Origin of the sequence: Halostagnicola sp. A56, assembly GCF_000691505.1 — an archaeon.
GTDB lineage: Archaea > Halobacteriota > Halobacteria > Halobacteriales > Natrialbaceae > Halostagnicola.
This window is the reverse complement of sequence record NZ_JMIP02000017.1, coordinates 170,991-398,445: the sequence shown is the minus strand read 5'-3', so window position 1 is coordinate 398,445 and position 227,455 is coordinate 170,991. Positions and strand designations below refer to the sequence as shown.

Here is a 227,455-nt window from a genome sequence, read left to right as displayed (position 1 = left end):
TCGATGGCGCTGCTCGGATTCCGCGGTGGCGGCTGCGAATCCGCTCGTTTGGGACGCCACGAGGACCGCCGCGAGGACAAGCGCGGCTCCGACGACGCCCTCGAGCGTGTACGCTTGGCCGCGATCGGTTCCGCCTCGACTCGACTTGTGGTCGCCACCGAGATACGAACGCGACTGCACGCTCGCATCTTGCCCTCCCATCAGCCCCACACCTCCACGACGAGTCGACAGGCGGTTCGACACGATCGAATATCGGCGACCGACACGAACCGTTCGACCGTCCGGTCCGGACGACCGTGTCCTGCGCTGGTGGCGCGAGTCAGAATCACGGACTCCCGATCGATCGTCTCGAGCGTGATCGTTACCGCCTCGAGGGGGTGCCCGTTGGCAGTCCGGAGGCCGATGCGCGACGGGGTAGCCGATTCGTCGAACTCGTTCCGAAGGCGAGCCCCGTCTACCTCGGCCGGATCGTCGCCGGTTCCGAAGTCGTCGACGATCGCCGTCGCGATCCGATCCGCCTGGGCGCGTTCGATCCGTTCGTCCGGGCCCCCGTCAGTATCGAGCACTCCCGGTATCGTCGCGAACGCGAACGCAACGGCCAGCAGGAACACGCCGACACCGATGGCGAAATCCGGCGTCGTTTGTCCGCGAGCGCACCGTGATGTCGCATTTGAGCCGCTTCGCTCACTCCGCATTTACACCACCACCAGCCAGCTACAAAGCGCGACCGTCGAGAGAGCCAGCACGTATTTGGCCCCACTCAAGAGGTCCGCGTTTCGAAGGTAACCACAGACGAACCCCGATAGGATCGCGTGGATGGTAACCGCGTGAAAGAACACCACTGAGAGCGTATCCGCATCGAGCGTTGTACTGGAGCCAGTGCTCGCCAGTTGACCAGTGGCGCTCGCCGCCGATCCCGTCGTGGAACCGGACTCGAGGGCGCTCATCGTCTCGACGAACTGCGTTTGTAAGAGCACAATGACAGTCAGCATCGTCACGAACGTCATGACGATGATGGCGATTTGCACGCGAGTTCGGGATCTGCGTTCTGCCTCGAGGTCGTCGTGGGATTCACTCGCCGACGCGGCGGTCCGTAACACTGGCGTGATGTGGTTCGTCGCTTTCTGTGCATCGGCGATAAGCCGCGTCGTCCGGGCGAGTCGAGGGATGCGATAACCGTTCGCGAACTCGAACAGCGACTCGTCGAGCCGTCGCCCGTACGCGACTTTCGTGTGGATCGCGTCGAGTTCGGTAGCGAGGGTGCCGCTCGCTGTCCGCGAAACGGTTCGGAACGACTCGAGGAGCGTTTGCCCCGTATCGTTCGCGCTCGAGAGCGTTCGAAGCGTCTCCGAAAGCGTGTCGGTAAGCGCGCGACGGCGGCGTCGATTCCACTCGTGGAAGATTGCAAGCGGCGTCAGGACGATACAGAGGGGAACGTACAGGTATCGTATCGTTACGGCGGTCGGGTCTTCGATTCCGCCGCTCGACGGAAACGCACTCGCACCGATCAGCGCGGACCCCATGACGGCGAGTATCGCGGCGGGAACCGTGACTGCGAGCGTCGCGAGAGGGCGATCTCGAAGGAACCGATGCGGATTCCGAACGGCCGTCCGGACGCGGTGTAGCCACGCCCGTCTCGCGATTCGAGTCCGAATCCGCGGCTGATCGCCGATGGGAGCGACGACGTGCCAGCCGAACCTGTCCCGCTCGCGTGCCGACTCGTCTCGTGCGGTCGAACGTCTTTCGAGAATCCCCGTCCCAGGGTCGTCGCGTTTGACCGTGGATATGAGCACGAGAAACCCGACCCCGATCGCGGGGATCAGTCCGTAGACGGCCAGATACAACACGGCGTCTATCGTGGCCGCGCCTGGCACCAGTTGCATCACGACCACGACGACGACTACCAGCAGCGGAAACAGCGAAACGGTTAGATACAGCTCACCGATCAGCTCGAGTGTGTCGAGCGTTCGCTCCTGTCGCCGTCTGGCGTTTTTCGCGTGTCTATCCGTCTTCGCTGCGAGAAACCCCTCGAAGTCGCCGCCGCTGTTGATAGTCGAGAGGAGATCCAGCAGGAACTGTGCCAGCTCGTCGCTCGGCGTTTCGCGTGCCCGCGTTCGAATCGCGGTTCGGTAATCGACGCCGGCGTATTCGACTTCCCTGCGGACACTCCGAAACGCGAGCGCAACGTCCCCGTAGGCGTCTTCCGCGTCGGCGAGGGCCTCGAAGACTTCGAGGTGATCGAGGCCGCCGACCGACAGCGCGTACATATACGCGATGGCGTCGGGGAGCAACGCGTCGATCTCGCGTTTCCGGGCCGCAGCTCGAGCGTAGGGAATCGCGAGTATCGAACAGACGCCGAATCCACCGCCACCCACGCCACATACCAACGACGTTGCACCGGCTATCGCGATCGTCTCGGACGGCTGGCGCGCTCCTACCACGACGTACCCGAGTATCAGGCCGGCGAGATAGCAACCGAATCCGACGAGACTGCCGAAACGGAGCGCCCGAGCCAGATATCCCTGTCCCGTCCGGTTCATTCTCGCCTGCTCGAGTTTTCGATCGAGCGGCCTCGAGACTGGCACTAACAGTGCGTACAGACGGGACGAACGGGCAAGCGGTGACGCGGGCCCGGGTGCATCGGGGCTCGAGCGCTCGCTCTCGGTAGCCGTCGTCGAACCCGTGCTCATGACTTGTGTGTATCCGTCGTGAATTCCGAATCGGTGTTGTCGTCTCCCCGTTCGAGGCGTCTTTCGCCCTCGGTGGGACGATTGCGGCGCGTATCGATCCGCTCGTCACGTTCGCCCCGGTCCCGTTGCATATCGGGATCGGGTGTCTTCGGGAACCAGGACGGTAACTCGAGCGCCGCTCGAGACGGACCGACGGCGTTCGGTCGCTGGTCAGTCCCCTCCCAGTAGTCGTCGAATAGCGTTTCGTCGGCGCGCTCGAGAACGTTCGCTGCTCGCCTGGCCGTCTCGGCGGACGAATCCGGGCGCGAAACCTGGCTCTCTGTTTGCGAGTGCTCGATTCTGACGCTCTCCATCTCGCGAAGTGCCGGAAGCGCCTCCTCGAGGCGGTCAGTCGCCATCAGCGCCCGGGTCTTCTCGGAATCCGTCATATACGCCTGAACCGTCGCCGCGACGTCCGCGTAGCTGTCGAGGCCGCAATCGATCAGGTACGCGAGCACGACTCGGCGCTCAAATAGTTCGCGCTCGAGCGTCTCCCGACTCCACCCCCGATCGGACCGAATCTCCTCGAGGGTGCTCGACGTACCGGCCTTGCAATAGTCGTCAGTTTTCGCTCGCCACTGGTAGACGTCCTGTACGTTGATCTCGTCGCGTTCGACGTCGTAGTCGTTGATCTCGGTGATACACTTGTTTCGACGAACGGTCTCGCCGTGTACCGTCGTCTGGGTCTGGACCGCGACCAGATCCAGCGAGCTAAAGACCGGCTTCGAGACCTCGATCGGTGCCGACGTAAACCGGGTCAACACCTCGTCGACGGAGTCGGCGTGGAAGGTCGTACAGGTCGTGTGGCCGGTCGACATGACCTGGAACAGGGTTCGACCCTCCTCACCGCGGATCTCGCCCATCACGATGTAGTCGGGGCGCTGGCGCAACGTCGCTTCGAGGAGGTCGAATTCGTCGACGGCTCCCGTCGAGTCGGCAGTCGGCGACGGCCGCGTCGTACTCGCGATCCAGTTTCGCTGCGGAAGCGTGACCTCGCGGGTGTCTTCTATCGAGACGACCTTCGCGCTCGAGGGGATAAAGAGCGAGATCGCGTTCAGGCTCGTCGTCTTTCCGGAGGCCGTCCCACCGGCTAACAGCAGGCTCTTCCCGTTTTCGACGGCCAGCCAGAGAAACGCCATCTCCTCGAGGGTGAACGTGTGCCAGTTGACGAGGTCCACCGGCGTGTACGGCACGTCGGTAAACTGCCGAATCGTGTAGTTCGTTCCCCGATCGGAAACCTCCGTTCCGAGCGTCAACTGCGCGCGCGATCCGTCCGTAAGCGTCGCGTCGACTTGTGGGCGTCGCTTGCTGATCCCGTTTCCCGACCGCTGGGCGAGCGTGACGACGAAATCGTCGAGTTCGGTCCGGCCGTGATGGACGTTCGTGATGAGCTGGTCGTACTTCGAGTGATAGACGAACACCGGCGTGTCGTAGCCGTCGACCGAGATGTCTTCGACGTTGCGGTCGTGTTTGATCCCGTCTATTCGCTGATAGCCCACGAAATCCCGGCGCAACTCGTAGAGGAGTTTTTCGACCTGGTACTCGCTGAGTGTCGCCCGGTCGTCGGTGACGACGGACGCGTTCGGACGCGCCTCGATTCCCGTGAGCGCGCGCCGCTCGTTAGGGTCGTCGCCCCCCTCCCCGCGAAACACCGACGAAATCCGCTCGAAAATTCCGTGATCGCCTCGACTTCGAGAACGCTCGAGCAGTCCGTACCGCTCGAGTAAATCCCTCGCTTCCGATTCGATCACGTCTCGACGATCGGCGACGTCTGCGTCCGCGCTGATCTCTTCGTCGGCGTACGTGATGGTTCGCTTGAGTGTGGTTTCGAGACCGTCACGGACGTCGCGCTCGCGGTCGGTCAGCGATGGCTCGACGAGACAGTATTTTCGTTCGTTTTCGCTCGTCGAGTGGAAGATGCTGACGAACGCGTAGGGTTCGTTCACCCAGTAACGATCGATCTCTCGAAGCGTCGGTTTCCGCTCGACCGGGACGGCTTTCTCGAGGTCGTATCGGTTCGTCACCGTGGGAAGCCCGCCGTCGGTCGAGAAGAACTCGTCGTCGTCGATTGCGTGTCGAACGTCGACCGTTCGTTCGTCGACGATTTCGGCGAGTGACCTACCGACGCTGTTCGCCGTGCGGAGCGTGCGTTCGATCTGGGGCGGCCCTGTCGCCGTTTCAGGGGCGGCGACGATCGTTCCGTCTCGGTCTGTTTTCGTTCCAGACTGGTCGTCCACATCCGACGGCGAGTCCTCTCGGACGTCGAACTTGCCGGTCGAACCGATTGTCATGGACGGGGTTCGCCTCCCCATCACTCAAAAACCCATTCGCTCGAGCGGCCGCGAGAGATTTTTCGCGACCGGCGGTCACTCGGCAGTTCCGCTGAGCGACGGATCCCCCTCTGAATTATCGACGAGAACGAACGTCGTCGAGCCGCAACTGCAGCTGGTAGTGCCTATCGGTTGAATCTCGCCAGTTGGCCATTGACGAGCGGCATACGCAGATCCGCATTCGACACATTCGGCTAATTCCCTGGTGATATCGTCTCTGTTGGCCATTCCCAGCACGGGTAGGCTTGCTTCGGTATATGATCTTTTCTATTCCGGCGATCCAGAGCCGGAGAATCAGGTCACGAATTTCGGACGCCGTTCCGAATCGGAGGCGACCGGACCCGGGCCTATTGGGCGAGGTAGCCGCCTTCAACGGGCAGCGTGACGCCGGTCACTCGAGAGGAGAGATCCGATCCGAGGAACAACACCGCGTTGGCGATTTCCGCTGGATCAGCGAGTCCGGGCATCGGTTCGGTGTTCAGGAACTGCGCTTCCATCTCCGGGTGTTCGTCGATCGTGCGTTCGATCATTTCGGTCTGAACGATGCCGGGGGCGACGGCGTTCGCTCGGATCCCTTCCTCTGCGTACTCGATAGCGGCGTACTTCGTCAGTTGACCCACCGCTGCTTTCGCCGCGCCGTAGCCGCTGTACTGGGGAACGGCGACCTCGCCACCGATCGAAGAGGCGCTGATAATCGATCCGCCGTCGTCCGCACGCATCGCCTCGATGCCGTACTTCATCCCGTTCCAGACGCCTTTGAGGTTCACGTCGATCACTTGCTCGAACGCGTCGGTATCGTAGTCCTCGAGGCGGTCGACCGGCCCTTCGATCGCCGCGTTGTTGAACAGCACGTCGAGACCGCCGTACTCGTCGACGGCCGTTTCGATCATTCGCTCGGCTTCGTCCGCGTCCGAGACGTCCGCTCGGACGAACGTCGCCTCGCCGCCGTTCGCGGTGATGTCGTCGACAGTTTCCGCGCCGCCGTCCTCGTCGACGTCGGCGACCACGACGGCCGCGCCGTTGTTCGCGAAGGTCTTGGCCGTCGTTCGACCGATTCCCGATGCGGCACCCGTTACGATCGCTGTATCGTCTTCGAGTAACTTCATCACGGAAAGAGACGGTCCGTCGACGGATAGCAGTTCTGGCTACCGGTCGGTATACTGTTACGTTTAACAGCAGTGTACCTCATTCTAACATATATTTCAATTATATTTTACTACGTGTGTCGCATACCGCCCATGTAGGAACGAATACCAATTGTAAAGGTTGAGAGTGTCATATCTATATGCTATCCCCCACTGTTCACCGTTGACAGGGAACAGTTATTTTGGCAAGAATGTTTATGTGATCTACAATCTATTGCATCAGATATGGCATATTACGAATCAGATGCAATAACCATCGAGTGGGACCCGTCGATCGAGGCCGTCGTCATGGACTGGCACTCGTTCGCGAGCGGAGACGCGTACCGAAACGGTCTCGAGACGGGTCTGGAACTGGTCGAAGAGAAGGGCGCGACGAACTGGCTCGCGGATCTCCGCGACCTCGGGACCGTAACGCAGGACGATCAGGAATGGACCCAGGAGGAGTGGCATCCTCGAGCGTTCGAGACGACGCTCTCGAACATCGCGGTTCTCCAGCCGGAAAGCGTCGTTGCGAACATGTCGGTCGATGACCTCGTCGAGGAGTTCGGCTCGAACGACAACAAATCGCGGATCTTCAGCGATCGGGACGAAGCCGAATCGTGGCTCAAAGCACAGTAACGACCCCGAACACGGTCGAGGGACCAAAACACGGTCGGGAACCGGTCAAAGCCAATTTTGAGGGGTGACGGCGCTCGAGGAGCGGAGACACACGGTCCTATCGTCGTTCAGTTTCGATCCGGCATCGTCGACGGGCGAGCGACGGCGTTCATGTCCGGTCGGTTCGACGACGGCATCGTCGAGTACATGGTCGATCGTCCCGTCGACGAACCGTTCTCGCCGCTCTGGTCACCGAGGTTCAGACTATCGACGAGTCCACCCTCGTCCTGGTTGGCCGTCTGACCGCCGTCCGCTGGCTCGTCCTCTCGGTCGTCGTCGCGTTCGTCGTCCTCCTCCGATTGTTCGCCGCGAGTGCGTCGATCGTCGCGAATTTCCTCGAGTCGCGTCTGCAGCGAACGTAGTTCCTCGCTGAATTCCGTGGCGCTGGTCCCCGTCAACGACTGGACCGTCGACTCGAGCGCCGACGAATCGCTGTCCTCGGAGTCCCCCGCCGACTCCCTCGCCCGCTCTCCGAGGGTTTCGCGAAGCTCGGTCAGAGCCTCCTCGAGACCGGCGGTCGTCTCCTCGCTTTCTGGTTCGGAGCCCTCGTCTGCGACCGACCCAAGGCGCGCGAGCGCGATCAACGCCCGGAGCTCCCGGAGCTGCGGTTCGGATGCGCGAGCGAACGCCTCCGGAATCGAATCGGGCTCGCTCCCGTCGGGAAGTTCGTCGAGGCCGAGCGCCGAAAGCACGGTTCGCGGGTCGTTCGAGTCGACGAACTCGCGGGCCGCGCCGGCGTGTTCGGCGACCCGCGTCGATCCGGATTCGCCCCGGTCGTCGAACTGTTCCAGCGTGATGTCTTCTTCGGCCTCGAGGGCCGCCTGCACCGAAGACAGCAGTTCCGAGAGCCGGTCGCTCGAGTCGTCCGCCGGGATTCGCTCCGTTTCCTCGCTCATGATGCCTCCTCGTTGGCCGTCGCGGTGAACGTTCCGTCCTCCGATTCCGAGACCGTCTCGACGATCCGTTCGACCATTTCCTCGCGGCTGAGGTTCGCCCGCACGTCGACGTCTTTGGCGATCGACTGGAGGTCCGAGTAGGAGACGATCTCGAGAAACTCTACCAGCGTCTCTTTCCGAAGTCCCTCGAGGTCGCCAGCACTGGGTTCGCTCTCGCCGTCTGCTCCGGCGTCGTCGGATACGTCTTCGTCGGCCGCTTCGTCTTCGTTGGCCGCTTCGTCATCGCCATCCGCTTCGTCATCGCCGCCCGCTTCGTCATCGCCGCCTGCTTCGTCACCGCGACTGTCCCTTTCGCCAGCATCGTCTCCCGTCTCATCACCGTCGGCCCCTGTCTCGCCCTCGAGCGCGTCGACGGCGGCGTCGCGAGCCGCCGTCGTGAGGTCGGACCACAGCCCCGACCAGCTCGTTCCGTTTTCGGATCGATCCGTGATCGCGTCGTGAATTTCGCGCCCGACGGCCCCACCGAGTTCCCGGCCCACCCGCGCGCCGAACTCGCCGCCGACCGTCGCGCCGATCGCGTCGGCGTCGACGCTGTCCTCGATCGACCCGTCGCCGAACAGGTCGGAGACGGCGACCTGCTCGCTGATCTCCTCGGCAACCAGTGTCCGGAGATCCGTTTCGTCGCTCATCCGATCCCACCTCGAGACGGGACGCCTCGACTGTGCGATCCCATTTGATTATTCCTCGTCGGTGTCGTTGGCACCGTCGTTCTGTTCCTCGTCGGATTCGCTCTCGTCCGCATCGCCGTCATCGTTTTCCCCGTCGGTCTCACCGCCGTCGTTCGGTTCTTCCTCGTCGGCTCCGTTTCCGTCGTCGTCCGTCTCGGCTGCGGACTCATCGCTCGCGGTCTCGTCACCGCTATCCTCGTCTTCCTCGTCGTCACTGCCGTCTTCGATATCCTCGCCATCCTCGCCGTCCTCGTCATCTTCGTCGTTTTCGTCGGCTTCAGACTCGTCCGCTGTCTCGGATCGCTCGTCGTCGGCTTCATCGTCAGATTGGTCAGACTTGCGCAACTCCTCGACGACGAGTTGGCCGATCGTTCGGCCGACCGATTCACCGACTTTTCGGCCGACGAACGCGCCGATCTGTCGCCCGAGCACCTCGCCGATCGGTTCGTCTTCGTCGACCGCTCCCTCCCACTGGGTCCCCTCGAGCAGCGATTCGAGGTCGATGTTGTCCACGATCTCTTCGTAGTCGATCCGATCGGTTACCGATTTGTCACTCATGATTGGCTCTCCGCTTGCACTCGCGATTCGGACTGTTCGCTCGAGTCGTCCTGTTCGTCTCGGGGTTCGGTCTGCTCGGCTAGCTGTCGAATTATTTCACTGATGATTGCGGCGACTAACTCCTCGGTCGGCAGGCTGGGAACGAGGCCGAGTGATTTTGCATGCGCTTTGTCTCCAGCCAGATGTCCAAACGTTTGTCGTCGAAATCGACATCGACGACGACGACGTCTCCGAAAAGGAACTGGCTGCGCTCGACGAAGTCGAAGAAGTAACCCTACTCGGAGAAACAGACGACAAGACCGTCTACGAACTCCATGTCGATCTTGATGATACTCCCTTCGAGTCGTTCGACAACAGTCGCTCTGGGGTAGCCAAAATGGAATCGACGACCATCACACCAGAGGGCTGGCGTGAGACGAAGGTTTTCAAAGACCACGAGACGTTCAACGAATTCCGTATGACGTGTGAGGACACCGGAATTTCATTCGAGCTTCTCTCTATCACGCCTGACCCGTCCAGCTCTGAGAACCAGCTACAGGATGGGTTAACCGACCGGCAACGTGAGGCACTGAGGCTCGCCATCTCCCGTGGGTACTACGAGAGTCCGCGCCAAGTCACAGCCGAGGAACTCGCTGAGGAACTAGATATTTCACAACCCTCACTGTCAGCTCTCCTCCGACGCGGCGAGCGTCGACTCCTCACTTCCTCGCTCGGCGAGCCGGCCATATAAACCCCCTTTCCAGATAGCATCACCCTCAACGCCGTCATGCTCCTCCTTCCAGTTGATGTCAGACGATTTCGGCTCCGAACTGGATGGAAAGGTTGCGATTGTCACTGGAGCGTCCTCCGGGATCGGTGAGGCGACGGCAAAGTCACTCGCATCCCGTGGCGCCAGTGTTGTCCTCGCTGCACGACGGGAAGGTGAATTGGAGGCACTCCAAACCCAGATCGAAGCGGACGATGGCGATGCACTCGTCGTACCGACCGATATTACGAACGACGACGACATCGACGCGCTCGTCGACGCGACGACCGAAGAATACGGTCGAATCGACATTCTCGTGAACAACGCGGGATACATGCCTCTCACCCACATCGCTGATGCGGATCGGGAGACGCTTCAGACCACTATCGACGTCAATCTAACTGGCCTAATCACACTCACCCACGCAGTCATTCCGACGATGCTGGAGCAAGAGAGCGGTCACATCGTCAATCTCTCCTCGGTCGTCGGACGGTTCCTCATGGAGAACGGGTCGCACTACAACGCGGCAAAGGCCGGTGTGAAGATGTTCGGCGATTCACTCCGGTTGGACGTTGCGGCAGACGGGATCAGGGTGGCGACAATCGAACCGGGCTCGGTCGCGACAGAACTCCTCGAACACATCCCTGACGACGAAATCAAAGAGGGTATCGAGGAATACGCAGCGGGGCTGCGTCCCCTTCAGCCGGACGACATCGCTCGAACGATCACGTTCGTCGTCTCGCAACCACCCCATGTCGATATCAACGAAGTCCTCGTCCGTCCGACCGATCAAGTCCAGCCCTAACACAATCCCGGAATGGATCTACCCTACTAAATAGTCGGAAGGCGTGTTGGTTACCCCCCATCAACGGCCTTGAGGAGGGTTATGTAGCGACGGATGATTTGGTTTTGTTCAACTAGCACAACCAAGCCCGCTTGGCGGGGAAACTGTCACATTCTAACCCGGAGCTTACCATGTGCTATACAGGTCTATTGAGCAGGTGTTTCGGTGCCTTCTACGGTCAGTAATTGGCCTAGAATTTATGTTCCATTCCGGGGCGGTAGTGTTTATTGCCCCCGAGAGGGGTGCGGGGGTCACCGAATCGCCCGCGAGCAACGAATGAACAGGAATGTACCTGTAGCAAGTTCGGAATCGGTTCCAGTCGCATCGCCCGGTCAGTCTCACCGAGACGCAGTCGAGTACGTCGGCTTCCGCGTCGACGGCCAAGCCGTCGTGCTGAACCTCTCGGAGCATCGGCGACTCCCCCTCGAGCGCAGTCTGGACATCGTCAACCACAGTCCAAGCGGGTTCGAGTGGGGGTACAGTGGTAGCGGGCCCGCCCAACTTGCGTGCGCGCTCCTTCTCGACTACTACGACGATGAGCAGTTCGCCCGTGACCACTACATCGCGTTCCGGAATCAGGTGGTCTCACAACTGGAGTGCGACGGTGCAGCGGCGTGCTGGCATCTCACTGGCGAGAAGATCGACGCCGCGATGGCGACCCTTACCGACGACGTCGTCGCGATCGACGATGTACTTCTCATTGTGGTAGTGGCACCGCGGGCGAGGGAACCGACAAGACCGGCTTAACCAACAAAACTATGGGTTGGCGTTCCGTGTTGGTTAACACGAGAACAGCCAATGTCCTACGAGCCACCGACTCCACCGGCGAGTCTCCCGACGGAGATAGTCACCACGCTTAACGAGTCTACTCCGGAGCACCTCCAGGACGTTGCTACGTACGCCGAGGAGCTAGCCGAACACAAGGAACGCGAAGCTCGTCTTGAAGAGGGTGCAGACCAGGATGAGGTAAAGGAACGACCAGACGACCTACCGGACGACGTCCCCACAAAGGCGACGATCACGATCAAGGAGATCAACGACAACCGCTACTACTACTGGCAGTGGCGGGAAGGCGAAAAAGTTACCTCCAAATACAAAGGCCCGGTCAATCCAGACGAATAAACTCGAACAGGTAGACATCTACCCCATGTTTCCGTCGTTTCTCCGCAACGTCCTCTCGATTCACGCGTTCGAGTTCAAGCAACGAGATTGGGAACAGGCAATCTCGATCACCGAATAATGGAAGTTGATTACATCGAACGGATCGCGGACGGCGGTGCCCCGCTCGAGGAGTCGAACCTGGTCACGCTCGAGACCCGTATAAAACTCGGCGAACGGCTTTCAATTCCCGAGTCGTTTGTCGCGATTCGGCTCGATCGTTCGTCGCGAAAACCCGGTCTCGAGATCGCCTTACAGAATACAAGGAGAAAGCTCGGGGTCGTACGGAAATCTTCGATTTCCGTGATGACGAGAGACTTCGTCTCTCGAACCACTCGATCCCGGTGTGATTTACAGATATCCTAGATCCGCCAGCCGTTCTTTCGTTCCCGCGCGCATCGAGACGCTCTCGGTTTCCGACTCGTCCGTGAGCGACTCGAGGTCCCCGAGGCGGTCGTCGAGTCGCCCGGCCAGCGCCTCGAGTCGCTCGCGATGACGTCTGTCTCTCGATTCGTCTCCCAGTTCCCGACGGAGGTCGCGTTGTTCGTGGGGGTCCATCTCGAGGTCGTGGAACCGCTCGAAGCCGTCGTCGCCGCGGACGTACTTGGCGTCGTGCGTTCTGATCGCCTGCAGCCGCCGGTCGAACGCTCGAACGCGGTCCGGCACGTCCCCGAACCGAGCTTTGAGGCGGTCGATCGAGGGCTGTGGAGCGACGTACTCGGCGAAGACGGCGTCTCGAGGGGCAGTGTCCGAGTCGGGATGCATCGACCGCCCCTGACTCTGCTTGGCGAACGCGCGGTCCTCGATGCCGGTCGCCTCGAAGAGAGTTTCTGGGAGGTCGAGCAACTGCACGAGGTCGCGTCGCGTGCCGCCGCCGGTGAACGCGCCGCCGTGGACCACCAGCGGGACGTGCAACAGGGTGTCGTAGAGGTTGTATTGGTGGCCGAAGAAGTCGTGCTCGCCGACGTGCTCGCCGTGGTCGCCACAGACGACCAGCAGCGTCTCCTCCCACTCGCCGGTCACCTCGAGCGCGCGACGCAGTCGTGCGATCTGTCGGTCGACGTAGGCGAGTTCGGCCCGGTAGAGACCCCGAAGCATGGCGAACTCCCGATCGTCGATCTCGTAGTCCGCACAGTCGTAGGCCCGCGGATCCTGCCGAACCGCCGTTGCCGCCTCGTAACTCGCGTCCTCGGGGAGATGCCGCTCGGCGAGTTCCCGCGGCGGGTCGTAGACGACGTGCGGTTCGATGTAGTTACAGAATAGGAAGAACGGCGAGTCGTCGTCCCGTCCCTCGAGCCAGTTCTCGACCCACGTCGTCGTTCGATCGGCCCCGTCGTCGCCCGCCGGCTGGAACACCTCGCTGTAGAGGATGTTCGTCGCGTTTACCACCGGGTTCCCGTGAAAGAGGTTCTCGCGGGTCGCCTCGAGTTTCTCGCGAACGTCCTCGCCGCGAACGACAGCGCCCATGTCGTGCTCGGACTGGATGTACTGCCAACCGCGCCGGAGGTGATCGAACCCGCGGTCGAAGCCGAACTCCTCGGTGATCCAAGTGTTGTTCGAGACGCCGACGGTTTCGTACCCGGCGTCAGCGAAGACCTCGGGAAGCGTTCGAAGCGATTCGTCCAGAAAGGGGCGGTTCCCGTGCGTTCCGTGCTCGGACGAGTACGTCCCGGTGAACATCGAAGCGTGGGAGGGCAGCGTCCACGGTGCGGTCGCAAACGCGTTTTCGAACGCCGTCCCCGCCGTCGCCAGTCGGGACAGCGCTGGCATCGTTCGATCGCTCACGCTCGTCGCTCGAGCGGTGTCGAGAACGACGAAAACGACGTTTCGAGGGTACTCATGTGGCTCGGGTTCACTTCGTGTTAGCGAGTCCATGGTATGCACCCTCCACCTCCCGCGGGGAAGGTCACCGACCCGGCACGTGCAGGTCGCTCATGCCGGTCTGGCGTTTCTCGACCGCTCTCTCACGGGTCGATCGAACTGCTGATCGATATCGACGGTGGAGTCAACGGAGCTAACACGACGGGTGGCGTGACTCGAATCGAACAGTGATGCGCGCCTTTCGGATCGCCTACGACGGCACCGACTACTTCGGCTTTCAACGCCAGCCCGACGTGCGAACCGTCGAGGATACGATCTTCACCGCGTTGAGGCGACTCGAGGTCTTCGATCCCGACGCCGACAAACCCGACGGCTACGCGGCCGCCGGTCGAACCGACGCCGGCGTCTCGGCGCTCGCACAGACCGTCGCCTTCGACGCGCCTGACTGGCTCACGCCCCGGGCGTTAAACAGCGAACTGCCCGCAGACGTCAGGGCGTGGGCCAGCGCCGACGCGCCATCGTCGTTTCACGCGACCCACCACGCCAGCGAGCGCAGATACGTGTACCACCTCTACGCTCCGTCAGGATCGCCTTCGACTGACGACATGCGATCGTCGAGGTGTGAGACTCGGAATGCGACCCGCGTCGAGGACAACCGATTCCGCGCCGCACTCGAGGCCCTGTCTGGACCCCACGACTTTCACAACCTGACGCCCGACGACCGAAACACGGAGCGCTCGCCGACGCTCGAGGCGACACGCGACGGGCCGTTTCTCGTCGTCACCGTCTCGGCGGGCGGCTTCTCGCGCGAACTGGTCCGCAGGCTCGTTTCGCTCGCCCACAGCGTCGGCTCGGGAGAGACGCCGCTCGCGAAGATCGATCGGGTGCTCGCGGACGAACCGCTGGCGGGCCACGACGGGATCGCTCCGGCGCCGCCGGAACCGCTCGTGCTCACAGCCGTCGAGTACCCCGACCTCGAGTTCACCGTCGACGAAGTGGCGGCGACGACTGCGGGGCGGATCTTCGACCGACGGCGAGTCGAGCGGCGAACGGCCGCGCGGGTCTCGAGACAGCTCCATGATGGACTGTCCGCGGACTCACACGGCGACTCCGAATGGTGAGTGGGTTTATACGATTCGGGCGACGACCACGAGATATGGAACTGTCCCCCGAGGAGTACGGCGCGTACTGGCGCGCCTCGCTTTTCGTCTCCGCGGGGGTGCTCGTCGCGTATCTCGGGTATCACGTTACCGCGCCGCTTCTCGCTCACTCACAGGCGGGCGCGACGCTGTTCGGCGTCTTCTTGCTCGGCGCACTCGTCGTTTCGGGAAGCTATCTGGTCGTTCTCGGTATCGCTCGAACGGTTCGGACCGCAGTCGATGCCGAAATGCGAGGGTAGACGACAGCGGCCGCCGTGTGCGTCTCAGACGCGTCGAGAAGCCGGGCTCGACGGTCTCCTCTCAGACCCGTCGTCACCCGGCTTCGGTAGATTTTCACAGCTTCGGTCCGAAACCAGCGCCATGAGTTCTGTACCGGACCGATCCGAAATCGACCGGGAGTACACCTGGGACCTCGAGAGCATCTACGGGAGCGACGAGGAGTGGGAGGAAGCGTACGCGGCGGTGAGCGATCGAATCGAGGAGTTGGCGAGCTACGAGGGTCAGACGACCGACGACGCCGAGACGTTACTCGCGGTTTTCGAGCTTCGAAACGACATCATGCGCGAGGTGTCGACGGTGGCCGCCTACGCCCGCATGCGACGCGACGAGGACACGACCAACCAGGAGTATCAGGCCCTGACCGCCAAATCCCAGTCGCTGGCTGCTGAGGCACAGTCTGCCGCCTCGTTCATCGAGCCCGAACTCCAGACGCTCACGCGATCGGAGTTCGAGTCGATGACCGACGAGGAGACGGCACTCGAGACCTACGACCACTACGTCGACGACGTATTACGGATGAAACCGCACACGCGTTCGGCGGAAGTCGAGGCGCTCCTCGCGGACCTGAGCGAAGTGACGGGAGCGACCGGCGAGGTCTACAACATGCTCTCGAACGCGGACATGTCGTTTCCGACCCTCGAGGACCCCGACGGCGACGCGGTCGAGATCACCCAGAGCAACTTCACCAACCTGCTCAAACGCCCCGATCGAGAGTTCCGACGGCGGGTGTACGAGGGCTACTTCGACGAGTGGGAAGCGGTGCGAAACACCGTCGCAGCGTCGTACAAAAACAGCGTCAAAGCCGATGTCAAGACCGCACAGGCTCGCAATTACGACACCGCGCGCGAAGCCGCACTCGACGGCCCCAACGTCCCCGTTCAGGTCTACGACACGCTGGTCGACAGCGTCGACGACAACCTCGATAAGCTCCACCGCCACGCCGAACTCAAACGCGAGGCGCTCGATGTCGACGAGCTGCAGATGTGGGACCTCTACATGCCGCTGACGGGCGGGGAAGGACCCGACGTTGGCTACGACGAGGCGACCGAGTACGTCGTCGACGCCGTCGGGCCGCTGGGCGAGGAGTACCAGTCTCGAGTCGCCGAGGGTCTCGAGTCACGGTGGGTCGATGTCTACGAGAACGAGGGCAAGCAATCTGGCGCGTATTCGGGTGGCACCTACGACACCCAGCCGTTCATCCTGATGAATTACCAGGACGACATCGCCTCGATGTACACGCTGGCCCACGAACTCGGCCACTCGATGCACTCTCAGCTCACCAAGGACGAACAGCCCTACGTCTACTCGAGCTACGAGATCTTCGTGGCCGAAGTCGCCAGCACGGTCAACGAGGCGCTGCTGACGAACCACTTGCTCGAGACCGTCGACGATCCGGCGTTCCGAAAGGCCGTCCTCAACGAGTTCTTAGAGCGCGTCCGCTCGACGCTGTACCGCCAGACGCTGTTCGCCGAGTTCGAACACGAAGCCCACCGCCTCGAGGAAAACGGCGAGCCGCTCACCGCGGATCGGTTGGACGACCTCTATCACGGGCTCAAAGAATCGTACTACGAGCCCGCCCACGTCGACGAGCGGATCGCCCGCGAGTGGATGCGAATCCCACATTTCTACCGCGCGTTCTACGTCTACCAGTACTCGACCGGCATCTCCGCGGCGCTTGCCATCGTCGACGGCATTCTCCCGGACGGACCCGGCAGCGAGCCAGACTGTACCGCCGCCGAGAACTACCTCGAGTTCCTTCGTCACGGCTCGCGGGAATACCCGCTCGACCTCCTGCGAATCGCGGGGGTCGATATGAGCTCGAGCGATCCGATCGACCGCGCACTGGCGACCTACGGCGACCGCCTCGACGAGATGGCGGCGCTGCTCGAGTAGACGGGAGCGCTCTCGAATCCGTCTGTGGTTTTGCTCCGGTCGCTTGAACTCGTATCGACTCGTTTCGATTGTCGGCACACTTCCGCCGATGCTTTCTGCGACCGGTAACGCTAACTCCGATAGTACGCTCCGTGAGCGGCTGATCCGACCATTCGACCCTCGACTTCCGGCCTGCCGAAAACCAACCGCGACCCAAAGGCACATTTATCGTGGGAATCCTAACGACGTACATCACGATGTCTCGAAGCCCATCTGTTCCTGAGCGACCACATCGCGAGATCGACCCCGATCTCTCCGATGACGAACGGCTCGAGGCGCTCCGTGGACACTTCGACGATCTCACCGACGTTCGAGATCAGCTGTCCGAGCAGCTCGACGCTGCAGAGGAGCGCCGTGAGCGGTTACGAGAGAAAGTAAACACCGTCGAGCGCGAAAACGAGACGCTCAAAAGCTCCTCGCTGTACATCTCGACCGTCGAAGACGTCCTCGACGACGACGAAGTCGTCGTCAAACAACACGGCAACAACCAGGAGGTTCTCACCGACGTCTCCCCGCGGATCGCGGAGTCGGTCGAGAGCGGCGACCGGGTCGCCGTCAACGACTCGTTTTCGATCCAGACGGTTCTGGACACGGAAACCGACGCTCGCGCACAGGCTATGGAAATCGCCGAAAAACCCGATGTCTCCTACGACGAGATCGGCGGCATCGACGAGCAGGTAACGGAGGTCCGCGAGGCGGTCGAACAGCCCCTCGACAACCCCGAACTGTTCGAAGATGTGGGGATCGAACCGCCGAGCGGCGTGCTCTTGTACGGCCCGCCGGGAACCGGTAAGACGATGCTCGCCAAAGCCGTCGCCACCGAAACCGACGCGACGTTCATCAAGATGGCGGGCTCGGAACTGGTCCGCAAGTTCATCGGCGAGGGCTCTCGACTCGTTCGGGACCTCTTCGAGATGGCCCGCGAGCGCGAACCGGCAATCATCTTCATCGACGAGATCGACGCCATCGCGACGACGCGAACCGAGTCGAAGACCTCCGGTGATGCCGAGGTCCAGCGGACGATGATGCAACTACTCTCGGAGATGGACGGCTTCGAGGCCCGCGGCGACATCAGGATCATCGCCGCGACCAACCGCTTCGACATGCTCGATCGCGCGATCCTCCGACCCGGCCGGTTTGATCGGCTCATCGAAGTCCCCGAACCGAACCAGGAGGGACGCGAGCAGATCCTCGAGATCCACACGCGAGAGATGGCCGTCGACGACGGGATCGATTTCGCCGACCTCGCGGCCGAAACTGAGGGCTACTCCGGCGCCGAGATCGAGAGCCTCGCGACCGAAGCCGGCATGTTCGCCGTTCGGGACGACCGGACCGAAGTGCGCCACGAGGACTTTACGAACGCCATCGAGAAGATCGAAGACGACGACTCGAGCGACGTGATCTCCTCGGCCGGATACTTCTACCAATAGTAGTAGTTGAAAACACGGACATTTTATTCAGCAATACCTCCAAACTTCGGCACGTGTCCGGGAATCTTCATAGAAATAAAAATCACTATGGTTTTCAATGCGGTCTTTGTATGCATCTGATCGCTTTGCCAGCATAATCTACTGGAAGTTGTAGCCAGAATGGTCCAAGCATAGCGGATCGAACCACTTCAGCAAGTACCGGCCGTCGCCGTTATCTAGCGATTTACGAAACCCAAATAGTGCTAATCGTCGAGTGGATGTTTGTATAGGAATACATGGCCGTGGTGAATCGCCAGACGTAGCGTGATTTCACGGGTTCAGAGATTGCTTGATGTTGTGAACCGCACACATCAGGACGAGTTCACGAAATTCACCATACCAAGTTCGCGCACGCACGGCGTCGCCGAGCGTGCGCTTAATCGTCGAGAAGACGGTCTCACACATCGCTCGTTGCCGGTAGCGAGGTCCATCGATCACGCGCACAACGCGCGGATCGATGGGCCGGAACTCCCGATGTTTAATCAACGGTCTCACGCCGTTTTCGCGGAGGTTTTCGCGTAAGTCCATCCAATCGTAGCCTTTGTCGCCAGCCGAGCTGTGTGTCGTGACGTTTTTCGGTCGTACAGTGAACGTCCAGAATGGCTTGAATTTCTGTATCGACGAGCGCTGTTGCTTTGAGCGTCTGGACGCGATAATTCGTCCGACGGCAGTAGTGCTTGCTCGCGTTTTCGCGGTCGAAGAACGTTGCGTCGATGGCGGCGTGTCCGCTCGGCTCGTGAAACTGCGCCGACAGGCGCAGCAGCACGCGCCAGAGTGCTGTCTTAATCTTATCAACCACTTAACTAGTGTGGAATGGTCAGGGAGATCGGCCGGTTCAAGGCCGATCTCCCCGAGAATATGTGGCATCTCGCTCAGCAAATCTACGCTTCTCGATACGATTTCTCTAGGTAAACCCACAGATAATGCAGCGACACAACAGCGTAATCGGCGAAGCCGCCACCCCCTTCAGGGGCGGCGATTTCGCCTCGCCCACCAACAGCATTTTGAGCTAACTGAACCACTTTGCTCGTGAAGCGGGAGATCTTCGACATAGGCATCGGCGATTTCCCGCTTCAACTTCCTAGTTCTAACGGTCGAAGCCGACGCAGTATGGCGATTCACCAGAGCTAACCAATTCCATATCAATCATAATTCGTAGAGACACTTGGAAAGTAGTTACTCGTCAAGACGGACATCAAGAACGGCGTTAGTGCCGTTATCGACAGCATCGACAGCTTCGTTGAGAGCTTCTGAGATGACTTCAATGTTGTCTACGGCACGCGTGTACCCGTCGCTCATCGTTGCAATGCGTGAAAAATCGACACTACGTCCGTAGGACCCTTCTGGGACACCGTCCATGGCGGATACGCCGTCACCATGCTGGCTGCGCGTCGCCTCACGAACTGCCTCCCAACTTTCATTGTTATAAATAACGGTGAGTGTTGGCGCGGTTGCATTCTCTGCGGCGATGATGCTTGATGCAGGATTACTGAAAAGGTATCCTCCGTCACCGATAAGCGAGATGACGCGACTTTCAGGGGAGGCGAGCTTTGCACCTATGCCAGCAGGAACGGCCCAACCGAGACCAGCACCACCGCGCCAGAAATATGACCCTGGCTCAGAAAGTGGGATTTGGTGTAACGTCGCTCGACGGTTTGTTACGACTCCCTCCATTATGATAGTATCCTTATCCACATACTCGCTGATCTCATTGGAGAGAACGATTGGCGTCAGCCGGCCGTCGGTGCGGTCAGAATTAACACGGTCGGAAGCTGCCTCAATGCGCTCGTGGTGCATCTCTCGCCAGATTTTGTCGTCGGATCCCTCTCCAATTTGGGCAGTCACGTCTTGAATCGTCTCACTGGGATCTGCCATTACGGTGTGATCGACTGTAAACGGCCAGTGTGGGTACGCAGCTTTGGTTGGGTCTGTGTCGATCTGAACAATAGTGAGGTCTGGCGGAATATCTGTTTCTGAGGGTACCCATGGGACATCGGTTTCGAGAAGGAGAAGAAGGTCAGCATGTTCGAGTGCTTCTTTCGTATCGAAGCCAACGTGTAATTCATGGCCGCGCGGGAAACAGAGTGCAGATGGGATATGTTCAACGACGCCCGCACCGGCCGTCTCCGCAAACGAAACGAGAGTATCAACACTGTCTGTACCAAGGGAGTCACTGGTGACAATGAGCGGGCGGTTAGATTTTTCGATTTGCTGTGTGAGGTCAGCGACTGTTTCGCAATCCGCACCTGTAGGTCGTGTCTGTCGGACCGGTCCCAGTTCTTGTGTTGGTTTGGGTACTGACGCCTCGAAAGCCTCACGGCTGAACGAGAGATATGTCGGACCGGACGGCGTTGAGGCCGCACGTTCGAGCCCGCGACGGACGACTTCTCGAGGATCAGCAGGTGGTTGGTATTCACTCGTCCATCGGCAGTATTCCGCGACAATGCTTGTCTGGTCGAATATGTCTTGGAAGTAGTGAATGGGGTGATCACGCCCACCGAGGTCGTCAGCGTCGGAAACTGGTGAAAGTCCGGCCATCACAAATATGGGGACGTTCGCACGGTGGGCGTTATGCATCGCTGCGCCGAGGTTTTGCGTCCCAACGTCCACATGGACGAGGACAGCCTGTGGGTTACCGGTTACTGCTGCGTAGCCATGAGCGGCGGAGATTGCAACGTATTCATGAGGACAGGGGATGAGTTCGGGGAACGAATCCTCTTCGCCGCCGTCTCGGAGACGTGCGGCCGCTTCGATGAGCGGCGTATGGTCAGTCCCAAAGTTTGCAAAGATGTAGTCTACGCCGTTGTCGCGAAGGGCGTAGAGTATGGACTCGGCTACTGTGCTGTCGCTACCGTCGCAGAGGTCGTCTGAGCGTTTCATGACAATATTTGAATATTATGGTCTCTGGTATTCGATCTCGTAAGACATGCTCAAATTCATAGGGGGACTATATAATCATTGGGAAACCAATCAGATAATCTGCCATTGGATTGGGGAGAGCAACTGTTACTGACGGCGTAGTAGTTGCTGACGGTACTCAAGACGACTATCCGAACATGTCTGGCCATGAGGCTGAGGTGCTTCCCTGCCTCGTGAGTGCTGCGCGGCAGCAGTCGACTGTGATGCAATTGGCGGTCTCGGAGACGTAGCTCGCTTGCAGTTTGTCAGAACGGTTTGAGTGGCCTCGCTTGAGCTGCCATACCTTCGTCTCCATGTTGGACAAGAAATGTTAGGTGCAACTATCCGGTCGTCTCACCGATTGGTGGCAGGTTACAGTTTCAGATCCATGCAAATCGATTCATGTGCCCGTTCAAACCGCTGCCGTTCATCGGGAGTGAGACTCCACTCGAGAATTTCCTCGGCGCCGTTGCTCGTCAGCTTGACTGGGACGCTCAGACATCCTCCCGAGAGCCCATACTCGCCATCAACCGGGGTCGAGAGACATACCGTCGGTTCCACGCCGGCGTTCACGCTTTGCTCACCGTTTTTGCCATCGCTTCTACCATCAGTATCTTCGGTGAACATTCGTCGAATCAGCCGCATGACGCCGGCACTCGTTACCCAGCGCGATGTCTCCTCCGGTCCCCGTTTTGAGGCAATCTTGAAGGGAATCTCGCGAACGTACTCGCGGACTGTCGAGCGTTCCGTTTCAGAGAGCGTCGTCGGCTCGCCGTCAATGTGGAGCCGAGAGAAGACCGGAATAATCTCGTCACCGTGTTCGCCTATCACGGGACAACCGACGCTCGTCCATGGGACGTCCCGTAACTCGCCGATCTTGTAGGCTGTCCGAGCAGTTTCCGACAGCGAGTAGCCGAGGAAGTACCTTCGGGGCCACTCCAGACGCTGCCAGAGCCGGTAGGTGAGTCGGTCGATCGGGTTTGTTATCATCAGAACTGGGAGTGGATTGAGCTTTCGTAATTCGGCGGCGACTGCGTCAACGACCGACCGGTTTCTGTCAAGTTCAGCCTCGCGAGCATCGGTCCCAGTCGTATTTTCGGGCTTCGGCGCCGCGGCGGTAAACACCGCGAGATCAGGTTCGGGCTCCAGGGTGCCTAACTCGTCGGCGCCGACGGTCCGTATCGAGCCGAAGGATTCGGCCGTCGGGGCAGCGACCGGTCCGCGGATGGAGTGGAAGACAGAGTGGGTGACATCAACAGCGTGGGCCCACGACGGGTCCTCGGCCTTATCGACAAGTGTGATGTCGATTGTCGGCTCTTCTGAGGCCAGCGTATACGCAACCGTTGCACCAATCGTACTCGCACCGCCAATAATCGCAATGTGCATTGTGTTACTCCATCTAACTATGAGTTAGCTGTTTATTTATACTCTTTCATGAATTCGATGCGTAGCCTATCGAAATTGCAGGCTCGGCGTTAGAGCTATCGAGGACCCACTGGCGCAGGGTTCACAGGGTTCAGTCGTGGATGATGATTAGTCTCAATCGCGCGTGTACCTACACACGGAGTTGAACCGACTAGAGAGGGGTACTACAAGGAGACGGAAGGATCCTTAAATTCTCGATCTTGTAAAACTGTCTCACCATCAAGTTCGAGTGTGGCTGACTGGAGGGTGATGTCGAAGTGCAACGGTGTCCGGTTTTCGCCGCCGAGATTACTACTCGTTCCGAACCCGACGTGAACGGTCCCAAACACGCCGTGATCATTGAGGAACCCACCATTTAGCTCGGTACATCTGGGATTCATTCCGACGGCGAGTTCGGCAGCCTGGCGCACCGCTGGATCGTCGTACTCAGCCCAGATCCGCTCGACCTTCCGCGCTTCCTGTCCCCCGTCGATGCAGGTAACATTCCCGTCTTCGATTTCAACCACAATATTATCCTCAAGCATCCCAATGCCGAGGTTCGGGATTGATCCGTCGAAGACGATCCGTCCGTTTGTCCCCTCAGCGACCGGTGTGATGTCTGCTTCGGCGCAGTACGCGACCGTGAAATCGCCTGGTTCTGCGACGGTACAGGTCAGACCATTCCCCTCACGCCCGCCGAGAGCGAAGGTAACGTCTGTCCCATTGGCTGCCGTTAGTCGAGCCGTCTCGGCTGACGAGAGCAGGTGTCCCATTTCCCTCACTTTCGGCGCTAGTTCTTCGAAGTCGGTCCGCAGTCCGTCCGCGCGTAGCTCCTCAAGGGACAGTTTTCCCATCGCGACGACGCGGGCCCCCTCCTCAAGAGACCGATTGGCCGCCGCGCTGTGAGCGATCGCTCTAGTTGGGACGAGAATAATCACGTCCGCCTCACTCATTGCAGCGGCGACCGTCTCCGGCGGTTCATTCCCGTCGTACTCTCGTGGCTCCATGAGCGCGACTGACGCCTCGGCGTTGAGTGTGTGGACAGCTGCAGCGAGTCGTTCCGTCACTGCTCCTGACTGCCAATCTCCGACGATCAAAACGTGTTCTCCCGGTTCCACGTTTGCAATACGGTTTGCGATAATGTTCGCACCTTCAATCTCCTCAACGAGAGTCATACTCGATAATCTGGGTACTCGGTTTTAAAAATAACGGACGCAGATACTGACCATCCATTCGGATTGATGAACTCGCCACCGTACGCATCGGTAAACTATCTTGCTCTTGTCTAGCACGTTGTCGATTGAGAGTTGTCTTTCGTTTCTAGGTTGGTCGGATAGAAAGGTTATGCGAATCGTTGGACAGCGTCGGCTTCAACCGTCAGAATGAGGTAGTTGAAGCGGGCAATCGCCGATGTCTATGTCGAGGGTCTTACGCTTCACGAAGAAAGCGGTCCTGTTAGCTCAAAATGCTGTCGGTGGCCGAGGCGAAGTTACTGCCTCGAAGGGGTGGTGGCTTCGCCGACTACGCCGTTGTGTCGCTGCACTGTTTGCGAGTTTACTTGGAGAAATCGTACGAGAAGAACTCGATTTACTGAGCGAAATGCTACATACTCTCGTGAATATTGGCCTTGAGCCGGCCGATACCCCGGATCATTCGACGTTAGTCAAGTAGTTTGATAGAAGCCAGGCCGCACTCTGGCGAGTGTTGCTGCATCTCTCGGGAGCGACTACACGACCCGAGCGGTTACGCCGCGATAGACGCAACGTTTTTCGACGCGAAAACGCCAGCAAACACCATCAGTGGACGGATTACTGGGTTCATACGCTCAAAGCGACAGCTCTCATCAATACAGGAAGCCAAGCGATTCTGGACGTTCACTGTACGACCGAAAAACATCACGATACACAGCTCGGCTGGCGACAAAGGGTATGATTGGGTGAAATTACGCGGGAACTCCGTGAAGACGGCGTAAGACCACTGATCAAACATCGTGAGCTCCGCCCCATCAATCACGCGCATAACGCGCGGACCGATGGGCTTCGGTACCGTCAACGATCGATGTGTGAAACTGCCTTCTCAACGATCAAGCGCACGCTCGGCGACGCCGAGCGTGCACAATCTTGATTCGGCGAATTCCGTGAACTCGTTCTGATGTGTGCAGTTCACAACATCAAGCCGTCTCTGAAACAGTGAAATTAAGATATGTCTGGTGATTCACCACGGACGATAGAAAGGGAATTTGAGGACAAAGCGATCCACAGTACTGATTATATTCTCACCGTCGATGATCGTGCCTATATCAATAGTCTTTCATGGAAGAGCGTTATGGTAAGTATTAAGTAGTGCGTGTCGAACTAACATACTGCATGTACAGTAGGCGTACATATGTCACGGCTGCAGGTAGCATCGGAACTGGACTGCTCGCTGGCTGCCTCGGCGGCAACGAAAGTGGTGGAGAGTATCCCAACGATCAGTTCCACGCCGTTATTTCATGGGGACAGGGTGGCGGGACTGACATCTATACGCGAAAGATTGTACAAGAAATCGCAGACAACCACGATGTAGGTGTCCAGTTCGAGAATATTGAAGGCGCAGCGGGAATGCAGGGGTTAAGTCAGATCTACAGTGCCGATCCAGACGGATACACCTTCGGACCAATCAACTCGCCTGACGTGGCCCAGTTCCTCATTCAGGAGCCTGGGTTCAGCGTCACGGACTACAGCTACATAGGCGGTTATGCGCGTACCGTTTGGGTGGTGATAACGAGCCCCGGTGCTGGGTTAGACGACTTTGGGACGATTGCTGACGCATACGGGAGTGGCGATATTGAGGCGATCGGCGGACAACCCACTGGCTCCCCAAGCCATATCCTCTCCGAAACGATGAAGGGACGACTCGATATTCAGTGGGAGAACTACATTGCGTACAACGGGAGTGGTCCTGTCATTGAGGCAGTTGCCAGCGGTGAGGTGCCGGTCGGTATCGTCACCGAGACGGCCGCTCAAGACGCACAGAGTCAGGTTAATGTGACCACCGCATTACATAGTGACGGGAGCGGCGTATTCCCCGACCTGCCGACATACACCGATGCCGGGTACGATTCTGCCATTGACTTCATGGGCGGTTTCTCACGATCAATCGTCGCGCCGCCGGGGCTTTCGGATAATAAACAACAGACCTTAACCGATAGCCTCAAAGAGACTCTTCAGAGTGACTCGATGGCGGAGTGGAGCGAGGAGACGGGCAACGCTATCAAATTAACTGCTGACAACTCAATTTAAGTTTACGGGCTGTCAGGTGCAACACTGGTGGAAAGTTATACTGCCTGTACCGGACTCACAGGTAGCATCTGGCGGCGAATATATTTGAAAGAAGGTTTCAGACAGCAGATGTGTAATATTACCGAAGGGCGTAACATCTAATGTGTCTCCTGCAATAGGGGCTAGTGGTGGTTTCGAATGGTAACGTACGGTAGGTGGTCACTGGATGGGTAAAACAGAGCGTGAATCAACAGCGATGCGAGCGACGACATCGCCGTCGCTGGATCTGGTGTTCAACCTGCTTTCGGTCCGCAGGCGACGATACGCGCTGTACTATCTCACAGAACAAACCGATGGCATCACGACGTTCGACAAGCTCGTCGACGACATACTCGCCCGAGAGGCAGATTCCGAGAATCGGGAAGAACACAAGCAACAGATACAGACCTCTTTACAGCACGTTCATCTGCCTCGTCTCGAGGATGCGGGGATTTTAGAGTACGACGCCAGAAGCGATACCGTTCGCTACTGGCAACAGCCGACGCTCGAGGAGTGGCTCGAGCACGCACGGCACAAGGAATTCATCGACTAAACTCGGCTCGACCGACTACGCACGACTCGACGCTCGAGTGGACGACCTACCGTACTGGCGAGGTATGCGTACGGTCCCTGAAAGTTTTAACAGCGCGTTCGTGGTGAACGCAAGTGGGAGTGAGCGCCTGTACGTCCGAGATCACGACATTCGTGACCCGTGGTATCATTTCACTCCTTAAAGCTTAACAGGTTAGCGACCGAGAAACAACGTAGAGGTTACCAACGATGACTGACCACGAACTTCCACCGCTTCCATACGACTACGACGCGTTAGAACCGGCACTCTCCGAACAGGTGCTGACCTGGCACCACGACACCCACCATCAGGGATATGTCAACGGCCTTAACAGCGCCGAGGAAACCCTCGCCGAAAACCGCGAGAACGGCGACTTCGATTCGACGCCCGGCGCACTCAGCAACGTCACGCACAACGGCTGTGGCCACTATCTCCACACGCTGTTCTGGGAGAACATGGCCCCCGACGGCGGCGGCGAACCGTCGGGCGAGCTCGCCGATCGCATCGAAGAAGACTTCGGCTCCTACGAAGCCTGGAAAGGCGAGTTCGAAGCGGCAGCGGGTGCCGCAGGCGGCTGGGCGCTGCTGGTATACGACCCGGTCTCGAAGCAGCTTCGCAACATCGCCGTCGACAAGCACGATCAGGGCGCACTCTGGGGATCGCACCCGATTCTCGCACTCGACGTCTGGGAACACTCTTACTACTACGACTACGGCCCGGACCGCGGAAGCTTCATCGACAGCTTCTTCGACGTCGTCAACTGGGACAAAGCGGCCGAGGAGTACCAGACCTGCCTCGACCACTTCGAGTAAACCGATACGTTCCATTTTTCGCCGCGAGAGCGGTTTCGTGATCAGAGCCCTCGATCGACCACGAGTCGTCGGCGACCGCGTCGTGACCACCGACCGAAACCAGACGGTTTACCCGCGGGTCCGCCCTACCGTCTCCCATGCCCGTTCCGAAATCCGAATTCGACAGCTTGCCCCCGTGTGATTTCTACACGCCGGCCGAACTGCTCGAGACGGACCAGATGTACACCGTCTACGAGATCGCCCGCCTTCTGCAGGGACTCGAGCCGGACGCGGACATCGACCGGGAGACCGAGGACATCCTGCTCGACTGGGCGATTCCGTGGGTGATGACCAACGCCGGCGACCTCGTGGTCGCCGAACCGCGCGACGAGGACGAGCCCGGCTACTACGGGCTGAAAGAGTGATCTCGCCGGATTAACGAAGCCCGATCCACTGGTAGCGATATGACACGATCGATACGACGATCGCACGCCGTGTTGGCGCTCGTTTCGACCAGAAACGAATCGCCGCGCGTGTACGTGGGGAGGAAAGAGCCGTGAACGTTCTCGTCGCCGGCGGGGACCGCGTCGACGCCGGCAAGACCACGTTCTCGATGGGCTTGCTCGAGCGAACCGGTGCGCTCGGGTACAAACCGCGCGCGGCGAACGACTACTGGTTCGACCACGACGACTGTCTCGAGGCGCTCTCTCGAGGGCGACTCTACGGCAAGGACGCGGCGAAGTTGGCAGACGCAGAGCGAGCCGATAGGGATCCGGAGGCGCTCAATCCGGTCCACAGGCTCTGGCAGCCCGCAGCCGACGACTCGGCCGGCATTTTGGGCCGTCGCGACCGCGAATTCGTCGTCGACCGGGTCACTCGCCCCGACGGCGACAAGCCGCTGTACGTTCACAACGGGACCGTGGAGGTCCCGGAACTCGTCGCAGAATCGCTGCCGCTCGAGGACGCGGTGACCGTCGAGTCGCTCGCGGAGTTGAACGATCTGATGGAAGCGGCGTATCTCCCGGCGTTTCGAGCGCTCTCGGAGGAGATCGCGGCAACCGAGTTGGCCGTCGTCGAATCCTACGGTGACGTCGCCCGTCCGCTCGAGTCCATAGCGGCGGACACGGTCTCGGCGGTCGCGGTCGTCGAGCCGGGAGGCGTCCGGATCTACGACGGCGGTCGATTCTGTCGGGCCTGTTCGGTTGCCGGCTCGAGTTCGGGCGCTGGGACGCTCGAAACGCGGGTTCCAGACGTCGTCGACTCGATCGAACCGATCGATCGCGCGTCGTTACCGCCGTTGGCTAGCGAGGATCGCACTGATCCACCCGCGGTCGCCGAGGCGTACGAGTCCGCGTACGCGGCGTTACTCGAGGCGCTCTAACTCTGTGGAGGGTCCTCGGCGTCGTTGAGCGCTTGCTGTGCCGACAGGTCCACGGAGCCGTAGGGGTTCGTCGTCACGCTCTGGCCGTGTCCCGCGTACATGACCTGCAAATCCTTCTCGATCATATCGAGGACATCGTGGATGCTCAGGACGAGCTCCTGGTGGTCTCCCTCGGGGAGGTCGGTCCGACCGTAGCTTCCGTGCTCGAAGATCAGATCGCCAGCGAAGAGAACGCCGGGTTCACGGGCGTACAAACAGAGGTGGTCGTCTTTGTGCCCGGGCGTGTGCATCGCGACGTACTCGTGATCGCCGAGCACGACGGTGTCCTCGTCTGCGATTTCGTTGTCGACGCCCTCGACCGAGGTATCGAATCCCCACGCCTCGACGTCGAAGGCGTCCGTTACTGCCTCGAGGTTCGCGACGTGGTCTTTGTGGGTGTGTGTGAGGACGACGGCGTCTATGTCGTCGACGCGAGCCTCGATCTCGGAGACGACGTCGAAGTTCGCACCCGCGTCGACCAACACGGTTCGATCGCCGGTCACCAGGAATACGTTGCTCGTGAACGCGTGAACGTCTTCGGCGAGGTTCTCGACCATACCGGCCCTACGGGATCGGTCACTTTGTGCGTGTCGACATCGGTGAATCTCCCGTTCGTACACTGACCTGGCAGGGCGGACGAGGGGAGGGGCGTGACGATCGACTCGAGCCGACGTGACCGCTATTTCAGGTTCGATCGGCCGACCGTCAGATACTGTTCAACTAGCGTGAGCGTCCGTAAGTCACTTCACAAGGACTTTTAGCACTGGCACGTAGTAGTAGACGAATGACGCGGTCGCTCCTGGTCGGACTTCTCGTCCTCGTCCTCGTCCTTGGAACCGTCGGTAGCGCCTCGACGTTCGCGAGTGGGCCAGACGCTCCAACGGCGACCAGCGACACCGCCCCGGCGGTCGACGAGCACTCGATCGAACCCGGCATCGAGCCGGCCGGAACGAGTCAGGAGTTCGACGAAGTCGCCTTCGAGATAACGATCCACGAGAACGGAAGCGCAACCTGGACGTTCCAGTACGAACGCGCCCTCGAGAACGAGAGCAACGCAGAGACCAACGAGTCCAAGGCGTTCCGCGAGTGGGCCAACGACTTCGAATCGGAGGAGACCGAACTCTACGAGGACTTTCAGTACCAGGCCGAGAACCTGACCGAGTCGGGCGTCGAACGCTCGGGGCGGGACGCATCGGCGACCGACTTCGAGCGAGAGGCCTCCATCGAACAGGAAGGCATCAACAACATGGGCAACGAAACCGGCGTCGTGGAGATGTCGTTCGTCTGGAACGGGTTCGCGGAAGTCGAACGGGACGGCACGGTCCGCGCCGGCGACGTGTTCGACGAGTGGGTCCTCCTCGAGGATCAGCGCTTTACGGTCTCTGTCGACGGCGCGCTCGCGTTCCAGTCGGTCCACGAAGAGGGCGAGTACAACAGCGACACGCTCGCGGACGCAAACAGTGTCACCTGGTCCGGGAAAATGGAGTTTATTCCCGGGGAGCCCCAGATCGTCCTCGAGAACACGGAACGCTCGAGTGCGACGGGCCCTGTCGGTGCGTTAGACTGGTTGGGATCGAACGGAACCGGTCCGCTCCTAGTACTCGCCCTGATTATCGCCGCACTGCTCGGCGCGGGGATGGTTGTTCGATCGCGGGATGTGACTCGTTCCGGCGAATCCGCGGCCGAAGACGACTCGAGCCTATCGGAGGCCACGACGACGGCCACCGAACCCGATACGAACGGAGTTCAGGAGGCGGCGCTTTTGACCGACGAGGACCGGGTCGTCTCGATGATCGAGGACAACGGCGGCCGAATGAAACAGGTCGACATCGTCGAGGAAACCGGCTGGTCGAAATCGAAAGTCAGCATGCTCCTCTCGGAGATGGAAGACGAGGGGACGATCAGCAAACTCCGCGTCGGCCGCGAGAACATCATCAGCCTCGAGGGTCACGAACCCGAGGCGACGAAGTCCCCGTTCGACGAGTAGGTTCGTGTGCTATCGGTGGCCACCCCGCCGTCGAAACGGAATGCTTAAACGACAGTCGGCGGTACAAACGAATGCGCTCCGATGGTGTAGTCCGGCCAATCATATTGCCCTCTCACGGCAATGACCAGGGTTCGAATCCCTGTCGGAGCACTCATCCTTCCGCTGTTCCCTGGTTTTGAGCTGTGGCAATGAGTGTTCATCATGTTGCCCCAGGGCAAGCAAATAATTCGGACCGACGTATCGTATCGCTATCTGGCGATTAGCGGCTATTGCTCAACATCCCGACTCGGCGGATTCGATTCGGTAAAGAATACAACGTTCCACGCGCCAGCAGTGGAGACCAGAACGAAATCACGCACTCGAGACAGCGCTGGTCGTTTCGTTGGGTATCCCAGCGCTGCATTATGTCCACCTCCGAGGGACAGAAACCTCTTTACGGAGAGTTAATATCTTGGTTTTTAGAGTAAGTTTAACGGAGGAATGGGGTCGGAGGGATTTGAACCCCCGATCTACTGATATCTCCGGTGCGCCTCGGAACTCCAGAGGGTCATCACACGGACACTGATCAGGTGTCCGATCAGTATATCAGTCTGGAGTGTCGTCCCGGGCGCCGTAGCCTCTGGAGTCAGCCGCCATGCCTGGCTTGGCCACGACCCCTCGAGCAATCATAGAGCGATCCTCCCTAAAGCCGTTACGATTCGATCACAGCCAGGGGGCTCGGCCCGTGGTGTCGGTCGAATCGTCGCCGGGGTAGGTGTCGTCCTCGGAGTCGCTCGAGTCGGGCACCTTCGGTTCGGTGGCGTTCGATCGGTCTTCGGCGCTGCCGCCGTCCGGTCGGGGGGCGGTCTCGAGGGTTTCTCGAGCGGCCTCGCCGTCGAACTGGGGATCGATCGAGAGCACGGCGGCGACGAGCAGGGCCGCAAGCGGCGCCTCGCCGAAGGCCATCCCGAGCAGCGAGAGGGGGAGCAGTCCGAGCGCGACGGCGCTGCCGAATCGGAACCGGTCGATGTCCATGTAGGTCCGGAGGTATGGACCGGCGACGGCGACCGAGAGGGCGAACAGGACGCCGACGCCGGCCGCGAGGGTCCCGTTGGCGATCAGTGAGGGGTCGGCCTCGAAGGCCAATTCGGCCCCGCTCGGCTCGAGGCTCGCGACCAGCCCCAGCGCGATGATGATGCCGGGGTTCGGGATGTACTCGCCGACGGTGGCGCTCGCGGTGTGGGCCGCGATGGCCGCGATCACAAGCGCCGCGAAGCGTTCGAAGATGGCGATGTTCACGACGCTCTCGATCGTCGGCGCGAGCGCCGCCTGTACCGCGGCGAGGGCGATCAACGGCAGGCCGACGACCAGGACGATGGCCGCCTGTTCTCTCGGCGAGCCGTTCATCTCCGCGAGGATCACGGCGACGGTCGCGCTGCCGCCGAAAATCAAGAGTCCGACCTGAATCGCGCCGAGCGGGTCGTCGACCGCGCCGGCGAGTATCATCGCCGGGAACACGCCGTCGACGAGCGGCAGGGCCATGACCAGCGCGAGCAGTTTGGCGTCGTCGCTGACGAATCGCTCGAGGCTGAGTGCGACCGGGTGTTGTGACGTACTCATCGATCAGGGTCGATGGCCGTGACCCGGGGCCAGATGGGAGTGTAACGAACGGTCCCGTCCGGACTGGCGCGCATTGGGCCAGTCGTTAGACCGTTTCTGGCCTGCTGTGAGGTTCGAAAACCCGAATGTAAACGGTGCGATAGAAACTGCGCGCATCCGATCACCGGTTCGGGCCGTGGTGGAACTCACAGCGAACATATCGTAGGAAAGTCCTGCATTATTAATAAACGTTGTGTGAGACGTGGTTCCAATACTCCGCGGATCGTCCGTCGACAGTGTGCATTTCTCGACGGTAATGGACGACACTCCGCATTCGGTTTCTGATCGTTACATTCTGTCGGTGCCGAACGAACGTTCGATCGGGGTCGAGACCGGACCTCGAGTCTATCACTTCGACAGTTCCTCCCGTGGTCATCGGTGCCGCTCTACGGGCTGAAAGTGCAACACGCAACGTTTTTTGCCCGCGATTCCGGACAGTTTACATGGCGAACGACGTTCCCGAACACGAGCCGTATTCTTCGAAACTTCGAGTACCGGAAGCCCTGACTTTCGACGACGTGCTCCTTCGCCCGAAAGAGAGCCGCGTCGAACCCGACGACGCGGATCTGACGAGTCGCGTCTCGAAATCCGTCGAGGTCTCCGTTCCGATCATCTCCGCGGCGATGGATACCGTCACCGAGAGCGAGATGGCGGTTGCGATGGCTCGCCACGGCGGGCTCGGCGTCCTCCACCGGAACATGAACGTCGACGAGATGGTCGAGGAGATCCACCGCGTCAAAAGCGCCGACGACCTCATCATCCCGACCGACTCGGTCGTGACCGCCGATCCGGAGATGACCGTCCGGGAAGTCGACGAGATGATGGTCAGGGAAGGCGTCGGCGGAGCGCCCGTCGTCAACACGCGCGGGGAAGTTCTCGGCATCATCTCGAGTACGGACATCCGGCCCCACCTCGAGGTCAACGAAGACGATGCGGTCACCGAGGCGATGACCGACGAGGTCATCACGGCACCGGAGGATATCGACGCTCGTGATGCCTTCGACCTGATGTACGAACACAAGATCGAACGCGTCCCGGTCGTCGACGACGAGAACCTCCTCGTCGGACTCGTGACCATGCAGGGGATCCTCCAGCGCCGCGAGTACGGCGAGGCGGTTCGCGACGACGACGGGCGACTCCGCTGTGGCGTCGCCGTCGGCCCGTTCGAAACCGACCGCGCGGAGGCCGCCGACGAGGCCGGTGCCGACATCCTCTTTATCGACTGTGCCCACGCGCACAACCTGAACGTTATCGAGGGCGCTCGAGAGATCAAAGCGTCCGTCGATGCGGACGTCGTCGTCGGCAACGTCGGGACGCGAGAGGCGGCCGAGGATCTGGTCGACTTCGCCGACGGCATCAAAGTCGGCATCGGTCCGGGATCGATCTGTACGACGAGAGTCGTCTCGGGATCCGGAATGCCCCAGATCACCGCCGTTTCGCAGGTCGCAGATGTCGCGAGTCAACACGATGTGCCGGTGATCGCCGATGGCGGCATCCGGTACTCCGGAGACGCGATCAAGTCGATCGCCGCGGGCGCTGATGCGGTCATGCTCGGTTCGTACTTCGCCGGAACCGAAGAGGCGCCGGGTCGGGTCGTGACGATGAACGGCAAGAAGTACAAGCAGTACCGTGGCATGGGCTCGGTCGGCGCGATGAAGTCCGGCGACGGCGACCGGTACCTGAAAGACGAACCGCAGGACGACGACGAGTACGTCCCCGAAGGCGTCGAGGCCGCGACGCCGTACAAGGGCACCCTCGAGTCCGAACTCCACCAGCTCGCCGGCGGGATGCAGTCCGGAATGGGCTACGTCGGCGGCGTCACGATTCCCGAGTTCAAAGAGCGAAGCGAGTTCGTTCGCGTCTCGGCGGCCGGACAGGCCGAGAGCCACGCCCACGACGTCGTGATCACGGACGAAGCGCCGAACTACTCGCCGGCAGACGAGTGATCACGGCGGGGACTACCGACGCGGATCCGATTACGCGATCGTAAACGAATTGTCGCAGTTTGAGCAGTTGAGCCGGAAGCCGCCTTCGTCTGCGATCTCGAGGGCGTGTTTGGTTTCGGAATCGCAGGCCTGACAGTAGACGACCGATTCGATGTCCTCCCAGTTGTGACTCGAGTCGGGCGCGCCCAGGGCCCAGCCGACGAGGGGGCCGTCGCCCTCGTTGGTCCCCTGCTGAAACTCGCCGGGAGCGAATCGGACGAGTTCACCAGCGTCGACGGTGAGGGGTCCGTTTTCCGTCTCGAACGTCGCCGTCCCCTCGAGTACGTAGAAGACCTCTTCCTGATCGTGGTGAGTGTGATAGCCGCCCGAAAAGGACTCGCCCTGCTCGAGTTCGAAGTAGTTCATCGCGAAATCGGTCGTTCCGAGGGCGTCGGATACCGGCCGTCGAACTGACTGTGCTGCCATCGGATTCGGCTCGTTGTCGACCTCGTCGATTTCTACTTTCTCCATCGATTCGATATCGTTCGGTTCCGTCTTGAAAATACCGCCCTGCTCGAGTCGCTACGGCCTTGATCGAATCATTACCGCCCCGATTGGGAGGCGTGACTCGTCTCGAGTGCGCTCAGTATTCTCGGGGCTCGTGCTGGACAGAGATCCAGCGCGTGGTCGTAAACTCGTCTGCGATCCACTTGTCGTTGTATCGACCCATTCCAGAGGACTTGACGCCGCCGAACGGTGCCTGCGGATCGTCGTTGATCGGTTGGTCGTTGATGTGGATCATGCCGGATTCCACCCGATCTGCGATGTCGCGCGCTCGAGTGATATCCCGACAGTGGATCGACCCCGACAGCCCCATCGCCGTGTCGTTGGCCAGTTCGACCGCTTCCTCGTCGCTCGAAAACGGGATCACAGGCGCGATCGGTCCGAAGTGTTCGTTACAGGCCGCCGCCATATCGTTCGTCACGTTCGAGAGGACGGTCGGTTCGACGTAGGGGAAGTCGTACTCGCCGCCGGCTTCGACGACCGCGCCCGCGTCGACGGTTTTCTCGAGGTAGTCGGTCATCTCCTCGAACTGGGATTCGTTGATGATCGGCCCGACGATCGATTCGTCCTCGAGCGGGTCCCCGACGGGAACGTGTTCGGCGGCTTCGGCCAACCCCGCGACGTAGTCGTCGTAGACGTCCTCGTGGACGAGGTGTCGATTGATCGAGATACAGACCTGTCCCTGATGGGTGAACGACCCGAAGGCCCCGGCTTCGACCGCTCGCTCGAGGTCGGCGTCGTCGGTGACGATGTGGGCGTTGTTCCCGCCCAGTTCCAGCGCCGGGAAGTGGAAATTCTCGACCGCGTTGGTCGCCACGCGCCGACCGATCTCGGTCGACCCGGTAAACGAGATCACGTCCGGCACTTCGTGGCCCGAGAAGTGGTCGCCGATATCCTCGCCGTAGCCGGTGACGACGTTCAGGACGCCGTCCGGGAGCCCGGCTAGCTCGAACACTCGAGCGAGCAGCAATCCGCCGGTGACCGGCGTGTGCTCGTCGGGCTTCAGGACGACGCTGTTGCCGAGCGCCAGCGCCGGCGCGACGGCTCGCATCGAGAGTACCGTCGGGAAGTTCCACGGCGTGATGACTCCCACGACGCCGACCGGTTCCTCAACGACGATGTTCTCCTTTCCGGGAATCGTCGACTCGGAGCGCTCGCCGCGGTTTCGAAGCGCCATGCCAGCAGCGTGGGAGGCGACGCCGACGGCAGCCCCGCCTTCGAACTCGCCCTTCGCGCGGACGCCGCCACCCTCTATCGCGATCAGGTGGACGAGTTCCTCCATGTGTTCTTCGAGTATCTGTGCGGCCGTCGAGACGATTCGGGAGCGTTCCTGTGGTGGCGTCTCTGCCCACTCCGCCTGTGCCGTTTCCGCGATCTGGAACGCCTCGTCGAGGTCGTCGGTCGTTCCCCGCGGAACCTCGCCGATCGGTTCCTGCGTCGCCGGCGCGTTCACTGTGATGGTCGATCGGTCGGCCGGCGGTCGCCACTCGCCGTCGACGTACTGGGCGTTCCACCCCGCGTCCGGCGCGATTTCGACGTCGTCGACCGATCCGTATTGCGCTTCTCCTCGAGTTGTGGGTGCTTCCATGCGAACAGCTTCACTCACATCGTATATTATGTTTTGGAACTAACTAGTGTTGGTCTGCGAGCCGGACTCGTTTCCCGATGGCCGGAATCGCTGCGCGGCGGATTCGAAGAGTAATACATACAACCGTCCGGTACCGAGCCTCGAGTGTGAATCGCCGTACTGTACTCCAATCTGCGGGCATATTCGCGACCGTCGGATTAGCGGGCTGTGTCGGCAGTATTCGGGAACACTTCGAAGGCGAAATACGGAGTCCGATTCAGATCGAGATTTACAACGAATCCGATCAGACCCAGAACGTTCAACTCGAGGCTCGAGAACGGGGTACGGGTCGTGGGACCTACGATCAGAGCTACTCGGTGACGCCCGGCGAACGCATCGGTGCGCCGTCGCTTGAAGGGATCGAGCAGAGTCTGCAAGTCGTCCTCGTGGATCAGGCCGAGGGTGACAATCAGGTGGAGGTCGGAACCGTTACCCCCCAGACGATGCTCGTCTCGATCACGATCTACGAGGACGATCTCGACCTTCAGATTACCACGACCGCGGACGACGGCAACGAATCGACTGACGGCAACGAGTCCATCGAATCTGACGGCAACGAAACCGATAGTAACGCGTCTGCCTAATCGAAAACGATCAGACAGAACGGAAACAGTTGGTCGAACGAGCCGGGAAATCCGGCTATCCCGGCCTGACTCTCACTCGAGCGGTGTGGTTTTCAACTCGATTTCGAAGAAAGGACCGTTCTCGGAGGGCGGACGTCTCAGGGGTAGGGGTGGAACTCGCGTTCGAGATTGGGTTCGAAGCCGAGTTCATCGGGCACGTCGGTCGCGCGGTCGCCGAAGTACGGTTCGTTGGTGAAAAGCGGCTGTGCGCCGGGAACCACGACCCGAACCGCCTCGAATCCAAGCGCTTCGATGTCCCGAGTCGTCACCCGTGCCGCGTAGGGTCGAAGGCCCGCCGCGTTCGTCCGGGAGACGAGTTCCTCGAGGGCGTCCGTCCCGGTCGGCGCCGGGTCCGGGCCCACGCGGTCTGCGGGGATCGTTCGTTCGACGTCGACGAACTCCTTGACGGGGTCGGGAAACGACGCGTAGTGGCCGATCTGCCCGGTCGCGGTATCGGCCTCGTCCCGTCCGATTCCGCGGAGTTCCATCCAGTTCTGGAGCGCCTCTGCAAGCGCCGAGCGAGCGGCGGCGGTTCCGTCGAGCGCCGCCGCAGAGCCGGCGGCGAACCGGGGCCAGCGATCGTCGCCATCGGATTCGGCACCCTCCCGGTAGACGGCGACGGCGACGACGGGGACGTCCACGTCCTGGGTCACCAACAGCGCGGTCGCGGTGAGTCCCTCGCTGTGTGCCCTGCGCTCGAGTCGGTCGTAGGCCTCGTCCTCGACGGCGAGACCGATCGGTTCGTACGTCGAGTACCACGAGAGCATCGTCGCGTCGCGCTCTATCACCTCCGTCAGACCCGATCGAACGGCGTCCGCGGTCGAGGAACCAAGCCCGAGTCCGGTCGTGATCGACGGGACGAGCGGATCGCCGGGCTGGGGGAAGTGGACGGCCGCGGCGGGAAGCTGTGCCGACTCCCCGCTCTCGAGGTCGACGCCGTCGACCCAGCGACACGTCGTCGACGAATCGAACGCCGGCGCGTCTTCGGGCCGGACGAGCGCGAGCGGCGAGACGGGATTCTCGAGGTCGTCGACGGACGCGTGTCGGAACGCCGCGTCGCGATACACGCCGGCGCAGTAGCGCTCGAGGCCCTCGCCGACCGCCTTCATCAGCGCGGCGTTCCAGTCGTCGTCGACGCCGGCTGATTGCTTCGAGGCGCTCGCGTCGCTGAACGGGTCGGTATCGGCGAGCGTCGCGAGGTAGTACGGTGCCGGGAACGACTCGGCCTCGCCGATCGAGTGGACCGGTCCAAGCCGGGAGTCGATCGCCAGTTCGGCTCGCTCGACCGCCTGCTCGAGTTCGAGCGACTCCTCGTCGGTGAGATCAAGCGTCCGGTTCCGTCCGTCGCTTTCGCACTCGCAGGTCGGGACCGGGAGACACCGCCGGCTCGCATAGGGGAGTTCGCGAACGCGGCCCACGATCGATTCCGCGTCCCCGCTGAACGTCCGAACGCACTCGCGGCCCGCGATCGCCCCGGCGAGTCGCGCCGCGCTTCGATCCGCGCTCGGCTGTTCGACCGGCTCGTCGCTCGCTCGAGTCGAGGCGACGCGCTGGCGGAGACAGTTATAGCAGGCCGTCGCCGGCGCGAACCCCGACACGGCCGCGTCGACGTCTGCGATCGGGTGGCCGCCGACGCCGCCGATCTCGACGGCGATCCAGGGGGTTTCTCCCGCTCGAGTCGTATCCAGCGCCTGCTCGAACGTGTCCGAGCCGATGACGTCGCTGACGATCGCGAACCGGGCGTCGGAAAGCGCCGTCGGCTCGGCGTCTCGGGTCGTGATATCGATATCGGACAGCGCGGCGTCGATAGCGGCTCGAACCGGGTCGTCGGCGACGACGTGGACCTCCATACCCGACCGATCGGCTGCCGGGGGCAAAAGAATCCCGTTCGCGGAGTTCCCTCGAGGCGTATCCGGCTGTGGATACTTTCCGACGGGGTGTCGTAGAAGAGTACTCACACCGCTCTGGGGCGTCCGACGAATGGTCAGTATCAGATTCCGGCCCCCACCTCTCTGTTTCAGCCCGTTTGAGTGGCCCAAGTGGTAACCGTTTGGGTCTCGTAGTCACGTCTGGATGAAACCATCAACAGCGGTCCTCGTGTTTGGTGCAATTTTGTTCGTACTTCCAGTTCCCGGCACGTTTATCGCCGGTGGACTGGTACTCCTCGCAGGGGCACTCGCGCGGTGGCTTGGTTCGTAGCACGATGATTGTTCGAACCCGGTGAATCGGGTAGTTCCAATGGCTGACAACGAGCTCGCGCCGTGGTATCGAACGTGAGCGGTGTGCGTACCGACGGTGGTCGGCCTCAGCCGAGAGATCTCACTCCTCGGATTCCTCGCGCGAATCTTCGTCGGTCTCGGAACGCGGCGTGTTCTGCGTCCCCAGGTCGTCGCTCCCGTCGTCGACCTCCTCGGGGTTGCGGTCAATCCGCTCGAGTTCGTCTTCGATCTCCGCCTCTCGTTCCGCTTCGTACTCGTCTCGCCGGTCGGTGTCGTCTTCTGCCATACCGGGCGTCCGGTCTCCTGCGGGTTGATTAGCCTGCCGTCAGTTGCAACGTCGGTACCGGTCGAGCGAGACGTATCGGGATCGGGTACGAATCCGAATCGCCCCCGATGAAAGAAATTGGACACGAAAGACAAATAAAAGGGCGCGTTCTCTAAACACACATATATGGACGTTCCGTACGATCTCACCTCGTACGTCAGGGTGTTAAAAATGGCAAAGACACCGTCGACGAACGAGTTCCTGCAGGTTTCGAAAATCGCCGGCGCTGGAATCATCTTCATCGGTCTCGTCGGGTTCATCATCGGTACGATCATGGTGTTCCTGACCAGTGCAGGTGGCGCCTAATGGCGATCTACGCAGTCAAAACCACAGCGAGTCAAGAACGCACCGTCGCGGACATGATCATTAACCGCGAGGAGCCGGATATTCACGCCGCGCTCGCACCCGACTCGCTGACCTCCTACGTGATGGTCGAGGCCGACGGGAGCGCGGTAATCAACCGCGTGCTCGAGGACATTCCGCACGCCCGAACCATCGTTCCGGGCGAGTCAGATATTTCGGAGGTCGAACACTTCCTCTCGCCGAAACCGGACGTCGAAGGGATCGCGGAAGGCGACATCGTCGAACTCATCGCTGGGCCGTTCAAAGGCGAGAAAGCGCAGGTGCAACGCATCGACGAGGGCAAGGATCAGGTGACCGTCGAACTGTACGAGGCGACGGTTCCGATTCCGGTCACGGTTCGGGGCGACCAGATTCGCGTGTTGGATAGCGACGAGCGGTAGCGAGTCGGTTCACTCGGCGTGGTGCGCCGAGGTCGTTTTATACTAAATTTTGCACGGAGTGAACGCTGAGCGAAGCAAAGTGATCCAATGACGTAGAATTGTAGAGTGCGACGGACGCGAGGACTGTCAGCGACGTATTCGTCCGACCGATAGCGTGAACGGCGATATCGAAGACGATTCGACGATGGTTCGGTTAGAGGCTATCTCGAGAGTTCGGTCGCGATCCGTTCCATGTCAGCGACGGATTCGATCTCCTCGAGGAGGTCCTCCCGTTCGCGGACATCTTCGGAACTCGCGCTGTAGGCTCTGACGTACTCGGCGCGGCTATGTTCGGTGAAGACGTGCCGAATCGAGAGGTAGCCGTCTGGGACGATGGTTCCACAGACTTTGCACTCGCGGCGCTCGTGTTCGGTCGCCTGATGGACGATCGCGGGTTCGACGTCGTCGAAGGTTTCCCCGCAGCCATCGATTCCACAGTCCCAGGGCATTGGTCACTGTGAGACAACGACACCTAAAGATCTTTTCGACCAATCGGATTCACGACACGTCCTTCTGACTGACGAATCAGAATTCATAACTTCAACGTCGCGAAACTGGCTGACGTGACTGCCGGAGCCGAGTTTCGAGTCGATTGCCACGTCAAGGTGCTCAACAGAGACGTCGTTGCGAACGCCAGAGCGGCGGGTCTCGACGCCATCGTCTACGCGCCACACTTTACGCGCCTCCCCGAGGTTCGCCGGCGTGCGGAGGTCTTCTCGAGCGACGATCTGCTCGTAATCCCCGCTCGAGAGGTGTTTACGGGGTCGTGGCGCAATCGCAAGCACGTGCTCGCGCTGGGACTTTCCGATCCCGTTCCTGATTTTATCTCCCTCGAGGCGGCGATGGCCGAATTCGAGCGCCAGGACGCGACGGTGTTGATCCCGCATCCCGAGTTCTTGACGGTGAGTCTCGGCGAAGACGACGTTCGGGCATACGAGGAGATCATCGACGCGATCGAGGTCTACAACCCGAAGCACCTCCCGCGGGACAATCGACGCGCGCGGGACATCGCCGAATCGAACTCGATACCGCCGTTTACGTCGTCGTACGCTCACTTCGCGAGTACGGTCGGTGCTGCCTACACCGCGTTCGACCGCGAGTTCGAGACCGAGGCGGCGGTTCTCGAAGCCCTCGAGAACGGGATCGGACGGCGCGTCGTCCACGCCACCGGCCTCGAGCGGTGGACGACGACGGCGAACGAACTCGCCCACCTCGGGTACGAAAACACCTGGGAGAAGATCGATCGGCTCTTTCTCTCCGGCCAGGAGCCGACACACGCCAATCATATCGCCTACGACGGCCGGTTCGAGGACGACGCCGTCTATTGACCGAATCCGCACCGTCGAAGCCGCTCGCTAAACTAGTCTCGAAAGCACCCTCAGTGCAAGAACTCTCGAAGTTTCTCTATATCCCACGTGTTGATCACGTCGTCCGGTTCGGCCCAGCCTCGTCGGGCGGTGTGAACCCCCCAGCGGACGTACTCGAGAGTCGCCGGCTGGTGTGCGTCGGTGTTGATCGCGATCGTCGCACCCTCCTCAAGGGCGGCCTGGACGGCGCTGCCCCAGAGGTCGAGGCGTCGCAGATTGCTGTTGACCTCGAGTGCGGTACCGTGTTCCGCGGCCGCAGCACCCAATGCCGTCGCGTCGATGGCGAGTCCTTCGCGCTCGTTGAGTAGTCGTCCGCTCGGATGCCCGATCACGTCGACCGCGGGGTTTTCGATCGCCCGCTCGAGTCGCTTCGCGGCGGCCGCCGAATCCTGATCGAGCGCGCTGTGGGGGGAAGCGACGACGACGTCGAGCGCGTCGATCACCTCGTCGCCGAGGCCAATCTCTCCATCGGCGTCGATGTTGGACTCGATCCCCGCGAGCACCTCGATGTCAGCGCCGGCGCCGACCTCCCGAATCTCCTCAACCTGCTCGAGGATTTCCGCGTCCGAGAGGCCCATCCCGCCGACGACGCCGGGTCCCTGGGCGTGGTCGGCGACGGCGTAGTAGTCGTACCCGCGATCGGCGGCGGCCTCGACCATCTCCGCGATCGTGTTGTTGCCGTCGGACCACTCCGTGTGGGTGTGTAGGTCGCCGCGGACATCGCTTCGCGTGATGAGATCCGGAAGGTCGTCGGCGGCAGCGGCGTCGATTTCCCCACGGTCTTCGCGCAACTCCGGCGGAATCCAGGGCAAGCCGAGCGCTTCGTACATCCCGGCTTCCGTCTCGCCCGCGACGCGCTCGCCGACGCGTTGGCCGGCGTCGGGATCGTCGATGTCACTTACGTCGAACGCGCCGTACTCGTTTAGCTTCATGTTCCGTTCGATCGCGTAATTGCGCAGCCGGACGTTGTGGTCCTTGCTCCCCGTGAAATACTGCAGCGCCGAGCCGAACTCCGCGGGAACGACGACGCGCAAATCGACTCGAACGTCACCGACTCGGACGCTCGCCTTCTCCGGCCCGAATTCGATCTCGTCGTCGATCGAGTCCCACTCGAGGAACGCCTCGATCGCCTCGGATCCGGAATCGGCGGCCGCCAGCGCGTCCACATCGCCGATGGTCTCTCGCCACCGGCGGATCGAGCCGGCGACCTCGGCTTGCTCGACCGCGTCGATCGACTCGAGGAACTCGAGCACGTCGTCGGCCAGCGGTCGGGCCTCGCCCAAAAGCTGGCGCTGTCCGATCGTCCGCGCGAACTCGACGTTCTCGAGGATGTTCTGCTCGGTCTTCGGGCCGAACCCTTTGACTTCCTGAATCTCGCCCGCCTCGGCGGCGGTCTCGAGGTCGTCGAGATCCCGAATCTCGAGTTCGCGATAGAGCGAGCCAACCGTCTTGGGGCCGACGCCTTCGACGCGGGTCAGCGCGGCCATGTCGACCGGCAGCTCCTCGCGCAGTTCCTCGAGCTCCTCGATCTCGCCGGTCTCGACGTACTCGACGATCTTCGAGGAGATGGCGTCCCCGACGCCGTCGATGTTCTCGACGGCCGCCTCGTTGCCCGCCTCGAGCTGGTCGGCGATCGGCGACGGGTGAGCCAGGATGTTCTCGGCAGCGCGGCGATACGCTCGGGGTTTGTACTCGACGTCGTCGGCCTCGAGGAGGTCGGCGAACTCCTCGAACCGGGCGGCGAGTTCGGCGTTGGTCGTCATCGTGCGGTCCTCCGTTCGTCGCTCGTGGTCTCGGTGCAGGTCTGCCCGGTCATCTACCGCCCACCTCGAGACGCAGCGGTGTCTTCGCGGCCGAGCGCCTTCTGCAGGAACGACATCCAGCGTTTCGTGTCCGCGGCCTGCTTTGCCTGTTGTTCGCGCTCGAGATCGGTCGAACCCAAATTCTCGAGCGCGTTGAGCGCTCGATCGATACCGACGACGCTTCGGGCGAGTTCCTCGCCGGTCTCGCGGCTGATGTCGGCTTCCTCGATCCGTTCGACGCGCTCGAGTCGCTCGCGTCGCAGGTTCTTCTTGGCTCGCTCGACCCGATCACGTTCGCCCGCGGGGATCGTCTCGCGGCGCTTGATCTCGAAGACGAACGTCTGGAGGTCGATCGCCTCGCCCTGGACGGTGATCGTCTCCGGGATGTCCGCGCCGACGGTCGCCCCCTCGCGGCCGACGCGCTCGAGGAGCTGCTTTCGCTCGTACTCTTGCACACCCGTGCGTTGGGTCCTGAACGGCAAAAATGTACGTCACTGTCGCGGTGGGACGACCGCGAATTGACGACGGCGAGCCGAGCCCGAACCCCAAATCCCTTAGCCGTGCCACTCTTACCCCCGGGCAATGGCCAAGTGCGACGTGTGTGGGCAACAAGAGAACATGCCGTACGAGTGTCGCCACTGCGGTGGAACGCACTGCGGCGAGCACCGCCTGCCGGAAAACCACGACTGTTCGGGCCTGCACGACTGGAACGATCCGAAAGGGGTCTTCAACAGCGGCTTCGACGACAGCGTGAACTCGAGCGCTGAGGCCTCGACCACAGAGAAAATCGCGTCGAAGCTGCCGTTTAACACGGGCTCGAGCGGCGTGCTCGGGTACGTCCGCGGAAATCCGACCTACACGGTTTTGTTGTTGATGTGGCTCACGTTCGTCGCCCAGATCATGACAGAATTCGTGCTGGTAGCCACGTCCACTTCCGCGATCATCTACGATTCGATATTCGTACTCACGCCGCAGAACCCCGAATACGTCTGGACGTGGTTCACGTCTATCTTCGCCCACGGCGGTATCATGCATCTCGTGTTCAACAGTATCGTGATTTTCTTCTTCGGGCCACTGTTGAGTCGGTACATCAGCGATCGGAGTTTCTGGTTGCTGTTCCTCGGCAGCGGAGCCGTCGCCGGGCTTGCACAGGTTTTCGTCCAACTCGCCGAAGGGGGGGTAGGAGGTGTCGTCGGCGCATCCGGAGCAGCGCTCGCTATCCTCGGCGTGATGACGGTGTTGAATCCGAACCTCAAGGTATACTTCATGTTCTTCATTCCGATGCCGCTGTGGGTGCTGACCGGCGGTTTCGCCGTCATCAGCCTCCTGCTGGTCGGCGGTGGAATGGGCGGGGCCGGTGACATCGCCCATGCAGCGCACCTCATCGGGCTGGTGATCGGCCTCGCCTACGGCGAGTACCTCAAGCGAACGAAAAACATCCGCACGCCGAACCAGTTACAGCTCGGTGGCGGCGGTCCCGGTGGTCCAGGTGGTCCCGGCGGGCCGGGCCGCGGACGCGGACCGTTCTGATCGCGTTCGGTCGATTCCGTTCGAAGTCCCGCTCGAACCACGACACTCATTTTCGCCCGACGAGTACGGAGCATGGATGACAGAACTCTCGAGGCCGGACCTCCTCCCCGACGCCTCGCTTTCGACTGAGGAGATGGAGTCGCTCCAGCGGGAGATCGCCCGGAGTGCGGTGTTCGAGGACGAATTCGATATCGGCTCGACACCCGCAAATCAGGCCGACGCTGGGAACGAACCCGGATTCGACCCGTCGAGCCTGTCGAATCCCCTCGCCGCAACCGCGAGCGACGCCGACCCGCCGATCGTCGCCGGCGTCGACCAGTCGTTTCTCCTCGAGGACGAACCCGAGCGGGCCCTGAGCGCCGTCGTCGCGATGCGTGGCGGCGAGGTGATCGAGCGGGTTTACGCCGTCACGCCACTCGAGATCCCATACATTCCCGGCCTGCTGGCGTTCCGCGAAGGCGCGCCGATTCTGGACGCGCTCGAGGAGCTCACGGTCGACCCGGATCTGTTCCTGTTCGACGGCAGCGGCCGCATCCACTTCCGGCAGGCGGGCATCGCGACCCACATCGGAGTCCTCGTCGACGCGCCGGCCATCGGCGTCGCCAAGAGCCTCCTCTGTGGCGAACCCGCGGGCGACCTCGAGGACCTGCCGGCCGGAACGCGAGTTCCGATCGAGGCGAACTCGCGAGTCGACGCCCCCGACGGCACCCTGCTCGGGTACGCAGTCCAGACCAAGCAGTACGAGTCCTCGAGTCGGTACGTGAATCCGCTGTACGTCAGTCCCGGCCACCGCGTCGGCCCCGAGACGGCCGCCGACATCGTGCTGGAACTGAGTTCGGGCTATAAGCTGCCGGAGCCGGTTCGATTGGCGGATAGCTACGCTGACGAGGCGAAAACTCTCGATTCGTGATTCACAGATCGACGATTCCAACGGGTTTCTTCGTTAGTCATCGGCGGTATAGGCACCGCTACGATGCTCGATCCGGTGGACTTCGAGAACCGATTGACTACTGTCTCGAATGCACGCGAGACGGTACTGTCCGATGCGAAGTTTAGAAAACGGGCCGCCGGTCAAGGGCTCGAGAAAATCACTCGGATCGCGCCACTCGGAGTCCACAACTTCGTCAAGCTTTGTAACGATTCGGTCTTGGACGTGTGGATCGAGTCCAGCAAATTGGTCAGCAGCGTGCGGCGCGAGATCCCCGGCTTCGACAAAGACAAACTCGACCTCGAACACAGCGAGGTAACGATCGAGCACGTCAAACGCGACGGCTACCACGTCGATGTCGAAGCAAAACTCGAGAAAACGCCGAAACGAGACGAACTCGACGCGATCATCGAGGAACTCGGTATCGTCGCCGCGGAGGCTATCGAGGATCCGGAAGCGTTCTTGGAATCGATCGAGAGCATCGAGTTCACGCTGCTCAACAAGAACGGAGACACGGTGTTGAGCTTCTACGTCGACGTCGCCTGGGCGGTCGCGTACATCCGAAACAACATGTCCGCCGAAGAGTTTACCCACAAAGCGATGGCGACGACATAGACGTATTTGCCAGTTCTGCGGGTGTCTTCTGAGCGGAGAGTGGATCGATCCCGCGGTTCTCAAACTCGCTTTCGCCCGGATCCGCCCTCGGTTGAAGGTCCGTCACAACACTACAGCGCCCGCCGAATGTAGGCATCCAGCTCGGTGACGGTCGCCGGATCGAACGTCCAGAATCCCTCCCACGTTCGCGGGCCCGTTTCCAGTGCAACGAGTGCCGCGTGCGTCCCCGTCTCGTCGGGAACGGAGACGACGAACCACGAGTCGCAGATCTCCCGAGACTGGCCGCCGTGTACCGTCACATCGAACTGGGGGACTCGATCGGGGACACCGTAAACGTGAGTCGCCACGCTCGTCTCGGAGAGTCGTCGGTAGACCGATCGGGTACCGCGTTCGTCTTCGATCCGCGAAAGTCGTTGGAACGAGGCTCGATGGGTCCCATCGCCGCGTTCGAGCGAGATTCCCTCGATATACCGCGAGATGGTAATGAGGAGGAACTTTTCTTTGCTCGAGTCGGGATACCCGCGGACGCGAAAGCGGGTGTTCTCCAGTGCCACGATCACGTCGGGCAGATCGACCTCGAGTGGGCTGCGAGTCCCGGTGATAAACAGGTCCGAGTTACCGAGCAGGATCGACTCGCTAAGTTCGTGCAGAGGTGACGTTGCGATCACCGTGTCGTCCTCGAGGAGGTAGACCGTATCCGCGGCTTCGTCGACTCGGTCGTGCTCTTCGATCGAAACCGGCTGATCTGCAAACAGCTCTTCGAGCATCGACTGGAGCGGCTGTGACGCCTCCCGATTGATGACTGCGAGGGTCAGGTCGGGCCGGTCGGCGGCTTCGATGACGTCTTTCAAACTCACGAGTGTCGTTCAGAACGAACGGGATTGGCCGAGATAACTGCTCGGTCTCGAGCGTACGGGATGGCCGGCGCTCACATCGATCGAGGGGCGGCGACGCCGAGGACCGACAATGCGTTCGCGACGGTGTGGCGCGAGGCTGCGACGAGCGCGAGTCGTGCCTCCCGGACCTCGGGGTCGACGTCGTCGGAGAGCACTGGACACTCCCGGTAGAACGCGTTGAACGCGTCGGCGAACTCGCGGGTGTACGTCGCGACCTGATGTGGCTGGAGGTCGTCGGCCGCCTCGTCGATCACCGCCGGGAATCGGGCGATCGTCTCGACGAGGTGTTGCTCCGCGTCGGTCTCGAGCGCCGGGGCGTCAACATCCGCAGCCAGCGTCTCGACAACGGCGTCGAGGTCGTCCACGTCGAGGTCATCGGCATCGGCGCTTTCGTTCAGAATACCACAGCAGCGCGCGTGGACGTACTGGACGTAGGGAGCCGACTGGGCTTCGAAGTCGAGTGCCTGTTCCCACTCGAAGGTGATCGCTTTGGTCGGTTGCTTCGAGACGATATCGTAGCGAACCGCGCCGATCCCGACCTGGTGGGCGATGCGCTCGATGTCGGCCTCGTCTAAGTCGTCGTCGCGGATACGGTCGTCGAGACGGGACTCGACTTCATCGCGTGCGCGCGAGATAGCCTCGTCGAGGAGGTCGTCGAGGTCGACGCCGGTCCCGCGTCGGGTCGACATCTTCCCCTCGGGGAGGTTGACGTAGGAGTAAAGAACTTGTCGGAGATCAGACGTATCCGTGCCGAGCAACTCAAGGGTCTCCCGAATCTGGCTCGCCTGCAGTTTGTGATCCTCGCCGAGGACGGTGACGGCCCGATCGTAGTTCTCGAGTTTCCACTCGTGGTGGGCTAAATCGCGCGTCGGATACAGCGAGGTTCCGTCCGAACGGAGGAAGACGAGGTTCTTGTCGATGCCCTGCTCGTCGAGTTCGAGTTGCCAGGCCTCCGCTTCGTAGACCGCGCCGTCGAGTTCCTTGAGCCGCGAGACGACGTCGTCGGTCGAGCCGTCTTTCATGAACCGCGTCTCCTTGACGAACTCGTCGAACTCGGCCGGCAGCCGAGCGAGACACGCTTTCATCCCCGAAAGCACCTGATCGACCACCTCGGTGACGCGCTCGTAGGCTTGCTCCTCGCCCGCCTCGAGGCCCTGCATGATCGACTCGATCTCGGCCTCGGCGGCCTCGACCTCGGCTTCGGGCGCGCTCTCGAGGTAGGCGTTGCCCTTGCGGTAGTATCGCACCAGATCGTACTCGATGCGGTCGCGTTCGGGGTCGGTCTCGAGGTCGTCCTCGTCGAAGGTCTCGTAGGCCCACGTGAAGACGGCTATCTGTCGTCCCGCGTCGTTGACGTAGTAGTGACGGTCGACCTCGTAGCCGGCCGTCTCGAGGAGGTTCGAGACAGCGTCGCCGATAATCGGGTTTCGGGCGCGGCCGACGTGGACCGGTCCGGTCGGGTTCGCGCTCGTGTGCTCGACGACGACGGATTCCTCGCGATCCTCGAGGTGGCCGTAGGTCGGGTCGGTCGCTCGTTCGACGGTCGCTTCAACGTAGGCGTCGCTCGGGAGGAAGTTCAGATACGGACCCTGCGTTTCGACCCGATCGACGTAGTGCAGTTCGTCGACGTCGATTTCGTCGGCCAGTTGCTGGGCAACCTGCGGCGGCGGCGCACCCGCTTCGCTCGCCAGCCGAAAGGCGACGCTCGAGGCGAGGACGCTGTCGACGTCTTCGGGCGGCTCTTCGATGCCGAGATCCCCAGTCGGGAACCCGTGGGCCGAAAGCGCCACCTCGAGGGCGTCTTCGACCGATTCGCGCAAGGCTAGGAACATACCGATCCGTATTCAGGGCTCGAGTAAAGGGGTGTCGGGTTCGACCGAAACGTGAGCCTCGCCGTCCGCCGCCGGTTACAGAATGCCGCCGTCGCCGCTTCCGTTTTCACCGCCATCGCTTTGCCCACCGTCGGAACCGCTCTCGTTCCCGCCGTCGTCCGATCCGTTCTGACTCTCGCCATCTTCCGGTGACGCCTCGGAAACCGACTCCATGAGCGAGATGATGTTGGACTCTTCCTCGTCGCGGCGTTCGTTCGGATAGACGCCGACGGTCACCAGGAGATCCTCCTCGGTTTCGACCGCTTCGCTGATGTGTATCGACACCTCGACGTCGGAGCCGTTGTAACTCGAGTTGGCGGTGAATCTGGACTGGGTCGTCTCCTGGTCAAGAATCGTCACGCTACCGTCTTCCTGATGCGTGACGTTCTCCATTCCCGCGTAACTTCCCTCGACGCGCTCGATGAGCTCTTTCGGCGACATGTCGCTGACGGGGTTGAGTTCCTGACCGAGCACGCTCGCCTGCGGTGTCGCCACGACGAGGAATCCGCCGCCGCCGTCCATAGTGAGCGGTCCAACCGTGACTGATTTTTCGTGTTCGGTGATGTAGTTCGTCACCGAAACTTCCTGGGAAAACACCGCGAGATCGACCGATTGCTCGATTGTGTCTTCCGTGACGCCGGTCTGTTCGTAACCGGTGTCCTGGCGTGCGCTCTCGTCGACGCTCGCTGGCGACGCCTCGTGTTCGGCCATTCCGAACGTTCCGAGACACCCGGCGACGCTCGTCGTTCCGAGGACGGCCGCTCCGGCGAGTAGGCTGCGACGGTTCATAATCCGGTATTACTGTCCTGTTTGTATGAGTTTATCGGACTCGATATATATTGTTCGTGGTTTAACAGTTTCGGGGCCGAGCCCGCCAGTTTCGAGTTGTATCCCGTCTGTCGTTTCGACTACGAATATTTCAGGCCGCTGCCAGTCAACGGAACGACGACCTCGTCATCGGGTTCGATCAGCCCCCGCTCGCGATACCGCTCGAGTCCCGCGGGCGCGACCGCGCTCGTCGGCTCCACGTTGAAACCGCTGGTGTGAAGCGACTCGAGTGTCGTCTCGAGGACCTCGTCGCCGACCGCGATCGCGTCACCGTCGGTCGCGTCGATCGCCTCGACGATTTCGTCTTCGCGTGCGGGTGCAGCGATCCGGATTCCATCGGCGAGCGTCGCGGTCGTCTCAGTTGGGTCCCCGGGCTCGGGAGCGCCGCCCGTCCCGTCGGCGTTCGTCTGGTCGCCACTCGTCCCATCGACGCCCGTCTCGCCCTCGAGTCGGCGAACGACGGGCGCACACCCGGCCGCTTGCACACCGAGGAGGCGGGGCAGTTCGTCGATGAGTCCGGCCTCGACGAGGCGCGAAAAGCCGCGATACGCGCCGAGAAAGAGCGTCCCGTGCCCGATGGGGAGTACGACCGCGTCCGGCACCTCCCAGTCTCGCTGGGCGGCGACCTCGAAGGCAAACGTCATCGTTCCCGCGTAAAACGCCGGGTTCCAGGCGTGGCTCGCGTACCAGCCGTCCCCCGCCGCGACGGCCTCGAGACACGCCTCCGTCACGTCCTGCCGACTGCCCTCGATCTCGACGGCGCGAGCGCCGGCGCGTTCGATTGCGCGACGCTTCGCCGGTTTCACGTCCGCTGGAACGTAGATTTCGGCGTCGATCCCGGCACGCGCAGCGTACGTTGCGATCGCCGCACCGGCATTGCCCGAGGAGTCCTCGAGCACCGTTTCGACGCCGAGTTCGACCGCTCTCGAGAGCGTCGTCGTCGCGCCGCGGTCCTTGAACGATCCCGTGGGGGAGACGTACTCGAGTTTGAACGACGCGTTCCACCGGTCGGCCTCGACCAGCGGCGTCAGTCCCTCCTGTAGGGTCACGCGTTTCTCGACCGGCAGTAAGTCGGCGAAGGTCCAGAGCCCGGCGTTCGCGTTCGCCGTCAAAGAGGAACCGATCGTCGTCTGAGAATCGATCGCGTCCGCCGAGTCGGACCCTACGCGGATCTCGAGCGGGTGGCCACACTCACAGCGCCACGGTTCCTCGGGCCCCGCTTCGTAGATGGTCTCGCAGCCGGGACAGCACAGACCGGCGGCCATCAGTACGAATCGACATCGGTCCCGACCGAGCAGACGTACTCGCCGGTCGCGACTTGCGGGAGTCGACGCGTTCGCCAAAGTACGCCGTCGCTGTCGGCGGTGATCTCAGCTTTGGGCTCGCCGAAGACGGTCGTGACTTCGAACAGCGTCTCGCCGGCCCGAACCTGCTGGCCGAGTTCCTTCTGGACCGAGACGAGGCCGCCGACGGGCGAGCCGTACTGTTCGAAACTGCTCGCGCGAATCTGTCGGTTCAGATCGTGGCTCTCGGGGAGAAAGTCGTAGTATCGAAGGACGTTGAACACGCCCTCGGTTCCCTTCTGGAGGCTCGTTTCGTCCCAGCCGACACAGCCGCCGAGTTCCGGGTCGACGGTCGGAATCCCCTCGTCGGGGGCGGCTCGAGCGAGCTGTCCGTCGGGTCCTTTCTGGTCGAGCACGTAGCCACAGCCGAAGGCCTTCGCGAGCTCGAGACACTCCTCGTGCATTCGGTGGCGCTTGCCACAGCGGACGCGGACCTCGTCGATCATCCGGCTGGTCGATCCCTGGTGGAGGTCGAGAATAACGTCCGCTCGCTTGGCCACGTCGAAAGTCGCGCGAGCGATCCGCTCGCTCGAGGTCCCGCCCTCCGAACCGGGATAGGTGCGGTTCATCTTCGTGTCGTCGATCGGGTTTCGATGTTGAGCGACCTGAAACGCGTGGTAGTTGACGATCCCGACGATGAGAATCGTGCCGGAAATCTCGGCGGGATCGAGCCGCGGCACGACGCGCGTGAGGACCCCGACACCGTTCAACTCGTCGCCGTCGCTTGCCGCCTGCAGGTACAGCGTTTTCCCAGCGTTTGCGCCGTTGACCACGGCGACGGGGAGTCCGAACGGACTGCGTCCCGAGTCTCGCCGACCTCGAGACGACCCGTGTCGATTTCGCCGGGGTCCGCGCTCGCCGTTCCGAGCGTCGTCGTCATGTGCACGACGAAGGGGCCGCTCGCCTTTACTGGTTCGGTATACGGGCCCGTTTCAGGACGGAACTGCCGCGAAATTCGGCGCGTTTCGGCGCGCTGGGGACGGAGTTATTTGTACGTTCTGTTGTCGAATTCGTCCCCATCGGTGCCATCGTCGTTCCCGCCGGAGAGTCGAGGCGTGAAGCCGCCGGTCAAGATGACGGCGACCATCGGGGTCGAAGAGAAGTCGAGTCTGATCACGGGAGAGTGAGATCGCACGAGTCGAAGACGAGAGTGCCAAAACAAACTTTTCGGTTCGAAAACCGAGACCAGCGATACAGAAAGAGTAATAGCGGGATGCGACAACGTCTTTGCAACGACGGAAGCAAGTCTTCGTTCGCGAAAGCGGTCGACGAGTCGCCACCGGATCCCATCTCGAGTTCGACCGTCGGGAGCCGACGGCGAAGGAGACCAACCGGTACGAGCCCGTTATGGTCGTATAGCGCTCTCAGAACGCCGGCTCGAGAGATCGGAGACGGTCGACGATTCGTCGGTGGAAACCCCTCGAGTATCGATACGTCGCTCGACGAACGAGCGATCGCGGTTGGACTGCGTCCCTATAGTAACCCAACCACTGACAGGAGTTGGCAAATGGTAAAGATCTATTGGTAGAATAGGAACGGTTCGTTCCGATCAGACAATCTTAATAGGGGAAAGAAACAATCACCCGATGATGCAAGAATCAGACCGAGAGTGGTGGCCTGATCAGTTGAGTTTGGAGATCCTCGATCAGAACGCCGCGCGGGCGATCCGATGGGCACGGAGTTCGATTACGCCGAGGAATTCGAGAAACTCGACTACGAGGCCGTCAAGGCGGACTTGGCGAAGCTGATGACGGACTCACAGGAGTGGTGGCCGGCCGACTACGGCCACTACGGGCCACTTTTCATCCGAATGGCCTGGCACAGCGCCGGGACGTACCGGACGAACGACGGTCGCGGGGGCGCCTCCGGCGGGCGCCAACGTCTGGCCCCGCTCAACAGCTGGCCGGACAACGCGAACCTCGACAAGGCCCGTCGTCTCCTCTGGCCCGTCAAGCAGAAGTACGGCCAGAAGCTTTCGTGGGCGGACCTGATCGTGCTGGCGGGCAACGTCGCACTCGAGTCGATGGGATTCGAGACGTACGGCTTCGCCGGCGGTCGCGAGGACGATTACGCACCCGACGACGCCGTCGACTGGGGGCCGGAAGACGAGATGGAAGGTGCCTCTCCCGAGCGGTTCGACGAGGACGGCGCCCTTCGGGACCCGCTCGGCAACACCGTGATGGGCCTCATCTACGTGAACCCCGAGGGGCCGAACGGCGAACCCGACCCCGACGCGTCCGCGAAGAACATCCGCCAGACGTTCAGCCACATGGCGATGAGCGACGAGGAGACGGTCGCGCTCATCGCCGGCGGGCACACGTTCGGGAAAGTTCACGGCGCCGCCGAAGCCGACGAACACGTCGGTCCCGAGCCTGAAGCGGCGCCGATCGAGGAGCAAGGGCTGGGCTGGAAGAGCGACTACGGTTCCGGAAAGGGAGCCGACACGATCACCGGCGGTATCGAGGGGCCGTGGAACACCACGCCGACCCAGTGGGACATGGGCTACGTGGACTCGCTGCTCGATTACACGTGGTGGCCCGAGAAGGGGCCCGGCGGCGCCTGGCAGTGGACCACGCAGGACGGCGAACTCGACGAGTCCGCCCCCGGCGTCGAGGAGCCGTCGGAAAAAGAGGACGTGATGATGCTCACGACGGACATCGCGCTGAAGCGCGATCCCGACTTCCGCGAGGTCTTAGAGCAATTTCAGGAGGATCCGGCCGCGTTCCAGCGGACCTTCGCGAAGGCGTGGTACAAGCTGATCCACCGCGACATGGGGCCTTCCGAGCGATTCCTCGGCCCCGAGGTTCCGGACGAGGAACTCATCTGGCAGGATCCGCTTCCGGACGCCGACTACGACCTGATCGGCGACGCCGAGATCGATGACCTCAAAGAGCGCGTCCTCTCCGCGGATCTCAGCCGCACGCAACTCGTCAAGACCGCGTGGGCGGCGGCCTCGACCTACCGCGACAGCGACAAGCGCGGCGGCGCGAACGGTGCGCGCATCCGCCTCGAGCCACAGCGTAGCTGGGAGGTCAACGAGCCCGAGACACTCGAGACGGTCCTCTCGACGCTCGAGGAGATCCAGACCGAGTTCAACGAGTCGCGCTCGGACGACGTGTGCGTCTCGCTGGCCGACCTGATCGTCCTCGGCGGGAACGCGGCCGTCGAGCAGGCGGCGAGCGACGCCGGCTATGACGTCGAAGTGCCGTTCGAGCCCGGCCGCACCGACGCCACGGCGGCCCAGACGGACGTGGAGTCCTTCGAGGCCCTGAAGCCGAAGGCGGACGGCTTCCGCAACTACCTGAGCGACGACGCGCGAAACTCGGCCGAAGAGGAACTGGTCGACAAGGCGGACCTCCTCGACCTGACGCCCGACGAGATGACCGCGTTGGTCGGCGGCATGCGCTCGCTCGGTGCCACCTACTCCGACCACGGCGTCTTCACGGACGAGCCGGGGACGCTGACCAACGACTTCTTCGAGACCGTCCTCGCGATGGACTACGAATGGGAACCGGTCTCCGAGGATCGCGAGGTCTTCGAACTGCGTGACCGCGAGACCGGCGAAGTCGCGTGGACGGGCACGCGAGCCGACCTCATCTTCGGTTCGAACTCCCGCCTGCGTGCCATCGCGGAGGTCTACGGTGCGGAAGACGGCGAGGAAAAACTCGTCTCCGACTTCGTCGACGCGTGGCACGGCGTGATGGCGGCCGACCGCTTCGACCTCGAGTAATCGCGGCTTCCGACGATCACACGCCGCGGCTTCCGACGATCACACGCGCTTTCGTTTTTTCTCGTTCGAGTCCGGACACTGCTCACCTCGTTCGAGCCACGAGGCTGCACTCGCCGGGCGGCCTTTAGGGTCACGAGTCCCTAGAACGGTACATGGTCACCACGCTCTCGGCCGACCGACTCGCAGAGCTACAGGATGGCGACGAGGAGTACGCGCTCCTCGATACGCGACCCGAGGATAGCTTCGAGTCGTGGCACGTCGCTGGCGCGATCAACTTCCCGTTCGACCCGGAGGAGGACCTCGACGGCCGCCTCGAGGAACTCGAGGACGTCGTCGACGGGACCGACCGCGTCCTCACCGTCTGTGCGAAGGGGCTCTCGTCGGGAAACCTCGCGACCCAACTCGAGTCGGCCACCGACGAGTACGACGTGGCCGCTATCGAGGGTGGGATGAAAGGCTGGAGTCGCGTCTACGACCGGGCCGAAATCTCCGCCGGCGACTCCGTCGAACTCGTGCAGGTACAGCGACGAGCCAAGGGGTGTCTATCGTATCTCGTCGGCTGTCCGGAGACGGGCGATGCGGTCGTCGTCGATCCGACCGCGGACACTGACGAGTTCGCGGTCGCCGCCGAGGAAGCGGGGCTCTCGATTGTCGGAGTCATCGATACGCACGTCCACGCCGATCACGTCTCCGGCGGACCCGAACTCGCGGATCGCCTCGAGGTGCCGTACTACCTCGGCGAGCGGGCCGCCGAACGCGATGTTGCGGTCGAGTACACGCCGCTCGAGCGAAACGAAGTCCTCGAGGTCGGCACACTCGGCCTGAAGGCACTCGAGACGCCGGGCCACACGAGCGAGATGCTCTCGATACTGATCGACGATCGAGCGCTGTTGACCGCGGACACGCTCCACGTCGACTCGACGGGCCGGACGGAACTCGAGTTCAACGAGGACGAAGGCGAGCGGGGAGCACGAATGCTCTACGAAAGCCTCCACCGCACCATGCTCGCCGAACCCGAATCGGTCGTGGTCTGTCCCGGCCACGTCACCGTCACCGCCGACGGCGAGTTTTCCCACGGCTCGCCCGGCGAACCGATCGAAACGACGATTCGAGCGGCCCGAACCGGAATCGACGTTCTCGCCCTCGAGGAAGCCGCGTTCGTCGACCGGATGGCCGACGCGGGCGAAAAGCCCGCGAACTACGAGGAGATCATCGACCACAATCGAGGCACCGCGGCGGACCTCGAGTCAGAGGATCGCCTCGAACTCGAGTTGGGGCCGAACAACTGTTCGGCCTGACAATATTCCGTAATACGGTGACTTTGGGACGTAATAGCCGCCGATACGGTGTCTCGGTTTGTTGTACCGGTCCGACCAAACCTATGTGGTGGCGCGCGCTCGCTCGTGGGTCGCGAAGCGATCCGCTCTCGAGCGCGCGCCACTGCACGTGGGTTCTATCGACTGTAGGTTTCCAGCCGGCAGATCGAATCGTCCGCTAGCTCGAAGAAATCCGCGAACTCGAATAGTTCCGTCTCGTCCTCGAGGACGCGCCCTCGAGCGGCGATTCGGCCGCGGTCGTCGTCGACGACTAATTCCACGAGGTCGTGGCGCGTGTCGGGATTTGGCCGCTTCTCGCGCATGAACTCGACGAACGCCTCGCGGCTCTCGAAGGTTCGGTCCGGTCGCTGCTGGACGAACGCCGGGTCCAGCAGTCCCTCGAGCGTCCCGTACTCGTGGTCGTCGAGTGCGTCGTAGTACCGTCTCACGAGGGCGTCTCCGTCCATGGATGCCTCGGGGTTCGGCCCGGCGGGTGAAAAGCACCGGCGTCTCGGGTGCGAGTCGGGAACAAGCGACCCGAACCCATATCGCGGTATCGAGGGAAGGCCCAACCACTCCACCAGAGCATGGGCCGGCGCAGCCGATCTAATCGGAGTCACGCCACACGCGGCGAGTTCAGGCAACCTGCTTATCGAACGCCGGCGTCAATCGGTGCCGATGGTCGATCGAAATCTCGTCCTCATCGCCGTCGCCGCCACCGTCTTCGTCGGACTCCTCCTGGGCTGGGTAACCGGCGTCTTGCCGGCGGGATCGAACGGAAGCACGGAGATCTTCGGAATCGCCATGGGCGCGTTCATCGTCGTCGTCGCGCTCGCGTTCGTCTGGTTCATCGTCACCAGTTTCGGGCGGCCCGACTGACGAGTCACACGGTTTTTCTCCCGGCCCCGCCTATGGCGGGTGTGGAGTGTCACGTCTACTACGAGGGCGACGACGACCCGGACAAGTGCACCGCCCGTCGCCTCGAGAAATTCGACCGGGCGATCCTCCACCGGTCGATGCGACGGGTGCCCTACGGGGTCGTGCTCAACCCCCACGCGGAGCAGGCGCTCTCGCCTGCGGACGCCGAGGACGGACTCGGCACGCTCGTCGCGCTCGATTGCTCGTGGGAGTCCGCCGAGGAAGCCTCCTTTTCGATGAACGGCGTTCACCGCGCACTGCCCTTTCTCGTCGCCGCAAATCCCATCAACTACGGCCGTCCCTTCCAGCTGACGACCGTCGAAGCACTCGCCGGGGCGCTGCGCATCTTCGGGAAAGCCGAGGCGGCCGCTGACCTCCTCGAGCCGTTCCGCTGGGGCGAGACCTTCCTGACGCTCAACGAGGAGCCACTCGATCGGTACGCCGAGTGCGCCGACTCGAGCGAGGTCGTCGCCGTACAGGAGGACTATCTTGCCGACGAGTGAGGCCGATCCCCTGTGTTCCCGTCGAACGAACCCCCTGACCGTGAGTACGGACCGCAGCCATTATATGCGCCACTGGCCAACCCACCTGCATGGCCAGTTTCGACGCTGCGGAAAAACGGATGCTCGAGAAGATGATTTGCATGCGCTGTAACGCTCGTAACTCGAAAGAGGCGAACCGCTGTCGCAAGTGCGGTTACAAGAAGCTCCGTCCGAAAGCCAAGGAAGCGCGCGCGGCATAATCGACGGGTTTCTCACTCGATTTCGATACGACGATTCTCGAGCGACTGGTTTTGCCGAGCGAGCGACTATTCTCTCAGTCGCTCACTCGTCTGGATACTTCGGCTCGCGCTTTTTGGCTCGCTCTAAGGCCGTCTCGACCACGTCCGTGACATCGCCGTGGAAGACGCCGCCGTGGCCCGCGTACATGTGCTCGACCGAATTGGGGAGTCGCGAGAGCAGGTCCTCGAGGCTCTCGATGAGTCGCTCGCGCGATTGGCCGGCCATGTCGGTTCGACCGAAGCTCCCGTAGTCGAACGCGCCGTCGTCGTGGACGACCACGTCGCCGGAAAACAGCGTCGTCTCGGAGACGAACGAGACGTGATCGTCGGCGTGGCCGGGCGTGTAGACGACCTCGAACGATTCGTCGCCAATGCGGACGGAGTCGCCGTCGTCGATCTCGTGCGTTCTGAGCGGGTGGACCGCGTACGCGTACACGTCGGGATCGAAGGCGTCGCAGACGGCCTCGAGTTCCGCGACGTGGTCGCCGTGTTGGTGTGTCAGGACGACGTCGTCGAGCGAGTCGCCCTCGAGGTGGCTTCGAACCGCGTCGACGACGCCGCCCCACGCGCCGGCGTCGACAAGTGTCGTCCGATCGCCACGAACGAGAAGGGCGTTGCAGGTGAACGTTTCGGCGTCCTCGGTGACGTGATGTACCTCCATGGGCGAGTTCTTGAGAGCCGCTGATATAATACTGGCGTCGATCTTCCTGAAAACTGACAGGGGTTTGACCCACGATACTTTTGATGCCCCGGGTCGTATGGAACACCGTATGGGATTCGGAAGCTACGACGAATCCGAACAGCAAGAGGTTGACGCGGATTTTGATGACGAGGACGCGGTAGAGTCCGAACAGAGCCACCACGACGGCACGCTCGAGTTCGAAAACGGCGCCTCGAGCGACGAATTACTCGACCGCCTCGCGGAGATCAAAGACGAAGACGACGACGCCTGATGAAAGCCGGGGCGCGGGCGTTGGGCATCGCGGAATCAGCCGCCGGTGAGCAGAGCGCGCTCGCCGGTGCGGTCGTTCGGGCCGATCGAGTCGCCGAGACGTTCGCGTTTTCGACGTGTACCGTTGGCGGGATGGACGCGACCGACGCGGTCGTATCGGTCGTCGAAAAGATCGACCGACCGGACGTCGAGGTGGTGATGCTCGGCGCCGTCGCCCCCGCGTGGTACAACATCGTCGACCTCTCACGTATCGCACGAACAACCGACCGATCCGTTCTCGCCGTGACGTTCGAAGCGAGCGACGGCCTCGAAGACGCACTCAGTGACGCTTTTTCCGGCGATCAACTTACAGAGCGACTCGAGCGCTACCGATCGTTGCCGGCGCGACGACCGGTGTCGGTCGACGACGAAACGGTGTACGTCCGTGCAGTCGGCGTCTCTCACTCGCGAGCGGCGGAGATCGTTCGCGAGTTCACCCCCGAAGGCGGCCGACCGGAACCGATTCGAGTGGCGCGAGCGGCCGCGCGTGCGGGTCGCGAATACCGGTTCGACGCTGCGTGATTTTGAGTCGCCGACGATGAATGATACTGGCCAGCCGCGAGCGCCGCGGTCGTCCGAACGGTCGCAACCGGCCGGCACGTGCGACCCGAAACACGTAGTATTGGGGCGTCCAAGCGACGACCATGGACGAGGACATGGACGAAGAGCTAGACGGACTCGAGGTGACGGCCTGCAAGCGGTGTCCGGAACTGGTCGACTCGCGAAGCCAGATCGTCAACGGAACCGGCCCCGAAGACGCGGATATTCTGTTCGTCGGCGAGGGACCGGGCGCGAACGAGGACGAACAGGGCGAACCGTTCGTCGGTCGGAGCGGGTCGGTGCTCGACGACACCCTGCTCGTCGTCGGCCTCGAGCGCGAGGACGTTCGGATCACCAACTGCGTTCGCTGTCGACCACCCGAGAACCGCGATCCGACGACGACGGAACTCGAGAACTGTCGGGGCTATCTCGAGGCGGAGATCGAGCGGCTGGATCCGGACGTGCTCGTCACGCTCGGGAAGGTACCCAGCGAACACCTGCTCGACCGGTCGGTCGGAATTACGTCCGAGGCGGGATCCGTCGAGGAGATCCGGGTTAACGGCTCGCCGCGACGGGTCGTCCTCTCGGTGCATCCGGCGGCCACGCTGTACGACCGCAGCCAGGAGGAGACGTTCAGGGACGCCCTCGAGACGGCCGCGGATCTCGCGGGTGCCGACGGCAGTACCAGCAGCCAGCGGCGGCTGGACGGGTTTTGAGCGCGGCAACGATCGAATCGTCCTCAAGCGGGACTTTCGGGTGAGGCTTCCCGAGCGGGACTTTCGGGGTGGGATTCTGGGGTGAAACTTTCGGGTGGGACTTGCTCGAAGGGTAACGCACTTGCCGTCCCGAACCCCAGTCGACACTATGAGCACGATGCCATCGCCGCCCGAGGAGGAACTCGCCTCCGTGGTCGTCGTCGACTACGGGCTCGGGAACCTCCGCAGCGTGACCCGCGGCCTAGAACGCGCGGGCGCAGCCGTCGAGATTACCGACGACCCCGAGGCCTTCGAGGCCGCTGACGGCGTCGTCCTCCCCGGCGTCGGCGCGTTTCGGGAGGGCGTCGAGAACGCGGATTCGATCCGCGAGGACCTCCTCGCGGTCGCCGAGCGCGGCCAACCGCTCTTTGGGATCTGTCTCGGAATGCAGATGCTGCTCACCTCGAGCGAGGAGGGCGAGACCGACGGCGACGCCGCCGTCGAGGGACTGGACCTGATTCCCGGGACGAACGTTCGTTTCGACGGCGGGCAGAAAGTACCTCACATGGGCTGGAACGAACTCGCGGTCGAGCGCGAGCACCCGCTGGTCGAGGGTGTTGACGGGGAGTACGCCTACTTCGTCCACTCCTACTACGCCGTTCCCGACGCGGCGAACGCGACCGTCGCTTCGACCGACTACGAACGGGAGTTTCCCTCGATCGTCGCCAACGACGCGGGTAACGTCTTCGGCACTCAGTTCCACCCCGAGAAGAGCGGCGAGACTGGCCTGCAGATTCTGCGGAACTTCGTCGAGATCTGCGCGGACGTGTAAACCGCCTCGAGGCTTGACCCCGAGGCACTCGCCTTGCTTATGTGTAGAGACGCTTTGCCGCCGGAAACTCTCGAGGGTGTGTTTCTTTGCCACCGGAAAACTCTCGAGGGTGTGTTTCGGTCGTCATTTCGAACGTCCTCAGTGAGTCGAGAGTCGGTGAGCCGAAAGTCGGTGCGTTGGGAGGGGACACACCCCTCGATGCCGCTGTATAGCTGCTTGAAAAGTGGTGATGGCCCCGAATACTCGGATTATTCCCGAAAGTAATCTACTATCGTTGCTATCGCCCTACGCCAGGACCAACCCCCCGTACCAGTAGTTATAAATGCATGGCTTTCGTAATATTTCAGTAAGTGAATTGGTCGTCTAACGGTCGAACGGAATTGACCGTTCGCGTCCGCTCGAGTCGACTCGAGATGCTGTTTTGACCCGGTTTTCGGTTCGTCGCGGCTGTCGGCATCGTTTCGAACGCGACCGACCTCGGTTTCGAGTCGACGGGACGACCGGTTCCATACAGCGGCAACGCGGGGTGTGTGTCTCCGCATACAGCGGCACCGAGGGGTGGAAAACGACCCGCTCGTTCCCTATAGAAACTCTTTTCAATCAATACAGCGGAAATACGGTGTCTGTCCTGCTTGCACCGATTCGGCCGTAGAGCAGGACACTGTCGTCGGTCGCCACCAATACAGCGGCACTCTGGGGTGGCCGTACGCTATACAGCGGCACTCCGGGGTAGCCATGCATTATACAGCGGTACTCCGAGGTTGCCGTGCGCCATACAGCGGCACTCCAGAGTCTCACCGTGGGATTGTGCCATAACTCACGGTCTGTTCCTGACAACCGCCGCCCTGACTCGCCTATACAGCGGAAATTCGGGGTCCCTTCTGGCCAATACAGCGGCACCAAGGGGTTTAGATACGGCAATTAAGACCTCGTATCCCTACAATCACGATTATACAGCGGAACTACGGTCCCGAACGCTTAAGGGGTAACCGACAAATCTCTCGAGTAACCGAATGTCGGGCTCGACGGATTACTTCGGGAGCGAAAACGAGATCTTCCGCAACAAGGAGCTACTGCAGGTATCGCACCTTCCGGACGGCGATCGGATCATTGGTCGCGAGGACGAGCTAACGAACCTCGCGAACGCGATCAAACCGGCGACGCGGGGGAACACGCCCAACAACGTCCTCGTCTACGGGAAGACGGGGACCGGCAAATCGCTCTGTTCGAAGTTCATCACGAATCAGGCGGTCGACCGTGCCAACGGCAACGACATCTCGATCGGCGTCGCGTACGTCGACTGCCTCCAGGAGTCGACGGAGACCCAGGCCGTCCAGTCGGCCGGCCATCAGCTCAACGACCAGGCGGAGACGGGCATCTCGATCCCCCACTCGGGGTTGAGCACCGCCGAGTACTACCGTCGGCTCTGGCAGATCATTGATACCCGTTACGACGTCGCGCTGATCATCTTGGACGAGGTCGACAAGATCGAGGACGACGACATCCTCATGCAACTCTCCCGGGCCGTCGAATCCGGCAAGCTCACCGAGAGCACGGTCGGCGTCATCGGTATCTCGAATAAGGTCCGGTACAAAGACTCGCTGGACGAGCGCATCAAGTCCAGTCTCTGCGAGCGCGAGTACGTCTTTTCACCCTACGACGCGACCCAGATTCGGGAGATCCTCCGGTCGCGCTCGGATGCGTTCCACGAAGGGGTCCTCGAGGACGGGGTCGTCCCCCGCGTCGCCGCGCTCGCTGCCCGCGAACACGGCGACGCGCGCAAGGCGATCGACATCCTGCGCTTCGCGGGCGAAATCGCCGAGGAGAACGATCTCGAGCGGGTCACCGAATCCTGCGTCGATCAGGCCCACGAGCGCGAGGAGACCAGCCGACTGGCCGAACTCATCTCCAAGAGTCCGAGCCACGCGAAGCTGGTGCTCGAGGCGATGGCCTTGCTCACCCAGCAGAAGGAAGGCGACGACGCGCCCGTAAGGACCAACGAGGTGTACGACCTCTATAAGCGGCTGTGCGACCGCGATCAGTCGGATCACCTGAAACTGCGCCGGGTGCGGGACATCCTCTCGGAACTCGAGTTTCTCTCGATTATCGAGCAAGAACGCAAGTGGGCCGGCAAGGGGAAGGGCAACTACATGGAGAATCGGCTGATCGACGATCCCGAGGTTATCATCGCCGCCTGTAACGAGTCCGACTGAGGTCCATCGGCTGGACGCTGCCGGCTCCGAGTCGTCCTCTTAAATCAGTTCCCGCACATCCGAGTACCACATATCGTGGTACTCAACGTGACCGACGCGTCTGGCGATGGCGACCGCCAGCGCGTGCCAGCACAGATCGGTCGGATCGTCGTCGTCGAGGTTGTACTCGCTGTCTTTGCACGTACAGCCCCGCTCCTCGACGATGTACTCGTCGTCGTAGCCGACGACGATGGTGAAATCCTGGTACGCTTTCACCCGACCCTCGCCGACGGCCTCGATGGCCTGGGCCCCGCGGTCGTCGTGCAGTCCGGTGATCTGCTCGACGATGTCCGGCGTGAGCCGCCCGGCTTCCTCAAGTCGGGCCTCCCACGCCTCGACGGGGTTCGAATTGGACACGGCCGAATCTCTATTCCGAACTGTAAAATCCGTTTGGTTGTCGGAGCGATGCTCGTTGGGTCGTCCGTGCATCGGCCGACGACTGGCGACATCACCGCGACGGCTTAGTCGGTTGATATTTCACGTCTCACGCTGTAACGCCAGTATGAAAATACGGCGACCGCACCGTCCGCCCCAGTTTCGGCTCGCGGACTCCGCCCAACAGATCGTCGGGGGATTTCTACTCGCGGGGCCGTTTGTCGTGACCGCAGAAGTCTGGGACCTCGCGGACAGCATGAGCCTCGTTCAGGGACTCGCCACGACGGCCATCGTGTTTGCCATCGGCTACGCGACGCTGTACAAAGCCGACTCGACTCGAGATCCGGAGATAGAACAGGAACTGGCCGGGATCCCGGTTAGATTCATCTCGTTGATGTGCGTGTCGTTCGGTTCGGTTGCGATTCTAGCGCTCCTGTTCGACGCTCCCGACACGTTCCTCGAGTCCGGCCAGACGAGCGCCCAGACGGCGCTGGTCACGTGTAAGGCCGTGAGTATCGGCTCGATCTTTAGCGTCGTCGGTGCGGCGACAGCAGACAGCGTCTTTTCGAAATAACGCCCCCGCGCCGACTTTCGTCCGATGAAACGCGGCGGCTTCTCGAGTCAGACCACGGCGTTTTTCGCCTCGCTTCACGGAGTAGACGTATGCGCGTCACGGAGGGGATCGTAGAACTCGAAGTTCCCGGCGAACAGACGGAGGGGTTCGAGGAGTCGGTCTTTTACAACCCGCGCCAGGAGTTGAACCGCGACCTGACGATCGCCGCCTTGCGGGCGTTTCGAGAGCGAGAGCCGCGGGCCGAGACGTACCTCGACGCGATGACCGCAAGCGGGGTTCGCGGCGTTCGCGCGGCGACGGACGGCTGGGACGTCACCTGCTGTGACGTCGATCCCGAGGCGGTCTCACTCGCCCGGGAGAACATAGAGCGAAACGACTGCGAGGCGACCGCCGAGCGGGCGAACGTGAACGCTCTGATGCACGAGTCGATGTTCGACGTGATCGACCTCGATCCGTTCGGAACGCCGATGCCGTTCGCCGACGCGGCCTTCGCGAACTGTCACAACCTCGTCTGTGTCACCGCGACCGACACGGCACCGCTCTGTGGTGCCCACCTCAACAGCGGGATCCGATCGTACGGCTCGGTGCCGCGAAACACCGACTATCACACCGAAATGGGCGTTCGAACCCTCCTCTCGGCGCTTGCCCGAAGCGCCGCCCGCTTCGACGTCGGCGTCACGCCGATCTTGACCCACGCGACGAGCCACTACGTCCGGACGTACCTCGAACTCGAGCGGAAATCGACCGCGGCAGACCGAGCCCTCGAAGAACTCGGCTACATCTCTCACTGCGAGGACTGTCTCCACCGGGAGACGTCGTCGGGACTGATCGCACAGGCGCTCGAGCGCTGTCCGAACTGCGACGGCGAGCGGATCCTGGTCGCCGGACCGGTCTGGCTCGGGGCGATTCAGGACGAGCGGTTCCTCGAGTCGGTTCGCGGCCACCTCACCGACGAGTTCGAGACCGCGGAGACGGCCCGGGAACTGCTCGCGACGCTGGCGGCCGAACTCGAGGTGCCGACGTACTACGACCAGCACAAACTGTGCAAAAACTGGGGGCTGCCGGCGAATGCGATGGACGATTTTCTCGAGGCCCTCGATGAAGCGGGCTATCGGACCTCCAGAACCCACTATGGTGGAACGACGTTCAAATCCGACGCGACCGTCGAGGAGATTTTCGACGCGACCGCCGCAGACCTTCGCGAGTAGCCCCCTCGGAGGCTCACGTCGACTGAGACGATTTCTCGTCGGTCCCGGAACTTACTCGAGGTCGGCGTACAATCGCACGAGGCCACACTCCGGACAGCAGACGGCGTCGACGCCGGTCGTCGATCCGACGCCGAGTTTCCCCAACAGGCCGCTTCGTTTGCCGGTGTCGATGGTGAGCGAAAAGCCGTCCTGGGACCGAAGCTTCGTCTCTTCCATCGTCACGGCACAATCGGGACATCGAGTGTCGTTCATGGGGACCGTCTCGAGGGCCACCCACAAAACGGTGTGTCTTCCTGATCGTCTACCGAATCGGAGGGTTTCGATATTTGCCGCTCGGCCGCGACTAGGAGACCGTGATCGACCACAGACGGCTCCTCGAGGTGGGACGGCGCGCCGTCTTCCTCGCCCGGACCGAGCAGTTGACGCTACTCGCCGCCGGCGTCGCCTACTACGCGTTCGTTTCGCTCGTCCCGCTTATGTTGCTCGCGCTCGGGGTGGCGGCGACGATCGGCGGCCAACAGCTCACGGGATACGTAACGACGGCCGCCGACGACGTGCTCACGCCACCCGCACAGCGGTTACTCGCGGAGACGATCACCGACGAGACCGGACGACAGAGCGCGACCGTCGTCGGCGCGCTCGGACTGCTCTGGGGCTCGAGCCGAGTCTTTCGCGGGCTCGATCGAGCGTTCTCGGAGGTATACGGCACCGCGTCCTCGAAATCGCTCGTCGATACGTTCTGGGACGTATTGGTCGTCAGCGCCGCCGTCATCGGGGGACTTATTGGCATCACGATCGCCGAGATCGTCCTCGCGTTCGTCCCGATCGTCGGCGCCGCGCTGATCGGGCCCGTACTGGTTCTGGTTGGCCTGTTCGCCGCGTTCTTCCCGATGTTCGTCGTCTTCCCGGGGGTCGATGTCGATCTCCGCGAAGCGATCCCGGGAACCGTCGTCGCATCGGTCGGCTGGTTTCTGCTGAGCCGGGTTTTCGCGGTCTACGCCGATTTCGTCGACGAGTACGCTATCTACGGCGCGCTCGGGGCGGTGTTGCTGGTTCTCGTCTGGCTGTACGTCGGCTCGATCGTCGTCGTCTTCGGCGCGGTCGTCAACGCCGTGCTCGCGGGTCGTGATACGGATCGGCAGCTACAAAGTCCCGGCGTGCGACAGATTTCGACAGAAGCGATGACCGACGACGCTACGGGTGCCGACGGAGATCGATCGGACGACCGCACGAGCGCCCAGACGCGGGACAGAGCCGACGATCCGGAGGCGCTTCGAGAAGAGATCGAACGGCTTCGCGATCGCATCGAGTCCTTCGAAGCCGACGTCGACCGGAGAACGGTCGAGCGCGATTCGCTCGAGAGTGAACTCAAACGATACGTCAGAGGCCGGATCCGGAGCGGCCACTTCGTGGGCTGGGGACCGTACGTCGTCTTGCTCTACGGGACGGCGATGGCGATCGCGGCGTTTTCCTTCCTCGAGGGGATCTGGGCCATCCTCGCGATGTTTACCGTCTGGACATCAACGCTCGGCGTCTACGTCCTGATGGTGCTTTTCGGTGCCGGTGTCTCGGCGCTCGGGGTTCCGGGCCGACTGCGTGATCGCATCGGCGAGTGGCGATCCTGAGCCCACGCCGGCGTTCCGGACGAAGTATCGTACGTTTTCTGAAAAACTAGCTCGATGATTCTCTCGACGGTCGCCATCTCGAGTCGCGGTGACTCGAGGCGATAAAAAGCGAGCGGAAATCCCGAGAGTGCAGAAACGGCAGGTCGGACGGCTTAGAACGTCTCGAGGTATCGGTCGAGTTCCCACTGGGAGACGTCGACCAGGTACTCCTGGAACTCCTGGCTCTTGGCTTCGACAAACTTCTGTGCGATGTGGTCGCCGAGCGCGTCGTAGATGACCTCGTCTTCCTCGAGCGCGTCGACCGCCTCGCCGAGGTTCGTCGGGAGCGTCTCGATGCCGTACTCTTCGCGTTTGTCTTCGTCGAAGTCGTAGATGTTCTCGCGAACCGGGTCCGGACATTCGAGGCCCTTCTCGATGCCCTCGAGGCCGGCGTGGATGAGCGCGGCGAGCGCGAGGTACGGGTTACACGACGGATCGGGGAAGCGGGCTTCGACACGCGAGGCCGCCGGGATGCGCGCGGCCGGCTTGCGGATCAGCGCCGAGCGGTTGCGGTCGGACCACGCGATGTAAACTGGCGCTTCGTAGCCCGGAACCAGACGCTTGTAGCTGTTGACCGTCGGGTTCGAGATGGCCGTGATCGCCGGTGCGTGCTCTAAGATCCCGGCGGTGAAAGCGTGGGCCTCCTCCGAGAGGTCGAACTCGTCGTCGCCGTCGTGGAACGCGTTCTCGCCGTCCTCGGTGAAAAGCGAGAGGTGCGTGTGCATGCCCGAGCCGTTGATCTTTGGAATCGGCTTGGGCATGAAGGTCGCGTGCAGGTCGTGTTCGGCCGCGATCGCGCGAACGACGGTGCGGAACGTGCCGACGTTGTCGGCCGTCGAGAGCGCGTCTTCGTACTCGAAGTTGATCTCGTGTTGACCCTCTGCGACTTCGTGGTGGCTGGCTTCGATCTCGAAGCCCATGTCCTCGAGACCGTAGATGATGTCGCGGCGCACGTCGCTGGCGAGGTCTTTCGGTGCGAGGTCGAAGTAGCCGCCAGCGTCGTTGGTGTCCGTCGTCGCACGACCCTCTTCGTCCTCTTCGAACAGGAAGAACTCCGGTTCCGGCGCGGCGTTGACCGTGTAGCCGAGGTCCGATGCACGCTCTAGGGCCTGTTTGAGAACGTAGCGCGGGTCGCCCTCGAACGGCTCGCCCGTCGACGTGTTGTACACGTCACAGATCATTCGGGCGGACGCGCTCTCTTCGCTGTTTCTCCACGGCAGGACGGCGAAGGTGTCCGGATCCGGAACGAGACGCATGTCAGATTCCTGAATTCGAACGAAGCCTTCGATCGAAGAACCGTCGAAGTAAATGCCGTCGGTGAACGCCTTCTCGGCCTGTCGGGCCGGAACGGAGACGTTCTTGACCGTTCCGAGAATGTCGGTAAACTGGAGTCGAAGGAAGTCGACATCCTTCTCTTCGATCTCCTCTAGTACCTCCTGTTCCGTAGATGTGATGTTTCCGCTTGTCATCTTTCTCGTCGTGCTATCCGAGGATCCCTACTACTAAAACCCTACTGTATCGAGCAAATCTTCTCCTGCTCCGAGGAAACTGGATATTCGTAAAGTTCTAATGTGATGGGCGCGTGGGTCGATGTGATGACGTACGAAAATCTCGATGCAAAGTTGGTGAATGCGTTGCTCGGCGACGGCCGGGCGAGTCTTCGGAGTCTCGCCGAGGAGCTCGACGTCTCCGTAACGACCGTCTCGAATCACCTCTCGGATCTCGAAGAACAGGACGTAATCGACGGCTACACCCCCCGCGTCGACTACGATGCGGTCGGCTACGACGTAACGGCGGTCATCCAGCTCAAAGTCGAAGGGAACGCGCTCCCCGACATCACCGAAACCCTCCGCGACCACAAACAGATGACCAGCGTCTACGAGGTCACCGGCGACTACGATGTGATCGCCATCGGCAAGTTCGTCGACACCGACGGAATGAACGAACAGATCAAAGCCCTGCTGACCGATCCAGACATCAAAGCCTCGAACACGAGCGTCGTCCTCAACTCGGTCTCGGAGAACGAACAGTTCGAACTCGAGGTTCGCGAAGACGAGTAATTTTCTCGGTGTCCCGGCTCGATCGAGCTAATCCCGGCTGCTCCCGACGCATTCTTACGGAAAGTCAAGGAGAAAGCCTGCCTCTAGCGCGGACCACGATATCCCAACGACGGTTAGGAACGTTCGTCCTCGAAAACGCAAGGCGTTTTTGGGTGCGATTTGGGACCGTCTCGTGATCTCATCATCACGAGAGACGCTGTCTCTCGAATGACAACAAGCGATGGCGCGTCTCATCTTTCTCCCTCGAGGCGGAGAGAATATCAGTACGGATACATCGGCAGTTAGTGCTGTTTGCGACCGGCCGTTCTCGAGTACGGAACTACTCGAGAAACGAGGGAAGTACAAGCGTAACGAGTAAACCGATGGCCTCGGCACTCATAGGGCTCGTCACGACCGGTTGCCGAGACCGGTTCGGAGCGGACCCATCGTCATCGGCCGCTCGAGTCTACGGCGGCCGCCGAAAAGTCAGTTCGGATCCGAGGCGAGTCGCACATTTATTCGGACTCGCTCGAGGTCGGCGTGACGAACGCGGAGTTACAGTCGTCGATCAGGTTCTCGAGGCGGGTTCGGTTCTGCGGACAGAACGTCCGTTGAACGCGTTCGGTTGGGGTGGCCCGATCTCGAGTCGCTCGGCGGCCGGGTGTGGTCGGTGTTCGGTTCTGGATTCGCGTCGTCTGCGTTTGCAAGTTTTGTGTGCTCATGTCGGTCGGATGCTGGGTGTGATTCGGTGTGTTGAACGACGGTCGGACGCTGGAAGCCGTCGTGCGCTGAACTGGCTCGAGAATCGTCTGCAGGAGAAGTGTCACCGTGGTACGTGTACGACCGACATCTGTACTCCCTCTTTCTGGCCCGATCAGTATAAAAGTTCATGATATACCTCGCCGGTGAAGCGGTTCGGAATCACTCAGCGGTCGCGGACTCACCCTGCACACCGGATCAACGGCACAGAGACAATCGGATCAACGGTCGCGTAGACGACAGTACAACGGTCGCATAGACAACAATTACAACGCACGCGATGAGAGTCTCAATCGATGAGTGCGAGTGAGACGACCGCTGGGAGGGGTTCGCGAGGCGAATCCCTCGAGCCGGTCGTCAGCTTCGTCGTCCCCGCGCGAAACGAGACCGAGTACATCCGCGGGACCCTCTCGAGTATCGTCGGCCTGGATACCGCCTACGCGTACGAGGTGATCGTCGTCGACGGCGGATCGACCGACGGGACGGCCGCCATCGCACGCGAGTACGACGTGACGGTCGTTTCGGACGGCGGTTCCGGCATCGGCCCCGCCCGAGATCTCGGCGCAGACTACGCCACCGGCGACTGGCTGGCGTTCGTCGACGCCGATACGCGTGTCCGGGCGAACTATCTGACGGCGATGCTCGGGTACGTCGAAACCGAGGGCGTGGCCGGGGCCAGTTCGGCCTGTCGGATCACGGGGCCCTACCGGGCGAAGCTGATGGAGGCGACGATCAACCACATCTTCCCGCGCCTCGAGTTGCCGATCCTCCCCGGCTTCAACTGTTTCGTTCGCCGGGACGCCTACCGCGACGTCGGCGGCTTTCCGAACGTGCCCAACGAGGATACGGCGTTCAGTCGACGGCTGGCCCGCTCGTACGACACGGGCTACTGCGCTCGCGTGCTCGCCGAGAGCTCCGGACGACGAATCGCCGACGCGGGACTGACGGGGACGCTCTGGCACTACGGCCGTCTCGACGTAGCGCGGATTCGCGCCGGCTCTCGAGGGTGACTCTCGACCGGCGTTCGCACGCTCGAATGCGACTCGAATGCGTGATGGGGTCCCGTTCGCGCGTTGGAACTCTGGTCGTGACCAGTCGGGAGAGTGAAATACTCCACCTGCCTTACAGTGGGATATGGAATTCGATCGCCCCTTCGCCCGCCGGGTGGGCGTCGGAGTACTCGTTCTCGCACTCTTCGCGGTCGTCGCCTACGTCGCCGTCCGATTCATCGCGGTCCTCGTCTTCTCGGTCTTTCTGTACTACGCCGTTCGCCCGATCTTCCGCTCGCTCGAACGCTTTGCCCTCCCGCGCCGTCTGCGAGCGGGGCTCGCGCTGGTGCTTTTCGGCGTTCCGCTCGTTCTCCTGGTCGGCTATACGATCGCCATCGTCGCGCTCGAAGCCCAGTCGATCCTCGAGGTCTACGATGTCCACGGGCCAGCCTTCGTCGAGACGCTCGAGCGCGTCGGCGTCGGCGACTTCGAAGAACTCCAGTCGATCCTCTCCGGAGCGATCTCACAATCGTCGCTCAGCGTGATCGGCGTGAGCGTTCTCGGCGCGGCCGGCGTCCTGAGTAGCGCGTTCGTCCAGTTGCTGATCCTCGTCGTCCTGACTTACTACATGCTCGTCGACGGGCCGCGATTCGTCTCGTGGCTCCTCGAGCGCTTCGACGACTCCGGCGTGATGGGCGAGTACGTCCACGCCGTCGATCCGGAGCTGTCGATGACGCTCTTCGGCAACATCGTCAACGTGTTCGTCACCGCGATCGTCGGTGTCGCCACCTTTTATGCGTACAACTTCGTCGCGCCGGCAGCCGTCGCGGTGCCGTTTCCGGAACTGCTCGGGGCGCTTGCCGGCGTCGGGAGTCTCATCCCGGTCGTCGGCATAAAGCTCGTCTACCTGCCGGTCACCGCCGTACTCGCCGCGAACGCGTGGATCTCCGGCGACCCGTCGTTGCTCGTTCCGGTCGGCGTCTTGCTCGCCGTCAGCGCCGTCGTCGTCGATTTCATCCCCGACTTTTTCATCAGAGCGCACATCAGCGGCGACCAGACCCACACCGGGATGTTGCTCGTGTCGTACGTCGTCGGCCCGGTTGTGTTCGGGTTTTACGGGCTCTTCTTGCTCCCGATCGTCCTCATTCTCGTCATCAACGCGACGTACGTCCTCGTCCCCTACGTGCTCTCGGGCGAGGAACCCGGGACGAGACAGGCGCGGCTCCGGGAGTACGCCTCTCGAGGCGGGGAGCCGACCGCGGAGACCCCTTCCGAGAGGCGTTCGAAGCCGCTCGAGCGAAAGTCGGAACCCTGATAGGCTCGCTGTCTAACCAGTATCGTATGGTCGACGTTCTTCTCGCACGAACGGCACACCTCGTCTTCGCCGCGCTGTGGGCCGGTAGCGTCTTTTACGTCGCGTTCGTCGTCGTTCCGCTGGCTCGAGACGGCGCCTTCAATTCCACGGCACCGCTCGAGACCATCTCGGGAAAGCTCGCGACAATTTCGCGAACCAGCTCGCTCGTGCTCTTTCTTTCGGGGAGCCACCTCGCGGCCGTCGTCTACGATTCAAATACCCTGTTCTTCTCGCTTCGGGGTCGACTCGTCCTCCTGATGGTCGCGCTCTGGCTCGTGCTCACCGCACTCGTCGAAGTCGCTACCAAGCGATTCGAGTCCGGTCTCAACGGCAAGAAACTCCGCGAACCTGCTCGAGACGCGCTTCCGTTATTCCGCGCAGCGGCGATCGTCAGCGTGGCGTTGCTCCTCGTCGCGGGGGCGCTCACGGGCGGCATCGCCCGCTTCGTGTGAGTTCCGTCCGGATCCAATAATTGTTCGTTTCCCTGAACGTCGTCTGACGCATGTCTGCTTTCCGGCCCGAAGAATTATCAATCGGACATATTCCGACGAAAGATACTTAGTTGATTGCTATACAGTAGTGAACGATGATCAGGGGGAAAGACGTCGCACTGTCCGCGCTCGTCGTCGGCTCTGCTGCTGTCGCCGGCTACGTGTTACGGTCGGGTCGATCCAGCACCGCCGCCGCGCGCTCGAAAGCCGACCTCGGGGCACGCGTGGTCGACGACGTACCCGTCGACGCGACCGTTATCGACGCCTCGAGCCGCTCGCTCCACGATATCCCGGGCGCGAAAAAGGCGATCCGTCGAGCGATTCGAAACGACGCTCGAGAGGAGTGGGAACACGTCACGATCGAACGCGACGGCGCCTGGTCGGTCGTCGACGCGATCCGCGACTCGCTTCCGTACCACGAAGGGCGGTCGGACGGATACAACGGCGTCTACGTCTGGTACGATGGTCGGGTCGTCGTCCTCGACGCGATCGGCTGGGCGCGCCTCGAGACGCCCATGCAGTAGGGACTCGACACCGCGGTGGCCGTCGTTCGAGCGGGTTTCGACTTCCTTTTGGCGATCGATCGTCTCACCAGCGCCGCGGTCGAATCACAACCACTACCTCCCCTGCCCGTCCAGCCTCCGGTATGCAACTGGGCGTAATCGGACTCGGACGGATGGGTCAGATCGTGGTCGATCGGGTACTCGCTGCTGGACACGACGTGGTCGCGTTCGACCTCGACGAGGAGGCGGTCGCGGCGGCCGCGGAGGCGGGCGCCGATCCCGCTGATTCGATCGATGACCTCTGTGAGCAACTCGAGGGAGCGAAACGGATCTGGTTGATGGTCCCCGCCGGCGCGGCCGTCGACGCGACGCTCGAGGAACTCGAGTCGCACCTCGAGGCCGACGATATCGTCGTCGACGGCGGCAACTCGAAGTTTCAGGACTCGGTTCGACGCGCCGAGTCCTGCCCCGCGGCGTACCTCGACTGTGGCACCTCCGGTGGCCCCGCAGGCGCGGAACTCGGCTTCTCGCTGATGGTCGGCGGTCCGGCCGAGGCCTACGCGGAACTCGAGTCGATCTTCGACGCGGTCGCGACCGGCCCCGACGGCCACGGCCACATGGGTCCCGCGGGTTCGGGCCACTACGTGAAGATGGTCCACAACGGCGTCGAGTACGCGCTGATGCAGGCCTATGGCGAAGGGTTCGAACTCCTCCATGAGGGTCGCTACGATCTCGATCTCGAGGACGTCTCTCGCGTCTGGAACAACGGTGCGGTGATCCGCTCGTGGCTGCTCGAACTCTGCGAGGAGGCGTTCCGCGAGGAGGGGACGGATCTGGGAGACGTCGCGGATCGGGTCGAGGGCGGTTCGACCGGCACCTGGACGGTTCAGGAGGGCCTCGAGCAGGAGGTTCCAGTGCCGCTGATCTACACGGCGCTTTCCGAACGGTTCGGCTCGCGGGCCGACGACGGCCGATTCTCGCGACGACTCGCGAGTCGGCTCCGCTACGGGTTCGGCCGCCACGAAGTACCTCGAGAGGAGTAACTCCCGACGAGGAATACGCGCCGAACCGACTGGCGGGCACCGCGGGCACTTCAAAATATTGATCACCTCGCCGTTCGTTTGTCGGGTCAGTGCCCGACGATCCCCGCGATCCAGACGATAGTCCGTCTCGAGGAGCGGACGACTCTCCATCGGACGACGATCCGTCGACAGACGATTCGCTCTCGGAACCGGATACGGAACAGGACGAAGTCGAACCGGATGCGAAACGAGCGAAAAGCGACCCAAATACGGAGCCAACGGGAGGCGACTCGAACACGGAACGAGAGGAAAGCGACTCGAGCGTTCCGTTTACCCCCTCGAGTTCGATCACGGAGGGGTCGCTCATCGAGCCGCTCTTTCACTTGGCGTGGCCGATCGTCGTCATTCAGTTGCTGCAGGTCACCTACAACGTCGTCGATACGCTCTATCTGGGTCGGCTCTCGGCGGACGCGGTCGGTGCGATCAGCCTCGCGTTTCCGCTTATCTTCCTCCTGATCGCGATCGCCGGCGGGTTTACGACCGCGGGGGCGATCCTCGTCGCCCAGTACATCGGTGCGAAAGGAAACCGGTCGGCGGGACTGGTCGCGGGCCAAACGGTCTCGTTCGTCGCCATCCTCTCGGTCGTGATCGGGATCGCCGGCTACTTCTACACGCGGCCGGCCCTCGACGTTCTGCCGAGCGATCCAGAGACGGCGGCTGCGGTCGTCCCGCTCGCAGCGGACTACATGGAGATCATCTTCCTCGGGATGCCGCTGATGTTCGGGTTCTTCGTCTTCTCGGCGCTCATGCGGGGCTACGGCGATACGCGAACGCCGATGCTCGTGATGGTCATCTCTGTCGCCGTCAACGTCGTCCTCGATCCGGTCTTCATCTTCGGCTTCGATAGCAATCCGCTGGTCGGCTGGCTCGAGGCCCTCCCCGTCATCGGTGCGTTGGATTTCGCGGGCTTCGAAGCCGCGGTCTACGCTGCGACCGGCTTTTCGGGCTGGGGGATCGAAGGTGCGGCCATCGCGACGATCGCCGCCCGCGGCGCGGCGACGCTCGTCGGACTCTGGATCCTGTTCGCAACGACCCGCGGTCCGACGGTTTCGCTCGAGCACCTCCGACCGGATCTCGAGTTCATCGAGGACATCGTCCGTCTGGGCGTTCCGAGCATGGTCGAACAGTCGACGAGCGCGCTGGCGATGATCTCTCTGACCGCGATGGTCGTCACGTTCGCGCCGCCAGTCGTCGCCGCCTACGGCCTCGGAAACCGACTCATCTCGCTGGTCTTTCTCCCGGCGATGGGACTCGGGCGGGCCATCGATACCGTCGTCGGGCAGAACCTCGGCGCGGACAGGGCGGATCGAGCGGGACGCGCCGTGCGACTGGCCGCGACGACCGGTGCCGGGGTGATGATCCTCGTCGCCGTGGTCGCGGTCACGTTCACCGAACCGATCGTCAGCGCGTTCCTCGGCGACGTCGAAGACGCGCCCGAAACCATCGCGCTGGGCGTCGAGTACGTCCAGATTCGTTCGGTCGAGTTCGCCTTCATCGGCGTCTCGCAGGTAATCCTCGGCGCGTTCAGGGGTGCCGGAAACACGAAGACAGCATGGTTCTCTCGATTCTGACCCTCTGGGTGGGTCGGGTCTCGAGCGTTTTCGTCCTCGTGTTCGTCTTCGATATGGGCGCCACCGGCATCTGGATCGGGATGGCAGTCGGGAACGTCCTGGGGGCGATCGTCGGCGTCGGCTGGTTTGCCCGCGGAACCTGGCGAAACCGGTACATCGACGACCCCGATCCGACGGCCCGCCCGGAACTGATGGAGGACTAGGCCGCTCGCACCGCCGATAGCGTCGTCTCGTTTCGCCGCGACACGCGCGCCGAGCAGAGATCGAGAACGACCGAGACGGTTCAGGACGGATGCTGGTGGCCGATCTTCTCGGCGACGATCCCGGGAACGGGCGTCGCACACTGCTTGCACTTCCACGTCCGCCCCGTGGTTCCGCGATCGGAGACGAGGTCTTGCTTGTACTCGAGGATCGCGCCACACGGACACCGATACGTCGTGCGGGACATCGCCGCGGAGTAGGTCCCGCGGCCGCTTAAGCGTATAGCCGGCCATCAGCGGGTCCTTTCTCGCCTTCGAGTTGAGAGATCGATTCGAGAGGTCGATACTCGAGCCCGGCTCGTGAGGGGGTGCTCGAGGTCGGTTACCGAGACCGGCCGACCGTTTATATACCATTCCGCGGCCAACGAGCCCATGGTAGATCGACCGACAGTCGACCGCCGAACCGTCCTGCGAACGATCGGCTCGAGCACCGCCGCCGCGGCCGCACTCGTCTCGAGTGTGAGCGCGACCGATACCAAGCGAGCGGGTTCGGATATCGGAAAACATCGAGAATCCACAATCGGGTGCGAGGACATCCCCATCGTTCCCGAGTCGGCGGCGAACCCGCCCGAGTCGTACGTTTCGACCGTCGACCGCATCGTCGACGGCGAACACGTCGTCATCTTACTCGAGGACGGCACCCAGACCGTCGGTCAGATCGTCGTCCCGGCGGCGGAGCACCCGTGTCTCGACGAAAACGATCGGATCGTCGCGACCGTAGAGAACGACGACCTGCGGTGTTTTCGGTGGCTCGCCGAGTGATCGCTGTCTCCAACGAAATCCGCCACGTTGGAACCGCTCTCGTCCGCTGAATCCCGCAACTGGTAGAGCCCTATCGTCCGCTGAAGTCCGGCTCGCGGTCTTCCGTAAACGCGGCGACGCCTTCCATCATGTCCTGCGTGTGGAACATCCGCTCTTGCTCGCGCGCCTCGAGGTCGAGTTGCTCCTCGAGCGTGTTGGCGTTCGACCGGAGCAGGAGCCGTCGAATCGAGGAGTAGACGCGGGTCGGGCCGCTCGCGAGCGTTGCCGCGCGTTCGTGAACCCGGTCGTCGATATCCGCGTCGCTCACGACTTCGGTGAGGAGCCCGATATCGGCGGCCTCGCTGGCGGCGAGGATGTCACCGCTCATCAGTAACTCCGTCGCGATGCGAACGCCGACTAGCCGCGGCAGGATGAACGTCGCGCCGGTGTCCGCGGTCAGGCCGATGCTCGCGAACGAAAAGCCGATGCGGGCGGACTCGGCGGCGTAGACGAAATCACAGGCCGTTGCGAGTGACGCGCCGGCACCGATCGCGGGCCCGTCGACCTTCGCGATCACCGGTTTCGAGCAGGTCATGATGGCTTTGACAGCGGCGTGAAACCCCCGGTCGATGGATTCGGCCGTCGGCGTCGAGCCGACGCTCGAGAGATCCGCGCCCGCACAGAAGGCCTCGCCCGCGCCGGTCAGGACGAGACACCGAACCTCATCGTTCGCGTCGAGTTCGCGGAACGCGGCCGCGAGTTCCGCGGTATCGGACTCGCTCACCGCGTTTTTCCGGTCCGGATTCGATATGACGACGGTCGCGTAAGACTCGGCTTCGTCGATCTCCGTCCGAATGGTTGCCATACTACACGGTCACGCTCGAGACCCGTATAAAACTCGGCGAACGGCTTTCAATTCCCGAGTCGTTTGTCGCGATTCGGCTCGATCGTTCGTCGCGAAAACCCGGTCTCGAGATCGCCTTACAGAATACAAGGAGAAAGCTCGGGGTCGTACGGAAATCTTCGACGAGATGAGTTGGGAGTTCGACCGTCGCATCGTTTTCTGCGACGATCCCGATCGATCCCGCGTCGATCGCCCAGAAGATGTCCGCCGGACTCTGGCCGGCGTTGACTTCCTCGGAAATCGTGTTCGCGAGATTCGAGGAGGACGCTTTGTCGACGTTCACAGTGAAATCTTTGTACGTCTGCTGGATCTTCCACATCAGATTCTCGTATAGACCGCCCTCGCCGCCGCCGAGATAGACCGTTAGTTCGCCACGCAGGTCCGGCAGGTCGAGCATCGAGCGGCCGGTGTACTCCGTGGGTCGGTCCTCGATGAGCTCTCCGGAATTGCGCCACTCGTCGAAATTGAAGAGTTCGTCAGTCGTGTACGTCTTCGGATCCGGAATCGGTTCGTCCCGCGAATACGTCGACTCCTCGGACTCCTCGGTGATACATCCCGCGAGCGCGAGCGCGCCCGCCGTCGAACCGGCAAGAGTGAGAAACTTCCGTCGTCCGTGTCGCGTCCCGTATCCCCGCCCGGAACGCCGGCGCGTCTCGTCGTCGTTGCTCCCGCTTTTGGACATGCCCTCTTATTTTTTGGCTTGCCTAAAGTGTCTTTACATTCGTCGGAGTATCGGAGCGTTCAGGCGTGCTAGAACGGGACGTACAGGTAGACCGGTAGCGGATACGCGGGTCTCCGCGAGTACCCGGATCTAGCGACGCTCCCGTCTAGTACCTGTCGATCGTCGGGTCCGGCCGTCAGTCCGTGTCCTGAGCGGGCGGATCTCGCCGTGGCGCGGAGTCCTTGCCTCGGACGAACGTGAACTGCGCGCCCGACTCACGGATCTCGATTGCGTCCCGAGACTATCGAACGTCCTGCGACTATTGGGCGTCCCGAGACTACCGGACGACCAATCCGCGCGGCGCCTGCGTCTCGAGTTCGTCCGACCACTCGAGGTCGACCTGCGCCCACGAGTCGCCGAAATCATCGCTCACGAACAGGCCGTGGTTGTTTAGGCCGTAGACGACGCCGGGGTCGCCAGTCGTCGCGAGAACCGACCGGACGACGCCCTCGCCGGTCGGGAGCCCGCGTCCGTCGACTCGCTCCCACTCCGTGCCGTCCCGTTTTCGATACAGGTGCGAATCGGCCCGGTGGGCGGTGTGGGCCGTCGACGCCCCGCTCGCGCTCGAGACGAGCACCGATTCGGGGTCGGCCGGATCGACGGCCAGTCCCCAGCAGTAACGATGCTCGAGGCCTGCCTGTGGCTGCGTCCACGACCGGCCGCCGTCGTCGCTCTCGGCGTAGCCGTCGCCCGCCGCGGTGTAGATGCGCCCCTCCGTTCCGGCGTGGGTCGCCAGCGTGTGGTTGTCCCGCCTCGAGCCCTCCGGCCGCTCGCGCCACGTCTCGCCGCCGTCCGTACTGTAGACGAACGCACCCGCCTCGATCCCCACGTAGAGGCGGTCGGGGTCGAACGGATCGACCTCGAGCCAGCGCACGTGGTGGGTGCTCGGCCGGGGCGGGAAGAACCACTGCGACTCGGAGGGCAGGTCGTCGACGCCCTCGAGTTCCGTCCAGCTATCGCCGCCGTCGATCGATCGGTAGACGCGGCTGGGTTCGGTTCCCGCGTAGATCACGCTCGAGTCGTGGGGACTGATCGAAAGCGACATGACGGCCTCGTAGCCGTCGGTTTCCCGCCCGTCCTCGGGTTCGCTCCCGTCGTGTCTGACGAAGCCCGTCTCGAGACGGTCGAACGACTCGCCGTCGTCGATGCTGCGAAAGAGGCCGTTCTCGAAGGTACCGACGAAGACGCGGTCGGGTTCGTCGGCCGACGCGGCGACGCACTCGAGGTCGTACCCCTCGAGCCGGTCGGTGCGTCGCCACCCGTCGGTCGCGCTCTCGCCGGTTTCGCTCCTGTCGTCGCCTTCGCTCCCGTCGCTGGCCCGCTTGCAGACGAGCAGTCGGTCCCGCATTGCCGCGTACGCTCGAGTCATGTGGACGGCTACGACGGCGAGCGTGAGAAGTGTTCGCCCCTCGTCGGTCGATTAGCTGCTGCGAGCACGCCATGGTCCATTCGCTATCGTAAACCAACCGTATCGTTATTACGTTGTAGTACATTGTAACACACATGAAGACCGTGACCGCACGGATGAGCGACGACGAACTCGAGTTACTTGACCGGCTTGCCACTGAACGCGGAAGCGGACGTAGCGACGCGATTCGCGAGGCGGTTCGCCGCGGCGCTCGAGAGGAACTGGTTCAGATCGCCCTCGAACGCTATCAAGCGGGTGCGGTCGGGATGCGAGGCGCGGCTGAAATCGCCGACGTTTCGATCGCTCGAATGATGGCGGAAGCCAACGATCGAGGGATTCTCTCGAACTACGATGAGGCGGATCTCGAGGACGATTTCGACGCACTCCGATGAGTCGGCTCTTTATCGACGCGAGCGTCTTCATTTCGCTCTCGGCGATCGGACGCCACGAGTTACTCGCGGCGATCGATGGCGAACCGATCGTCCCGCGGGCTGTAGAGACCGAAATCGATGGCGATCCGGAGGCGACGTACCTCGAACAGGCGGTCGACGACGGCTGGCTTTCGGTTCCTGACGCGAGAATTCGGTCGGCCGCACCCGACGGCTATCGGCGCGCCGCCGCTCATCTCGAACGCAATCCGGATGAGACCGAACTCGATGGCGATATTGCCCTTCTCACGTACGGACTCGGATACACGGGTTCGACCGCATCTCTTGAGACGGAAGCAAACGATCTCGTTATTGTCACAGACGACAAACCGCTTCGAGATGCCTGTAAAGCGCTAGGGATCTCCGTTTCAGAGTCTATCGGCGTATTGGTCGTTGCGGTCGAACAGTCGGTTCTCGAACCCGGGGATGCGAAGGACGCGTTACTCGCGATGGACGAGGTCGGAACGCGACTGAGTGCGAGTTTGTTTCGTCGGGCCGAGGCGTTGATCGACGATGCAGCCGAGTCGTAATTCGAGAAACTTCGCCGAACTCAGTCGTCGTCCGTCGGTGCCGTGACCGGTTCGACGCGCTCGCCTCGAGGCCCCTCGAGGTCGATGTCGGGCAACAGGTCGCGCAGATACTGCCCGGTGTAGGAGGCCTCGAGCCGGGCGATTTCTTCGGGCGTCCCCGTCGCGACGACTTCGCCGCCGTTTTCTCCGCCTTCGGGGCCGAGGTCGATGACGTGGTCGGCGTTCTTCACGAGGTCGAGTTCGTGCTCGATGACGGCGATGGTGTTGCCGTTGTCGGTCAGTCGGTGGAGCACGTCGATGAGTTTGCGCTCGTCCTCGCTGTGCAGGCCGGTCGTCGGCTCGTCGAGTAAGTACAGCGTCTCGCCCGAATCCTTCTTGCCCAGTTCCTCAGCGAGTTTAATCCGCTGGGCCTCGCCGCCCGACAGCGTCGTCGAGGGCTGGCCGAGTTTCATGTAGTCGAGTCCGACATCTTTCAGCAGCTCGAGTCGACGACGGATCTGGCTCGAGGATTCGAAGAAGTCGTAGGCTTCCTCGACGGACATCTCGAGGACGTCCGAGATCGTCTTGCCCTTGTAGGTGACGTCGAGCGTGGCGTCGTTGTACCGGTCGCCGCCGCACTCCTCGCAGGGGACGTAGACGTCCGAGAGGAAGTTCATCTCGATCTTGACGGTCCCCTGGCCGCCACACTCCTCGCAGCGCCCGCCCTTGACGTTGAAGGAGAATCGCCCCTTCTCGTAGCCGCGCTGTTTCGAGAGCTTGGTCTCGGCGAACAGCTCACGGACGTAGTCGAAGACGTTCGTGTACGTCGCGGGGTTCGACCGTGGGGTTCGACCTATCGGCGATTGGTCGATCAGCCGGACGGTTTCGATCTGGTCGAGCCCCTCGAGCGAGTCGTGCTCGCCCGGGATAACGCTCGTGTTGTCGTTCATTTGCCGGGAGAGCCCCTTGTACAGCACGTCGTGCATGAGCGTCGACTTGCCCGAGCCCGAGACGCCGGTGATCGCGGTGAAACAGCCGGTCGGGATGTCCACGTCGAGGTCGTCGAGGTTGTGCTGTCGCGCGCCGAGGATCGTGAGCGCGCCGTCGGGTTCGCGGCGCTGCTCAGGCACTGGAATCGCTCGCCGCCCGGAGAGGTAGTCGCCGGTGATCGACTCCTCGCAGTCTTTGAGTTCGTCGACGGGGCCGTTGACGACGACCTCCCCGCCGCGCTTGCCTGGACCGGGCCCCATGTCGATGACGTTGTCCGCCCGGCGCATCGTCTCCTCGTCGTGTTCGACGACGAGCAGGGTGTTGCCGAGGTCTCGAAGCTCTTCTAAGGTGTCGAGCAGTCGGTCGTTGTCCCGCTGGTGGAGCCCGATAGAGGGCTCGTCGAGAACGTAGAGTACGCCCACGAGGCCGGAGCCGATCTGGGTCGCCAGTCGAATGCGCTGGCTCTCGCCGCCCGAGAGCGTCGCGGCTTCCCGATCGAGCGTGAGATACTCGAGGCCGACTTCACACATGAACCCGAGCCGGGCGCGGATCTCCTTTAGAATCTCCTCGGCGATGACCTTTTCGCGCTCGGTGAGGTCGGCTTCCATCGACTCGAAGTGCTTGAGTGCGTCGCCGATGCTGGCGGCGTTGATGTCCGTGATCGCCGTGTCGTCGACCAGTACTGCCCGCGAGGCCGCCTTGAGGCGCGTGCCGTCACAGGACGGACACTCAGTGGCGCTCATGTAGTCCTCGATGTGCTCGCGGGTCGAGTCGGAGTCGGTCTCGACGTAGCGGCGCTCCAAGTTCGGGATGACGCCCTCGAAGCGCTTTTGCTTGCGCCGGGTGCCGTTTTTCGTCCGGCGCTTGAACAGCACCTGCTCGCTCGTTCCGTAGAGAAACGCTTGCTGGATGGACTCGTCTAGCTCCTCGAAGGGAGTCGACAGCGAGACGCCGAAGTGTTCGGCGACCGCGTCGAGTCTGGTCTGATAGTACGACCGATTGTAGCTCCAGGGTTCGAAGACGTGTTTGAGGGCCTTCGACTCGTCCTGAACCACGAGGCTCTCGTCGATCTCTTTTGTCTCGCCGAGTCCCTCACACTCCGGGCAGGCCCCGTGGGGCGAGTTGAACGAAAAGCTCCGCGTCTCGATTTCGGGGACGTCGATCCCGCAGTGGGTACACGCCAGATCCTTCGAGAACTCGACGACGAGTCGATCGTCGTCGTCGGTCTCCTCGCCCAGCGCGCCGGTCGAACGCGATTCGGAGCCGAGGTCGACGTCCGCGGGCGGATCGGGGAGGATGACCTTCATGACGCCGTCGGCCTCCTCGAGAGACGTTTCGACGCTGTCGATGATCCGCGGCCGGTTGTCGGTCGAGACCGAGATCCGGTCGACGATCACGTCCACCGTGTGATCGAAGTTCTCGTCGAGGTCCGGACGATCGAGGCTCAGGTCGTGTTCCTCGCCGTCGACTTCGACCCGTGCGTATCCCTCCGAGACGAGTTCGTCGAACAGGTCCTCGAAGGCCCCTTTCTGGTCGCGCACGACTGGCGCCGCGAGTTTGATCTTCGTCCCCTCGGGCAGCTCGAGGATGCGCTCGACCATATTCTGGGCGCTCTGTTCGCCGACTTCGCGCCCGCACTCGGGGCAATGGGGGGTGCCGACGCGGGCGTACAGCAGTCGGAGGTAGTCGTGCAGTTCCGTCACCGTCCCGACCGTCGAGCGCGGGTTGTTCGCCGCGTTCTTCTGGTCGATCGAGATCGCCGGCGAGAGACCCTCGACGGTTTCGACCTGCGGTTTGTCCATCTGCCCGAGGAAGTTCCGGGCGTACGCCGAGAGACTCTCGATGTACCGCCGCTGGCCCTCGGCGTAGACGGTCTCGAACGCCAGGGAGGACTTGCCCGAACCCGAGAGGCCGGTGACGACGGTAAACGACTCGCGGGGAATCGAGACGTCGAGGTCCTTGAGGTTGTGTTCCTCTGCACCCCGCACCTCGATGTACTCTTTGCTCATCTAGAGGGTGGCAACCGCCCCAGAAATGAAGGGTTGTCGGTTGCGATATCGTCCGGAGTGAAAGTGAACGCCGAGGCGATCGCACGGCGTCCGATTCTCGAAGCGATCGTCGGTCTCGCCGTTCGCGGCTCGAGTCACTCGCCGTCCACAGTCCGAGTCACTCGCCGTCGCGGTTCGACTCTCCCCCTTACGGTTCGCCCCGATCGCCGTTCGACGCCGGCGGGGGAACGATCGTCATCGGCGTCGTCGTCCGCTGGGAGAGGCGTTCGGCCGTGCTGCCGAGCAGCGTCTCCGCGATCCCGCCCGCGCTTCCCTGGCCGACGACGAGCAGATCCGCGTCGATCTCCGCGGCGTACTCGAGAATCGCGTCGCTCGGTTCCCCTCGGAGCACGTCGACGCGAACCTCGAGGCCGTCTGCACCGTCGGCGACCTCGCGTGTCTCTTCGACCAGACGACTCGCGGCCTCGTTGAGTTCGTTGACCTCCTCGACGCCGAACGATAGCGGCGAGGACGGTTCGACGACGGTGAGCGCGAAGACGGTCGCGTCGACTGACTTCGCGAGGTCGATCGCGTGCACTAAGGCGGTCACAGCGTGGTCGCTGTCGTCAATCGCGACGAGGATGCGGTCGTACATGGTCGAGGGATATCGTGGCTGTATCGTTTTCGTCGATCGACATAACGGTACTGCTCGGATACGGACGAGACGGTACTGTTCGAACGCGGACGAGACTGCTCGCCTCGTGTAACTCCGCGTCTCGTGTAACTCCGGTCTGTGATTCGAATCGGGTCCCCGTCCGCTCGGCCCGCGATTGCAGGCACCGAACCGAAACAGATCGGCGCCGTTCCCCCCGCAAAATGAGCGTCCAGCCGCGAGTGCGATCGTATGACGTACCGATCCCGGACAAGGTACACTCTTTAGCGTTCAGGATAGTCGGGGTAACATGAACGACGAGTACGATGTGGTGATCGCCGGTGCAGGGCCCGCTGGGGGCCAGTGTGCGCGCGATCTCGCGACGCGGGGCTACGACGTCGTCGTCCTCGAGACCGAGGCCGAAGACGAGTTCCCGCGGCAATCGAACAAATCGACCGCGGGAACCTTCCCGTCGATGATGTCCGCGTTCGGCGTTCCGGACGACGTCGTGATGAACTACACCGAAAACGTCGTCCTCGAGTCCCCGACCGACTACTACGTCCGACAGCAGCCCGGAGCCGTCCTCGAGTTCGCCGACTTCAAGCGATTTCTGGTCGAAGACAGCCGCGAGGACGGTGCGGAGTACGTCTTCGACGCTCACGTCACGGAACCGATCGTGGAAAACGGCGAGCCGATCGGTGTCCGGTACAACGGCTCCGAGGAGGTCTACGCCGATATCGTGATCGACGCGACGGGCCCGAGCGCGCCCATCGCGAAGAAACTCGGCGTCAGCGACCTAGAGCGAACGAACCACGCGATCGGGATCGAGTACGAACTCGAGGGGATCGAGATCGACCGGCCGGGCTACGCCGACCTGACCGACGCGATGATGCTTCGTCTCGACCACGACCTCGCGCCCGGCGGTTACTCGTGGATCTTCCACACGGGCGCTGACACGGCGAAAGTCGGCATCTGTTACATCCAAAACGAGAGCCACCAGAACTACGCGCGCGACGATTTCAGCGTGGACGACTACCTCCAGCACTGGCTCGAGACCGACCCCCGATTCGCGGACGCCTCGCGCATCGAGGGCAAACAACACCGCGGCTCCGCACACATCCAGCTGCCGGGCCAACTGTACACGGATCGGTTCATGGCCATCGGCGACACCGTCCCGTCGGTCGACCCGCTCTGGGGCGAGGGGATCAACAAGTGCATGCGCTCGGGTCGGGCCGCCGCGACCACGGCCGACGCCTGCCTCAAACACGGCGGCCTCGAGCCGACCGCCGAGAACCTCGAGGTCTACGAAACCCTCTGGCATCGGGACGTCGCGCCGAACATGGACTCGCGGCTGTTGATGACCGAACTGCTGTATCTCGCCTCGAACGAGCGGTACGATCGACTGATGGCCGACCTCTCGCGTCTAGACGACGATACTCTGGCGAGGGCGAACAAGGGGGACAAACGCGCGATCCTCCGATTGCTCGAGCCCGGCGACATCCCGCTGTTGGCGAAGTTCGCCCGCCAGCGGCTCACTTCGCGCTGAGGCGGTCGATCACCTGTTCGTTGCGGTTCAGTTCACGCGCTCGTTGCGGTTCGATTTATTCGCTCGAGCGCTCGTTCGAATCCGCTTCACGATTCGGGAGTTTACACGTCCTCGGGGAGCCACCCGCCGTCGACTTCGATGTTTTCGCCGCTCACGTACCCGTTCTCGGGGTCAAGGAAGAAATAAAGCGGGCGAATCAGGTCCTCGAAACTCGCCGGTCGGCCCCGCGGTAACTCCTCGGGGAACTCCGCGGAGTTCTCGACGACGTACGGCGAGATGGCGTTGACGGTGATCCCGTCGTCCTGCGTGTCGGCGGCGAGCATCCGCGTGAACTGGAGGACGCCGGTCTTGGCGACGAAGTACGGGAAGTTCTTGGGGTCGACCATCGCTCGATCGCTCGAGGCATAGCCGAGGTTGACGATGCGGCCGTACCCCGATTCGCGCATGGCTGGGAGCACGCGCTTCGAACAGAGCGCAGTCCCGTTGAGGTTCGTCTCGAGCACTCGATTCCACGTCTCTATGTCGATCGACTCCCAGTGTTCCGGCGCGAAGTCGCCGACGTTGTTGACGAGCACGTCGACGGTGCCGAGTTCGGATTCGACCGCCGACACCAGGCCGTCGACCGAGTCGGGGTCGGTAACGTCGCCCTGCACCGTCGTCGAGTCGGGCGCGCCGCGTTCGCGGGCAGTGGCCGCGACCTCGCGAGCCTCCTCGGCGCTTGTGTGGTAGTGAACGGCGACTCTGGCACCGCACTCGGCCGTCGAAAGCAGGAGTTCCCGCCCGACACCGCGCCCGCTTCCGGTGACGAGAACCACCTGTTCCGTGAGATCTGGTCCGTCCATACGCTCCGTCTGACTCCCGCGGGGTTAGGTGTATTGCACGTCGGTTCAGTCGATCGCCGGCGCTCTCGAGTGGTTCGGTACTCGGAGTTCAGTACTCGAGATTCAGTTAACGTTTAAGCGGGTGGGGTGAGTTGTCGGTGGTATGTCGCTCGATACGATTTTACTGGCCGTCGGACCGACCGACTCCGACCGAATCGACGAACTCGCACAGGCAGTCATCGAGGTTGCCGCGCCGACGGGCGCGACCGTCGTGCTCGCCCACGTCTTCACGTCCGACGAGTACGCGGAGGTCTGTGATCGACTCGACTTCGATCAGCAACGCGACGACTTCGACGCGAACGACGTCGCGAACCACCACGCGACGATCCGCGAACTCGAGCGGGCGCTGGACGAACACGACATCTCCTACGACATCCGTGGAGCCGTCGGCGATCACGGCGAGACGATCGTCGATCTCGCGGAGACGACCGACGCCGACCGGGTCGTCGTCGGTGGTCGAAAGCGGTCGCCAGCGGGCAAGGCGGTGTTCGGTTCGACCGCACAGGACATCCTGCTGTCGTCGCCCGCGCCCGTTACGTTCGTCCGGAACGATAGCTAACCGCTCGAGCGGGCAGTTCCCGCTTCCGAGACTATCCGCGAAGGGACGCTTCGCCGCGACTCGAGTACCGTGTCACAGCACCATGTCACGTGTTAACTCCAATTCGAGTAAACTGGCAACTTAAGTAACGCCGCGGTCGTCCTTACGATAGGAATGGTCTACTACGCGGGCGTCGATCTCGGCGCGACGAACGTGCGCGCGGTCGTCGCTACGGATGACGGGACGATCATCGGCCGGAGCGAAAACGGGACGCCGCGGGGCCCGACCGGGATCGACGTCACCGAAGGTATCCTGGCGACTGTCCGAACGGCGTGTGACGAGGCGGGGATCGGTCCGGAACAGGTCGCCGCCGCCGGCATCGGCTCGATCGGGCCGTTCGACCTCGCGGAGGGGGCGGTCATCGATCCGGCGAACCTCCCGGACACCATCGATCGAATCCCCCTGACGGGCCCGATCTCGAAGCTTCTCGAGACCGACGAGGTCCACCTCCACAACGACACGGCCGCGGGTGTCATCGGCGAACGCTTCCACGCGGATCGCAACCCCGACGACATGGTCTACATCACGATTTCGTCGGGGATCGGGGCCGGCGTCTGCTGTGACGGCGAAATACTGCAGGGGTGGGACGGCAACGTCGGCGAGATCGGCCACTGCGTCATCGATCCGCGAGAGCGACTTACCTGCGGGTGCGGTCGCGACGGCCACTGGGAGGCCTACTGCTCGGGAAACGCGATCCCGCAGTTCACGCGATTGCTCGCTGAAGACGACCCGACGATTTCGACCGACCTGCCGCTCGAGGACCCCGACTTTTCCGCGAAAGATGTCTTCGATCTGGCTGGCGAGGACGAACTGGCAGACTACACGATCGACCAGATGGCCCACTGGAACGCCCTGGGCGTGACGAACATCATCCACTCGTTCGCGCCGCTGCTCGTCTCCTTCGGCGGCGCGGTCGCGTTGCACAACGAGGAACTGGTGGTCGACCCGATCCGCGAGCGGGTCTCGGAGATGGTGATGACGAACGTCCCCGAGATTCGGGTCACCGACCACGGCGACGACGTGGTCGTCGAGGGCGCGATCGCGAGCGCGCTCACGGGCGGCACCGGCGACCGGCGACGACTCGAGGGGTAGTCCGGCGGTCGGTGATGTCCCGAGAGTTCGTCCGGCGACCGGCGACGACTCGAGGGGGAGTGCGCCGAACCGAACCAGAGCATGCTCAACCGGTAGCCGACGAGACGCTGCATTATTGGTCGCTGCGATCACAGATACGACCATGCGACGACGAGCCGTTCTTCGGGCGACCGGCGGTGCGGGCCTGTCTCTCGGTGTCGCCGGCTGTTTGTTCGATTCCGGCTCCGAGGATCCAACGGGTTCCTACGAGCCGCTGGATCGCGTCTCGCTCGAGGGGGCCGCGGAAGTGGTCGTCGGCGACGACGGCGAGACGGCGTACGTGGCCGGCATCGACGGCTTCGCCGCCGTGGACGTAACCGATCCCGAGGAACTGACGGTGCTGGCCGAGCCGAAGAACCTGCTCGAGGACGAGGGCGCGGGCGACGCCGCGGGCGAACGGTTCCTCGACATCCTCGACGTGAAAGTGAGCGCCGATCGGCTGGTCGTTGCGGGACCGGCCAACGACCTCAGCGGGGTGTTTCACGGGTTTCTGGTCTACGACGTGAGCGACCCCGCCGAGCCAGTTCTGGCCGCCGAGCCGTACGAAACGGACTATCACATCCACAACTGCTTTCTCGACGGCGACGTGCTCTACGTGGCCGCGAACAACGTTACGAGCAATACCGGCGCGGCCGATACAGACGGCACCGCAACCGATGCAGACGCCGGTTCGACCGCAGCAGCGCCGGGAAATCCGCTCGTCATTTTCGATATTTCGGGCGACGAGATAGCGGAACTCACCCGGTGGTCGCTGCTCGAGTACGAACCCGAGTGGGCGGCCGTCGACTGGCTGTTGCGCTATCTCCACGACGTTACCGTCATCGACGATATCGCGGCGCTCACCTACTGGAACGCGGGCACATACCTGCTGGACGTGAGCGATCCGTCCGATCCACAGCTACTCACGCGGTTCGTCGACACGGATCTCGAGACCCAACGCGGGTACGAGACGGATTTCGAGGTTCAGGACGCGCAGTTCGGCCTGCCGGGCAACGACCACTTCGCCGCGCTCGACGACGCTGGCGACGTCCTCGCGATCGGCCGCGAGAGCTGGGAGACCGACCTCGAGACGGCGACCGGCCCCGGCGGCATCGAACTCTACGATTTCACCGATCCGACCGAGCCGGTCCACCGGTCGACGATCGACGCTCCTGAGGGCTACGACGGCACCTACGGCGGTGAACCCTGGACGACGTCACACAACTTCGAACTTCGAGACGGCCACCTCTACTCGTCGTGGTATGGGGGCGGCGTGAAAATCCACGACATCTCGGACCTCGAGTCGCCGACGGAACTGGCCTGGTGGCGCGAGCCGACGACCGCGTCGTTCTGGACGGCACGCGTGATCGATCCCGGAGAGGCGTTCCTCGCGAGTAGTACGGCCTACACGAGTGCGGACGGGCCGGAAAACGCGTTGTATACGTTTCCGATCGAATCCGGTGAGCAGCCCGACCCGCCGTCGCTGACCGATCCGAGTCTCTTCCAGTGAGCCGACCCGTCGGTTCGCGAAACCATCACGATCGTTCGGACGCAGCGGAACGTATTCTTTCCTCGAGACAGTAGTGACGCCAATGAGTGACTCCCAGGCCGAACAGCCGCTCCGCGAGCGCGTCGAACGGTGGCTCGCACGCGAGATGCCGATCATCCAGATGCACGGCGGTACCAGCGCGGTTCGAACCGCAGACCCCGACACCGGCGAGGTCATCATCGAACTCGGCGGGGGTTGTAGCGGCTGCTCGGTGAGCGACATTACGACGGGCAACATCGAGGCCGAACTCCTCACGTGGGACGAAATCGAGGACATAACCGTCCGGGTCCCCGACGCCCGAGACCAACTCGGCGGTCCCGATCAGGCCGAATCTATCATGGGAATCGACCGGACCGAAGGCGGCCGGGGCGACTGGGGATCGTCGAACCCCGGAAAAGACCATCTGTAGCCGCCCGTGTTGGGCTTATCTGGATCGTCCGTATCCGGCTCTTCTGTAGCCGTCCGCCCTCGCCGTTCGATTTCGTGTGGTAGCCGTTGTCGGGGCCGGACAGTTTTGGGAACGACTATACGTTTTTACCCGCCCATTACTCAGATAGTGACTATGACGACGTGTAGACGCCTTCAGGGAGGTGTCGACGATGGGTGATTCGCCCACCCCCGACGGCGCAGGACCCGGACCCAGCACAGTAGACGAAACCCAGTCCAGCCAGCCAAGCTCCGACGGCGGGCTTCGCGCGTACACCGTCCGCCTCGAGCTCGTCGACGAGCCCGGCGAGTTGCTCCGCGCGCTCGCGCCGATCTCCGAAAACGGCGGCAACCTCTTGAGTATTCACCACGAGCGCGGGAATATCACCCCGCGCGGACACATTCCGGTCGAAGTCGACCTCGAGTGTCCGCCAGACCGGTTCGCCGATGTCGTCGAATCCCTCCGCGAGGGTGGCGTCAACGTCATCCAGGCCGGAGCGGAACGCTACGGCGGCGAGGTGTCTGTCGTCCTCGTCGGCCACGTCGTCGATACTGACCTCTCCGAGACGCTCTCTGCGATCGAAACCGAAGCAAACGCCGTCGTTCTCGACCTCTCGCTTGCCGCCCCGGACGGAACGACGGGGATCGCCAGCGCGCGCCTTCGACTCGCGATCGACACCGGCCGCGCCGAGGAGGTACTCGCGTCGATCCGATCGATCGGCGCGGACAAGGATCTCACCGTCGTCGAACCGCTCCCCGGAGGTGAGGCCTGATGCGACTCGCCGTGTTGGGTGCCGGCTCCGTCGGCACCTCCGTCGTGAACCTCGCGAGCGAGTACGGCCACGAGGTCGTCGCGCTCGCCGACTCGAGTTCTGCGACCGTCGACCCGACGGGTATCGACGTCGAGGCCGTCCTCGAGCGCAAGGCCGGGGACGATCCCGTCGGCGACCGCGACCCGGACGCCGCGTTCGACGCCGACTACGACGTGCTCGTCGAAGCGACCCCGACGACCCTCGCGACGCGGAACCCGGATTCACCCACGCGAAACGCGCACTCGAGGCCGACCGACACGTCGTCCTCGCGAACAAAGGTCCGGTCGCCGAACGCTACGAAGAGATTCGGGCCCTCGCCGCGGACAGTGCGGGATCGATCCGGTTCGAAGCCACCGTCGGCGGCGCGATCCCGGTCCTCTCGACGATCGAGGACTGCACGCCCGACGCGGTCACCGCCGTCCGCGGCGTCCTCAACGGCACCGCGAACTTCATCCTCACTCGGATGGCCGCGGAGGGACTCGACTACGAACACGTCCTGACCGAAGCCCAGGATCTCGGCGTCGCCGAAGCCGACCCGACATTCGACGTCGACGGCACCGACGCGGCGCTGAAGTTCGTCATCCTCGCGAACGTCCTGAACGACGGCGGCTTCTCGCTCGAGGACGCCGATGTCGACGGGATCCAGAACATCCCTGGCAGCGCGCTGGAACTCGCCGCGGAGGACGGCCGAACCATCCGGCTGATCGGCGAAGCCTCCCGTGAGGGCGTCCGCGTCGGGCCACGGCTCGTGCCCGAACACGGCGCGCTCGCCGTCACCGGCACGCAGAACATTGTCGAGATCGAGACGCGCCACGCGGGCTCGCTCGCCTCGAGCGGTCGGGGTGCGGGTGGCCCAGAAACGGCGACAGCCGTGCTCTCGGACGTCGGCCGGCTGCCCGAACTGTAATTAGCGTTACCGACCGGCGTTTTTTCGTCACCGAGCGGTACTCCTCTCGTTTTCGAACTGAACACGTCGGGTGCAAAGCGACCGTCGACGGCCATTTGGTGACGGTGGTTCGATGTGATTTATTCGACACCCACGTTCGTGTGAACGTAGCACAAACCGGCAGACGGAGCGGGGGTCGTTCGAATACGCTTTCGAAATGGTTTTAACCGCTACTGCCAAAAGAGACCGATATAAGCGCCTTGCGCGTGAGCTACAACAATGAGCGAAGACAAACCGCACCAGAACTTGGCCATCATCGGCCACGTTGACCACGGGAAGAGCACGCTCGTGGGACGACTCCTCTACGAGACGGGGAGCGTACCCGAGCACGTCATCGAACAGCACCGCGAAGAAGCCGAAGAGAAGGGCAAGGGCGGATTCGAGTTCGCCTACGTCATGGACAACCTCGCCGAAGAGCGAGAGCGTGGTGTCACCATCGACATCGCCCACCAGGAGTTCGACACCGATCAGTACTACTTCACGATCGTCGATACCCCTGGCCACCGGGACTTCGTCAAGAACATGATTACCGGCGCGTCTCAGGCGGACCACGCGGTCCTCGTCGTCGCAGCAGACGACGGCGTCGCTCCACAGACTCAGGAGCACGTCTTCCTCTCGCGGACGCTCGGTATCGAGAAACTGATCGTCGGTGTCAACAAGATGGACATCGTCGACTACTCCGAAGACGACTACAACGACGTGGTCGAGGAAGTCAACAAACTCCTCGATCAGGTCAACTTCCAGGTCGACGACGACTCGTTCATCCCGATCTCGGCCTTCGAGGGCGACAACATCGCCGAGACCTCGGACAACACGCCGTGGTACGACGGCCGTTCGCTTCTCGAGACGCTCAACGACCTGCCGGAGTCCGAGCCGCCGACGGACGCGCCGCTTCGACTCCCGATCCAGGACGTTTACACCATCTCCGGTATCGGTACCGTCCCAGTCGGACGTATCGAGACGGGTGTCATGAACATCGGCGACAACGTCTCCTTCCAGCCCAGCGACGTGGGCGGCGAAGTCAAGACGATCGAGATGCACCACGAAGAGGTGCCAAAAGCCGAGCCCGGTGACAACGTCGGATTCAACGTCCGCGGCCTCGGCAAGGACGACATCCGCCGCGGTGACGTCTGTGGTCCGGCCGACGACCCACCGAGCGTCGCCGAGACGTTCCAGGCACAGGTCGTCGTTATGCAGCACCCCTCCGTGATCACGGCGGGATACACCCCGGTCTTCCACGCACACACCGCACAGGTCGCGTGTACGATCGAATCCATCGACAAGAAAATCGACTCGTCCTCCGGCGAGGTCGCCGAGGAGAACCCCGACTTCATCCAGTCGGGTGACGCTGCAGTGGTCACCATCCGACCACAGAAGCCACTCAGCATCGAGCCATCGAGCGAGATCCCAGAACTCGGGAGCTTCGCCATCCGCGACATGGGTCAGACCATCGCGGCAGGAAAGGTTCTCGAGGTCAACGAGAAGTAACATAGATGCAACAGGCACGCGTTCGACTCGCGGGCACGAGTCCAGAAGACCTAGACGACATCTGTGACGATGTCCGCGAGATTGCGAACAACACCGGCGTCAACCTCAGTGGACCGATTCCACTGCCGACGAAGACCCTCGAGATCCCGACTCGGAAGTCCCCCGACGGCGAGGGGACCGCGACGTGGGAGCACTGGGAGATGCGCGTCCACAAGCGCCTGATCGACCTGGACGCCGACGAACGCGCACTCCGTCAGCTCATGCGCATTCAGGTGCCAAACGACGTTTCGATCGAAATCGTCCTCGAAGACTAACTCGGAATCGATTCGGGACGCGTTTTTCACCGCCGTCGCACGTTCGGAGTGCACACTTTTGTATTTCGCCGCCGGAGTACAGGTATGTCGACTCACTCGGGAACCGAGAGTCCGATCCTCGAGTTACTCGTCGTCTTCGTACTCGTTTTCGTCGCGCAGTTTCTGACCTCGATTCTCGGTCTAATGGGCGGCCTGTTCGTCCTCGCCGCGCCGCTGTCGAACGATCCGTGGACGATCATCACCAGCGTCTACGCCCACGACGGCGTCGGCCACCTGCTCTCGAACTCGATCGCGCTTGTCCTGTTCGGTTGGCCGGTCGCTCGAGCGACGAGTCGCCTGCGATTTCACGCCTTCTTCCTGCTTACGGGTGCCATCGCCGGCGTCTCACAGGTCTTGGTCCTGTCGGGGTTCGCGTCGGTTCTGGGCTCGGGCGGGACGGCTCCGGGCGTGCTCGGCGCGAGCGGTGCCGTGTTCGCACTGCTTGGCTATCTCCTGGCCGGCAACCGACTCTCGAGCGGCGTCGCGTCGGTGATCGACGTTCCCGACTGGGTGACCTACGCCGTCTTCTTCGTGGTCGCCGCCGTCGTCACGCTCACGACGTTCGCGCCGGGCGTCGCGCTGGTCGCACACTTCACCGGGCTCTTGCTCGGATTGCTCACAGGGCGCGCTCGAGTCCTCCACGTCGAATCGTCGACCCAGCGCGACCGATCGTCGCTGTAGTCGCGGACTCGCGACCGTCTTCAAAACACAAGCCTCAAATAGAAACCGGAGTTAGGTGTGCTCGAGGGCTCGTAGATCAGTGGTAGATCGCTTCCTTCGCAAGGAAGAGGCCCTGGGTTCAAATCCCAGCGAGTCCACTATTCTGCGCCGCGACCAAGTTCGCGAGCGGTGTGAATCGTCTGCTGAAGTTGGGATTCGAAGCCCTACCAGTCGCAGCCCGCAAGCGAAGCGAACTGGAACGTCTGGTTTGGGTTCAAATTCCCGACGACTCTCCATCCACCTCGAGATCCGGATGGACCCATTCCAGATAGTACTGATGGTGGGAGAGCCAATCCTCGAGATTCCGGCCGGTCCAGACGGTGCCGATTTTAGGGAGGCGACCGTCGACGGCGACCGCGTGGACAGTGAGTTCGTTTCCCGAGGCCGATGTGCGCCGCTCGTGGAGTAATACCTCGTTCCCGCGACGGTGAATCCCGACGACCTGATAGCCGACGCTGTGTTTGCGCGCGAGTTCCTGGGCGATGCGCTCGGTGTCGCCCCTCCGGTTGCATCGCTCGAGGTGCCGTCGGAGTTCGTTCTGAAGCGATTCGCCGGTACACGCTGGTCTCTGTGCCATAGGTGAGGCGACGAGTTAGAAGGGTGTATCCTCGAGGGCTCGGTTTCCGTTTCCGATTCACCGTCGACGAACGCGGTCGGTGGACGACGGCTCGATAGAGAGAGAGAGAGCGTTCGACGACCTTTCGACTGCAGTGTCGGTCCTATATCCGATTCGAACGCGTGGAATCTGACGGGAGAAACACACTATGGCACACGTTATCAACTGGTTCGAGATTCCGAGTACCGACTTCGACAGGGCGGTCGACTTTTACGCGACCGTCCTCGAGCGCGAAATCGACGTCCACTCGCCGGCTGGCGAACCCGGCGAACGGGCGGGTATGTTTCACGTCGAGGACGGCGAAGTCGGTGGGATGATCGTCGAGAGCGGCGAGTATACCGGCGAGAGCGGTGAGTCGATCGCCTACGAACCGAACGACGGCGGGCCGCTCGTCTACCTGACCGTCGAGGACGATCTGGACGATGTCCTCGCTCGAGTCGACTCGAGCGGCGGTGAGACGGTCCTTCCGAAGGAGTCGATTCCGGAGATGGAGAGTCACTTCGCGGTCATCACCGACTCCGAAGGGAATCGGGTAGGACTCACCGCCACCGAATAGGCCCGGATCGGTTGCGCTCGAGTTATTCTACGAGTTCCGCGACACCGTCGGAGATGGGACGTTAGTCGGGAGCCGGTCGCTGCCATCGGTAACCCCGCACAACTCACTGGCCAGAAACCTTCTTGTGGTGACAGACGAACAGTCCGATATCGCGACAGATACTGCACGGTCGCCGCCCGAGAAAATCGGTTACCGACGCTCCATCTTGGCGCTCGGGGCGTTCTGGGGAGCGGTTCCCGCACTCAGCTTTGGCACATCGGATCTCGTCGCTTTGTCGACGGATGGGACGATACTCGTCATCGGTGCGCTCATGACTGTCTCGCTCGGGATCTTATACGAACTGGATAGTCGAACGCTCGCCCAGTACGGGACGGGCGTCCCGCTCGCGTGGTCCTACGCGCTCATTGCACCGCTTTCGTTTCTCCTGGTACCGCCGATCGGTGTGCTCGCGATCCTTTGCGGTCCCCCACTCTCGGCACTGCTCTACGTGTACCAGCGCGGTCGGTATGCCTCACGAGCGGATTTCGCTTCGTAAGGGACTGCGTAACTGCGCCAACTGCGTGACTGCATCGGATTAGACACGGACAATCGCCGGATGGCTCTCACACAACAGCAGACGGAGGGTCGATTCTCGTTATAGCGTGCGCTGGAAATCCGTCGTCTCACACTTGTTGCACTCGTTAGTGCCGTTTTCGACTATTCCGGCATACGGCGACAGAACCATCATGAGGTCGTCGCCGCAGTTCCCACAGACGCCCGATATCTTGGTTACCCCTGGATAGAGATCCATGGTCGTGTGGTACCTTACCACCGTCCATGATAAATCTTCCCACGTTACTCGAGGCGGTAAGCCCCGGACGAAGCCAGCGCTACAGCGTCGTCACAAATCGAGAATGGCGGTTGCCGTCCCTCTGGATCTCGAGTCTCGTCCCCGTGTTTAAGCTGCTTCGCCGGGACTGGGGGTCTCGACGTTCGAGAGGTACGCCGCGAGGTCGGAGGACGTGATAATCCCAATGACGCCCTCGTCGTCGTTGACGACTGGGACGTGGTGGAAGCCGTGTTCGACCATGACGTCTGCGACTTCCCGAATGCTGTCCTGGGCAGAGGCCGTGATGACGTCCGTCGTCATGTACCGCGAGACCGACGTTTCGGCTTTCGGGTAGCTCTCGGCGACGATGGTGATGAAGTCCGTGGAGGTGAGAATCCCCTCGAGTTGGTTCTGGTCGTCGACGACGACGACCGAGCCGATCTCGTTCTCGAGCATCTCCTGTCCGGCCTGCTCGACCAGCGTGTCGGGACTGACGGTGTGCAGCGTCGTGGACATCAGTCTCGCGACGAAAATATCGTCCATACAGGCGTGTTATGCGTGAACACTATAATGTGTGTCGGAGGCGGATCGATCCGCCGCCGAACCGTCGGCGTTCGGACGCCGCTACTGGCAGCGCGCAAACGGCGACGCTGTCGGTGAGTCCTAGCGTCCGATCGACCCGACGCTGTCGGGAGTCCCAGCGTCCGACCGGCCGATAGTCTCGCGTACGTGTGTTTAAGTACGAGACGGCCACATAGTCGAGACTGTACGAATCGATGACCGGAACCGCCCACCGCCTCGAGGGGACGCTCAAAGTCCTGCCGACGCTTCGAAGCGACATTCTCGAGATCGTCGCCGCCGAATACGGCGCGCTCTGTGCGGAGTACGGCGCGGAAAACGTCCTCGTCGTCAAGCGCCACCCCGCCGGACTCGAGCGCGTTCGCGAGGCGCTTTCGGGCGAGAGCGCGACTGGCAGCCCCGCCCCGGATAGGAACTCGACGGCCTCGGACGAGAACGCGACGACCGCCGGCCCTCACTCGCCGCGTCTCGAGTCCCTGCCCGAACACGCCTCGAAAGTGCTCGAGGAGTACGACCCGACGCTCGATCGCCTCGAGTACGAAGAACGGATCGAACTCATCTCGCTGGTGATCGACGGCGCGAGTCGGGATATTCCGCCCTACCTCGAGCGGGCGGCCGACCACGAGAGCTTTGCCCGCGATGTGGGTCAGCTGCTGCTCGAGGCGACAAGACAGCGACTCTCGCTCGCTGAGGACGGTACTGACGCCCCTTCCTCCGAGACAGCTCTCCAGCCCGGGGAGCTCCACGACTGTCTCGAGTTCCTCTACGCGATGAACGACAGGTTTCACGAGGAACTCGCGGATCGAGGGTACGTCGAACGAGCCGATGTCGTTCCGCGAGCCGTCGATCTGCTCGAGGCCGACGAAGACGGCGTCCGGACCCGCGTCACCGCCTCCTTCGACGCGGTGCTGGCCCTCGAGTTTGAGGAGTTTCGCCGTCTCGACCGGCAGTATCTCGCGGCGCTCTCGGAGGACGCGACGCTGGTCTGTCTGGGCGAACCCCACGCGAGCACCGAGCGAACCCGCGTCGAACCCGGCTCGCTCGCCGATATCGCGGACGGCCTGGCGATCGAATCCGTCGAGGAGGCCCCGTTCGACGCCGATCTGGATCGTCCGACTGACGCGTCGCCCCCGCACCGACGGATCACTGAGTTTCTCGCGACCGGACGAACTGCGGATTCGGCTGCTACCGACACCAAACCTGACACCGCGCGACGTATTCGGACCCGAACGCGCCGCGAGCAGATCGACGCGGTCGCGACGGAGATTCAGTCCCTCCTCGACCGTCGCGACGACGTTCGATACGATGACGTGGCGGTCGCCGTCCCTCGCGTCGAACGGGTGCCCGAAACGCGGACGCGTCTCCGAGAGGCATCCGTCCCGACTGCCACTCTCGGCGTCCCCTCGCTCGCGGAGGACCCGGCGGTCAACGAACTCTACGCGTTCGTTACCCTCCAGTCAGCCCGCGAATCGGGGGCGCTTGCCGACGCTCGTCGCGGTCCTGACGCGGCTCGAGCACGCGACACTCGAGCGAACGACTCGAAAGTCGTCGCGTACGATCGTCTCGCGGCTCGAGTCGACGATTTTTCCACCGAACTCCTCGAGGCGTGTGACGGGCCGAGCGTCGCGCGCTCGATCGAACGCTGGCTCACCCGGACGGACCTGAAAGGTCGAATTGCTCGCGAGGAGTGGGTCGACGCCAGAGAGCAGTTCGCCGGCGTTCGTCGCGTGCGCGAGATCGCCCGCTTCGTCGAGACGACCGACCTCGTCGGCCCCGACTGGGCGGGTGTCCGTCGCATGCTCGAGCGGACCATCAGGTACGACGCGCCACACGTCCACACGGTCGACGCTCGGACGCCGACAGGCGGGGTGACGGTCTGTGCGATCGACGACCTGGCGTACGACCCACACGCCGTCGTCTTCGTGCTCGATTTGATCGAGCGAAACTACCCCGGCGACCCCTCGCTTACGAACCTGTTTCCGACGGCCTGGCTCCGGACGATGGCCCACTATCCGGCTGTGACCGATCCGGCTCCGGCGGTACTCGAGCGGACTTTCGAACCGATAACCGACGGCGAGTCAGTTTCGGACCCCTTCGAGACGTATCACGCCCAGCGTGCCCGGCGACGGCTGGCGGTCGGCACCCGCGCGGCCACCGAGCGGCTGTACTGCTGTTCGTACGAACGCGGCTCGGGCGGACTCCGCCGGACCCACGAGCAATCGCGATACCTGCAGTTCCTCGAGCAGGCCTCCACCTGTTCGTTCGAGGATGTCGACGTGACGAGTCGCGAAGCGAAAATCTACGGCGAATCGAACGCGCTCGAGGCGCTGCTCGAGCAGCCCCGCGGCGAACTGGATCGCATTCTCAGGGAGGCAAGCACCGGCGGCGACGCGGACCTCGCCGAAACCGAGGCGCTGTTCGAAGAGATCGCCGTCCTTCTCGAGGACGGCGACATCGACGAGGAACTCGCCGAGGCGGTCGTCTCTCAGTTCGAGTTCGCCGCGGGGGAGGTAAGTCGTGAGTAGTCGTCCGCTCTCTGTCGAGGCGCTCGAGACGTATCTGCGCTGTCCGCGCCGCTACGCGTTTGCCCACGTCGACGGAGTTCGTCACCCGACGGCCGAGTCCAACTCGAGCGACCGCGTCGATCTGGTTCGTCGCGCGATCTGTGACGGCCTGCGAACGGGCGAACTCGAGTGCGACTCCCTTGCGGAAGCGATGCTCGAGCGACTCGCGACGCTCTGGAGCGAACACGACGAGCGCTTTCACTCGCTGGCACAGCGCCGGTTCGAACGCCGAGTGCTCGAGGCGACCGTCCGAGCATACGTCGAGGCGGTCGGAACGACCCACGCGGCCGGAATCGACGAACTTCGATCGACGAGCACCGTTGGCGAACTGATCGGCCCGGCGCTCTCGCTATCGTCGACGGTTTCGATTCCGGCTGACGAAGCGGCGGCCTCCCGATCGGTGACCCTCGAGTCGTCGGTCGATTACGTCGTCGGCGACGGCGCCTCACTCGTCGGCGTTCGGTTCGTCCCCACGGCCGACTCGCTGGGGCTCCTACGCTATCGATCGGACTGGGAGGGCGATGTCGCCGAACTGTTTTCGGATCACTTCGATCCGGACGACTCGACTTTCGAACCGGGCCCGGTGGGGACGTTACTCGAGACCGCTGCCGTTCTCGACGGGCTCCGGGGGCTGTGTGATCGCCTCGGACTCGAGGGCCGGACCTGTCGATACGTCCTGATCCCGCTCGCGGATCGCTCCCGAAACTCGGTCAACTGGGTCAGCGAAACAGTCGAGACGAGCGTCGATCCGATCGACCTGACCGATGTCTTTCTCGACCACCACACGTTCGGTATGACACACGAACACCGGAACGAAACGATCGAGCAACGGCTCGCGAGCGTCGTCGACGATATCGTTTCCGAGCGCCGCGAGCCGGCGGGCGGCTGGGACCAGATCGAGACCAACTCGTGTCCGGACTGCGCCTACGCGGTCTGTTGTCCGCGGTATCTCTCCCGGGAGGTGGGATTCGATGGCTGATCGACCTGACCCGGAGAGAGACGAGCCGCTCGAGCCGAAGGGCAATCAGCGGCGGGTCATCGAGAGCGAGAGCGTGTCGATCTCCGTCGACGCGGGCGCCGGAACCGGGAAGACGACGACGATGCTCATGCGGATCGAGCGGGCGATCGATAGTGGGGCGGTCGACCCCGAGGACGTGCTGGTACTCACCTTCGCGAACGAGGCCGCCTCGAGCATCCGTGAAGCGGTCGCAGAACGGCTCGACCCGGCGGCTGCGGCGGCGATCGACGTCTACACCTACCACTCGTTCTGTTACGAGTTGGTCCGCGAGTACGCCTACTATCTCGGGCTCTCGCCGGAGTTCGAGGTCGTGACCGAACGCAAGCGACGACGAATCGTCGGCCGACTCCTCGCCGAAACGGAGTACGATTTCGCGGCCGCCCCCGCTCGCGGCGACGGCTCGCCGGCCGACCTCGCGGACGCCATCGACTGGTTCGTCGCGACGATGAGCCAGGAGGATATCGATCCCGACGCGCTCGCGTCGCGACTGCCGTCGGTTCGCACCCTCGAGCTGTGTTCCGAGTTCGTCCTCTGGCTCGAGGAGACGGCCGCAGAGGAGTTCTCCTTCGATAACGAGGCGTTTCGGTACTTCAACGACCCCGAGCACCTCGAGGCCGCTCGCGAGTCGCTGATCGAGTACGGCAAGCTGGTGGGCTTTTGTCGGGAGAAGATCGCGGAAGCGCCGAGCGAGTTTCGGTCTGACTCGGTCGTCGAGACGATCGACGCGTACCTGCGGGCGCTCCAGACGTGCGTGACAAATACGCTCGAGACGATATCGCTCGAGGAGCCGACGACGAAACACCTGCCGCGAGCGCTGTTCGGGAACGAAATATGGGGCGACTCGACGGGTAGACTCGAGCAGACGCCGTTCGGCCGGTTGAAACACTACGTCGAGTTCCTGCGACTCGCGCGCCACTACACCGACGTCTACGCGGATTACAGGGAGCGGTTAGCGCGCGACGACGCCGTCGACTTCGACGAACTCGTTCGGACGGCGACGGGCTTGCTCACCGAAACCGACTCCGTGGCCGACGAGATCGCGACCCGCTGGGACCACGTTTACTGCGACGAGTTCCAGGACACCGACGAGACGCAGTTCAGGCTCATTCGAGCGCTCACCGAGGGCGAAAGCCGGCCGGATCTGCTCGCTATCGGCGACAAGGATCAGGCGATCTACGGGTGGCGAGGCACCGACCGCGAGGGTCTCGACCGCCTTTCGAACACCGACGACGGGTTCGAGTCGGTCGAACTCGAGTTGAACTTCCGGTCGCGCCAGGAGATCCTCGACCTGACGAACAACTGTTCGTACGGACCTCAGGAGTCGAAGACGCTCCGGGAGAACGACCGGGCTCCCGGCGAGTACGACGAGCCGGATCCGCCCCACCGGCTGCTGAAAGTCGAGAGCGACGAACTGCCCTGGTCGACGCCCGAGCAGGTGGCCAAAGCGACCGCCCGGCTGCTCAACGGCCGCCTCGAGAACGTCCCGCGGCGCTCGCTCGAGGACGTCGCGATCATCGTTCGGACGAACCGGCAGGCCCAGGCGGTCGCCGACGAACTCGAGAGTCGGCGCATCCCCTTCGCCGTCTCCGGCTCGCCACGAGGTGAGATCCACCCCGGAATACAGACCGTGCTCTCGTATCTCCGCGTGCTCGTCGACCAAGCGGCCGATGCACACCTCTGGCGGGTGTTGCTCTTTCGCTATCGAATACCCGAATCGGACCTCGAGACGCTCGCGCGCCGGAGCGACTCACTGTACGACGCGCTGTTCGACTGTGACCTCGAGACCGGTGTGGCGACCGATCCGGCCGGCGACGACGAGCCTCCGGTCGAGGCCGTCGACAGGCTCGCGCGGGCCCGAGACCACCTCGAGGCGCTCGAGTCGATTCGAGACGTCTATCCGCTCTCGGAGTTCGTTCGACGCTTCCGGGAACGGACGAACCTCGAGTGGTTCCTGACGGCGGCGGAACGCACCGAACTCGAGCGACTCGAGCGCTTCGTCGAGGGATACGACGGCGATTCGGTGCTTACGTCGCTCACGTCGCGGTTCGTCGACGCCCTCGAACGCACGCTCCGCGCGAGCGAGTCGTCGACCGACCGTGGCGCTCGCTCGAGCGACCGGGTCGACGTGATGACCGTCCACCAGGCGAAGGGCCTCCAGTTCGACACCGTCCTCGTCCCCTTCCTCTCGGACGAGGAGTGGTGCGTCGACGGCGATTATGCCCGCCGCAACCGGTACCGACTCCTCGAGGCGACGCTCGACGACGACGTCGACTCGCCGCTGCTCGCCAATCTCGCGGCGGAACCGCTTGGCGAGGAGTGGCGCGTGCTCCACGTCGCCCTGACTCGAGCCGAGAACCACCTGCTCGTGTTCGGTTCGGAGTACGACTACGACGGCGACGCAACACAAGTGTCTGTCTCGGCCGCCGAATCCTGTCTCGCCGACGAGATCGAGTGGTCCGTGGCCGGAAAGCGGATGGACCTCTGGTCGACGATCGCCGAGAGCTTCGATACCGTCCGCGAGCGGTATCCGGAGACAGTCGTCGACTGGACGGGCGCACTCGAGACGAGTGCGCACGAGAATCCGGGGACGATCACGTACTACCAGGACAACGACGACCGGCGGGTCGAACCGCTCGAGACGCGGGCGGCGATCGAGCGGGTCCATCACCTCGGTCGATTGGTTCGCGACGGGCAGTTGCTTCCGGCCGCCGACGCCGCGGGCAGTGTGGGAGTCGGCGACGACTTCGACGTGCCGACGACCCGCCAGGCGAGCGCGCTGACGACCGAAACGGTCCGGTTCCCCGTCGAGACGCTCTCGTCGCTCTCGGATCTCGAGGCGACGATGCGTCACAGTTACTCCGCGCTGGCGACCCACGAAACCTGCGCTCGAAAGCACTATCTCGATCACGTCGTGCAAGCGCCCGGCGATCCCGTTCGATCGGCCGAGAGCGATCGCGAGACCGCACAGCCAGATTCGAAGACAGCAGCTGATGCCCGGACCGACGGCCGTCTCGTCGGATCGATCTTCCACGCCGTCGCCGAGGAGGCGTTTCACCGCGGCTACGACACACGCGCGGAGTGGCACGACGCGGCCAGCAGGCGGCTCGCCGCGCGAAACGCCCTCGAGTACCGCGATGCGATCTCTGCGTGTATCGACCGCTATTTCGAGGTCGAAGCCTCGATGTTCGAGGACCCCGTCGCTGACTGGGAGACCGTCGCTGCCGAACTGCCGTTCGTCCTCGAGGACGTTTCGGGAGTTGCCGGCGACGTCGTCGGTTACGTCGATTCGATCAAACGAACCCCCTCGGGCGGGCTCATCGTCCTCGATTACAAGGCGACGGCCGACCGGATCGATCCGACCGAGGCCGTCCAGCTCTCGGTGTACGCTCGAGCCTGTGAGCGGGCGTTCGACGAACCGATCGCTGGGGTCGGGTACGTCTACGTGGGAGATGTCGACGGACCGCGGGTCGAACTCCTCGAGCCGGCGGAGCGCCCCGACTGGTCGGCAGTCCGCGAGTCGCTCGCGTCGATCGACGAGCCGACGTTCGCTGAGACGACGCCGGGGCCGCACTGTCAGTTCTGTCCGCACCGCTCGCTCGGGTGTGGTCCCGACGGAGACGCGGCTCCAGAGCTCGAGGACGAGTCCTCGATCGAAGCGGACGGCGGGCAAACCCGGCAGTGAACCGTCGATAGACCGGCGTTCTCGTGCTCCGGCGTTCCCACGACGAAAATAGTCTCGAGTCGCTGCTCGAGCCTTGCTACGGCTTCAAAACGACTTTTCCCGAACTCTTCCGGTCTTCGATGTACTGGTGGGCCTCGGCCGCGTCCTCGAGCGCGAACGACTCGCCGAGGACGACCTCGAGTTCGCCGGATTGCAGTCCCTCGGTGAGTTCCGGGACGGCCTGCATGATCCTGCTCGGATCGTGGGCGGCGGCCTGTCCGAGGTGGAACCCGCGGACGCTCTTGTTCTCGAAGAGGAGCCGTCGGTTCTCAGCCTCGGCCGGAACGCCGCTCGCAACGCCGTAGGTGACGAGTCGGCCGAAGTGCGCGAGCGCGTCGAGACTGCGATCGAACACGTCGTCGCCGACGCTCTCGAGGACGAGGTCGACGCCCTCGTCGTCGGTCGCTTCAGCGATTGGGTCCCGGAAGTCGACCTCCGTGTACTGGATCGGGTGGTCACAGCCCAGGTCCGCCGCGAGCTCGAGTTTCTCCTGCGTGCTCGCGGTCCCGAAGACCTCGGCACCGGCCCGGGAGGCGAGTTGCACCGCGGCGGTGCCGACGCCGCCCGCCGCGGCCTGTATCAGGACCGATTCGCCCGCCTCCAGGTCGCCCCACTCGAACAGACAGGCGTGGGCGGTGAGAAACTGGACGGGGAACCCGGCGGCTTCCTCGAAACTCATCCCCTCGGGAATCGGGAACAGCATCTGGGCGTTCGCGGTCGCATACTCGGCGTAGCCGCCGGTCTCGAGCATTGCGACGACGCGGTCGCCCGCCTCGAGGTCGACGCCTTCACCAACCTCGTCGATCGTTCCCGCGGCTTCCATGCCGGGCGTGTACGGCGCGTCCGGTCCGCCGGGGTAGACGCCACGTCGTTGCATGATGTCCGCGAAGTTGATCCCGGCGGCTTTGATCTCGATCCGAACCTCGCCCGGGCCCGGCTCGGGTGTTTCGACATCGACGACCTCGAGCGCGTCGCTCTCTCCGTACGCTGGAACTTCGATAGCTCGCATACGATCTCGTTCGACACACAACCGCATAAAAGCGCGAGAACCGGGAGGAACCGGTCGGCCGTTTTCGAGAGTCGCGCCCGGCGGTCACCAGCGCGGCCTCGGTCGGTCGTCCTCGAGCGAGACCAGCAGTCGCTCGAAGCTGCGATCGGAGCGGTCGGTCAGGCGTCGTCCGCCCAGCCTGATGGGACGGATCGAGGTCGGTGTGATCGTGATTATCGCCGCGCTCCCAGACCTCGCCGCTCTCGCCCGACGGGCCACGGCGAGTCTTCCACTCGAATTCACCGGGATCGGCGACGGTGACTTCCCAGACGTTGCCCTCCGACCAGGTGCCTTCGATACCACCGCCCCAGTCGGTGAGTTCGTCGGTGCTTCCCGTAAAGTAGACCGACTGGCCGTATCCGACGTCGACCGTCGTCCGAAGCGTCAGGTCGCCGCCGTCGGCTTCGCTTCCGACGAGGAGCGTGGCGGTGTCGGAGTCGTCGGGGATGGCGACCTCGAGGTCGTATTCGCCGTCGTCGAGATCGGCCGTTCCGAGTTCGAATTCGACTGCTGTCGACGATTCGGCGTCGAGGTCGACGCCCTGGGTCGCCTCCTCGGTTCCGTCGACTGCGAGCGTCACGTCCGCGGTGAGCGGTTCGTCTCCGGCGCTGGCTGTGACGCCGATGTCGACGGATTCGGCCTCGTCGACGGTATACTCGAGCGAGTCGAACGAAACGCCACGCTCCGCGGGGATTGGATCCGCGTCGTCGACGTACATGACGTATCCCTCAGCCGGAATTTCGACGGTGATTTCGCCGCTTGAGCCGACCTCGAGATCGTCGCCGGTCCCGGTGGCGTCGACGAGAACGGTATCGGCCCAAGACGAGTCGACTGCGACCGACCTGGGCTGACCGCCTTTGTTGATCCCGGCGAGGAGGTTCCCCTCTCGCTCGAAGACGTAGTGGTCGATACCGACGTCGCGGTCGATGACCTCGCCGCGGGCGAACTCCTTCGAGATCGTAACGAGCGTGGACAGATCGTCGTCCTCGAGTTCGTGGTACTCCTCGGGGCCCGACCGGTAAATCATCGGCATACCGGCGTACGCGAGGATGAACGCCTCCGCGAGTTCGACCGCGCGACCTTCCGGGACGGTCGCTGCGTCGTCGGTCGGGTGGACCCCCGGACCGACCGCGTCGTGGTTCTGGACGAACGTGACCGCGACGCTCGGGTCCCGGTGGGCGACGCCCGGGGCGGAATTCTGTGAGAGGTTCTCCATGCTACCGTTCTCGAATGCGTCGGAGATGGCCGAGTGAAGCGGGAAGTCGAAGACGGTCATACCCGTGTCGGCCCACTCGAGCAAACCGTCGATATCGCTTTCTTCCCAGACCTCCGCGACGCGCCAGAGGCCGAGGTCGTCCGCCAGCGGATTGACGTTCTCCGCAAAATACCACGGCCAGACGTGTGCGGCCGCGTCGTAGCGCAGGCCGTCGGCACCCAGACTTGCGATCTTCTCGATGTAGGCCTCGTGGGCCGACTGGACCTCGGGATGCTCGACGTCCAGCGAGGGGAGGCCGAGCAGATCGCACTCGTAGTTTGCCGCCTCGCCGTTTACCTGACAGTCGTCGCCGAGCGTTCCGTTGTCGTGGAAGTGTTCGTTCTCGTCGAACTGGGGCCAGTCGACCCGTCCGTCGGGTCCGTCGGGATTGGCCATGTGGTTGAGTACGGTGTCGACGATGACCTCGATATCGTGGTCGTGAGCGGTCTCGATCAGCGACTCGAGTTCGCCTTCCGTTCCGAGCGAGGAGTCGAAGTTCCGCAGATCGACCGGCTGGTAGCCGATCGGCGGGTGCGGATCGCGGTGTCCGTAGGGGCCAACCTCGTCGTAGAATCCCATCGTCCCGTCGTAGGTGAGGTTGTCCCAGTCCAGTTTCATCTCGGCTGGCTGCTGAACCCAGATGGCGTCGAATCCCGAGTCGGCGATGTCAGGGATTCGGGATTCGATTTCGGTCCACTCGCGGTGAAACATCTGCAAGGCGACGGTTTCTTCGTCGGTTTCGGGGTTATCGGGGAGCGCCCGTACGCCCGTCGTTCCGAGGGTTGCTCCCGAGAGCGCGAGCGTTCCGAGCGCCGCGCTCGCTTTCATGACGGTTCGCCGATCGATAGTTGGCTCCTGTGCAATCCTGCTATGCCTGTGGTTATTTCCCATAGCAACAGCGAACAATAACGTGGGAAGTAATAATACATAAATAAAACAGTCGTGGGGGATCCAGAGATAATTCTCCTAAGCCTTTCGTTCGGCTACCGACTTACCGAGTTAGCGCTTAGGGTACCATCTATCCCATTTAAAGAATAGTAGAATTCAGGTGTATTTGAGGACCGCTGCGTTTGTCGACCGGACCAACCTTTATCACGCATGCCATCGTATCCGTTACCTGAATGGGACCTGTTAACATGCAACTCGTCGAGCAGGCCAGGTCGATCTTTGCAGAGCTCGGATACACCGTCGAAGGCGACGGTCCAGAATTTCGAGCCCAACGAAAGTGGAAAGTCGTCCACGTCAGTACTGTTCTCGAGGCTGGAACACTCCCAACTGAATCCGGCAAGTTCCACTGTTTCGTCGCACAACCGGACGATGTCGACGAACTCGAGAACAAGCTCAAACGAACGAATCCGGACTACGAGTGGGCGATCATCGTAGTCGACGGAGACGAGTATCAGGTCGAACGAGCACCACCAGGCCCGCGTGCAGCAGCGTAGGTCCCGATCTATTCGGTAGCGAGGGACCGTCGAGTCGCGGTGACGCCTTTGCCAGGGTCAACGTCGGCCCCCAGCGACTCGAGTACATCGCCGAGTGCGGTGACAGCGAAAATGACGTTTTCGGCGCGCGCGGAGTGTCCCATACAGCCGATACGGAAAATCTCCCCCGAGAGATCACCGAGTCCGCCGGCGATTTCCAGGTCGTAACGCTCGAGAAGCGTCTCACAAACTTCACTGTTGTCGATTCCGTCTGGGACCTGCACCGCGTTCAGACTCGGAAGCCAGTATTCTTCGGGTGCGTTCATCTCGAGGCCCATCGCTTCGACGCCAGCTTTTAGCGCGCCGGCCATCCGTTCGTGGCGATTCCAGCGGCTTTCGATGCCTTCCTCCACGACGAGCCGAAGCGCCTCTCTGAGGGCGTAGACGTTAGTGATCGGTGCGGTGTGGTGATAGGCGCGTTCGTCGCCCCAGTATCCCTCGAGTAGGGAGAGGTCAAGATACCACGATCGGGGCGCTTGCTCGCGCGAGAGAACTTTCTCCATTGCCTCGTCGGAGAGCGTCAGTGGACTCGCCCCGGGCGGACAGGAGAGACACTTCTGTGGGCCGGCATAGGCGACATCGATGTCCCACTCGTCGACGCGGAGTTCGACGCCGCCGAGGGAGGTGACGGTATCGGCGATAACGAGTGCCTCGTGATCGTGTGCGGCGGCCGTCAACTCCGGGACGTTCGGCTGGAGGACACCGGTGCTCGTCTCCGCGTGAACGAATCCGAATACGTCCGGGTCGTGGGTCTCGAGTGCGTCTTCGACAGTGGGCGTCTCGAGCGGTTCGCCCCACGGTGCATCGACTTCGACGACCGTGCCGCCGGCGCGGCGTGCCATCGACGCCATCCGATCACCGAAGTAGCCGTTCGTCGGGACGAGCATCGTGTCTCCCGGTTCGACGAGGTTGCCGATCGCGGCCTCCATCGCTGCGGAACCGGTTCCCGAAACCGGGATCGTCCACTCGTTGTCCGTCCGGAACGTGTATCGCAGTAACTCCTGAACGTCGTTCATAATCTCGACGAAAGACGGGTCGAGGTGTCCGACGAGCGGCGTGCTCATCGCTCGGAGCACGCGGGGGTTACTATTGCTCGGGCCCGGTCCCATTAGCGTTCGGGATGGCGGCGTCAGTTCCGAGATATCCGGCGTTTCGTTGTCAGTAGTAGGCATACCAGAGTGTCATACCGGAACCCCCAAAAGCATTGATTCCCCGGTACCGATGGGTGTCCGGCGTACGTTTATATGATGTTGTGCCATAGTAGCACGGGCAATGGTATTCAAAAAGATTAGACTGATCGGAACGAGTTCGGAGAGTTTCGATGCCGCTGCCGACGACGCTATCGACCGAGCGGAAGCCACGCTTCAGAACGTGTACTGGATCGAGGTCGACGAGCTCGGCGTCGAGATCGCCAACGTCGACGATCGAGAGTATCAGGCGGAAGTCACGGTCGCGTTCGAACTCGAGGAGTAGTTCGGTGCGCAGAGTGAGATAGTTCGTCAGCGGTACCGTTGGATGGTAGTCTCGTCATAAACCCGCGTAACGGGGCCGGTTACGTCCGGAACGATTCGCCACAGCCACACTCGCTGACGACGTTCGGATTCTCGACGTGGAACCCTTCCGCCTGCAGACCGCTTTCGAAGTCGAGAACGCTTCCTTCGATGTACTTGAGACTCGCCGGGTCGACGAAGACCCGAAGTCCGTGGTGCTCGTATATCGTATCGTCGTCCTCGGGTTCGTCGTCGAATCGCATTCCGTACGAGAGTCCGGCACAGCCCCCCTGTTGTACGAACAGACGCAGGCCAGCGATACCGTCGTCGAGGCCCTCCCCTTCCAACAGCGAGTGGGCCTGTTCGGCAGCGTCCTCGGTCACTTCGATCGTCGGTCGGGTGTCCGAGCCATCCACGCTTTCGGTGCTCATATCTCTACTTTCCGGCGCGACGATGTTAACGTTGACGCCCTTCGAACGGTTTCAGACACGATCGCTTCGCTCCGCTCGAACGGACTCGTAGTATTCCCCGAACCGTTTTTCGTCGTTCGCGGACAGTTGAACGTCGTTGATTGCGAGGAGTTCGATCATTCGCTGGACGTCGTACTCGTACCACATAGAGAGAATCCAGAGGTTCTTCTGGGCGTAGTCGTAGTTTCGCTCGAGGACGCGCCGATCGGTCGGATCGACGATATCCGGTTGCATCTCGGGTATCAATCCACCGCTCGGGGACGTAAAACTAGCACCTGCTATTCGCTCGATGAGAGGCGAGTCCGGCGTTCAGTCCCGATCCAACCGTTTTCGAACGCTCGCTGCGTGTCCCTCGAGTCCTTCCGCGGTCGCGAGGGTCATGATGGTGTCGCCGAGATCCTCGAGTCCGGATTCGGAGAGACGCTGGACGGTCGTCGATCGGAGGAACGTTTCTACGGACAGACCGCCAGTCACGCGAGCGCCGCCGTTCGTCGGTAGGACGTGGTTCGTTCCGCTCGCGTAGTCGCCGGCCGCGACCGGCGTGGCCGGTCCCAGAAAGACACTTCCGGCACTGTCGATCCGCTCGAGAACCGCCTCATCATCGTCGGCGATAACCGAGAGGTGTTCGGGAGCGTACGATTCCGCAAAGAGGATGGCTTCGCTCATCGAACGGGCCACGAGGACCCCGCTCGCGTCGTTCGAGAGCGCAGCACGGATCGTTTCCTCGCGCTCGCGTTCGCTCGTTTGGTCTGTGAGCGCCTCGACGATTTTCGACCCGGTCTCCTCGTCGTCCGTGATCGCGACGACCGAGGCGTTGGGGTCGTGTTCTGCCTGTGCGATCAGTTCCGACGCGATGAGTTCGGGGTCGGCGGTGTCGTCGGCAACGACGAGAACCTCGCTCGGCCCCGCCAGAAAGTCGATCGCGACGTCGCCACGGACCTCGGCTTTCGCCGCGGTCACCCACCGGTTCCCGGGCCCGACGATTTTCTGCGCGCGCGTGACCGACTCGGTTCCGTACGCGAGCGCGGCGATTCCCTGCGCGCCACCGACGCTGTAGACCGCGTCCGCGCCCGCGGCGTGGATCGCTGCGAGCGTGACCGGGTTGAGCTGGTCCGCCGGCGGCGTGACGACCGACACGTGCTCGACGCCGGCGACGACCGCCGGCACGATACCCATGATCGCACTCGAGGGATAAGCCGCGTTTCCGCCGGGGACGTAGACGCCGACGCGGTCGATGGGTCGAAACCGTCTCCCCAGTTCGCGTCCGGGAGCAAACGACTCCCGCCAGTCTTCGGGCAGTTGTGCTTCGTGGAACTCCTCGACGTTCGCGACGGCGGTTTCGATCGCCTCGAGCAGGTCGTCCTCGAGCGCGTCGTAGGCCCGTCCGCACTCGTCTGTGATCTCGAGGTTTCCGACCGAGACATCGTCGAACCGTTCGGTGAACTCGCGGACGGCGACGTCTCCTTCCTCGCGAACTCGGTCGACGATCTCTCGGACGTCGGACCGGATCGACTCGATACCGGCGTCGCGCTGGAAAAAGGCGGCGCGATCGTCGGGTCCGAGTTCGGAGACGTATCGCTCCTGCATGGTCATGTCCGTGCTATCGTTCGCGGTGCGAAAAACGGTTTCCTTCCGTCACGTCTCGTCGACCGACCAGATTCCGGCCGCGTCGAGCGTCGCCCGGATGAACAGGTAGACGAGAATCGAAAATCCGACGATCGCGAGCGGCGCCTGCAGTATCTCCGCGGTCGTCTGGCCGACGAACAGTTGGCTCACGCCCCGGACGAAAAAACTGCAGACGACGAGTCCGAACGCGACGACGGACAGCTTGACGAACCCGGAGCGATCCATAGATATCCTTCGGCGACCGAGCCCAAAGTCGTATCGAAACGCTGTCTAACCGCGATCACGGCGCTGCTATCGATTCGAGCAGCCGACGAGTTCTGTGCTCGAGCACAGAGCGGACCGGAACCGGAAAGTCGGACGAACCAATCTTTCCGAGATGACCTTTCTCCGGAGCGTTTTCTCACCCAGAAAATCATGTCGTGGTATTAGTAGTCGATGGAGCAATTTGACGATGAGGACGCGACGTTCGACCTTCGGTCGGACCGCGTTTCTCGACCATCGGTTCGATCGGGGGGTGCCTCTGACAATCACCATCGACGCTTTCGTCGACCCCGATCGAGTCCGTTCGGACTCCGTTGAACCTGCTGCGACGGTGAACGGGTTCATCACTGTGCAGAATGGCCCTCCAGGCGATCTGTACTCGGTAGTCGATCGCGTCTTTTGGAAAAACGAGTACCCGAACGCTCGAACCCAGTACCCAGCGTCAGTGTCTCCCGTACAGCGAGTACATTATCGACAATAAGCCGAGCAGTCGACTCACGTTCTCGAGGAACACCGTGACGACCTGTGACGGACTGATAACCGTCGTGACGAACACGTTGATGAGGAACGGACACACCGTAAGCAACAGGAGACCGACGGAGAGATACAGCATGGACCTGCTGTCGTTTCGTCGGTATCCGCGGAAGGCCTGATAGGCGATGATCGTTCCGACGAGTGCCACCAGGAAGAGACTCGCGACTGTCAGCACCTCGAAAAGCGGTGCTTCGTCCAGTCGGACGACGTTTTGGGTCATCGCATCCCCTCCCACATCTCGGTGAACTTGTCCGCGACGTCCTGATCGCGATAGGAGAGGTCGAGATCGAACTCGCCGTCCTCGAGCGATAGTTCGAGACTATCGAGGTTAGCCGAGTAGACGCTGTAGTGGTTGCCGTCCTGTGCGAGTGCTGTTTCTTCGGTGATGAGTTGACACTCCGAGAGCCGATCGAGTCGACGATAAATCGTCGGCAGTGAAGCGTCACACCGGTCGCTCAGTGTGCTGGCTGACATGGGTTCGACGCTCGTTTCTGTGAGGATTGCTCGTGCGTACTCGTCGTCGAGAACAGCGAGCAGTTCCGTCAGATCGCAGTCCTCACTCACTGGTACTCACTCGTTTCGGTACTGCTATGAAAAGGAGTCCGTTTTTTCTATCTCAGAAAATCCGCGTGTCGGTCCGGGGCTTTCAGTCCGATGTTGCTGCTCGAGTACTGATAACGACACTTACATAGATACTGACTCGAGAGAACAGCGCAATGAACGGTCTCGCCGGATACTACAAAACTGTCGTGTCATAGAAGAGATTTTCCGCGGTTACATCCTCTGAGACGGCCGTTCACGCGCTTCAGCATTATTATTAAAAACCAAAACTAATTAATAGTCTTTGTTATATTATATAGAGTAGTTAACATCAATGGGACGGAGACAGGCCGGTGTCCGGTCGGCAGAGACGAGCGGGAGCCGACGCGTGAACTGTAACCAATACACGAACTGGAACCGACGGCCCCGCCGTCACGACGGCCAAACCCAAAGTATTACAACCAACGTTTCATTACCTAAAGTTGAGTTGATTATCGTGCGCTGGTGGTTCGATTACGGTCGATCAGGCGGCAGGCGTCTCGAGACCGCAGAACGTCGGGTTGTCAGCTTTGAAGACGTGCCCGGAGTTGATTCCCTGTGATACGTGCCCTCTTTCGCCGCCTCGGATCGTTCGCGGTCGTGCTCGCCGGCGTCTCCTTTCTCACCTACGGGCTCGTGTTTCTCACGCCGGGCGATCCTGCGTCGACGATCCTTCGGGAGCAACGCCAGAGTCCCCCGTCGAGCGCGGCAACCGAGGCGTTTCGCGCGGAACACGGCCTCGACGAACCGTTCGTGACGCAGTACGTTTCGTGGCTGACGGACGCAGTTCGAGGGGATCTCGGCACCTCCTACGCCCGTTCGGAACCGGTCGCGTCGCTACTGGTCGAGTACCTTCCGAATACGCTCGAGCTAGCCCTCGCCGCGATCGGTATCTCGCTGCTGCTGGCCGTTCCGACGGGCGTCGTAAGCGCCGTCTATCACGACACCTGGATCGATCGAACCGGCCAGCTCGTCGCGACCCTCGGCGTTTCGATGCCGAACTTCTGGCTCGGGTACCTCCTGATTCTCGTCTGTTCACTTTGGCTCGGGCTGACGCCCGTTTCGGGGGCCGGAACGATCGGTCACCTCGTCCTCCCCGCGATTACGCTCGGCACCGCGACGGCGGCGGTCCTCACACGGTTAGTTCGCGCCTCGATGCTCGAGGCGCTCGAGGCGGAGTACGTCGATACCGCGCGGTCGAAAGGCGTCCGCGAGCGGGTCGTGGTGACCAAACACGCGCTTCGAAACGCCCTCGTTCCCGTCTTGGCGCTCGTCGGCCTCCAGTTCGGATTCGTGCTCAACGGCGCGGTCGTCGTCGAAGTCGTCTTCCAGCGACCGGGCCTCGGTACGCTTCTCGTCGACGCGGTTTTCGCTCGAGACGTTCCGGTTATCCAGGGCGTCGTGCTCGTGACCGCGACCGCGTTCGTCAGTATCAATCAGCTCGTCGACCTCGCCTCGCTCGCGCTCGATCCGCGACTCGAGCCGACGTCGATCGGCGGTGGTGCCAGATGAGCGACTCGGACACCGCTAGCGACCGCGTGCGTCTGGCCGCGAGTCGCTTCATCGACGCGGTCCGCGAACGTTCCGCCACGCGCCCCGGGACGAGGCTCCGTTCGAACGGACAGGTTCGCCTCGGCGGCGCGATCGTCGGCACGCTCGCTCTCGTCGCTCTCGTCGGGCCGTTGGTCGCTCCCTACGATCCGACCGCGCAGGTGCTCGAGGCTCGACTTCGAGGGCCGACGCTCGCTCACCCGCTCGGAACCGACGCGCTGGGCCGGGACGTGGCCACCCGCCTCGTCTACGGCGCGCGCGTCTCGCTCGGGCTCGCCCTGATCGCGACGGGCGTTCGAGTCGTTCTCGGCACGACGATCGGGCTGCTCGCGGGCGTCAGCAGGGGCGTCGTCGATGCGGCGTTGATGCGACTGGTCGACATCCAACTCGCGTTTCCGGGCCTGATCCTCGCGCTCGTTATCGCGGGCACGCTCGGACCGAGCCTTCGCAACGTCGTGATCGCGCTCTCGGTGGTCGGGTGGGCCACCTACGCGCGGGTCGTCCGCGGGGCCGTCCTCGGCGTCAAAGAACAGCCGTTCGTGGAGTCGGCCCGCCTCTATGGTACCCCAAACCGCCGGATCGCGAGACGCCACCTGTTGCCGAGCGTCGTCAGCCCGGTCGTCGTCCTGGCGACGCTCAACCTCGGCACCGTTATCCTGGCCGCCGCCGGCCTCTCGTTTCTCGGCCTCGGCGCGCAACCGCCGACGGCCGAGTGGGGGACGATGATCGCCGACGGCCGCACGTACCTCCGGTCCGCACCGTGGCTCATCACCGCACCCGGCGTCGCGATTGCGCTCACCGTGATCGGCTGTAACTCGCTCGGGGACGGACTGCGCGACGTCCTGGATCCGAACCACCTCGAGGACGGGAAACGGAGGCGATCCTGACGTGGATTCGACGCTAACGGTCGAAGATCTCCACGTTCGATTCCAGAGCGACTCGGACCCGGTATACGCCGTCAACGGGGCATCGTTCGAACTCGAGCCCGGCGAAACCGTCGGCCTCGTCGGCGAGAGCGGCTGTGGCAAGTCGGTCACGGCGCGATCGATCGTCGGGCTCGAGGAGCCGGGGGAAATCGTCGAGGGACGCATCGAGTTCGACGGAATCGAGATGACGACCGCCGACGAACGCACGCGTCGACGCCTGCGCGCTCGATCGCTCGCGCTCGTGTTCCAGGACCCGTCGACGGCGCTCAATCCGGTCTACACGGTCGGCGAACAGATCGCGGAGGCGATCCGAGCCTCGAGCGGGGGCAGCCGGTCGATACTGGATGAACTCGCTACGAGCATGCGTTCCCGTCTTCGGACGCGACGGACGAGACAGCGCGTCCTCGAGTTACTCGAAACCGTGGGCATCCCGCGACCCGAGACGCTGATCGACGCCTACCCCCACCAGTGCAGCGGCGGTATGCGCCAGCGGATACTGCTCGCCATCGCGCTCGCTCGCCGGCCCGCGGTCCTGATCGCCGACGAGCCGACGACGGGACTCGACACGACGACCCAGCGCGCAGTTCTCGATCGACTCGAGACGCTCACCGACGCCGCCGAGATGGGCGTGCTCCTGATCAGTCACGACTTCGGGGTCGTCGCGGAACGCTGCGACCGCGTCCTCGTCATGTACGACGGCGATATCGTCGAGCGGGGACCGGTCGATTCGATTCGTTCGAACCCCGCTCACCCGTATACGAAGACGTTGCTCGGCTGTCTTCCCGACCGATCCGACTCCCGAGTATCCGATCGGTCCGACCCAGGGTCGCGATCGCCGACGCTCTCCGGATCGCCGTCGGACCGATCCGCCCCGCCGTCCGGGTGCGTCTTCGCCGACCGCTGTTCGTTCGCGCGGCCGACCTGTCGGGAACGCAGTCAGCCGACGGTCGTCGTGGACGGCGAGCACTCGAGCCGACTCGAGAGCGACGCTCACACCGTTCGCTGCGGCGTACGGGAGGCGAGAGAGGTAACGCTCGAGTCGATGGCGACCCGGGACCCAACCCGGTCCAGGGACGGCCTCGACGAAAACGGGTCGTCTCGCAAGCGAGGCAACGGCCCGAAACCGATGGTCGACGGTGGGTCGACCGCCCGCCGTCCGGGCACCGACGCCGAGGTGCCGGAGACATCTACCACCTACGCTCAGGTGGGTCCCGGTCCGTCCGGCGAGCGCTCGGACCGATCCGTGATCGAACTCGAGGACGTGCGAAAGCGCTTCCGAGGGTCCGAATCGCTCGTCGATCGGCTCCCGTGGCTCGGAACGGATGGCCCCATCCGTGCGGTCAGAGGCGTCTCACTCGAGCTATCGGCGGGCGAGACGCTCGCGCTCGTCGGCGAAAGTGGCTGTGGGAAATCGACGCTCGCGCGGCTCGTCACCGGACTCGAGGAGCCGACGGCGGGGACCGTTCGCCTTCGCGGAGAGGCCGTCGGCGGCGTCGGCTCCCGGACGAGCGACCAGCTCGCCGAGATCGGCACCGTCTTCCAGAACCCGGGAGCGAGTCTCAATCCGAAGCGGACGGTCGGGCAGTCGATCGCGGAGCCGCTGATCGAGGCCGGGTGGGAGGATGTACGGCGTTCGGATCGCGTCGACGAGGTTCTCTCGCTCGTGGCGCTCTCGCCCGATCTGGCCGATCGGTATCCGCGCCAGCTCTCGGGCGGGCAACGCCAGCGCGTCGCGATCGCTCGAGCGCTCGCGCTGGAGCCGTCGGTACTCGTCCTCGACGAGCCGACGGCCGCCCTCGACCCGTCGACGCAGGCGACGATACTGGCCCTCCTCGCGGACCTTCAGGACCGACTCGAGATCGCGTACCTGTTCGTGTCCCACGACCTCGCAGTCGTGCGGACCGTTGCCGACCGCGTCGCGACGATGTATCTCGGACGGTTCGTCGAGGTCGGACCGGTCGATCGGACGATGTCCGACCCGACCCACCCGTACACACGGGCGTTACTGGACGCCAGCCCGCGGCTATCCGCGTCTGATGGGTCCGACGGCCGTCGCTCGCCGGTGATCCACCAGACCCGTCGGCGCCGCCGGAAGGGTGTGCGTTTCACCCCCGTTGCCCGGCCGCGACCGAGGAGTGTACTCGAGTCGATCCGTCGCTCAAGGCGACGGGCGATTCGAAGTCTCGGTGCCTGTACGCGCCGGATTGGAACGGCAGACCAGCAGTCGAACAGCGAACGGACGGACGGATCGAACGACCGCTATCGAAAATGAACGATCGAAATCACAAATGAGAAAGCGAATACAGAGTCAGATGAATCGGCGTACCGCGCTGAAAACGGCCGCCGGAGCCGGCGTTCTCGCCCTCGCCGGCTGTCTCTCGAGCGATATCGAGACGGAAGACATGCGAATCGGCGCGCCGTGGGAGGCCTCCCCAGACCCGCTCGACGGCGGCAGCATGCTCCGACGCCTCGGCGTCACGGAAGCGCTGGTGGGCGTCGATTACGACGCGAACCCAGCGCCCGAACTCGCGACCGACTGGGAGCGCCTCGACGAGCATCGCTGGCAGTTCACGCTGCGCGAGGACGTGACTTTCCACGACGATGATTCACTCGACGCGGCGGCCGCGGTCGAATCGCTCGAGCGCACGCTCGAGTCTGCCGCTTTCGCGGCGCTTCCGATTGAAGGGGCCGAAGCGACGGACGACGCCACGGTCGTCGTCGAGACCGAAACCCCGTTTTCGCCCCTCCCGGCCCACCTCTCGCGAAACGAGGCGGTGATTCTGAATCCGGCCACGTTCGACGAGGACGGCTCGGTCGCGGAGCCGGTCAGCACCGGGCCGTTCGCAGTCGACTCCTTCGAGAGCGCCGGCGGGCTCTCGTGTACCCGACACGCGGCGTACTACGGCGACGAGCCGGCGATCGAATCCGTCCGCTACGAACGCGTCAAGGACGATCAGACGCGGCGCATGAAACTCGAGAACGGCGAACTCGAGATGGCGAGAATCCTGCCGCGACGGGCGATCGACGCGCTCGAATCGGCCGACGGTATCGACGTGTACACGCCCGAAATCCCACGGATCAGGTTCCTGACGTTCGATACGACCTCGGCGCCGTTCGACGACGAGCGTGTCCGGCGAGCGGTAAACTACGCGGTGGATCTCGAGTCGCTCACCGAGTCGGTCCTCGAGGGCGTCGACGATCCGGCCGTCGGACCGTTTTCGGCGGACGTGACCGAGTGGGCGAACCCCGATCTGGACGGCTACGGCCACGACCCCGAACAGGCTCGCCGCCTGCTCTCAGACGCCGGTTGGTCGGCCGAATCCGGTCAGGACAGCGTTCGAACGCGCGACGGACAGACGCTCGAGATCGAGATCCCCACGTTCGACGCCAGGAGCCTCCCGCTGATCGCCGAGGTGTTGCAGTCGGACCTCTCGGCGGTCGGCTTCGACGTCAACGTGCGGACGATCGAGTACAACGCCATGCTCGAGCAGGTCAGTCAGGGACCCTTTGACGCCTACCTCACGTCCTGGGGGACGCTCTACTATCCGGATCCCGATCGACTCGCCGAGCTGTTTCACTCCGAGGAGGCGACGCTCCACCACGGCTACGAAAACGAGACCGTCGACATACTTCTCGAGGAAGCGCGCGAACTGACGGATCGGACGGCGCGAAAAGAGCGCTACTACGAGATCCAGTCGATCGTCCTCGAGGAGTCGCCGGTCGCGTTTCTCACGAACTACACCACCGTCGTCGCGACCGCAAGCGACGTGAACGGCTACGAACCGCACCCGATCGAATCGAGGTACGGCCTCGAGTCGATCACCGTCGGCGACGAGTGAAATCGGGAACGGATACCAGCGTGGCGGACGCCGAGTCGGTCACTCCGACGAGGTCAACGGCGAGTCGATTATTCCAGCGAGATGAACGTCGAGTTGATCACTCCAGCGTAGCCAACGGCGAGTCGATTACTTGTTGACGAGCAGTATCTTGCCGGTGAAATCCCCTTCTTCGGCGCGTCGATGCGCCTCGGCGACGTTCTCGAAGGCGAATCGGTCGTCGATGTGCGGCTCGATGACTTCGTCGTCGACCAGCGTGGCAATATCCGCGAGTTCGCGGCCGATCCGTCCTTGGTGCTCGCCGAGCAAGACCGGGAGGATAACGAGCACGACGCCGAGCTCGAGCGAGCGCTGGTGCATCGCCGAGAGGTCCTGGGTCGAACTCGACTCGGTCGTGACGACGGTGCCGTACGGTCGGACGGCCTCGAAGGCCGTCTGGATGTGATCGTCGCCGATTGGATCGAAGACGACGTCGAAGCCCCCGTCGCTCGCGTGTTCTGCGACGTAGGATTCGACCTCGGTTGCGGTGTAGTCGACGGTTGCGTCCGCTCCGAGCGCGCTCGCGAGTTCGCGTTTGTCGTCGCTCGAGGCCGTCGCGACCGTGTGCGCGCCGAGCCAGTCCGCCACCTGAACGCCGACGTGGCCGACGCCACCCGTCGCACCGTAGACGAGCACGTCGTCGCCGAGCGAGACCGTCGCCTTCTCGACGAGCATCTCCCAGGCGGTGAGCGCGACGACCGGGAGCGCCGCACTCTCCTCGAGCGGTATCGACTTCGGAGCGTGAGCGAAGGTTCCCGCGTGGCCGACGACGTAGTCGGCGAGCGAGCCCTGCCGCCCCGCGCCACCGGGCATTCCGTACACCTCGTCTCCCGCCTCGAACCGCGTGACATCCGCGCCGACGGCGTCGACGACGCCGGACACGTCACAGTGAAGCGTCGCGGGGAGGTCGGGCGCGAAATCGGGAATCGCACCCTGTCGGATCTTGTAGTCGACGGGGTTGACGCTCGAGGCGACGACCTCGACGCGAATCTCTTCGGGGTCTGGTTCCGGAACGTCGCGCGTGGTTTCCGCGAAGACATCCGGATCGCCGTACTCCTCGATCACGTGGGCGGTCATCTCGGAAGGCATGTCGGTTCGCCGTTCGGCCGCCGCCGAGGAATATGCGGCGGTCGCGGCGATCGAACGGGGAACGTTGTGGTGTCGGGGGTGAATTACTCGATCCGATCCAGAAACGAACAGAGCGCGTCGACCGCCGTCTCGAACACCGCTTCGCCCTGTTCTGCCGTCGCTTCGGTTGCATCTCCGACCGCGCCGTTCTCGCTGAACTCCTCCGTGAACCGGTGACCGACGCCGCCGTCGACCGTGTCGTCCCACTCGAGGGCATCGCCGGCGACGGGGTCGCCGACGTCGTCGGGACACAGGTAGAGCAAGACGGCCGTCTCGAGTTCGCCCGCGTGGCCGACGTGTTCGTCGACGGCGCGCATCCACTCCCAGAGGAACGCCTCGAGGTCGAGTTCCGCAGCGTCGGCGACCTCGCGGGCCAGGTTCCCGAGCGTCCCACCGTTGCCCCCGTGGCCGTTGACGAACACGACCCGCTCGACGCTCGAGTCAGACAGCGACTCGAGGACGTCGCGGACGTAGCTGCGGAGCGTCTCGGGCGAAACCGAAAGCGACCCAGGAAAGTGTCCGTGGTACGGTGCGACGCCGACGGGAAGCGTCGGCAGCACGACCGAATCCGCCGTCGACTCGCGGTCTGCCGCCTCGGCCATCGCCCGCGCGATAATCGTGTCGGTACCGACCGGCGCGTGCGGGCCGTGTTGTTCCGTGCTGCCGACGGGCAAGAGCGCGGTCGTCGGCGCTGTCTCTTCTACCTCGGTCCAGGAACTCGTCTCGAGTTGCATTATGGGGAGTGCCCGAGTCAGCGCATAAGAAATATCGGTTCGCGTGCGCCAGTTAGCGCCATCGGGTCGGGTGCGCGGGCAACACCGTAGGTGTGCCAGCCAGCGCCGCGGGGTGCCAGTCAGATCGTATCGGGTGCACGGTGAGCGCTGTCGGCGTGTACCAGTCAGCGCCGGTGCTTGAGTTTCCGGTAGAGTTCCATCACGTCCGCGAAGTCCTCGTCGCCGTCGTTGTCGATGTCGTAGCGACCCGGCGTCGGTTCGGGGTCGGTGATCGAAGCGGTCTTTCCGACGGTCAGCGTCGCCGTCTCACCGCCGTCCTCGCCGCTCGCGTTCACGCCCCAGTCGGAGCCGACCGTGAGTTCGTACTCCCCGGCTTCGACGACTCTCGAGCGCCAGCCGGGCACGTCACCGGGGACGACCTCGAGCGTCGACAGATCCAGCTCGAGAGAGACGGTTTCGCTGTCGCCAGCGGCTACGGACACCCGCTCGAAGCCCATCAGCCGTCGGTGGGGCTGGAGCACGGAGCCGTAGGACTCGGTGTTGTACACCTCGACGATGTGTTCGCCGTCCGTGTCGCCCGTGTTGTGGACGGTTACCTGCGCGGTGATCGTCGGCGTCGACGCGGGGTCTTTCACGGCGTCGGTCGACAGCGACAGATCGGAGTACTCCCAGTCGGTGTAGGAGAGGCCGTGACCGAACTCGTACTGGACCATCTGATCGCCGGCGCTGTCGGGGTGACGCGGCGGGTACTCGTCGTAAATCTGTGGCACGTGCCCGACGTTTGCTTCCCAGGTGAACGGGAGTTTCCCCGAGGGGTTGTAGTCGCCAAAGAGTGTGTCGACAACCGCGACGCCGGTATCGCTACCCGGCTGGCCGGCGAACACGACCGCATCAAGGTGCTCGAAGGTCTCAGCCGTGCCGCGTGGGCTTCCGGCGAGGATCACGCCGACGAGCGGGGTGTCGTCGTCCGTCTCGGCGTCGACGAGTTCGACGAGTTCGCGCTGGGCGGGTGGAAACCGCATCTTGTCCCGATCGCCGAAGCCCTCGTTGTGCGTTCCCTCGCCGAGAACGACGACGACCGCGTCGGAGCCGGGTGCGGCCTTGCGGACCGCCGCCTCCTGCTCGTCGGTCACGTCGAAAAAGCCGTTGTCGAAGTTCTCGTAGAGGCTCTCAAAAGCGGCCGGATCGTACTCCGTCGGGACGTGCGTGAACCCGTCGCCGAGCCGCGATTTCAGTTCACCCTCGATCGTGTTCTGGCGCGGGCGCGGGCCGTCCTCGGTCAGGTTGCCATCCTCGATTCCCTGCCAGCCGAGCGTCCAGCCGCCGTGTTGCATCAGAAACCGGTTCTTCGTTCCCTCGAGGACGCCGGGACCGGTCAGCAGCAGGTTCTCGACGCCTTCGAACGGCAGCGTCTCCTCCTCGTTTCGCAGGAGGACCAGCGACTCCTTCGCGAGGCGCTCGGAGACATCTTGTGCGCCGCCGACGAGGTCACCGATCTCGTCTTCCGGCACGAGCGGCTCCTCGAACAGTCCGAGATCGGCCTTGAGCGCGAGGATGCGCCGGACCGACTCGTCGATTCGGGCTTCCGAAAGCTCGCCGCTCTCGACGAGGTCGACGGCGGTATCGATGAACCGCGTCGGTGCGACCGCCCCGCCGCACATGTGCATGTCGACGCCGGCCTCGATACCCCGTCTGACGGCCTCCCGCCAGCCCTCGTCGGTATCCGGCAGGTACTCGTGGTTGCTGATCAGCCGCTCGAAGTCGTCCCAGTCGGTCAGGACGACGCCCTCGAAGCCGAACCGGTCACGCAGCACGGTCGTCAGGAGCCAGCGCGAGACGTGGGCTGGCTTGCCGTTGACCGCACCGCTGTTTACCATCACCGTCTTGGCCTCCTCGAGTCCGCGCCGATAGGGGTCGAACTGCCTGGTTCGAAGGTCCCGCATCGAAGTCCGGGCGTGGGTCCGGTCCGAGCCGGTGTTCGGCGTGCCGTAGCCCGCGAAGTGTTTGACCGTCGCGGTGACCCGACCCGTGTGCTGGAAGCCGCGGGCACGGGCTTTCCCCATCTCGCCGAGCAGCATCGAGTCTTCGCTGTGGCCTTCGAAGAACCGGCCCCAGCGCATATCGCGGAGGACGTCGAGGGTCGGTCCGAAGATCCAGTGGCCGCCCATCGCCGCGATCTCCCCACCAGTGTGGGTCGCCGCGCTCTCGACCAGATCGATGTCGCGAGTGACGCCCATGTTCAGCCGCTGTGGAAAGCTCGTACAGCCCTCGAGCAGGGTGTTCCCGTGCAGGGCGTCACAGCCCCAGATGAAGGGTATCGCGGGATCGGTGTGATCCACGGTGAACTTCTGTAGCCGGTTGAGTCCCGCGACGAACTCCTCGCCGTCGAACGTCGGCCCCGTCGCGCCGCCGTTGAGGATCGAGCCCACGTGGAGTTCGGTAAAGAGTTCCCCCAGCGTGTCGATGTCGTCGTGGTCGTTGAACGCGGTGTCGGGACCGAACCCCTCGCCGAGGTTGTCGATCGCGACCTGCGTCATCTGTCCGACCTTCTGCTCGAGCGTTAGCTCCTCGAGCAACTGATCGATTCCTCGTGCGTTCATCCGGTCTCCCTTCTCGCCGGCTGCAACGGTGTTCGATCCGATGGCGACGCCCGAGGTCGCCGTCGCAGTCCCGGCCGCTTTCATGAAGGTGCGCCGGGACGCGTCCGTTTCATCGGACCCGAGTGTGTCATTATTTGTCATGATGCAGGGAGAGACAACTATATCCTGGGTAAATAATTTTCCGGAGGTAGGGAGTACGAACAACCCGAATGACGGCTGTAAGGGGAAAATAGAATCACGTACGATCAGCGTACACAGCACGCCGGTATGAATCGAAAATCCGCTTGAACGTCGACACCGAAATCTGTCCGTTCGCCCTACATCCGTTACTCGAACCCGCCGCGGTGGACGATCTCCGAGAGGGGCTTCCGGCCGCTCGGCTCTTCTCGCTCCTCGAGTTCGTCCGGCAGCGTTTCGGGCGGTGCGCGCTCGCCGACCGCGAACATCGCTTCGACATCGAACTCGTCGGGAACCTCGAGCACTTCGGCGGCTCGCTCGTAATCGAACCCGGCCATTCCGTGGACCGCAAGGCCGCGACGCGCGCCCTCGAGCGCGAGGTTCTGCCACGCCGCGCCGGTATCGAAGGAGTGGACCGGCGCGGGTTCACCGTTGTGGTCGAACGTCGTCTTGGAGACGACGACCGCGAGGACGCCAGCGTCTTCGGCCCAAGCGTTGCCCTCGTTCAGAAGGTCGACGAACTGGTCCCACTCGTCGTCCTCTCGCGTCGCGATAATAAATCGCCAGTGCTGATTGTTGAACGCAGAAGGAGCCCACCGAGCGGCTTCGAACAGCGGGAGGTACTCGTCTTCGGCGAGCGCTTCGCCGGTCATCGCACGCGGCGACCAGCGGTTGACGAACAGCGGGTCGATGTCGTGGTCAGGGTCGCGGTTCTCGGCGACTTCGTCCTCGAGTTTGCGTTTCGCGACTGCTGTTTCTTGCATCGTCACGTCGTAGGAACCCCACGTATGTGGGTGTTTTTGGACGGAGCGGTAACCAGGTAACGCTCGTGTCGTCGGAGAGTGGTACCGAATGTCAGATGGGGGATGTCATCGCGCTCTTCGAGAGCGTAAATTGCGGCGTCCCGAAACCAGTCGTCGTCTTTCAGCAGTGTAGTGTAAAAGTCAGTTTCGACGTATACAGCTCACTCCTCACCGTCCCGTGACCGGTCTTTTGCCTCCGGTCGAACCTCACGAGAGATCGTCTCGCGTGCATCCGCTTTCAGCTCGTCCGCCTCCGTCTCTGCAAAAGCATCTCCAACGGCGGCTCAGAGTCCCTCGAGCGGGTCCTCGTCGACGGGGAAGATCGCGACGTGGCTCGGGAGTTCGACGATTCGATACCGGTCACCGAACCGCTCGCGGACGTCCTTCGGGAGGTAGATTCGGCCCCGTTCGTCCGTCGACTTCGACATAGTAGATACGCATCATACGGGAAAAGCCAACACCGTTCCCGTGTATATAGTGTCTCTCCCACTCTCGGTCAGTCGAGGAGCCGGGAAAATCAATGCAAAATACATGCTGAAATGCCGCAGTGAAACCGCGAACGAGATCGCGTTCGAGTTCTGTCTCGCTGCCAGTACGATTAGTCGTCGGCCGGCGCGGGCGATTCGCGTTCGATGTCGATTTCGCCGGCATCGAGTTTCGCCTCGACGTTCCGGGCGGCTTCGACCATGTTCGCCATCTTGCCGTAGGCGACCTCGCGCGGGAGCAACTTCACGCCGCAGTCGGGCGAGACGACGAGCTGTTCCGGCGGCACGATCTCGAGTCCCTTCTGAATGTTCTGCTCGATCTGTTCGACCGATTCGACCTCAGCGACGTGGACGTCGGTGACGCCGAGTGCGAGATCCGCAGTGAACTCGGGATCTTTGAAGACCTCGAGCTGGTCGTAATCGCCGTTCGCGAGTTCGAGGTCGAACTCGTCGACCGGGAACTCGAGGATTTCGGGGTAGATGCGAGAGTAGTCGCCGTAACAGACGTGGAGGCCGATGCGGACCTCTTCGGGGATGTCACTGACGATGTGCTCTAGGGCCTCGCCGACGATGGCGTGATCGTCCGGCGTGGTCGCGAGTGCGGGCTCGTCGATCTGGATGTAGCGTGCGCCTGCGTCGACGAGCTTTTCGATCTCCTCGTTGACGAGGTCTGCGAGCTCGAGCGTGAGATCGTCATCGTCGTCGTAAGCCTCGTTGAACGACCAGTTCGCGAGGGTGTACGGACCCGTGATCGGGACCTTGACCGGCCGGTTCGTCGCCGCGGCGGTGAATTCGTACTCGTCGACGAGCCAGCTCTCGTCGTACTCGACCTCGCTGACGACGCTCGGCTTGTCGAAGTAGTTGTGTCCCCAGACCTTGACGGGGCCGTTGAACTCGTAGCCGTCGATCCGGTGGGCGAAGAACTCGACCATCTCGTTGCGCCGCATCTCGCCGTCGACGACGACGTCGAGTCCCGCGCGCTCGTGTTCGTTGGTGATGAGGCGGGCCGCGTCGTCTTTTGCCTCCTGATAGTCGTCCTCGTCGAATCCGTGATCCTCGTCCTGATAGAGTTCTTTCGCGCGGTTGAGCCACTTCGGTTTGGGGTAGCTGCCGACGACTGTCGAGAGCAGGAAGTGGTCGTTTTCGTGGCCGTCCGGTCGGAACTGATCTTTGTTCTGGTTCGTGCTCATGCGGCTGTCACCTCGGCGAGATCCGCGGCTTCCGCAAGGATCTCGAGTTTCGCTTCGTGCTTGTTGTACGGCAGGTGGAAGGTTCCGGTGTTCGTCGTCAGATAGACGGTTTCAAAGTCGGTGACGGGGATCTGGTCGAAGACCCAGTCGGTTCGGTCCCGAACCGCTTCGGGATCCTCGACGAGCGTGTTCTGCCCGTCGACCAGCGCGAGCGAGATGTCGTCGGTCGCGCCGTACTCCTGAATGTTGTAGAGGTTGTCCTCCTGTTCGGAGACGAAGTCGAAGCCGACGGCGTCGATGTCGGCGTCGAGCAAGTGCGCGTAGGTCTTCTCCTCGAGTGCGCCCCAGTAAGGGTGGGCGACGACATCCGCGTCGGTCGCGGCGGCGACGGTATCGATCGCTTCGCTCGCGCGTTCGTCGAGACCGTCTTCGGGAGCGTCCTCGACGAGCGACGGCTCGAGCAGATACAGCGTTTCGACCTCGGGGAAGGCTTCGACCTCGCCGGCGAGAAAGTCGGCGATCGCCGCGAGAAAGTCGGCGTGGTCGCCGTAGTGTTCGTCGGTCGCGAGTTCGGCCAGCGAGTAGGGACCGGGAAGGACCGCCTGCAGATCCTCGCCGTCGGCGAGTTCGGCGGTCGTCTCGAGTTCGGAGGCGACGTCGCCGGAGAAATCGAGCTCGCCGGAGACGACGGGCTCTCGATAGAAGTTGTTGTTGTCGTAGTAGCGGACGATACCGCGCGTTTCGACGGCGTCGTGGACGGCAAGCGGGTGTGCGAGCATGTCGTCCCAGCGAAGCTGGCCGTCGACGATGCGGTCGAGACCGGCCTCCTGCTGGGCGGAGACGACTTCCTCGCGTGCCTTCTCGTAGGTCGAGGCGATCTCGCCTCCCTCGTCGCCGTCGATGAGGTCGTGTTTCTGGTGCCCTTTGAGATCCGAGAGATCGTCTTTCGCCCAGTCGGGGAGCGCGAACAGCCCCGCCGTGGTCGAAACGTATTCGGTCATGCGTGGTCCCGGCTAGGCTATGCCGACGCTTAATATTTTCCATCCATAGTAATACACAGCAGTAATTACGCCGGCTGCGTTTCGGATCGACGCGAACGCGCTCGAGCGGAGTCGGTGACGAAGGATCTAAGGGGCGAACGGCGACAGTGTGTGTCAATGGAGACGACCCATCGGTTGTTCGTCGACGACTCGCGGGACCTGCGGGCGGTCGCCGACGATTCTGTGGAACTCGTCGTGACATCCCCGCCGTACCCGATGATCGAAATGTGGGACGATCTCTTTGCGGACCTGGATCCGGCCGTCTCGAGCGAACTCGAGTCGGGAAACGGGCAGGCGGCGTTCGAGGCGATGCACGCCCAACTCGATCGGGTCTGGGACGAACTCGAGCGAGTGCTGGTCGACGGCGGCATCGCCTGTATCAACGTCGGCGACGCGACCCGCTCGCTCGAGGACAGCTTCCGGGTCTACCCGAATCACGCCCGCGTAACGGAGGCGTTCGAGGAGCGCGGATTTGATCCACTCCCGGATGTCCTCTGGCGCAAGCCGACGAACAGCGCCGCGAAGTTCATGGGAAGCGGGATGATCCCACCCAACGCGTACGTCACGCTGGAACACGAGTACGTCCTGATCTTTCGCAACGGCGGCGACCGGCGGGCGTTCGAACCAGGCGCGGACCGGCGCTACGAAGCCGCCTACTTTTGGGAGGAGCGCAACCGCTGGTTCACGGACGTCTGGACAGACGTCAAAGGCGAACTGCAGGGCCTCGAGGGCGTCCCCGACGACGTCCGCGAGCGCTCGGGCGCGTACCCGCTCGAGATCCCCTATCGGTTGCTCTGTATGTACTCCGCATACGGTGACACGGTGCTCGATCCGTTCTGGGGAACCGGAACGACCACCCTCGCCGCGATGTGTGCCGGCCGGAACTCGATCGGCTACGAACTCGAGGACACCTTCCTCGAGGCCTTCGAAGGCAGAATCGACGATATCGGAACGCTCTCGAGGAGCGTCGGCCGAACCCGCCTCGAGCGCCACCGCGAGTTCGTCGACCAGCGACGGGCCGACGGCGACGGCCTCGGCTACGAGGCCGTCAACTACGAGATACCCGTGATGACGAAAATGGAGTCGGAGATTCTGTTCAGGGAAGTCGAGTCGGTGAACCGCACCGATTCGGGGTACGCGGTCGAGCACGTTCCGCTCGAGACGCGGAACTGACGACTGCGATCGGCGAGACGTTCGACGGCCCGATCTTCGGTTCGACGGCGTCAGCGGCGCGAAGCTTTTCCTTCCAGAGCCCTCACACCCTGTATGAATCGTGGTATCGCGAATCTCGATCGATCGACGATCCACGTTCTCGTCGCGGGTACGTCACCATGGGCCCAATCGGTCGTCTCGTCGCTCGAGTCGAGTGACCTATCGGTCGAGGGGCCGGTCGATCAACTCGACTCAGAGCGCCTCGAGGACGCCGATTGTCTGCTCACGAACGACCGAACGGCGCTCGAGAGCGTCGCCCCGACGGTTCCAGTGATCGTCTCGGTCGACGACGAGCAACCGCAGATCGGTCGGCTCCTCGAGGCGGGCGCAACGGACGTAATTCGAAGCGACGACGCGCGGAACTCGAGTCTGCTCGCCCATCGGATCGAGCGCGCGATCGCGTGTTCGCCGTCCCGATCGGACGCGGCGAGCGACCGCCTGTGTCGAAAACTGCTCGAGTACACTCGAGAGCCGATACTGATACTGGACGAATATCGGTGTCAACGGTTCGTTAGCCCTTCTATCGAGCGGTTTACCGGCACCGGTCCCGAAGCGTGTCGCGGCGAACTCATCGACGACGTGATCCATCCGGCCGACGCTGACGATTTCGTCGAGGCCTTCGAGTCCGTTATCGCGGGCGGTCCGGGAGCAACGACGACCTGCGAGTACCGGTTCCAGCACGCCGACGACACCTGGCACGTTCACGAGGCCGCTCTCACGAACGAACTCGACGACGACGTGATCGACGGTGTCACCGTTGCGATCCGTGACCGCACCGAGAGTACGCAAATCGAGCGAGAGCTGCGAAAGTCGTTCGAACGGGTGACCGACGCGTTCATCGCGCTCGACTCGCGGAACAGGTTCACGTACGTCAACGACCGCGCCGAGGAGTTCCTCGGATTCGACCGGTCGGAACTCGTCGGTCGACAGTTCCTCGACGTCTTTCCCGAACTCGAGGGAACCGAGTTCGAGGCCGAGTCCCTCGACGTGATCGACTGTCAGGAGCCGAGAACGGTCGAAGGCTACCTCGAGCGGTACCAGCGCTGGATCGAAGCCCGACTGTTCCCGTCGGAATCCGGCATCTCGATCTACTTCCGGGACGTCTCCGATCGAGTCGACCGCGAGCGAACGCTCGTCGAACGGACCGAGCGCCTCGAGACCATCATCGAGAACGTCCCCCTGATCGTCTCAGTCCTCGACGACGAGGGAACCTTCACGTTCTCGAGAGGGAAAGCCCTCGAGCGACTCGACCTCGAACCCGGCGAGGTCGTCGGCGAATCGTTTTTCGACGAGTTCGGCGGGTATCAGGCGGCCTGTGCCGACGCGGAGCGGGCGCTCGAGGGCGCCCCCGTCCACTCTCGCCGACGCATCGGCGACCGAGTATTCGAAACGTGGTACCGGCCGATCATGGACGGCGAGACCGTCGACAGGGTCATCAATGCGTCGGTCGACGTCACGGAGCGAGCGCAGTACGAGGACACCTTGAGCGCGCTGCAGGAAGCGACTCGACACCTGCTTTCGGTCGATACGAAACAGGAGGCCTGCGAGTACATCGTCGACGTCGCCGCCGACGTCCTCGATCTCGATACCGTCGTGTTCCGCTTCGATGAACGATCGAACGAGCTCGTTCCCGCCGCCTCCGGCGCTGAGATCGAAGACTCGATCAAAATCCCGGACCGGTTCACGCCGGGTGACAGCATCGCCTGGGAGACGTTCGTCGCCGGCGAGCCGCGGCTGTTCGACGACATCAGAGATTCCCCGGCGCTGTACGACGAATCGACGAACGTTCGAAGCGCCCTCTACGTTCCGTTCGGCGATCATGGCGTCCTCGCCGCGGTGTCGACGGAGCACGGTCGATACGACGAGGAGACGTTCGAACTCGCGCAGTTGTTCGGCGCGACCGCCGAGGCCGCGCTGGATCGGATCGGGCGGACACACCGCCTTCGCGAGCGCGAACAGGAACTCGAGCGACAGAACACGCGCCTCGAGCGCCTGAACCGCGCGAGCCAGTTGCGCGAGGAGATCGAAGAGCACCTGCTGCGTGCGAACACGCGCTCGGAGATCGAAACCGGGATCTGTGAGCGACTGGCGTCGATGACCGAGTGTTCGTTCGCGTGGATCGGCGAGCCGGATCCGGGCGGAAACCACGTCGTTCCTCGAGCGGACGCCGGACACGGAACCGGCTATCTCGAGTCGGTGTCGGTGACGACCGTCGACGACTCGGCGACGGAGCCTGCGGGTCGAACTGTCCGCACCCGGCAGCCGACCTACGTCCAAAACGTCGCCAGCGAACTCCGAAAGGGGGAGTGGCGAACCGAAGCGCTCTCTCGGAACTTCCAGTCGGTCTACGCCGTCCCGCTGATCTACGACGAGTTCACCTACGGCGTGTTGACACTCTACGGACCCCAGTTCGAAGGGTTCGACGAAACGGTCAGGTCGATGCTGGCCGAGCTCGGCGAGACGATCGCGTACGCGATCGATACGGTCAAACGAACCAACCCGGTAGGCGAAACCGAGCGAACGGAGATCGAACTCGAGGTCGAATCCGGGACGGTCCTAAACGCCATCGTCGACGCGTTCGACATCGAGGGACGCGTCGAGGGAACGATTCCGCAGGCCGACGGCTCGACGACCGTCTTCGTCCGAACGGTTCGAGACGCCGACGAGCTCGAGTGGTCGTCGCTCGAGGGCGTCCGGAGCGGTTCGGTCATCGCGGAGACCGAGGACTCCGCGACGGTCCAGATCCGCCTCGAGGGGCCGTTTTTCGGCTCGATCGTCGAGGCAAACGGCGGCACGTTGCGGGAGTTGCGGACCGACGGATCGACCGCGCGAGCGACGGTCGATGTCCCTCACTCGATCGACGTCCGTGAAGTGATCTCGGGTATTACCCGACGCGGGTTCGAAGCGACGATGGTTTCGAAACGGGACAAATCGTCGACGCATTCGTCAGCGATCGGCCAGCGACCCAAGAAGCCGCTTCTCGAGGAGTTCACCGATCGACAACGGGAGGTCGTTCAGACGGCGTTTCACAGCGGATTCTTCGAGTGGCCGCGCCGAACGACCGGGGAAGACGTCGCGGCCTCGCTCGATATTTCGCCGCCGGCGTTTCACAAACACGTCCGCGCGACCGAGCAGACGGTGTTTTCGTCGCTGTTCGATACGGAGATAACCACTGATGGCGGTTAACTGATTAACCCCTACACAGGTCGGCCATTACACAGTTAACGGTCAAACTCTTTACCGCGACTCGCAAAGTGGGCGTTGTCTCCGAGACGCGTATGGGGATACGCAAATACCATGACCGAAATGACTACAGAGTCTTCGCTTACGACTGACGAGCAACACGTTACACAGTACAACCGACTCGATTCACAACCGATCAGCGTCGCCGTCGCCGAAGCGGTCGCCGAGTTCTGCGACGAGGAGGTCACGGAACTCGAGCCGCTTCACTACGCGATCAACGCCGACGCGCTCGAGCGACTGTTCGAACCCCGGTCGAACGGCCTTCGATCCGGCGGATCGGTCACCTTCGAGTACAACGAGTGTCTGGTGACGGTAACCGCCGACGGCGAAATCACCGTAGAGTCCGGTTCGCTCGAGTAAACGGATCGAATTCGTCTTCTCCCGTCCATCGGTACCTCTCCGAGCGGAGGGAAACAGCTATGTATTGTCGAATGTTACCAGTGTGCATGAAACCCGTCGAAGCGAGACGAACGATGAGAGACGTGAGTCACACGCCCCCGAACGGCGATTCGATTACGAACGTCTGGGACCGGGGCAAAGTCGGGTAATCGGGGTGCATTCGAGTAACCGGACTCGCCCCCTCGAGTCGCCGTCAGAATTTTCGATCCGAAGTCGGCCAACGTTTATAATGGACACTCACGAAACTAGTCGTATGAAAGGAGAGATCAAACGACGGCTGAGCCGCGCACGCTACGCTGCGATCGGCGCGGCGATCGGCGCGGCGATCGGCGGATTCGTGAGCAGAAACGGCGCGAGTACCGGCGGCGCCATCGGCGGGGTCGTCGGAGCGATCGTCGGCGAAAAGCGGGTCGCTGCAAGTTCGCTGGTCGGTCGAGTCAAAGATCGGGACGGAACCAGACCCGCGGACGCGGACTGAATCGGATCGTCTCGATCGGTCGTATCGGCTCGTTTTTGGCCTCGAGAGAACGCCGTTTCAGACGAGTTCTCCGAGCGCTCCATCGTTCGCTCGATGTCCTCCTCGGTCGCCCCGCGAACCGAACCGACTCGAACAGCGTCGACGCCGTCGATGGCCGCGTAGGATTCGACCCAGTCGCGAACTTCCTCGGGTGTGCCGGCGGGGGCGAGTTCGTCGAGCAGTTCGTCTGGCAGTGCCGCCGCCATCGCTTCCGTGTCCCGCTCACTCCAGGCCGCTCTAATTTTCGAAACCACCGATCGATACCCCTGTTCGGCGACGGAATCACCGTAGTAGGGTCCGTACGCGCCGAGCATGAACGCGAGCGTCGACCGCGCGAGCCGACGCGCTCGTTCGCGATCCTCCGAGGCGATTCCCCGAACGATCGGGCTTACTCTGAGCGCCGAGCGGTCCCGCCCGGCGAGGTCGGCACCGCGTTCTACGTCCTCGAGTCGCGCCTCGAGCCCGTCCGCCGTGAATAGCTGCGGTGCCCAGCCGTCGCCGAAGCGACCGGCCATCTCGGTCGCTTTGGGACCGAGTGTCGCGACATCGATCGGCGGCGGGCGCTCGGGCAGGTCGCGTTCGTAGTCCAGCCCGGCGATGTCGAAGATCTCGCCCTCGTAGGCGGGCGTTCCGTTCTCGTAGACTGCCCGGATAATCTCGATCGTTTCGCGCGTCCGGCGCAGCGGTCGATCGAACGCCGACCCGTGCCAGCGTTCGGTGATCGCCGGCGAGCTCGGGCCGAGGCCGATGCGGTAGCGGCCATCGGATACCTCCTGGAGCGTGAGGGCGGTCTGGGCCAGCATCGCCGGCGACCGACCGAACGGGGAAATAACGTCGTTGGAGATGCCGATGTCGGTCGTCCGATCGGCGACGAGTGTCAGCACCGGAACGACGTTCCAGCCAGTCGTTTCCCCCATCGTGACGCGACTGAATCCGAGCGATTCGGCGAGTCGTGCGCGCTCGGCGACCGACTGGGGCGTGTCGTGAGAGTCAAGTCTCACGAGAAGGTCGAGGTCGGCGTTCACGGTGCTGCCCTCCGGCCGGCGACCGCAGCGGTCGTTGTCATTACCTCCACTGGCGTGTTGAATCATTATAAATTTCCGCGTCGAGCCACCATCCGCCGTCGGATCATCGGGGAGAGCGATCCGACACTCGAGTTGCCGCAGTATCTCACGGGGCCGAAGGCTTCGGTGACCGTCTCGGTTCGTCCCGAAACGCGTGGAAACGTTGATACCTCTCGTGATCGATGATAGCGTATGTCATACGATTGCTCGTTTCTCGCGGATCTGGGGCTCGAGGACGATCAGCGGTCGTTCGCATGGGCCCGCCGCGAAACCCACGCTGCAGATTGGGGAACTGAGGATTCGACTCGAGCGGTCGTTCCCGACGCCGTCGTCTATCCGCGCTCGACCGCGGACGTTTCGACGGTGCTCGCCGCAGCGACGGAGCGAGGCGTTCCCGTGACGCCCTACGCCGCCGGGACGGGGCTCGAGGGCGGTGCCGTTCCCGCCTCGGCCGGAATCAGCCTCGATCTCACGGAGATGGACCGCATCGCGGAGTACCGACCCGAGGACTTTCAGATCGACGTCGGTCCCGGAGTGCTCGGCTCGGCGGTCAACGAGACGGTCGGCGACGACGGGCTCTTTTTCCCACCGCTGCCTTCCTCCGGGGACATCTCGACGATCGGCGGGATGATCGCTACCGACGCCAGCGGGATGCAGACCGTCAAATACGGCGAGATAGCCGACTGGGTACTTCGCCTCGAGGCAGTCCTCGCCGACGGAACCGTCGTCGAAACCGGCTCGCGGGCAGCCAAAACCTCGAGCGGCTACAACCTGACGGAACTGCTGATCGGGAGCGAAGGGACCCTCGCCGTAATCACCGAGGCGACGCTCGAACTCGCCGGCCGACCGGCGCAGATCCGCGGCGGTCGAGCGATTTTCGGGGCGCTCGAGGACGCCACCAGCGCGGTTTCCGACGCCATTCGAGCGGGCGTCGACGTCGCGAAAATCGAGGTCGTCGACGGGTTGAGCGCGAGGATGGCAAACGAGTACTTCGGGACGAGCCTGCCCGACGCGCCGATGGTCTTTCTCGAGTTTCACGCAGATTACGGCGTCGGCGAGGAGATCGAATTCTGTCGGACGATTTTCGAGGATCACGACGTTTCGCGCTTCGAGGTGAGTTGTGACGACGAGATGGCCGACCTCTGGCAAGCCCGCCGCGAACTCGCCTACGCCGTCAACTCCTACGATCCCGACCTCGAGCCGATTCACCCCGGTGACGTGACGGTTCCGATCAGTCGCTACCCCGAAATCGTCCGGACGGCAAAGCGTCTGGGCGCTGAACGCGATCTGCTCGTCCCGTGTTACGGACACGCTGGCGACGGCAACCTCCACTACACTGCGCTCGTCGATTCCGACGATCCGGACCACCTCGAGCGCTGCGAGGAGTTCTACTCGAAGGTCGTCGACCGGGCGATCGCCCTCGGCGGAACCGCGACGGGCGAACACGGCATCGGACTCGGCAAACGCGACTCACTCGAGGACGAACACGGCAGTCACGCCGTGGAGGCGATGAGAGCGATCAAGCAGACGTTCGACCCGGACGGGATTCTCAACCCCGGAAAGATATTTCCGGAACGCACGGACGCCGACAAAAGTCGGAGTCGGTGACGATCACCGCCGAAATTGGGCGCAGTATTATGGGTTTTTCCGTCGTTATTCGTGCTATGACCCTGTCACGACACGGGTCCGGCTTCGAGGCGACCGCTCGAGCGTACCTCTCGCAGGTCCACCCCGTGTTCATGTTGCCACCGCTCGCCGCCTCCGTGTTCGGTGCGATTCTCGCCCGTGAAATCGATCCGGCGCTCGCGACGATCCACGTCGTCGCGATCTTCGCGGCTGTGTACACCGCCCACGTCAAAGACGGGTACGTCGACTTTCACGAGCGGGGCGAAGACGACGATCACCCGCTCACCGAGCGCGGGTGTCGCCTCGCGCTCGTCGCCTCGACGGCCGTATTCGTCGTTTGCAACGGCCTTCTCTGGGCGCTGGTCGGCCCGGGAGCAGTCGCGCTCACCGCGCGACGTGGGTGATCGCGTACCACCACGCGCCCCAACTCGATACGAACCCGGTGACGGCGACGACCGGCTATCCCCTCGGGATCTCCCTCGCCATCCTCGGCGGCTTTTTCGTCCAGACCGCGACGCTCACTCCCGTCGCCGTCGCGTTCGCGCTTGTCTTCCTGACGCTTCTGTCGGGGATCAAGGTGATCGACGACTCGCAGGATTACGAATACGACCGCTCGATCCGAAAGCGGACCGTCGCCGTCGCGCTCGGTCCGGAACGAGCGACAACCGTCGCGTACGGTCTGATACTGACGGCCCTGTTCGCCGTCGTCGGCTTCGCCGCCGTTCGGGTCTTCCCGCCGACCGCGGTCCTCGCTTCATTGGCGTTCGGCGTCGTCGCACTCTACGCTCGTCGTACCGGACCGGAACTCGCGACCATGCTCCTCGTTCGGGGCTCTTACGTCTTCCTCGCCGTCCTCGTGGCCGCGGTCTGGTTCGAACCGCTCGCCGCGCTCGGTTGAGTGGGGTGAACCGCCGCCTAGAAGATCGTTAACAGATACAAGACCCAGAACGTGACGTTCGTAAGGCCGATAACGGCGAGCACGTATCCGACCCAGGATCGGGTCATGATATTCGTCAATTTGTACCCGCTGTAGGTTGCGACGAGCCCAAATATCGGAATGAGCAAGGAGACGACCGCCGAAATCGTCGCGCCCCAGAGGTGGGCCGCGCTCCGTTCGTTCGCCTGCTTCAGGTCGTCAGCGAGTGATGGCATCGTGGAAGTCATGCGCCTCGAGCGGAGCTACGGTTCAGAGAGATTTAAACTGACCGGCCAGTCAGGGCGTCGAGTTTGACGGCGAACCGTACACTCGCCAATTTCTGACGGACAAATACGGATTTCGCTCAGGAGGCCGTCGAGACAATCTTGACGACGTCGCCCTCCTCGAGTTCGTGCGTGTCAGCGATTTCGCGGCTCGATTTCGCGTCGACGGCGTGGAGGTAGCCGTCGCCGATGTCAGAGTGGACGGCGTAGGCGAGGTCGACCGGCGTCGAGCCGTCGGGAAGCAAGAACGCGTCGGGCAACACGTTCCCGCTGCCGTCGGACCACTTCGAGGCGTCCTCGACGGGGTAGGCCGTGATGTACTCGAGCAGGTCGTAGACGGCGTAATCGAGGGCCTGCTGGACCCCGGTGCCGTTCCAGTCGGCCATCGTCTCCGAGAGATCCGCGAGCGCCTCCCGCTGGGCGTCGCTCACGTCGTCGCCGATCTCGACCGTCTCGTCGCCGGGGTCGTACGCTGCGAGCCCTGCGTCGGCCGCCCGTCTGAGCGCGAGTTCCCCCTCAGCGGTCGTCGGAACGACCGGCTTGTCGAGGTCGAGCAGTCGTTCGACGTTCTCTTCGGGCGCAATATCGATCTTGTTCGCCGCGACGACGATCGGTTTCGTTCGCCGGCGAACGTCTCGAGCCAGAGCTTCCCGATGGTCATCGGTCCACTGAATGGGGTCCTCGGGATACTCGAAGTCCCGAAGCGTGCGGGCGACATCCGTCGGCGTCGCTCCGAATCCCGTGAGCATGTCGGCGAGCGCGTCGTCGATGTCGAAATCCGGCGACCGAGACTTCCGCTCGATCGACTCCCAGTTCCGGTCGACGATGTCCGCCAGCCAGAGGTCCATCTCTTCCTCGACGAAGTCGATGTCCTCGAGCGGATCGTGCGTGCCGATATCGACGGGTTCGCCCTTCTCGTCGGTACCGCCCGACGCGTCGACGACGTTGACGATGACATCCGCGTTCGTCAGTTCGTCGAGGAACTGATTTCCCAGTCCCTTCCCTTCATGGGCCCCCGGAACCAGCCCGGCGACGTCGAGCAGTTCGATCGGGACGTACCGTTTGCCGTCCTCGCAGTTGTCGCTCGTACAGCGTTCTTCGCGCTCGAGACACGGGCAGTCGGTCCGAACGTAGCTCACCCCCCGATTGGCGTCGATGGTCGTAAACGGATAGTTGGCGACGTCGACGTCCGCCTGCGTCGCCGCGGTGTAGAACGTAGACTTGCCGGCGTTTGGCTTTCCGGCAAGGGCGATCGAGAGCATACCTACCCGTCGGTTGGTCGGGAAAACTGTCTTTCGGTTCGAGTACTCCCGCACAGTGGACCGACGAGCGGTTTCGAGGCGTTGGACCGATCACTCGAGAAACCGCGCCTGCACGTTCCCGTTAGTTTCGGGCATCTCACACCGGTCTTTCTTTCCGAACCAGCGATAGCGCCGGTCCGCGACGAAATCGTACGCGAAATCGCGAAGCCGACGCGGCAGGTACTGGAGCGGCCACAGGAGCCGGTAGACGCCGCCGAGCAACGTCGCGATTCGAATAATGGCTCCCGACTTCACGTAGGCATCCTCGCCGTCGATCAACACGACCGACTCGAGTTCGTCCGTGGGGAGGTCGTGTTTGGCGAGGAGACGCTGACCCACGTCGGATTGCAGCGACGCGAAGTAAAACCGCTCCTCGGTATCTCGCGGGATGATGAACTGTACGAAGCCGTTACAGAGCGTACAGACGCCGTCGAAGAGCACGATCGGCCCGTCGTCCGGAATCTCCTCGCTCATCGAATACCGCACCTACGGTTCGACTATAATTCAGGCTTCCGGTCACGAACCCTGTCGCGAACGTTCGAGTGACCGCTCGGCTGGGACTCGAAGCTATAGTTCGATCGCCATCATCACCTCGTCGGCGTACTTCCCGTTGAGTTTGTAGTGGTCCGCCCGGACGGCTTCGGTCTGCCAGCCCTGGGACTCGAGGAAGTCGATGGCCTCCTGGTTCACCGAGGGAACGCTCTGGTAGACCTTTTCGTAGCCGTTGACGCCGGCCCACTCGAGGCCCCGCGAGAGCAGGTGCGCCCCCAGGCCGTTGCCGCGGTACTCCTCGAGGACGCCGACGGTGAGTTCCGCGGTGTGACTTAGCTTCTCGAGTTCGGGCGCGTTGAGGTGCACCCAGCCGACGACATCGTCGTCGACCGTCGCGACGAAAAACATTCGCGACTCGATTTCGTTGTATCGGAGTAGCGCGTCCTCGCGGTCGATTTCGTCCGCGACGCTCTCGGCGACGATGTAGGTCTTCTCCTCGGCGACCTGCCGGATCGCGCCGACGATGCCGGACAGGTCCTCCTGTCTCGCCGGTCGTATCTGGAACTCAAACGTCTCGGTGGCGTACTCCTCTCGAGCGCCGCCATCGATCGTCACCCTGAGTTTACCGGCCTCCGACTCGAGGCGGCCGTCCCGTTTGAGAATGGCGACGTGATGGCGAAAGCCGCCGGGATCGATACCGAGCGCTCGGTGGACGCTCTCGGGATCGACGGCCCCCTTTCGCTCGACGTGTTCGTAGATTCGTTTTCGGTCGTCGTGGCCGAACTCGAGTTCTTCGCTGAAGGCCATGGTATGCTAGTCCATCCCAAAATACTTAGTCCTTGGCTCCGAACGCGCGAGGCTGTACGGCGCGGATGTGTTCGTTTCGTTGCACTTCGTCGGGGTGCGTTCGTTTCGTCGCATCGCCGGGAAGCGATCCGATGGTCGAGCGCGGTCGAAGTCGACGAGAACTCGGACCGCCAGGCCGCGAGAACTGGTGATCGAAGCGTCCGGGCGAGCGGTCGGAACCGAGAGATTGATACTCGAGTCCTCGAGAGCGAGTATCGATTCGAACGGAGTATGATCGGCCTCGAAGTCGTCGGCGTCGCAACAGCGCTCGTGGTCACGATCGGCCTCGGACTGGTCGCCCACGAGTGGACCCACGCCCTCGTTTTGTGGCTCGGAGACGTCGAGTACGACGTGTCGTACTTCCCCGCGCGGTCGGGCGGCGTGATCGGCGCGCTCGCGAGCTATCCGTGGGCGGTGGTCGAACCGGTCGCGGCCGACGCCGACAGGACCTGGGTGCTCCGCCTCGCCGCAGTATCGCCGCTCGCGCTCTCGAGTCCGGTCTTCGTCCTCGCCGCGAGCGGGGTCGCTCCAGCCGACGATCCGATCGTCGCAGGGATCGCGATCGGGGTCTTAGCCTGTGCGTTGCCGAGTCCACAGGACTTCTCCGTGGCGTTCTACGCTCACCGCCACGGGAGCAGTCGCTCGAGGGACGCCGTTCGACGCCGATCACGAGACTGACGGAATTGGCTCGGAACCGTCCCGTTTCGACCACCAGTGGCCGACGGCGACGGCGCCGACCGTCGCTAAGACGAGCAGGGCGAGTCCAGTCGAGGGACCGACGCCGAATTCGTGGATACTCGCGCCCGTAAATACGACGCAGAGAAGGACCGCGACCCCGTACCGCCGGGGCCACGGATCCGGCGCGGTGTCGACGGGATCGACCGCGAGGTAGGACTCGAGCTGTCTCGCCCGGCGACGCCGCTCGACGATGCCGCGGTCCTTGTCGTAATCGACGATGCCGTGTTCGTCGAGTTTCGGGAGATGGGTCTGGTACAGCGAGATGTAGACGCGCTGGCGATCCGAGGAGGAGAGCGACTCGACCGTCGTTTCCTCCTCCCAGGCGGCGACCTGTTCGGCGAGATCGCGCAGTTCGACCCGCCCGTCCGCTCGAGCCATGTATCGAACCACGTCGCGACGGCGGCTCGTCTGCAGGAGGTGAAACGCGTCGTCTTTCGAGATCACTGTCGGTCGGTCCGTCGGTTCGGTCGACGAACCGGACTCGACCGATCGTCGTCGAAATTCGTTTTCGCCACCAACACCCATTATTCGTGAACACTATTCTCACCTCACATAAAACTGTGACCTGTTGTCATACATCCGTGTCACAGACGACGGTACTCGAGAACATGAACTGCCATACCGCGGCGAAAAGACCCAGCGGGTCCGCTTATTAGACCCGCTCGGGTCCAGTGGGTGGCCACACAGCCACGAGTGGCCGTAAAACGCTGATTGAGCATGAGTGATCCACGGGGCACACAGGGGATGTACCCCTCGTCCGCGGCTGGGAACCGCGGTCCACCGGCACTCACAGGGATAGTCAGGAGCCGATTCGTCGCGTTCGGTCGTCGGAACCACACCGACATGAATACTGTTGCTCCGTCCAATATTAAAGCTAACTATGGGAGCAATATCCATATATCCCGGGGATAAAATGCAGATAGCGTACAGATTTTCTACAGAAAGAGTACATGCATCTAAATATCTTGGTTCAAGAGAGGAAATTTGCGCGAGTCTGGATTTTCATCCCTTCGAAGACTTGCTAGCGGGGCTGTAGTTTAAATCCGAAGGCAAAGCATGAGTTTCCCAGACGACACTATGACTGACCATTACACAAATTATGAAGCGCTTCGGCCGCTCGGTGAGGCAACGCACGTCCCCGACGAGAGACTCTCCAGTCGTCGCGACGAAGGGACACACTGTCAACGCGTGGACGGCATCGATACAGACGGGTATCCTGCTACCACAGCAGCGAGTACGGCCGAGTGCTCCTGTGGCACATCGATTCCTCTCGGCCAGTTGAAGTGCCGGTTCTGTCTCACAAACCATCTCGAGGCAGCTTCAGACAACCAGGATACGGTCGACGTGGAGTACGATCTTCTCCACATTATCTTCGCTCTCGCCGAGGCGTCGACGTACTACGGCGCTGTAGCGAAGGGCTCTGCAGCGGCTACTCTCCTTTCGAATTCGGATTCTGATCCTATGATCGATGAATGCCAGATGATCTACGATCTCGAGACAGCGCCTGCTACGCAGCTTGCCGATCAGTGGCCCTCACTTCCACCGGCGACTCGAGTTGTATCTGAAAGCGGTACACAATTGCTCGAAACGGCTCGTGGGCGGACAGAGTGGGAAGAGTCACATCACGGCGCCGAGCACGCGACGTACTTCTATGACGAGACTGGGAGTCCGATCTGGACTGAAAATCGTCTTGTGACTATCCTCGAGAAGGTAGATGACGATGTCTGGCTTGTGCCAGCGATGGCCCTCCACCGATCTGGCGAGAAGTCTCCGATCTCGGATGATCAGTGCGGACCTCCAAACAAGACACACCTCGAGTGTCGTGCATGCAGTTCCGAGACTGTTCATCGATTCCTCGAGTTCGAAAAAGTCCCTGATGACAGGTGGGATGGGCAGCCAATGTGGGAATGCCAGCACTGTGAATCAGCCCGATATGGACCCGAACCGGACGGATCTCGGTAAGCAGGAGGGAGACCTAACCAACAGTGGCGTAGTATCTTTGGAATTGTTGGTTAATGGGTGCCCTGATGTACCTACTGTACTCTCGCCACGACGACTAGTCCATTGTCCAGAAGCAAACAATTAAACGGACTCACAACTAGCTGATCAGTACGTTCTTGGGTGTCTTCTCAAGAATCAGGATTCCTGGTTCACGTACTGGTAGTCCGGGTGAGCATCTTCGACTATTTCCCAGAGGATTAGCGAAGGGGTCTCATGTTCGAATGTGAATCCCCATCGATCCGCCTCGTCGGCAGCCGAGTACTGGAAATGCACTCGTCCGAGATCGGGATGGTCCTCATCTTGGTGCCAGCCAGCATGAAAATCTGTGTTTGGGTTTGTGTAGTTAACGCGGAACCAATCGTGTGGGTCCTGGCAATACCACTTCACGGTTAGTTCGGGTGAGTCAGGTCCGGTTGGTGGATCAAGTCAGTTTGGGTCGAAAATTGCTCGCAACGCTGTCGCTTCGGTCTCATCCGGAACGTATTCGACCGCCGTGATTTGGGGCACACGCTCGAGAACGTCTCGCTTTAGTTGGGCATAGAGGTTCGCGTTCGGGTCACTACCCGGATGCGGGACAGACATTCGTTAGCTGCTTGCCTCGACGGGTTCTGTCGTTGGAGCGAGGAAATCCCATTCGCGGACAGCGAAGCCGACGATTCGGATACGCCGTTGGAGGTGCTCCCACTCGCGTGCAATTTCACGGCGACGATCTTCTTCGTCGGCGACGAGGCTGTCGTCGGCGAGTGTCCCACGAAGGTGGTTTGGCGACTCGATGTCGAACTCGTCCTCCCAGTCCCGGATCTGTCCTTTCATGTCGGCGAGACGGTTCGTGAGCTCCTCGACAGTGTGTCCGCTGTCTCGAAGGCGTATCGCCTCTTGCATCGCTTGACGGCGATAATCCGGATAGTACGTGCTGTGAGTGCTACTATCGTCACGGTGGAGAATTCCGTCGTCGACGAGCCGTTCAAGAACACGCTTGGTGGGTTCGTGCGACCACCCTGCTTCGGACGCAATCCAGTTTGCTGTCCGCGGCTCCGACAGCTGGCGAGCAACCATCCGGACCCGGTCTTCGCCCGTAGTCTGGCGATCCATGAGGCTTTCTCCAGGATTCGATTCGTCTGTGGTCATACGCTACTGTTCGTGTTCGATCTTCATATAGATAGAGGTAGTTCGGTCTATATTGATTCTAGGCTTTGCCATCCGATCAACGTGACCAAGCCAACCAGAGTAAGCTTGCAGACTGATTTTGGCGGGTCTACTTCAATAAAAGACTTCTTCCCGGACGCACTTTTTAGAGACACGTCCCAAGCACCTCAGACGATAGCTTTTGCGTCCCACAGTTTATACAAGCAGACACAGCCAGACACCCCCATGTCCACAGATAGAGACGACAATCTCCTGATCGTGATGGCGGTGGCACGGTTACATTTCTGGACGGGGCAAGCCGAGTACCTTGGATCTTGACCCCAAGGTAGTTCTGGAAAAGGGGATGCTCTTTCCATACTGTTGGGGTGCGCCACCAACGATAAGCTTTAACTCTGTTGGGTCCGTTTCCCAACATAGGAGAACGATGCCTGCAACGGTCGTGTACCGGGACGAAGACGAGAAACCAGACGGGAGTCGATACGAGATGGTCGCGTGGCAGGTCCCGGTGAGTGAGGACTTCCCGCAGGGGCTGAAGTACAGCTTCCAGTACATGGACGCTGACGGCGACACGCTCCTGCGGTACGATAACTCGCCCTACCATTTGGATGTCGGTCGGCATCACCGACACCCACCCGAGGGCGACATCACGAAGCTAGAGTTCACAGGCCTCTCCGATCTAATCGACGACTTCCAGAACGAGGTGAACGAAATCCATGCCCGACGAACCGACTGACATCGAACCCACGCACGACGAATTCACGCCCGCCCCGGACGAGGTCGAGTACCCCTCGACCCTCCGCATCACATCGCTCCCAGCGGAGCAGGCGCAGGCAGCGGCCATCGAGCGCGCCGAACGGTGGGAGGGAGGCGAGGAAGTCCCACACGTCGTCAACTTCGAAGACCGTGCACGGCTCCGCCAGCTGCTCACCGACCGGCGGATGGAGCTGCTCGAAGTGGTGATGGAGCACCCGCCCGAGAGCATCCGCGCACTGGCCGACCGTCTCGGCCGTGACGTCCACGATGTCCACGACGATCTGTACCTGCTGGCCGAGTACGACATTATTCACTTCGAAGAAGACGGCCGCGCGAAGAGGCCGTACGTCCCCTACGACACGGTCCGGCTCGAGGTCGAGTTCGGGTTGCCACGCGGCGACGGGACAGAGTCAGCCGTATCGGCGTAGCCGGCGTTCTGGAAGGAGGTTTCCGACGTTGGACTCCGAGGCAGTAGCGGTGTTGGAACGCCTATAGTAGTCTTATCTTCGGCAGGAGGTAGTTGACACCGAGATTCTCCATCGTCTGGTAGACCTCAAGCGATCAGTTCCAGGAGTGGCTCGACGTCCAGAGTCACTTCCACGACTACTCCTACCGAACAACACTCCGCATACTCTCCAGTGTCCTGAGACGACTCAGGGACACAGATGACGATGTTTGACTCGTGCCAGCGATGGCCCTCCGCCGATCTGACACGGAGTCCTCAATCCCGAATGATCGCTGTGAACGCTCAAATAGGACGCACCTCGAGTGTCCGGACGAGATCCGACAGTGGCACGAACCCTCGCAGAGCAGGCGAGTACCTCGGGATCAAGCCCCGAGGAGGTTTAAGTGATGTTATTCTCCAGCAATGGACTGACAATCTGCTTCGAGTCGAATGTCCGGTGTCCCGTTCTGAGCAGTCTCTACATATATTTCGATACCTGCCTCATTCGGTCCATCGCAAGGAAGTGCTGGTTGCTCAAAGCCGGGCCACTCACGTTCGAATCGGGTCTCGTCAACGGTCACGACGATTGTTTCGGGATCCGTCGATGCTGGAAACGTCGCATCCTCGTCAGACTCGTTACTGTCTGAAAGTACATATTCTTTCTCGAAAAGGACATTCTCATCCTTGTTTGTAATCGTGAGACTATCGCTGCATTAGTAGTGGTATTTGGACTGATACAGGCTGGTTCCTTTTTTGTGCAGGATAATTCAGCTATGTCTACAATTTTTGCTTTGGGTGGAATCGCCTATGCGTTAGCAGGTGTCCTATTTTGGCGTGAGATTTGAACCCCATCACAAGACGTTGTGAGGAGGTGCAGGCCTTCACTGGAGTTACTCGACGTTACATCGGCATACCGCCACTGTTCCCGTCTCCCTCCGCGGCCTGCTGGCCTCGGCTCTGGGCGTTCTCGAGCAACGTCGCAGCCTCGCCCTCGTACTCGTAGCCGGGGACGATGCCCTGGGCGTAGGTTCCCTCGACGTACTCGAGCAGCGTTTTGGCGTCCTCGACTCCCTCCGCGGCGTTCCAGACGACGTACTCGAAGATTACGCGGACTTCGTCGGGGTCGCGCTCGAGAACCGGCTCCTCGTGGGTGCTCGTCTGGGCGACCGAAAAGGTGTCCGCGAGCCGTCGCTCGAGGGTTTCGAACCAGCCGTCTTCGACGACCTGCTCGACGGTAGGGCCGGTGTCGGCGGTGGCAGCCGAAAGCGTCGGCAGCGCGATCGTGACGCGGAACTCGCCGTCTCGTTTCCCCTCCCCTTCGTCGGCGGTCACGGTCGTCTCGAAGACGGTCGTCTCGAGGTCGTAGCCTGTGCCATCCCCTCTCGGTGTGAACGCGTCGTGGGACTCGAGTTCGCGCTCGACGGCGGCGGGCTGGTCGGTCATTACCCGGACAAGGGCCGGGTCGAAAAAGGGTGTTACGCTGGCGGCCGACGATGCCGACCGCGTCGAACGAACCGTCACACGATCCGAACTGTTCAGGGCCGTTTCGGACCGTTTGGACCGTTTCTGATCGAAACGGTGCGTTTCTCAGCCCGAACGCGCTCCATAACTACAACCGATGTTGTCATCTGTCGGTGCCATGAGTCTTGATAGATCCGAAGCGGAACGTCGTCGGTTCGCGCGATTGCTCGGCATCGACGACGAAGCGGGCTTTGGATTACCGATCGGTTCGCGGGCAGAAAACGAGACGCGGGAACGAGATACGTCCGTTTCGAACGCGAAACGGACCGCCGATTGATTCAGTCGAGCGCCCGTTCTTCGAGGTACGTACGCAGCGCGGTCGCGACTTCTTCGAAGTCCTTGACGGTCAGCCCGTCGGTGGTGACCAGCACGCCCTCGCGGTCGTTGGTCACCCTGATGAGAAAGCCGTTGTCGAAGACCCGAATCGTGTAGTTGTAGTCGCCGAGTTCGGACCCTTCGTAGGCGGTCTGGGCAGTCGTGAACCCGCGCCACTCGTGGCCGATAAACGTCGAGAGGTCCGCGTCGCGCTCGAGGTCGTCGCGGAGGTACAGTTGCTCGTAGTCGTCTCTCGTGAAGTAGGTGACCGAACGCAAGCTATCGCCGATGGCTGTCCGGGCAGTCGTGACGATCTGGTTCGACGTGTCGGACGTGAGTAGCCCTGTGGCCATATCTGATGGCTGGGCCTCCGTGACCTTAATGACGGTGGCTTTCCGCGGCCGATGTACTCGTCCCGTTTCGGGCCACTCAGACGGGCCAAACGCAGTTTCAATCCGTTAGGCCTGTTCGATCGCCTGCTCGAGGTCTGCGATCACGTCCTCGACGTCTTCGATGCCGACCGAGAGCCGGACGAGGTCGTCGGTGACGCCGCCAGACAGTTTTTCCTCCTCGGTGAGCTGTTGGTGGGTCGTACTCGCCGGGTGGATGATCAGCGTCTTCGCGTCGCCGACGTTCGCCAGCAGACTCGTGAGGTCGACCTCGTTACAGACGGTCTCGGCCGCGTCGTAGCCGCCTTCGACGCCGAACGTGATCATCCCGCCGTAGCCGCCCTCGAGGTACTTCTTGGCGTTTTCGTGCGTTTCGTGACTCTCGAGACCGGGGTAGTTGACCCAGGAAACCTTGTCGTGGTCCTCGAGGTATTCGGCGACGAGCTGGGCGTTCTCGGCGTGTTTCTCCATCCGCAGGGGCAGCGACTCGAGTTTCTGGAGCGTGACCCAGGCGTCGAACGGCGACTGCTGGTTGCCCAGATCCCGTAGTCCGCGAGTGCGCGCGGCGATGGCGAACGCCTGCTCGCCGAACGTCTCGTGGAAGTTGATCCCGTGATAGGCCGGGTTCGGTTCGGTGAGTTCGGGGTAGTCGCCCTCGTCCCAGGGGAAGCTGCCGCCGTCGACGAGGACGCCGCCGACCGTCGACCCGGAGCCGGTGAGCCACTTCGTCGTCGAGTTCCAGACCAGGTCCGCGCCGTGTTCTAACGGCCGACAGAGGTGTGGGGTGGCGAAGGTGTTGTCGACGAACAGCGGCACGTCGTGTTCGTGTGCGATCTCCGCGACCCGTTCGATGTCGGGCGTGACCAGCGCCGGATTGCCGATCGTCTCCAAGTGGACGAACGCCGTGTCGTCGTCGATGGCCTCCTCGTAGGCGTCGTAATCGAGCGTATCGACGAACTTCGTCTCGATGCCACGCTTCGCGACGGTGTGGGTGAGGTAGGTGTAGGTGCCGCCGTAGAGCGCCGACGCGGAGACGATGTTATCGCCGACCTCGGCGAGGATGAAGGTTGCGAGGTCGAAGGCGGCCATCCCGGACGCGGTCGCGAGCGCGCCGACCCCGCCCTCGAGCGTCGCGATGCGCTCTTCTAACATCGCGTTGGTCGGGTTCATGATCCGCGAGTAGATGTTGCCGAACTCCTCTAACCCGAACAGGTCCGCCGCGTGCTCGGTGTCGTCGAAGACGTAGGACGTCGTTTGGTAGATCGGCGGCGCTCTGGCCCCCGTCGTCGGATCTGGTTCCTGGCCCGCGTGGACGCTGTTCGTGGCGAAGCGGTGATTCGGTTGTTCGTCGCTCATGTACGCGAACGGATGATCGGGACCGTAGTAAAAGTATCCGATATCCGATGATACAGCGTTCGCCGGGGGCGGCCATCAGAACGCCGTCTTCCGAGAGCGGTACTGTCACCGTTTAGAATGGTGCTGTCGCCGTTCCGAGTGATGCTGCCGCCGATTTTCGAGCGACGTCGTCGATCGAATCGCACGTCGAGGGGGACAGTCACCGTTCGAAAGCTAAACTGCGGTCGTGGATCCGATCGACGCCTATCTTCACAGCAGACCCATCGCGACGAGGCCGGCGAGCGGTTCTCGAAGTAACAACAGGAGGACGCCTGCAGCCACGACGACGACGACCCAGCCGAACATGATGTACATCGCTTTGCGGACGAAGTCTTCGTCTTCGTCCATCATGAGTGAGCCCTGAGATTCCTGATTAGCCATGATCGTGACTTTCGACTCGGTTACTATAATATTACGTGTGATCCATCCACCGTGCTATTCGTTCTCTTGTAACAGTTCAAATCTGGCATAACGCGTTCGATCGGAGCGCCTTTGATCGTCCGGTGCTCCCCACTCGAGCATGGAAACGACTCGTCACTTCACCGTGACGCTCTACATCGTCAACGACGGCGCGACGGCGCTTCACGCGCACGATAGGCTCGGAAAGCGAATCCCGCCCGGCGGCCACATCGACCGCGACGAACTGCCACACGAGGCGGCGATCCGTGAGTGTCGCGAGGAAACCGGCCTCGAGGCGTCGATCCCGCGAGTTCAGGACTCACTCGAGAGCGACGCGGGCCGGAGTCTTCCCCAGCCTCGTCGGCAGATGCTCTACGACGTCGACGTTTACGACGGCGCCGTCGGCCACCAGCACATCGATCACGTCTACTTCGGCTCCGTGCCGAGCCGCGAAATCGATCCGGGTCCGGGCGAGGCCGGTGTCGACGCGTGGGCCTGGTACACACCCGACGAACTCCAGGCGAGCGACCTCGACGCCGACGTAATCGAACTCGGCTGTGCGGCGATCGACGCGGTCGGACAGCGCTGAGGACGGACCGCAGCGTTCCAGTACCCCGGTTCGTCGGTGCGAACTACTCGAGTAAGCTCTCGCCGGTCATCTCCGGGGGCTGCTCGATGCCGATCAACTCTAGCATCGTCGGAGCGATGTCCGCGAGGGTCCCGCCGTCGCGGACCTGTCGGCCGTCGTCGGTGTCGTCGCTCGCGGGTCGTCCCTCCTCGCTCGCGTCTTCGTGGTCGGTTTCCGACCCCGCTCCCGGCGCAACGTACACGAACGGTACGAGGTTGTACGTGTGCGCCGTGTGCGGGCGCTCTTCGGTACCCATATCGTCGGCGTTGCGTGATCGGCGGTGATGAGGACGTGCGCCCCGTGGTCCTCGAGCGTGTCGACGAGTCGTCCGAGTTCGAAATCGACGGCTTCGACGGCTTCGACGGCGGCGCGGTAGTCGCCCGTGTGACCCACCATGTCCGGATTGGCGTAGTTGAGCACGAGTACGTCCGGATCTTCGCGTCGAATCGTCTCGATCGCGGTGTCGGTCACCTCGGGGGCGCTCATCTCCGGTTGCTGGTCGTAGGTCGGGACGTCCGGGCTCTCGATGATCTCCCTGTGTTCGCCGTCGAACTCGACCTCGCGACCGCCGTTCAGGAAGTATGTGACGTGGGCGTACTTCTCGGACTCGGCCATCCGAAGCTGACTCATCCCTGCGTTGGCGAGCACCTCGCCCAGCACCTGCTCGGGCTGGTTCGGCGGGAACGCGATGGGCTGGTCGAACGTCTCGTCGTACTCGGTCATCGTCACGAGTTCGATGTCTGGCGGACTCGTCTCGAACTCCCACTCGGGCCGAATATCGGCGAGCAGCCGCGTGAGCTGTCGCGCCCGGTCGGATCGGAAGTTGAACCAGACGACCGAGTCGCCGTCCTCGAGCGCCGGTGCACCCGAAATGACCGTCGGCTCGACGAACTCGTCGGTCTCCCCGCGGTCGTAGGACGATTCGACGGCGTCGACTGCCGACTCGGCATCGTACTCGGCCTCGCGGGAGACGATGGCGTCGTAGGCGCGTTTCGTCCGGTCCCAGTTCTGGTCGCGGTCCATCGCGTAGTACCGCCCCGAAACCGTCGCAACGTCGCCCGTCCCGTGGGTATCGATGGCCTCCTCGAGCGCCGTCAGATACCCCTTGCCGCCGGTCGGGGACGTATCTCGGCCGTCGGTGATCGCGTGGGTGACGGCCTCGACGTCGCGGTCCGCGGCGAGTTCGATCAGCGCGTGGAGGTGTTCCTGATCGGAGTGGACCCCGCCGTCGCTGACGAGGCCGAGAAAGTGCACCCGTCCGTCGTTCTCGCGGGCGTGGTCGAACGCCGCGTTGATCGCGTCGTTCTCGCGGAACGAGCCGTCGTCGATGGCGTCCGAGATCCGGGTGTACTCCTGGTAGACGACCCGACCCGCGCCGATGTTGAGGTGGCCGACCTCGCTATTTCCCATCTGTCCGTCGGGCAGGCCCACGCGCCGGCCGGCGACCTCGAGACTGCCCGACGCGCCGGTTCTCGAGAGCCGATCGAAGACCGGCGTGTGGGCTGCCTCGACTGCGTTTCGTCCGCCGTCGTCATCACCGAGTCCCCAGCCGTCGAGGACGATCAGTGCCGCGTCCATGTTCGAGTCCAACGGGTCCCGCCGTATCTAGCTGTCGCTCACGTCGGGTTGGGAGTCGCTCGATCGTGAAGTGAACACGCGAATGGGAAGACGGTTTCAATGTGAGCTACTCCTCCATCTACGGAAATCTCGTCTGATACGTGACGTTCCGTTTACGCGTCGGCAGGCGTAGCCCACAGTTCGGTCGTCTTCGACTGCCACGAGCGAGGACTGGGTGCGGAATTCGACCGCAGTCGTACTCGTCGCCTTCCTCTCGATACGTCTCGTCGTTACGTTTCCGTAGTATTACCGCACCAGCGTCCGTCGGGCGGGTCGAACCGGGCGCTTCGACTGTTCGTTGTCCCGCCAGTCGCTGCCGAATCGAAGTACCTGATCACGGCCCGGTTATTTCCCGGTCAAAAGCATGAGACACTCTATGACCCCGGACGAGCCTTTCTTGAGGGGCAATACGTCCATATCTGCGGAGTTACAGACGAGGATACAATACTGGGCTCCGGCAATCGCTGCAAGTCTGACGACGTTCATCGTGATCGTCAACGCGTCCCTGATGAACGTGGCGATCCCCACGATGGTAAACGAGTTCGATACCACGGTCACCGTGATTCAGGGGGCGGTATCACTCTACTCGCTGGTGATCGCTGCGCTGATTCTGCCGGCCGGTACGCTACCGTCTCGGTATAGTACGAGGCGCGTACTGACTGTCGCGCTGATCGTCTACGCCGGTGGGACGCTGGTGGCAGCGATCAGCTGGAACACGGCGATCCTTTATACCGGCTGGTCACTCATCCAGGGTGGCGCGGCCGCCGTGTTATTTCCCCTGACGTTCACCGTGTTGACGATCAGTTACGAAGACGATGACCGGGCGAAGGCGTTCGGCTTGTTAGCAGGCGTACACGGAGTTGGGTCGACTCTCGGACCGATTATCGGTGGCGCACTGACCACGTACGCGAGCTGGCGCTGGGGTTTTTCCCTCCAAATTCTCGGTACGGGGGTTATTCTCTGCTTCGTTCGGTACGTGACCCCGGACCCACTGTCGGAGTCGCGAAGTTCGCTGGATACGGGCGGAATGGCGCTGTCCATCGTCGGTGCGACATCGCTCGTTGCTGGGTTCCTCCTCAGCGGAAAGTACGGGTGGTTAATCGAACGGCGGCCGTTCGTCGTCGGCGAGGTGCAGTTCAATCCGTTCGGAACGTCGCCGGCGATCTGGTTTCTCGGGGTCGGACTGCTCGCGTTCGCCGCGTTCGTTCAGTACGAACGCCGGATTGAACGCGCCGGGAAGTCACCGCTCGTTCCGCTACACGTACTGACGAATCGTCCTTTTGTGGCCGGCGTCGTAACGTACAATATTCGCTCGATAGTCTCTGCCGGCTTCATGTTTATTTTCCCGGTCTATCTTCAGGCGGTACTTGGGTACACTGCGTTCGAAACCGGACTCGCGTTGTTGCCGTACTCCGTCGCGTCGATCCTCTTTGCGACGATCACGACCGGCTGGCGAAAGCACGTCTCGCCAAAGACGCTCGTTCAGATCGGCATCGTGTGTATGGGCGCCGGACTGTTGGCACTGTACGAGCAGACGGGACCCGGACAGACGATCGGCAGCATGCTCGTTCCAGTGGCGCTTTACGGAGCCGGTGTCGGGTTCGTAGTGGCACAGATCGGCAATATGACGATGTCAGCGGTCTCGACCGCGAACTCCCCCGAGGCGTCCGGTGTCCTGAACGTGAGCAGTTCGATCGGCTTCGCCATGGGGACCGCAGTCGTCGGCTCGTTTTTTCTCGGACAGTTCTACGGTGGCGTCGTCGACAGAGTGCTCCGAGTGGAACACGTGAGCGTTTCGACAGCGCAACGAAACGATCTGGTGATCGCTCTTGAGGACGCAGCGGAGACGGCGACCGAGGCCACGCAACAACAGTTTCTGAACCAACTCACCCCAACGCAACGACAGTTGCTCGAGGGTGTCTTCGAGGCCGCGATGTTCGACGCCCAGCGGGCGACGCTACTCCTCCTCGTACTAATCGTGTTGCTCCTGCTTATCGCATCGACGTTTTTGCCACGGCAGATACCGGAGACCGACGAACGTACTGACCATCCAGAACCGTCCCAGGAATCACCACGCGAAACGTCAGAAACAGCCGTGAAGGACTAACCGAAGTCCCAACACCGGGCGCATGGATTCGAATCACGTCAGAAACAACGCAATACCTACAGATACGCGACGATAACCACGATCGTTCGAATCGAGCCCTCGATGGTCGAACTCCAGTCGAGAGATTCTAGACTCGACTCGGTGTTCGATTAGCAGTGTAGTTACTAAACCGGTGGATCGGGTTTCAGGCGGAAGGCAAAATACAGAAACCGTGTCACCACGATCGTCGGATACCCACTCTCGACGGCCGGGTGATGTCAAATTCTACTCATTCGTGTTCGTACTCAGCGCCGCAGTCGCCACAGACGGTGCCGTGGCCCGGTTTGCTGCGCTGGGCGAACACCGCGCCGCAGTCGGGGCAGATCATAAAGAGTCGGTGTTCGGGCGGAACGCCCGCCTCGAACTCCATATGGACCCACGCGTCGGGGTTTTCCTCGTCGCGGATGGTCACACCGTTTTCCGTGCGGTGCCAATTGATCGGTTGTGTCTCCGAATCGGCGGTCCGAATTCCTCGCTTGGACATCGGGTATTCGGGTGGTCGACACCCAGTCATATACGTTTTCTGATAATTATTTACCCGGTCTCGAGTGAACCGCTCGAGCACGGCATGAATTGTAGCGGGGGATTGGTTCGATGCGGGCGGTGGCCGAGGAGTCGAACCGATCGCGGGATTTTTGCGGGTGGGGTCGGTGGAGTCGGTCATGACGCTCGATCCGGTCCACTTCGACGGCATCGCGCGGCTGGCGCGGCGGATCGACCACGGTGCCGACGAGCGGGACCACCGGGAGTTCGCCGAGACGGTCTGGGAGTCGTTTCTGGATCCGCTCGCGTACGACGGTCGAACGATTCTCGAGCCGGTCGGCGAGCAGCGAAAGCGTCTCGTCGGCTGTGAGGACGTTGCACTCTGCGAGCGGCCGTTTCCGACCCAGCACGGCCTCGACGCCGGGACGATCAATCCCACGACGTTCAAAAACGGGCTCGTCATCGACATCGCACAGGCCGCGATGAGCACGACCCCGAGTGACCTCGACCTCCACCGCTCGCGAACCGTCGTCGCGACGGTTCACTCGAACGACGAGACCGCGCGGGTCGACGATCGATGGGATACCTTCGACGAGGGGTACAGCCGCTCGCGCGCGGTGAAGGTGCCGCCGCTACCCCGGTTCGCCGAGGGCGTCGTCCACGCGCTCGCGCTGTATCTCGCCGAGAGCGAGCACGCCCGCGAACACGCCGACGACGTCTCCGATCTGCTCGTTCTGGACGGTCCGCTCTATCCCCGCGGACTGCTTCGATGGGCCGACCAACACCCCGACCTCGCGGATTTCCTGCTCGAGGATCCGCGCCCGGAGACGGTCCTCGAGAACTACGTTCGGCTGGTCGAGCACTTCTGTGAACGGGACGTTCCCCTGATCGGGTTCGTCAAGAACCCCGCAACGCGCGTCATAACCCGGACGCTCAAACGAAAGAAGCGAACCGAGGGGGACGTGGGAATCGACGTTCCCTGGGCCGACGACTCCGCGATGTTCACCCGGATCTTAGAGTGCGGGGAGTACGTCGACGACGTCGACGGCGAGCGTTGGGAGCGAGACACCTCCGCGCTGACCTACACCAACTGGTTCCGGTCTCGAGGCGGCGTCGATCGGCCCCTTTCGGTCGAGGGCGACGCCTTAGGCGTCGAGCGAAAGCGAGACCTCGAGGACTACGAGGTGACGTTTTTCGTCCTCTACGATCCGCGCGACGACCTGCTCTATCGAGTCGAAGCGCCCTACGCCTTCACCCGCGATCCGGAGACCCGCGAGCGGTTGACAACGTCCGTGCTCCAGAGCGTGGCGATCGCCCACGGCCCGCCAACGATCATCGAGAAGGCGGACGAACTGGCCCGAATCAGCAATCCGGAGAAGCGCTCGCTCCGCGAGAGTTTAGAGGACAGTTTCGACACGACGCGGGACCGGACTTACGACAATCACCGGTGGGGCGAGGATCTGGTCTAACTCCCGACGAACGGTGTGCATCGCCGAACTCGCGGACGTTCAAACCCCTCGAACATTGCGGAGCGAAGGCGACAAGACGACCGGCGTGTAAACGAGTCGTACGATAGACCATTGCCCGACCTGGTCGGGCCTGAGCGGATCTGATCTACGGACCTGACAACCTGCATCACGGGTCTGACAACCTGCTCACGAGGTCGTATGCCCGCACGTGCCTACCGTTCGCCTGCGAACGAGCCTTCACATCGATCTCTGACAGAAATGGGAGACGACAGCACTCGAATCGACCGCCTGCAACGCGCCTCGCTCGCGCTCGTAATCGTCCTCGCCGCAGCTGGCTTTACCGTCGGCGCGGTCGCCGGAGCCGATCAACTCGCCGTGTTGACGCCGACGCCCCATAGCGTCGAGGCCGACCCCGGCGAGGAGTTCACCGTCGATATCACCATGGTCACCGACGGCGGCTACGGCGGCGAGGGCGTCGACTCCGTCGACTTCGTCGCCCAGTACCATCCGGAGTACCTCGAGATCACGTCGATCGAGCCCGGGCCGTGGCTCCAGCAGGGCGAGGAGACGACGGTTCGAAGCGACGAGACCCTCGCCCACGAGAACGGGACCGCCGTCCTCGAGCAGTGGCGCGATCCAGTCGCGGGCGGAGCGACCGGGAACGAGCGCCTCGTGACGCTCACCGTCGAAGTCGCCGCGGACGCACCGGCCGGCGAGACCGCCATCGACGTGACGGAGACGAGCGTCGGCCTCGAGCAATCCTACCCGCTACAGGTCCACGGGCAGGACGTCTCCGTGTCGATCGACGATGGGGACGAGTCGCTCGAGTCGTTCGAGCATCCGGACCCCGACGAACTCGAGGCAACGGAAGCGAGCGATACGGACGAGAACGGTGGTGAGCCGCCGACCGACGAGCCCGACGGCTCACCGTTCGGTCCCGGTGCGTTCGTCCTGATCGCCACCGTCTTCGTCGGTCTCGTCGTCGTGTTTCTGTCGACTCGAGGGTCTCGGTAGTCGCCTAAATCTCCGGTTCGGGCTCGCTCTTTTCGACCGCGAGTTCGACCTCGCTCTCGGGGACGCCGATGCGGGCGAACTGCGTCCGGACGTGTTCTTTGGCGGCCTCGAGGGCCTGTTCGCGCGTGTCGAAGCCGCGAGGCATCGGCGACTCGAAGGCGACGTTGACCTCTCGGTCGTTGACGAGCTGGGTCGTCCCGCCGCTGTCGACCTCGTAGAACTCGTCACAGACCCAGACGTACGCGGCAGCTTCGTCGGGTGCGCCCCGAAACGACGGCGCCTGCTCGCCGCGCTCGTAGAGCGTTCCCGTCAGTTCGGTTCCGCCGGCGCGACCGCGTACCAGCAACATACGCCGATATACGGCCCGAAGATGCAAAAAGGCGTGGAGTGGCGAACGGCCACCCGAGTCGACGCCGATCGGCTGTCAAGCACCCTACCCAAATCGTTTTGGAAACGGGCTTATACCCGTTGGGCGGGTGTGTCGTCCTAATGAGCTCGGATGCCCACTTCGGCGGCGACGACAGCAGCGATTCGCTTGCCGAGATCCCGTCGGAGTGTTACGACGTTCTTCGGCACCCGCGACGCCTCCGCGTGCTCGAGGTCCTGGGGGGCTACGATCGGGCAGTATCGCTCGCCGAACTGGCCACGGAGGTTCGCCGTCGGAACGCGTCTGCCGGCCAGGACCGGCCGACCGAACGCGAGATCCGAACGAGCCTCGTCCACGCACATCTCCCCAAACTCGCCGATTACGGCGTCATCGAGTGGGACGGAGAGACCGCATCGATCGGGTCGAACGCCCCGATCCCGCCGATGAACGTGGCGTCTCTCCTCGAGGCGTGCTCGAGCGCGGACGAGCGGGCCCTCGAGACGATCGTCCACCCAGTTCGCATGCCGTTGCTCCGAACGCTCCAGGAACGCGGTCGACCGTGCTCGATCGCCGTGCTCGCCTCCCAGCTGACGACGCTTCGAGCCAGTCCGATCTCGGACACGGAGACCGCGGCTATCGCGCTCCATCACTCGCACCTCCCCGCGCTCGCGGACGTCGGTGCGATCGAGTACGAAGACGGGTGGGTACGGACGACGACCGAGTCGATCCCGACGATGCACTGATTGCGATCGCGTCGGAAACGATTCCTCCGCTCGAGCGCCGGTACAGGCGATCCCACTGTTCGAAAGACATCTGAGCTTCTCGTTTTTGACTCGCGACGCTCGTCGTTGCGCCGTTCGCTCGCTCTCCCGTATGGCCCCGTCTGAACCGTCGACTCTGGCTAATCGCGAGGCTGCTTGAGTCGAACTGCCACACCGAGGGAGGGAAAAACGGGAAGCGGCGGCTAGTGATTTACCGTCGTTGGAACGGTCAATTCACAAACCCCTCAGAAGGCTTATTACAATAAGTCTAACAATGTGGCTTATGAGATGGGCTATACGTAATAGCTTCTGGATGATCGCGATACTCGCATCCGTTCTCGGGATAACTAGTATCGGTATTGCGGTGTTTATGGCCACAACGCTCCCTGAGAAGTCCGCAGTCGGGGAATTTGCGGCGGGTGCAAGCGTTCTTATCACTATTCTCTACGCATTGCTTGGAATGTTCGTTCTCATGGAAGTGGGTCTCCTGGCGCTTCTGATACGCCGTTTCAATTCTAGTGGATGGCCTCGCCGACTGGTCACTGGAGGGGTTATTTTCGGCGCAACGGGGACCGGGATACTGATCTTGGAATGGATTCTCGTCAAATTCCGACTGACGACGATTCTCTACTCCAGTATCCCGACCGAAGTGGATTATCTGTTCGTTCTCGGTCTGTTACTCGTTCCGTTCAGTATCGCCTGTTCCGTGTCCGGTGTGCTCTTGTACGGTTTGAGCAGTATCTGGGTTGAGATCCGCTCCTAGGGAGTTTCTTCGGCTGAAACGGCAATACTCTTCATTCCTCTCGTTCTAATAATTCAGGTCCACGAAGCCATGTAATTCACCAGCGCTGAATCGTTCGTTTTTTTCGTCTGTTACTAAAACAGTTGGCCCTACGTAACGACAATATAAAACCACGAGACACAGATGTGAACCCCCTCGAAGGAAAGTCTCGAGGCACTCGCCCCGCTTAGCCTGTCGGACAGAACGCAACAAGCCGCTCCGCTATCTCGAGATGACCTATACTATTGACGATATCGAACGGCTACGAGCGTCATCACGAAAATATATCTGTGTTTATACACGACGCTGCCCTCGTACCAGGTCAAACGGCGGCAAGTCACACCTGTTCAGTATCGGATGACTCATACAACGGGAACCGACTTTTAATCTTCACCAACTCACTCCTCGTCGAGAAACGAGAACGGCTGCCACTCGAAGTACAGTCCCGCTACAGCGATTCCCATCATTCCGCCCTGAATTGCAAGTGCTAGAATAGAGATACTACGGCTTCCCGATCCGGGGTCTTGAAACGGGAACAACGCCAACAGGATGACTGCAAACGTCAGGCTTATCGAGAGGAGAACGCGGAAGACGGCTTCACTCGTGTTCATTGTCGCTGCTGTTTCGGCGACTCCGTTAAAGAAGTACTGGAAGGGGTTTTCAGGTCGGTTACTGGACCGGTTCATCCGCGAGCGTCGGCTCTTCCGTGGGAGTCTCGGCAGATTCTCCTTCGAGTTCCGGGCTGTTCCAGTATTCGTGGTTCTCGAGCGCCCGAAGGCAGGTTACCGAGTGGTTTTCGTCGCCGTCGACGGCCACCGATTCGGGAGTCGTTCGTTTACAGGCCTCTCGCGCCTCTGGACAGCGCGTGTGGAATCGACAGCCAGATGGCGGATTTCGCGGATCCGGAACGTCGACTTTTCGCAGTGGTGATTCGGTCTCCGTCTCGATGTCGGGGTTGAGATTCGGCGTCGCCCAGACGAGCGCCTTCGTATAGGGGTGTTTTGGATTCTCGAGGACCTCGTCGATCGGACCGAGTTCGACGAGTTCGCCCAGATACATGATACCGATCCGGCCGTTCGAATTCCCTGCGACGTAACTGGCGTTCGAGAGGTTGTGGCTGATGAACAGGAAGGAAGTGTCGAACTGCCCCTGTAACTCGAGCATGAGGTCCATCATATCGATCCGTAAGGAGACGTCGAGCGCGCTCACCGCCTCGTCGGCGAGGATGAGGTCCGGATTCATCAACAGTGCCCGAATAAGCGCGACGCGTTGTTTCTCTCCGCCGGAAAGCTGGTGTGGGAATCGCTTCGCGTAGTCTTGGGGCGGTTCCATCCCGACCCGTGCGAGCATTTCGTGGATGCGATCCCGTCGTTCGAAAGAGTCCATGTCCGGTTTGCGGAGTTTCAGAGGCGCTGCAAGGGAGTGTTGGACCGTCTTGTTCGGATTGAGTGACGCACCCGGGTCCTGTGGAATGATCTGCAGGGATTTGCGGATCTCGTCGAACGGTATCTCGACGTCTCCATCGTTGTCTTTGGCCTTCCAGATGTCCTGTCCGCGATAGGACACCGTCCCGCCGGTCGGACGCTGTGCCCCGATAGCGGTCTTTCCGAGTGTCGTCTTGCCACAGCCGCTTTCGCCGACTAGTGCGACGACATCGTTTTCGGGTATGTCGAGTGAGATGCCGTCGACGGCCTTGACGACGTCTGTCTCCCCTCTGACCCGAGAGAGAAGTGACGACTCAGACTCGAAGTGTACTTCCACGTCTTGCAACGAGACAACGTGTTCGTCACTCATTGACCGTCACCTCCTGTAGGGTCAACGGAACCGATGTCGAAACCTCATCGACGTAGTGACAGGCCGCAACGTGTTCGCCTTCGTCAGTCCTCGAGTCCAGCGGTGGATCGTCGTGTTCGCACGTCTCGTCGCCCACCGGACACCGAGGATGGTACGAACACCCGTTCGGAACGGAGACGGGATCCGGCGCTGCGCCGTCGATCGGTCGCATCTGTTCGCGTGGCGTCTCGAGATTCGGTGTCGAGTTGAGCAGCGCTCGCGTATAGGGGTGTTTCGCTTCCGTCAACACATCGTAGGCGGGGCCAACCTCGACGAACTCGAACGCATAGAGGACTGCGATTCGGTCGGCTAGATTCGCGACCAGCGGCAGATCGTGCGTGATGAAAACGATCGTTAGATCGCGCTCATCTGCGATTTCCTGGATCAACTGGATGATGCTGCGCTGCATGAGTAGATCGAGTGCCGCCGTCGGCTCGTCCATCACCAGTACCTCGGGTTCGAGCACCAAACTCAGCGCGATAAGCGCGCGCTGGCTCATCCCACCAGACAGTTCGTGCGGGTAGGAGCCAAGCACTTGATCGGACTCGAGATAGAGATCCGAGAGCAACTCTCTGGCTCGCTCCATCCCCGCCTCGACGTCGTAGCCGTGGGCAGATAGTGTCTCTCGGAAGTGACCCTCGATCGACATCGTCGGATTGAACGAACTCATCGCGCCCTGGAACACCATCGAGATTTCTTCCCAACGAACTTCCTTGATCTCCGACTCGGAGAGTTCGAGCAGATCGATGGCGCTCCCCGACTCGGGGTAGAAGGTAATGTCACCGGTGAGGACGCCGGGATCGACGACGGCGTTGAGCAACGCGGAGGCGAACATCGATTTTCCGCTCCCGCTCTCGCCGACGACGCCGAGGACTTCACCTCGTTCAACGTCGATATCTACTTCGTTCAGTACTTTCGATTCCCCACGGTCCATGTCGAACGAGACGGTCGTGTCTCGCACTTCGAAGATCGGATCGTCGACGGTTTTCGTGCGTTTTTGCTGCATTGTTATTCCTCGTAAGGCGCGGTATCATCGACCGTGTCCGCGTGGCGTGCCCGAATACGCGGATTGAACAGTTTCTCCGTTCCCTGTGCGAACAGCACCAGCCCGAACGAGAGTCCAACGATCGTTGCCATCGGGATGAGAAGCCAGTACGCTTTATCTAGCGAGTAGATTGCTGCGTCGGTATAGGCTTGGTTGAGCATGATTCCCCAATTGTTCGAGAATCCGCCAAGGAACCCGAGATAAAAGAGCGCAACTGAACCGAAGATAATCCCACGAGCTGAGTTTACAAAATTAATTAGGACGTAGGGCATAATATTCGGGAGGACCTTGTGTAGCACTTTGTTGATTTCACAGCGTAGCTTTGATAGCGTGTTTGAGCGCTTCTCTTCCCAGCTTCCGCAGTAGCTTTCGTCGAAGTTGGAACGCTCGGAGATACTGTGTGAGCTTATCTTTTGAGATGCCTCGATGAGGCGAGAGCCACGGTCGCAGCAGCGATCCGTGGCTCTCGCAGGTATTGACGTGGACGTCTTCATCCGCGTATTCGCCGTCGTCGTGGACGACGAATTCGCGGTCGAATGCGTTGTCCTCGTTGAGTGGATCGTAGGCACGAAATCCGTCCGTGTAGATGGTCAGTGGCTCCTTCTCGCGGTTTGCGAGAAGGAGCCGAACCGTCGATTCGTCGGCGGATTTCGCGCGGATCACGTACCGATTGCCGGTGCCGCGATCGACGATCGTGAACACTGGCGGTTTGTCCTGCTCGTACGATCCTCGTCCACGCGTGGACAGGCCACGCGAGCGCGACGGTCGGTCGCGCTCGCGGCCTTTCAGCCCTGCAGAAACGTAGACTTCGTCGATTTCGACGGGACCAACGAGGTCAAGCGAAGGTGCGTCAAGCGCCTTCGTGAAGCGGTCGACGCACTGGTAGATCGTTTTGTACTGAACGTCGATTTCTAGGTGAAGTTGGCGAAGACTCGTGTTAAACCGAAGAAACGCATAAATCGAGAACAACCACTTCCTGAGCGCGACTTTCGAATGGGCGAAAATCGTGCCGGTCTTGTCGTTGAATGTGCGGTCGCAATTCTTACACAGATAGCGCTGAAAGTGCCCATAGCTGCCGTTCTTGACCGTTAGGTCAGAACGGCAGCGAGGGCAAGTAACACCGTTACGCCAGCGAACCTGCTCCAACAGGTCCGCTGCGACCGATTCCGACCTAAACGCATCTAGCGGAATCATGCCTAACGGACACCGCTGACGCGGTGTCCTTGCTCTCTTCGATTCTACAGCGTCAGCTAAGCGCCATCAACAATCTCCTACAGAAGAGCGTTACAAATGATTACTACGACGCCATCCGCGGTACTGACACAGAGGAACGAGAAGGATTCCAACGGGTTACGCAGTCGGGCCTCATCTCTCCCACGCGTGTCCGCCGAGCGATGTACGTTGCGTTCTCGCTTGCGGCGTTCGTCGGCGTCTACCTAGTCTCTGTCGGTGGTGTGCCAATCCTTGTCGTCGGTCTCCTCTCGATCCTTGCTGGTTTCGCGTACACTGGTGGTCCTTATCCTTTCGGATATTACGGTCTCGGGGACCTATTCGTGTTCGTCTTCTTCGGGCTCATTGCAGTGACCGGCACCTACTACGTGCAAGCAGTTTCGACAGTCGCTTCCGTGGAACTCATTCCGGTCACGATACCTACTGGCACAGTCACGGTCGCCGCAGTTGTGGCGAGTATCCGGCAGCCGCGCTCTCGACGAACATCCTCATCGTGAACAACATTCGGGATTTGAAAACAGACCGGAAAACCGGGAAGGAGACACTAGCTGTAAAGATTGGATACCGGTGGAGCCGGATTGAGTATGCTACACTGCTCGTACTCGCCTATCTCGTCCCCTAGTTTTTGCAGGAATGTTGAAGAGTGTGTTCCCCCTTGCCCGGCTGTTGACAGCACCACTGGGTTGGCGACTGTGGAACACAGTTCGGGACGAGACGACAGGAGAAGCTCTGAACCCAGCATTAGAACGGACCGGGAAGCTTTTCCTCGCGTTCTCACTTCTGTTCGCAGTCGGTCTTGCGACGCCATCCTTCTTCTGACCTCATCCGCCATGACCGACTTACACCCTGTATTCAGTAGACCGTTTAGGTGGATTAATTAGGGTCTTAACAGAGCCAGACAGTTAACTCTGAATCGACTGTGCGGTTCACTGATGGCCGGTAACATGCAGTAAACGACGACCCACTACTCAGAAGGCAACGGAGAGTACGAGGGTTTCAGCTCTCACGTGCTACCCGTGAACCGTACCGTAGCTTCAACCGTCTTCACGGAAATATCGTACGACTGCTCGAACGAACGTTTTGACTGTCACAACAAACACGTACATCAAGAACCCATGTTCACTATGGAGATAGAATTCCGGGGAAATAAGGGCTTGAGCGCCGTGGTCTACTGCGGTTGTTCAGGAGATCGATACGATAATCATTACTAACCCAACCACTACGTGATGCCTGCCGATGCTTTGTCCTGAGAGACTTTTCGTCGCTTTCTGAATGAGAACGGCGTAAGTAACTGCTTGATACCATCAAGTAGACGGCGCATAGTATATGGTGATCATCCCGAAAGCTCGATCAGATGATTAGTAGTATTCCATCACAGTCATCAGATCAAACCAGACGACATGTAAAAACGAATCGAGACTGGTCACGGTCTCGCCTTGACACGAACGGTCAGTGGATCGACCGGTCGCTTGGTGTGTTAGTACCTCTAGTGATGTTCAAATTAGAACTTGAAGTGACGAGGTGATGGTGGTTTCTGGTACATAGCAAATCGACTTCCCAACACCGTCTTGTACCGTCCTTCAATTGTGATCTGTGGACACCTGCATCTGATTAGACTATCTCTTTTAACTTTTATAACTGAGTCTGGTACTGTGAGTATGATCAAGTTCTCTCGACCATTGTATGACCGCGTAGTTGAGCAGGCGTGCAATAAAGATGAAGAGGAAGTCTGTGGAATCCTCGGTGGAACGTACGGGGAAGACCAATCGATTGTCGAATCAGTATATACTGCGGAGAACGTAGCAAACACGCCGAAAATCCGCTATTCAATCGACCCCAAGAAGCAACTGGAGCTTATGAAGACGATTGAGGCAGCCGGTGAGCGAGTCGTCGGTTTCTATCACTCCCATCCTATTGGACCGACACAGCCGACTGAAATTGATACCAAACAAGCAGCTTGGTCGGGATACTCATATGTCATCGTTTCGCTTGACGGCTATCCATACGTGAGTTCATGGCGCTGGCGTGAGGATGACGGATTTGAACAAGAACTCCTACAAGTATCAACTGAAACGAACGGTGACGGATCGGGGCCACACGTTGATAGTGCATCAACCGATCACTCCGACACATAGTTCTTGTTTGCCCTACCTGTATGTGGTTTCATGCCGCATGAATGCAGATTGTCTTGACTGTTTACTAACGCGCTCAAAGGAATATAATTTATTTTGTGACATGCTCCTTCAATAGCAGATGACTTACAGAGTTCAATTACGGAAGTACGAACGGTTTTGTCTTTCTACACGAACGCGTGAAAGTCATACCAACACAAGTTTTATATGGCTAATTGCTCTGACTTCAATTCACGGAGCCCCCTATCAACTATGAAGCTGGCGATGATCGGATTCGGACAGGCCGGTGGCAAGATCGTCGATCGATTCCTCGAATACGACGATCGAACCAACAGCGGAATCGTCCGCGCGGCGATCGCTGTTAACTCCGCGAAAGCGGATCTTATCGGATTGGACCGGATACCAGAGGAGAACCGAGTACTCATCGGCCAGGCCCGGGTAAAGGGCCACGGCGTGGGTGCTGACAACGAGCTCGGCGCGGAAATCGCCGAGGAAGACATCGACGAGGTCCAGAACGCGATCGATTCGATTCCGACCCACGAGGTCGACGCGTTCCTGGTCGTTTCGGGCATGGGCGGCGGCACCGGCTCCGGTGGCGCACCGGTCCTGGCGAAACACCTCAAGCGGATCTACACCATTCCGGTCTACGGGCTCGGCGTCCTGCCGGGAACCGACGAAGGGGGCATCTACACCCTCAACGCCGCGCGGTCGTTCCAGACGTTCGTCCGCGAGGTCGACAACCTGCTGGTCTTTGATAACGACTCGTGGCGACAGACCGGCGAATCGGTCGAAGGCGGCTACGAGAAGATCAACGAAGAGATCGTCAGGCGATTCGGCGTCCTCTTCGGCGCCGGCGAGGTCGGCGACGGTCAGGAAGTCGCAGAGAGCGTCGTCGACTCCTCGGAGATTATCAACACGCTCTCGGGCGGCGGCGTTTCGACCGTCGGCTATGCCTCGGAGGAGGTCGAACTCAACACGAGCGGCGGCCTGCTCTCGAGATTTACCGGCGGCGACGGCGGTGGCGGCGACGGCCTCGACGCGGCCAACACCACCAACCGCATCACGAGTCTCGTTCGAAAAGCGGCGCTCGGCCGACTCACGCTCCCGTGTGAGATCGAAGGCACCGAGCGCGCACTGCTCGTCCTCTCCGGTCCCTCGAAGTACCTGAATCGGAAGGGCATCGAACGCGGCCGGAAGTGGCTCGAGGAGGAGACCGGCAGCATGGAGGTACGCGGCGGCGACTTCCCGCGAGACGAGCCGGAAGTCTCCGCGGCGATCTTGCTCTCGGGCGTGACGAACGTGCCGCGGATCAAGCGACTCCAGCAGGTCGCGATCGAAGCCCAGGACAACATGGACGACATCCAACAAGAAAGCGAAGAGAACCTCGAGGAACTCGTCGAAGACGACGAGGACGAACTCGAGCCGCTGTTCTAGGCGCGGTGCCGAGAACGGCGCGCCGGCGTGGAACCGCCGCGCTGGTCGTCTCGAGCGGCTACCGCCCGGGGGGACGGTGGCCGCTCGGTATCGAACGCACTATCGTGTCGAATGCACTGTCGACGTGATCGTGGGTGGTCACGCCGACGCGAGCGGAAACGGCTGTTCTGGTGGGTTCGACGTATTTTTGAGCGCGTACCACCAACCGTCCGGAGATGCACGTCGTCGTTCCGTACGCGCCGGACGCGCCGAAGACCCGTCTCGAGCCGGTGCTATCCGAACGGGAACGCACGAGGCTCGCTCGGGTCATGCTCGAAGACGTGCTCGCGGCCGTCCGAGAAACGGGTCGGGAGCCGACGGTGCTCTCGACGGAACCGCTCGAGGTCGACGCGCCGGTCGCCGTCGACCGGCGATCGCTGACCGAGGCTGTCAACGCGGTCGTACGGTCCCGAACGCAGAACGCGGCGGCCGAATCGGGCGACGCTACGGGCGTCGCCGTCGTCATGGCCGATCTCGCGTTGACGACGCCCGAAGCACTCGAGCGGCTCTTTGCCCCCGACGCGGACGTCGTCATCGCGCCGGGTCGGGGCGTCGGGACGAACGCGCTCGTCGTTCGCCACCCCGAGTTCAGAGTCGACTACCACGGCGGCTCCTACCTCGATCACCGCCGGATCGCGGATGACGTCGGGGCGACCCTCGAGACGATCGATTCGTTCCGGCTCGGAACCGACATCGACGAACCCGACGATCTGGTCGAGGTGCTCGTTCATGGAACCGGCCGAACCCCGGCGTGCCTGCGCGAGTTCGGGTTCGAACTCGATTCGACGGACGGGCGCCTCGAGGTCGTTCGATCCGCCGAACCGTGAGACGGGGAACCCCGTCGACCGCGGGCTCGAACCGACGATATCCATCCCGGAATCGGCTCGAAGTGAAGCGCTTATGTGCCGAGCGACGACAGACCGAGGTAGAATGATCCCCGGTGCGAGCGACTACGACATCTCGCTGTCGATCGACGACGAGGCGATCGATCGGCTGTGTGCCGTGACCCCCGAGGATGTCGGGTCGGCGCCGGAACTCAGCTTCGCCCGGAACGTGTTCGTCCCGCTGACGACGGCGTGTCGCTACACCTGTACGTACTGTACCTACTTCGACGGCCCCGGCAACGCCTCGCTGCTCTCGCTCGAGGAAGTCCGAGACATTTGTCGAACCGGCGCCGATGCGGGCTGTACGGAGGCGCTTTTTACGTTCGGCGACGACCCCGACGAGCGCTACACCGAGATCCACGACCAGCTCGCAGAGTGGGGTCACGACTCGATTCACACCTACCTTCGCGAGGCCTGCGAGGTCGCCCTCGAGGAGGGGCTGCTCCCGCACTCGAACCCCGGCGACCAGACGCGCGAGCAGATGGAAGCCGTCGCGGACGTAAACGCGAGCATGGGCGTGATGCTCGAGACGACAGCCGACGTCGACGCCCACGCGGGCCCGCGCCAGAAGAGTCCGGGCCAGCGCCTGCACACGATTCGGACGGCGGGCGAACTCGACGTGGCGTTTACGACCGGCATCCTCGTCGGAATCGGCGAGTCGTGGGACGATCGAGCAGAGAGTCTACTTGCGATTCGCGAGTTACACGAGCGTTACGATCACATCCAGGAGGTGATCATCCAGCCGGTTTCGCGAAACGAGCGATGGTCGGGCAACACGCCGGACCTCGAGACGATGCGCCGGGTGACCGCGATGGCGCGGGTCGCGCTCCCGGCGGAAATATCCGTGCAGGTCCCGCCGAATCTCGCGCCCGCCCGCGACCTTCTCGACTGCGGCGTCGACGATCTCGGCGGCGTCTCGCCGATCACGGACGACCACATCAACCCCGACTACGCCTGGCCCGCCCTGCGCGAACTCGAGGACATCGCATCGGAGGCCGGCGTTCCCCTCCGCGAACGGCTCCCGGTCTACGAGCGATTCTTCGAGCCGTCGCTTCGAACGAGCGACTTCGACGGCGTTCCCGCGGCGGGTGCCGACGAGGGGGGCTGGATCTCGCCAGCGATTCGGGACGCATTCGAGGCCGACGACGAAGCGGGGAGGCGGTACCGGTCGGTGCTTCGCGAAGGAGCCCCGTGATCGACGCCGGTTCTGTTCGGAACGCGTAACCCGGTCGTCCCTCGAGCGGGCCCGTATAATCGAGACTTACACCGACGCGTGAGTGAGATTCGAAATCGCCCGACTCCGCCGATCCGTCCGAGCTGTACGAATCCGTTTCATCAGCGAAGGGTGATCGAACACGGCTCGCGAGAACGGCCTTCGACGATCGAAATCGGGTCCAGTGGGGGCCGCCCACCGGAGCGCAACGGGGCGAGTTTCGAAACTGAAACGTTCGGCAAGAATCGGCGTCTCGAGGGGTTACAGCGTTCTCGAGAGGTGATCGATGTTTCTGACGTATTGCTGATTCGAAACCGCCGCCTGTCTCCGGGAAGCCGGACTGAAACAATGGGTCCGTAGCCCGTCCGCCGGAGTACGCTGTGAGGATACCCAACCGATCACTCCGACGCTCGAGTTCGGCGGACACCGAAGCGACGGTCGACGACGAGACGGGCCCCGCCGTCCGCCTCGAGAACGTCCGTCACGAGTACGGCTCGACGACCGGCCGGTTCCGATCGCGCTCCGAGCAGGCGGTGACCGCGCTTCGCGACGTTTCAGTCGACGTGAAACGGGGCGAAGTGCTCGGTCTCGAGGGACCGAGCGGGAGCGGCAAGTCGACGATCCTCCACGCGATCGCGGGACTGCTGGTTCCCACGGATGGTACCGTCTCAGTGTTGGGAACCGACCTCACCGAGTTATCCGACCGGGGACGGACGCGGACCCGTCGCCGCCACGTCGGGATCGTCTTCCAGCGTTTTCACCTGCTTCAGTCGCTTTCGGCCCGCGCGAACGTCGCGTTACCGCTCGTTCAGGTCGGCCTTCCGAAGTCGGCGCGACGGGAGCGTGCGACGACGCTGCTCTCGGAGGTCGGCCTCGAGGATCGGGTCACGCACCTGCCCAGCGAACTCAGCGGCGGGGAACGCCAGCGCGTCGCGATCGCGCGCGCGCTGTCGACGGATCCCGACATCCTCGTCGCCGACGAGCCAACGGGCGAACTCGACACCGATACCGGAGCGGACGTCCTCGAGTTGCTGACCGACGTGGGTCGTGACAGGGCCGTGATCGTGGCGTCCCACGACGCCGCGACGCTCGCCGTCGCCGATCGGGTGGTGACGCTCCGGGACGGGGCGGTGATCGAGGGTGAGCGATGAGCGCCGGGGGTCGGCGATCGACATCACCGGAGCAAAGCGACGCCACCGCTGGCGCGGCCTCGTCGGCGTCTCGATCGCCAGGCTCTGGCACCGTCAGACCCGGACCAACTCGAGTCGGATCCGAATGGCGGTCGTCGTCGTCGCGCTCACGATCGCCCTGCTGGTTTGTATCAGCGGTATCGCGCTGGCGCTCGCCGACGGCGGGGCGATGCAGACCGACGACGCCGACGTGACGATCGCGCCGGAGGGCAGCGGTTCGCTCTCGACCGTCGACGGCGTCGAGAGCGCGCGACTCGGGGAGACGAACGAGCGAGCGGCGCAGATCCGATCGGCGGAGGAGGTCGAACACGCCTCGCCGGTGCTCGTCGAGCCGACGAAATTCGAGACGCCGGGCGGCGAGACCCGGACGATCCTCCTCGTCGGCGTCGTGCCGGACGACACCCCGCGAACCGTGGCGGGCCTCTCGACGGCGGGCCTCGAGCCCGGCGATTCCCACTACGACGGCGGTTCCTACGCGGGTCCGACGGAGCGCCAGCTCGTGCTCTCGTCGAGCGCCGCGGATCGACTCGAGGCGTCGGCGGGCGACGAACGGACGGTCTCGAGTGGGGTTATCGAGGCTGCGGTCCCGTCGCTGACTGTCGCCGATGTTAACGCTGCCGGAGCGGCTGGCGAGAGCGACGCGCCGATCGCGCTGGTGCACCTGAGCGAGTTGCAGACGTTCGCCGGCAGCAGCGACGACCAGCTCGCGGACCGAGTCCTCGTGTGGGGCGAGACCGCGGCCGCGGAGTCGGCGGCGATGGACGCGTATCCGGACGCGACCGTCGAATCGACGAGCGGGGGAGATCCGTCGGCGCTGTTCGACGACGGGCTCGCGTTCGCGACGAGCGTCGTCGCCGTGCTCATCGGCGTGACGATCTGCGCCTCGTTCGTCGCGACGACGATGGGGATGGCCGTCGATCGGGACCGGCGAACGCTCGCCGTCTTGCAGACGGTCGGGATCCCGCTGTCAGGCCGGCTCGTCGTCGTCGCCACAGCGACGGTGGTCGCGACGCTGTGCGGTGCCGTCGGCGGGATCGTTCTGGGCGGCCTCGGAATCGCCGCGATCAACGCCGTCGCCGGCGCGACCGTGGCGTCGGGGACCGTCGCGATGGCCCACCCGATATTCGTCCCATACGCGCTCGCGATCGCACTCGTCGCCGGCGCGATTGCGGTTCCGTATCCGCTCGCGATCGCGGCCAAGACCTCCGTTCTGTCCGAGGTGGGACGATGATCCGACGAGTCGCGGCGAGACTGCGCGCGGCGATCGGGCTTCGACGCCGGGGCGCTCGAGCGAGCGGCGTCGTCGGCGTCGCGTTCGCCCAGATCCGCCGCGCTCCCAGACGAACAGTCCTCGCCGTATTCGCGGTCGCGCTGGTCGTCCTCTCGGTGACGCTGCTCGCGAGTCTCGGCGTCGGCGTCGTCGCCATCGGTGAGGACGGCCTCGAGAACGCCAACCGGGACATCTGGCTCTCGAGCGATCCGATCGATCCGGCCGCCAGCGGGACTGAAAATCCGATCGGCGGCGCACACGAGGTGACCGCCGACCTCGAGGCGCGCGAGGACGTGAGTTCCGCCTCTCCGATCGCGATGTACGAGGTTTACCTCGGGACGGACCCAGAAGCGTTGGAACGAACGTCCGCGGTCGGCGTCCCGCAGACGCACTCGGGGTTCGACTTTCAGGCGGGCGGCGGGTTCGAAATCGAGGAGGAGGCGGCCGAGGAAGCGATGACCGAGGGCGAGCCGACGACCGAGGAGGTCGTCCTCGATCCGGCGACGGCCGATCGGCTCGACGCGTCCCCGGGCGACACGGTCTACATCGCCACCAGCAGGCAATCAGCGCCGGAGTACGAATTTACCGTCGTCGGAACCTCCGGGTACTACTCGCAGTACCTCGGCTCGGAAGCATCTGCCGTTCCGCTGCCCGATCTGCTGGCCGTCGCCGGCACGTCCGGAACCGACCGGTCGACGTTCGTCACCGCAGATGCCGCACCGGGGGAAGACCCGCAGGCGGTCGCCGCCGATATCGACGACGCCTACCCGGAATACGACGTTCGAGCGAGCGACGAGCAGATCGGCGCGATGGCCGAGAAGCGGCCGCTCGTTCTCGCCAGCGGCCTGACGCTGGTTGGCCTCGCCGTCGTCGGCGGCGTCGTCCTGACCGTGAACCTGTTCGCGCTCGTCGCCTCCCAGCAGCGCGAGGAACTGGCAGCCCTACGGGCGATCGGCCTCTCGAGGTGGGTCCTCGCCGGCACGATCGGCGCGCAGGGGCTCGTCATCGGGCTGCTCGGCGGGATCGTCGGCCTCCTCGCCACGCCGGCGCTCGCGACGGGACTCAACCGGGTCGTGATCGAGGTCATCGGCTTCGAACGCCTCCTGCGGACGCCCCTCGAGGTGTACGTCGTCGGGTTCGTCCTCGCCGCTCTCGTCGGCACCATCGTCGCGCTCGTCGCCGGCTGGCGGGCCGGTCGATACGCGCGAATCGAACACCTCGGAGCCTAGTACGACTCGTCGTGTTCCCGCTCGTTTCGCTCGAGTCGCTCGTTAGCGGAGAATATACCACACCAGCAACGCCGTTCGTCGAAGCCGTGCTCTCGGCACTCGTCACGGTCGAACGGAACGCCGTCCTACCCGTGACTTCGACCGCCTGATCGGTCGTTTCACATCGGCTCGATGATGTCTCCACTCGAGACTCTCGGTCACAAGCGGTTGCTTCGCTCCATACGTTGTTCGTCGCAGAAGTGAAGCCGGTGGAGGGATTTGAACCCTCGACCTAATCCTTACGAAGGATTCGCTCTGCCAGTCTGAGCTACACCGGCGCGGTCGACATCACTACGTAGGTCCGAAACGGGCCATAAGGGTTGCGAATCGCGATCGCCTCGTTGGATAGTGAATTTACGCGACACTGTCGCGGCGGATCACCGCTCGAGGCGCACGTCGAGACAGACGTTGAGTTCGTGGGGCGCGTAGGATCGAACTACCCGCTGCTGTTCGACAGTGACGGAGTACTCCGGCTCGGCGGCCTCTCGAATCGATTGCTCCCCGGGGCCGAACGGATCGTCTTCGTGCTGGATGTCGTAGTAGTGGATCACGCACTCATCGCTCGCGATCCGGACTGCGGACTCGAGAAACGCGTCGGCGCTGTGAGGGAGGTTCATCACGAGTCGGTCTGCCCAGTTCTCGTACTCCGGCGCGACGGTGCGGACGTCCCCGCAGATTCCGGTGATACGATCCTCGACGCCGTTCCCCCTAGCGTTTTCGCGCAGATACTCGATGGCCGTCTCGTTGATATCCACGCCGACACAAGTTGCACCGCGTTTCGCGAACGGAACGACGAACGGCCCGACGCCGGCGAACATGTCGAAGGCGTGCTCGTCCGCCGAGACCTGCTCTACGACGCGGTGGCGTTCGGTCGCCAGTCGCGGCGAGAAGTACACCTCGGCGAGGTCGAGTTCGAAGACCGCGCCGTACTCGCGGTGGACCGTCTCGGTCCCCTCGCCCTCGAGGACCTCCCAGTCGCGGGTCCGCGTCTCGCCTTTGACCTTCGAGGCCTTGTTGAGAACTGTCTCGAGGGGCAGTTCCGACTCGACGATCGCACGCGCGATCTCCCGCGCTCGCTCGTCGTCGTCCTCGTCGAGCAGGGCAGCGGTTCCGAGCCGTTCGTAGGACGGCTCGAAGCCCAACAGGTCCGCCGGTCGCGTCTGTGTCTCCCGTTCGGGAACCGCTCGAGAAACGACATCCAGATTCGCGGGAACTGCAGTCGGCTCGGTGACCGGAATGTAGAGCACCCCATCCTCGACGGAAATCTCGTACTCGTCGTCGATCAGGTCCGCGTCCGCGAGCGTCTGGCGGGTCTTCTCGCCCGCCTCGCGGGCCACGCGGACACACGGCACTTCCATACCGCAACTGGCCACCGGGCGACCGTAACGATGACGTTTTGCGCCTCGAGTGGAGGTGTAGATGCTACTGGGACCGGACGCTGCCGCTTCGCGAACTGTTTTGAGGTTCCCATCGTAGCTGCCCGTATGGAGCGACTCACGACCGTCGAGACGGTTCACGAGGAAGGGTCGTGGCTGTTTACGATCAGGGATCGACACGGCGAAAAAGAGGAGGTGATCCTCGTCCCCTGCGAAGACGGTGCCGAGGAGCGTTCGACAGGCAGTCAGCCTGGGGCTGACGACGGCGTCGAGGCGTGGATCAACCGCTGTACGCACGAGGCCCAGCGCTTCGATACGGGCCGGGGCGTGCCGATGCGAGACGGCCAGATCATCTGCCCGCGCCACGGCTCGCTGTTCGACTCCTGTTCGGGGTACTGCGACAACGGCGAGGCGGCCGACACGACGCTACCAGCCGTCGACATCACGGTCCACACCGACGGGACGGTCTTTCTCACCGACGACGACGCGACGTTCGCCCACGAGGGCGGTATCGACGACGATGGCGGTCCAGACTCGACGTCGCACATCTCGCTGTAACAGCTTGTCGCCGCAGATCTCGTTGTGAGCGCTCGAGGGCGATCGACTGTCCGATCCCGATCACTGCACGGAACTCGAGTGCCACCAGTCCTCAAGGCGGTCGGACTCGCGACTCGAAACCTTCTCCCTTCGGCCGGGACAACACCGATCATGCTCACCTTCATCGGTCTCGGTCTCTACGACGAACGCTCGATCACCGTCGAGGGGCGGGCCGCGCTTCGGGACGCCGACCGCGTCTTCGCGGAGTTTTACACCAGCGCGCTTCTGGGCGCGACCGTCGAGGAACTCGAGGACTACCACGACGTTACGATCGAAATCCGCGACCGCGCGGGTGTCGAACAGCATCCAGAGGAGATACTCGAGGCCGCCGAAACCGAATCGGTCGCCTTCCTGACCGCGGGCGATACGATGATCTCGACGACCCACGTCGACCTCCGACTCCGGGCACACGATCGGGGTATCGAGACGCGGGTTATCCACGGCATAACGGCCCAGACGGCCACGAGCGCCCTGACTGGGCTCCAGAACTATCGCTTCGGAACCGCGACCACGCTGCCGTTTCCCTACGCCCACGGCGCCGACGGCCTTCCGGCGAGCGTGACGAACACGATCGACGCGAACCGCGAGGCGGGTAGCCACACCGTCGTCTATCTGGACATCAAAGTCGACAACGAGGCCGCACTCGAGCGCGTCGACACCGACGAGGCGGTAGCCGAGTACATGACCGCCGATATCGGCGCCGGGTTGCTCGCCGAGGCGTACCCCGATCTCGTCGGCGTCGCCGTCGCTCGAGCGGGAAGCCCCGACCCGCTGGTCGAAGCCGGAACGATGACCGAACTCGCGGCTCAGGACTTTGGCGATCCGCTTCACCTCCTCGTGATCCCCGGCGAGTGTCACCTGCTCGAGGCCGACGCGCTCGTCGAACTCGCCGGTGCGGATCGCGACGCGCTGGATATCGTCTGAGTCGCCGGGCTCTCGAACCGTTCGGTGAGAGGGATCTCAAGCGAACTGAAACCTCTCCTCTCGATCGAAGTATCCCCTCTCGAGAAGGTCGAAAACTCGACGAAACGCGCTGAACGCGGACTACAGCGTGTCGATGATCGCCGCCGTCACGTCCTCCGTCGAGGCGTCGCCGCCGAGGTCGGCCGTTCGCGGGCCGCTCTCGAGGGTCGTCTCGACCGCGGTCTGTACTCGCTGTGCCTCCTCGTCGTGGCCGAGGTACTCGAGCAACATCGCGGCGGAGATGATCGTCGCGGCCGGGTTCGCGATTCCCTCACCCGCGATGTCCGGTGCGGTTCCGTGGACGGGTTCGAACAGCCCGCGCTCCGGACCGATGTTGGCCGAGGGGAGCAATCCGAGGCCGCCGACCAGTCCCGCGGCCAGATCCGAGAGCACGTCACCCGCGAGGTTCGGACAGACGACGACGTCGAACTGCTCGGGATCGAGACAGACCTTCGTCGCGAACGCGTCCATCAGCACCTCGTCGGTCTCGACGCCGTGCTCGTCGGCGACCGACTTGATCGTATCGCGGAAGACGCCGTCGGTCTCTCGCATGACGTTCGCCTTGTGGGCGATCGTAAAGCCGTCGTGCTCGCCGTCTTCGACGTACTCGCAGGCGAACTCGCCGAGGTCGCTCGAGGCTGACTGCGTGACGACTCGCGTCAGCGTCGCAACGTCCTCCGAGAGCCGATCCTCGTGGCCGGCGTAGACGCCTTCGGTGTTCTCGCGGAGGAAGACCAGATCCGTCTCCGGGCGCACGGCGTCGATTCCCGGGTAGGCTTTCGCGGGGCGAACGTTCACGAACGAATCGACCGCATCTCGGAGCGGCAAAATGACATCCGCGGCCGTCTCGCCGGCCGCGCCGAACAGCGTCGCGTCCGCCGAGGCCGCGAGTTCGTACGTTTCCTCGGGCAACGCCTCGCCCGTGATCTCCTTGACGCGGTCGCCCGCGTCCGCCTCGCGGAACTCGAAGTCGATCTCGAGGGCCTCGAGCACCTCGACTGCCGCCGGGGTTACTTCCTGTCCGATTCCGTCGCCGGGGATGACAGCGATCTCGTGAGTCATGCTTTTCCATCTCGAGAGGACCGAAATGAGCGTGTCGATACCGGGATGGAGAGTCCTAACTGGCAGCAGTGTCCCAGTTCGCGTCGCTGCTGGACGTGGGGGTCGCTCGAGACGTCGATGAACGAAACGAAAATCTCAACAATGAGTCTGAAACGCTGGCTCTACGACGAGATGGCCGAATCGTCGACGTAGGGCAGTTCCTCCGCCTTCTTCTGTACTTCGCCCGCGTTCGACTTCATCAGCGCCGTCGTATCCCAGATGCCGTCGACCAGTGCCTTCCGTTGGGCGTCGTCGACGGTAACGTCGATCGTCTGCCCCCCGTAGGTTACCGTCTCCGCTTCGACGTCGACGTCGATCTCGCCGTCGGGGTTGTCGTCGACCCAGGCCTGCAGTTCCTGAATCGTCTTGGTATCCGCGGTGACGGTCGGAATGCCGAGTGCCAGACAGTTGCCGGCGAAAATCTCGGCGAAGCTCTCGCCGATGATCGCGTCGATCCCCCAGCGCATCAGCGCCTGGGGCGCGTGCTCTCTCGAGGAGCCACAGCCGAAGTTGCCGTTGACGACCATGATCGAGGAGTCCTGGTAGCGCTGCTCGTTGAACGGGTGCTCTTTCTGGTTGTCGTCTTCGTCAAAGCGCAGGTCGAAGAACGCGAACTCGCCCAGCCCGTCGAAGGTGACGACCTTCATGAACCGCGCGGGGATGATCTGGTCGGTGTCGATGTCGTTGCCCTGAATCGGGACGCCGGATCCGGAAGCGTACTTGACCTCGGGAATGTCGACCTCGTCGCCGCCGTCGGTTCGGATTTCCCGAACCTCGGCGTCGATGCTCACGGGTCGTTCCTCGCCGTCTTCTCGCGGGCTTCGCCCGCTCGAACGGTCCGCGGAGCGTTGCTCCGCGCTATTCGCTCGCTCCGAGGACTCACTTTGCTCGTCCTCGCGGCTCATGCGGTCGACACCTCCTTCAGTTCGCGCACATCAGTAACCTCCCCGGTGATCGCCGCGGCGGCGACCATCCGCGGGTTCATAAGCACTGTGCGGCCGTCCTTCGATCCCTGTCGGCCGACGAAGTTCCGGTTCGAGGAGGAGGCACAGGCCTCGTCGCCCTCGAGTTGGTCTTCGTTCATGCCGAGACACATCGAACAGCCGGCGTTTCGCCACTCGAAGCCGGCTTCCTCGTAGATGTCCTTGAGTCCCTCTTTCTCCGCCGTTTCCTGCACGCGCTGACTGCCGGGGACGACGAGCGCGCGAACGTCGTCGTCGACCTGCCGGCCCTCGACGATCTCGGCACCGCGTCGGAGGTCGGGCAGTCGGGCGTTCGTACACGAGCCGAGGAAGGCGACGTCGATGTCGTAGCCGTCCATCGTTTCGCCCGGCTCGACGCGCATGTGTTCCTGGGCGCGTCGCGCGGTGTCTTCCTTGTCTGCGGGGAGATCCTCCGGTGCTGGGATCGGATCGGTAACGCCGATTCCCTGGCCGGGGGTCGTTCCCCAGGTGACGACCGGCTCGAGCTCCGAGCCGTCGATGGTGACGACGTCGTCGTACTCGGCGTCGTCGTCGCTCGCGATCGACTCCCAGTAGGGTTTTAGCTCCTCGAACTTCTCGGGATTCTCCTGGAAGTAGTCGGTCTCCTCGAGCCACTCGTAGGTGGTCTCGTCGGGGTTTACGTATCCCGCTCGAGCACCGCCCTCGATGGACATGTTACAGATCGACATCCGACCTTCCATACCGAGGCTCTCGATGGCTTCGCCGGCGTACTCGTAGACGTAGCCGACGCCGCCTTCGGTGCCCAGCCGGCTGATGATCTCGAGGATGATGTCTTTGGCCTCGACGCCGTCGTCGAGTTCGCCGGTGATCTCGATCTTTCGAACCTTCTGTTTCTCCATCGCGATGGTCCCCGTCGCGAGGACGTCGCGGATCTGCGAGGTCCCGATACCGAACGCCAGCGCGCCGAACGCGCCGTGGGTGCTCGTGTGTGAGTCTCCGCAGACGATGGTCTTGCCGGGCTGGGTGAGCCCCTGCTCCGGCCCGATGACGTGGACGATCCCCTGATCGCCCGTCGTCGGGTCCGAAAACTCGATGCCCGCCTCGCGGACGTTCTGCTCGAGTTCGGACATCATCTCCTCGGCCGAGTCCTCGGCGTAGGGCCGAGACTGGTCGGCCGTCGGCACGATGTGATCGACCGTCGCGTGGGTCAGTTCGGGGTAGGCGACTTCGAGGTCGCGCTCCTCGAGCATGCCGAACGCCTGCGGACTGGTGACCTCGTGGATGAGGTGCAGTCCGACGAACAGTTGATCCTGCCCGGTCGGTAGCGTCGTAACTTTGTGCCGATCCCACACCTTGTCGTAGAGTGTTCCCTCGCTCATCTGTCGTCCTCGATACCGTCGGTTCGTACCCGTCCCCGTTCGAAGACCCGATTCGTCCGGTTGGTCTCCGTCGCTTCGGTCGGTGGCGTGTGACTGACGGTTTCCATCGTCCGCTCGCCCGTCGCCGGTCGGTCGGTCTGTTCGTCGTTCGATTCGACGGCGTTCGCACGACCGCCGTCGGCCGCAACGGTGGGCCCGCGACTGAACAACTGTCCAGTCGACTCGTCGGTGTAGGGGTTGGTATGGCTAACCTCGGCCATGCTTTCCCCCGAACCGGACGCGGGCTCCGTCGTCGTCCCGACATCGGGTGCCGTCGGTTCCGTCTCTCGTGTCATCTGTATTCGTTCGTTCTCGAGCTGTGTTCGTTCGTCGATCAGTCCGCCTGGACGCGCGTTTTCTCGTCTTCGTCTTCGCTCTCTTCTCCTTCGCCTTCCCACGCGAAGAGGGCGCGAAGCCGCTCGCCGACCTCCTCGATCTCGTGGTTCTTCTCGGCCTGGTTCAGCTGCGTGTAGACCGGCCGGTTGGCCTGGTTCTCCGCGACCCACTCGGTCGCGAACTCGCCGTTTTGAACCTGCTCGAGCACTTCTTCCATGTTGGCTCGAGCGGTGTCGTCGATGATCTCGTCGCCGCGGGTGAGCCCGCCGTACTCGGCGGTGTCCGAAACCGAATCCCACATCGCGCCGAGGCCGCCCTCGTACATCAGGTCGACGATGAGCTTCATCTCGTTCATGCACTCGAAGTAGGCCATCTCCTCGCTGTAGCCGGCGTCGACGAGTGTCTCGTAGCCGACCTTGATCAGCTCTGCAATCCCGCCACAGAGGACGGCCTGCTCGCCGAAGAGGTCGGTTTCGGTCTCCTCGCGGAACGTCGTTTCGACGACGCCCGCTCGAGCGCAGCCAATCCCCTTCGCGTACGCGAGTGCGCGCTCCTTCGCGTCGCCGGTCGTGTCCTGATAGACCGCGAGCAGTCCGGGGGTCCCCTCGCCGCGCTCGTAGTTGCGCCGCACCAGGTGGCCCGGCGATTTCGGCGCGATCATCGTCACGTCGACGTGTTCGGGCGGCTGGATCTGGTTGTAGTGGATGTTAAAGCCGTGAGCGAACTGGAGCGTGTCGCCTTCCTCGAGGTGTGGTTCGATCTCCGCGTAGACGGCGGGCTGGACCGTATCGGGAACCAGCACGGACACGATATCGGCCTGTTTGGCCGCCTCGGCAGCGGTCGCGACCTCGAGTCCTTCTGCGCGTGCTGGCTCTCGCGAGGAGGAATCCTCGCGAAGGCCGACGACCACGTCGACGCCACTCTCGTGGAGGTTCAGCGCGTGAGCGTGGCCCTGACTGCCGTATCCGAGTACGGCGACGGTCGAGTTTGCGAGTTGCGATTCGTCTACGTCTTCTTCGTAATAGATTTCGGTGGTGAATTCGTCAGTCATCGTCTGCGTGTGGTTGTTGTGGGTTCGTTTGCTGTGCCGATTCCTCCGGCGGCGTCTCGCGGGCGGTATCGGTCGTCCCCCGCGCTAACGCCGTCGTTCCGGTTCGGGAGATCTCGCGGATCCCGAACTGGCTGAACGCCTCGATCGCCGCGTCGATCTTCTGATCGCTGCCGGTGATCTCGACGGTCGCCGTCTCGGGCGAGGCGTCGACGGTCGTGGCGCCGTACATCTCCGCGACTGCGGCGACCTGGTCGGGCCGCATCGCGTTGACCTTCACGAGCGCGAGTTCGCGTCGCATCGCGTCTGGCTCGAGTTCGCGGACCGAGACGACCGGAACGAGCTTCCGGAGTTGTTTCTTGATCTGTTCGATGCCGGGGTCGGGTTCTTCGACGACGAGGGTGATTCGCGCTCTCCCCTCGTCGTCGGTGGGACCGACCGTCAGGCTCTCGATGTTGAACTGCCGCCTCGAGAACAGCCCCGAGACGTCCGAGAGCACGCCGGGTTCGTGCTCGACGAGCGTCGAGATCACGGTTCGGCGCGGTTCGTGTTCGGCCTCCACTTCGGGGTCGACGCGAATTCCCTGTGCGGTGCGTCGACCAGCCGGTGTCGGGCGTTCCTCGGGGGCCGGTCCGTCGAGTCCGCCGGTCATAGCTGGTCCTCCGCCAGCGCGAACTGGCCGTTGTCGCCGCCGCTTGGCACCATCGGGTAAACGTTTGCCTGCGGATCGATATGCGCGTCGATAACGGACGGCCCGTCGTAGGAAAGCGCCTCCTCGATGGTGTCTGCGACCTCGTCGTACTCGTCGATCCGGAACCCTCTCGCGCCGAACGCTTCGGCGAGCTTGTCGAACTCGGGCATCCAGTTGTACTCGGAGGCGGAGTGACGGCCCTCGAAGAAGGCGTCCTGCCACTGTCGAACCATGCCGATATATTCGTTGTTGAGCACGACGACGGTGATGTCGAGGTTTTCGCGAACCGCGACCGAGAGTCCCTGCAGGGTCATCAGGAACGAGCCGTCGCCGTCGATGCAGACGACCTCCTGGTCGTCGTCGGCGGCGATACGCGCGCCGATCGCCGAGGGCAGGCCGTATCCCATCGCACCCAGCCCGTGACTCGAGACCCACGTCCGCGGTTCGGTGTAGGTCCAGTACTGGCAGGCCCACATCTGGTGTTGGCCGACGCCGGTGGTCACGATCGCGCGGTCGCTGGTCGCCTCGTCTAGGGCCTCGACGACGAACTCAGGCTGGATCGGCCGGTCCTCGGGAGCGTCGTAGGCCATCGAGTAGTCGGACTTCCACTGCTGGCACTGGGCTCGCCACTTCGTCGCCTGCGGCGAGGTCTCTATCTCCTCGGCCAGTTGGGTGACGACCGTTTCGGCGTCGCCGATCAGCGGATAGTCCGCGTGGATGTTCTTCGAGATTTCAGCCGGATCGATGTCGACGTGGATCAGTTCGGCGTCGGGCGCAAACGTCTCGATGCCGCCGGTCAGGCGGTCGTCGAAGCGCGTTCCGATGCCGATTAAGGTGTCACAGTGGGTGACCGCCATGTTGGCGTAGCCGGTGCCGTGCATGCCGGCCATCTCCATCGACAGTTCGTGATCCTCCGGGAACGAGCCGATGCCGGGCATCGTCGTGATGACCGGGATCTCGTGTTCGATCGCGAACTCGCGACAGGCCTCGCTGGCCTCTCCCTTGATGACGCCGCCGCCAAGCAGCAAGGCGGGCTTGCTCGAGTTCTCGATCCGTCGCGCGGCCTGTTCGACGATTTCGGGGTCGGCGCGCTCTTGGACTTCGTACGTGTCCGGAACCTTCGGCTCGTCGGGTTCGCAGTCGGTGTCCGCGTTCGACACGTCCTTCGGGAGGTCGACCAGGGTCGGTCCCGGTCGCCCCTCACGTGCGAGCGCAAACGCTTCACTCACGTCCGAGCCGACCGTGTCCGGATCGCTCGCGAACGTGTTGTCCTTGGTCACCGGCGTCGTGACGCCGGTCGTATCGGTCTCCTGGAACGCATCGTTGCCGACGAAATCCCGCGCGACCTGTCCGGTCAGCGCGACCATCGGATCCGAATCCATGTCGCGTCTGCGATCCCCGTGACGAGGTTCGTCGCCCCCGGCCCCGAGGTCGCCAGGCAGATGCCCGGTTCGCCCGAGACGATGCCGTAGGCGTCCGCCGCGTGGGCGGCTCCCTGTTCGTGGGCCATCGTCACGTGGTAGATGTCCGAATCGTAGAGCGCGTCGTAGACGGGCATGATAGCGCCGCCTTGCACGCCGAAGGCGTACTCGACGCCCGCGTTCTCGAGGGCTCGGATGACCGACTGTGCACCCGTCGTGACGGGCTCTTGTCCGGTCTCCCCCTCCGCCGGTGGCGTCGACGCGTCCGACGCCGTCGATTCGTCCGCCTGCTGTTCCCCTGGTTCGTCCGTGTCGGTCGGTGACGTGACCGAGGTCGCGCGTTCGCTCATTGGAATCCTCCCGCCGTTTTGTGGCGATCAGTTGTCATATGCTGTGGTGTCTGCTGGCTGACTGGTGGCTGTGTGATCGATGCGAGGCCGGAACGAGAAGGAGGTGTGTGAGGGGCTAGACGGCCCCTACAATAGCGAACGGAGCGAACACGCTGGTCTTGGCCGCGTCGGCCGACCGCTGTGGGCGTGGCCTCATTACCTCGAGTCTTGCACTCTCGACTATCATAACTCTTGTGCGTTTCACTCGAGTCGATCGGGTGGCGTAGCCGGTGCTCGAGAACGCTTGCAAACGGGGAGAACATCCCTAGGCGCGCACCTCCTCTTTTTCCTGTGTGCGCTCGACGTCGGCCTCTTCGGCGAAGCGCTCTAGGTCGCTGACGGTGACGCGGCGCTTTTCGGCGCCGTAGTCTTTGACCCGTCGGGTAACCGCGCGAACCTGCTCGTCGGTGGGATCGAACCCGCGTTCGTGCAGGCGCTCGCGGACGGAGTGCGTGCCGGTGTGTTTGCCCATGACCAGTTTGCGTTCGGCTCCGACCATTTCGGGGGTCATGACGCCCGGTTCGAACGTATCGGAGTTTTCGATCACGCCCGCGGCGTGGATGCCGCTCTCGTGGGAGAAGGCGTTGTCGCCGACGACCGGCTTGTTGCCCGGCGTCTCCATGCCGCTTTTGTCCTCGACGATGTCAGAGAGCTCCGTGATCCGCGTGGTGTCGATACCGGTATCGACCTGGTAGAGGGATTCGACGGCCATGACGAACTCCTCGTAGGCGGCGTTGCCCGCCCGCTCTCCGATCGAGTTGACCGATACCTGGGCCTGATCGGCGCCGGCTTCGATGCCGGCGATCGCGTTCGCGGTCGCCAGTCCGAAGTCGTCGTGGGTGTGGACGTCGACGCGCGCGTCGGTGTGTGCACACACCTTTTCGATCATCGCCTGGAATCGGCCGGGCGTGGCGACGCCGCAGGTGTCGGGGATGTTGATCCAGTCGGTTCCTGCCTCGGTGACCGCTTCGATCACGTCGATCAGGAACGCCTCGTCGGTTCGCGTCGCATCCATCGGGGAGAACATACAGGTTGCTCCCGCGTCGACGACGCGCTCGACCGACTCGACTGCGTTCTGTACGACCTGGTCTCGTGTGGCGTGCATCGAATCTTCGATCTGGACGTCGCTTGTGCTCACGAAGACGTGAACCATCTCGACGCCGGAATCTAACGCTGCTTCGATATCCGCATCGACGACGCGGGCTAACCCGCAGGTCGTCGTGTTGGTTGCCGAAGCAATATCCCGGACTGCCTCGAACTCCGCGTCGGAGTTGACGGGGAACCCAGCTTCGATCACGTGGGTGCCCATCTCGTCCAAAATCGAGGCGATCTGGCGCTTGTCGTCGTAAGAGAACGACGTTCCAGGGGACTGTTCGCCGTCCCGGAGCGTCGTATCGAAGACTCGAGCAGTTTCGATTTCTTCAGTGGAATCTAACGTGCCCTGGAAGAACTCGACCGCCCTGACTGGTATCAGAGCCGTTGTCTGGTGAAGACATTGTATCCAATTCGACGTGCGACGGCGTATATAAAACTACCGCTGTCGCTCCTTTTCCGGTGTCTTCTGTAACCGATCCATTCCGGAATTCGTCAAAAACCGCAGGACACCAACGACCTAATATGCATAGCCATATCCTTAGACTATACCGTACTTTCGTGCTGGCTCGAGCGTCCCGTCGTTGATATCGAGGAAAATTACGGCAAGTGAACGGCGAATCGATCACACCACTGCTCGCGCGCGGTCCCGGAATTGACGTTCGGCCAATAACGCCTGTTTCAACGGGGAGAAACCAAATGATAGTGCGTTTTCTCCCAGAAAAAGTTTTGACCCTACCGTTCATGGATTTATTTCACAATCTATTCGATCAATGGTATCGATCGCGTCCGTTCCGGTAAGTTTCGTACCGCTCGACGTGGCGCGATTCGCTAGATCACTCGAGCGAGACTCGAGTGCGAGACCCTCGAGGAAGCGGCTCGAGGGTCGACCACCGTCTCACCCGTTTCGAGGTGTCCCACTGTCGAATTCGACTCGCTGAGCGGGTGCGGACGACACGTATCGCGCATCACGCGGATCGTCTCGGTCGTCACACCACGGTCAGTGAGCACGCGGTGCTCGGTGCTGGGTCCGCGAGCGTGTCAACATTTTAGTGTCGCTCGTGGTAGCGCCCTCCGCAATGTCATCCGACGAAGTCACAGACCTGCTCACGGACGCGTACCTCGACGAACTCGAGACGGTAATGAACTACCTGACCAACGCCATCGTACTCGACGGCGTCCACGCCGAGGAGGTCAAAGCGAGCCTCGAGGAGGACGTCGACGAGGAACTCGAGCACGCGCGACTGCTTGGCCAGCGACTCAAGCAACTCGATCAGTCGCCGCCGGGCTCCGAGCAGTTTGAGGCCCAGCAGTCGTCGCTCCAGCCGCCGACGGACACGACGAACGTGCAGTCGGTCATCGAGGGCGTCCTCGAGGCCGAAGACGACGCCATCGAGACGTATCGGTCGCTGCTCGAGGCGGCCCAGTCCGCGAACGATCCGGTGACAGAGGACGTAGCCGTGACCATTCTGTCCGACGAGGAAGCCCACCGATCGGAGTTCCGCGGATTCGAGAAGGAGTTCCCGATGGACTGAGACCGATTCGGTAGTGGACTCGTCGTTTCCACGATCGACGCGTCGATTACGGAAACGACGCGTCGTTCGATAGTGAACGGTCGCTGTCGCCGATTTTACCACTCCACTGCCGCTTTACGGAGTGTACCGTTCGCTCGCCGAGAGACTTACGGCGTGGGGAACGTTTTTCTCGTCGCGCTTCGACCCAGACCACATGAGCGATTTCGATCTCGACCTGATGGCGGTCGAGGACCACATGGACGAGGAGTTCGACCTCGAGGGAAGCATCGTCCTGGGCGTACTCGACGGCACGACCGACCCCGAGACCTGGGTCGAAGCGATCGCGAACGGGAACGTACTCGTACTCCGCGGCGAGGGCAATATCAACGAACTCGCCTCGGGATTCGCACGGAACGTCAAGGAGTCGGGCGGGAATCTGGTTCACTTCCGCGGGTTCCTGATCGTGACTCCGCCGGGAATCGACGTCGACACGAGTCGACTCGAGTGAGTACCGGCGGCGCCTCCTCGAGGGCGGATTTCGACGCCGAGCACGGTCTCTGCCGCCGTTCCGTTATCTGTAATCCAATCTTCAGTCGATAGTTTGTTTTGGTAGTTTGCCAGAACGTATTTATTACACCGTACGTACTACATAGCTGAATGTCGTTCGACACACACGACGATACCCCCGACGAAGGTGATCTTACCGAAGATTTAGATACCGACATCGACACGGTCGATGAAACGGACATCGATTCGAACATCGAACACGAAGCCGCGACGGAGATCGAATCCGCGGTCGGTCGATTGAGCCGGAGTACGGCCGAAATCGGCGATCGACTCGAGGAGATTCACGACGAGGCGACGGCACAGTACGATGCAAACATGGAAGTCGCAAGCGAGGCGTCGAACCTCTCGGCGTCGGTCGAGGAAATCGCCTCCTCCTCCGAGGAGGTCGCAGCCGCGAGCGAGAAGGCCCGGGACCTCGCCGAGACCGGCCAGGAGTCCGCGACCGAGCTCTCGAAGGCCATGGAAGACATTCGATCTGCCGCGGACGTGGTAACAGAAGACGTCACGGCGATCCGGCGAAGCGTCGAGGAGATCGACAAGGTGGTCGAAGTCATCAACGACATCGCCGACCAGACGAATATCCTGGCGATCAACGCTTCGATCGAGGCCGCGGGTGCAGACGCCAGCGGCGACCGCTTCGGCGTCGTCGCCTCGGAGGTGAAGTCGCTGGCTGAGGACTCACAGCGCCGTGCCACCGAAATTGAGGGGATGATCGATGACGTCCAGGCGAACACGGGGACGGCCGTCGAGAACCTCGGTTCGAACAACGAACGCATCGAAGAGGGTATCGAGTCGGTCGAGACGGCCATCGACGTCCTCGAGGAGATTCACGAAACCGTTGACGAAGTTTCGGAGGGAATCGCTCAGGTTGCGGACGCGACAGACCAGCAGGCGGCGAGCACGGAGGAAGTCGCGAGTATGGCCGACCGTACGGTCGAAAGCGCCGAGACGGTCGTCGCCGAGACGCGAGAGATAGCCGACGAGGTGCAAACGCAGTCGTCACAGATCACGGAGATTACACAGATCTTCGAGCAGTTAGAAGACGATCTCGGCCCGAACGCCAGCCCGACCGTCTAGGTCGGCTCTTCTCGAGAGCGTTCTCACACCCTCCAGAGCTGTCGGATCGACCACGTCCATTTAGAGGGTCTTACGCGTCCGTGCTCGAGACGAACGTGAGGTGGTGGCCGTCGGGGTCACGAACGACGGCCGTCTCCGGGACCCCGCCCTCGATCGACTCGAGAGTACCGTTGGACGACTCGAGACTGTCGCCCGACTGCTGGAGGGTATCGACGCGGTCGGCGATCGCCGTCGCCGCGGCGGTCGGATCCGCGGCGTAGAACCCGAGATCGACGTGGACCCCGCCGCGGGCGTCCGCGATGCCGAGGTGCGGTTCCCACAGCTCGAGGGCGACCGGGCCGTCCATTCGGACCCGCGGTCGCCGGTCGCCGCGATCGACGATACCGAATCCCAACTCGGCGTACAGCGACGCCGCGCGCTCTATCGATTCGACCTCGAGGACGACTTCGAAGATGCCGTCGACGCCCGGGCCGTCGACGGCCGACTGGCCGAGTTCCACGCAGTTGCCGTCCGGATCGTAGAGATACAGCGATTTCGACGACCCGAACTGAGCCTCCTCGAGGTCGTGGTCGGCCCCGAGTCGGTCCCACCAGTCGTCGTAGGCGTCGGCCGGAATCGACAGTGCGTAGTGGGTGTGGAGTCCGCCGCGCGGTATCGTCGTCGGTCGGCGAATCCGGAGGGCGCTTTCGCCGGCTTCGAACGCGAGTTCGTCTTCGCGCTGGAGGGCCATCGAGAGGGTCTCCTCGTAGAACTCGCGCGCGCGGGAGAGCGATTTCGCCTCGAGTCCGAGCCATGCGAGGCCGGTCAACATGGGCGTTCCTACGCGGGCCAGTCGCATAGTGGCGTCGCCCGCTCTCCGGGAGGGTTCCGCATCTCGGTCATTTAACTGCGCGCCGACCGTACGGAGCGGTATGACATCTCGCATCGACGAACGAGCGGCCGGCCTCGAGGTCATCGACCGCTTCGATGGCGGCATCGGGTGGATCGCCCACCCCGACGAGCGGATGCGCCGCGCGAGCCACGCCCTCGAGATCGACGGCGACGTCTGGGTCATCGATCCCGTCGACGCCGACGGAGTCGACGAGTTGCTCGCGGAACTCGGCACGGTCGCCGGCGTGGTCACGCTGCTCGATCGCCACAAACGCGACGCGGCGGCAGTGGCGAACCGACACGGCGTCGAGGTCTACCTGCCCGATTGGTTCGACGGCGTCGCCGAGGACATCGACGCACCGATCGTTCGGTTCGGTGCCGAACTCGCGGATACCGGTCTCGAGGCCCACGTGGTTCGAAAGAGTCGATTTTGGCAGGAGGTCGCGCTGTACGACCCCGCGGGGGCAACGCTGGTCGTCCCGGAGTCGGTCGGCGGATCGTCGTACTTTCTGGCCCGTGGCGAACGCCTCGGCGTCCACCCGGCGCTTCGGGCGATTCCGCCGCGCGAGCAACTCGGTGGGTTCGAACCGGACCGGGTACTCGTCGGGCACGGGTCGGGCGTGCTTGAGGACGCAGACGCCGCACTCGCGGACGCGCTCGCCAGCTCTCGGCGACGGATGCCGTGGCTGTACGGCCGAACGGTCCGGGAACTGCTCCCAGTGTAAGTCCGGATTCGAACCGATATCCGATTCGCTGGGGATACAGCTAATTAACCGCCGCCCGTACTACCCATGTGGTCTACATAACGCGCGGACTGGTCGATATCCTGTTGGATCTCGCCCGCGACGCCGATCCGAACGGCGTCTCGACCGGCGTGTCGATCACGCCAGCCGGTGAGCTTCGCGGGGGTGAGGAATTACCGCCCGAGACACCCGTGTTCACCGACTTCGTGTTACCGCACGTCGGCGACTCGGTCAACGCCGTCTTCGGCGTCGACCTCTCGACGCCGGCCCGCCAGTCACAGGGGCGGTTCAATTCGCATCCGGTTCGCGAACTCGCGGTGACAAGACGGGACGACCTCGCACAGATAATCTTCGTGGCGGTGCCGCCCTGGACCGACGCCGACGATTCGTTCGGCGCGTTCACCCGTCGCGGCGAGCGCCTGCCACTCGAGATCATCGACGCGGAGCCGCCGGCCGAGTCACTGTCCAACGAGTCGATTTTCGACTAACCAGCCTGGCGGTTCGCCGATCGCTACTCGAGGTAACCGAGCCCTTTTAGCTGCTCTGTAATCTCCTCGAACTCTGCCTCGGTGAGTTGATCGGTCTGCTGGTGCTGGATGACGATGCTTCGCAACAGGAACCGAACGAGATCGCTCGTGCTCTGGAAGCTGGTTCCCTCGATCGTTTCGTCGACGCGGTCCGCCAGTTCCTTCGGGATGGAGACGGTAGTGTACTCGGTCATACTAAACCGTTCGCCGGAAGCCCCAAAGACGTGTCGCCGCGGTGGGTGACACCGCGAGAGTTCCGTCGTCGATCGCCGTGATGAGGTGACGCCTCGGGGGTCCTAACGGGTCGCCGCGATGCGGTGACGCCGGGAGGATTTCGTCGCCAGCCGAACTCGAGGCGATCCGTCGCGCCGGTGTCGGTGAGCCGGCGGTATCCACACCCATTTTTACCTCCGCCTGCCAAGGGAGGTGTATGGGAGTCCGGCCACCATCGAACAACGACGATAACGACCCGGAGACCGTGGAATTCGGTATCGCTGCTGTCGATGCGCGGCTGCGGCGATCCGACCTCTCGTTTCCGGCGACCGAAGACGACGTCGCGGCTGCACTCGGCCACGAACAGATCCCCTACGACGTCCACGGGGGCGAGGTCGCACTCGGCGTCATCCTCGAGGATGTCGAACAGTCCCGCTTCGAGTCGCGTCAGCAACTGCTCAACGCGTTGCATCCGGTCTTCGAGACCTATCGGCAGGAACACTCGGGCGGGGTCGTCCAGCAGATGCGATCGCTGCTCCCGTTTTGAGCGGGGTCCGTCTCGCCCTCGATTTCAGTCCTCTCGATTCGCTTCGCGCGTAATTTGTTCGAGGTGGTTGCGTTGTTCGCGGTGGAGCGTGACGATCATGTCCGAGAGCACGCCGAACATGAGCAACTGGACGCCGAGTAAGATGCCCGCTGCCGAGACCATTGCGAGGATTTCGTGGCCGGTATCGTACCAGATCCACTTGCTCAGGACGTACATCGCGATCAGGCCGCCGGAGACGATCCCGCCGACGCCCAGACTGCCGAAGTAAAACAGCGGGTTGCTCGTCTTCGCGAGTGAATACAGCGCGAGGATGATCGTCCCGCCGTCGCGAACGGGATGGAGGTTCGTCTCCGAATCCTCCGGGCGGGCGCTGTAACTGACCGGAACGACTGCCGTCTTGGCGTTGTGTTTGACGCACTCGACGGCGAGTTCGGTTTCGATCGTAAAGCCGTCCGAGTCGAGCGAGAATCGGTCGAACGAATCGACGGTAAACGCCCGGTAGCCCGAGAGGATGTCCTCGTACTCTGCGCCGTGAATGAACGCGAACGCTCGGTTTATCATCCGGTTTCCGAACCCGTTCAGCGCCTTCATCGCGTCGTCGTCCATATCTGCGAACCGGTTTCCGATGACGTGATCGTACCCGTCTGCCAGTGGCTCGAGCATCCGATCAGCGTCTGCCGGGTCGTACGTGCCGTCGCCGTCGAGCATCAGTACGTACGGCACGTCGACGTGTGCGACGGCTTCGCGCAGGGCCTGTCCCTTGCCGGACCCGGACTGGACGTGGACCCGGGCGCCTCGCTCGCTCGCGATTTCCCGGGTGGCATCGTCCGAATCGCCGTCGGCGACGAGCACGTTCGTGTAGCCGTGTGCCCGAAAGCCGTCGATCACGTCGCCGATCGTCGCGGCTTCGTCGAGCGTCGGGATGAGGATACAGACCTCCTCGGGCGAGATATCGCGGTCTCGTTCACTCACGGCCGTCACCTCGTCGCCGCGAGCGACGGGGTCCGCGCGAGCGCCATCGTTTGCCATCGCCATCACGTCCCCGCCGGGAGCGCAAAAGCGTACTGGTCGCCCGCTGAACGCTTTCCGAGCAGTGTACGAACGCGTGGGGAATTCGAGGCCGCTGACGGATCGGCGCGACCCGCCAGCGTCGGGGAACGCGTTCGCGAGACACGACTACCAGGTCAGACCGTCGTAGACCTCGAGTTCGTCCGCGTCGATATCGACTCGTCGACCGTCGACGACGACCCGCCGAGCCATGCCGTCGAACGACAGGTCGGCGAACCCGTCCCAGTCGGTCGCGAGAACGGCCCCGTCTGCGCCCTCGAGGGCCGATTCGGCGGTCTCGGCGTACTCGAGGTCGGGATACCGCTCTCGCACGTTGTCCATCGCGACCGGGTCGTAGGCGACGACTGTCGCACCGGCGGCGCGGAGGTGATCGATGACATCGAGCGACCGGGACTTGCGGATATCGTCCGTGTTCGGTTTGAACGACAGGCCGAGGACGACGATTCGCGCCCCCTCGAGGGGGACGTGCGCTGCGAGCGCGTCGACGAGTCGCCGGGGTTGCTGGTCGTTGACGGCGACGACGGCGTCGAGCAGTTCGGGTTCGTATCCCTGTTCTCGCGCGCCTGCCCGTAGCGCGTTGACATCCTTGGGGAAACAGGAACCGCCCCAACCGAGTCCCGACCGCATGAACCGCTCGGAGATCCGATCGTCGAGGCCGACCGCCTCGAGGACCTCGTAGGCGTCCGCGCCGTACTCCTCGGCGATGTTTCCGAGTTCGTTGACCAGCGAGACCTTCGACGCGAGGAAGGCGTTGTTCGCGTACTTGATGAGTTCCGCCTCGCGGATATCCGTCTCGACCAGATCGGTCTTCTCGCGCTCGAGGATCGGTGCATAGAGCTCTCGGAGCGTCGCCGCGGCCGAGTCATCTGTGGTTCCGAACACGACTTTGTCCGGCTCGAGGAAGTCGGTGACGGCGGTGCTCATGCGGAGAAACTCGGGGTTCATCGCGAAGGAGATCCTCTCATCAGCGCCCGGACCCGCGGCGTCGACGACAGTTGGCGCGACCACGTCCTCGGTGGTACCCGGGAGGACCGTGCTCTTGACGACGACGAGGTGGTCGTCGGATTTGTCCGCGAGCGCTGCACCGAGCGATTCCGATGCGGCTTCCATGATTGCCAGATCGAGGCTCCCGTCGTCGGCCTGCGGCGTCGGCAGACAGAGGAAGGTCACGTCGGTTTCACGGACTGCGTCGTAGTCGGTCGTCGCCCGGAGCTGCGAGCCGGCGTGTTCTGCGATCCGCTCCTGTAACCCCGGTTCGTGGACCGGTGCGGTGCCCGCGTTAATCGATTTGACGACATCTTCGTCGATTTCGACGTTGATCACGTCGTGCCCGATGTCCGCGAGACAGGCGGCGATCGTCGTCCCGACGTAGCCGCTTCCGATGATAGAGATTTGCATGCCTGTGCGAACGACCGGTGAACGTTAGTTACTTTTGGGTTCACGGGACCGTCACTCGCCCGACTCCGTTCGAGGCATCAACACCGTCAGGAGCGTACTCAATCCGACGATACCCGCCAGGAGCACGTACCCCTCGTCGAAGTAGCCGTTTTCGGCGATGAACCCGAAGAGCACCGGCCCCGTCGCGCCCAACATTGCGGCGCTCGAGCGGACGAGCCCCAGCCCGGTCCCCTGTATGTCCGCCGGAATCGCTTCGGCGAGATACGATTGCGTGATCGCGCCCGATCCGAGCATCGTACTGACGAGAACGGTCACGCCGGCAAGCGGCCAGAACCCCTCGACGCTCGGTACGAGAGCGAGGCCGACGATCGAGCCAGCCAAGACGATGGGCAGGGACTTACGGAGGCCGATCGTATCGTACGCCACACCGGCGGCGGGCTTGGCGACGACGCCGACCGCGAAAAACAGCCCGAACAGCGCGCCCGCGGCCGTCTTCGAGAGTCCCTTCTGCTCGACCAGATACGTCGGATAGAACGCCGAAAACGTTTGCCAGACGAAGATGAACAGGAACAGGATCACCCCGACGACGAGGAACTTCCGCTGTAGCAGCTCTCTCAGGAGGTACAGGACGTAGTCGACGTACCCGTCGTGCTCGTGCGAGGCCTCCTCGTCGTTCTGACTCTCGGAGCCGTGCTTTGGCAGCGTCACCCAGATGAGGCCCGCGATGAGACACAGGACGGGGAGGACGAATCCGAGGCCGAGGTGCCAGGCGAAGGCGGCTGCGAGGACGCCGGCGATCGGCGGGATGATCGTCTGCCCGATGTCGCCAGACGCCATCGTAATACCGAGTGCGCGCCCGATACGATCCGGATAGAGCCTCGAGAGGATCGTGATTCGGGCGATCGGATACTGCGAGAGTCCGAGACCGACGGCACCGGTCGCGGTGTAGAGCGCGAGCGCCGTCGGCGCGACCAGAACGAGACCGACGCCGACGACGACGAGCGAGACGCTCGCGGTCAGCATCGTTCGTTCTCCGAACCGGTCGGCGAGGACGCCGCCCGGCAGCTGGCCGATCGCATAGCAGAGCCAGACGACGGTCACGAGCAACCCGGCGGTCGTATGCGTCAGTCCAAACTCGTCGCTAAAATCCGGGAGCAGTACCGGGTAGATCATCCGCGTTCCGTTTAGCAGCCCCCATCCGAGCGCGATGGCGATCAACGACTTGCCGGTGCCTCCCGCCCAGAGCTCGCTCGCTTCGCGACGGATCGATAGCAGACGACTCATCGAGTCCAGTTACTAGACGTTCCCGCTCGGCGATAAAACCGCTTCCGCTCCGACACCGTCCCCGCTCACCCCCTCAGATCGGTGGTGTCGCACTTTCATCGCGTATAACTCGATAGAATAGGAGAAAAATCTCCGACTAGCGGAGATAATATTCTAGATAGATAGCTTATCATAATATGAAAAAGATACAGGTTTTAATCTATCCATGCGTGTATCCCTCACACATGCGACGACGAACTGCACTCGCATGGCTCGGTACGGCAGCGGTCGGCGGATCACTCGCGTCGACGGTCGGTGAGGCGTCGCCCGAAGATATGACGTTCGGCCGGTCGTGGCCCGACGACGAGTCGCTCGAGGCGTTTCACGACTACGAGGAGTTGATGGACGAGCTTCGTTGGCTCGAGGAACGGACGCTCGGTTCGATCTCGATTCGCTCCATCGGAACGTCCAATCAGGGTCGTTCGGTTCCGATGGCCAGTGTCGGAAAAGGCGACATCGACGTGGTGCTCTGTAGCCAGCAACACGGCCACGAACCGACCGGAACCGAAACGCTTCTCGACCTGTTACGTCAGATTTCCTCGAGATACGGGCACGGCGGTCGGCTGCTCCAGGTGCTCGAGAACGTGACCGTTCACGCCATCGTGCGGGCGAATCCCGATGGCGGCGAACCCGACGTATTCACCCGGTTCAACGTCGACGAGGACGCGCCGTTTCGCGATCCCGACGAGGGACTCTATACCGCCTACTCGCAGGCGGGAATCGGCTGGGATATAAATCGGTATCACTGGTTCGACTGGACCGAAAGCGAACTGTATCAGAACCGTCCCGAGGAGTACCCGGAGAATCCCGTTCCCGAGGCGCAGGCGATCGTCGACGTCGTCGAGGAGATCGACCCGCTCTGGATGGTCGATATGCACAATCAGCTCACCTACAAGACCGACGACGGCGACATCGTCTCGAACTCGGTGTACTGGCCGACCCGCGAAGACGTTCCGGACGAGACGAGACGGCTCGGGAAGCAACTCTGCTGGGCCGCGTTCGAAGAGGCGGACCGCTTCGGGAACGCGACGGTCACCAGCTATCCGGGCGGAAACCAACTCGGCATCGCGCGAAATAGCTACGGCGCGGCCGGGATCGCGTGCATGTTACTCGAGACGCGCGGGCACATGGGCCAGGAGGCGCTCGGACGGCGAATTCGAAACGAGTTAGCCATCGTGAAACACCTGCTCGAGGCCACGGCGGACGGGTCGCTGTTCGAGATCGATCCGGCGCTCGCCGAGGACATCCCCAAACGGGGCGAGCGGTACAACACGGACCTCCCACCGAAGGACGTCCCGATGGACGAGTGGGTGAACGCGTCGGTGTCGACAGCTATGGTCGACTGGAAGATCCTCAACGACGCCGTCGCGTGCTCTGTCGACGGCCGTTTCCTCGAGCGGCTCCCCGTCGACGTCGGCGGAACGCTTCTCGTACGAAACGACGTGAACGACGAAGTCCGTCCGTACTACGTCGCTCGAACCCACGACGAGGGTGGCGCACGGGCCGTCAGAATCGGAGCGAACGCTCGAGAGCGGTTCTACGAACCCGACGACAACGTTCCGACGAGGTTCGATTCGGCCGTTCGCGGGTACGACCCGGATCCGTGGGCGTTGTTAGAAGTGAGACCGGCACAGCTCGAGTGGGAGATCCTCAACGACGCGAACGCGTGTTCGGTCGAAGAATCGTTCCTCGCGGACCTGCCCGTCGCGGTCGGCGATCGAATCTGCCTGCAGAACCACGACACCGAGCGGATACGAGCATTCACGGTCGCCAGAACTCACCACGTCGACGATCCGTATGGTATCGACGACGGGGAACGGCGCGTGCGGATGGGACTTGCCGCCCGGAGCCGCTTCTACGATCCCGACGAGTCGGTCCCCTCGTCGTTTATCGGGAAAACGCGACCGGCGTGAGTACGGGCGGCTTTCGACTGCCGTACGCCCCCATAAATTCGGATAATCCGCCTGAAGTATCCGTCTTCGCGACCTCGAGTCGATTTCGAGCGGTCAGCTTTGGAGGCGTATATGACACTATTACACGACTGTATTTGTCGGCTATAGAAATTGGTGTTGCAAATAACCATCACGGTCTCTCGTTGTACGTCGGATCCATGGGTCCACGTATCAGACGTCGGGCGTTCATCGCGGCGAGCGGCACGACTGCAACCGCGGCGTTCGCCGGTTGCATCGGTGAAGACGCCGAAGAGCAAGAAAACGAGCAAGAGGGCGGCGACGGCGGCGGAGACATCGGCGAAGCCGATCCGGACGCAGATGGCCAGATCCTCTCCTGGCATGCGGGCGGGACGAGCGGGACGTACTACCCGCTCTCGGGCGACTTCAAATCGATCGTCGAAGAGCACACGCCCCACGGACTGCAGGTTCAGTCGACCGGCGCGAGCGTCGAAAACGTCGGGAGCTTGAGCCGCGAAGACGCCCACTTCGCATTGATTCAGAACGATGTCGCACACTTCGCCGCGACCGGAACGGGCATCGACGAATTCGAGGGCCAGCCGGTCTCGAACATTCGCGGCGTCGCGACGTTGTACCCCGAGACGATCCACGTCGTCACGCAGGCGGATTCCGGCATCGAGAGCATCAGCGACCTCGAGGGGGCGTCGGTCAACACCGGGGACTTAGGCAGCGGAACTCAGGTCAACGCCCTTCAGATACTCGAGACCGCCGGGGTCGGGAGCGGCGATTTCGACGAACAGAACACGAACTTCGCGACGGCGGCCGATCAGATTCGAGACGGCGACGTCGACGCGTCGTTCGTCGTCGGCGGCTGGCCGGTCGGCTCGGTCGAAGAGCTCGCGACGACCGACGACATCTCGCTGATCGAACTCTCCGCGGATCTCAACGAGGCGATTCAATCCGAGGCGGAGTGGTTCGCGAGCGACGTGGTTCCCGCCGGCACCTACGACGGGATCGACGAGGACGTCCACACGGTCTCGGTCCAAGCGATGATCGCCACGCACGACGGCGTCGACGAGGGTATCGTCGAGGAAGTCACCACCGCGATATTCGACAACACCGACGACATCGGGCAGAAATCGGACTTCATCGACGTCGATTCGGCACAGGACGCGATGCCGATCGACCTCCATCCGGGCGCACAGCGGTACTTCGAGTGAGCCGAGCGCCCGCTCCACCGGATCGCATCCGGAACCGGCGTAGTGATAATCGGCTATCTTCACTGCGGTAGCGACCGACGAAACGCACGATCGAACACACCACGAACTGCCATCGGATTATGCACACGCTCCGTCGAACGCTCGTCGCGCTCGTCGTTCTCACGATACTCGCCTCGACGGCGGCGCTCGTCGTCTCCGCGTCGCCCTCGAAGACGCTCGTCGTCACGGACGCCCACACCGAGGAGGTGATCCTCGAGACGCCGGTCGAAGACGGCGAGAACGTCACGCTCGCGTACACCCATAGCGTCGAGAAGACGGCGATACAGGACATCTACGTCGTCGACGACTTCGAGCTTCGAACCGATCGGATGGTGTTTCATTCTCACGGGGCCGGGTTGCCCGCCGACGCAGATATCAAGGTGACCGAAGAGGGGTTCGTCGTCAGTCCGAACAGATCCTACGAGACGCTTCCCGTCGTGCCGGGATCGATCGCGGGACACGAACTCGTCGTCGACGGCGAGCGATACGATCTGGTCGAACGATCCGACGGCCCCGTTCGCATCACGGTCGAGGACCGTCCCATTGGCGACCGAATTGCGGGGGTTCTCGCCGCAACTGGTAGTTCGCACGCACCGCCGGACGAACCGACGCTCGAGACGCTCGTTCACCAGCCGTCGGCGGTGGACGGCCCCACGATAGCCGAATCGAATACGGCGTAGATAGCAACTATGAGTACAGACACCGACGAATCGGAATCGCTCTCGGACGAAGAACAGGCGGAGATCATCCAGGAGGTCGAACGCCGTCGGACGCTTCAGGGGGTCGCGGTGATCCTCGTCGCGTTCGTCGGGATCGCGTTCTCGGCGTTTCAGCTGTGGCTCGCCGCCCGAAGCTACAATATCGCCGTTACGCTTCCGATCGTCGGCGAGTACCAGCTCACGTCGCTCCAGCAACTGCAGGTTAACGCGATCCACGTCACCTTCGCGCTCGTGCTAGCGTTTCTGTTGTTCCCGACGACGCGCGGGGACGGGTTCCTCTCGCGTCGTCTCGCGCGCCTCGAGCCGGCGACGCGTGCCAGATTCGGCACTGACGCCGCCCCGACGCGTCTCGTCGAGCGACTCGGCGACGGCGTTCGCTGGGCGGTCGTCGATACCGATATGAACCGTATTACGCCGGTCGATTGCTGTCTGGCCGTGCTCTCGGTGTTGCCCGCCCTCTACATCCTCACGGAGTTCGAGGAGATCCAGACGATCGCGTTCCAGCGGTTCGGGCCAACGCGGCCGGTTCAGGGGGTGTATCCGATCCTCGAGCCCGTCGCCAGCGCCATCGCCATGGTCGGAATCCCGATCGACGAGGTGTCCTACGCCTTCCTGCTCGGCGTGCTCGGGTTGTTGTTGGTGCTCGAGGCGACGCGTCGGACCCTCGGCCTCATCCTGATGTCGCTGGTCGGTTTTTTCATCGTCTACGCCAAGTGGGGCCACTTCGTCCCGCGCGATTCGGTGATCGGCGCGCTGTCGGTCCAGCCCGAAACCTGGACGGAGATCGTCTACAACCTGTGGTACACCGTCGAAGCGGGAGTGTTCTCCACGCCCGTCACCGTCAGCGTGCGCTTTATCTACATCTTCATCCTGTTCGGCGCGTTCCTCGAGATGAGCGGCGCCGGCAAGTGGTTCATCGACCTGGCGTACTCGCTGACCGGCACTCGAAAGGGCGGGCCTGCAAAGGCCAGCACCGTCTCGAGCGGCTTCATGGGGATGCTCTCCGGCTCGTCGATCGCGAACACGGTGACGACCGGCGCGTTTACGATCCCGTTGATGAAGCGGTCGGGGTACACGCCGTCGTTCTCGGGCGCGGTCGAGTCCGCCGCGTCCTCGGGCGGACAGATGCTCCCGCCGGTGATGGGCGCGGCCGCATTCCTCATCGTCGAGTTCACGGGGACGCCGTACCCGGACGTGATCATCGCCGCGACGCTGCCCGCCATCGCCTTCTTCTTCGGGATGTGGGTGATGGTCCACTTCGAGGCGATGCGGGCCGGGATCGGCGGTCTCCCGCGAGAGCAGCTTCCGAACCTGCGATCGCACGTCCGAAGCGGGTGGTTCTACCTGGTCCCGCTCGCGCTCCTGTTGTACTTCCTGATCATCGCTCGCCTGTCGATCAACCGGGCCGGCTGGTACACCATCGTCGCCGTCGTCGCGCTCATCGCGGCCTTGACCGCGTACGACGAGCGGACTCGGCTCCCGCTGTTCGGCGGAATCGCTGCGCTCCTGTTGGCGCAATTCGGCGCGTTCGCGTTCTACGGCGGCGGCGTTCTCGAGGCGCTCGGCGCCGTCGCTACCGGTCAATCCGCCGGCGGGGCACTCTCGCTTGGAACTGCGGCCACCGCCGCCACGGCGGATCTGGGCACGATTACGATCCTCGTCAGCGTCGTCGTCATGCTGGCTCGCCCCGGTATCGATTCCCCGCTTCTCGAGCTCGATGATTCGGTCGAGACGACGATACAGCGGAGTACGCAGGTTCTCGATCGGCCGTCGCTCGCGAGCAAGGCGTGGTACCGATTCGGCGGGTTCGTACTCAAATCCATGGAGTCGGGCGCTCGAACGGCGACGACCGTCGTCATCGCCGTCGCCGCCGCCGGCGTTATCCCCGGGGTCATCAGCCTCTCAGGGCTCGGGCCGAACCTGGCCGCGCTCATCAGCTCCGTCAGCGGGAATTCGATGTTGCTGTTGCTCGTCCTCACCGGCGTCGCGGCGATCATCTTCGGCATGGGGATGCCGACGACCGTCATGTACATCATCCTCGTCGCGATGCTCGAGACGCCGATCGCTCGCGGGACGGGCATCGCGATCCTGGCGGTCCACCTCTACATCCTCTACTTCGGCCTGATGGCGGACGTGACGCCGCCGGTCGCGGTCGCCGCGTTCGCGGGCGCCGGCGTGGCGAAAGCCGACGAGTTCAAGACCGCGACGACCGCGTTCTTGCTGTCGCTGAACAAGATCCTCGTTCCGTTCGCGTTCGTCTTCTCGCCGGGTATCCTCCTGTTGCGCGAACGCACGTCGGGATGGGGCGTCATCGGCTGGTCGGACGTGGTCGACCCGGGCTTTTTCCTCCCGAGCGTCGTGGTCCCCGTGCTCGGGATGTTCCTCGGCGTCTACGCCCTCGGGGTCACGATCATCGGCTATCAGTACTCTCAGGTCGGCCCGACCGCCCGCGGGCTCTACTCGATCGCCTCTATCCTCCTGATGGTCCCCGAACTGCTCTTGCTGGTCGTCGAGGCGCTGTTGGGACTGGCCGGAATACCGTCGTTCCTGACGATCTTCGCGATAACGTTCCCGCTTCGACTCGTCGGACTGGGGCTACTCGTCGGGCTCTCGCTTCGAAACCGTTCCGGGACGGCGGGTGAAATCGACTCGAGCATCGCCGGCGCGGCAACCGGGGACGCCGACTAGCTCGCGGTGTGGAGCGCCCCGATGGAGGACAGCTTCGTGTGGGACGCCTCGGTGAGGGACGCCCTGCTGTAGGTCCCTCCAGAGCGGCGATCTTACCCCAGTTCTTCGTCGAGAATGAGCCGCGTCTTCGTGCTTACGACTTCGTCTTGCTCGCGCGCGTTCGTGATGAGTTCGTTGACCCCTCGCGTGTCCGCCGCGTCGACGACGAGTACGATATCCTGCTCGCCCGACACCTGCCAGACGAAGTCGACTTCCTCCCACTCGGCCATGCGATCGGAGACGTTCGCCGTGTCGACGTCGACCGCGACGCTGACTTCTATCATCGCCTTTACGTTCCCGGTCCGCGTCGAGATCGTAAACCGCTCGATTATGTCCTCGTCCATCATGCGCTCGACGCGGTTGCGAACCGTTCCCTCGCTGGTTCCCACCTCGTCGGCGATCTCGGTGTAGGGCGTCCGGGCGTCCCATCGGAGGACGTTCAGGATTCGCCGGTCCAACTCGTCCATGGACGAGAGCTTCGATCGACTCACACTTACCGATTACGAATTTCGTAACTCAGCTTCGAAGACAACACTTATGATGGTCGCACAAATACGTAGTTCGTAATGACAGCAGCCTACGTAGCACTGGAAGGTGGCCACGTGATCGAGGGCCGTGGCCGTGCTTCGGGAACCGCTCGTGGGGAATTGGTTTTCACGACAGCGTACTCGGGATACGAAGAGAGTCTCACCGACCCCTCTTACGAGGAACAGGTGCTGACCTTCTCGTACCCGCTGATCGGCAACTACGGCGTCCGAGAGGAACGCTTCGAGTCCGATCGCGTCCATCCGCGCGCAGTCCTCGCGCGAGAACTCACCGAGGATGTCGCCGAGTGGCTCGAGAGCGAGGGCGTTCCCGCACTCGACCACCTCGACACGCGCGAGGTCGTCATCGACATCCGAGACGGCGGCGCGATGAAGTGCGGAATCGCCGTCGGCGAGGATGTCACCCCCGAGGACGCACTCGAGGAACTCGAGGCCTGCAAGGGGATGAGCGAACACACGGAGATCGGCGAACAGGTCAGCGTCGACGACGCCGTCGTCCACGGCGAGGATAACGACGGCGAAACGGTCGCGCTCGTCGACTGCGGCGCGAAGGGCTCGATCGTCTCCTCGCTGCTCGAGCGAAACGCGACGATCCACGTCATCCCCCACGATTCGACGGTCGCCGAGGTCGAAGCCATCGACCCCGATGTCCTGTTCATCTCGAACGGACCCGGCGATCCGGCGAACTTCGAGCAGGCGATCGCGCTCGTCGAGGCGTTCGTCGAAGACACGCCCGTCGCGGGTATCTGTCTCGGCCAGCAGGTCGTCGCCCGCGCGCTCGGCGGCTCGACCGAAAAGATGGACTTCGGCCACCGCGGCGTCAACCAGCCCGTGCTCGACCTCGAGTCCAAGCAGGTCCTCATGACGACCCAGAACCACGGCTACACCGTCGCGGAACCGGGCGAGCACCTCGAGGTCTCCCAGATCAACGTCAACGACGACACGCCGGAAGGCCTCGACGGGGTCGAGTACGACATCCTCACCCGTCAGTACCACCCCGAAGCCAACCCCGGCCCGCAGGACTCCCTCAGCTTCTTCGACGACGTACTCGCGATGGGCGAGCAGTCCGCTCGAGCGGTCCCGGCGGACGACTGATCGATTCGCCGCGTCGCAACTGCATTGGTCGTTCGTTTTCCCGAGCAATTCCTCGACGGAGCGTCGCGTCTGTGTCAACGAGGAGCGCTTACTCGAAGGAGTAGACGACCGTCGCGCTCGCGTGGACGCTGACCGGCCCGGAGTCGATGTCGGTACTCGGTGCGCCCGACTCACTCGATCCGCTGGCGTCCGCGCTCGTTTCGTACTGGACCGGTTGTACGTCGACGTTGCTCGTCGAGACCGACTTCGTTCCGGTGAGTTCGACGCCGCGATTGTCCGCGATGTGGGCGGCTTCGTCGTCGGCGTTCTCGAGTGCGTGATCGATCGCCTCGTCGCGCATCTCCGCCCGTCGCTCGTCGCTCAACCCGAAGTTCACCCGCCCAACGTCGTCGGCACCGGCCTCGACCGACGCGTCGATGATTTCACCGACGCGGTCGACGTCGTCTATTTCGACCTGGAACTGGTGGGTTCCGACGTACCCCGACTCCTCGTAGCGGGTTCGAACCTCGTACCGCCCGGACTCGACACGATCGTCCGGGATCTCGAGGTCGTCGAACGTCTCCCGAAGGTCTCGGCTCGCGTCGCCAGTTCGTCTCTGACCGCCGCCGCGTTATCGTCCGTCGCTTCGATGCCGACGCTCACCACGGCCTCGTCTGGTTCCGTTTCGACCTCTCCGGCCGCCCGGACTTCGATTTCGCGCCCGCTCGAGTCGGTTCCGTCGCCGGAGTGGCCCTCGTCGCCAGTCTCGGCAGCGCCGAGACAGCCTGCGGCGCTCGCGGTCAATCCAGCGGCCGTCACTGCGAGGAGTCGTCGTCGATTCATACGCTCAAATTGGACCAGTGACACATAGCACCTTCCCAAGCTGAAACGATCGTTTGAGCTACGAGAGACGGCCGAACGGAATCGCCTGACTTCGTCGCGACGACTCAACCCCTAGACTCCGTCGCTACAATAGCTCTACAACTTCGTCATACGCGCAGTCCTGACAACTCGGTCGCGACGCACACCCTCGATAACTCAGCTCCTATCGCTCAGTCATGCCGAAAACAACGGAAGACTCGCTCCGCTCGTCTTCTGAGCGTTCGACACTCCGTCGCTGCCGCTCAGTCGTGTCGAAAACAACGGAAGACTCGATCCGCTCGTCTTCTGAGCGTTCGACACTCCGTCGCTGCCGCTCAGTCGTGTCGAAAACAACGGAAGACTCGAAAGTTACGACTGCTCCGGTTTGTCGAGGAAGCATTTCAGTTAGCCCAACGTGCTGTTGCTCAATATTCCTCGAAATTCTCGAAACAACGCTATACGCTCCATCAGCACATCGTTCTCCTCTGTCTCAAGGTTCGGAAGAACACAACGTATCGTACACTCCTCGACGAATTCATCGAGATGCCCCGCATTCGAAGTGCGATCAACCTTACCGAACTCCCTGCACCGTCTACGCTATAAAAGGCGTTCAACAGGTTCGATATGGCTGTCTGGCGAGTGCTTCTCAATCTCTCTGTTTCACTGCTCCCGACTAACGGTGTTACGGGTATCGACGCCTCGGGGTTTGACCGCAGTCACGCCTCGAAGCATTACACGAAACGGGTGAAGCTGACGATTCAGCAACTGAAAGTCACGCTCTTAGTCAATGCCAAAGCGAACGCTATCCTCAGTACCTCACAAAGCTAGTTAGTTAGAATGTCTGCTTGCTGAAGATGTGTCCAAGTACCAGCAGCAAGCAGACAGTGAAATCCACGAAGACCGGTTCCTTAACTTCCTCGTCAACCGACTTGACGAGGAAGTTTCTCTAAGCCTCGCCAACAATGCCGAAATCGATGCAGAGGGCATCTACGAGGTCCTCGTCGGCGGTTACGCCGACGAGGACCTCGATCTCGACACTATGCAACTCCAGTAAAGACTCGCCATCGGCGAACACGATTCTCTACCATCTCCGGACGAAGTTCGAGCCGGAACGGCTCAAACAAGTCGCTAACACACTTCTTCGACGAGACATCGTCGAACTCCTCCCCGCGCAGGTGGAGGTCTGTGCAGACCTCCACCTGCTGCCCTACTACGGTGACGAAGACGACACAGACGCTCTCTACCACTCGGAAGCGAAGCGTGGAACCACTGCGTTCTACGCCTACGCCAAACTCTACGCGCGTGTGAAGAACAAACGCTACACGCTGGCGGTGCGCCGTCTCGAAGACGACGACACCGCCAGCAGCGTCCTCGCTGAGTTCCTCGGTGTTCTCGACGGTCTTGACACCAAAGTCAAGGCCGTCTACCTTGATCGCGGATTCTACGACAGCAAGTGTCTCACGCTGTTACAGGCGCACAACGTAGCCTACGCCGTTCCGATCATCTAGTAGGGAGAAGAAATTCATCAGGAACTTTTGGAAGGGTGGAGTCGCGTTATTCAACACGACCTGACAGGGAAACTCGACGGTCACAGCTGGACCGTTGAGTGTCCCGTCTACATCGACTGTACGTACCTGAACGGACGATATGACGACCACGGCGTGGCGCGTCACGGCTATGCCGCTGACGCGCCGTTCATCGAGACGCCACGCGACGCCCAATACCACTACTCGAAACGCTTCGGTATCGAGCCGAGCTATCGTTTGTCTGAGCAAGCGATAGCGACGACAACGACGCGAGACGCAACGGTGAGACTGCTATACGTCGTGGTGAGTCTGCTATTTCAGAATGTGTGGCGGTATCTCCACTACAAATACGTGGCGACGCCCGCCGGGGCGGGCGTCGCCTCTGGTGGTGGCCGTACAAGGAGTTCGTGAATATGGTTCGACGGGCCGTCCCCGCAAACCAGCCACCTGACGACCGGTTCCACCGGTAGTCACTAACCGGGGACGCCGCCTTGTGAGTGGCTATGCTGTCGCTGTCAGCGGCTGACCGCCGACAGCTCCGTCTTCGATTAGCGTTGTCCAACCACTATCGACGACTCATGACGACAGAACAGGTGACTCAGGTCAGGCTAACTGGCGATGCTTTGTGAGGTACTGATCTGGGCACGCTGCTCTCGACAGTACGTTCTTCGACCACCGTCACGCTTCCTCGTACTTCTACCAGCGTTCAGGAAGTACTGTGCAGACGTTGAAAGTGACGACACTAACTGACGTAGAGTCACTCGCCGTTCTTAACGTTCATATCACAGCACGGTGGAAGCATAATACGAAGACTGGACCGCAGGTCGTCCGCCGAAACGCGGATGACCTGCAGTCCGTGGCTGTCGACAATGGGTTCCAAGACTGGCACACTAAGTGCGAAATTGCTGCGCTTGACGTCGAATATCTTGTTCACTACCGCGACTCATCCCTGAACGCAGCCGTAAACAACACGATCACCCGGGCAAATAACTACGCTCAGCGCTGGATGGCCGAAACCTCGTACTCGACAACGAAGCGTTTGCTTGGCGACGCCGTGCGAGCGTTGGGCTGGTATCAGTAATCCCGTGAAATTGTTCTGGTGTCCGCTATCATCAACATAGAATTGCTCTGTGAGCCGTTGTAGCCATGACCCAGCATCCATTCAACAAAGCAGTACTATTAGACCACTATAAACTGGTGCACATTGTCCTCGGCGCACTTGGTGGAATTCTTTAATCCTCACAGGGTGAGATGGTTATCATCAAGGAAATATACGTCTTCCGGCGTTTCGAGATCGTCTCTTAGCTCTTCGAGACTCTATTGGAGGTTTTCCCCGGATGTTGTTCGCGCGGATGGCCCCGTAATTGATTGTAGGTTTACGAACGTCAGATCCGCAGATCGTGGCTTACGGTCTTTGCTGCTTTCCACAATGTGACGCTCTAATCTTGACACTCTTCGTTTGGATCACCGAAAGAACTATACACAGGTATTACAATAGTTAACTCGCACCATGGCTACAGACTCGCATGGAATAGCTAGTATAGAATATCCCTCAATCAGAGAGGGAATAAAGCAAATTGGGCCCGCATTCATTGTCGCCGCACTAATGCTTGGCCCTGGATCGTTTGTGATCCTGACAACTGCTGGTGCATTATATGGATATCAATTACTTTGGATTCTCGCTATTTCGGGAGTATTCATCATTGTATATATTGAAATGATTGCACGAATAGGAATCATAGCAGAACAGTCCTTCTGACTGACCTGGAACTTCCCAGCGACTTGGTTCGGGAACTTAGCTTTGAGGAGTCCCTGAATGAACGGCAATGACTGGAATATGTCTGTCGAGCCAGTGATCTTTGCAGATTTACCGAAGTAATCTCGATTGCTCCCGAGCAACCCGACTTCAGAGATATTCACCATTGTCAGTCCAGTATCGAAGGACTCGTCTTGCCACTCCTTGTACAGCAGCCAGAGCAAGAAGAGTGGGTCAAATTCGAGCGGCTCGATTCGGATGAGCCGTTTATCATCGTCCCCCTCGTTAGTAATCCCGACGACTCCGTTAACCGTCCCCATCGCTTTCCTTCGATCGGGCCTCGCTCCCTGCACCATCAGCAGCGACGGAAGGAGCCAGTAGAGGTACGCTGTATGTCGTGATACCTCTTTTCCAGTGAAGCGACCATCCTCGGTTTGGATTTCGGTGTCGCCGCTGAACTCTTCTCGAACGTATTCTCGGTCGAAGAGTTCAGCTGCAAGTTTACGATGCTCAGAACTCAGCCGGGCGTTTTCGCTCTCAAAATTATACTGGTCGAAGTACGAATCGAGATCGATATCCTGGAATCCGTTCTTTGGGCCGCCATTGTACTCCGCTTCAAGCGGCGGGAGAAGCTCATCAATCCGGTCACGGATGGCTTCAATGTCGCTTTCATCGACATCGAGGTTCGCGGGAGCCGTAATGTAGAGGCCGTTAAAAACGAGATGGCCGTTATAAGAGAATTCGATCGCATCAGATGCAGACCCTTCTGATGGCATTGCCGGCTAATAAGTTAACAGGGTGAAATATATTTCGATAAGAGTGTGCCTGTGGCGATCTCAATAATTCCGGGAATTCAGCTGCTCGCAACATTCGCACACTCACCGTCTGGTAGCTGGCAATTGAGCTCTCTGACGGTCAGGCGATTCTCATCACACATGCGACTTCCGGAAAGTCGGCGAGTACACGCTCTCGAATCTCCAAGCGCACGACTCGAGCGGATTCCAGGGTAGACGAGGCATCTGTTGGATAGCGCTTCTGTATCTATCAAATAGTGCCTCTCAACTTATTAACCCCTGAATATTTCAACAGAGCCGCTTCGTTCACTTAGAGTCGTCTCCCTTGCACTAGCGGGCGGTTCGGCCGGATGGCGTACCCCAGTTAAAGATTCGCTGCACCTCAATCACCTACCTCGGTATGGAATCCAAGGTTTGTCGGCGAACTCCTGGTCTATCCACCAGCGGTGGAAGGCGAGTATTCGCCGTTCCCGTTCACCGTTCCGGACTTCAGGGCAAGGTGATAAGTTGCCCCCCCAGAACCAGACGTGCGCCGGTTCTGGATGAATTTATGTGCGATGTTCCGCGCCGCGTTATAGTCGCTGTGAAGCTCTTTACCACACTTCTGACATACGAACGCGTCGCCGTCACGGTTCGAGTCGTCGGTGAATCCACACTCGGTGTGACTACACCGCTGACTGGTGTAGGCGGGATTCACCGTTTCAACCGTGATGCCTTCTGCTCGGGCTTTGTAGACGGTTTGTCGCTTCAACTCACGAAACGCCCATTGTTGGAACTTGCTGGCGTTTGAGATACGCTCGCGTATCTGTTCTAAGTCCTCGAAGACGATGGTGGTACAGTCTTGGGATACGGGTTCACTCACTAGTCGCTTCGACGCCCGATGCAAGAAGTCTTCACTCCAGTTTGAGAACTTCTTTCCGATCGATTGGATGGTGAGGTGGGCGCTTCGCTCGCCCTGTTGCTGGAGGCGAGCACGGCAACGATTGTATTCGCGGCGCTTGTGATTCAGCAGGTCGGCGTTACCGATGAATGCTCCCGTGCTTGTGACGGCGAGATTCCCGTCCACGTTCCGATCGACACCGAGAACTGTTCGGTTCTCGGCTTCTCCCGACGACACCTCGCGTTCCTGCGTGACGGACACATGGAGGTAGTAGGTATCGGACTGCTGGTCGTATCGGAGTCTTGCTCCTTGCTTGTTCCACTCGTCGCTTTCCATACACTTCGCCTGTGGCGACTCATCCGGGTAGACGTACTCGGCGTGAACACGCCCGTTGCCATATGCAGCGAGCGAACAGTACCCGTCGAAATAGGTAATCGCGTTGGTGGTGTAGACGGTCGTGTTTGAGGTGAACACTGGCTTCGAGGTGCGTTCGCCCTCTTTCATTTTCTTGACGCAGATTGAGAGTGCATCGGCGGCTTGATTTACAGCTCCAACACAGAGGTCCGCATGTAACCCGGTGTCCTCACGAACCTCGTCGTAGACGAGCGGTTGGAGCTGTGTGCGTGTGGTAATCACGTACCCGTTGTCATCGCCCTCCCATCCCCGGTCTGCAAATCGTTGTACGGCATCCCGGAACGTATCCATCGTCCGTTTCAGGTCGTCCCGTCGATGGTCGGGTATAGAGAGCTTGACGACGGCGGTACGCTGAATCTCCATCTATATTCCCTCCATCGGATCGTGTCTGTGTGGATACCTGCGGTTTGGCCGAGGAACTGTACTATGACTGGTCACCGCGAGTTTAGGCAATTCTCTTCGACGGTGAATGGTTTGGCTCTTTCATTCTTAAATTGACTGTAGTGGAGCGTGTACTGTCCGTCTGTGCGTTCGTACGCAACGAGTGCGCGGTGTCCCATTGAGCAATCACCTCACGGGGCGACCCAGTCGCGGTCGCCCCGCACCCCCTCTGGGGGGCAATAACAGCCTCCTGAACGAGACATCCGAATTCCGCCCTGCGACGCTATTCAGGACACGGCCTGTGTATCGGCGTCCCCGCTGTGTTTCGGATGAGAGAGCAGGCTCACGTCCTGTAGGAGAGCTCTCGCTGCCTCGATCCGCTCCTGATCTGCGTTGTCGAGTCCGGCCATCTCGATGCGCTTGAGATTGGTGAGTGAGCGATGCGGTCGATATCCGGGCGTGTTGCGTGGGTCCATTTGAAGCGCCTCGCCGATTCACGGCGCAGAGAAACATCTCCGGCTGCGGGTAGCTGTGGGACTGAGTGCGTCTATTAACCAACATTGAGAATCATTTAGCCATTTTGTTGGTTAAGACGAACAGTGCGTCGATGGATTCGGCCCGTAGCGAGCCGAGCCACACACTCGACACTCCCAGATCGGTTGCCCCGTCCAAGCCTCATCCGGGACCCACTCGTGGGTCTTGAACCGATGGTCGGTCGCCCGTCCACAGGTTTGACACTCGGGTTCCTGAGTAGTCGGCACCGCCGACAACTGCCGATCAGCCGCAGCTTCACCAGTAGATTCGGTCAGCGCCATCGCTGGAACCAGCCACACCGCGTCGTCGTCGAGGACCGCGTCGAGACGCGACCCGTCGCGGATGCCGTCCCCACGCTGGTCGTAGAGCCGCGTTGGGCCCTGTTCCGGACGCTCCGACGCTTCCTTCCCGTGACCCAGTCCGGTCACGGGCGGCACTGAGAAGCCGCTCTCCCTCCTCTGACGACACCTGTACCGCGTCGGGGAGTGAGGGCCATTGCTGGGCCAGCTGGCGCGCCGGCGCCTCGTTGAGATCGTAGATGAGCGTGTAGTCGTCGACGGCAAGCTCCGCCTGGTTGGCAGAGAGGAGGTTCGCCGCGGCGCCGCCCTTCGCCACGGCACCGTAGAACGGGTCGACTCGACGACCAGGTGGACGATGCCGAGGAACGTCGTCGACGCTGACTCGTCCTTGATGGTGACTTCACTTCTGAGATGGTTGGTGAGACAGAATCGGCATTTCGTTTGGCAGTCTGGGACTGACGCCCCACAGGAACGGCACTCGCCGTCGGGGCCGTCAGTACATCGGGGTAGCCACCAGTGCTCGTCGCGACGCGTTGTCGTCGGGGGTCACCTTCACACCCGTCGTCCAACTTCTCGTCCGGAATGTGGGGCCACTCGCCGGTCGGCTGCAGTTCCTCACAGTCAGAATATCGATTGTGTATCGGTTGGCTCATAGCTTCTGTCGGTATCGCATTTCAACGTCCGGACGCCTATGCTCGCAACGAACTCTTGATTATACGAGAGAGTACAAACATATATGGGAGTACAGCGCGAACACTGTTGCAAGAGGTGCCAAGCATGTCCGAATCCTCGCGAGATGGGGTCCAGTCGTGGACTGAGTCGATGAGTGCCCGCGACCGTATTCGTGCGGTCGCCGAGACGCTTCGCGAACCGCGGTCGGTCAACTGGATCAGCGAGCAGGCTGACGCCGCCTGGAGCACGACCAACGAGGAACTCCAGGATCTCGTCGACCAAGGCCAGCTACGCCGTGTCGAGGCCGGTGAGACGACGCGCTACCAGCCGGACTACACGCGCCTACTCTTCGAAGAGATCCGGACGCTCATCGAGGAGAACACGCGCGAGGAGTTGCGGAACGAATTGGCTGCTATCACCCAGGAGATCGAAGGGTGGCAGGCGGCCTACGACATCGAGACGTGGGAGGAGCTCGAACAATCGCTTGCCGACGATGATCTCGCAAGTGTGGAGCTCCGCGAACGCCGCGACGTCATCGCGTTCTGGCGTGAGAACGAGGAGGATCGCCGCCTCATCAAGCACGCCTTGGAACTCTACTCCGACGTCGAAGCCGCCCGCGAACAGATGACCGACGTGGCCGACCGCGCCACGAGCTAATCCCCCTTTCACACAGTATGATCTTTCTCGCCGGTCGCGACCGCTATACACAGCGGACTCTCCTCCGCGACGTTCACGACCGATTGACGAACCAGGCAGGGTGTGAGGACGTACGCTATCGCCCGTCTCGACGCCGACCCCGGTACGTCATCGCGGATGTCGATCCGACCACATTCTTGAGTGACTCCTACGATGTGGGGGCCGCACGCCTGGAGATTCGCTTCTGGTATCCCGCAGGCGTCGACCATGAATACTACCGCATCAACTGGGTCGAACCGGACCAGAACCTGATGCTCGGCTTCCACCAGGACGCCGACCATCCGGACCTTGGGCCCTGTCACATCCAACTCAATTACGAAGATACGCCGGTCGATCGGCATGAGGCGACGTTTCTCGAAGCGCATCCACTCGCTGTCCTCGATGACCGACTACAACAATTCCCGGCGGCGGTAGAGGCGATTCACTGGGAGAACGGGACGCCTTCGCTTCCTACCTGGCCAGTCTAGACAGCGAGTTCATCGAGTGTTTCGTGATGCGTCCGGACAGTCGTTGGTGTGACGTTCCCTGTTTCCGCGACGTCGTTTTGCGTCACCCATTGCCCCTGTTCCTGCCCCGCTTTGTAGAGGCAGGCCGCGGCGAACCCGGCCGGATGGACGCCCGTCGTCACGCCCTGCTCCTCGGCCTGCTCTGCGAGGGCTCGGGCCCGCTGTCGGATTTCGTCCGGACACTCGAGATCTGAGGCGAGCCGCGGCACGAACATGCTGGGGGAGACGGGCCAGCTGGCAGCCCTAGTCCTTCGTTCAGCGTTTTGTACGCGTTCGTAACTCGTGACTCCGCGACGCGGGCCATCTTGTTGACGTCGTCCAGCAACCGCGAGCGGCTGTTGCACCGGCAGGCCCCGTACACGCTGGCCGCGGCGATGGCCTCGATGGATCTGCCACGAAGCAGCTCCTCGTTCTGGGCGCTCCGGAAGAGCTGGCACGCCTGGTCGCGGACCGAATCGGAGAGCTCGGGCGCACTCGCCAACCGGCACACCTCGCCCAGCCCGTGGACGAGATTCCGTTCCGCTTTCGACCGCCAGCGGCCCCGGGTCTGCTCACGGCGCATCCGAGCGAGTCGCCATCGCTTCTTCCCGGAGAGTTCGTTCCCCTTCGCGTCTGTGCCGCGACCGATTTCTGCCGATAGGCCGCGATCGTGGCGAGCCACAGCGAGCGGGACGCCCGTTCGCTCGCACTCCTCGTCGTCGTACGCCCGCCACTCCGGCCTGTGATCGATGCGCTGTTCGTCGATGATCAGGCCACAGTCCTGGCAGACCGTTTCGACCGCGTTCGTCGTGATTCGTCCGTTGCATTCGGGGCATTCTCAGACAGCTGCTTTGCCTGCCCTACTCCCGTGGATGTATCTCGGTAAGTTCGACGGCGCGCTTTTCACTTTCCTCCTCTACTCGCTCGTAGCGCCGCTGAGCCTTCGCCGTACTCCGACTATCGACCTCTCCTTGCTGGAATGGGTTCTTGTTCGAGACGACGATGAGGTGCCGTGATTCGGCATTCGAGAGATCGCCTAGCTTGGCTAAATCCGCGGAGAAATGCGGCCACTCGTCGATGTTGTTGCGTTCGAACTTCGCACCGGCGACGTCCACGTTCTTGATGTACTTGAGCTCGATTGCGTGTTTGACCGACGCGGCCGAGAAGTACTTGCTTCCGTCGATGAGGCGGACTGTGACCTTTGGGCTCTCTCCCTCCGGCAGGTATTCGAGGCCGTCATACTCCGACTCGTGACGCGGCTTTAGAATTGCGATATCGAGGCTCCGATTCCCGTCGCCGGACATGCCGAAGTTCACCTCCGGTTGAACACTACTGATGGACTGTGGCTTCGCGATTCGATCGAGATACTTTCGCTTGTACCCGGTCGCATCGGCCGTGTTGTAGCCACCGCGTACCTGAATCGTCTTTCCCACCTTGACCCGTAGGAGTTCGAGGAGCCGGGCTTGAAGCGCGGTCTCGACTGTGAACCCCAGAGGTGTCTCTTGAAACTCAGCGTCCAGTCGATTGATTGCCTCCTGAACCGTCATGGTTTACTCCACGAGCTATCTGCAAGCGCGGGTGTGGTCGGGTAGTAGATACGCGGGACCCCCGGCCCTGGGTCTTCTGGGACGCTCTGTAACTCCTCACTCTGCGCGGCGAGTGCGAGGGCCATCGAATCGAGAATGTCGTCTCGCCGGACGTCCTTCCGGAGAGTTTCGTCAAGTACCTGCGCGTACTCGTCGTCCATACCAGAGTGCTTCTGTTCGAGGAGGTGCCGACGGAACGCGAGGCCTCGCTTCGAAGACTTCGAGTAGGCAATCGGCTGCCCGTTGCGCGCGTAGAAACAGAGCTCCGGATGGCTCTCGTAGATTGGCCCGTCGTGGACCCCGCCCACGACCGCTTCTACCTCGTTGATTTTGTCGCTGATAGCGTGGGCTTGCTGGGAGAGACCGTGCCCCATATCGTCTCGATGCCTCCTGTTCGCCTCGTCGTAATCCTCAACGGCGGCTGCAGACTCGCATGGCGGAAAGAACACGGATTTCCCACGGCAGCCGAGTAGTTCACGCGCCTCAATGTCGCAGCGGCGCCTGCCCCCCGTGGGGAGCCCGACTGGAATATCTACCAACATTCGAGATTCTTGGTAGTCTGAATGCAGTTCAGAGAAGTCCTCGTATAGCTCCGTTTCGATGCTGCCCTCGATAAGGACAGTCGCGAACCACCCGTATGGGCAGGCATCGACACCGACCGCGCTCTCAGCTCTTGGCATGTTCTTCGATGAGTTCGCGGATTTGCGGCCCGATGATGTCATGAGGGACGTGGAACTCCTGTAGCGTCGCCCCCACCTTCGTGGTATCATTTCCTTCTTCGGTCCTCGACATTCCTTTTCACAAATGGGTAGACGTGGAATGAGCGTTTCGGCAAAGATATGGAAACCTAACGAGCAGCAAAATCGACGTGTCCGAAGGATCTTTCATATGAGGCCAGAACAGTTTCCTAAGAAATGCCTCGGATACGCGAAGACGAGTTCTACTCGGTTCTTCAAGCTGTGGATGACGGTGTCCAGACTATTCACATCTCGGGTCAACCGGGCGTCGGAAAGAGTACGTTCTTGGAGGAATTGGAAGAAGAACTCTCGGAATGGTACCGAACCAGGGTACTCTACGTCCGCGAAGGCAACACTCCCGCAAGATCTCCTCATCGAAGCCCGTGACGCGGCCGGAACTCTCAGTGCTCTCATTAACAAAGCAACTGGAATGAGTGTAGGAATCAGTCCCGCGAGTGCTGGGGTATCCACTGACGACCGCGCACGGCATCTTCGAAAGTTAGCCAGTCTCTCGGAGTCCGTCAACGAGTACAAACGGCTCATATTCTTTGTCGATGACGTACACAAGCTCGACGAACCGGAGGTCACGCGGGACTTCCTCCGTGAACTATCTTCCACTCTCGGAGAGAATGTCCAACTCATCACGGCAGGACGCCTGTCATTTGATGATGCGGACTACACCGTCCATCTGGAAACGTTCTCACGCGAGGAGACTGAGAACTATTTCCAAGAGGAATATCCAGACGTCGACGGCGAAACGATAGACGGCGTCTACGAGAAGTTAGACGGCCATCCCTATTATCTCGGCCTACTCAGGGAGGCTACAGGAGACGACAGTACATTCGAGATTCCCAAAGAGGATACACGGGACTTCATCGAGAGAGCGTACCTCAACTCGATGTCGGAGGCCGAGGAGGAGTTCATTCGGAAGACCGCGGGACTTGCTGAGTTGGACGAAGACATCTGTTCGGCAGTATTGGATGACGTGAGTCGCACACAGGCCCGGCGTACTCTTGACTCTCTGAGCACCAAGGTGGTCGTTCAGGAATTAGGTCGCTCAGAAGATACCGGAGATAGAGTGTTCAAAGTCCACGATCTGTTCCAAGAATTCCTCTACGAGCAACTCGATAGCCCAGAAAACCTCCACCGAGCAGCGTTCCAATACTACGCAGAGAGGCTCTACGATGAGGTTGAGGGAAGTGAAGCACGCGAAGACGGAACAGACCAGTATATCTGCGGTGGATGGCACGAATTCGGATACGTCGCCTAATTCGGTGAGTAACTCGACCCCTCACGAAGAACCGAACCACCAAAATTCTTCTACGCGCGCACACGCGAGCACAGAAGCAGATCGGACTTCTGGTACCATGGATCCGTCTTCGTCCGCTGGTGACCACGATTTAGATGACCCGGACGTCGACTTCACGCCGGGCGATTCTCCAGTCGAAACGGAGGGGTTCGAATCCGGTGGCGACAGGCCGTCGACTGGTTCTGTCGAGCATCCGCTCGAGACGACGCCGTTCGATTCGCTCGAGGAACTCGAGGATCGAATCGAGGAACTCGAGGAAGACAAGGATTCCTTCGAGGAGGTGCCGATGACCGGCTGGCCAACCGACCGCGTTTACAGCGTCTTTTTCGACGCGGTCGATTACTCTGAACGGGTCGTCGTCATCATGCTCGACGAGATCGATAAACTCGTCGAGAAAAGCGGCGACGACACGCTCTATAACCTCTCTCGGATGAATTCGGAACTCGATAACTCTCGAGTCTCGATTATCGGCATCTCGAACGACCTGAAGTTCACCGACTTTCTCGACCCCCGCGTAAAGTCGAGTCTCGGCGAAGAGGAGATCGTCTTCCCGCCATACGACGCGAACCAGCTACGGGACATCCTCCAGCACCGCTCGGAAGTCGCGTTCAAAGGCGGGGCACTCTCGGGCGATGTCATCCCGCTGTGTGCGGCATTCGCCGCACAGGAACACGGCGACGCGCGGCGCGCACTGGATCTCCTCCGGACGGCGGGCGAACTCGCCGAACGGTCCCAATCGGAGACCATCGTCGAGGAACACGTCCGGCAGGCCCAGGACAAGATCGAACTCGATCGGGTCGTCGAGGTCGTTCGGACCCTTCCCACCCAGAGTAAACTCGTCCTCTTCTCGATCATCTCGCTCGAGAAACACGGCGTCCAGAGCATCAATACGGGCGAGGTGTTCAACATTTACAAGCGCCTCTGTGAGGAGATCGACGCGGACGTCCTCACCCAGCGGCGAGTGACGGACCTCATCAGCGAACTCGACATGCTCGGGATCGTCAACGCGGTCGTCGTCTCGAAGGGACGCTATGGCCGAACCAAGGAGATCAGCCTCTCGGTTCCACTCGAAGAGACCGAGGCCGTCTTACTGAGCGACTCGAGACTGAGCGATATCGACGACATCCAGCCGTTCGTGCAGGCACGGTTCGAGAACTAGTTTTCGGAAGTTTCCGCGGGATCACTCCTCGAGACCGGTCCTTTCGGTCGCTCGTTTCCGCACTGAAAAAGCCGTCGTGATTCAGTTTCGATCGGACCAGCGTCTTCCCGCCACGGTCACGGCACCGGCGACGCTGCCGGCACCGACCGAAACGCCGGCGACCGCCTGTGGGGCGACGGTCCCGCCGATCGCGCCGAACAGGTACTTATCGAACAGCAGGCGGATGTTTCCGAGCCACGGGATTCGGAACGACGCCTTACCGGTGATCCACTCGGGCTTGACGATTTCGTCGGAGCTCGCACCGAGACCGGTCTGCTGGTCGTAGCCGCTGTTGTGGTCTCCTTTCGTGATGAACCCGGCGTGGTCTGCGGGACACGACGCGATATCGTCGCAGGTCGTGTCCTCGCCGATGATTTCCGGATCGGCCTCTTCGACCCAGTTCTCGTCTTCGTCGACCCAGAAGTGGGCCCTGTGTATCACCGGTGTAGCTCTTTCGCTCCCACCCGGTTGAAACACGACGACGTCGCCGGCCTTTCCGAACTTGTCGTAGCCGCTTTCCCGGCCGTTCTCGAGCGTGACGACGCCGGTTCCGTCGATCGGGTTATCGCCGACGAACCGATCCTCGCCGACGACGAAGATCAGGTCTCCCTCCTGCATATTTGGATGCATGCTCCCGCTCTCGACAGCGACCAGTGGGGGCCAGATGCCGCTGACGGCGAACAGCACGAGGCCGATCGCTGCGACGATCGCGACGCTGGTGAGGACGTCTCTGACCATCATGACTGTCCCGTCGTCCGTCTTCAGGAACCACCGGAGGAGTCCGTCGTCCTCGAGTGTCACCCGATCCGCCGATTCGCCTCGAGAGTCATCGGATCGCCCGTGAGAGCTGTCGGGCGCGCCTCGAGCGTTCTCCGACGCACTCGAAGCGCTCGACCCCCCCTCGAGACCGTGCGGTCGTCCGAACCGTCGAACCCGTCGGCAGTCGCTCGCCGCGATTCCAAGTCGTCTCGTTCGGGTTCGCCACCGCGATTGCCGGAGCCATCGCTGCCGTGTTCGAAGCCATCCCCGCTGTCTTCGGAACCGTCGCTGCCGTATTCGAAGCTATCGCCGCCGCTCTCGAAGTCGCGGGTGTCGTTCTCGAGTTCGTCGCTGGCGTGTGCGGACTCGTCGGCACCGTTTCCGGGGTCGTCGGCACCGCTTTCGAGGTCGTCAGCGCCGTTCCCACGATCCTCGATGCCGTTTTCGGCTTCGTCCCTGGTTTCCGATTCGCGATAGTCGTCTGACTCGGACGACGAACCGGTTCGGTCTCGGTCGTCGTAGCCGTCGTTACCGTCGCCATCGCCCATTGAATCTCATTTTGCGAGGACCGTGTATCAACTTTCCCCCTCGGGTCAGGCGGGGAGCCGATTGACAGTTGGAGACGGCCGATCCGTCATCCTTTTCTCGCCACTCGCGAATACGAATCGTGTGCCACTCGAGGGTCCGGCCCGGATCGTCAGCGAGTTGACCACCCGCGGGTACAACGCAGAGCGCGAGGCCGTGACCCTCATCGCCGCCGCGGAGCGACCACAGCCGACCCTCGAGCGGGTCGTCGACGCGCTCCCCGAGGGAACGCTGGTCGTACGCTCGGAGCACGTTCGATCGGTTCTCGAGGAGTCCGCATCGGCTTCCGGCGAATCATCGCCAGACTCGAGTGACTCGCCGCCGGCGTCGAGCGATTCACCGGCATCTACGAGTGACTCGGTGGGACATGATCGTTCGAGCGCCCCAAACGATCCCACGGACGTGCCGCCGAACGACCCCCCTGTTTCAACTGGAGATCCATCCCAGCCGTCGTCCAGTTCGAATGCCGATTCTCCAGTCGAAACTGGGGGGTCTGCCGATCGGTTCGATCGAGGTGGCGACGCCTCGAGGCGGGCCCTCGAAATCGCGAACGACATGACCGGCGAGAGTACGGGGACGGGCGAGTACAAGGACTTCGTCGCCGTCTTTCGCGACCGACTCGAGCGGTTGGGATCGAAACTCCGCGGTCGGTTCAACCACCGTCCGGCCTCTGCCATCCAGAGTATGCCGGGCGGGAGCGAGGCGGCGATGGTCGGACTCGTCAACGACATCCGCTCGACCGCCAGCGGGCACTGGCTGATCGAACTCGAGGACGCGACCGGGACGTTCCCGTGGCTCGTGATGAAAGACAGGGAGTACGCCGACCTCGTCGAGGAGTTGCTCTGCGACGAGGTGCTGGCGATGGAGGGGACGCTGGCGGACGATTCGGGCATCGCGTTCGTCGATTCGATGTCGTTTCCGGACGTGCCGCGGACGTACGAGCCGTCGACCGCGGATCGACACGTTCAGGCCGCGCTCATCAGCGACGTTCACGTGGGCAGCCAGGAGTTCATGGCGGACGCCTGGAACCGGTTCGCAGACTGGCTGCACACCGAAGAGGCCCAGCACGTCGAGTACCTGTTGCTCGCGGGCGACATGGTCGAGGGCGTCGGCGTCTATCCGGATCAGGACGAGGAACTCGACATCGTCGACATCTACGACCAGTACGAGGCGTTCAACGAGCACCTCAAACGAGTGCCCGGGGACTTAGATATCGTCATGATTCCGGGCAACCACGACGCGGTCAGACTCGCGGAACCCCAACCTGGATTCGACGAACGGCTGCGAAACATCATGTCCGCACACGATCCCCAGATCGTGAGCAACCCCTCGACGGTCACTCTCGAGGGCGTCTCGGTCCTGATGTACCACGGCGTCAGTCTCGACGAGGTCATCGCCGAACTGCCTGCGGAGAAGGCCAATTATGACGAGCCGCACAAAGCGATGTACCACCTCCTCAAAAAGCGCCATGTCGCTCCCCAGTTCGGCGGCCACACGAGGCTCGCTCCCGAGAAGGAAGATTACCTGATCATCGAAGACGTCCCCGACATTTTCCACACCGGCCACGTCCACAAACTCGGCTTTGGCAAGTACCACAACGTGCTCGCGATCAACTCCGGGTGCTGGCAGGCCCAGACGGACTTCCAGAAGAGCGTCAACATCGACCCCGACGCCGGCTACGCGCCCATCGTCGACCTCGACACGCTCGACGTGACCGTCCAGAAGTTCAGCTGAGAAGCGACCTCGAGACGCGGAACGACGGTATTCGTGCTCGAGTCGAATCTGCCCATTGACTCTTCGACTCGAGCCCAATTTCGGTTGTATTAGGGCTCGAGTCGAAACTTCTCCGTACGCGCGTTCTCGAAGCGGGGGCCCGAGCCGCAGTTTCGGAATCCGAGTTCGTCGGCGGCGGCTTTGACGCCGTCGGCCTCCGGCGCGATCAGGAGTTCGACGGTCATCGATTCGCCCTCCGCGAACCGAACCGGTTCGGCCAGCAGTTCGACGCAGGCGTCGTCCGTGCCGCCGATCTGGGTGACGTGGACCGTCTCGCCTCTGGCGTCGAAGCTGACGAATCCGAGGAGGTCCTCCGGGTTCGACTCGTCGTACTGCGTGTCGCCGGCCTGTACGTCGGCGTTTGGATCGTGGGTGCCGTCTTCGGCGACGCGTACCGTCCGATCGTGTACGAGGTTTCGCATCACGTCAGTCGGCGAGTCAGCGATGGACGCAAGCGCATCGGCATCGGCCTCGAGTGCGTCGCGTATGTTCATTAGTGTGTGGTAATGGCTTGCACTACTATAAATCTCGCCCGGCGGTCCCCCGCGCCCGACGGCCCACCCGCGCCTGTCGTTACCCGGTCCGCTCGAGTACCGCACCGAATCGACCCCGTTCGGACCGATTCGACCGCGCCGATTCGGTCGGGAGTAAAAATGCGACCGATGGGACACAGTTATTTGCTCGCTCTTGTAATGGACTGGCACATGAGCAGAACCACGGCCACTCACGTCGATTGTGGGGTGTCTCCATGCGCGTCGTAGCGAAGTTCGGGGGAACCAGTCTGGGCACGGGCGACCGAATCAACCGGGCCGCAGACTCCGTCGCCGCTGCGGTCGAGGACGGCCACGAAATCGCCGTCGTCGCCAGCGCGATGGGATCGACTACCGACGACTTGCTCGAGGACATCACCTTCGAGACGGGCGACAAGGACAGAGCTCAGATCGTCAGCATGGGCGAACGGACCTCCGTTCGGATGCTCAAGGCGGCGCTCTCGTCTCGCGGCATCGAGGCGCGATTCCTCGAACCGGGCGGCGAGGACTGGCCGATCATCACGGACGAGCACGGCGAGGTCGATGTCGAGGAGACCCAACGGCGCGCCTACGAGGTCGCCGAGTCGCTCGACGACGTCGTGCCGGTCATCACCGGGTTCCTCGCCGAGGGAACCGACGGCTCGATTACGACGCTCGGCCGGGGCGGCAGCGACACGACGGCCGTCATGCTCGGCAAGTACATGGACGCAGACGAGGTCGTCATCGTCACCGACGTCGAGGGCGTCATGACCGGCGATCCGCGGGTCGTCGAAGGAGCGAGAAACGTCGGCGAGATCTCGGTCGACGAGCTTCGAAACCTCTCGTTCCGCGGTGCCGAGGTCGTCGCACCCTCTGCGCTTTCGTACAAGGACAACAAACTCGACGTTCGAGTCGTCCACTACCAGCACGGCGACCTTCTCAGCGGCGGGACGAGCATCGAAGGCGAGTTCCAGAACCTCGTCGACCTCCGGGAGCGCCCGATCGCCTGTCTCACCGTCGCGGGCCGGGCGATTCGGAACCAGCCGGGCGTCTTCCAGCACCTCTCGCAAGCGCTCGGCGAGAGTGATGTCAACATCGAAGCCGTCGCCAGCGGCGTCGACACGGTGACGTTTTATATCGACGAAGAGGAGGCCGAACGAGCCGAGAACATCCTCCACCGCGAGGTCATCGCCCGCGACGAGTTCTCGAGCGTGACCGTCGACTCGCCGATGGCCGTCGTCCGCGTGACCGGCGGCGAACTCCCGAACCAGCCGGGAATCATCAGCGACATCGTCAACCCGCTCGCAGAGGCTCGGATTAACCTCCAGGACATCATCACGAGCGCGACCAGCGTCGCGCTCGTCGTCGACTGGGACGACCGCGAGGAAACCTTAGAGATCACGCAGGACCTGTTCTAGGTCTCGCTCGCCCGTCTTGTCGCCTCGTTCACGTTCGCGTCAATTTCACGTTGCTTGCATAGTCCGGCAAAAGTGACTTTACCGTAAGGAGTAACGTTCGAGCCATGCTAGAACTCGCGCTCACGTTCTTCGTCGTCGCGGTACTCGCAGGATTCTTCGGCCTCAACGGGATCGCGGGGCTCACGATGGCGATCGCGAAGTGGCTCGTGCTCATCTTTCTGGCGCTCGCGGTCGTCTCGTTGCTTCTCTAAACTTCAACTACGCGGCGGACCTGACGATCTTCACTCGGCATCGATCAGCAGCGAATAGAGTAGACAACCGAGTCCGCCAACTTCGCTGAGCCGGCTCGCCATCGGGAGGTAGTACGAACTGACTCGCGGCTCGAGCGTCGTTAGTTGCTCCGCCGAATCGACGCCGATCGAGAACACGAACGGAACGATCGTCAGCAGGAACAATCCCAGCGCAAGAAATAACATTCGACGGCTCTCATGGTGGCGATAGCCGCGATAGGCCTGAAACACGATGAACAGCGCCAGTCCGATCGCGATGAGCGTCACCGAAAGTAACGTTAGATAGTCGAACGAGAGTCGCGCCACTGCTGGATTCGGTGTCATTCTCAAAGTTCCTCCCACATGTCCGTAAAGCGGTCCGATAGCGTCTCCGTCGGTTTCGATTCGAACGTGACGGAAAATCCCTCCTCGTCTAAGTCGACCGTGAGCCTATCGAGTCGCGCTTCGTACACGCTGTAATGGTTCCCGTCGTCTTCGACGACGGTTTGCTCCGCGAGGAGTCCGCAGTCGATGAGTCGTTCGGCCCGCCGGTAGATCGTCGATAGCGAGGCGTCACACGCCTCGCTGAGTTCGTGTGCCGACCGCGAACTACTGACCGTCTCGACGAGGATTTCGCGCGCGTACTCGTCGTCGAGCTGGGCGAATATCTCGTGGGATCGATCGGGCCCGCGCTCGTCGTTGTCGTCTCGGTTTGGTTCGCTCACGTGTCGTGGCTCCGCGATGGTCCGGCGTCTCGAGTCCCGGACGCTCGTTTGCAAGCCGTCTCGCCCTGTTTGGTACGCTCCCGTCACGACTATCACGTACGATTCTCGATGTATTTTTTACGGTCTGTGTCACACGCCGTTCGAGCCTGTTCATTTCGGCGGCTCTCTTTCTCGTCCGTGGCGTTTCCTGTATGTTGGTCAGTGTCGTCTGCTAGCGAACGTGGGGGAACGCCATCGCGATCCCGTACTGCACGCCGACGGTCGCGACAAACGCGACGGCCCCCGCAGCGGTACTCGACAGCGCGGACTGAGTCACCGCGAAGACTCCGATAAAGATGCCCGACGTTACGAGCCCCGCCGAGATCGTCCAGACGGCCGCGTACGTCGGCGAGTACTCGACCGGCCAGTACTCGCCGTACGCGTACGGGATGAAGATGCCGAGCGTACAGATCAGCAGGAATCGGTTGCCGACGCTCTCGCCGACTGGTGCGAGGAAAAACGCGACCAGTGCGAGACCGACCGCTGCGATGCTGACCGACAGATCCGCTGTCAGGTCGTCGGTGAGCCGTTCGGAAAGCGACCGAGAGTCGTTCATCGACCAGTGATTGATTGTGGATACCTATAGTACACCGCCAGCGTTCGCCAAGTCAGCGAATCACGGGATATAGCCTCGAGACGGCGCTACCAACCCGTTTGGCGGACGCATCGAGATCCCGCGGTCCGAGACGCAGAGACGGCTCACTCCTCTGCGAGCAGATCCTCCGTCGCGTACTCCTCCCGTAGCACCTTCTTGTCGAACTTCCCGGTCGCGGTCTTGGGTACTTCCTCGATGAAGACTACGGCGTCGGGCGTCCACCAGTCGGGGTAGTTCTCGCCGACGAACGCCTCAAGTTCGCTCTCGAACTCGTCTTCCTCGAGGCCGGCACCGTCGGCCGGCACCACGAACGCCGCCGGTCGTTCCTGCCAGCGCTCGTGGGGGACGCCGACGACGGTCGCCTCGCTGACGGCGTCGTGGGCCATGATGGCGTTCTCGAGTTCGACCGAGGAGATCCACTCGCCGCCGCTTTTGATCACGTCCTTGGCGCGGTCGACGATCTGGATGTAGCCCTCGTCGTCGACGGTGACGATGTCGCCGGTTTTGAGCCACGAGCCCTCGAAGTCCGCCTCGTTTGCGTCGGGTCGTTTGAAGTACGAGTCGGTCACCCACGGGCCCCGAACGTACAGTTCGCCAAAGTCCTCGCCGTTCCACTCGATTTCCTCGCCGTCGTCGTCGACCACTTTGAACTCGAGGCCGGGGACGGCCAGCCCCTGTTTGCCGCGTTTTTCGTACTGCTGGTCGGTCGAGAGGTCGCCGAGCCCTTCCTTGATGTGCGCGACGGTTCCGACCGGCGACATCTCGGTCATCCCCCAGGCGTGGACGACATCGACGCCGAGGTCGTCGTACTGCTCGATCAGGCTCTTGGGGGCCGCGCTGCCGCCGATGACGATGCGCTCGAGCGAGGAGAGGTCCGCGTCGTTCTCCTCTAAGTACTCGAGGACGCCGAGCCAGACGGTCGGGACGCCGGCTGAAATCGTGACGCCTTCCGCCTCGATGAGCGAGACGAGGTCCTCGGGCGCGGGCGAGGGGCCGGGATAGACGTGCTTCGCGCCGGCGGCGGTGGCCGTAAACGGGATCCCCCAGGCGTTGACGTGGAACATCGGAACGACGGGCATCACGACATCCGCGTCGCGAACGCCGAGCCCCTGGGGGGTGAGCGTGGCCATCGTGTGCGACCACAGCATCCGCTGGGTGTACTCGACGCCCTTCGGTTTGCCGGTGGTTCCGGAGGTGTAGCACATCCCCGCTGGCGTCTCCTCGTCGAGTTCGGGCCAGTCGTACTCGGTCGACTGTCCGCCGATAAAGGACTCGTAGTCGGTGACGGGGCCGAGACTGGTTTCGGGGACCGAAGAGCCGATGACGACGTACTGCTCGACGCTCGAGAACGCAGTTTCGTCGTAAGCCGCTTCGAGAGGCTCGAGCAGCGACGGATCGACGAAAAGCACCGCGTCTTCGGCGTTCTCGACGATGTACTGGATGTGTTCGGGCGGAAGCAACGGATTGATCGTGTGCAGTTGGCCCCCGATATTGGGCGCACCGAAGTAGATCTCGGCGTGTCGGCTGTGATTCCAGCAGAAGGTGCCGACCCGCTCGCCGTCGTCGACGCCGAGATCGGAGAGCGCGTTCGCCAACTGCCGGGTTCGGTCGGCGAACTCGCCGTAGGTCTGTCGCTCGATCCCCTCGTGTGTTCGCGAGACAACCTCTCGGTCGGGATACAGTCGTTCGGCACGCCACAGAAACGGTCTCAACGTCTGGTCGTACCCAGCCATGTCTCTGGATTCTTCCCTATTCCTCATAATAGTATGTGTTGGTATCACACTGTCAGCGAGGCGAAATATACGCCGCACCGGGTACACGCGCTTTCGTTCATTACTGCGCGAAGCCGTCGGCTGGGGTCCGGGTCGCCCCTTCGATGGCTATTTTGTATCAGATAGAGTAAACAACCTCGAGACCGTCACCGGTTCCATGGTCGCTTACAAGTCCAAAGCCGTCGAGCGGATCCGGTTACCCGACAGGGACGAGCGCGAGCGCGCGCTCGAGGAGGCCGGCTACAACGTCTTCTCGCTCGCGGCCGACGACGTCTACATAGACCTTCTCACCGATAGCGGCACGGGTGCGATGAGCGACGAGCAGTGGGCCGCGCTCCACCGCGGCGACGAGTCCTACGCCGGATCGCCGAGTTTCGAACGCCTCGAGTCGGCCGTCGAAGACGTGATGGGATTCCCGCACGTGATCCCGGCCCATCAGGGCCGTGGCGCGGAAAACGTGCTCTACGGCTCACTCCTCTCCGAGGGCGACGTCGTCCCGAACAACACCCACTTCGATACGACTCGAGCCCACGTCGCGAACCAGGGGGCGGAGGCCGTCGACTGCCCGACCGAGGGCGCACACGACCTGCGCGCCGAGGAGCCGTTCAAGGGGAACTTCTCCGTCGAGCGCGCACGCGAGGCCGTCTCCGAGGTCGGCGCGGAGAACGTGCCGCTGGTCATCTCGACGATCACGAACAACTCGACGGCCGGACAGCCGGTCAGCATCGAGAACACGCGCCGGGTTCGCGCCTTCGCCGACGAGATCGACGCCACGTTCGTCATCGACGCCTGTCGGTTCGCCGAGAACGCCTTTTTCGTCCGCGAACGCGAGGACGAGTACGCCGAGACATCCGTCGCCGACATCGCTCGAGAACAACTCGAGTACGCCGACGCCGCCGTCATGAGCGGGAAGAAAGACGGCCTCGCGAACACGGGCGGGTTCGTCGCGACTCGAGACGACGCCCTCTTCGAACGCTGTCGGAGTCGTGCGATCCTCTACGAAGGGTTCCCGACATACGGCGGCATGGCCGGCCGAGACATCGAGGCGATGGCCGTCGGGCTTCGCGAGGCGGTCACCGACGCCTACATCGAGGATCGAATCGAGCAGGTTCGAACGCTCGCGTCCATGCTCGAGGACGCCGACGTTCCAATCTACACGCCGGCCGGCGGTCACGCTGTCTACCTCGATGCGGGCTCGTTTTACCCCCACCTCGACTCGAGCGAGTTCCCCGGTCAGGTTCTGGTCTGTGAACTCTACCGGGAAGGCGGGGTCCGCGGGGTCGAACTCGGCAGCTTCGCGTTCCCCGACTCGGACCGGCCGGAACTCGTCCGCCTCGCGATCCCGCGTCGCACCTACCATCAGGAACACTTCGAACACGTCCTCGAGACGGTCGAAAGCGCCTACGAGAACCGCGACGCGGTCGACGGACTTCGGCTCGCGACCGAGCCCGAGATTCCGGAACTGCGCCACTTCACCGCCGAACTCGAACCGGTCACGAACTAGGTACGCGTCTGCACGCGAGCGCGCTTGCAGCCAGTCGGTGGGCCCTCTTTCAGTCTGCGCCGTCGTTGAACCCTCTCTCAGTTCCCAGGGACAGTTAGCGGTTTTTCAGGATACTCCGTGCGTGATCGCCGAGCGTCGGTTCCGTCTCCGCTTTCGTCCCGCCGGTGAGCCGTCGTTTCGCCTTCGATCGCAGACCACTCTGTGCGCCCGGCGAGCCGGCGACGTCGACGACCCAGTTTGGAATCTGTTCCTGCAGTTCCGCGCGCTTCTGTTCTCGCATCGTGCTGTATCGCCGCAGGAGGAGTCCGACGCCGATGAATAGCCCGGCGTCAAGCAGTTCGCGGCGGAACCGCTCCGAGTCATCCCTGACCGCGAGTGCCTTCACCAGCGAGATGCCACCGATCCCCAGGTACAGCAGCGAGTTCCGCCCGGGATCACCGCGGAGGAGCCGTTGTAGATTCATGCGCACCGACGTACCACGGTATCGCCCATAAAACCGACCCGCGCTCGCAGGAGACAGCGACGACTGCCCCACCCTCTCAGCGCGATCCCTCGAGCGAGCCCCGATACCGCTCGTCGTCGATCGGCTCGATCGAGAACTCGAGCGACTCGTAGAACGGCCGAACCCCGGCGTCGAAGTGGGCGGTCAACCGTCCCTCGCGCTCGAGGGCACGCTCGATCAGCGCCCGTCCGATTCCCTGACCGCGGTGTCGCCGTCGAACCCCGATCGCGCTAATGTGTGCGCCGTCCCCAGCGCCTTCGGGTCGCTCTGCAACCTCTGCGAGCGGCTCGAGGACGATCGTTCCGAGGATTCGCTCGTCGACGTTCGCTGGTTCGCCGCGTCCCGGACGTGTCGACTCGCCATGTCCCGGCCGTGTCGACTCACCACTCTCAGCTCGTGAGCTCTCGCCGGTTCGTGCCGATCCGGCGTGGTCAACACGGGTCGCTGGCCACCGATCCCCCGCGACGAAGACATCGTTCACGTCGATTCGCCCTTCGAAGTCGCCGGGCTCGAGCATCGCCGCGTCGAGAATCCGTCGGATTTCGAGGGCGTCCTCGCTGGTCGCAGTACGGGTGTACATTGTTCTGGTAGTCTGCTAATCGGTCGCCGACGCGGTCACGTCGCTCGGAACCTACTCGTTTCGCTGGCGCTCGAGCACGCGTTCTTCGGGCGTCGGCCGTCCCGGATAGATACCGTAACTCGCGAACGCATAAAGAACTGTTACCACGGCCGCACAGAGGACCCCGGCCCCGGCGACGGCCTCGAGCGCAACGACCGCGAGCGGTCCGGCGAACGCGTCGCCGAGTGCCGCTGCCGTCTCGTTGTTCGGGGAGGTCGCCAGCCCGTAGGGGAGAAACGCCACGAACGCGCCCACCCAGAACCGGCCCGCGGCGAGCCGAAGGGACTCGAGCGAGCGGTCGCGGACGACGATTCCGATACCGAAGAGTCCGACGGCGGTGATCGCGAGCGCGAGAAGCGTTCGAAGCGAGGGCGCAAATCCGTCGTTAACCGCGACGCCGAGGGCGACGATCCCGGCCGAAACTGCGAGAGAGAGCGTCGACCGCGCGGGGATTGTGGGACGCATTCTGCCAGTAAGTATCG

The 227,455-nt window shown here is 62.3% G+C and carries 208 protein-coding genes, 4 tRNA genes and 25 pseudogenes (1 of these 237 running past the window's edge); 120 read left to right on the top strand and 117 right to left on the bottom strand.

Features of this window, described 5'->3' with window-relative positions; translation table 11 throughout:
• The 5 genes and pseudogenes from EL22_RS09090 to EL22_RS09070 all read right to left on the bottom strand — a co-directional run.
• Positions 1-201: the beginning of a hypothetical protein gene (locus EL22_RS09090; protein WP_050051179.1), read on the bottom strand. Its footprint begins 405 nt before the window's first position; 201 of the gene's 606 nt are visible here — the first part of the coding sequence; its start codon is at positions 199-201; its stop codon lies beyond the left edge, outside the window.
• Positions 201-695 carry a hypothetical protein gene (locus tag EL22_RS09085; protein ID WP_050051178.1) on the bottom strand — a complete coding sequence of 165 codons (495 nt, stop codon included), beginning with the start codon at positions 693-695 and terminating at the stop codon, positions 201-203. The genes EL22_RS09090 and EL22_RS09085 overlap by 1 nt, the downstream gene beginning before the upstream one ends.
• Positions 696-2,690 (bottom strand): type II secretion system F family protein, encoded by a 1,995-nt coding sequence (locus tag EL22_RS09080; RefSeq protein ID WP_082146733.1) that lies wholly within the window; start codon positions 2,688-2,690, stop codon positions 696-698.
• Positions 2,691-2,914: 224 nt separating this feature from the next.
• Positions 2,915-4,963, bottom strand: a pseudogene (locus EL22_RS09075) (type II/IV secretion system ATPase subunit); the annotation flags it as partial.
• 443 nt (positions 4,964-5,406) lie between these two features.
• Positions 5,407-6,165: an SDR family NAD(P)-dependent oxidoreductase gene (locus EL22_RS09070; protein ID WP_050051175.1), complete on the bottom strand. Its 759-nt coding sequence runs from the start codon at positions 6,163-6,165 to the stop codon at positions 5,407-5,409.
• Between the two features lie 264 nt (positions 6,166-6,429).
• Between EL22_RS09070 and EL22_RS09065 the strand changes: the two genes are divergently transcribed.
• The gene (locus EL22_RS09065) at positions 6,430-6,822 is read left to right on the top strand and encodes a hypothetical protein (RefSeq protein ID WP_050051174.1); all 393 of its coding nucleotides are present in this window, start codon (positions 6,430-6,432) and stop codon (positions 6,820-6,822) included.
• 107 nt (positions 6,823-6,929) lie between these two features.
• On the opposite strand, the gene EL22_RS09060 is transcribed toward EL22_RS09065, so the two are convergent.
• Genes EL22_RS09060 through EL22_RS09050 form a run of 3 tightly spaced genes read right to left on the bottom strand, consistent with a single transcriptional unit; the run spans position 6,930 to position 9,043 of the window.
• The gene (locus EL22_RS09060; protein ID WP_050051173.1) at positions 6,930-7,757 is read right to left on the bottom strand and encodes a hypothetical protein; all 828 of its coding nucleotides are present in this window, start codon (positions 7,755-7,757) and stop codon (positions 6,930-6,932) included.
• On the bottom strand, positions 7,754-8,446 hold the full coding sequence (locus EL22_RS09055) for a hypothetical protein (protein WP_050051172.1): 693 nt from the start codon (positions 8,444-8,446) through the stop codon (positions 7,754-7,756). Before EL22_RS09055 ends, EL22_RS09060 begins: the two co-directional genes overlap by 4 nt.
• 48 nt (positions 8,447-8,494) lie before the next feature.
• Positions 8,495-9,043, bottom strand: a complete 549-nt coding sequence (locus EL22_RS09050; RefSeq protein ID WP_050051171.1) for a hypothetical protein — start codon at positions 9,041-9,043, stop codon at positions 8,495-8,497.
• Between the two features lie 151 nt (positions 9,044-9,194).
• Between EL22_RS09050 and EL22_RS09045 the strand changes: the two genes are divergently transcribed.
• The 4 genes and pseudogenes from EL22_RS09045 to EL22_RS09030 all read left to right on the top strand — a co-directional run bounded on the left by EL22_RS09045 (position 9,195) and on the right by EL22_RS09030 (position 11,754).
• A complete protein-coding gene (locus EL22_RS09045; protein ID WP_050051170.1) occupies positions 9,195-9,773 on the top strand; it encodes a helix-turn-helix domain-containing protein in 579 nt (192 codons plus the stop codon).
• Positions 9,774-9,828: 55 nt separating this feature from the next.
• Positions 9,829-10,593, top strand: a complete 765-nt coding sequence (locus tag EL22_RS09040) for an SDR family oxidoreductase (protein WP_050051169.1) — start codon at positions 9,829-9,831, stop codon at positions 10,591-10,593.
• Between the two features lie 315 nt (positions 10,594-10,908).
• A pseudogene (locus EL22_RS09035) lies at positions 10,909-11,322 on the top strand (DUF6166 domain-containing protein); the annotation flags it as partial.
• A gap of 108 nt (positions 11,323-11,430) precedes the next feature.
• The gene (locus EL22_RS09030) at positions 11,431-11,754 is read left to right on the top strand and encodes a hypothetical protein (protein WP_050051168.1); all 324 of its coding nucleotides are present in this window, start codon (positions 11,431-11,433) and stop codon (positions 11,752-11,754) included.
• Positions 11,755-12,141: 387 nt separating this feature from the next.
• Here EL22_RS09030 and EL22_RS09020 read toward each other — a convergent pair whose 3' ends face one another.
• Positions 12,142-13,665, bottom strand: a complete 1,524-nt coding sequence (locus EL22_RS09020) for a sulfatase (protein WP_050051166.1) — start codon at positions 13,663-13,665, stop codon at positions 12,142-12,144.
• A 176-nt stretch (positions 13,666-13,841) separates the two neighbouring features.
• On the opposite strand from EL22_RS09020, the gene truA reads away from it, so the two are divergent.
• The 4 genes from truA to EL22_RS09000 all read left to right on the top strand — a co-directional run bounded on the left by truA (position 13,842) and on the right by EL22_RS09000 (position 18,412).
• A complete protein-coding gene (gene truA, locus EL22_RS09015; protein ID WP_050051165.1) occupies positions 13,842-14,732 on the top strand; it encodes a tRNA pseudouridine(38-40) synthase TruA in 891 nt (296 codons plus the stop codon).
• Between the two features lie 35 nt (positions 14,733-14,767).
• Positions 14,768-15,010: a hypothetical protein gene (locus tag EL22_RS09010; protein ID WP_050051164.1), complete on the top strand. Its 243-nt coding sequence runs from the start codon at positions 14,768-14,770 to the stop codon at positions 15,008-15,010.
• A 121-nt stretch (positions 15,011-15,131) separates the two neighbouring features.
• Complete coding sequence (gene pepF, locus EL22_RS09005; RefSeq protein WP_050051163.1) at positions 15,132-16,943, top strand: oligoendopeptidase F; 1,812 nt, start codon at positions 15,132-15,134, stop codon at positions 16,941-16,943.
• Positions 16,944-17,179: 236 nt separating this feature from the next.
• On the top strand, positions 17,180-18,412 hold the full coding sequence (locus EL22_RS09000; RefSeq protein WP_050051276.1) for a proteasome-activating nucleotidase: 1,233 nt from the start codon (positions 17,180-17,182) through the stop codon (positions 18,410-18,412).
• 309 nt (positions 18,413-18,721) lie between these two features.
• Here the strand turns inward: EL22_RS09000 and EL22_RS19295 are convergent.
• From EL22_RS19295 to EL22_RS08980, 4 genes and pseudogenes are all read right to left on the bottom strand, one after another.
• Positions 18,722-19,217, bottom strand: a pseudogene (locus EL22_RS19295) (transposase).
• A 410-nt stretch (positions 19,218-19,627) separates the two neighbouring features.
• Positions 19,628-21,331 (bottom strand): thiamine pyrophosphate-requiring protein, encoded by a 1,704-nt coding sequence (locus EL22_RS08990; protein WP_050051162.1) that lies wholly within the window; start codon positions 21,329-21,331, stop codon positions 19,628-19,630.
• A gap of 390 nt (positions 21,332-21,721) precedes the next feature.
• Complete coding sequence (locus EL22_RS08985) at positions 21,722-22,735, bottom strand: malate dehydrogenase (protein WP_050051161.1); 1,014 nt, start codon at positions 22,733-22,735, stop codon at positions 21,722-21,724.
• A gap of 203 nt (positions 22,736-22,938) precedes the next feature.
• Positions 22,939-23,928, bottom strand: a complete 990-nt coding sequence (locus EL22_RS08980; protein WP_050051160.1) for an aminopeptidase — start codon at positions 23,926-23,928, stop codon at positions 22,939-22,941.
• A gap of 241 nt (positions 23,929-24,169) precedes the next feature.
• Between EL22_RS08980 and EL22_RS08975 the strand changes: the two are divergent.
• From EL22_RS08975 to EL22_RS08950, 6 genes and pseudogenes are all read left to right on the top strand, one after another.
• Positions 24,170-24,946: pseudogene (locus EL22_RS08975) on the top strand (IS5 family transposase).
• Positions 24,947-25,119: 173 nt separating this feature from the next.
• Positions 25,120-26,034: a tripartite tricarboxylate transporter substrate binding protein gene (locus tag EL22_RS08970; protein ID WP_050051159.1), complete on the top strand. Its 915-nt coding sequence runs from the start codon at positions 25,120-25,122 to the stop codon at positions 26,032-26,034.
• Between the two features lie 205 nt (positions 26,035-26,239).
• Positions 26,240-26,605 carry a hypothetical protein gene (locus tag EL22_RS08965; protein WP_050051158.1) on the top strand — a complete coding sequence of 122 codons (366 nt, stop codon included), beginning with the start codon at positions 26,240-26,242 and terminating at the stop codon, positions 26,603-26,605.
• 227 nt (positions 26,606-26,832) lie between these two features.
• Positions 26,833-27,435, top strand: coding sequence for a superoxide dismutase (sod, locus tag EL22_RS08960; RefSeq protein WP_050051157.1), 603 nt, complete (start codon positions 26,833-26,835; stop codon positions 27,433-27,435).
• A gap of 137 nt (positions 27,436-27,572) precedes the next feature.
• On the top strand, positions 27,573-27,839 hold the full coding sequence (locus EL22_RS08955) for a DUF5827 family protein (RefSeq protein WP_050051156.1): 267 nt from the start codon (positions 27,573-27,575) through the stop codon (positions 27,837-27,839).
• A gap of 131 nt (positions 27,840-27,970) precedes the next feature.
• Positions 27,971-28,795: an ATPase gene (locus EL22_RS08950; protein ID WP_050051155.1), complete on the top strand. Its 825-nt coding sequence runs from the start codon at positions 27,971-27,973 to the stop codon at positions 28,793-28,795.
• Here the strand turns inward: EL22_RS08950 and EL22_RS08945 are convergent.
• A complete protein-coding gene (locus EL22_RS08945; RefSeq protein ID WP_050051154.1) occupies positions 28,792-29,391 on the bottom strand; it encodes an MBL fold metallo-hydrolase in 600 nt (199 codons plus the stop codon). The two genes, EL22_RS08950 and EL22_RS08945, sit on opposite strands and share 4 nt — an antisense overlap.
• Before the next feature lie 227 nt (positions 29,392-29,618).
• Here EL22_RS08945 and EL22_RS08940 point away from each other — a divergent pair, with 227 nt between their 5' ends.
• Positions 29,619-30,821: a MarR family transcriptional regulator gene (locus EL22_RS08940; RefSeq protein WP_050051153.1), complete on the top strand. Its 1,203-nt coding sequence runs from the start codon at positions 29,619-29,621 to the stop codon at positions 30,819-30,821.
• 75 nt (positions 30,822-30,896) lie between these two features.
• A tRNA-Glu gene (locus EL22_RS08935) sits at positions 30,897-30,971 on the top strand.
• A 331-nt stretch (positions 30,972-31,302) separates the two neighbouring features.
• Here EL22_RS08935 and EL22_RS17145 read toward each other — a convergent pair.
• A tRNA-Trp gene (locus EL22_RS17145) sits at positions 31,303-31,478 on the bottom strand.
• Positions 31,479-31,523: 45 nt separating this feature from the next.
• Complete coding sequence (locus tag EL22_RS08930) at positions 31,524-32,420, bottom strand: DUF5794 domain-containing protein (protein ID WP_050051152.1); 897 nt, start codon at positions 32,418-32,420, stop codon at positions 31,524-31,526.
• Positions 32,421-32,902: 482 nt separating this feature from the next.
• On the opposite strand from EL22_RS08930, the gene guaB reads away from it, so the two are divergent.
• Positions 32,903-34,405 carry an IMP dehydrogenase gene (gene guaB, locus EL22_RS08925; protein WP_050051151.1) on the top strand — a complete coding sequence of 501 codons (1,503 nt, stop codon included), beginning with the start codon at positions 32,903-32,905 and terminating at the stop codon, positions 34,403-34,405.
• 30 nt (positions 34,406-34,435) lie between these two features.
• Here the strand turns inward: guaB and EL22_RS08920 are convergent, their stop codons facing one another.
• The gene (locus EL22_RS08920; protein WP_050051150.1) at positions 34,436-34,915 is read right to left on the bottom strand and encodes a cupin domain-containing protein; all 480 of its coding nucleotides are present in this window, start codon (positions 34,913-34,915) and stop codon (positions 34,436-34,438) included.
• 112 nt (positions 34,916-35,027) lie between these two features.
• The gene (locus EL22_RS08915) at positions 35,028-36,536 is read right to left on the bottom strand and encodes an aldehyde dehydrogenase family protein (protein ID WP_050051149.1); all 1,509 of its coding nucleotides are present in this window, start codon (positions 36,534-36,536) and stop codon (positions 35,028-35,030) included.
• 146 nt (positions 36,537-36,682) lie between these two features.
• Between EL22_RS08915 and EL22_RS08910 the strand changes: the two genes are divergently transcribed.
• Positions 36,683-37,159, top strand: coding sequence for a hypothetical protein (locus EL22_RS08910; protein ID WP_050051148.1), 477 nt, complete (start codon positions 36,683-36,685; stop codon positions 37,157-37,159).
• A gap of 137 nt (positions 37,160-37,296) precedes the next feature.
• Here EL22_RS08910 and EL22_RS08905 read toward each other — a convergent pair whose 3' ends face one another.
• Positions 37,297-39,048: a YcaO-like family protein gene (locus EL22_RS08905; protein ID WP_050051147.1), complete on the bottom strand. Its 1,752-nt coding sequence runs from the start codon at positions 39,046-39,048 to the stop codon at positions 37,297-37,299.
• A 469-nt stretch (positions 39,049-39,517) separates the two neighbouring features.
• On the bottom strand, positions 39,518-39,703 hold the full coding sequence (locus EL22_RS08900; RefSeq protein ID WP_050051146.1) for a hypothetical protein: 186 nt from the start codon (positions 39,701-39,703) through the stop codon (positions 39,518-39,520).
• Between the two features lie 165 nt (positions 39,704-39,868).
• On the opposite strand from EL22_RS08900, the gene EL22_RS08895 reads away from it, so the two are divergent.
• Together EL22_RS08895 and EL22_RS08890 are read left to right on the top strand one after the other, a co-directional pair.
• Positions 39,869-40,048, top strand: a complete 180-nt coding sequence (locus tag EL22_RS08895; RefSeq protein WP_050051145.1) for a protein translocase SEC61 complex subunit gamma — start codon at positions 39,869-39,871, stop codon at positions 40,046-40,048.
• Entirely contained in the window at positions 40,048-40,485 is a 438-nt protein-coding gene (locus EL22_RS08890) for a transcription elongation factor Spt5 (protein WP_050051144.1), read from the top strand. Before EL22_RS08895 ends, EL22_RS08890 begins: the two co-directional genes overlap by 1 nt.
• Before the next feature lie 200 nt (positions 40,486-40,685).
• Here the strand turns inward: EL22_RS08890 and EL22_RS08885 are convergent, their stop codons facing one another.
• Complete coding sequence (locus tag EL22_RS08885) at positions 40,686-40,973, bottom strand: hypothetical protein (RefSeq protein WP_050051143.1); 288 nt, start codon at positions 40,971-40,973, stop codon at positions 40,686-40,688.
• A gap of 105 nt (positions 40,974-41,078) precedes the next feature.
• On the opposite strand from EL22_RS08885, the gene EL22_RS08880 reads away from it, so the two are divergent.
• Entirely contained in the window at positions 41,079-41,852 is a 774-nt protein-coding gene (locus EL22_RS08880) for a PHP domain-containing protein (protein ID WP_197075880.1), read from the top strand.
• A gap of 50 nt (positions 41,853-41,902) precedes the next feature.
• Here the strand turns inward: EL22_RS08880 and polX are convergent, their stop codons facing one another.
• Both polX and EL22_RS08870 read right to left on the bottom strand, forming a co-directional pair.
• Positions 41,903-43,654: a DNA polymerase/3'-5' exonuclease PolX gene (gene polX / locus EL22_RS08875; protein WP_050051141.1), complete on the bottom strand. Its 1,752-nt coding sequence runs from the start codon at positions 43,652-43,654 to the stop codon at positions 41,903-41,905.
• Between the two features lie 53 nt (positions 43,655-43,707).
• Positions 43,708-44,148 (bottom strand): DUF5788 family protein, encoded by a 441-nt coding sequence (locus EL22_RS08870; RefSeq protein ID WP_050051140.1) that lies wholly within the window; start codon positions 44,146-44,148, stop codon positions 43,708-43,710.
• 127 nt (positions 44,149-44,275) lie between these two features.
• Between EL22_RS08870 and EL22_RS08865 the strand changes: the two genes are divergently transcribed.
• Positions 44,276-45,223 carry a rhomboid family intramembrane serine protease gene (locus EL22_RS08865; RefSeq protein ID WP_050051139.1) on the top strand — a complete coding sequence of 316 codons (948 nt, stop codon included), beginning with the start codon at positions 44,276-44,278 and terminating at the stop codon, positions 45,221-45,223.
• Between the two features lie 76 nt (positions 45,224-45,299).
• Positions 45,300-46,133, top strand: coding sequence for an endonuclease V (locus tag EL22_RS08860; RefSeq protein ID WP_050051275.1), 834 nt, complete (start codon positions 45,300-45,302; stop codon positions 46,131-46,133).
• A 33-nt stretch (positions 46,134-46,166) separates the two neighbouring features.
• Here EL22_RS08860 and EL22_RS19290 read toward each other — a convergent pair whose 3' ends face one another.
• Positions 46,167-46,460, bottom strand: a complete 294-nt coding sequence (locus EL22_RS19290; protein ID WP_082146730.1) for a toxin — start codon at positions 46,458-46,460, stop codon at positions 46,167-46,169.
• On the opposite strand from EL22_RS19290, the gene EL22_RS16015 reads away from it, so the two are divergent.
• The gene (locus tag EL22_RS16015; protein WP_082146729.1) at positions 46,410-46,766 is read left to right on the top strand and encodes a hypothetical protein; all 357 of its coding nucleotides are present in this window, start codon (positions 46,410-46,412) and stop codon (positions 46,764-46,766) included. The two genes, EL22_RS19290 and EL22_RS16015, sit on opposite strands and share 51 nt — an antisense overlap.
• A 110-nt stretch (positions 46,767-46,876) precedes the next feature.
• Here EL22_RS16015 and EL22_RS08850 read toward each other — a convergent pair whose 3' ends face one another.
• The 5 genes and pseudogenes from EL22_RS08850 to EL22_RS08830 form a co-directional block, all read right to left on the bottom strand.
• Complete coding sequence (locus EL22_RS08850; protein WP_050051137.1) at positions 46,877-47,623, bottom strand: histidine kinase; 747 nt, start codon at positions 47,621-47,623, stop codon at positions 46,877-46,879.
• Between the two features lie 71 nt (positions 47,624-47,694).
• Positions 47,695-49,494, bottom strand: coding sequence for an arginine--tRNA ligase (gene argS / locus EL22_RS08845; RefSeq protein ID WP_050051136.1), 1,800 nt, complete (start codon positions 49,492-49,494; stop codon positions 47,695-47,697).
• Between the two features lie 75 nt (positions 49,495-49,569).
• Entirely contained in the window at positions 49,570-50,322 is a 753-nt protein-coding gene (locus tag EL22_RS08840; protein ID WP_050051135.1) for a DUF6517 family protein, read from the bottom strand.
• A gap of 119 nt (positions 50,323-50,441) precedes the next feature.
• Complete coding sequence (locus tag EL22_RS08835) at positions 50,442-51,626, bottom strand: threonine synthase (RefSeq protein WP_050051134.1); 1,185 nt, start codon at positions 51,624-51,626, stop codon at positions 50,442-50,444.
• Positions 51,626-52,584, bottom strand: a pseudogene (locus EL22_RS08830) (succinylglutamate desuccinylase/aspartoacylase family protein). Before EL22_RS08830 ends, EL22_RS08835 begins: the two are co-directional and overlap by 1 nt.
• Before the next feature lie 709 nt (positions 52,585-53,293).
• On the opposite strand from EL22_RS08830, the pseudogene katG reads away from it, so the two are divergent.
• Together katG and EL22_RS08820 are read left to right on the top strand one after the other, a co-directional pair.
• Positions 53,294-55,434: pseudogene (katG, locus tag EL22_RS08825) on the top strand (catalase/peroxidase HPI).
• 152 nt (positions 55,435-55,586) lie between these two features.
• Positions 55,587-56,732, top strand: a complete 1,146-nt coding sequence (locus EL22_RS08820) for an MBL fold metallo-hydrolase (protein WP_050051133.1) — start codon at positions 55,587-55,589, stop codon at positions 56,730-56,732.
• Between the two features lie 155 nt (positions 56,733-56,887).
• On the opposite strand, the gene EL22_RS08815 is transcribed toward EL22_RS08820, so the two are convergent.
• Positions 56,888-57,217 (bottom strand): nuclear transport factor 2 family protein, encoded by a 330-nt coding sequence (locus tag EL22_RS08815; protein ID WP_050051132.1) that lies wholly within the window; start codon positions 57,215-57,217, stop codon positions 56,888-56,890.
• Between the two features lie 211 nt (positions 57,218-57,428).
• Here EL22_RS08815 and EL22_RS08810 point away from each other — a divergent pair, with 211 nt between their 5' ends.
• The 3 genes from EL22_RS08810 to EL22_RS08800 all read left to right on the top strand — a co-directional run bounded on the left by EL22_RS08810 (position 57,429) and on the right by EL22_RS08800 (position 58,410).
• Positions 57,429-57,629: a hypothetical protein gene (locus EL22_RS08810; protein WP_050051131.1), complete on the top strand. Its 201-nt coding sequence runs from the start codon at positions 57,429-57,431 to the stop codon at positions 57,627-57,629.
• A gap of 41 nt (positions 57,630-57,670) precedes the next feature.
• Positions 57,671-58,171, top strand: coding sequence for a DUF367 family protein (locus EL22_RS08805; protein ID WP_050051274.1), 501 nt, complete (start codon positions 57,671-57,673; stop codon positions 58,169-58,171).
• 89 nt (positions 58,172-58,260) lie between these two features.
• Positions 58,261-58,410 carry a 50S ribosomal protein L40e gene (locus EL22_RS08800; protein WP_050051130.1) on the top strand — a complete coding sequence of 50 codons (150 nt, stop codon included), beginning with the start codon at positions 58,261-58,263 and terminating at the stop codon, positions 58,408-58,410.
• 82 nt (positions 58,411-58,492) lie between these two features.
• Here the strand turns inward: EL22_RS08800 and EL22_RS08795 are convergent, their stop codons facing one another.
• Positions 58,493-59,110, bottom strand: coding sequence for an MBL fold metallo-hydrolase (locus tag EL22_RS08795; RefSeq protein WP_050051129.1), 618 nt, complete (start codon positions 59,108-59,110; stop codon positions 58,493-58,495).
• 109 nt (positions 59,111-59,219) lie between these two features.
• Between EL22_RS08795 and EL22_RS08790 the strand changes: the two genes are divergently transcribed.
• The 5 genes from EL22_RS08790 to EL22_RS08770 all read left to right on the top strand — a co-directional run bounded on the left by EL22_RS08790 (position 59,220) and on the right by EL22_RS08770 (position 63,720).
• Positions 59,220-59,402: a DUF5786 family protein gene (locus EL22_RS08790; protein WP_050051128.1), complete on the top strand. Its 183-nt coding sequence runs from the start codon at positions 59,220-59,222 to the stop codon at positions 59,400-59,402.
• Positions 59,402-59,962 (top strand): DUF99 family protein, encoded by a 561-nt coding sequence (locus EL22_RS08785; protein WP_050051127.1) that lies wholly within the window; start codon positions 59,402-59,404, stop codon positions 59,960-59,962. Before EL22_RS08790 ends, EL22_RS08785 begins: the two co-directional genes overlap by 1 nt.
• A 122-nt stretch (positions 59,963-60,084) precedes the next feature.
• Complete coding sequence (locus tag EL22_RS08780; RefSeq protein WP_050051126.1) at positions 60,085-60,696, top strand: uracil-DNA glycosylase family protein; 612 nt, start codon at positions 60,085-60,087, stop codon at positions 60,694-60,696.
• Between the two features lie 148 nt (positions 60,697-60,844).
• Positions 60,845-61,507 carry an imidazole glycerol phosphate synthase subunit HisH gene (gene hisH, locus EL22_RS08775; protein WP_050051125.1) on the top strand — a complete coding sequence of 221 codons (663 nt, stop codon included), beginning with the start codon at positions 60,845-60,847 and terminating at the stop codon, positions 61,505-61,507.
• A gap of 1,013 nt (positions 61,508-62,520) precedes the next feature.
• Entirely contained in the window at positions 62,521-63,720 is a 1,200-nt protein-coding gene (locus tag EL22_RS08770; RefSeq protein WP_050051124.1) for a Cdc6/Cdc18 family protein, read from the top strand.
• A gap of 39 nt (positions 63,721-63,759) precedes the next feature.
• Here EL22_RS08770 and EL22_RS08765 read toward each other — a convergent pair whose 3' ends face one another.
• On the bottom strand, positions 63,760-64,116 hold the full coding sequence (locus tag EL22_RS08765) for a hypothetical protein (RefSeq protein ID WP_050051123.1): 357 nt from the start codon (positions 64,114-64,116) through the stop codon (positions 63,760-63,762).
• 145 nt (positions 64,117-64,261) lie between these two features.
• On the opposite strand from EL22_RS08765, the gene EL22_RS08760 reads away from it, so the two are divergent.
• Positions 64,262-64,708: a hypothetical protein gene (locus EL22_RS08760; protein ID WP_050051122.1), complete on the top strand. Its 447-nt coding sequence runs from the start codon at positions 64,262-64,264 to the stop codon at positions 64,706-64,708.
• An 89-nt stretch (positions 64,709-64,797) separates the two neighbouring features.
• Entirely contained in the window at positions 64,798-65,916 is a 1,119-nt protein-coding gene (locus EL22_RS08755; protein ID WP_050051121.1) for a tRNA (guanine(26)-N(2))-dimethyltransferase, read from the top strand.
• A gap of 51 nt (positions 65,917-65,967) precedes the next feature.
• On the opposite strand, the gene EL22_RS08750 is transcribed toward EL22_RS08755, so the two are convergent.
• On the bottom strand, positions 65,968-66,168 hold the full coding sequence (locus EL22_RS08750; RefSeq protein ID WP_050051120.1) for a hypothetical protein: 201 nt from the start codon (positions 66,166-66,168) through the stop codon (positions 65,968-65,970).
• A 101-nt stretch (positions 66,169-66,269) separates the two neighbouring features.
• Here EL22_RS08750 and EL22_RS08745 point away from each other — a divergent pair, with 101 nt between their 5' ends.
• The gene (locus tag EL22_RS08745) at positions 66,270-67,541 is read left to right on the top strand and encodes a YihY/virulence factor BrkB family protein (protein ID WP_050051119.1); all 1,272 of its coding nucleotides are present in this window, start codon (positions 66,270-66,272) and stop codon (positions 67,539-67,541) included.
• Positions 67,542-67,693: 152 nt separating this feature from the next.
• Here EL22_RS08745 and glnA read toward each other — a convergent pair whose 3' ends face one another.
• Positions 67,694-69,049 carry a type I glutamate--ammonia ligase gene (glnA, locus tag EL22_RS08740; RefSeq protein WP_050051118.1) on the bottom strand — a complete coding sequence of 452 codons (1,356 nt, stop codon included), beginning with the start codon at positions 69,047-69,049 and terminating at the stop codon, positions 67,694-67,696.
• Positions 69,050-69,175: 126 nt separating this feature from the next.
• On the opposite strand from glnA, the gene lrp reads away from it, so the two are divergent.
• Positions 69,176-69,640 (top strand): HTH-type transcriptional regulator Lrp, encoded by a 465-nt coding sequence (gene lrp, locus EL22_RS08735; RefSeq protein ID WP_050051273.1) that lies wholly within the window; start codon positions 69,176-69,178, stop codon positions 69,638-69,640.
• A 494-nt stretch (positions 69,641-70,134) separates the two neighbouring features.
• Here lrp and EL22_RS08730 read toward each other — a convergent pair whose 3' ends face one another.
• Positions 70,135-70,446: a hypothetical protein gene (locus EL22_RS08730; RefSeq protein WP_231587914.1), complete on the bottom strand. Its 312-nt coding sequence runs from the start codon at positions 70,444-70,446 to the stop codon at positions 70,135-70,137.
• A 228-nt stretch (positions 70,447-70,674) separates the two neighbouring features.
• Here EL22_RS08730 and EL22_RS08725 point away from each other — a divergent pair, with 228 nt between their 5' ends.
• The 6 genes and pseudogenes from EL22_RS08725 (at position 70,675) to EL22_RS08700 (ending at position 76,571) form a co-directional block, all read left to right on the top strand.
• Complete coding sequence (locus EL22_RS08725) at positions 70,675-71,388, top strand: glycosyltransferase family 2 protein (RefSeq protein WP_050051117.1); 714 nt, start codon at positions 70,675-70,677, stop codon at positions 71,386-71,388.
• Between the two features lie 124 nt (positions 71,389-71,512).
• Complete coding sequence (locus EL22_RS08720; RefSeq protein ID WP_050051116.1) at positions 71,513-72,682, top strand: AI-2E family transporter; 1,170 nt, start codon at positions 71,513-71,515, stop codon at positions 72,680-72,682.
• Positions 72,683-72,708: 26 nt separating this feature from the next.
• A complete protein-coding gene (locus EL22_RS08715) occupies positions 72,709-73,173 on the top strand; it encodes a hypothetical protein (protein WP_050051115.1) in 465 nt (154 codons plus the stop codon).
• 134 nt (positions 73,174-73,307) lie between these two features.
• Positions 73,308-73,736, top strand: coding sequence for a hypothetical protein (locus EL22_RS08710; RefSeq protein WP_050051114.1), 429 nt, complete (start codon positions 73,308-73,310; stop codon positions 73,734-73,736).
• A complete protein-coding gene (gene gnd, locus EL22_RS08705) occupies positions 73,649-74,758 on the top strand; it encodes a phosphogluconate dehydrogenase (NAD(+)-dependent, decarboxylating) (RefSeq protein WP_255349666.1) in 1,110 nt (369 codons plus the stop codon). The genes EL22_RS08710 and gnd overlap by 88 nt, the downstream gene beginning before the upstream one ends.
• A gap of 326 nt (positions 74,759-75,084) precedes the next feature.
• A pseudogene (locus EL22_RS08700) lies at positions 75,085-76,571 on the top strand (MATE family efflux transporter).
• Between the two features lie 80 nt (positions 76,572-76,651).
• Here the strand turns inward: EL22_RS08700 and EL22_RS18010 are convergent.
• Positions 76,652-76,816, bottom strand: coding sequence for a hypothetical protein (locus EL22_RS18010; RefSeq protein WP_197075872.1), 165 nt, complete (start codon positions 76,814-76,816; stop codon positions 76,652-76,654).
• Positions 76,817-77,000: 184 nt separating this feature from the next.
• Between EL22_RS18010 and EL22_RS08695 the strand changes: the two genes are divergently transcribed.
• Positions 77,001-77,390: a hypothetical protein gene (locus tag EL22_RS08695; protein ID WP_050051112.1), complete on the top strand. Its 390-nt coding sequence runs from the start codon at positions 77,001-77,003 to the stop codon at positions 77,388-77,390.
• A gap of 70 nt (positions 77,391-77,460) precedes the next feature.
• Here the strand turns inward: EL22_RS08695 and EL22_RS08690 are convergent, their stop codons facing one another.
• From EL22_RS08690 to EL22_RS08680, 3 genes are all read right to left on the bottom strand, one after another.
• Positions 77,461-78,234: an enoyl-CoA hydratase/isomerase family protein gene (locus EL22_RS08690; RefSeq protein ID WP_050051111.1), complete on the bottom strand. Its 774-nt coding sequence runs from the start codon at positions 78,232-78,234 to the stop codon at positions 77,461-77,463.
• Position 78,235: 1 nt separating this feature from the next.
• On the bottom strand, positions 78,236-78,955 hold the full coding sequence (locus tag EL22_RS08685; protein ID WP_050051110.1) for an extracellular solute-binding protein: 720 nt from the start codon (positions 78,953-78,955) through the stop codon (positions 78,236-78,238).
• Positions 78,956-79,271: 316 nt separating this feature from the next.
• Complete coding sequence (locus EL22_RS08680) at positions 79,272-80,363, bottom strand: hypothetical protein (RefSeq protein ID WP_050051109.1); 1,092 nt, start codon at positions 80,361-80,363, stop codon at positions 79,272-79,274.
• Positions 80,364-80,497: 134 nt separating this feature from the next.
• Between EL22_RS08680 and EL22_RS08675 the strand changes: the two genes are divergently transcribed.
• Both EL22_RS08675 and EL22_RS08670 read left to right on the top strand, forming a co-directional pair.
• Positions 80,498-80,794 carry a UPF0175 family protein gene (locus EL22_RS08675; protein WP_050051108.1) on the top strand — a complete coding sequence of 99 codons (297 nt, stop codon included), beginning with the start codon at positions 80,498-80,500 and terminating at the stop codon, positions 80,792-80,794.
• Entirely contained in the window at positions 80,791-81,360 is a 570-nt protein-coding gene (locus EL22_RS08670; protein ID WP_050051107.1) for a hypothetical protein, read from the top strand. Before EL22_RS08675 ends, EL22_RS08670 begins: the two co-directional genes overlap by 4 nt.
• 20 nt (positions 81,361-81,380) lie before the next feature.
• Here EL22_RS08670 and uvrA read toward each other — a convergent pair whose 3' ends face one another.
• Together uvrA and EL22_RS08660 are read right to left on the bottom strand one after the other, a co-directional pair.
• Positions 81,381-84,338, bottom strand: coding sequence for an excinuclease ABC subunit UvrA (gene uvrA / locus EL22_RS08665; protein ID WP_050051106.1), 2,958 nt, complete (start codon positions 84,336-84,338; stop codon positions 81,381-81,383).
• Between the two features lie 187 nt (positions 84,339-84,525).
• Positions 84,526-84,972 (bottom strand): universal stress protein, encoded by a 447-nt coding sequence (locus EL22_RS08660; protein WP_050051105.1) that lies wholly within the window; start codon positions 84,970-84,972, stop codon positions 84,526-84,528.
• 307 nt (positions 84,973-85,279) lie between these two features.
• On the opposite strand from EL22_RS08660, the gene EL22_RS08655 reads away from it, so the two are divergent.
• Entirely contained in the window at positions 85,280-86,515 is a 1,236-nt protein-coding gene (locus EL22_RS08655) for a digeranylgeranylglycerophospholipid reductase (RefSeq protein ID WP_050051104.1), read from the top strand.
• Positions 86,516-86,616: 101 nt separating this feature from the next.
• Here EL22_RS08655 and EL22_RS08650 read toward each other — a convergent pair whose 3' ends face one another.
• Positions 86,617-87,357, bottom strand: a complete 741-nt coding sequence (locus EL22_RS08650; RefSeq protein ID WP_050051103.1) for an SDR family NAD(P)-dependent oxidoreductase — start codon at positions 87,355-87,357, stop codon at positions 86,617-86,619.
• A 142-nt stretch (positions 87,358-87,499) separates the two neighbouring features.
• On the opposite strand from EL22_RS08650, the gene EL22_RS08645 reads away from it, so the two are divergent.
• The 10 genes and pseudogenes from EL22_RS08645 (at position 87,500) to EL22_RS08600 (ending at position 95,496) form a co-directional block, all read left to right on the top strand.
• A complete protein-coding gene (locus EL22_RS08645) occupies positions 87,500-87,955 on the top strand; it encodes a universal stress protein (RefSeq protein ID WP_050051102.1) in 456 nt (151 codons plus the stop codon).
• A 153-nt stretch (positions 87,956-88,108) separates the two neighbouring features.
• Complete coding sequence (locus tag EL22_RS08640; protein WP_050051101.1) at positions 88,109-89,086, top strand: ROK family protein; 978 nt, start codon at positions 88,109-88,111, stop codon at positions 89,084-89,086.
• Between the two features lie 142 nt (positions 89,087-89,228).
• Positions 89,229-90,614, top strand: coding sequence for an LVIVD repeat-containing protein (locus EL22_RS08635; protein ID WP_050051100.1), 1,386 nt, complete (start codon positions 89,229-89,231; stop codon positions 90,612-90,614).
• Positions 90,615-90,696: 82 nt separating this feature from the next.
• On the top strand, positions 90,697-91,062 hold the full coding sequence (locus EL22_RS08630) for a NifU family protein (RefSeq protein ID WP_050051099.1): 366 nt from the start codon (positions 90,697-90,699) through the stop codon (positions 91,060-91,062).
• A gap of 190 nt (positions 91,063-91,252) precedes the next feature.
• A complete protein-coding gene (locus tag EL22_RS08625; protein WP_050051098.1) occupies positions 91,253-91,852 on the top strand; it encodes an amino acid-binding protein in 600 nt (199 codons plus the stop codon).
• Positions 91,852-92,798: pseudogene (locus tag EL22_RS08620) on the top strand (homoserine dehydrogenase). The gene EL22_RS08625 and the pseudogene EL22_RS08620 overlap by 1 nt, the downstream one beginning before the upstream one ends.
• Positions 92,799-93,056: 258 nt before the next feature.
• Complete coding sequence (tuf, locus tag EL22_RS08615) at positions 93,057-94,325, top strand: translation elongation factor EF-1 subunit alpha (RefSeq protein WP_050051097.1); 1,269 nt, start codon at positions 93,057-93,059, stop codon at positions 94,323-94,325.
• 5 nt (positions 94,326-94,330) lie between these two features.
• A complete protein-coding gene (gene rpsJ, locus EL22_RS08610) occupies positions 94,331-94,639 on the top strand; it encodes a 30S ribosomal protein S10 (RefSeq protein WP_049953579.1) in 309 nt (102 codons plus the stop codon).
• 84 nt (positions 94,640-94,723) lie between these two features.
• Entirely contained in the window at positions 94,724-95,359 is a 636-nt protein-coding gene (locus tag EL22_RS08605; RefSeq protein ID WP_082146728.1) for a rhomboid family intramembrane serine protease, read from the top strand.
• A gap of 65 nt (positions 95,360-95,424) precedes the next feature.
• A tRNA-Ala gene (locus tag EL22_RS08600) sits at positions 95,425-95,496 on the top strand.
• A gap of 116 nt (positions 95,497-95,612) precedes the next feature.
• Here the strand turns inward: EL22_RS08600 and EL22_RS08595 are convergent.
• Complete coding sequence (locus EL22_RS08595) at positions 95,613-95,975, bottom strand: hypothetical protein (RefSeq protein WP_050051095.1); 363 nt, start codon at positions 95,973-95,975, stop codon at positions 95,613-95,615.
• A gap of 187 nt (positions 95,976-96,162) precedes the next feature.
• Between EL22_RS08595 and EL22_RS08590 the strand changes: the two genes are divergently transcribed.
• Both EL22_RS08590 and EL22_RS18005 read left to right on the top strand, forming a co-directional pair.
• Entirely contained in the window at positions 96,163-96,570 is a 408-nt protein-coding gene (locus EL22_RS08590; RefSeq protein ID WP_050051094.1) for a VOC family protein, read from the top strand.
• A 127-nt stretch (positions 96,571-96,697) separates the two neighbouring features.
• Complete coding sequence (locus EL22_RS18005; RefSeq protein ID WP_197075871.1) at positions 96,698-97,105, top strand: hypothetical protein; 408 nt, start codon at positions 96,698-96,700, stop codon at positions 97,103-97,105.
• Between the two features lie 99 nt (positions 97,106-97,204).
• On the opposite strand, the gene EL22_RS17140 is transcribed toward EL22_RS18005, so the two are convergent.
• Both EL22_RS17140 and EL22_RS08580 read right to left on the bottom strand, forming a co-directional pair.
• Positions 97,205-97,360 (bottom strand): hypothetical protein, encoded by a 156-nt coding sequence (locus EL22_RS17140; RefSeq protein WP_156184082.1) that lies wholly within the window; start codon positions 97,358-97,360, stop codon positions 97,205-97,207.
• A gap of 147 nt (positions 97,361-97,507) precedes the next feature.
• Entirely contained in the window at positions 97,508-97,921 is a 414-nt protein-coding gene (locus EL22_RS08580; RefSeq protein ID WP_050051092.1) for a CBS domain-containing protein, read from the bottom strand.
• A gap of 233 nt (positions 97,922-98,154) precedes the next feature.
• On the opposite strand from EL22_RS08580, the gene EL22_RS08575 reads away from it, so the two are divergent.
• From EL22_RS08575 to EL22_RS08565, 3 genes are read left to right on the top strand one after another with little or no spacing between them, the layout of a single operon-like run.
• On the top strand, positions 98,155-100,482 hold the full coding sequence (locus EL22_RS08575) for a hypothetical protein (protein ID WP_050051091.1): 2,328 nt from the start codon (positions 98,155-98,157) through the stop codon (positions 100,480-100,482).
• A complete protein-coding gene (locus tag EL22_RS08570; protein WP_050051090.1) occupies positions 100,475-101,500 on the top strand; it encodes a PD-(D/E)XK nuclease family protein in 1,026 nt (341 codons plus the stop codon). The genes EL22_RS08575 and EL22_RS08570 overlap by 8 nt, the downstream gene beginning before the upstream one ends.
• Entirely contained in the window at positions 101,493-105,221 is a 3,729-nt protein-coding gene (locus EL22_RS08565) for an ATP-dependent DNA helicase (protein ID WP_050051089.1), read from the top strand. The genes EL22_RS08570 and EL22_RS08565 overlap by 8 nt, the downstream gene beginning before the upstream one ends.
• Positions 105,222-105,297: 76 nt before the next feature.
• Here EL22_RS08565 and EL22_RS08560 read toward each other — a convergent pair whose 3' ends face one another.
• Positions 105,298-106,269, bottom strand: coding sequence for an NADPH:quinone oxidoreductase family protein (locus EL22_RS08560; protein WP_050051088.1), 972 nt, complete (start codon positions 106,267-106,269; stop codon positions 105,298-105,300).
• A gap of 1,066 nt (positions 106,270-107,335) precedes the next feature.
• Positions 107,336-108,274 (bottom strand): annotated as a pseudogene (locus tag EL22_RS19285) (alpha-amylase family glycosyl hydrolase); the annotation flags it as partial.
• Between the two features lie 425 nt (positions 108,275-108,699).
• Between EL22_RS19285 and EL22_RS08550 the strand changes: the two are divergent.
• Positions 108,700-109,005, top strand: a complete 306-nt coding sequence (locus EL22_RS08550) for a hypothetical protein (RefSeq protein WP_050051087.1) — start codon at positions 108,700-108,702, stop codon at positions 109,003-109,005.
• A gap of 8 nt (positions 109,006-109,013) precedes the next feature.
• On the opposite strand, the gene EL22_RS08545 is transcribed toward EL22_RS08550, so the two are convergent.
• Positions 109,014-110,216, bottom strand: coding sequence for an alanine--glyoxylate aminotransferase family protein (locus tag EL22_RS08545; protein ID WP_050051086.1), 1,203 nt, complete (start codon positions 110,214-110,216; stop codon positions 109,014-109,016).
• A 100-nt stretch (positions 110,217-110,316) separates the two neighbouring features.
• On the opposite strand from EL22_RS08545, the gene EL22_RS08540 reads away from it, so the two are divergent.
• Positions 110,317-110,517: a dodecin gene (locus EL22_RS08540; protein WP_050051085.1), complete on the top strand. Its 201-nt coding sequence runs from the start codon at positions 110,317-110,319 to the stop codon at positions 110,515-110,517.
• Between the two features lie 79 nt (positions 110,518-110,596).
• Here the strand turns inward: EL22_RS08540 and EL22_RS08535 are convergent, their stop codons facing one another.
• The 6 genes from EL22_RS08535 to EL22_RS08510 form a co-directional block, all read right to left on the bottom strand.
• On the bottom strand, positions 110,597-110,965 hold the full coding sequence (locus EL22_RS08535; RefSeq protein ID WP_050051084.1) for an iron-sulfur cluster assembly accessory protein: 369 nt from the start codon (positions 110,963-110,965) through the stop codon (positions 110,597-110,599).
• A 51-nt stretch (positions 110,966-111,016) separates the two neighbouring features.
• Complete coding sequence (locus EL22_RS08530; protein WP_050051083.1) at positions 111,017-111,238, bottom strand: hypothetical protein; 222 nt, start codon at positions 111,236-111,238, stop codon at positions 111,017-111,019.
• A gap of 75 nt (positions 111,239-111,313) precedes the next feature.
• The gene (gene hisD / locus EL22_RS08525) at positions 111,314-112,597 is read right to left on the bottom strand and encodes a histidinol dehydrogenase (RefSeq protein ID WP_050051082.1); all 1,284 of its coding nucleotides are present in this window, start codon (positions 112,595-112,597) and stop codon (positions 111,314-111,316) included.
• Positions 112,598-112,639: 42 nt separating this feature from the next.
• Positions 112,640-112,855, bottom strand: a complete 216-nt coding sequence (locus EL22_RS08520; RefSeq protein ID WP_050051081.1) for a hypothetical protein — start codon at positions 112,853-112,855, stop codon at positions 112,640-112,642.
• Between the two features lie 478 nt (positions 112,856-113,333).
• On the bottom strand, positions 113,334-113,645 hold the full coding sequence (locus EL22_RS08515; RefSeq protein WP_050051080.1) for a hypothetical protein: 312 nt from the start codon (positions 113,643-113,645) through the stop codon (positions 113,334-113,336).
• The gene (locus EL22_RS08510) at positions 113,642-113,989 is read right to left on the bottom strand and encodes a winged helix-turn-helix domain-containing protein (RefSeq protein ID WP_050051079.1); all 348 of its coding nucleotides are present in this window, start codon (positions 113,987-113,989) and stop codon (positions 113,642-113,644) included. Before EL22_RS08510 ends, EL22_RS08515 begins: the two co-directional genes overlap by 4 nt.
• Before the next feature lie 573 nt (positions 113,990-114,562).
• Between EL22_RS08510 and nikB the strand changes: the two genes are divergently transcribed.
• From nikB to EL22_RS08490, 4 genes are read left to right on the top strand one after another with little or no spacing between them, the layout of a single operon-like run.
• Positions 114,563-115,516: a nickel ABC transporter permease gene (gene nikB, locus EL22_RS08505; RefSeq protein WP_050051078.1), complete on the top strand. Its 954-nt coding sequence runs from the start codon at positions 114,563-114,565 to the stop codon at positions 115,514-115,516.
• Positions 115,513-116,442, top strand: a complete 930-nt coding sequence (gene nikC, locus EL22_RS08500; RefSeq protein WP_082146727.1) for a nickel transporter permease — start codon at positions 115,513-115,515, stop codon at positions 116,440-116,442. Before nikB ends, nikC begins: the two co-directional genes overlap by 4 nt.
• Before the next feature lies 1 nt (position 116,443).
• On the top strand, positions 116,444-118,753 hold the full coding sequence (locus tag EL22_RS08495; protein WP_231587913.1) for an ABC transporter ATP-binding protein: 2,310 nt from the start codon (positions 116,444-116,446) through the stop codon (positions 118,751-118,753).
• A gap of 40 nt (positions 118,754-118,793) precedes the next feature.
• Positions 118,794-120,320 (top strand): ABC transporter substrate-binding protein, encoded by a 1,527-nt coding sequence (locus EL22_RS08490; RefSeq protein ID WP_231587912.1) that lies wholly within the window; start codon positions 118,794-118,796, stop codon positions 120,318-120,320.
• A 126-nt stretch (positions 120,321-120,446) separates the two neighbouring features.
• On the opposite strand, the gene EL22_RS08485 is transcribed toward EL22_RS08490, so the two are convergent.
• The 7 genes and pseudogenes from EL22_RS08485 to EL22_RS08455 form a co-directional block, all read right to left on the bottom strand.
• Positions 120,447-121,445 carry a zinc-binding dehydrogenase gene (locus tag EL22_RS08485; protein WP_050051076.1) on the bottom strand — a complete coding sequence of 333 codons (999 nt, stop codon included), beginning with the start codon at positions 121,443-121,445 and terminating at the stop codon, positions 120,447-120,449.
• An 83-nt stretch (positions 121,446-121,528) separates the two neighbouring features.
• Positions 121,529-122,218 (bottom strand): creatininase family protein, encoded by a 690-nt coding sequence (locus EL22_RS08480; protein WP_050051075.1) that lies wholly within the window; start codon positions 122,216-122,218, stop codon positions 121,529-121,531.
• Between the two features lie 164 nt (positions 122,219-122,382).
• Entirely contained in the window at positions 122,383-124,959 is a 2,577-nt protein-coding gene (locus EL22_RS08475) for a glycoside hydrolase family 3 N-terminal domain-containing protein (protein WP_050051074.1), read from the bottom strand.
• 185 nt (positions 124,960-125,144) lie between these two features.
• Complete coding sequence (locus EL22_RS08470; RefSeq protein ID WP_050051073.1) at positions 125,145-125,759, bottom strand: nitroreductase family protein; 615 nt, start codon at positions 125,757-125,759, stop codon at positions 125,145-125,147.
• Positions 125,760-125,959: 200 nt separating this feature from the next.
• Positions 125,960-126,226 (bottom strand): annotated as a pseudogene (locus tag EL22_RS08465) (AbrB/MazE/SpoVT family DNA-binding domain-containing protein).
• A gap of 170 nt (positions 126,227-126,396) precedes the next feature.
• Positions 126,397-127,473 (bottom strand): methionine synthase, encoded by a 1,077-nt coding sequence (locus tag EL22_RS08460; RefSeq protein WP_050051072.1) that lies wholly within the window; start codon positions 127,471-127,473, stop codon positions 126,397-126,399.
• Complete coding sequence (locus EL22_RS08455) at positions 127,470-128,474, bottom strand: 5-methyltetrahydropteroyltriglutamate--homocysteine methyltransferase (RefSeq protein WP_050051071.1); 1,005 nt, start codon at positions 128,472-128,474, stop codon at positions 127,470-127,472. Before EL22_RS08455 ends, EL22_RS08460 begins: the two co-directional genes overlap by 4 nt.
• 156 nt (positions 128,475-128,630) lie before the next feature.
• Here EL22_RS08455 and EL22_RS08450 point away from each other — a divergent pair, with 156 nt between their 5' ends.
• The 3 genes from EL22_RS08450 to EL22_RS08440 all read left to right on the top strand — a co-directional run bounded on the left by EL22_RS08450 (position 128,631) and on the right by EL22_RS08440 (position 133,328).
• Positions 128,631-129,686, top strand: a complete 1,056-nt coding sequence (locus tag EL22_RS08450; protein WP_050051070.1) for a site-specific DNA-methyltransferase — start codon at positions 128,631-128,633, stop codon at positions 129,684-129,686.
• A 93-nt stretch (positions 129,687-129,779) separates the two neighbouring features.
• Positions 129,780-132,911 carry a GAF domain-containing protein gene (locus tag EL22_RS08445; protein ID WP_050051069.1) on the top strand — a complete coding sequence of 1,044 codons (3,132 nt, stop codon included), beginning with the start codon at positions 129,780-129,782 and terminating at the stop codon, positions 132,909-132,911.
• A 111-nt stretch (positions 132,912-133,022) separates the two neighbouring features.
• Positions 133,023-133,328, top strand: a complete 306-nt coding sequence (locus EL22_RS08440) for a HalOD1 output domain-containing protein (protein ID WP_050051068.1) — start codon at positions 133,023-133,025, stop codon at positions 133,326-133,328.
• A 594-nt stretch (positions 133,329-133,922) separates the two neighbouring features.
• On the opposite strand, the pseudogene EL22_RS08435 reads toward EL22_RS08440, so the two are convergent.
• Positions 133,923-134,909 (bottom strand): annotated as a pseudogene (locus tag EL22_RS08435) (TIGR04024 family LLM class F420-dependent oxidoreductase); the annotation flags it as partial.
• A 231-nt stretch (positions 134,910-135,140) separates the two neighbouring features.
• Between EL22_RS08435 and EL22_RS08430 the strand changes: the two are divergent.
• Positions 135,141-136,556, top strand: coding sequence for an FAD-binding oxidoreductase (locus EL22_RS08430; protein WP_050051067.1), 1,416 nt, complete (start codon positions 135,141-135,143; stop codon positions 136,554-136,556).
• A gap of 56 nt (positions 136,557-136,612) precedes the next feature.
• Positions 136,613-137,472 (top strand): annotated as a pseudogene (locus tag EL22_RS08425) (UbiA family prenyltransferase).
• 17 nt (positions 137,473-137,489) lie between these two features.
• Here EL22_RS08425 and EL22_RS08420 read toward each other — a convergent pair.
• From EL22_RS08420 to EL22_RS08405, 4 genes are all read right to left on the bottom strand, one after another.
• Positions 137,490-137,726 carry a hypothetical protein gene (locus tag EL22_RS08420; RefSeq protein WP_231587911.1) on the bottom strand — a complete coding sequence of 79 codons (237 nt, stop codon included), beginning with the start codon at positions 137,724-137,726 and terminating at the stop codon, positions 137,490-137,492.
• Between the two features lie 128 nt (positions 137,727-137,854).
• Positions 137,855-139,036 (bottom strand): redox-regulated ATPase YchF, encoded by a 1,182-nt coding sequence (locus EL22_RS08415; RefSeq protein WP_050051065.1) that lies wholly within the window; start codon positions 139,034-139,036, stop codon positions 137,855-137,857.
• A gap of 90 nt (positions 139,037-139,126) precedes the next feature.
• Complete coding sequence (locus tag EL22_RS08410) at positions 139,127-139,549, bottom strand: thiol-disulfide oxidoreductase DCC family protein (protein WP_050051064.1); 423 nt, start codon at positions 139,547-139,549, stop codon at positions 139,127-139,129.
• 93 nt (positions 139,550-139,642) lie between these two features.
• Entirely contained in the window at positions 139,643-140,374 is a 732-nt protein-coding gene (locus EL22_RS08405; RefSeq protein ID WP_050051063.1) for a GNAT family N-acetyltransferase, read from the bottom strand.
• Between the two features lie 270 nt (positions 140,375-140,644).
• Here EL22_RS08405 and EL22_RS08395 point away from each other — a divergent pair, with 270 nt between their 5' ends.
• Complete coding sequence (locus EL22_RS08395) at positions 140,645-141,091, top strand: hypothetical protein (protein ID WP_050051061.1); 447 nt, start codon at positions 140,645-140,647, stop codon at positions 141,089-141,091.
• Here EL22_RS08395 and EL22_RS08390 read toward each other — a convergent pair.
• Positions 141,080-141,676, bottom strand: a complete 597-nt coding sequence (locus EL22_RS08390; RefSeq protein WP_050051060.1) for a hypothetical protein — start codon at positions 141,674-141,676, stop codon at positions 141,080-141,082. The genes EL22_RS08395 and EL22_RS08390 overlap by 12 nt on opposite strands.
• 531 nt (positions 141,677-142,207) lie before the next feature.
• Between EL22_RS08390 and EL22_RS08385 the strand changes: the two genes are divergently transcribed.
• Positions 142,208-143,113, top strand: a complete 906-nt coding sequence (locus EL22_RS08385) for a hypothetical protein (protein WP_231587910.1) — start codon at positions 142,208-142,210, stop codon at positions 143,111-143,113.
• Positions 143,114-143,287: 174 nt separating this feature from the next.
• Here EL22_RS08385 and EL22_RS19280 read toward each other — a convergent pair.
• Positions 143,288-143,734, bottom strand: a pseudogene (locus EL22_RS19280) (hypothetical protein).
• Positions 143,735-143,737: 3 nt separating this feature from the next.
• A complete protein-coding gene (locus tag EL22_RS08375) occupies positions 143,738-144,280 on the bottom strand; it encodes a hypothetical protein (RefSeq protein ID WP_050051059.1) in 543 nt (180 codons plus the stop codon).
• 442 nt (positions 144,281-144,722) lie between these two features.
• Between EL22_RS08375 and EL22_RS08370 the strand changes: the two genes are divergently transcribed.
• The 3 genes and pseudogenes from EL22_RS08370 to EL22_RS19275 all read left to right on the top strand — a co-directional run.
• Entirely contained in the window at positions 144,723-145,031 is a 309-nt protein-coding gene (locus tag EL22_RS08370; protein ID WP_050051058.1) for a DUF6516 family protein, read from the top strand.
• Complete coding sequence (locus EL22_RS08365) at positions 145,012-145,479, top strand: sugar metabolism cluster protein (protein WP_050051057.1); 468 nt, start codon at positions 145,012-145,014, stop codon at positions 145,477-145,479. The genes EL22_RS08370 and EL22_RS08365 overlap by 20 nt, the downstream gene beginning before the upstream one ends.
• A gap of 125 nt (positions 145,480-145,604) precedes the next feature.
• Positions 145,605-145,708 (top strand): annotated as a pseudogene (locus tag EL22_RS19275) (DUF955 domain-containing protein); the annotation flags it as partial.
• A gap of 688 nt (positions 145,709-146,396) precedes the next feature.
• On the opposite strand, the gene EL22_RS08360 reads toward EL22_RS19275, so the two are convergent.
• Positions 146,397-146,939: a DUF5813 family protein gene (locus tag EL22_RS08360; RefSeq protein WP_050051056.1), complete on the bottom strand. Its 543-nt coding sequence runs from the start codon at positions 146,937-146,939 to the stop codon at positions 146,397-146,399.
• Between the two features lie 196 nt (positions 146,940-147,135).
• Between EL22_RS08360 and EL22_RS18000 the strand changes: the two genes are divergently transcribed.
• The gene (locus EL22_RS18000; RefSeq protein WP_197075870.1) at positions 147,136-147,294 is read left to right on the top strand and encodes a hypothetical protein; all 159 of its coding nucleotides are present in this window, start codon (positions 147,136-147,138) and stop codon (positions 147,292-147,294) included.
• Between the two features lies 1 nt (position 147,295).
• On the opposite strand, the gene EL22_RS08355 is transcribed toward EL22_RS18000, so the two are convergent.
• From EL22_RS08355 to EL22_RS17125, 3 genes are all read right to left on the bottom strand, one after another.
• Complete coding sequence (locus tag EL22_RS08355) at positions 147,296-147,685, bottom strand: hypothetical protein (protein ID WP_050051055.1); 390 nt, start codon at positions 147,683-147,685, stop codon at positions 147,296-147,298.
• Between the two features lie 105 nt (positions 147,686-147,790).
• The gene (locus tag EL22_RS08350; protein WP_050051054.1) at positions 147,791-149,077 is read right to left on the bottom strand and encodes an O-acetylhomoserine aminocarboxypropyltransferase/cysteine synthase family protein; all 1,287 of its coding nucleotides are present in this window, start codon (positions 149,075-149,077) and stop codon (positions 147,791-147,793) included.
• A gap of 249 nt (positions 149,078-149,326) precedes the next feature.
• A complete protein-coding gene (locus EL22_RS17125; protein WP_156184081.1) occupies positions 149,327-149,497 on the bottom strand; it encodes a hypothetical protein in 171 nt (56 codons plus the stop codon).
• A gap of 139 nt (positions 149,498-149,636) precedes the next feature.
• Here EL22_RS17125 and EL22_RS08345 point away from each other — a divergent pair, with 139 nt between their 5' ends.
• Entirely contained in the window at positions 149,637-150,104 is a 468-nt protein-coding gene (locus tag EL22_RS08345; RefSeq protein ID WP_050051053.1) for an NUDIX hydrolase, read from the top strand.
• A 43-nt stretch (positions 150,105-150,147) separates the two neighbouring features.
• Here the strand turns inward: EL22_RS08345 and gpmI are convergent.
• A pseudogene (gene gpmI / locus EL22_RS08340) lies at positions 150,148-151,721 on the bottom strand (2,3-bisphosphoglycerate-independent phosphoglycerate mutase).
• Positions 151,722-152,268: 547 nt separating this feature from the next.
• On the opposite strand from gpmI, the gene EL22_RS08330 reads away from it, so the two are divergent.
• Positions 152,269-153,867, top strand: a complete 1,599-nt coding sequence (locus EL22_RS08330; protein ID WP_394298904.1) for an MFS transporter — start codon at positions 152,269-152,271, stop codon at positions 153,865-153,867.
• Between the two features lie 268 nt (positions 153,868-154,135).
• On the opposite strand, the gene EL22_RS08325 is transcribed toward EL22_RS08330, so the two are convergent.
• Positions 154,136-154,390 carry a hypothetical protein gene (locus tag EL22_RS08325; protein WP_197075869.1) on the bottom strand — a complete coding sequence of 85 codons (255 nt, stop codon included), beginning with the start codon at positions 154,388-154,390 and terminating at the stop codon, positions 154,136-154,138.
• A 178-nt stretch (positions 154,391-154,568) separates the two neighbouring features.
• Here EL22_RS08325 and EL22_RS08320 point away from each other — a divergent pair, with 178 nt between their 5' ends.
• Complete coding sequence (locus tag EL22_RS08320) at positions 154,569-155,858, top strand: DNA double-strand break repair nuclease NurA (protein WP_050051268.1); 1,290 nt, start codon at positions 154,569-154,571, stop codon at positions 155,856-155,858.
• A 258-nt stretch (positions 155,859-156,116) separates the two neighbouring features.
• Positions 156,117-156,872, top strand: coding sequence for a cohesin domain-containing protein (locus tag EL22_RS08315; protein WP_050051051.1), 756 nt, complete (start codon positions 156,117-156,119; stop codon positions 156,870-156,872).
• A gap of 4 nt (positions 156,873-156,876) precedes the next feature.
• Here EL22_RS08315 and EL22_RS08310 read toward each other — a convergent pair whose 3' ends face one another.
• Positions 156,877-157,221, bottom strand: a complete 345-nt coding sequence (locus EL22_RS08310; RefSeq protein WP_050051050.1) for a hypothetical protein — start codon at positions 157,219-157,221, stop codon at positions 156,877-156,879.
• 140 nt (positions 157,222-157,361) lie between these two features.
• On the opposite strand from EL22_RS08310, the gene EL22_RS08305 reads away from it, so the two are divergent.
• Entirely contained in the window at positions 157,362-157,982 is a 621-nt protein-coding gene (locus EL22_RS08305) for a hypothetical protein (protein ID WP_050051049.1), read from the top strand.
• A gap of 331 nt (positions 157,983-158,313) precedes the next feature.
• Positions 158,314-158,763: a hypothetical protein gene (locus EL22_RS08300; protein ID WP_050051048.1), complete on the top strand. Its 450-nt coding sequence runs from the start codon at positions 158,314-158,316 to the stop codon at positions 158,761-158,763.
• A 416-nt stretch (positions 158,764-159,179) separates the two neighbouring features.
• Here EL22_RS08300 and EL22_RS08295 read toward each other — a convergent pair whose 3' ends face one another.
• From EL22_RS08295 to EL22_RS08275, 5 genes are all read right to left on the bottom strand, one after another.
• Positions 159,180-159,392, bottom strand: coding sequence for a hypothetical protein (locus tag EL22_RS08295; protein ID WP_050051047.1), 213 nt, complete (start codon positions 159,390-159,392; stop codon positions 159,180-159,182).
• A 58-nt stretch (positions 159,393-159,450) separates the two neighbouring features.
• Positions 159,451-160,575, bottom strand: coding sequence for an ABC transporter ATP-binding protein (locus EL22_RS08290; RefSeq protein ID WP_050051046.1), 1,125 nt, complete (start codon positions 160,573-160,575; stop codon positions 159,451-159,453).
• Complete coding sequence (locus EL22_RS08285; protein WP_050051045.1) at positions 160,568-161,620, bottom strand: ABC transporter ATP-binding protein; 1,053 nt, start codon at positions 161,618-161,620, stop codon at positions 160,568-160,570. Before EL22_RS08285 ends, EL22_RS08290 begins: the two co-directional genes overlap by 8 nt.
• A gap of 2 nt (positions 161,621-161,622) precedes the next feature.
• Positions 161,623-161,751: a hypothetical protein gene (locus tag EL22_RS18975; RefSeq protein ID WP_255349665.1), complete on the bottom strand. Its 129-nt coding sequence runs from the start codon at positions 161,749-161,751 to the stop codon at positions 161,623-161,625.
• Between the two features lie 217 nt (positions 161,752-161,968).
• Positions 161,969-162,853, bottom strand: coding sequence for an IS1595 family transposase (locus EL22_RS08275; RefSeq protein ID WP_050051043.1), 885 nt, complete (start codon positions 162,851-162,853; stop codon positions 161,969-161,971).
• 95 nt (positions 162,854-162,948) lie between these two features.
• Here EL22_RS08275 and EL22_RS15990 point away from each other — a divergent pair.
• The 8 genes and pseudogenes from EL22_RS15990 to EL22_RS08240 form a co-directional block, all read left to right on the top strand.
• Positions 162,949-163,708 (top strand): annotated as a pseudogene (locus EL22_RS15990) (1,4-dihydroxy-2-naphthoate polyprenyltransferase); the annotation flags it as partial.
• 839 nt (positions 163,709-164,547) lie between these two features.
• Entirely contained in the window at positions 164,548-165,024 is a 477-nt protein-coding gene (locus tag EL22_RS15985) for a desampylase (protein ID WP_082146740.1), read from the top strand.
• Between the two features lie 249 nt (positions 165,025-165,273).
• On the top strand, positions 165,274-166,455 hold the full coding sequence (locus tag EL22_RS08265; protein WP_050051041.1) for a tubulin/FtsZ family protein: 1,182 nt from the start codon (positions 165,274-165,276) through the stop codon (positions 166,453-166,455).
• Between the two features lie 215 nt (positions 166,456-166,670).
• Entirely contained in the window at positions 166,671-167,321 is a 651-nt protein-coding gene (gene cofC, locus EL22_RS08260) for a 2-phospho-L-lactate guanylyltransferase (protein WP_050051040.1), read from the top strand.
• Between the two features lie 103 nt (positions 167,322-167,424).
• Positions 167,425-168,573, top strand: coding sequence for a 7,8-didemethyl-8-hydroxy-5-deazariboflavin synthase subunit CofG (gene cofG, locus EL22_RS08255; protein ID WP_050051039.1), 1,149 nt, complete (start codon positions 167,425-167,427; stop codon positions 168,571-168,573).
• Positions 168,574-168,977: 404 nt separating this feature from the next.
• Positions 168,978-169,742, top strand: coding sequence for an ABC transporter ATP-binding protein (locus tag EL22_RS08250; RefSeq protein WP_050051267.1), 765 nt, complete (start codon positions 168,978-168,980; stop codon positions 169,740-169,742).
• Complete coding sequence (locus tag EL22_RS08245) at positions 169,732-171,012, top strand: hypothetical protein (protein WP_050051038.1); 1,281 nt, start codon at positions 169,732-169,734, stop codon at positions 171,010-171,012. Before EL22_RS08250 ends, EL22_RS08245 begins: the two co-directional genes overlap by 11 nt.
• Positions 171,009-172,280 carry an ABC transporter permease gene (locus EL22_RS08240; RefSeq protein ID WP_082146722.1) on the top strand — a complete coding sequence of 424 codons (1,272 nt, stop codon included), beginning with the start codon at positions 171,009-171,011 and terminating at the stop codon, positions 172,278-172,280. The genes EL22_RS08245 and EL22_RS08240 overlap by 4 nt, the downstream gene beginning before the upstream one ends.
• 243 nt (positions 172,281-172,523) lie before the next feature.
• On the opposite strand, the gene EL22_RS08235 is transcribed toward EL22_RS08240, so the two are convergent.
• Together EL22_RS08235 and EL22_RS08230 are read right to left on the bottom strand one after the other, a co-directional pair.
• Positions 172,524-172,597: transfer RNA gene (locus EL22_RS08235), tRNA-Thr, on the bottom strand.
• A 99-nt stretch (positions 172,598-172,696) separates the two neighbouring features.
• A complete protein-coding gene (locus EL22_RS08230) occupies positions 172,697-173,677 on the bottom strand; it encodes a class I SAM-dependent methyltransferase family protein (protein WP_050051037.1) in 981 nt (326 codons plus the stop codon).
• A gap of 126 nt (positions 173,678-173,803) precedes the next feature.
• On the opposite strand from EL22_RS08230, the gene EL22_RS08225 reads away from it, so the two are divergent.
• The gene (locus tag EL22_RS08225) at positions 173,804-174,253 is read left to right on the top strand and encodes a Rieske 2Fe-2S domain-containing protein (protein WP_050051036.1); all 450 of its coding nucleotides are present in this window, start codon (positions 173,804-173,806) and stop codon (positions 174,251-174,253) included.
• A 150-nt stretch (positions 174,254-174,403) separates the two neighbouring features.
• The gene (gene dph5 / locus EL22_RS08220) at positions 174,404-175,216 is read left to right on the top strand and encodes a diphthine synthase (RefSeq protein ID WP_050051035.1); all 813 of its coding nucleotides are present in this window, start codon (positions 174,404-174,406) and stop codon (positions 175,214-175,216) included.
• A 120-nt stretch (positions 175,217-175,336) separates the two neighbouring features.
• On the opposite strand, the gene leuB is transcribed toward dph5, so the two are convergent.
• From leuB to EL22_RS17120, 9 genes and pseudogenes are all read right to left on the bottom strand, one after another.
• Positions 175,337-176,317 (bottom strand): 3-isopropylmalate dehydrogenase, encoded by a 981-nt coding sequence (leuB, locus tag EL22_RS08215; RefSeq protein WP_050051034.1) that lies wholly within the window; start codon positions 176,315-176,317, stop codon positions 175,337-175,339.
• A gap of 161 nt (positions 176,318-176,478) precedes the next feature.
• The gene (gene leuD / locus EL22_RS08210) at positions 176,479-177,261 is read right to left on the bottom strand and encodes a 3-isopropylmalate dehydratase small subunit (RefSeq protein ID WP_082146721.1); all 783 of its coding nucleotides are present in this window, start codon (positions 177,259-177,261) and stop codon (positions 176,479-176,481) included.
• On the bottom strand, positions 177,258-178,679 hold the full coding sequence (gene leuC, locus EL22_RS08205; RefSeq protein WP_050051033.1) for a 3-isopropylmalate dehydratase large subunit: 1,422 nt from the start codon (positions 178,677-178,679) through the stop codon (positions 177,258-177,260). Before leuC ends, leuD begins: the two co-directional genes overlap by 4 nt.
• Positions 178,676-179,014 carry a hypothetical protein gene (locus EL22_RS08200; protein ID WP_082146720.1) on the bottom strand — a complete coding sequence of 113 codons (339 nt, stop codon included), beginning with the start codon at positions 179,012-179,014 and terminating at the stop codon, positions 178,676-178,678. The genes leuC and EL22_RS08200 overlap by 4 nt, the downstream gene beginning before the upstream one ends.
• A gap of 38 nt (positions 179,015-179,052) precedes the next feature.
• Complete coding sequence (gene ilvC, locus EL22_RS08195; RefSeq protein ID WP_050051032.1) at positions 179,053-180,105, bottom strand: ketol-acid reductoisomerase; 1,053 nt, start codon at positions 180,103-180,105, stop codon at positions 179,053-179,055.
• Positions 180,098-180,754, bottom strand: a complete 657-nt coding sequence (ilvN, locus tag EL22_RS08190) for an acetolactate synthase small subunit (protein ID WP_050051031.1) — start codon at positions 180,752-180,754, stop codon at positions 180,098-180,100. The genes ilvC and ilvN overlap by 8 nt, the downstream gene beginning before the upstream one ends.
• A pseudogene (gene ilvB, locus EL22_RS08185) lies at positions 180,751-182,564 on the bottom strand (biosynthetic-type acetolactate synthase large subunit). Before ilvB ends, ilvN begins: the two are co-directional and overlap by 4 nt.
• 304 nt (positions 182,565-182,868) lie before the next feature.
• Positions 182,869-184,077: a LeuA family protein gene (locus tag EL22_RS08180; protein WP_231587918.1), complete on the bottom strand. Its 1,209-nt coding sequence runs from the start codon at positions 184,075-184,077 to the stop codon at positions 182,869-182,871.
• A gap of 449 nt (positions 184,078-184,526) precedes the next feature.
• Entirely contained in the window at positions 184,527-184,706 is a 180-nt protein-coding gene (locus tag EL22_RS17120; protein ID WP_156184080.1) for a hypothetical protein, read from the bottom strand.
• A gap of 68 nt (positions 184,707-184,774) precedes the next feature.
• On the opposite strand from EL22_RS17120, the gene EL22_RS08175 reads away from it, so the two are divergent.
• The 3 genes from EL22_RS08175 to EL22_RS08165 all read left to right on the top strand — a co-directional run bounded on the left by EL22_RS08175 (position 184,775) and on the right by EL22_RS08165 (position 186,853).
• Complete coding sequence (locus tag EL22_RS08175; protein ID WP_050051029.1) at positions 184,775-185,230, top strand: ferritin-like domain-containing protein; 456 nt, start codon at positions 184,775-184,777, stop codon at positions 185,228-185,230.
• 193 nt (positions 185,231-185,423) lie between these two features.
• Positions 185,424-185,717, top strand: coding sequence for a DUF5779 family protein (locus tag EL22_RS08170; protein WP_050051263.1), 294 nt, complete (start codon positions 185,424-185,426; stop codon positions 185,715-185,717).
• Positions 185,718-185,866: 149 nt separating this feature from the next.
• Positions 185,867-186,853 carry a methyl-accepting chemotaxis protein gene (locus EL22_RS08165; RefSeq protein ID WP_050051028.1) on the top strand — a complete coding sequence of 329 codons (987 nt, stop codon included), beginning with the start codon at positions 185,867-185,869 and terminating at the stop codon, positions 186,851-186,853.
• Between the two features lie 70 nt (positions 186,854-186,923).
• Here the strand turns inward: EL22_RS08165 and EL22_RS08160 are convergent, their stop codons facing one another.
• Positions 186,924-187,664 (bottom strand): VOC family protein, encoded by a 741-nt coding sequence (locus EL22_RS08160; protein WP_082146718.1) that lies wholly within the window; start codon positions 187,662-187,664, stop codon positions 186,924-186,926.
• Positions 187,665-187,764: 100 nt separating this feature from the next.
• On the opposite strand from EL22_RS08160, the gene EL22_RS08155 reads away from it, so the two are divergent.
• Complete coding sequence (locus EL22_RS08155) at positions 187,765-188,448, top strand: hypothetical protein (RefSeq protein ID WP_050051027.1); 684 nt, start codon at positions 187,765-187,767, stop codon at positions 188,446-188,448.
• A 68-nt stretch (positions 188,449-188,516) separates the two neighbouring features.
• On the top strand, positions 188,517-188,954 hold the full coding sequence (locus EL22_RS08150; protein WP_050051026.1) for a hypothetical protein: 438 nt from the start codon (positions 188,517-188,519) through the stop codon (positions 188,952-188,954).
• A gap of 23 nt (positions 188,955-188,977) precedes the next feature.
• Here the strand turns inward: EL22_RS08150 and EL22_RS08145 are convergent, their stop codons facing one another.
• Positions 188,978-189,187, bottom strand: coding sequence for a ribbon-helix-helix domain-containing protein (locus EL22_RS08145; RefSeq protein WP_049952083.1), 210 nt, complete (start codon positions 189,185-189,187; stop codon positions 188,978-188,980).
• 236 nt (positions 189,188-189,423) lie between these two features.
• Between EL22_RS08145 and EL22_RS08140 the strand changes: the two genes are divergently transcribed.
• The gene (locus tag EL22_RS08140; RefSeq protein ID WP_050051025.1) at positions 189,424-189,753 is read left to right on the top strand and encodes a hypothetical protein; all 330 of its coding nucleotides are present in this window, start codon (positions 189,424-189,426) and stop codon (positions 189,751-189,753) included.
• Between the two features lie 24 nt (positions 189,754-189,777).
• Here EL22_RS08140 and aglJ read toward each other — a convergent pair whose 3' ends face one another.
• From aglJ to EL22_RS08125, 3 genes are all read right to left on the bottom strand, one after another.
• Positions 189,778-190,782 carry an S-layer glycoprotein N-glycosyltransferase AglJ gene (aglJ, locus tag EL22_RS08135; protein ID WP_050051262.1) on the bottom strand — a complete coding sequence of 335 codons (1,005 nt, stop codon included), beginning with the start codon at positions 190,780-190,782 and terminating at the stop codon, positions 189,778-189,780.
• 147 nt (positions 190,783-190,929) lie between these two features.
• A complete protein-coding gene (gene aglM, locus EL22_RS08130) occupies positions 190,930-192,219 on the bottom strand; it encodes a UDP-glucose 6-dehydrogenase AglM (RefSeq protein WP_050051024.1) in 1,290 nt (429 codons plus the stop codon).
• A 51-nt stretch (positions 192,220-192,270) separates the two neighbouring features.
• Entirely contained in the window at positions 192,271-193,503 is a 1,233-nt protein-coding gene (locus EL22_RS08125; RefSeq protein WP_082146717.1) for a nitrate/nitrite transporter, read from the bottom strand.
• A 224-nt stretch (positions 193,504-193,727) separates the two neighbouring features.
• Between EL22_RS08125 and EL22_RS08120 the strand changes: the two genes are divergently transcribed.
• The 4 genes from EL22_RS08120 to EL22_RS08105 all read left to right on the top strand — a co-directional run bounded on the left by EL22_RS08120 (position 193,728) and on the right by EL22_RS08105 (position 200,118).
• Positions 193,728-195,455, top strand: coding sequence for a M14 family zinc carboxypeptidase (locus tag EL22_RS08120; RefSeq protein ID WP_050051023.1), 1,728 nt, complete (start codon positions 193,728-193,730; stop codon positions 195,453-195,455).
• A gap of 197 nt (positions 195,456-195,652) precedes the next feature.
• Positions 195,653-196,672 (top strand): TAXI family TRAP transporter solute-binding subunit, encoded by a 1,020-nt coding sequence (locus EL22_RS08115; RefSeq protein WP_050051022.1) that lies wholly within the window; start codon positions 195,653-195,655, stop codon positions 196,670-196,672.
• A gap of 119 nt (positions 196,673-196,791) precedes the next feature.
• A complete protein-coding gene (locus EL22_RS08110; RefSeq protein ID WP_082146715.1) occupies positions 196,792-197,391 on the top strand; it encodes a DUF1850 domain-containing protein in 600 nt (199 codons plus the stop codon).
• A 9-nt stretch (positions 197,392-197,400) separates the two neighbouring features.
• Positions 197,401-200,118, top strand: a complete 2,718-nt coding sequence (locus EL22_RS08105; protein WP_050051021.1) for a TRAP transporter fused permease subunit — start codon at positions 197,401-197,403, stop codon at positions 200,116-200,118.
• Between the two features lie 92 nt (positions 200,119-200,210).
• Here the strand turns inward: EL22_RS08105 and EL22_RS08100 are convergent, their stop codons facing one another.
• Positions 200,211-200,624 carry an Lrp/AsnC family transcriptional regulator gene (locus EL22_RS08100; protein WP_049952091.1) on the bottom strand — a complete coding sequence of 138 codons (414 nt, stop codon included), beginning with the start codon at positions 200,622-200,624 and terminating at the stop codon, positions 200,211-200,213.
• A 99-nt stretch (positions 200,625-200,723) separates the two neighbouring features.
• Here EL22_RS08100 and carA point away from each other — a divergent pair, with 99 nt between their 5' ends.
• Positions 200,724-201,797 (top strand): glutamine-hydrolyzing carbamoyl-phosphate synthase small subunit, encoded by a 1,074-nt coding sequence (carA, locus tag EL22_RS08095; RefSeq protein WP_050051020.1) that lies wholly within the window; start codon positions 200,724-200,726, stop codon positions 201,795-201,797.
• 88 nt (positions 201,798-201,885) lie between these two features.
• Here the strand turns inward: carA and EL22_RS08090 are convergent.
• Positions 201,886-202,619 (bottom strand): annotated as a pseudogene (locus tag EL22_RS08090) (SIMPL domain-containing protein).
• Positions 202,620-202,943: 324 nt separating this feature from the next.
• On the opposite strand from EL22_RS08090, the pseudogene EL22_RS08085 reads away from it, so the two are divergent.
• The 4 genes and pseudogenes from EL22_RS08085 to EL22_RS19270 form a co-directional block, all read left to right on the top strand.
• Positions 202,944-203,447, top strand: a pseudogene (locus EL22_RS08085) (hypothetical protein); the annotation flags it as partial.
• A gap of 46 nt (positions 203,448-203,493) precedes the next feature.
• Positions 203,494-204,633, top strand: a pseudogene (locus EL22_RS08080) (ISH3 family transposase).
• Positions 204,634-204,800: 167 nt separating this feature from the next.
• Positions 204,801-205,307 (top strand): annotated as a pseudogene (locus EL22_RS08075) (transposase); the annotation flags it as partial.
• A 366-nt stretch (positions 205,308-205,673) separates the two neighbouring features.
• Positions 205,674-205,922, top strand: coding sequence for a divalent metal cation transporter (locus EL22_RS19270; protein ID WP_156184079.1), 249 nt, complete (start codon positions 205,674-205,676; stop codon positions 205,920-205,922).
• Here EL22_RS19270 and EL22_RS08070 read toward each other — a convergent pair.
• From EL22_RS08070 to EL22_RS08055, 5 genes and pseudogenes are all read right to left on the bottom strand, one after another.
• Positions 205,826-206,695 (bottom strand): hypothetical protein, encoded by an 870-nt coding sequence (locus tag EL22_RS08070; protein ID WP_050051019.1) that lies wholly within the window; start codon positions 206,693-206,695, stop codon positions 205,826-205,828. The two genes, EL22_RS19270 and EL22_RS08070, sit on opposite strands and share 97 nt — an antisense overlap.
• A gap of 451 nt (positions 206,696-207,146) precedes the next feature.
• Positions 207,147-208,370 carry an RNA-guided endonuclease TnpB family protein gene (locus EL22_RS08065; RefSeq protein ID WP_050051018.1) on the bottom strand — a complete coding sequence of 408 codons (1,224 nt, stop codon included), beginning with the start codon at positions 208,368-208,370 and terminating at the stop codon, positions 207,147-207,149.
• A gap of 128 nt (positions 208,371-208,498) precedes the next feature.
• A pseudogene (locus EL22_RS19140) lies at positions 208,499-208,567 on the bottom strand (DUF6735 family protein); the annotation flags it as partial.
• Between the two features lie 108 nt (positions 208,568-208,675).
• A complete protein-coding gene (locus EL22_RS08060) occupies positions 208,676-208,864 on the bottom strand; it encodes a hypothetical protein (protein ID WP_050051017.1) in 189 nt (62 codons plus the stop codon).
• A gap of 111 nt (positions 208,865-208,975) precedes the next feature.
• Positions 208,976-209,862: pseudogene (locus tag EL22_RS08055) on the bottom strand (hypothetical protein).
• 136 nt (positions 209,863-209,998) lie between these two features.
• Between EL22_RS08055 and EL22_RS08050 the strand changes: the two are divergent.
• Entirely contained in the window at positions 209,999-210,550 is a 552-nt protein-coding gene (locus tag EL22_RS08050; RefSeq protein WP_050051016.1) for a hypothetical protein, read from the top strand.
• Positions 210,551-210,567: 17 nt separating this feature from the next.
• Entirely contained in the window at positions 210,568-211,056 is a 489-nt protein-coding gene (locus tag EL22_RS08045; protein ID WP_050051015.1) for a hypothetical protein, read from the top strand.
• Here the strand turns inward: EL22_RS08045 and EL22_RS15980 are convergent.
• The 3 genes and pseudogenes from EL22_RS15980 to EL22_RS08030 all read right to left on the bottom strand — a co-directional run.
• A pseudogene (locus EL22_RS15980) lies at positions 211,053-211,912 on the bottom strand (transcription initiation factor IIB family protein); the annotation flags it as partial. The gene EL22_RS08045 and the pseudogene EL22_RS15980 sit on opposite strands and share 4 nt — an antisense overlap.
• Before the next feature lie 22 nt (positions 211,913-211,934).
• Positions 211,935-212,621: a hypothetical protein gene (locus tag EL22_RS08035; RefSeq protein WP_050051013.1), complete on the bottom strand. Its 687-nt coding sequence runs from the start codon at positions 212,619-212,621 to the stop codon at positions 211,935-211,937.
• Positions 212,618-213,340, bottom strand: a complete 723-nt coding sequence (locus EL22_RS08030) for a DUF429 domain-containing protein (protein WP_050051012.1) — start codon at positions 213,338-213,340, stop codon at positions 212,618-212,620. The genes EL22_RS08035 and EL22_RS08030 overlap by 4 nt, the downstream gene beginning before the upstream one ends.
• A gap of 487 nt (positions 213,341-213,827) precedes the next feature.
• Between EL22_RS08030 and EL22_RS08025 the strand changes: the two genes are divergently transcribed.
• Positions 213,828-214,667 carry a hypothetical protein gene (locus tag EL22_RS08025; protein ID WP_156184078.1) on the top strand — a complete coding sequence of 280 codons (840 nt, stop codon included), beginning with the start codon at positions 213,828-213,830 and terminating at the stop codon, positions 214,665-214,667.
• 247 nt (positions 214,668-214,914) lie between these two features.
• Positions 214,915-215,865 (top strand): annotated as a pseudogene (locus EL22_RS08020) (Cdc6/Cdc18 family protein); the annotation flags it as partial.
• 81 nt (positions 215,866-215,946) lie between these two features.
• Here the strand turns inward: EL22_RS08020 and EL22_RS08015 are convergent.
• Both EL22_RS08015 and EL22_RS17995 read right to left on the bottom strand, forming a co-directional pair.
• Complete coding sequence (locus EL22_RS08015) at positions 215,947-216,705, bottom strand: S26 family signal peptidase (RefSeq protein WP_394298903.1); 759 nt, start codon at positions 216,703-216,705, stop codon at positions 215,947-215,949.
• Positions 216,702-217,211, bottom strand: a complete 510-nt coding sequence (locus EL22_RS17995; protein ID WP_050051010.1) for a hypothetical protein — start codon at positions 217,209-217,211, stop codon at positions 216,702-216,704. Before EL22_RS17995 ends, EL22_RS08015 begins: the two co-directional genes overlap by 4 nt.
• Positions 217,212-217,332: 121 nt before the next feature.
• Here EL22_RS17995 and EL22_RS08005 point away from each other — a divergent pair, with 121 nt between their 5' ends.
• On the top strand, positions 217,333-218,982 hold the full coding sequence (locus EL22_RS08005; RefSeq protein WP_050051009.1) for a DNA-directed DNA polymerase II small subunit: 1,650 nt from the start codon (positions 217,333-217,335) through the stop codon (positions 218,980-218,982).
• 89 nt (positions 218,983-219,071) lie between these two features.
• Here the strand turns inward: EL22_RS08005 and EL22_RS08000 are convergent, their stop codons facing one another.
• A complete protein-coding gene (locus EL22_RS08000) occupies positions 219,072-219,515 on the bottom strand; it encodes a hypothetical protein (protein WP_050051008.1) in 444 nt (147 codons plus the stop codon).
• Positions 219,516-219,769: 254 nt separating this feature from the next.
• Here EL22_RS08000 and EL22_RS07995 point away from each other — a divergent pair, with 254 nt between their 5' ends.
• Both EL22_RS07995 and EL22_RS15975 read left to right on the top strand, forming a co-directional pair.
• Positions 219,770-220,948, top strand: coding sequence for an aspartate kinase (locus EL22_RS07995; protein ID WP_050051007.1), 1,179 nt, complete (start codon positions 219,770-219,772; stop codon positions 220,946-220,948).
• Between the two features lie 104 nt (positions 220,949-221,052).
• Positions 221,053-221,199, top strand: a complete 147-nt coding sequence (locus tag EL22_RS15975) for a DUF1328 domain-containing protein (protein ID WP_082146712.1) — start codon at positions 221,053-221,055, stop codon at positions 221,197-221,199.
• A gap of 30 nt (positions 221,200-221,229) precedes the next feature.
• Here EL22_RS15975 and EL22_RS07990 read toward each other — a convergent pair whose 3' ends face one another.
• From EL22_RS07990 to EL22_RS07975, 4 genes are all read right to left on the bottom strand, one after another.
• Positions 221,230-221,562: a hypothetical protein gene (locus EL22_RS07990; RefSeq protein ID WP_050051006.1), complete on the bottom strand. Its 333-nt coding sequence runs from the start codon at positions 221,560-221,562 to the stop codon at positions 221,230-221,232.
• A gap of 2 nt (positions 221,563-221,564) precedes the next feature.
• A complete protein-coding gene (locus tag EL22_RS07985) occupies positions 221,565-221,942 on the bottom strand; it encodes a winged helix-turn-helix domain-containing protein (RefSeq protein ID WP_050051260.1) in 378 nt (125 codons plus the stop codon).
• Positions 221,943-222,153: 211 nt separating this feature from the next.
• Positions 222,154-222,537 carry a hypothetical protein gene (locus EL22_RS07980; RefSeq protein ID WP_050051005.1) on the bottom strand — a complete coding sequence of 128 codons (384 nt, stop codon included), beginning with the start codon at positions 222,535-222,537 and terminating at the stop codon, positions 222,154-222,156.
• Positions 222,538-222,680: 143 nt separating this feature from the next.
• Complete coding sequence (locus tag EL22_RS07975; protein ID WP_050051004.1) at positions 222,681-224,309, bottom strand: long-chain fatty acid--CoA ligase; 1,629 nt, start codon at positions 224,307-224,309, stop codon at positions 222,681-222,683.
• A gap of 196 nt (positions 224,310-224,505) precedes the next feature.
• Between EL22_RS07975 and EL22_RS07970 the strand changes: the two genes are divergently transcribed.
• Positions 224,506-225,852, top strand: a complete 1,347-nt coding sequence (locus tag EL22_RS07970) for a tryptophanase (RefSeq protein WP_050051003.1) — start codon at positions 224,506-224,508, stop codon at positions 225,850-225,852.
• Between the two features lie 94 nt (positions 225,853-225,946).
• On the opposite strand, the gene EL22_RS07965 is transcribed toward EL22_RS07970, so the two are convergent.
• From EL22_RS07965 to EL22_RS07955, 3 genes are all read right to left on the bottom strand, one after another.
• Positions 225,947-226,315: a hypothetical protein gene (locus EL22_RS07965; RefSeq protein ID WP_050051002.1), complete on the bottom strand. Its 369-nt coding sequence runs from the start codon at positions 226,313-226,315 to the stop codon at positions 225,947-225,949.
• Positions 226,316-226,391: 76 nt separating this feature from the next.
• Complete coding sequence (locus tag EL22_RS07960; protein ID WP_050051001.1) at positions 226,392-226,934, bottom strand: GNAT family N-acetyltransferase; 543 nt, start codon at positions 226,932-226,934, stop codon at positions 226,392-226,394.
• A 51-nt stretch (positions 226,935-226,985) separates the two neighbouring features.
• The gene (locus EL22_RS07955) at positions 226,986-227,438 is read right to left on the bottom strand and encodes a hypothetical protein (RefSeq protein ID WP_050051000.1); all 453 of its coding nucleotides are present in this window, start codon (positions 227,436-227,438) and stop codon (positions 226,986-226,988) included.
• Positions 227,439-227,455 lie beyond the last annotated feature (17 nt).

Excerpts from the sequence above, each read along its gene's own strand:
- EL22_RS09085 (WP_050051178.1), bottom strand. The coding sequence starts at position 695 with ATGCGGAGTGAGCGAAGCGGCTCAAATGCGACATCACGGTGCGCTCGC.
- EL22_RS09080 (WP_082146733.1), bottom strand. The coding sequence starts at position 2,690 with ATGAGCACGGGTTCGACGACGGCTACCGAGAGCGAGCGCTCGAGCCCC.
- EL22_RS09070 (WP_050051175.1), bottom strand. The coding sequence starts at position 6,165 with ATGAAGTTACTCGAAGACGATACAGCGATCGTAACGGGTGCCGCATCG.
- EL22_RS09065 (WP_050051174.1), top strand. The coding sequence starts at position 6,430 with ATGGCATATTACGAATCAGATGCAATAACCATCGAGTGGGACCCGTCG.
- EL22_RS09060 (WP_050051173.1), bottom strand. The coding sequence starts at position 7,757 with ATGAGCGAGGAAACGGAGCGAATCCCGGCGGACGACTCGAGCGACCGG.
- EL22_RS09055 (WP_050051172.1), bottom strand. The coding sequence starts at position 8,446 with ATGAGCGACGAAACGGATCTCCGGACACTGGTTGCCGAGGAGATCAGC.
- EL22_RS09050 (WP_050051171.1), bottom strand. The coding sequence starts at position 9,043 with ATGAGTGACAAATCGGTAACCGATCGGATCGACTACGAAGAGATCGTG.
- EL22_RS09040 (WP_050051169.1), top strand. The coding sequence starts at position 9,829 with ATGTCAGACGATTTCGGCTCCGAACTGGATGGAAAGGTTGCGATTGTC.
- EL22_RS09030 (WP_050051168.1), top strand. The coding sequence starts at position 11,431 with ATGTCCTACGAGCCACCGACTCCACCGGCGAGTCTCCCGACGGAGATA.
- EL22_RS09020 (WP_050051166.1), bottom strand. The coding sequence starts at position 13,665 with ATGGACTCGCTAACACGAAGTGAACCCGAGCCACATGAGTACCCTCGA.
- truA (WP_050051165.1), top strand. The coding sequence starts at position 13,842 with ATGCGCGCCTTTCGGATCGCCTACGACGGCACCGACTACTTCGGCTTT.
- EL22_RS09010 (WP_050051164.1), top strand. The coding sequence starts at position 14,768 with ATGGAACTGTCCCCCGAGGAGTACGGCGCGTACTGGCGCGCCTCGCTT.
- pepF (WP_050051163.1), top strand. The coding sequence starts at position 15,132 with ATGAGTTCTGTACCGGACCGATCCGAAATCGACCGGGAGTACACCTGG.
- EL22_RS09000 (WP_050051276.1), top strand. The coding sequence starts at position 17,180 with ATGTCTCGAAGCCCATCTGTTCCTGAGCGACCACATCGCGAGATCGAC.
- EL22_RS08990 (WP_050051162.1), bottom strand. The coding sequence starts at position 21,331 with ATGAAACGCTCAGACGACCTCTGCGACGGTAGCGACAGCACAGTAGCC.
- EL22_RS08985 (WP_050051161.1), bottom strand. The coding sequence starts at position 22,735 with ATGCACATTGCGATTATTGGCGGTGCGAGTACGATTGGTGCAACGGTT.
- EL22_RS08980 (WP_050051160.1), bottom strand. The coding sequence starts at position 23,928 with ATGACTCTCGTTGAGGAGATTGAAGGTGCGAACATTATCGCAAACCGT.
- EL22_RS08970 (WP_050051159.1), top strand. The coding sequence starts at position 25,120 with ATGTACAGTAGGCGTACATATGTCACGGCTGCAGGTAGCATCGGAACT.
- EL22_RS08965 (WP_050051158.1), top strand. The coding sequence starts at position 26,240 with ATGGGTAAAACAGAGCGTGAATCAACAGCGATGCGAGCGACGACATCG.
- sod (WP_050051157.1), top strand. The coding sequence starts at position 26,833 with ATGACTGACCACGAACTTCCACCGCTTCCATACGACTACGACGCGTTA.
- EL22_RS08955 (WP_050051156.1), top strand. The coding sequence starts at position 27,573 with ATGCCCGTTCCGAAATCCGAATTCGACAGCTTGCCCCCGTGTGATTTC.
- EL22_RS08945 (WP_050051154.1), bottom strand. The coding sequence starts at position 29,391 with ATGGTCGAGAACCTCGCCGAAGACGTTCACGCGTTCACGAGCAACGTA.
- EL22_RS08940 (WP_050051153.1), top strand. The coding sequence starts at position 29,619 with ATGACGCGGTCGCTCCTGGTCGGACTTCTCGTCCTCGTCCTCGTCCTT.
- EL22_RS08930 (WP_050051152.1), bottom strand. The coding sequence starts at position 32,420 with ATGAGTACGTCACAACACCCGGTCGCACTCAGCCTCGAGCGATTCGTC.
- guaB (WP_050051151.1), top strand. The coding sequence starts at position 32,903 with ATGGCGAACGACGTTCCCGAACACGAGCCGTATTCTTCGAAACTTCGA.
- EL22_RS08920 (WP_050051150.1), bottom strand. The coding sequence starts at position 34,915 with ATGGAGAAAGTAGAAATCGACGAGGTCGACAACGAGCCGAATCCGATG.
- EL22_RS08915 (WP_050051149.1), bottom strand. The coding sequence starts at position 36,536 with ATGGAAGCACCCACAACTCGAGGAGAAGCGCAATACGGATCGGTCGAC.
- EL22_RS08905 (WP_050051147.1), bottom strand. The coding sequence starts at position 39,048 with ATGGAGGTCCACGTCGTCGCCGACGACCCGGTTCGAGCCGCTATCGAC.
- EL22_RS08900 (WP_050051146.1), bottom strand. The coding sequence starts at position 39,703 with ATGGCAGAAGACGACACCGACCGGCGAGACGAGTACGAAGCGGAACGA.
- EL22_RS08895 (WP_050051145.1), top strand. The coding sequence starts at position 39,869 with ATGGACGTTCCGTACGATCTCACCTCGTACGTCAGGGTGTTAAAAATG.
- EL22_RS08890 (WP_050051144.1), top strand. The coding sequence starts at position 40,048 with ATGGCGATCTACGCAGTCAAAACCACAGCGAGTCAAGAACGCACCGTC.
- EL22_RS08885 (WP_050051143.1), bottom strand. The coding sequence starts at position 40,973 with ATGCCCTGGGACTGTGGAATCGATGGCTGCGGGGAAACCTTCGACGAC.
- polX (WP_050051141.1), bottom strand. The coding sequence starts at position 43,654 with ATGACGACCAACGCCGAACTCGCCGCCCGGTTCGAGGAGTTCGCCGAC.
- EL22_RS08865 (WP_050051139.1), top strand. The coding sequence starts at position 44,276 with ATGGCCAAGTGCGACGTGTGTGGGCAACAAGAGAACATGCCGTACGAG.
- EL22_RS08860 (WP_050051275.1), top strand. The coding sequence starts at position 45,300 with ATGACAGAACTCTCGAGGCCGGACCTCCTCCCCGACGCCTCGCTTTCG.
- argS (WP_050051136.1), bottom strand. The coding sequence starts at position 49,494 with ATGTTCCTAGCCTTGCGCGAATCGGTCGAAGACGCCCTCGAGGTGGCG.
- EL22_RS08840 (WP_050051135.1), bottom strand. The coding sequence starts at position 50,322 with ATGAACCGTCGCAGCCTACTCGCCGGAGCGGCCGTCCTCGGAACGACG.
- EL22_RS08835 (WP_050051134.1), bottom strand. The coding sequence starts at position 51,626 with ATGGCCGCCGGTCTGTGCTGTCCCGGCTGCGAGACCATCTACGAAGCG.
- EL22_RS08820 (WP_050051133.1), top strand. The coding sequence starts at position 55,587 with ATGGTCACCACGCTCTCGGCCGACCGACTCGCAGAGCTACAGGATGGC.
- EL22_RS08815 (WP_050051132.1), bottom strand. The coding sequence starts at position 57,217 with ATGGACGGAGACGCCCTCGTGAGACGGTACTACGACGCACTCGACGAC.
- EL22_RS08810 (WP_050051131.1), top strand. The coding sequence starts at position 57,429 with ATGGTCGATCGAAATCTCGTCCTCATCGCCGTCGCCGCCACCGTCTTC.
- EL22_RS08800 (WP_050051130.1), top strand. The coding sequence starts at position 58,261 with ATGGCCAGTTTCGACGCTGCGGAAAAACGGATGCTCGAGAAGATGATT.
- EL22_RS08795 (WP_050051129.1), bottom strand. The coding sequence starts at position 59,110 with ATGGAGGTACATCACGTCACCGAGGACGCCGAAACGTTCACCTGCAAC.
- EL22_RS08790 (WP_050051128.1), top strand. The coding sequence starts at position 59,220 with ATGGGATTCGGAAGCTACGACGAATCCGAACAGCAAGAGGTTGACGCG.
- EL22_RS08785 (WP_050051127.1), top strand. The coding sequence starts at position 59,402 with ATGAAAGCCGGGGCGCGGGCGTTGGGCATCGCGGAATCAGCCGCCGGT.
- EL22_RS08780 (WP_050051126.1), top strand. The coding sequence starts at position 60,085 with ATGGACGAGGACATGGACGAAGAGCTAGACGGACTCGAGGTGACGGCC.
- hisH (WP_050051125.1), top strand. The coding sequence starts at position 60,845 with ATGAGCACGATGCCATCGCCGCCCGAGGAGGAACTCGCCTCCGTGGTC.
- EL22_RS08770 (WP_050051124.1), top strand. The coding sequence starts at position 62,521 with ATGTCGGGCTCGACGGATTACTTCGGGAGCGAAAACGAGATCTTCCGC.
- EL22_RS08760 (WP_050051122.1), top strand. The coding sequence starts at position 64,262 with ATGAAAATACGGCGACCGCACCGTCCGCCCCAGTTTCGGCTCGCGGAC.
- EL22_RS08755 (WP_050051121.1), top strand. The coding sequence starts at position 64,798 with ATGCGCGTCACGGAGGGGATCGTAGAACTCGAAGTTCCCGGCGAACAG.
- EL22_RS08750 (WP_050051120.1), bottom strand. The coding sequence starts at position 66,168 with ATGAACGACACTCGATGTCCCGATTGTGCCGTGACGATGGAAGAGACG.
- glnA (WP_050051118.1), bottom strand. The coding sequence starts at position 69,049 with ATGACAAGCGGAAACATCACATCTACGGAACAGGAGGTACTAGAGGAG.
- lrp (WP_050051273.1), top strand. The coding sequence starts at position 69,176 with ATGACGTACGAAAATCTCGATGCAAAGTTGGTGAATGCGTTGCTCGGC.
- EL22_RS08725 (WP_050051117.1), top strand. The coding sequence starts at position 70,675 with ATGAGTGCGAGTGAGACGACCGCTGGGAGGGGTTCGCGAGGCGAATCC.
- EL22_RS08720 (WP_050051116.1), top strand. The coding sequence starts at position 71,513 with ATGGAATTCGATCGCCCCTTCGCCCGCCGGGTGGGCGTCGGAGTACTC.
- EL22_RS08715 (WP_050051115.1), top strand. The coding sequence starts at position 72,709 with ATGGTCGACGTTCTTCTCGCACGAACGGCACACCTCGTCTTCGCCGCG.
- EL22_RS08710 (WP_050051114.1), top strand. The coding sequence starts at position 73,308 with ATGATCAGGGGGAAAGACGTCGCACTGTCCGCGCTCGTCGTCGGCTCT.
- EL22_RS18010 (WP_197075872.1), bottom strand. The coding sequence starts at position 76,816 with ATGTCCCGCACGACGTATCGGTGTCCGTGTGGCGCGATCCTCGAGTAC.
- EL22_RS08695 (WP_050051112.1), top strand. The coding sequence starts at position 77,001 with ATGGTAGATCGACCGACAGTCGACCGCCGAACCGTCCTGCGAACGATC.
- EL22_RS08690 (WP_050051111.1), bottom strand. The coding sequence starts at position 78,234 with ATGGCAACCATTCGGACGGAGATCGACGAAGCCGAGTCTTACGCGACC.
- EL22_RS08685 (WP_050051110.1), bottom strand. The coding sequence starts at position 78,955 with ATGTCCAAAAGCGGGAGCAACGACGACGAGACGCGCCGGCGTTCCGGG.
- EL22_RS08680 (WP_050051109.1), bottom strand. The coding sequence starts at position 80,363 with ATGACTCGAGCGTACGCGGCAATGCGGGACCGACTGCTCGTCTGCAAG.
- EL22_RS08675 (WP_050051108.1), top strand. The coding sequence starts at position 80,498 with ATGAAGACCGTGACCGCACGGATGAGCGACGACGAACTCGAGTTACTT.
- EL22_RS08670 (WP_050051107.1), top strand. The coding sequence starts at position 80,791 with ATGAGTCGGCTCTTTATCGACGCGAGCGTCTTCATTTCGCTCTCGGCG.
- uvrA (WP_050051106.1), bottom strand. The coding sequence starts at position 84,338 with ATGAGCAAAGAGTACATCGAGGTGCGGGGTGCAGAGGAACACAACCTC.
- EL22_RS08660 (WP_050051105.1), bottom strand. The coding sequence starts at position 84,972 with ATGTACGACCGCATCCTCGTCGCGATTGACGACAGCGACCACGCTGTG.
- EL22_RS08655 (WP_050051104.1), top strand. The coding sequence starts at position 85,280 with ATGAACGACGAGTACGATGTGGTGATCGCCGGTGCAGGGCCCGCTGGG.
- EL22_RS08650 (WP_050051103.1), bottom strand. The coding sequence starts at position 87,357 with ATGGACGGACCAGATCTCACGGAACAGGTGGTTCTCGTCACCGGAAGC.
- EL22_RS08645 (WP_050051102.1), top strand. The coding sequence starts at position 87,500 with ATGTCGCTCGATACGATTTTACTGGCCGTCGGACCGACCGACTCCGAC.
- EL22_RS08640 (WP_050051101.1), top strand. The coding sequence starts at position 88,109 with ATGGTCTACTACGCGGGCGTCGATCTCGGCGCGACGAACGTGCGCGCG.
- EL22_RS08635 (WP_050051100.1), top strand. The coding sequence starts at position 89,229 with ATGCGACGACGAGCCGTTCTTCGGGCGACCGGCGGTGCGGGCCTGTCT.
- EL22_RS08630 (WP_050051099.1), top strand. The coding sequence starts at position 90,697 with ATGAGTGACTCCCAGGCCGAACAGCCGCTCCGCGAGCGCGTCGAACGG.
- EL22_RS08625 (WP_050051098.1), top strand. The coding sequence starts at position 91,253 with ATGGGTGATTCGCCCACCCCCGACGGCGCAGGACCCGGACCCAGCACA.
- tuf (WP_050051097.1), top strand. The coding sequence starts at position 93,057 with ATGAGCGAAGACAAACCGCACCAGAACTTGGCCATCATCGGCCACGTT.
- rpsJ (WP_049953579.1), top strand. The coding sequence starts at position 94,331 with ATGCAACAGGCACGCGTTCGACTCGCGGGCACGAGTCCAGAAGACCTA.
- EL22_RS08605 (WP_082146728.1), top strand. The coding sequence starts at position 94,724 with ATGTCGACTCACTCGGGAACCGAGAGTCCGATCCTCGAGTTACTCGTC.
- EL22_RS08595 (WP_050051095.1), bottom strand. The coding sequence starts at position 95,975 with ATGGCACAGAGACCAGCGTGTACCGGCGAATCGCTTCAGAACGAACTC.
- EL22_RS08590 (WP_050051094.1), top strand. The coding sequence starts at position 96,163 with ATGGCACACGTTATCAACTGGTTCGAGATTCCGAGTACCGACTTCGAC.
- EL22_RS17140 (WP_156184082.1), bottom strand. The coding sequence starts at position 97,360 with ATGGATCTCTATCCAGGGGTAACCAAGATATCGGGCGTCTGTGGGAAC.
- EL22_RS08580 (WP_050051092.1), bottom strand. The coding sequence starts at position 97,921 with ATGGACGATATTTTCGTCGCGAGACTGATGTCCACGACGCTGCACACC.
- EL22_RS08575 (WP_050051091.1), top strand. The coding sequence starts at position 98,155 with ATGACCGGAACCGCCCACCGCCTCGAGGGGACGCTCAAAGTCCTGCCG.
- EL22_RS08565 (WP_050051089.1), top strand. The coding sequence starts at position 101,493 with ATGGCTGATCGACCTGACCCGGAGAGAGACGAGCCGCTCGAGCCGAAG.
- EL22_RS08560 (WP_050051088.1), bottom strand. The coding sequence starts at position 106,269 with ATGCGAGCTATCGAAGTTCCAGCGTACGGAGAGAGCGACGCGCTCGAG.
- EL22_RS08550 (WP_050051087.1), top strand. The coding sequence starts at position 108,700 with ATGCAACTCGTCGAGCAGGCCAGGTCGATCTTTGCAGAGCTCGGATAC.
- EL22_RS08545 (WP_050051086.1), bottom strand. The coding sequence starts at position 110,216 with ATGCCTACTACTGACAACGAAACGCCGGATATCTCGGAACTGACGCCG.
- EL22_RS08540 (WP_050051085.1), top strand. The coding sequence starts at position 110,317 with ATGGTATTCAAAAAGATTAGACTGATCGGAACGAGTTCGGAGAGTTTC.
- EL22_RS08535 (WP_050051084.1), bottom strand. The coding sequence starts at position 110,965 with ATGAGCACCGAAAGCGTGGATGGCTCGGACACCCGACCGACGATCGAA.
- EL22_RS08530 (WP_050051083.1), bottom strand. The coding sequence starts at position 111,238 with ATGCAACCGGATATCGTCGATCCGACCGATCGGCGCGTCCTCGAGCGA.
- hisD (WP_050051082.1), bottom strand. The coding sequence starts at position 112,597 with ATGACCATGCAGGAGCGATACGTCTCCGAACTCGGACCCGACGATCGC.
- EL22_RS08520 (WP_050051081.1), bottom strand. The coding sequence starts at position 112,855 with ATGGATCGCTCCGGGTTCGTCAAGCTGTCCGTCGTCGCGTTCGGACTC.
- EL22_RS08515 (WP_050051080.1), bottom strand. The coding sequence starts at position 113,645 with ATGACCCAAAACGTCGTCCGACTGGACGAAGCACCGCTTTTCGAGGTG.
- nikC (WP_082146727.1), top strand. The coding sequence starts at position 115,513 with ATGAGCGACTCGGACACCGCTAGCGACCGCGTGCGTCTGGCCGCGAGT.
- EL22_RS08490 (WP_231587912.1), top strand. The coding sequence starts at position 118,794 with ATGAATCGGCGTACCGCGCTGAAAACGGCCGCCGGAGCCGGCGTTCTC.
- EL22_RS08485 (WP_050051076.1), bottom strand. The coding sequence starts at position 121,445 with ATGCCTTCCGAGATGACCGCCCACGTGATCGAGGAGTACGGCGATCCG.
- EL22_RS08480 (WP_050051075.1), bottom strand. The coding sequence starts at position 122,218 with ATGCAACTCGAGACGAGTTCCTGGACCGAGGTAGAAGAGACAGCGCCG.
- EL22_RS08475 (WP_050051074.1), bottom strand. The coding sequence starts at position 124,959 with ATGACAAATAATGACACACTCGGGTCCGATGAAACGGACGCGTCCCGG.
- EL22_RS08470 (WP_050051073.1), bottom strand. The coding sequence starts at position 125,759 with ATGCAAGAAACAGCAGTCGCGAAACGCAAACTCGAGGACGAAGTCGCC.
- EL22_RS08460 (WP_050051072.1), bottom strand. The coding sequence starts at position 127,473 with ATGAGCACGAACCAGAACAAAGATCAGTTCCGACCGGACGGCCACGAA.
- EL22_RS08455 (WP_050051071.1), bottom strand. The coding sequence starts at position 128,474 with ATGACCGAATACGTTTCGACCACGGCGGGGCTGTTCGCGCTCCCCGAC.
- EL22_RS08450 (WP_050051070.1), top strand. The coding sequence starts at position 128,631 with ATGGAGACGACCCATCGGTTGTTCGTCGACGACTCGCGGGACCTGCGG.
- EL22_RS08445 (WP_050051069.1), top strand. The coding sequence starts at position 129,780 with ATGAATCGTGGTATCGCGAATCTCGATCGATCGACGATCCACGTTCTC.
- EL22_RS08440 (WP_050051068.1), top strand. The coding sequence starts at position 133,023 with ATGACCGAAATGACTACAGAGTCTTCGCTTACGACTGACGAGCAACAC.
- EL22_RS08430 (WP_050051067.1), top strand. The coding sequence starts at position 135,141 with ATGTCATACGATTGCTCGTTTCTCGCGGATCTGGGGCTCGAGGACGAT.
- EL22_RS08420 (WP_231587911.1), bottom strand. The coding sequence starts at position 137,726 with ATGCCATCACTCGCTGACGACCTGAAGCAGGCGAACGAACGGAGCGCG.
- EL22_RS08415 (WP_050051065.1), bottom strand. The coding sequence starts at position 139,036 with ATGCTCTCGATCGCCCTTGCCGGAAAGCCAAACGCCGGCAAGTCTACG.
- EL22_RS08410 (WP_050051064.1), bottom strand. The coding sequence starts at position 139,549 with ATGAGCGAGGAGATTCCGGACGACGGGCCGATCGTGCTCTTCGACGGC.
- EL22_RS08405 (WP_050051063.1), bottom strand. The coding sequence starts at position 140,374 with ATGGCCTTCAGCGAAGAACTCGAGTTCGGCCACGACGACCGAAAACGA.
- EL22_RS08395 (WP_050051061.1), top strand. The coding sequence starts at position 140,645 with ATGATCGGCCTCGAAGTCGTCGGCGTCGCAACAGCGCTCGTGGTCACG.
- EL22_RS08390 (WP_050051060.1), bottom strand. The coding sequence starts at position 141,676 with ATGGGTGTTGGTGGCGAAAACGAATTTCGACGACGATCGGTCGAGTCC.
- EL22_RS08385 (WP_231587910.1), top strand. The coding sequence starts at position 142,208 with ATGAGTTTCCCAGACGACACTATGACTGACCATTACACAAATTATGAA.
- EL22_RS08375 (WP_050051059.1), bottom strand. The coding sequence starts at position 144,280 with ATGACCACAGACGAATCGAATCCTGGAGAAAGCCTCATGGATCGCCAG.
- EL22_RS08370 (WP_050051058.1), top strand. The coding sequence starts at position 144,723 with ATGCCTGCAACGGTCGTGTACCGGGACGAAGACGAGAAACCAGACGGG.
- EL22_RS08365 (WP_050051057.1), top strand. The coding sequence starts at position 145,012 with ATGCCCGACGAACCGACTGACATCGAACCCACGCACGACGAATTCACG.
- EL22_RS08360 (WP_050051056.1), bottom strand. The coding sequence starts at position 146,939 with ATGACCGACCAGCCCGCCGCCGTCGAGCGCGAACTCGAGTCCCACGAC.
- EL22_RS18000 (WP_197075870.1), top strand. The coding sequence starts at position 147,136 with ATGAGTCTTGATAGATCCGAAGCGGAACGTCGTCGGTTCGCGCGATTG.
- EL22_RS08355 (WP_050051055.1), bottom strand. The coding sequence starts at position 147,685 with ATGGCCACAGGGCTACTCACGTCCGACACGTCGAACCAGATCGTCACG.
- EL22_RS08350 (WP_050051054.1), bottom strand. The coding sequence starts at position 149,077 with ATGAGCGACGAACAACCGAATCACCGCTTCGCCACGAACAGCGTCCAC.
- EL22_RS17125 (WP_156184081.1), bottom strand. The coding sequence starts at position 149,497 with ATGGCTAATCAGGAATCTCAGGGCTCACTCATGATGGACGAAGACGAA.
- EL22_RS08345 (WP_050051053.1), top strand. The coding sequence starts at position 149,637 with ATGGAAACGACTCGTCACTTCACCGTGACGCTCTACATCGTCAACGAC.
- EL22_RS08330 (WP_394298904.1), top strand. The coding sequence starts at position 152,269 with ATGAACGTGGCGATCCCCACGATGGTAAACGAGTTCGATACCACGGTC.
- EL22_RS08325 (WP_197075869.1), bottom strand. The coding sequence starts at position 154,390 with ATGTCCAAGCGAGGAATTCGGACCGCCGATTCGGAGACACAACCGATC.
- EL22_RS08320 (WP_050051268.1), top strand. The coding sequence starts at position 154,569 with ATGACGCTCGATCCGGTCCACTTCGACGGCATCGCGCGGCTGGCGCGG.
- EL22_RS08315 (WP_050051051.1), top strand. The coding sequence starts at position 156,117 with ATGGGAGACGACAGCACTCGAATCGACCGCCTGCAACGCGCCTCGCTC.
- EL22_RS08310 (WP_050051050.1), bottom strand. The coding sequence starts at position 157,221 with ATGTTGCTGGTACGCGGTCGCGCCGGCGGAACCGAACTGACGGGAACG.
- EL22_RS08305 (WP_050051049.1), top strand. The coding sequence starts at position 157,362 with ATGAGCTCGGATGCCCACTTCGGCGGCGACGACAGCAGCGATTCGCTT.
- EL22_RS08300 (WP_050051048.1), top strand. The coding sequence starts at position 158,314 with ATGATCGCGATACTCGCATCCGTTCTCGGGATAACTAGTATCGGTATT.
- EL22_RS08295 (WP_050051047.1), bottom strand. The coding sequence starts at position 159,392 with ATGAACACGAGTGAAGCCGTCTTCCGCGTTCTCCTCTCGATAAGCCTG.
- EL22_RS08290 (WP_050051046.1), bottom strand. The coding sequence starts at position 160,575 with ATGAGTGACGAACACGTTGTCTCGTTGCAAGACGTGGAAGTACACTTC.
- EL22_RS08285 (WP_050051045.1), bottom strand. The coding sequence starts at position 161,620 with ATGCAGCAAAAACGCACGAAAACCGTCGACGATCCGATCTTCGAAGTG.
- EL22_RS18975 (WP_255349665.1), bottom strand. The coding sequence starts at position 161,751 with ATGGCAACGATCGTTGGACTCTCGTTCGGGCTGGTGCTGTTCGCACAG.
- EL22_RS08275 (WP_050051043.1), bottom strand. The coding sequence starts at position 162,853 with ATGATTCCGCTAGATGCGTTTAGGTCGGAATCGGTCGCAGCGGACCTG.
- EL22_RS15985 (WP_082146740.1), top strand. The coding sequence starts at position 164,548 with ATGATCAAGTTCTCTCGACCATTGTATGACCGCGTAGTTGAGCAGGCG.
- EL22_RS08265 (WP_050051041.1), top strand. The coding sequence starts at position 165,274 with ATGAAGCTGGCGATGATCGGATTCGGACAGGCCGGTGGCAAGATCGTC.
- cofC (WP_050051040.1), top strand. The coding sequence starts at position 166,671 with ATGCACGTCGTCGTTCCGTACGCGCCGGACGCGCCGAAGACCCGTCTC.
- cofG (WP_050051039.1), top strand. The coding sequence starts at position 167,425 with ATGATCCCCGGTGCGAGCGACTACGACATCTCGCTGTCGATCGACGAC.
- EL22_RS08240 (WP_082146722.1), top strand. The coding sequence starts at position 171,009 with ATGATCCGACGAGTCGCGGCGAGACTGCGCGCGGCGATCGGGCTTCGA.
- EL22_RS08230 (WP_050051037.1), bottom strand. The coding sequence starts at position 173,677 with ATGGAAGTGCCGTGTGTCCGCGTGGCCCGCGAGGCGGGCGAGAAGACC.
- EL22_RS08225 (WP_050051036.1), top strand. The coding sequence starts at position 173,804 with ATGGAGCGACTCACGACCGTCGAGACGGTTCACGAGGAAGGGTCGTGG.
- dph5 (WP_050051035.1), top strand. The coding sequence starts at position 174,404 with ATGCTCACCTTCATCGGTCTCGGTCTCTACGACGAACGCTCGATCACC.
- leuB (WP_050051034.1), bottom strand. The coding sequence starts at position 176,317 with ATGACTCACGAGATCGCTGTCATCCCCGGCGACGGAATCGGACAGGAA.
- leuD (WP_082146721.1), bottom strand. The coding sequence starts at position 177,261 with ATGAGCCGCGAGGACGAGCAAAGTGAGTCCTCGGAGCGAGCGAATAGC.
- leuC (WP_050051033.1), bottom strand. The coding sequence starts at position 178,679 with ATGAGCGAGGGAACACTCTACGACAAGGTGTGGGATCGGCACAAAGTT.
- EL22_RS08200 (WP_082146720.1), bottom strand. The coding sequence starts at position 179,014 with ATGACACGAGAGACGGAACCGACGGCACCCGATGTCGGGACGACGACG.
- ilvC (WP_050051032.1), bottom strand. The coding sequence starts at position 180,105 with ATGACTGACGAATTCACCACCGAAATCTATTACGAAGAAGACGTAGAC.
- ilvN (WP_050051031.1), bottom strand. The coding sequence starts at position 180,754 with ATGACCGGCGGACTCGACGGACCGGCCCCCGAGGAACGCCCGACACCG.
- EL22_RS08175 (WP_050051029.1), top strand. The coding sequence starts at position 184,775 with ATGTCATCCGACGAAGTCACAGACCTGCTCACGGACGCGTACCTCGAC.
- EL22_RS08170 (WP_050051263.1), top strand. The coding sequence starts at position 185,424 with ATGAGCGATTTCGATCTCGACCTGATGGCGGTCGAGGACCACATGGAC.
- EL22_RS08165 (WP_050051028.1), top strand. The coding sequence starts at position 185,867 with ATGTCGTTCGACACACACGACGATACCCCCGACGAAGGTGATCTTACC.
- EL22_RS08160 (WP_082146718.1), bottom strand. The coding sequence starts at position 187,664 with ATGTTGACCGGCCTCGCATGGCTCGGACTCGAGGCGAAATCGCTCTCC.
- EL22_RS08155 (WP_050051027.1), top strand. The coding sequence starts at position 187,765 with ATGACATCTCGCATCGACGAACGAGCGGCCGGCCTCGAGGTCATCGAC.
- EL22_RS08145 (WP_049952083.1), bottom strand. The coding sequence starts at position 189,187 with ATGACCGAGTACACTACCGTCTCCATCCCGAAGGAACTGGCGGACCGC.
- EL22_RS08140 (WP_050051025.1), top strand. The coding sequence starts at position 189,424 with ATGGGAGTCCGGCCACCATCGAACAACGACGATAACGACCCGGAGACC.
- aglJ (WP_050051262.1), bottom strand. The coding sequence starts at position 190,782 with ATGGCAAACGATGGCGCTCGCGCGGACCCCGTCGCTCGCGGCGACGAG.
- aglM (WP_050051024.1), bottom strand. The coding sequence starts at position 192,219 with ATGCAAATCTCTATCATCGGAAGCGGCTACGTCGGGACGACGATCGCC.
- EL22_RS08125 (WP_082146717.1), bottom strand. The coding sequence starts at position 193,503 with ATGAGTCGTCTGCTATCGATCCGTCGCGAAGCGAGCGAGCTCTGGGCG.
- EL22_RS08120 (WP_050051023.1), top strand. The coding sequence starts at position 193,728 with ATGCGACGACGAACTGCACTCGCATGGCTCGGTACGGCAGCGGTCGGC.
- EL22_RS08115 (WP_050051022.1), top strand. The coding sequence starts at position 195,653 with ATGGGTCCACGTATCAGACGTCGGGCGTTCATCGCGGCGAGCGGCACG.
- EL22_RS08110 (WP_082146715.1), top strand. The coding sequence starts at position 196,792 with ATGCACACGCTCCGTCGAACGCTCGTCGCGCTCGTCGTTCTCACGATA.
- EL22_RS08105 (WP_050051021.1), top strand. The coding sequence starts at position 197,401 with ATGAGTACAGACACCGACGAATCGGAATCGCTCTCGGACGAAGAACAG.
- EL22_RS08100 (WP_049952091.1), bottom strand. The coding sequence starts at position 200,624 with ATGGACGAGTTGGACCGGCGAATCCTGAACGTCCTCCGATGGGACGCC.
- carA (WP_050051020.1), top strand. The coding sequence starts at position 200,724 with ATGACAGCAGCCTACGTAGCACTGGAAGGTGGCCACGTGATCGAGGGC.
- EL22_RS19270 (WP_156184079.1), top strand. The coding sequence starts at position 205,674 with ATGGCTACAGACTCGCATGGAATAGCTAGTATAGAATATCCCTCAATC.
- EL22_RS08070 (WP_050051019.1), bottom strand. The coding sequence starts at position 206,695 with ATGCCATCAGAAGGGTCTGCATCTGATGCGATCGAATTCTCTTATAAC.
- EL22_RS08065 (WP_050051018.1), bottom strand. The coding sequence starts at position 208,370 with ATGGAGATTCAGCGTACCGCCGTCGTCAAGCTCTCTATACCCGACCAT.
- EL22_RS08060 (WP_050051017.1), bottom strand. The coding sequence starts at position 208,864 with ATGGACCCACGCAACACGCCCGGATATCGACCGCATCGCTCACTCACC.
- EL22_RS08050 (WP_050051016.1), top strand. The coding sequence starts at position 209,999 with ATGTCCGAATCCTCGCGAGATGGGGTCCAGTCGTGGACTGAGTCGATG.
- EL22_RS08045 (WP_050051015.1), top strand. The coding sequence starts at position 210,568 with ATGATCTTTCTCGCCGGTCGCGACCGCTATACACAGCGGACTCTCCTC.
- EL22_RS08035 (WP_050051013.1), bottom strand. The coding sequence starts at position 212,621 with ATGACGGTTCAGGAGGCAATCAATCGACTGGACGCTGAGTTTCAAGAG.
- EL22_RS08030 (WP_050051012.1), bottom strand. The coding sequence starts at position 213,340 with ATGCCAAGAGCTGAGAGCGCGGTCGGTGTCGATGCCTGCCCATACGGG.
- EL22_RS08025 (WP_156184078.1), top strand. The coding sequence starts at position 213,828 with ATGAGTGTAGGAATCAGTCCCGCGAGTGCTGGGGTATCCACTGACGAC.
- EL22_RS17995 (WP_050051010.1), bottom strand. The coding sequence starts at position 217,211 with ATGGGCGATGGCGACGGTAACGACGGCTACGACGACCGAGACCGAACC.
- EL22_RS08000 (WP_050051008.1), bottom strand. The coding sequence starts at position 219,515 with ATGAACATACGCGACGCACTCGAGGCCGATGCCGATGCGCTTGCGTCC.
- EL22_RS07995 (WP_050051007.1), top strand. The coding sequence starts at position 219,770 with ATGCGCGTCGTAGCGAAGTTCGGGGGAACCAGTCTGGGCACGGGCGAC.
- EL22_RS15975 (WP_082146712.1), top strand. The coding sequence starts at position 221,053 with ATGCTAGAACTCGCGCTCACGTTCTTCGTCGTCGCGGTACTCGCAGGA.
- EL22_RS07990 (WP_050051006.1), bottom strand. The coding sequence starts at position 221,562 with ATGACACCGAATCCAGCAGTGGCGCGACTCTCGTTCGACTATCTAACG.
- EL22_RS07980 (WP_050051005.1), bottom strand. The coding sequence starts at position 222,537 with ATGAACGACTCTCGGTCGCTTTCCGAACGGCTCACCGACGACCTGACA.
- EL22_RS07975 (WP_050051004.1), bottom strand. The coding sequence starts at position 224,309 with ATGGCTGGGTACGACCAGACGTTGAGACCGTTTCTGTGGCGTGCCGAA.
- EL22_RS07970 (WP_050051003.1), top strand. The coding sequence starts at position 224,506 with ATGGTCGCTTACAAGTCCAAAGCCGTCGAGCGGATCCGGTTACCCGAC.
- EL22_RS07965 (WP_050051002.1), bottom strand. The coding sequence starts at position 226,315 with ATGAATCTACAACGGCTCCTCCGCGGTGATCCCGGGCGGAACTCGCTG.
- EL22_RS07960 (WP_050051001.1), bottom strand. The coding sequence starts at position 226,934 with ATGTACACCCGTACTGCGACCAGCGAGGACGCCCTCGAAATCCGACGG.
- EL22_RS07955 (WP_050051000.1), bottom strand. The coding sequence starts at position 227,438 with ATGCGTCCCACAATCCCCGCGCGGTCGACGCTCTCTCTCGCAGTTTCG.